The 190514-nt window shown below is 57.3% G+C and carries 164 protein-coding genes, 2 tRNA genes, 2 rRNA genes and 1 other RNA gene (2 of these 169 running past the window's edge); 89 read left to right on the top strand and 80 right to left on the bottom strand.

Annotation, left to right across the window (positions count from 1 at the left end; translation table 11 throughout):
• The 4 genes from QCD60_RS04515 to ssrA form a co-directional block, all read left to right on the top strand.
• Window positions 1-2408 (top strand): 23S ribosomal RNA (locus tag QCD60_RS04515); it begins 470 nt to the left of the window's first position.
• A 178-nt stretch (window positions 2409-2586) separates the two neighbouring features.
• Window positions 2587-2702, top strand: a 5S ribosomal RNA gene (rrf, locus tag QCD60_RS04510).
• Window positions 2703-2871: 169 nt separating this feature from the next.
• On the top strand, window positions 2872-3258 hold the full coding sequence (locus tag QCD60_RS04505; protein WP_279782823.1) for a carboxymuconolactone decarboxylase family protein: 387 nt from the start codon (window positions 2872-2874) through the stop codon (window positions 3256-3258).
• An 83-nt stretch (window positions 3259-3341) separates the two neighbouring features.
• Window positions 3342-3698: a transfer-messenger RNA gene (ssrA, locus tag QCD60_RS04500) on the top strand.
• Between the two features lie 53 nt (window positions 3699-3751).
• Here the strand turns inward: ssrA and QCD60_RS04495 are convergent.
• Window positions 3752-4678: a LysR family transcriptional regulator gene (locus QCD60_RS04495; protein ID WP_279782821.1), complete on the bottom strand. Its 927-nt coding sequence runs from the start codon at window positions 4676-4678 to the stop codon at window positions 3752-3754.
• Between the two features lie 134 nt (window positions 4679-4812).
• On the opposite strand from QCD60_RS04495, the gene QCD60_RS04490 reads away from it, so the two are divergent.
• Both QCD60_RS04490 and aroA read left to right on the top strand, forming a co-directional pair.
• Entirely contained in the window at window positions 4813-5778 is a 966-nt protein-coding gene (locus tag QCD60_RS04490) for a TDT family transporter (RefSeq protein WP_279782819.1), read from the top strand.
• Between the two features lie 86 nt (window positions 5779-5864).
• A complete protein-coding gene (gene aroA, locus QCD60_RS04485; protein ID WP_279787879.1) occupies window positions 5865-7148 on the top strand; it encodes a 3-phosphoshikimate 1-carboxyvinyltransferase in 1284 nt (427 codons plus the stop codon).
• A gap of 63 nt (window positions 7149-7211) precedes the next feature.
• Here aroA and QCD60_RS04480 read toward each other — a convergent pair whose 3' ends face one another.
• Both QCD60_RS04480 and QCD60_RS04475 read right to left on the bottom strand, forming a co-directional pair.
• The gene (locus QCD60_RS04480; RefSeq protein ID WP_279782817.1) at window positions 7212-7955 is read right to left on the bottom strand and encodes a 2OG-Fe(II) oxygenase; all 744 of its coding nucleotides are present in this window, start codon (window positions 7953-7955) and stop codon (window positions 7212-7214) included.
• Between the two features lie 121 nt (window positions 7956-8076).
• Window positions 8077-8976: a LysR family transcriptional regulator gene (locus QCD60_RS04475; protein ID WP_279782815.1), complete on the bottom strand. Its 900-nt coding sequence runs from the start codon at window positions 8974-8976 to the stop codon at window positions 8077-8079.
• Between the two features lie 577 nt (window positions 8977-9553).
• Between QCD60_RS04475 and QCD60_RS04470 the strand changes: the two genes are divergently transcribed.
• The 4 genes from QCD60_RS04470 (at window position 9554) to benD (ending at window position 13365) form a co-directional block, all read left to right on the top strand.
• Window positions 9554-10939, top strand: a complete 1386-nt coding sequence (locus QCD60_RS04470; protein WP_279782813.1) for a Rieske 2Fe-2S domain-containing protein — start codon at window positions 9554-9556, stop codon at window positions 10937-10939.
• Window positions 10936-11424, top strand: coding sequence for a benzoate 1,2-dioxygenase small subunit (benB, locus tag QCD60_RS04465; RefSeq protein WP_347950026.1), 489 nt, complete (start codon window positions 10936-10938; stop codon window positions 11422-11424). The genes QCD60_RS04470 and benB overlap by 4 nt, the downstream gene beginning before the upstream one ends.
• Before the next feature lie 124 nt (window positions 11425-11548).
• Window positions 11549-12577, top strand: a complete 1029-nt coding sequence (benC, locus tag QCD60_RS04460) for a benzoate 1,2-dioxygenase electron transfer component BenC (protein WP_279782809.1) — start codon at window positions 11549-11551, stop codon at window positions 12575-12577.
• The gene (gene benD, locus QCD60_RS04455; protein WP_347950024.1) at window positions 12574-13365 is read left to right on the top strand and encodes a benzoate diol dehydrogenase BenD; all 792 of its coding nucleotides are present in this window, start codon (window positions 12574-12576) and stop codon (window positions 13363-13365) included. The genes benC and benD overlap by 4 nt, the downstream gene beginning before the upstream one ends.
• Before the next feature lie 80 nt (window positions 13366-13445).
• Here benD and QCD60_RS04450 read toward each other — a convergent pair whose 3' ends face one another.
• The 6 genes from QCD60_RS04450 to QCD60_RS04425 form a co-directional block, all read right to left on the bottom strand.
• A complete protein-coding gene (locus tag QCD60_RS04450) occupies window positions 13446-14354 on the bottom strand; it encodes a zinc ABC transporter substrate-binding protein (RefSeq protein WP_279782806.1) in 909 nt (302 codons plus the stop codon).
• Between the two features lie 12 nt (window positions 14355-14366).
• A complete protein-coding gene (locus QCD60_RS04445) occupies window positions 14367-15239 on the bottom strand; it encodes a metal ABC transporter permease (RefSeq protein ID WP_279782804.1) in 873 nt (290 codons plus the stop codon).
• Window positions 15236-15979: an ABC transporter ATP-binding protein gene (locus QCD60_RS04440; protein ID WP_279782802.1), complete on the bottom strand. Its 744-nt coding sequence runs from the start codon at window positions 15977-15979 to the stop codon at window positions 15236-15238. The genes QCD60_RS04445 and QCD60_RS04440 overlap by 4 nt, the downstream gene beginning before the upstream one ends.
• Window positions 15976-16122, bottom strand: coding sequence for a hypothetical protein (locus tag QCD60_RS04435; RefSeq protein WP_279782800.1), 147 nt, complete (start codon window positions 16120-16122; stop codon window positions 15976-15978). The genes QCD60_RS04440 and QCD60_RS04435 overlap by 4 nt, the downstream gene beginning before the upstream one ends.
• A 276-nt stretch (window positions 16123-16398) precedes the next feature.
• Window positions 16399-17427 (bottom strand): arginine N-succinyltransferase, encoded by a 1029-nt coding sequence (gene astA / locus QCD60_RS04430; RefSeq protein ID WP_279782798.1) that lies wholly within the window; start codon window positions 17425-17427, stop codon window positions 16399-16401.
• Complete coding sequence (locus QCD60_RS04425; protein ID WP_279782796.1) at window positions 17424-18401, bottom strand: arginine deiminase-related protein; 978 nt, start codon at window positions 18399-18401, stop codon at window positions 17424-17426. Before QCD60_RS04425 ends, astA begins: the two co-directional genes overlap by 4 nt.
• Before the next feature lie 237 nt (window positions 18402-18638).
• On the opposite strand from QCD60_RS04425, the gene QCD60_RS04420 reads away from it, so the two are divergent.
• Entirely contained in the window at window positions 18639-19097 is a 459-nt protein-coding gene (locus tag QCD60_RS04420; RefSeq protein ID WP_279782794.1) for an Lrp/AsnC family transcriptional regulator, read from the top strand.
• Between the two features lie 153 nt (window positions 19098-19250).
• On the opposite strand, the gene QCD60_RS04415 is transcribed toward QCD60_RS04420, so the two are convergent.
• Window positions 19251-20639, bottom strand: a complete 1389-nt coding sequence (locus tag QCD60_RS04415) for an outer membrane protein transport protein (RefSeq protein ID WP_279782791.1) — start codon at window positions 20637-20639, stop codon at window positions 19251-19253.
• A gap of 155 nt (window positions 20640-20794) precedes the next feature.
• Here QCD60_RS04415 and QCD60_RS04410 point away from each other — a divergent pair, with 155 nt between their 5' ends.
• Genes QCD60_RS04410 through QCD60_RS04390 form a run of 5 tightly spaced genes read left to right on the top strand, consistent with a single transcriptional unit; the run spans window position 20795 to window position 28669 of the window.
• Window positions 20795-23767, top strand: a complete 2973-nt coding sequence (locus tag QCD60_RS04410; RefSeq protein ID WP_279782790.1) for a molybdopterin-dependent oxidoreductase — start codon at window positions 20795-20797, stop codon at window positions 23765-23767.
• Window positions 23755-24921, top strand: a complete 1167-nt coding sequence (locus tag QCD60_RS04405; protein WP_279782788.1) for a glyoxalase — start codon at window positions 23755-23757, stop codon at window positions 24919-24921. Before QCD60_RS04410 ends, QCD60_RS04405 begins: the two co-directional genes overlap by 13 nt.
• Before the next feature lie 10 nt (window positions 24922-24931).
• Window positions 24932-25909: a fumarylacetoacetate hydrolase family protein gene (locus QCD60_RS04400; protein WP_279782785.1), complete on the top strand. Its 978-nt coding sequence runs from the start codon at window positions 24932-24934 to the stop codon at window positions 25907-25909.
• Window positions 25906-26805: a 4Fe-4S dicluster domain-containing protein gene (locus QCD60_RS04395; RefSeq protein ID WP_279782783.1), complete on the top strand. Its 900-nt coding sequence runs from the start codon at window positions 25906-25908 to the stop codon at window positions 26803-26805. The genes QCD60_RS04400 and QCD60_RS04395 overlap by 4 nt, the downstream gene beginning before the upstream one ends.
• Entirely contained in the window at window positions 26798-28669 is a 1872-nt protein-coding gene (locus tag QCD60_RS04390) for an acyl-CoA synthetase (RefSeq protein WP_279782781.1), read from the top strand. Before QCD60_RS04395 ends, QCD60_RS04390 begins: the two co-directional genes overlap by 8 nt.
• A gap of 16 nt (window positions 28670-28685) precedes the next feature.
• Here QCD60_RS04390 and QCD60_RS04385 read toward each other — a convergent pair whose 3' ends face one another.
• Window positions 28686-29348 carry a TetR/AcrR family transcriptional regulator gene (locus QCD60_RS04385; protein WP_279782779.1) on the bottom strand — a complete coding sequence of 221 codons (663 nt, stop codon included), beginning with the start codon at window positions 29346-29348 and terminating at the stop codon, window positions 28686-28688.
• Between the two features lie 231 nt (window positions 29349-29579).
• On the opposite strand from QCD60_RS04385, the gene QCD60_RS04380 reads away from it, so the two are divergent.
• The 3 genes from QCD60_RS04380 to moaA all read left to right on the top strand — a co-directional run bounded on the left by QCD60_RS04380 (window position 29580) and on the right by moaA (window position 33381).
• Complete coding sequence (locus QCD60_RS04380; RefSeq protein WP_279782777.1) at window positions 29580-31904, top strand: DUF3141 domain-containing protein; 2325 nt, start codon at window positions 29580-29582, stop codon at window positions 31902-31904.
• A complete protein-coding gene (locus QCD60_RS04375; RefSeq protein ID WP_279782775.1) occupies window positions 31901-32140 on the top strand; it encodes a hypothetical protein in 240 nt (79 codons plus the stop codon). The genes QCD60_RS04380 and QCD60_RS04375 overlap by 4 nt, the downstream gene beginning before the upstream one ends.
• 173 nt (window positions 32141-32313) lie before the next feature.
• The gene (gene moaA, locus QCD60_RS04370) at window positions 32314-33381 is read left to right on the top strand and encodes a GTP 3',8-cyclase MoaA (protein ID WP_279782773.1); all 1068 of its coding nucleotides are present in this window, start codon (window positions 32314-32316) and stop codon (window positions 33379-33381) included.
• A gap of 332 nt (window positions 33382-33713) precedes the next feature.
• On the opposite strand, the gene QCD60_RS04365 is transcribed toward moaA, so the two are convergent.
• From QCD60_RS04365 to QCD60_RS04330, 8 genes are all read right to left on the bottom strand, one after another.
• Entirely contained in the window at window positions 33714-35345 is a 1632-nt protein-coding gene (locus QCD60_RS04365) for a methyl-accepting chemotaxis protein (protein ID WP_279782771.1), read from the bottom strand.
• Window positions 35346-35476: 131 nt separating this feature from the next.
• Entirely contained in the window at window positions 35477-36946 is a 1470-nt protein-coding gene (locus tag QCD60_RS04360) for a bifunctional diguanylate cyclase/phosphodiesterase (protein WP_279782769.1), read from the bottom strand.
• A gap of 10 nt (window positions 36947-36956) precedes the next feature.
• Window positions 36957-38267 (bottom strand): methyl-accepting chemotaxis protein, encoded by a 1311-nt coding sequence (locus QCD60_RS04355; RefSeq protein WP_279782767.1) that lies wholly within the window; start codon window positions 38265-38267, stop codon window positions 36957-36959.
• Complete coding sequence (locus QCD60_RS04350; RefSeq protein WP_279782765.1) at window positions 38261-39511, bottom strand: IS4 family transposase; 1251 nt, start codon at window positions 39509-39511, stop codon at window positions 38261-38263. The genes QCD60_RS04355 and QCD60_RS04350 overlap by 7 nt, the downstream gene beginning before the upstream one ends.
• 128 nt (window positions 39512-39639) lie before the next feature.
• On the bottom strand, window positions 39640-39969 hold the full coding sequence (locus QCD60_RS04345) for a PAS domain-containing protein (RefSeq protein ID WP_279782763.1): 330 nt from the start codon (window positions 39967-39969) through the stop codon (window positions 39640-39642).
• 272 nt (window positions 39970-40241) lie between these two features.
• Window positions 40242-41789, bottom strand: a complete 1548-nt coding sequence (locus QCD60_RS04340) for a DHA2 family efflux MFS transporter permease subunit (protein ID WP_279782761.1) — start codon at window positions 41787-41789, stop codon at window positions 40242-40244.
• Window positions 41790-41802: 13 nt separating this feature from the next.
• Window positions 41803-42990 (bottom strand): HlyD family secretion protein, encoded by a 1188-nt coding sequence (locus QCD60_RS04335; RefSeq protein ID WP_279782759.1) that lies wholly within the window; start codon window positions 42988-42990, stop codon window positions 41803-41805.
• A gap of 27 nt (window positions 42991-43017) precedes the next feature.
• Window positions 43018-44514: an efflux transporter outer membrane subunit gene (locus QCD60_RS04330; RefSeq protein ID WP_279782757.1), complete on the bottom strand. Its 1497-nt coding sequence runs from the start codon at window positions 44512-44514 to the stop codon at window positions 43018-43020.
• A 100-nt stretch (window positions 44515-44614) separates the two neighbouring features.
• Between QCD60_RS04330 and QCD60_RS04325 the strand changes: the two genes are divergently transcribed.
• On the top strand, window positions 44615-45214 hold the full coding sequence (locus QCD60_RS04325; protein ID WP_279782755.1) for a TetR/AcrR family transcriptional regulator: 600 nt from the start codon (window positions 44615-44617) through the stop codon (window positions 45212-45214).
• A 67-nt stretch (window positions 45215-45281) separates the two neighbouring features.
• Here the strand turns inward: QCD60_RS04325 and QCD60_RS04320 are convergent, their stop codons facing one another.
• Both QCD60_RS04320 and QCD60_RS04315 read right to left on the bottom strand, forming a co-directional pair.
• Complete coding sequence (locus QCD60_RS04320; protein WP_279782753.1) at window positions 45282-46220, bottom strand: diguanylate cyclase; 939 nt, start codon at window positions 46218-46220, stop codon at window positions 45282-45284.
• 347 nt (window positions 46221-46567) lie between these two features.
• Complete coding sequence (locus QCD60_RS04315) at window positions 46568-47755, bottom strand: nucleoside transporter C-terminal domain-containing protein (RefSeq protein WP_279782751.1); 1188 nt, start codon at window positions 47753-47755, stop codon at window positions 46568-46570.
• A 255-nt stretch (window positions 47756-48010) separates the two neighbouring features.
• On the opposite strand from QCD60_RS04315, the gene mgrA reads away from it, so the two are divergent.
• Together mgrA and QCD60_RS04305 are read left to right on the top strand one after the other, a co-directional pair.
• A complete protein-coding gene (mgrA, locus tag QCD60_RS04310; RefSeq protein ID WP_279782749.1) occupies window positions 48011-49057 on the top strand; it encodes an L-glyceraldehyde 3-phosphate reductase in 1047 nt (348 codons plus the stop codon).
• A gap of 488 nt (window positions 49058-49545) precedes the next feature.
• A complete protein-coding gene (locus tag QCD60_RS04305) occupies window positions 49546-50751 on the top strand; it encodes a pyridoxal phosphate-dependent aminotransferase (protein ID WP_347950015.1) in 1206 nt (401 codons plus the stop codon).
• 64 nt (window positions 50752-50815) lie between these two features.
• On the opposite strand, the gene QCD60_RS04300 is transcribed toward QCD60_RS04305, so the two are convergent.
• Window positions 50816-51460, bottom strand: coding sequence for a helix-turn-helix domain containing protein (locus QCD60_RS04300; protein ID WP_279782745.1), 645 nt, complete (start codon window positions 51458-51460; stop codon window positions 50816-50818).
• 145 nt (window positions 51461-51605) lie between these two features.
• Here QCD60_RS04300 and lpdA point away from each other — a divergent pair, with 145 nt between their 5' ends.
• Window positions 51606-53030, top strand: coding sequence for a dihydrolipoyl dehydrogenase (lpdA, locus tag QCD60_RS04295; protein WP_279782743.1), 1425 nt, complete (start codon window positions 51606-51608; stop codon window positions 53028-53030).
• Window positions 53031-53161: 131 nt separating this feature from the next.
• Window positions 53162-54430 carry a beta-ketoacyl-ACP synthase II gene (gene fabF / locus QCD60_RS04290; RefSeq protein WP_279782740.1) on the top strand — a complete coding sequence of 423 codons (1269 nt, stop codon included), beginning with the start codon at window positions 53162-53164 and terminating at the stop codon, window positions 54428-54430.
• Window positions 54431-54449: 19 nt separating this feature from the next.
• Here the strand turns inward: fabF and QCD60_RS04285 are convergent, their stop codons facing one another.
• Window positions 54450-55043 (bottom strand): hypothetical protein, encoded by a 594-nt coding sequence (locus QCD60_RS04285; RefSeq protein ID WP_279782738.1) that lies wholly within the window; start codon window positions 55041-55043, stop codon window positions 54450-54452.
• Entirely contained in the window at window positions 55015-55590 is a 576-nt protein-coding gene (locus QCD60_RS04280) for a TetR/AcrR family transcriptional regulator (protein WP_279782736.1), read from the bottom strand. The genes QCD60_RS04285 and QCD60_RS04280 overlap by 29 nt, the downstream gene beginning before the upstream one ends.
• Window positions 55591-55766: 176 nt before the next feature.
• Between QCD60_RS04280 and QCD60_RS04275 the strand changes: the two genes are divergently transcribed.
• Window positions 55767-56228 carry a MaoC family dehydratase gene (locus QCD60_RS04275; RefSeq protein WP_279782734.1) on the top strand — a complete coding sequence of 154 codons (462 nt, stop codon included), beginning with the start codon at window positions 55767-55769 and terminating at the stop codon, window positions 56226-56228.
• 21 nt (window positions 56229-56249) lie between these two features.
• Here the strand turns inward: QCD60_RS04275 and QCD60_RS04270 are convergent, their stop codons facing one another.
• Window positions 56250-57389 carry a thiolase family protein gene (locus tag QCD60_RS04270; protein WP_279782732.1) on the bottom strand — a complete coding sequence of 380 codons (1140 nt, stop codon included), beginning with the start codon at window positions 57387-57389 and terminating at the stop codon, window positions 56250-56252.
• A gap of 272 nt (window positions 57390-57661) precedes the next feature.
• Here QCD60_RS04270 and QCD60_RS04265 point away from each other — a divergent pair, with 272 nt between their 5' ends.
• On the top strand, window positions 57662-58456 hold the full coding sequence (locus QCD60_RS04265; RefSeq protein ID WP_279782730.1) for an SDR family oxidoreductase: 795 nt from the start codon (window positions 57662-57664) through the stop codon (window positions 58454-58456).
• 221 nt (window positions 58457-58677) lie between these two features.
• Window positions 58678-59136, top strand: a complete 459-nt coding sequence (locus QCD60_RS04260) for a DUF4124 domain-containing protein (RefSeq protein ID WP_279782728.1) — start codon at window positions 58678-58680, stop codon at window positions 59134-59136.
• 48 nt (window positions 59137-59184) lie between these two features.
• Here the strand turns inward: QCD60_RS04260 and creC are convergent, their stop codons facing one another.
• Together creC and creB are read right to left on the bottom strand one after the other, a co-directional pair.
• The gene (gene creC / locus QCD60_RS04255) at window positions 59185-60654 is read right to left on the bottom strand and encodes a two-component system sensor histidine kinase CreC (RefSeq protein WP_279782726.1); all 1470 of its coding nucleotides are present in this window, start codon (window positions 60652-60654) and stop codon (window positions 59185-59187) included.
• Window positions 60651-61415 carry a two-component system response regulator CreB gene (gene creB / locus QCD60_RS04250; RefSeq protein ID WP_279782724.1) on the bottom strand — a complete coding sequence of 255 codons (765 nt, stop codon included), beginning with the start codon at window positions 61413-61415 and terminating at the stop codon, window positions 60651-60653. Before creB ends, creC begins: the two co-directional genes overlap by 4 nt.
• A gap of 289 nt (window positions 61416-61704) precedes the next feature.
• Here creB and QCD60_RS04245 point away from each other — a divergent pair, with 289 nt between their 5' ends.
• Together QCD60_RS04245 and QCD60_RS04240 are read left to right on the top strand one after the other, a co-directional pair.
• Window positions 61705-63888, top strand: a complete 2184-nt coding sequence (locus tag QCD60_RS04245) for a marine proteobacterial sortase target protein (protein ID WP_279782722.1) — start codon at window positions 61705-61707, stop codon at window positions 63886-63888.
• Window positions 63889-63932: 44 nt separating this feature from the next.
• The gene (locus QCD60_RS04240) at window positions 63933-64463 is read left to right on the top strand and encodes a class GN sortase (RefSeq protein ID WP_279782720.1); all 531 of its coding nucleotides are present in this window, start codon (window positions 63933-63935) and stop codon (window positions 64461-64463) included.
• A 58-nt stretch (window positions 64464-64521) separates the two neighbouring features.
• Here the strand turns inward: QCD60_RS04240 and QCD60_RS04235 are convergent, their stop codons facing one another.
• Window positions 64522-64851, bottom strand: coding sequence for a RebB family R body protein (locus tag QCD60_RS04235; RefSeq protein WP_279782718.1), 330 nt, complete (start codon window positions 64849-64851; stop codon window positions 64522-64524).
• A gap of 347 nt (window positions 64852-65198) precedes the next feature.
• Between QCD60_RS04235 and QCD60_RS04230 the strand changes: the two genes are divergently transcribed.
• The 3 genes from QCD60_RS04230 to QCD60_RS04220 all read left to right on the top strand — a co-directional run bounded on the left by QCD60_RS04230 (window position 65199) and on the right by QCD60_RS04220 (window position 70124).
• Complete coding sequence (locus QCD60_RS04230) at window positions 65199-66542, top strand: HD domain-containing phosphohydrolase (RefSeq protein ID WP_279782716.1); 1344 nt, start codon at window positions 65199-65201, stop codon at window positions 66540-66542.
• Between the two features lie 64 nt (window positions 66543-66606).
• The gene (pncB, locus tag QCD60_RS04225; protein ID WP_279782714.1) at window positions 66607-67803 is read left to right on the top strand and encodes a nicotinate phosphoribosyltransferase; all 1197 of its coding nucleotides are present in this window, start codon (window positions 66607-66609) and stop codon (window positions 67801-67803) included.
• A 347-nt stretch (window positions 67804-68150) separates the two neighbouring features.
• Window positions 68151-70124 carry a methyl-accepting chemotaxis protein gene (locus QCD60_RS04220; protein ID WP_279782712.1) on the top strand — a complete coding sequence of 658 codons (1974 nt, stop codon included), beginning with the start codon at window positions 68151-68153 and terminating at the stop codon, window positions 70122-70124.
• A gap of 85 nt (window positions 70125-70209) precedes the next feature.
• Here the strand turns inward: QCD60_RS04220 and preA are convergent, their stop codons facing one another.
• Together preA and QCD60_RS04210 are read right to left on the bottom strand one after the other, a co-directional pair.
• Entirely contained in the window at window positions 70210-71484 is a 1275-nt protein-coding gene (gene preA / locus QCD60_RS04215; protein ID WP_104152842.1) for an NAD-dependent dihydropyrimidine dehydrogenase subunit PreA, read from the bottom strand.
• Window positions 71484-72845: an NAD(P)-dependent oxidoreductase gene (locus QCD60_RS04210; RefSeq protein WP_279782708.1), complete on the bottom strand. Its 1362-nt coding sequence runs from the start codon at window positions 72843-72845 to the stop codon at window positions 71484-71486. Before QCD60_RS04210 ends, preA begins: the two co-directional genes overlap by 1 nt.
• 373 nt (window positions 72846-73218) lie before the next feature.
• Here QCD60_RS04210 and QCD60_RS04205 point away from each other — a divergent pair, with 373 nt between their 5' ends.
• The 4 genes from QCD60_RS04205 (at window position 73219) to QCD60_RS04190 (ending at window position 76329) form a co-directional block, all read left to right on the top strand.
• On the top strand, window positions 73219-73917 hold the full coding sequence (locus tag QCD60_RS04205) for a TetR/AcrR family transcriptional regulator (protein WP_279782705.1): 699 nt from the start codon (window positions 73219-73221) through the stop codon (window positions 73915-73917).
• A 169-nt stretch (window positions 73918-74086) separates the two neighbouring features.
• Window positions 74087-74530: a tlde1 domain-containing protein gene (locus QCD60_RS04200; protein ID WP_347950008.1), complete on the top strand. Its 444-nt coding sequence runs from the start codon at window positions 74087-74089 to the stop codon at window positions 74528-74530.
• Window positions 74527-74868, top strand: coding sequence for a hypothetical protein (locus QCD60_RS04195; RefSeq protein WP_279782701.1), 342 nt, complete (start codon window positions 74527-74529; stop codon window positions 74866-74868). Before QCD60_RS04200 ends, QCD60_RS04195 begins: the two co-directional genes overlap by 4 nt.
• Before the next feature lie 129 nt (window positions 74869-74997).
• Complete coding sequence (locus QCD60_RS04190) at window positions 74998-76329, top strand: IS4 family transposase (RefSeq protein ID WP_279782699.1); 1332 nt, start codon at window positions 74998-75000, stop codon at window positions 76327-76329.
• Window positions 76330-76371: 42 nt separating this feature from the next.
• On the opposite strand, the gene QCD60_RS04185 is transcribed toward QCD60_RS04190, so the two are convergent.
• Window positions 76372-77235 (bottom strand): nitrilase-related carbon-nitrogen hydrolase, encoded by an 864-nt coding sequence (locus QCD60_RS04185; protein WP_279782697.1) that lies wholly within the window; start codon window positions 77233-77235, stop codon window positions 76372-76374.
• 525 nt (window positions 77236-77760) lie between these two features.
• Between QCD60_RS04185 and hydA the strand changes: the two genes are divergently transcribed.
• The 5 genes from hydA to QCD60_RS04160 all read left to right on the top strand — a co-directional run bounded on the left by hydA (window position 77761) and on the right by QCD60_RS04160 (window position 83343).
• Window positions 77761-79203, top strand: coding sequence for a dihydropyrimidinase (hydA, locus tag QCD60_RS04180; protein WP_279782695.1), 1443 nt, complete (start codon window positions 77761-77763; stop codon window positions 79201-79203).
• A 207-nt stretch (window positions 79204-79410) separates the two neighbouring features.
• Window positions 79411-80238 (top strand): ABC transporter ATP-binding protein, encoded by an 828-nt coding sequence (locus QCD60_RS04175; RefSeq protein ID WP_279782693.1) that lies wholly within the window; start codon window positions 79411-79413, stop codon window positions 80236-80238.
• Window positions 80239-80251: 13 nt separating this feature from the next.
• On the top strand, window positions 80252-81154 hold the full coding sequence (locus QCD60_RS04170) for an ABC transporter permease (RefSeq protein WP_279782690.1): 903 nt from the start codon (window positions 80252-80254) through the stop codon (window positions 81152-81154).
• On the top strand, window positions 81151-82152 hold the full coding sequence (locus QCD60_RS04165) for an ABC transporter permease (protein ID WP_279782688.1): 1002 nt from the start codon (window positions 81151-81153) through the stop codon (window positions 82150-82152). The genes QCD60_RS04170 and QCD60_RS04165 overlap by 4 nt, the downstream gene beginning before the upstream one ends.
• A gap of 192 nt (window positions 82153-82344) precedes the next feature.
• Window positions 82345-83343 carry an ABC transporter substrate-binding protein gene (locus QCD60_RS04160; RefSeq protein WP_279782686.1) on the top strand — a complete coding sequence of 333 codons (999 nt, stop codon included), beginning with the start codon at window positions 82345-82347 and terminating at the stop codon, window positions 83341-83343.
• A gap of 91 nt (window positions 83344-83434) precedes the next feature.
• On the opposite strand, the gene QCD60_RS04155 is transcribed toward QCD60_RS04160, so the two are convergent.
• Entirely contained in the window at window positions 83435-84118 is a 684-nt protein-coding gene (locus QCD60_RS04155) for a TetR/AcrR family transcriptional regulator (protein WP_279782684.1), read from the bottom strand.
• Between the two features lie 164 nt (window positions 84119-84282).
• The gene (locus tag QCD60_RS04150) at window positions 84283-85866 is read right to left on the bottom strand and encodes an MDR family MFS transporter (RefSeq protein WP_279782682.1); all 1584 of its coding nucleotides are present in this window, start codon (window positions 85864-85866) and stop codon (window positions 84283-84285) included.
• A gap of 283 nt (window positions 85867-86149) precedes the next feature.
• On the opposite strand from QCD60_RS04150, the gene QCD60_RS04145 reads away from it, so the two are divergent.
• Window positions 86150-86226 (top strand) — tRNA-Met (locus tag QCD60_RS04145).
• A 653-nt stretch (window positions 86227-86879) separates the two neighbouring features.
• Window positions 86880-86956: transfer RNA gene (locus tag QCD60_RS04140), tRNA-Met, on the top strand.
• 539 nt (window positions 86957-87495) lie between these two features.
• Here QCD60_RS04140 and QCD60_RS04135 read toward each other — a convergent pair.
• From QCD60_RS04135 to QCD60_RS04105, 7 genes are all read right to left on the bottom strand, one after another.
• Window positions 87496-88503, bottom strand: a complete 1008-nt coding sequence (locus tag QCD60_RS04135) for an aldo/keto reductase (RefSeq protein ID WP_279782680.1) — start codon at window positions 88501-88503, stop codon at window positions 87496-87498.
• A gap of 2 nt (window positions 88504-88505) precedes the next feature.
• On the bottom strand, window positions 88506-89366 hold the full coding sequence (locus QCD60_RS04130) for a fumarylacetoacetate hydrolase family protein (RefSeq protein ID WP_279782678.1): 861 nt from the start codon (window positions 89364-89366) through the stop codon (window positions 88506-88508).
• A gap of 92 nt (window positions 89367-89458) precedes the next feature.
• Window positions 89459-90406 (bottom strand): ABC transporter substrate-binding protein, encoded by a 948-nt coding sequence (locus tag QCD60_RS04125; protein WP_279782675.1) that lies wholly within the window; start codon window positions 90404-90406, stop codon window positions 89459-89461.
• Between the two features lie 129 nt (window positions 90407-90535).
• Window positions 90536-91552 (bottom strand): ABC transporter permease, encoded by a 1017-nt coding sequence (locus QCD60_RS04120; RefSeq protein ID WP_279782673.1) that lies wholly within the window; start codon window positions 91550-91552, stop codon window positions 90536-90538.
• Entirely contained in the window at window positions 91552-93075 is a 1524-nt protein-coding gene (locus QCD60_RS04115) for a sugar ABC transporter ATP-binding protein (protein WP_279782671.1), read from the bottom strand. The genes QCD60_RS04120 and QCD60_RS04115 overlap by 1 nt, the downstream gene beginning before the upstream one ends.
• A gap of 278 nt (window positions 93076-93353) precedes the next feature.
• Window positions 93354-94103, bottom strand: a complete 750-nt coding sequence (locus tag QCD60_RS04110; RefSeq protein ID WP_279782669.1) for an SDR family oxidoreductase — start codon at window positions 94101-94103, stop codon at window positions 93354-93356.
• Window positions 94104-94226: 123 nt separating this feature from the next.
• Complete coding sequence (locus QCD60_RS04105; protein ID WP_279782667.1) at window positions 94227-95747, bottom strand: altronate dehydratase family protein; 1521 nt, start codon at window positions 95745-95747, stop codon at window positions 94227-94229.
• Window positions 95748-95886: 139 nt separating this feature from the next.
• Between QCD60_RS04105 and QCD60_RS04100 the strand changes: the two genes are divergently transcribed.
• The 3 genes from QCD60_RS04100 (at window position 95887) to QCD60_RS04090 (ending at window position 98009) form a co-directional block, all read left to right on the top strand.
• Complete coding sequence (locus tag QCD60_RS04100) at window positions 95887-96588, top strand: GntR family transcriptional regulator (RefSeq protein WP_279782665.1); 702 nt, start codon at window positions 95887-95889, stop codon at window positions 96586-96588.
• Between the two features lie 150 nt (window positions 96589-96738).
• Complete coding sequence (locus QCD60_RS04095; protein WP_279782663.1) at window positions 96739-97170, top strand: RbsD/FucU domain-containing protein; 432 nt, start codon at window positions 96739-96741, stop codon at window positions 97168-97170.
• Window positions 97167-98009 (top strand): amidohydrolase family protein, encoded by an 843-nt coding sequence (locus tag QCD60_RS04090; RefSeq protein WP_279782661.1) that lies wholly within the window; start codon window positions 97167-97169, stop codon window positions 98007-98009. The genes QCD60_RS04095 and QCD60_RS04090 overlap by 4 nt, the downstream gene beginning before the upstream one ends.
• 796 nt (window positions 98010-98805) lie before the next feature.
• Here QCD60_RS04090 and QCD60_RS04085 read toward each other — a convergent pair.
• From QCD60_RS04085 to QCD60_RS04070, 4 genes are all read right to left on the bottom strand, one after another.
• Complete coding sequence (locus QCD60_RS04085) at window positions 98806-99255, bottom strand: hypothetical protein (protein ID WP_279782659.1); 450 nt, start codon at window positions 99253-99255, stop codon at window positions 98806-98808.
• Between the two features lie 88 nt (window positions 99256-99343).
• Window positions 99344-100513, bottom strand: coding sequence for a DUF6602 domain-containing protein (locus QCD60_RS04080; RefSeq protein ID WP_279782657.1), 1170 nt, complete (start codon window positions 100511-100513; stop codon window positions 99344-99346).
• An 83-nt stretch (window positions 100514-100596) separates the two neighbouring features.
• Window positions 100597-101238, bottom strand: a complete 642-nt coding sequence (locus tag QCD60_RS04075) for a hypothetical protein (protein WP_279782655.1) — start codon at window positions 101236-101238, stop codon at window positions 100597-100599.
• A 210-nt stretch (window positions 101239-101448) separates the two neighbouring features.
• The gene (locus tag QCD60_RS04070) at window positions 101449-101964 is read right to left on the bottom strand and encodes a hypothetical protein (protein ID WP_279782653.1); all 516 of its coding nucleotides are present in this window, start codon (window positions 101962-101964) and stop codon (window positions 101449-101451) included.
• Window positions 101965-102461: 497 nt separating this feature from the next.
• On the opposite strand from QCD60_RS04070, the gene QCD60_RS04065 reads away from it, so the two are divergent.
• Window positions 102462-103385, top strand: coding sequence for a LysR family transcriptional regulator (locus QCD60_RS04065; protein WP_279782651.1), 924 nt, complete (start codon window positions 102462-102464; stop codon window positions 103383-103385).
• A gap of 53 nt (window positions 103386-103438) precedes the next feature.
• On the opposite strand, the gene QCD60_RS04060 is transcribed toward QCD60_RS04065, so the two are convergent.
• Window positions 103439-103969, bottom strand: coding sequence for an SRPBCC domain-containing protein (locus QCD60_RS04060; RefSeq protein WP_279782649.1), 531 nt, complete (start codon window positions 103967-103969; stop codon window positions 103439-103441).
• Between the two features lie 343 nt (window positions 103970-104312).
• On the opposite strand from QCD60_RS04060, the gene QCD60_RS04055 reads away from it, so the two are divergent.
• The 3 genes from QCD60_RS04055 (at window position 104313) to QCD60_RS04045 (ending at window position 112783) form a co-directional block, all read left to right on the top strand.
• Entirely contained in the window at window positions 104313-109445 is a 5133-nt protein-coding gene (locus QCD60_RS04055) for an alpha-2-macroglobulin (RefSeq protein WP_279782646.1), read from the top strand.
• Window positions 109446-109615: 170 nt separating this feature from the next.
• Complete coding sequence (gene pbpC / locus QCD60_RS04050; protein WP_279782644.1) at window positions 109616-111952, top strand: penicillin-binding protein 1C; 2337 nt, start codon at window positions 109616-109618, stop codon at window positions 111950-111952.
• Window positions 111953-112018: 66 nt separating this feature from the next.
• A complete protein-coding gene (locus QCD60_RS04045) occupies window positions 112019-112783 on the top strand; it encodes a hypothetical protein (RefSeq protein WP_279782642.1) in 765 nt (254 codons plus the stop codon).
• 104 nt (window positions 112784-112887) lie between these two features.
• Here QCD60_RS04045 and exuR read toward each other — a convergent pair whose 3' ends face one another.
• The 4 genes from exuR to QCD60_RS04025 all read right to left on the bottom strand — a co-directional run bounded on the left by exuR (window position 112888) and on the right by QCD60_RS04025 (window position 116855).
• Window positions 112888-113670: a transcriptional regulator ExuR gene (gene exuR / locus QCD60_RS04040; RefSeq protein ID WP_279782640.1), complete on the bottom strand. Its 783-nt coding sequence runs from the start codon at window positions 113668-113670 to the stop codon at window positions 112888-112890.
• Between the two features lie 178 nt (window positions 113671-113848).
• Window positions 113849-115150 (bottom strand): TRAP transporter large permease, encoded by a 1302-nt coding sequence (locus QCD60_RS04035; RefSeq protein ID WP_279782638.1) that lies wholly within the window; start codon window positions 115148-115150, stop codon window positions 113849-113851.
• Entirely contained in the window at window positions 115150-115665 is a 516-nt protein-coding gene (locus QCD60_RS04030; RefSeq protein ID WP_279782635.1) for a TRAP transporter small permease, read from the bottom strand. The genes QCD60_RS04035 and QCD60_RS04030 overlap by 1 nt, the downstream gene beginning before the upstream one ends.
• Window positions 115666-115862: 197 nt before the next feature.
• Window positions 115863-116855, bottom strand: coding sequence for a TRAP transporter substrate-binding protein (locus QCD60_RS04025; protein ID WP_279782633.1), 993 nt, complete (start codon window positions 116853-116855; stop codon window positions 115863-115865).
• 470 nt (window positions 116856-117325) lie between these two features.
• Between QCD60_RS04025 and uxaC the strand changes: the two genes are divergently transcribed.
• The 4 genes from uxaC to QCD60_RS04005 all read left to right on the top strand — a co-directional run bounded on the left by uxaC (window position 117326) and on the right by QCD60_RS04005 (window position 122494).
• On the top strand, window positions 117326-118732 hold the full coding sequence (gene uxaC, locus QCD60_RS04020; protein ID WP_279782630.1) for a glucuronate isomerase: 1407 nt from the start codon (window positions 117326-117328) through the stop codon (window positions 118730-118732).
• Between the two features lie 10 nt (window positions 118733-118742).
• Window positions 118743-120242 carry a tagaturonate reductase gene (locus tag QCD60_RS04015; protein WP_279782628.1) on the top strand — a complete coding sequence of 500 codons (1500 nt, stop codon included), beginning with the start codon at window positions 118743-118745 and terminating at the stop codon, window positions 120240-120242.
• A gap of 2 nt (window positions 120243-120244) precedes the next feature.
• Window positions 120245-121735, top strand: a complete 1491-nt coding sequence (locus tag QCD60_RS04010) for an altronate dehydratase family protein (protein WP_279782626.1) — start codon at window positions 120245-120247, stop codon at window positions 121733-121735.
• Window positions 121736-121975: 240 nt separating this feature from the next.
• Complete coding sequence (locus QCD60_RS04005) at window positions 121976-122494, top strand: DUF2937 family protein (RefSeq protein WP_279782624.1); 519 nt, start codon at window positions 121976-121978, stop codon at window positions 122492-122494.
• A 56-nt stretch (window positions 122495-122550) separates the two neighbouring features.
• On the opposite strand, the gene QCD60_RS04000 is transcribed toward QCD60_RS04005, so the two are convergent.
• Window positions 122551-123024 carry an Lrp/AsnC family transcriptional regulator gene (locus QCD60_RS04000; protein WP_104152813.1) on the bottom strand — a complete coding sequence of 158 codons (474 nt, stop codon included), beginning with the start codon at window positions 123022-123024 and terminating at the stop codon, window positions 122551-122553.
• A 157-nt stretch (window positions 123025-123181) separates the two neighbouring features.
• On the opposite strand from QCD60_RS04000, the gene QCD60_RS03995 reads away from it, so the two are divergent.
• Entirely contained in the window at window positions 123182-124132 is a 951-nt protein-coding gene (locus tag QCD60_RS03995; RefSeq protein ID WP_279782620.1) for a DMT family transporter, read from the top strand.
• A gap of 117 nt (window positions 124133-124249) precedes the next feature.
• On the opposite strand, the gene hmpA is transcribed toward QCD60_RS03995, so the two are convergent.
• Window positions 124250-125428, bottom strand: a complete 1179-nt coding sequence (gene hmpA / locus QCD60_RS03990; RefSeq protein ID WP_279782618.1) for an NO-inducible flavohemoprotein — start codon at window positions 125426-125428, stop codon at window positions 124250-124252.
• Window positions 125429-125571: 143 nt separating this feature from the next.
• On the opposite strand from hmpA, the gene norR reads away from it, so the two are divergent.
• The 4 genes from norR (at window position 125572) to amt (ending at window position 130794) form a co-directional block, all read left to right on the top strand.
• A complete protein-coding gene (norR, locus tag QCD60_RS03985) occupies window positions 125572-127155 on the top strand; it encodes a nitric oxide reductase transcriptional regulator NorR (protein ID WP_279782616.1) in 1584 nt (527 codons plus the stop codon).
• 29 nt (window positions 127156-127184) lie between these two features.
• A complete protein-coding gene (locus QCD60_RS03980) occupies window positions 127185-127427 on the top strand; it encodes a DUF2835 family protein (protein ID WP_279782614.1) in 243 nt (80 codons plus the stop codon).
• Window positions 127428-127524: 97 nt separating this feature from the next.
• Window positions 127525-128259 carry a M48 family metallopeptidase gene (locus tag QCD60_RS03975; RefSeq protein WP_279782612.1) on the top strand — a complete coding sequence of 245 codons (735 nt, stop codon included), beginning with the start codon at window positions 127525-127527 and terminating at the stop codon, window positions 128257-128259.
• Between the two features lie 321 nt (window positions 128260-128580).
• The gene (gene amt, locus QCD60_RS03970; protein ID WP_279782610.1) at window positions 128581-130794 is read left to right on the top strand and encodes an ammonium transporter; all 2214 of its coding nucleotides are present in this window, start codon (window positions 128581-128583) and stop codon (window positions 130792-130794) included.
• Between the two features lie 21 nt (window positions 130795-130815).
• Here the strand turns inward: amt and QCD60_RS03965 are convergent, their stop codons facing one another.
• The 4 genes from QCD60_RS03965 to QCD60_RS03950 all read right to left on the bottom strand — a co-directional run bounded on the left by QCD60_RS03965 (window position 130816) and on the right by QCD60_RS03950 (window position 135700).
• Window positions 130816-132498: a diguanylate cyclase gene (locus QCD60_RS03965; RefSeq protein WP_279782608.1), complete on the bottom strand. Its 1683-nt coding sequence runs from the start codon at window positions 132496-132498 to the stop codon at window positions 130816-130818.
• Between the two features lie 144 nt (window positions 132499-132642).
• The gene (locus tag QCD60_RS03960) at window positions 132643-134094 is read right to left on the bottom strand and encodes an aldehyde dehydrogenase (RefSeq protein WP_279782606.1); all 1452 of its coding nucleotides are present in this window, start codon (window positions 134092-134094) and stop codon (window positions 132643-132645) included.
• 214 nt (window positions 134095-134308) lie between these two features.
• Window positions 134309-135202: an AraC family transcriptional regulator gene (locus QCD60_RS03955; protein WP_279782603.1), complete on the bottom strand. Its 894-nt coding sequence runs from the start codon at window positions 135200-135202 to the stop codon at window positions 134309-134311.
• A 147-nt stretch (window positions 135203-135349) separates the two neighbouring features.
• Entirely contained in the window at window positions 135350-135700 is a 351-nt protein-coding gene (locus QCD60_RS03950; RefSeq protein WP_279782601.1) for a hypothetical protein, read from the bottom strand.
• Window positions 135701-136024: 324 nt separating this feature from the next.
• On the opposite strand from QCD60_RS03950, the gene QCD60_RS03945 reads away from it, so the two are divergent.
• From QCD60_RS03945 to QCD60_RS03935, 3 genes are all read left to right on the top strand, one after another.
• Window positions 136025-136654 carry a LysE family translocator gene (locus QCD60_RS03945; RefSeq protein WP_279782599.1) on the top strand — a complete coding sequence of 210 codons (630 nt, stop codon included), beginning with the start codon at window positions 136025-136027 and terminating at the stop codon, window positions 136652-136654.
• A 185-nt stretch (window positions 136655-136839) separates the two neighbouring features.
• Window positions 136840-137616, top strand: a complete 777-nt coding sequence (locus QCD60_RS03940) for a phosphatase PAP2 family protein (protein WP_279782597.1) — start codon at window positions 136840-136842, stop codon at window positions 137614-137616.
• Window positions 137617-137694: 78 nt separating this feature from the next.
• Window positions 137695-138555: a GNAT family N-acetyltransferase gene (locus QCD60_RS03935; RefSeq protein WP_279782595.1), complete on the top strand. Its 861-nt coding sequence runs from the start codon at window positions 137695-137697 to the stop codon at window positions 138553-138555.
• A gap of 78 nt (window positions 138556-138633) precedes the next feature.
• Here the strand turns inward: QCD60_RS03935 and greB are convergent, their stop codons facing one another.
• Window positions 138634-139146, bottom strand: a complete 513-nt coding sequence (gene greB, locus QCD60_RS03930; RefSeq protein ID WP_104152858.1) for a transcription elongation factor GreB — start codon at window positions 139144-139146, stop codon at window positions 138634-138636.
• Between the two features lie 252 nt (window positions 139147-139398).
• Between greB and QCD60_RS03925 the strand changes: the two genes are divergently transcribed.
• The gene (locus QCD60_RS03925; RefSeq protein WP_279782591.1) at window positions 139399-139800 is read left to right on the top strand and encodes a hypothetical protein; all 402 of its coding nucleotides are present in this window, start codon (window positions 139399-139401) and stop codon (window positions 139798-139800) included.
• Between the two features lie 28 nt (window positions 139801-139828).
• Here QCD60_RS03925 and QCD60_RS03920 read toward each other — a convergent pair whose 3' ends face one another.
• Window positions 139829-140539 carry a 16S rRNA (uracil(1498)-N(3))-methyltransferase gene (locus QCD60_RS03920; RefSeq protein WP_279782589.1) on the bottom strand — a complete coding sequence of 237 codons (711 nt, stop codon included), beginning with the start codon at window positions 140537-140539 and terminating at the stop codon, window positions 139829-139831.
• Window positions 140540-140748: 209 nt separating this feature from the next.
• On the opposite strand from QCD60_RS03920, the gene QCD60_RS03915 reads away from it, so the two are divergent.
• Window positions 140749-142374: a methyl-accepting chemotaxis protein gene (locus QCD60_RS03915; protein WP_279782587.1), complete on the top strand. Its 1626-nt coding sequence runs from the start codon at window positions 140749-140751 to the stop codon at window positions 142372-142374.
• Window positions 142375-142403: 29 nt separating this feature from the next.
• On the opposite strand, the gene QCD60_RS03910 is transcribed toward QCD60_RS03915, so the two are convergent.
• Entirely contained in the window at window positions 142404-143441 is a 1038-nt protein-coding gene (locus QCD60_RS03910) for a Glu/Leu/Phe/Val dehydrogenase dimerization domain-containing protein (protein ID WP_279782585.1), read from the bottom strand.
• 266 nt (window positions 143442-143707) lie between these two features.
• On the opposite strand from QCD60_RS03910, the gene QCD60_RS03905 reads away from it, so the two are divergent.
• Entirely contained in the window at window positions 143708-144484 is a 777-nt protein-coding gene (locus QCD60_RS03905) for a hypothetical protein (RefSeq protein WP_279782582.1), read from the top strand.
• A gap of 57 nt (window positions 144485-144541) precedes the next feature.
• On the opposite strand, the gene QCD60_RS03900 is transcribed toward QCD60_RS03905, so the two are convergent.
• Complete coding sequence (locus QCD60_RS03900; RefSeq protein ID WP_279782580.1) at window positions 144542-147154, bottom strand: bifunctional diguanylate cyclase/phosphodiesterase; 2613 nt, start codon at window positions 147152-147154, stop codon at window positions 144542-144544.
• A gap of 301 nt (window positions 147155-147455) precedes the next feature.
• Here QCD60_RS03900 and QCD60_RS03895 point away from each other — a divergent pair, with 301 nt between their 5' ends.
• Window positions 147456-148064: a hypothetical protein gene (locus tag QCD60_RS03895; protein ID WP_279782578.1), complete on the top strand. Its 609-nt coding sequence runs from the start codon at window positions 147456-147458 to the stop codon at window positions 148062-148064.
• A 42-nt stretch (window positions 148065-148106) separates the two neighbouring features.
• On the opposite strand, the gene QCD60_RS03890 is transcribed toward QCD60_RS03895, so the two are convergent.
• Window positions 148107-148772, bottom strand: a complete 666-nt coding sequence (locus tag QCD60_RS03890; RefSeq protein ID WP_279782576.1) for a hypothetical protein — start codon at window positions 148770-148772, stop codon at window positions 148107-148109.
• Window positions 148773-148976: 204 nt separating this feature from the next.
• Between QCD60_RS03890 and QCD60_RS03885 the strand changes: the two genes are divergently transcribed.
• A complete protein-coding gene (locus QCD60_RS03885; RefSeq protein WP_279782574.1) occupies window positions 148977-149768 on the top strand; it encodes a metal-dependent hydrolase in 792 nt (263 codons plus the stop codon).
• 8 nt (window positions 149769-149776) lie between these two features.
• Here QCD60_RS03885 and QCD60_RS03880 read toward each other — a convergent pair whose 3' ends face one another.
• Window positions 149777-150256: a peroxiredoxin gene (locus QCD60_RS03880; protein ID WP_279782572.1), complete on the bottom strand. Its 480-nt coding sequence runs from the start codon at window positions 150254-150256 to the stop codon at window positions 149777-149779.
• A gap of 219 nt (window positions 150257-150475) precedes the next feature.
• Between QCD60_RS03880 and pfkA the strand changes: the two genes are divergently transcribed.
• The 3 genes from pfkA (at window position 150476) to QCD60_RS03865 (ending at window position 152771) form a co-directional block, all read left to right on the top strand.
• Window positions 150476-151477: a 6-phosphofructokinase gene (gene pfkA, locus QCD60_RS03875; RefSeq protein ID WP_279782570.1), complete on the top strand. Its 1002-nt coding sequence runs from the start codon at window positions 150476-150478 to the stop codon at window positions 151475-151477.
• Between the two features lie 87 nt (window positions 151478-151564).
• On the top strand, window positions 151565-152446 hold the full coding sequence (locus QCD60_RS03870; RefSeq protein WP_279782568.1) for a DMT family transporter: 882 nt from the start codon (window positions 151565-151567) through the stop codon (window positions 152444-152446).
• A 37-nt stretch (window positions 152447-152483) separates the two neighbouring features.
• On the top strand, window positions 152484-152771 hold the full coding sequence (locus tag QCD60_RS03865) for a YciI family protein (protein WP_279782566.1): 288 nt from the start codon (window positions 152484-152486) through the stop codon (window positions 152769-152771).
• A gap of 62 nt (window positions 152772-152833) precedes the next feature.
• Here QCD60_RS03865 and QCD60_RS03860 read toward each other — a convergent pair whose 3' ends face one another.
• The 4 genes from QCD60_RS03860 to gatC form a co-directional block, all read right to left on the bottom strand.
• Window positions 152834-153769, bottom strand: a complete 936-nt coding sequence (locus tag QCD60_RS03860; protein WP_279782564.1) for a DUF808 domain-containing protein — start codon at window positions 153767-153769, stop codon at window positions 152834-152836.
• A 178-nt stretch (window positions 153770-153947) separates the two neighbouring features.
• Entirely contained in the window at window positions 153948-155399 is a 1452-nt protein-coding gene (gene gatB / locus QCD60_RS03855; RefSeq protein ID WP_104156414.1) for an Asp-tRNA(Asn)/Glu-tRNA(Gln) amidotransferase subunit GatB, read from the bottom strand.
• Between the two features lie 27 nt (window positions 155400-155426).
• Window positions 155427-156866, bottom strand: a complete 1440-nt coding sequence (gene gatA, locus QCD60_RS03850; protein ID WP_279782561.1) for an Asp-tRNA(Asn)/Glu-tRNA(Gln) amidotransferase subunit GatA — start codon at window positions 156864-156866, stop codon at window positions 155427-155429.
• Between the two features lie 108 nt (window positions 156867-156974).
• Window positions 156975-157262 carry an Asp-tRNA(Asn)/Glu-tRNA(Gln) amidotransferase subunit GatC gene (gene gatC / locus QCD60_RS03845; protein ID WP_104156416.1) on the bottom strand — a complete coding sequence of 96 codons (288 nt, stop codon included), beginning with the start codon at window positions 157260-157262 and terminating at the stop codon, window positions 156975-156977.
• A gap of 407 nt (window positions 157263-157669) precedes the next feature.
• On the opposite strand from gatC, the gene QCD60_RS03840 reads away from it, so the two are divergent.
• Genes QCD60_RS03840 through QCD60_RS03825 form a run of 4 tightly spaced genes read left to right on the top strand, consistent with a single transcriptional unit; the run spans window position 157670 to window position 160916 of the window.
• Complete coding sequence (locus QCD60_RS03840; protein WP_279782558.1) at window positions 157670-158707, top strand: rod shape-determining protein; 1038 nt, start codon at window positions 157670-157672, stop codon at window positions 158705-158707.
• Window positions 158708-158730: 23 nt separating this feature from the next.
• Window positions 158731-159792, top strand: a complete 1062-nt coding sequence (mreC, locus tag QCD60_RS03835) for a rod shape-determining protein MreC (RefSeq protein WP_279782556.1) — start codon at window positions 158731-158733, stop codon at window positions 159790-159792.
• Window positions 159789-160271 carry a rod shape-determining protein MreD gene (mreD, locus tag QCD60_RS03830; protein ID WP_104156418.1) on the top strand — a complete coding sequence of 161 codons (483 nt, stop codon included), beginning with the start codon at window positions 159789-159791 and terminating at the stop codon, window positions 160269-160271. The genes mreC and mreD overlap by 4 nt, the downstream gene beginning before the upstream one ends.
• Window positions 160272-160331: 60 nt before the next feature.
• Window positions 160332-160916: a Maf family protein gene (locus tag QCD60_RS03825; RefSeq protein WP_279782553.1), complete on the top strand. Its 585-nt coding sequence runs from the start codon at window positions 160332-160334 to the stop codon at window positions 160914-160916.
• Between the two features lie 75 nt (window positions 160917-160991).
• Here QCD60_RS03825 and QCD60_RS03820 read toward each other — a convergent pair whose 3' ends face one another.
• Both QCD60_RS03820 and QCD60_RS03815 read right to left on the bottom strand, forming a co-directional pair.
• On the bottom strand, window positions 160992-161672 hold the full coding sequence (locus tag QCD60_RS03820; protein ID WP_279782551.1) for a Fe2+-dependent dioxygenase: 681 nt from the start codon (window positions 161670-161672) through the stop codon (window positions 160992-160994).
• A gap of 62 nt (window positions 161673-161734) precedes the next feature.
• Window positions 161735-163885 carry a TonB-dependent siderophore receptor gene (locus tag QCD60_RS03815; RefSeq protein WP_279782549.1) on the bottom strand — a complete coding sequence of 717 codons (2151 nt, stop codon included), beginning with the start codon at window positions 163883-163885 and terminating at the stop codon, window positions 161735-161737.
• 425 nt (window positions 163886-164310) lie between these two features.
• Between QCD60_RS03815 and QCD60_RS03810 the strand changes: the two genes are divergently transcribed.
• The 3 genes from QCD60_RS03810 (at window position 164311) to QCD60_RS03800 (ending at window position 166435) form a co-directional block, all read left to right on the top strand.
• The gene (locus tag QCD60_RS03810; RefSeq protein ID WP_279782547.1) at window positions 164311-164916 is read left to right on the top strand and encodes a PepSY-associated TM helix domain-containing protein; all 606 of its coding nucleotides are present in this window, start codon (window positions 164311-164313) and stop codon (window positions 164914-164916) included.
• 59 nt (window positions 164917-164975) lie between these two features.
• Window positions 164976-165473, top strand: coding sequence for a DUF2271 domain-containing protein (locus QCD60_RS03805; RefSeq protein WP_279782545.1), 498 nt, complete (start codon window positions 164976-164978; stop codon window positions 165471-165473).
• 77 nt (window positions 165474-165550) lie between these two features.
• On the top strand, window positions 165551-166435 hold the full coding sequence (locus QCD60_RS03800; RefSeq protein WP_279782543.1) for a DUF4198 domain-containing protein: 885 nt from the start codon (window positions 165551-165553) through the stop codon (window positions 166433-166435).
• A gap of 150 nt (window positions 166436-166585) precedes the next feature.
• Here QCD60_RS03800 and QCD60_RS03795 read toward each other — a convergent pair whose 3' ends face one another.
• On the bottom strand, window positions 166586-168223 hold the full coding sequence (locus QCD60_RS03795; protein WP_279782541.1) for a fatty acid--CoA ligase: 1638 nt from the start codon (window positions 168221-168223) through the stop codon (window positions 166586-166588).
• A gap of 224 nt (window positions 168224-168447) precedes the next feature.
• Here QCD60_RS03795 and QCD60_RS03790 point away from each other — a divergent pair, with 224 nt between their 5' ends.
• The 4 genes from QCD60_RS03790 (at window position 168448) to QCD60_RS03775 (ending at window position 176019) form a co-directional block, all read left to right on the top strand.
• Window positions 168448-169521 (top strand): AraC family transcriptional regulator, encoded by a 1074-nt coding sequence (locus QCD60_RS03790; protein ID WP_279782539.1) that lies wholly within the window; start codon window positions 168448-168450, stop codon window positions 169519-169521.
• 123 nt (window positions 169522-169644) lie between these two features.
• Window positions 169645-171111: a ribonuclease G gene (rng, locus tag QCD60_RS03785; protein ID WP_104156427.1), complete on the top strand. Its 1467-nt coding sequence runs from the start codon at window positions 169645-169647 to the stop codon at window positions 171109-171111.
• Window positions 171112-171160: 49 nt separating this feature from the next.
• A complete protein-coding gene (locus QCD60_RS03780; RefSeq protein ID WP_279782536.1) occupies window positions 171161-175042 on the top strand; it encodes a YhdP family protein in 3882 nt (1293 codons plus the stop codon).
• A 131-nt stretch (window positions 175043-175173) separates the two neighbouring features.
• Window positions 175174-176019, top strand: a complete 846-nt coding sequence (locus tag QCD60_RS03775; protein WP_279782534.1) for a carbon-nitrogen hydrolase family protein — start codon at window positions 175174-175176, stop codon at window positions 176017-176019.
• 39 nt (window positions 176020-176058) lie between these two features.
• Here the strand turns inward: QCD60_RS03775 and yjgA are convergent, their stop codons facing one another.
• From yjgA to QCD60_RS03715, 12 genes are all read right to left on the bottom strand, one after another.
• Window positions 176059-176583, bottom strand: a complete 525-nt coding sequence (gene yjgA, locus QCD60_RS03770) for a ribosome biogenesis factor YjgA (protein WP_104156430.1) — start codon at window positions 176581-176583, stop codon at window positions 176059-176061.
• A 110-nt stretch (window positions 176584-176693) separates the two neighbouring features.
• Window positions 176694-178043 carry a magnesium transporter gene (gene mgtE / locus QCD60_RS03765; RefSeq protein ID WP_279782531.1) on the bottom strand — a complete coding sequence of 450 codons (1350 nt, stop codon included), beginning with the start codon at window positions 178041-178043 and terminating at the stop codon, window positions 176694-176696.
• A 150-nt stretch (window positions 178044-178193) separates the two neighbouring features.
• Window positions 178194-178466: an HPr family phosphocarrier protein gene (locus QCD60_RS03760; RefSeq protein ID WP_104156432.1), complete on the bottom strand. Its 273-nt coding sequence runs from the start codon at window positions 178464-178466 to the stop codon at window positions 178194-178196.
• Window positions 178467-178480: 14 nt separating this feature from the next.
• On the bottom strand, window positions 178481-179335 hold the full coding sequence (gene rapZ, locus QCD60_RS03755; RefSeq protein ID WP_104156433.1) for an RNase adapter RapZ: 855 nt from the start codon (window positions 179333-179335) through the stop codon (window positions 178481-178483).
• The gene (ptsN, locus tag QCD60_RS03750) at window positions 179332-179796 is read right to left on the bottom strand and encodes a PTS IIA-like nitrogen regulatory protein PtsN (protein ID WP_104156434.1); all 465 of its coding nucleotides are present in this window, start codon (window positions 179794-179796) and stop codon (window positions 179332-179334) included. Before ptsN ends, rapZ begins: the two co-directional genes overlap by 4 nt.
• Window positions 179797-179805: 9 nt before the next feature.
• Window positions 179806-180114 carry a ribosome-associated translation inhibitor RaiA gene (gene raiA / locus QCD60_RS03745; protein WP_104156435.1) on the bottom strand — a complete coding sequence of 103 codons (309 nt, stop codon included), beginning with the start codon at window positions 180112-180114 and terminating at the stop codon, window positions 179806-179808.
• Between the two features lie 103 nt (window positions 180115-180217).
• The gene (locus QCD60_RS03740; protein ID WP_279782526.1) at window positions 180218-181690 is read right to left on the bottom strand and encodes an RNA polymerase factor sigma-54; all 1473 of its coding nucleotides are present in this window, start codon (window positions 181688-181690) and stop codon (window positions 180218-180220) included.
• Window positions 181691-181767: 77 nt separating this feature from the next.
• The gene (lptB, locus tag QCD60_RS03735; RefSeq protein ID WP_279782524.1) at window positions 181768-182493 is read right to left on the bottom strand and encodes an LPS export ABC transporter ATP-binding protein; all 726 of its coding nucleotides are present in this window, start codon (window positions 182491-182493) and stop codon (window positions 181768-181770) included.
• Complete coding sequence (lptA, locus tag QCD60_RS03730) at window positions 182490-182996, bottom strand: lipopolysaccharide transport periplasmic protein LptA (RefSeq protein WP_279782522.1); 507 nt, start codon at window positions 182994-182996, stop codon at window positions 182490-182492. The genes lptB and lptA overlap by 4 nt, the downstream gene beginning before the upstream one ends.
• A complete protein-coding gene (gene lptC / locus QCD60_RS03725; RefSeq protein WP_279782520.1) occupies window positions 182980-183543 on the bottom strand; it encodes an LPS export ABC transporter periplasmic protein LptC in 564 nt (187 codons plus the stop codon). The genes lptA and lptC overlap by 17 nt, the downstream gene beginning before the upstream one ends.
• Before the next feature lie 28 nt (window positions 183544-183571).
• The gene (kdsC, locus tag QCD60_RS03720) at window positions 183572-184099 is read right to left on the bottom strand and encodes a 3-deoxy-manno-octulosonate-8-phosphatase KdsC (protein ID WP_347950220.1); all 528 of its coding nucleotides are present in this window, start codon (window positions 184097-184099) and stop codon (window positions 183572-183574) included.
• A gap of 19 nt (window positions 184100-184118) precedes the next feature.
• Window positions 184119-185090 (bottom strand): KpsF/GutQ family sugar-phosphate isomerase, encoded by a 972-nt coding sequence (locus QCD60_RS03715; protein WP_279782516.1) that lies wholly within the window; start codon window positions 185088-185090, stop codon window positions 184119-184121.
• Window positions 185091-185447: 357 nt separating this feature from the next.
• Here QCD60_RS03715 and QCD60_RS03710 point away from each other — a divergent pair, with 357 nt between their 5' ends.
• From QCD60_RS03710 to hisG, 8 genes are all read left to right on the top strand, one after another.
• On the top strand, window positions 185448-186245 hold the full coding sequence (locus QCD60_RS03710; protein WP_279782514.1) for an ATP-binding cassette domain-containing protein: 798 nt from the start codon (window positions 185448-185450) through the stop codon (window positions 186243-186245).
• Window positions 186246-186257: 12 nt separating this feature from the next.
• Window positions 186258-187040: a lipid asymmetry maintenance ABC transporter permease subunit MlaE gene (gene mlaE, locus QCD60_RS03705; RefSeq protein WP_279782511.1), complete on the top strand. Its 783-nt coding sequence runs from the start codon at window positions 186258-186260 to the stop codon at window positions 187038-187040.
• A 1-nt stretch (window position 187041) separates the two neighbouring features.
• On the top strand, window positions 187042-187500 hold the full coding sequence (gene mlaD / locus QCD60_RS03700) for an outer membrane lipid asymmetry maintenance protein MlaD (protein ID WP_104156443.1): 459 nt from the start codon (window positions 187042-187044) through the stop codon (window positions 187498-187500).
• A gap of 130 nt (window positions 187501-187630) precedes the next feature.
• The gene (locus QCD60_RS03695; protein WP_279787877.1) at window positions 187631-188251 is read left to right on the top strand and encodes an ABC transporter substrate-binding protein; all 621 of its coding nucleotides are present in this window, start codon (window positions 187631-187633) and stop codon (window positions 188249-188251) included.
• Window positions 188252-188254: 3 nt separating this feature from the next.
• Window positions 188255-188548 (top strand): STAS domain-containing protein, encoded by a 294-nt coding sequence (locus QCD60_RS03690; protein WP_279782508.1) that lies wholly within the window; start codon window positions 188255-188257, stop codon window positions 188546-188548.
• Window positions 188549-188663: 115 nt separating this feature from the next.
• A complete protein-coding gene (locus tag QCD60_RS03685) occupies window positions 188664-188906 on the top strand; it encodes a BolA/IbaG family iron-sulfur metabolism protein (RefSeq protein ID WP_279782506.1) in 243 nt (80 codons plus the stop codon).
• A 13-nt stretch (window positions 188907-188919) separates the two neighbouring features.
• Window positions 188920-190182 (top strand): UDP-N-acetylglucosamine 1-carboxyvinyltransferase, encoded by a 1263-nt coding sequence (gene murA, locus QCD60_RS03680; RefSeq protein WP_104156447.1) that lies wholly within the window; start codon window positions 188920-188922, stop codon window positions 190180-190182.
• Between the two features lie 41 nt (window positions 190183-190223).
• Window positions 190224-190514 carry the 5' end (the start) of an ATP phosphoribosyltransferase gene (hisG, locus tag QCD60_RS03675; RefSeq protein WP_279782504.1) on the top strand. It continues 366 nt past the right edge of the window, so 291 of the gene's 657 nt are visible here — the first part of the coding sequence; it begins with the start codon at window positions 190224-190226; its stop codon lies off the right edge, out of view.

Below are 190514 nucleotides of genomic sequence, written 5' to 3'. Positions count from 1 at the left end.
CCCCGGAGAGGGGAGTGAAATAGACCCTGAAACCGTGCACGTACAAGCAGTGGGAGCCCCTTCGTGGGGTGACTGCGTACCTTTTGTATAATGGGTCAGCGACTTACTATCAGTGGCAAGCTTAACCGAATAGGGGAGGCGTAGGGAAACCGAGTCTTAATAGGGCGTCAAGTCGCTGGTAGTAGACCCGAAACCGGGCGATCTATCCATGGGCAGGTTGAAGGTTAGGTAACACTGACTGGAGGACCGAACCGACTACCGTTGAAAAGTTAGCGGATGACCTGTGGATCGGAGTGAAAGGCTAATCAAGCTCGGAGATAGCTGGTTCTCCCCGAAAGCTATTTAGGTAGCGCCTCGGACGAATACCACTGGGGGTAGAGCACTGTTTCGGCTAGGGGGTCATCCCGACTTACCAACCCGATGCAAACTCCGAATACCAGTGAGTACTATCCGGGAGACACACGGCGGGTGCTAACGTCCGTCGTGAAGAGGGAAACAACCCAGACCGCCAGCTAAGGTCCCCAAGTCCTGGTTAAGTGGGAAACGATGTGGGAAGGCTCAGACAGCTAGGAGGTTGGCTTAGAAGCAGCCACCCTTTAAAGAAAGCGTAATAGCTCACTAGTCGAGTCGGCCTGCGCGGAAGATATAACGGGGCTCAAACCAGGCACCGAAGCTGCGGATTCCTCATTGAGGAGTGGTAGGGGAGCGTTCTGTAAGTCTGCGAAGGTGTGCTGTAAGGCATGCTGGAGATATCAGAAGTGCGAATGCTGACATAAGTAACGATAAAGGAGGTGAAAAGCCTCCTCGCCGGAAGATCAAGGGTTCCTGTCCAACGTTAATCGAGGCAGGGTGAGTCGGCTCCTAAGGCGAGGCCGAAAGGCGTAGTCGATGGGAAACAGGTTAATATTCCTGTACCGCTGTTTACTGCGATGGGGGGACGGAGAAGGCTAGGCCAGCACGGTGATGGTTATCCGTGTTTAAGGTTGTAGGCAGGACGTGTAGGCAAATCCGCACGGCCAATGCTGAGGACTGATGACGAGCTCGCATGAGCGAAGTGGTTGATGCCATGCTTCCAAGAAAAGCCTCTAAGCTTCAGGTAAACAGGACCGTACCCCAAACCGACACAGGTGATCAGGTAGAGAATACCAAGGCGCTTGAGAGAACTCGGGTGAAGGAACTAGGCAAAATGGCACCGTAACTTCGGGAGAAGGTGCGCTGCCGGTGGTGAAGGACTCGCTCCGTAAGCTGCTGGCAGTCGAAGATACCAGGCCGCTGCAACTGTTTATTAAAAACACAGCACTCTGCAAACACGAAAGTGGACGTATAGGGTGTGACGCCTGCCCGGTGCCGGAAGGTTAATTGATGGGGTTAGCGCAAGCGAAGCTCTTGATCGAAGCCCCGGTAAACGGCGGCCGTAACTATAACGGTCCTAAGGTAGCGAAATTCCTTGTCGGGTAAGTTCCGACCTGCACGAATGGCGTAATGATGGCGGCACTGTCTCCACCCGAGACTCAGTGAAATTGAACTCGCTGTGAAGATGCAGCGTATCCGCGGCTAGACGGAAAGACCCCGTGAACCTTTACTGTAGCTTCACACTGGACTTTGATGTTGTTTGTGTAGGATAGGTGGGAGGCTTAGAAGCAGAGACGCCAGTTTCTGTGGAGCCAACCTTGAAATACCACCCTGACACCATTGAGGTTCTAACTCAGGCCCGTGATCCGGGTCGAGGACAGTGTGTGGTGGGCAGTTTGACTGGGGCGGTCTCCTCCCAAAGAGTAACGGAGGAGCGCGAAGGTACCCTCAGGCTGGTCGGAAATCAGCCAATGAGTGCAAGCGTAGAAGGGTGCTTAACTGCGAGACGGACAGGTCGAGCAGGTACGAAAGTAGGTGCTAGTGATCCGGTGGTTCTGAATGGAAGGGCCATCGCTCAACGGATAAAAGGTACTCCGGGGATAACAGGCTGATACCGCCCAAGAGTTCACATCGACGGCGGTGTTTGGCACCTCGATGTCGGCTCATCACATCCTGGGGCTGAAGCCGGTCCCAAGGGTATGGCTGTTCGCCATTTAAAGTGGTACGCGAGCTGGGTTTAGAACGTCGTGAGACAGTTCGGTCCCTATCTGCCGTGGACGTTGGAGATTTGAGAGGAGCTGTTCCTAGTACGAGAGGACCGGAATGGACGAACCGCTGGTGTTCGGGTTGTGATGCCAATCGCATTGCCCGGTAGCTATGTTCGGACGGGATAACCGCTGAAAGCATCTAAGCGGGAAGCCCCCCTCAAGATGAGATCTCCCTGGATCTTGAATCCTCTGAAGGGCCCTTGAAGACCACAAGGTTGATAGGTGGGGTGTGTAAGTGCTGTGAGGCATTGAGCTAACCCATACTAATTGCCCGTGCGGCTTGGCCATATAAGCTAAGAGACTTGGTTAAGCACTGGATAGACGAAGAGATTTTGTGATCGTCGCAAGCGCATGAAGATGCGAATAATCAAATTAGAGCCACCCTTATTTGAGTAAACCGGCGGCTGTGAGCACACGTAGAGTGAGTGAGCAGAGGAAGTAAGTCCGAGAGACTCAGCCAGAATTGCCTGGCGACCATAGCGACGTGGAACCACCTGATTCCATCCCGAACTCAGAAGTGAAACGCGTCAGCGCCGATGGTAGTGTGGGGTTTCCCCATGTGAGAGTAGGTCATCGCCAGGCATTGAAATACAGCAACCCCTGATCGGTAACGGTCAGGGGTTTTGCTTTTGAGGTTTTTAAAATACTGATGCGCTTTCAGGTATGACTCCTGTACTAAGGGTCTATCGTAATTTCCGTTGATTCGGATACGCTTCTTCTTTCAGCGGCTTAAAAATGTCAGGAGAGTGTGATGTCTCAACAGGATTTAGATCAGGGTCTTGCTACCAGAACTGAAGTCATGGGTGAAGAGTACGTACAGCGCGCACTCTCGTCTGCGACTGAATTTACCCGGCCAATGCAGGACTGGATTTGTGAGCATGCCTGGGGATCAACCTGGCAGCGGGAGGGATTGCCTAGACAGGTGCGCAGTTTGGTTACTATCGCCATGCTTGCTGCACTAAAAGCACCCACTGAGTTAAAAGGGCATGTCAGAGGGGCGCTGCGGAATGGCTGTTCTGTAGAAGATATACAGGAAGTATTGCTGCACTCTTTTGTCTACTGTGGTGCACCTGCAGGTCAGGAAGCTTTTCGTGCAGCTAAAGAAGTCATTGAAGAATGGCAAGCTAACCCCAACTAACTGAATGATCACGCTTGATGTCTGTCTACTGAAATCATCGGTGGACCTGATCTAAGTGTTTGAGTACAATGCGAAAACATTTTGGGGCTGTTCTGGATTCGACAATGTCGCGGATGCTCCAAGTGCCTCCCGTGAGCGGTGCGCGATCACGTAAATCAACCGTACCAATATATAGTCGCAAACGACGAAAACTACGCTCTAGCCGCTTAAGGCTGGACTCTCCACCTACGCTTGCCTGTGGGATAGGGTTAGGAGAGTCATCTCACACAGGATCGCGTGGCAGTCTTCGCCCGTAGATGAAGCGCTAAAACCAATCGGGACAGCTGTTCAATATCCTGCCAGTCGGAGCTTGAACAGTTAAAAAATAGACATGGCTATGGATGGTAGACCTTGGTTCAGAAGGATGTTGGACGGGGGTTCAATTCCCCCCAGCTCCACCATACACCAGTTTCTGGCTGTCTGTGACAGTCTACGAAACACCTCAAAGCCCGCTTCATGCGGGCTTTGTTGTTTCTGGCACAGGCCACCTATTCTGCTCCCCTCCAAACCCCCTGCACATCTGCAAAAAGCTTTTCAGTGCTGCTGAATGAAACTTCTTACTGTGCCACACCAGCCTTAATTTACGTGGGAAGTGCCGGGTGATGGGCAGGGCTTTCAATTTACCTTCGCGGATACGATCAGCAGCTGCCAGATGGGAGATAAAGCTCAAGCCCACGCCTTGTTCCACGGTGAGCATGACGGCTTCCAGTGTGTTGAGCTGGACGATCTGGCCGCAATGTGAAAACAGCGGGCGCAGCTGACGGTCGAACTGTTCGCGGCTGCCGGAATGAGCTTCACGCAGAATCCAGATTTGCCCGGCCAGTGCTTCGGCATGGATTTCATCCTGCTTGCAGAGAGGATGGTCTGGTGCCGCTACCACCAGCATTTCATCTTCCAGCCATTCTTCGGTGATCAGCTCCGGCAGATGGCTTTCCCCCTCGATCAGTGCCAGATCAATCTCGAAGGCTTGCAGCAGCTCGCAGAGGTTGTGGGTATTGGTGATGCGGATATCCGGGATCAACCGTCCTTCACGGCTGCAATCAGCGATCAGCCTCGGCAGCAGGTAGTTGCCGATGGTCTGGCTGGCGCCCAGACGCAGTTGCCCGGCGTGGATATGCTCCGGGTCAAAGTGTGCTTCGATATCGCCGAGACGGGTCAGGGCTTCCTCGACCAGTGGCTGCAGCGCCAGCCCTTCGCTGTTGAGTTTCAGGCGTGGATGCACGCGATCAAACAACGGGGTAGACAGCCGTTGCTCCAGTTGTTGCAGCGCCTGAGACAGCGCACCCTTGGTCAGGCTTAGTTCACTGGCAGCATCGGTCAGATTGCCGTGGCGGGCGATGGCGGCAAAGGCTTCCAGTTGCCTGACGGTGATTTTTATCATGGTGGTCCACTCTGGTTTAAACGGTGTATCGGTAGTCGTTTATAAAATCTAAACAATATCTAAAAAACATATGGATATGCCCTGATGAAGGCAAGATCTATGATGGCAGCCGTAGATGACTGATGTGGGGCGTCATGATGAAAATCACACGAGTTCAGGTTGCGGCGGCACCAACGCCCATGGCGGGTCTGGCACTGGGTATCGCCAGCCTTGGCTGGTGCTGGGAGAATGCTTTCCCGTTGCAGGGTGTAGCACAGCTGTCATCGGCACTGCTGGCGTCGGTATTGCTGCTGATCTTGTTGACCAAGTTTGTCATGCACCCCCATCTGTTACTGGCTGACCTCAAACATCCGGTAGTAGGCAGCGTGGTGCCGACCTTTGCCATGGCGACCATGGTCGTATCCAAAGCTATCGGAGCACATCATGGATGGCTGGGGCAGGGCTTATGGCTCGCCGCAGTGGCATTGCATGTGATCTTCCTGGTGACGTTTCTCTGGCACCGGCTGAAGGCCTTTGAGGTGCAGCATCTGTTGCCCAGCTGGTTTGTCCCGCCAGTCGGCATCATCGTCGCGGCGGTAGCGACACCGGGAGGTAGCTGGCTGCCACTGTCTCACGCGCTGCTGTGGATGGGCTTATTCAGTTACGCAGTGATGTTGCCGGTGATGCTGTATCGCCTGATTTTCTGTGGTGAAGTGGCCGATGCTTCCAAACCGACCATTGCCATTCTGGCAGCGCCGGCCAGCCTGAGTCTGGCGGGCTACCTGACCCTGACCGCCGAGCCTTCACTGCTGCTGGTGGCGCTGCTGTTCGGTATTGCCGTGCTGATGACGGCCCTGATCTATCTGGCGTTCTTCCGCCTGTTACGGCTCCCGTTCAGTCCCGGCTATGCAGCCTTTACTTTTCCGCTGGTCATCAGTGCCACGGCGCAATACAAGGTAGCGGCGCTGCTGCATCAGTGGCCATTCAGTCAGGACTATGTCGCACAGATCAGGCTGCTGGCCAGTGGCGAGCTGCTGATGGCAACACTGGCAGTCGGCTATGTAATGCTGCGCTATGCCCTGCATTATCTGCTGCCTGCACGGCCACTGGTGGCAGCCTGAAATCAGTCGGCTTGTCGTGTGACATTGAAGCCATCGGCACATAGAATGATGCCCTTTCGTTAACGCATTATAAGAGCCTGATGAGCATGAACTCTCTGACGCTATCTCCTGTGAAGACTGCCCGCGGTGAGGTCACCTTGCCTGGATCAAAAAGTCTGTCCAACCGCATTCTGCTGCTGGCTGCTCTGGCTGAAGGTGAAACTCACATCACCAATCTGCTCGACAGTGACGACATCCGTCACATGCTGACCGCACTCAAGCAACTGGGCGTGAGCTATCGTCTGTCAGAGGATCGTACCCAATGCTGGATGCACGGTAATGCAGGCGCTATCAGCAGTGCCTCTCCTCAGGAGCTGTATCTGGGCAACGCAGGCACGGCCATGCGCCCACTGGCGGCGGCATTGTGTCTGGGGCAGGGCGAGTTTGTGCTGACCGGTGAGCCGCGGATGAAGGAGCGCCCCATCGGTGATCTGGTGGACTGCCTGCGTCAGGCCGGTGCCGACATCGACTATCTGGAAAACCCCAATTACCCACCGCTGGCGATCCATGCCAGGGGCCTGAACGGCGGCGAAGTGAGTATTCGCGGCAATATCTCCAGCCAGTTCCTCACGGCCATCCTGATGGCAGCCCCGCTGGCCAAAGGCACCCTGACGGTCCGGGTGGAAGGTGAGCTGGTGTCGCGCCCCTATATCGATATCACGCTGGATGTGATGCAGCGTTTTGGCGTGACGGTCGAGCAGCCTGACGCCAATACCTTCGTGATCCGGCAAGGTCAGCGTTACACCAGCCCCGGTTCGATCATGGTGGAAGGGGATGCTTCATCCGCCTCTTATTTCCTGGCCGCTGGCGCCATTGGTCAGGGTCCGGTACGTGTACATGGCACCGGCACCGCCAGTGTGCAGGGCGATGCCCGTTTTGCCGAGGTACTGGAGCTGATGGGCGCTACCGTCACTTACAGCGAGACCTGGATTGAAGTCAGCGGCAATGGTCAGCTGAAAGGGGTAGATGTGGATCTCAACCATATCCCTGATGCTGCAATGACCATCGCCACGACAGCCCTGTTTGCCGACGGTGAAACCTGTATCCGTAATATCTACAACTGGCGCGTGAAAGAGACTGATCGTCTGTTTGCCATGGCCACCGAGCTGCGCAAGGTCGGCGCAGAAGTGGAAGAAGGTCACGACTTTATCCGTATCGTACCGCCGAAGGCGCTGCAGTCTGCTGCCATTGATACCTACAACGATCACCGCATGGCCATGTGCTTTGCGCTGGCTTCTTTCGGTACCGCGCCGATCACCATCAATGATCCGGGCTGTACCTCAAAGACCTTCCCCACCTTCTTTGACGAGTTCAAACGCATCGTCAGCTGATGGTGTTTGAGTTACACCTCACCACAACGGCCACCTGAATAAGGTGGCCGTTGTTGTTTTCGGCTACTGCGCATCGTGAAAGATAATGCCCAGTGTATAGCGGTTGCCTGCCGTGACTTCGCTGACGCCGTGGCGCATGGCTGCCCGGTAATTTCCGCGGCTGCCCGCGACCGGTCTGCTGCTGACGGCAAACATCACCCCGTCACCTTTATTCAGCGCTACGACCTGCACCCGTGACTGCATGCGCGGGCGTTGCTCCGTCAGCACAAATTCCCCACCCTGAAAATCCACTTCAGGTGCAGACAGTAATACCGCCAGCTGCAGCGGGAATATCTGTTCACCGTACAGGTCCTGATGCAGGCAGTTATAGTCACCCGGACCATAGCGCAACAGCAGCGGTGTGGGGCGCGACTGGCCAGCCTGATGGCATTGCGTAATGAACTGCGGGTGCTCAGGCGGAAACCGTGAAGGTTGCCCGAGGCGCAGGGCCCACTGATTGGCCAGCGGTTGCAGCAGGGGATACAGATGGTGGCGTAACTGCTGCACGATGGCTGGCAGCGGGTAACTGAAATACTGGTATTCACCTTGGCCAAAGCCGTGGCGGGCCATGATGACCCGGCTGCGAAAAGCGGCTTCATGCTGATAAAGCATGGTCATGGCATCGCAGCTGAAGTGGTCAAGCAGGCCGGGCAGCACGGCAAAGCCCCGTGAGTCCAGTTGCTGCAACAGGGAGGGCCAGTCATAACGAGCAAGGGCTGAGGCGGTAGGGGCAACATTATCCACAGGCATGGCAAGCTGAAGCGGCATGGGTGATTCTCCTGAGCGGGATCGTTACAGGCTAACGCCTGCGCTGAGCTCGCCTCACTCCGTTGCTTGCTGTGCAATGCTGCTGGTTCACATCATCCCATGGTGCAGCGGAAAAGAGCCGTTACGGGTAGCGCCCTGAACGGCGGTTATCCACCAGCTCCTCCAGAATCTCATTGACCAGCAGCATGATGTCACCAGCGGGTTCCTTGCGGCGGCAGCACATAATGGGCGTGGTGATATTGCTCTCGCCCAGAGGAATAAAGGCTATGCCATCCCGGTGTACACGTTTGACCTGCTCCGGCACCAGGGTAAAGCCCATATCGGAGGCGACCAGCCCGAGGGCCGTCTGCAGGTCATTGACCTGCTGGATGACGTTGACGCTCAGGCAACGCCGATGAAACAGCCCGAGCACAATATCGGCAAAGCTGCGACCGGGATTGGAGGGGAACAAAATCAGCGGGTGCCTGGCTAGCTCAGTCAGCGTGGGCTGGGTGGTGGCCAGCGGATGATCGGCCGGAACGGCAGCGATAATCGGTTCATCAAACAGCAGCTCCTGATCCACCTCGTTGTCTTCGATACGCAGACGACCAAAACCAATATCAATACGGCCGGTTTTCAGGGCGGTGACCTGCTCCTGCGTGGTCATCTCATGCAGCACGATTTCAATGTCGCCGTGCTGGCGCAAACGCTTGATCAGTGACGGCAGCTGACCATAGAACACCGAAGGCACGAAGCCGATGGCGAAGATGCGTTTACCGTGGGCTGCTACCTTGCGGGTATCGGCCATGGAGCCCTGCACCTTGGCCAGAATCTGCCGTGCCCGCTCCAGAAAGAACTGCCCGGCCGGTGTCAGGCTTAAGCCGCGGGCTTCGCGGTTGAACAGCAGTACCCCCATTTCTTCTTCCAGCTGACGGATCTGCCGGGTCAGTGGTGGCTGGGCGATATGCAGACGCTCGGCGGCGCGGGTCAGGTTGAGTTCTTCGGCAACGGCACAGAAGTAGCGAAGATGACGTAACTCCATCTCATACCCTCCGGGTATCGCTGCCTACTAAAACGATATTTGTTGGCAGCGAGTATTAATTTTATTGTTTTACCTGTCTCGGTATAAAAGTCTGGTACGAATTAAATGACAGAATTTAATTTGTGTCGCTTTGAGTGGGAAAGTTAAAGCGCAGTAATTCATCATTATTTTTGTTGCCAGTCGTTATACCTGTATTCGCCGTGAATAACAATAATCAAAGAGGATAGCGTCATGACCGTGATACGCCCTTCCAGCCACCGTGTTTACCAGCTCTCTTATTTATCCGTAAATGAAGCCTGCCAGCCTGTAAAGGCGGCACCTCAATGAATTCATGGTGTAGATGAAGGTTTGCCGCAAGCGGATCGGCCAGAGTCAGGGTAAATAACACCACATTAATTAGGTAATAATGCCGTGCCATATAAAGACAGGCGTGAATTACTATTGATCGAAATTAATGTGTGAATTATTGGCGATATTGAAAGCCAATTGCGTTTTATTGCCTGCTTAAATAAGTGCTGCTCCGATAGTGCAATAGAAAAAATATAATCATTGCAATATGCAGAGAAAGGAGAGAGTGATGCAACAGCAACTCGATCAATTGCAAGAGCGCGTACGCAGTGCCGTCGTGGCCGATGCCGAGCAGGGGATTTACCGCTGCAACCGGGCCATTTTCACCGATCAGGCACTGTTTGAGCTGGAGATGAAATACCTCTTTGAGGGCAACTGGGTCTATCTGGCTCACGAAAGCCAGATTGCCGACAACGGCGATTACTTCACCACCCATATTGGCCGTCAGCCGGTGGTCATTACCCGTGACGCCAAGGGCCAGCTCAATGCGCTGCTCAACACCTGCTCTCATCGCGGTGCCACACTGTGCCGCCACAAGCGCGGCAACAAGACCTCTTTCACCTGCCCCTTCCATGGCTGGACCTTCAACAACGGTGGCAAGCTGCTCAAGGCGCGCGACCAGAAAAAAGGCGGCTACCCTGAAAGCTTCAACACCGATGGCTCCCACGATCTCAAACGGGTTGCACGCTTCGAGTCATACCGCGGCTTTCTGTTCGGCAGCCTCAATCCCGATGTGATGCCGCTGACAGAGTATCTGGGCGAATCCACCAAGGTGATCGACAACATTGTTGATCAGGCACCCGAAGGTCTGGAGATTCTGCGCGGCAGCTCATCCTACACCTATGACGGAAACTGGAAGCTGACGGCGGAGAACGGCGCCGATGGCTATCATGTCGGCACGGTGCACTGGAATTATCTGTCGACCATGGGCCACCGCAATTATGACAAGGGCGGCACCGAAGCAGTGGACGCCCGCAGCTGGTCAGCAAAGGGAGGGTTCTACTCCTTTGAAAACGGCCACATGATGCTGTGGACCCGTCTGCTCAACCCCAGCGTGCGGCCGGTCTACAGCCAGCGCGAACGCCTGCAGCAGACATTCGGCGAAGCCCGCGCTGACCTGATGGTCAACCAGACCCGCAACCTGTGCCTGTATCCCAATGTCTACCTGATGGACCAGTTCTCCACCCAGATCCGGGTGCTGCGTCCGCTTGCTGTCGACAAGACGGAAATCACCATCTATTGCTTCGCGCCCAAAGGGGAGTCGGCAGAGAACCGCCGTCGCCGTATCCGCCAGTACGAAGACTTCTTTAACGTCAGTGGCATGGGCACACCGGATGATCTGGAAGAGTTCCGTGGCTGTCAGCAGGGCTACAGCGCAGCGGGCCTGCCATGGAATGACATGAGCCGTGGGGCAGTGCACTGGATTGACGGTGCCGATGAAGATGCCCGGTCTATTGATCTGAAACCGCTGATGAGCGGCGCCTGCCCGGAAGATGAAGGGCTGTATGTGCACCATCACCTGCACTGGCGCGATGAGATGCTGCAGGCCATTGCCAGCGAACGCAGCCGGCTGATTGCTACAGACAGCGAGTCCACCCGCGGTGAGGAGGTATGAGCATGAACTATCAGGATATTCAGGCCTTTATCTACCGCGAGGCACGCCTGCTGGATGACCGTGAATGGGATCAGTGGCTTGCCTGCTATCACCCCGAGGTCGAATTCTGGATGCCCGCCTGGGACGATGATGACCAGCTGACCTCTGACCCGCACAGTGAAATTTCACTGGTGTTCTATCCCAATCGGGATGGTCTGGAAGACCGCGTCTACCGCATCAGGACCGAACGCTCCGGCGCTACCATGCCGGAGCCGCGTACCACCCATCAGATCAGTAATCTGGAAGTGCTTGAGGCCGACGCCCAGCAGATCCAGCTGCGTTTCAACTGGCATACCCTCAGCCATCGCTACCGGCAGACCAGCAGCTTTTTTGGCACCTCCTTCTACACCCTCGACCTCAGTGGCGGAGAGCCGCTGATCAGGCGCAAGAAGGTGGTGCTGAACAACGACTACATCCACCAGGTCATCGACATCTATCAGTTTTAAGTGTCATCAGATTTAAGTGCCATCAGAGTTAAGTGAGGGAACCTGCACCTCACACGCCAATCACACTGCTGTTGCTGCTGCACTGCCGAGCCGGTGAGCAGCACCATGCCGGGGGAGCCGTATCATGAGCTACACCATTGCTCTCAATTTCGAGGACGGGGTGACCCGTTTCATTGCCTGCAACGCTGGCGAAACCGTACTGGATGCGGCTTATCGCCATAAGATCAATCTGCCCATGGACTGCTCTGATGGCGTCTGCGGCACCTGCAAATGCCATTGTGAGCAGGGTCAGTTCGACATGGGGGAAGAGTATCTGGAAGACGCCCTGACTGAGGACGAAGCCGCCGCAGGCAAGGTGCTGACCTGCCAGATGGTGCCTTCATCCGATTGTGTGGTGGCCGTCCCTGCCGCATCCACCCTGTGCAAGACGGCCCCGGAGCCTTTCGCCGGTACGGTCTCCGCGGTTAACGCCCCTTCGGATACCACGCTGGAGCTGTTTATTCAGGCAGAAAAGTCAGTGGCGTTTCTGCCCGGTCAGTACGTCAGCATTCAGGTGCCCGGCAGTCAGGGCATGCGGGCCTATTCTTTCAGCTCCCGGCCCGGCAGTGCCGAGCTGAGCTTTCTGATTCGCAATGTGCCCGGCGGGCTGATGAGTGGCTATCTCAGTGAGCGGGCCAGAGTGGGTGATCAGCTGACGCTGACCGGGCCGATGGGCAGCTTCTATTTGCGCCCGGTGCAGCGCCCGGTGCTGATGCTGGCGGGGGGGACCGGGCTGGCACCGTTCCTGGCGATGCTAAAGCTGCTGGCGGAGCAGGGCTGTGAGCAGCCGGTGCACCTGATCTACGGCGTCACCCGCGATATGGATCTGGTCTGTGTCGATGCACTGGCGGCCATGGCCGCGCAGCATGGCTGGTTCAGCTATGCCACCTGCGTGGCGGATGCCGACAGCGACCACCCGCGCAAGGGCTACGTCACCCAGCATATGGAAGGCGCTGCCCTCAATGACGGCGCGGTGGATGTTTATCTCTGCGGTCCACCACCGATGGTGGATGCGGTCACCGGCTGGTTCCGTCAGCAGGGGATTCAGCCTGCCTCCTTCCACTACGAGAAGTTTGCCGCCAGTGCGGCCCCGGCACAGGAGAAAATCGCATGACTATGACGTCCCGCCCCCGCTTCGCCGGCAAGGTCATGATGATTACCGGTGCCGCGCAGGGTATTGGCCTGCGCAGTGCTGAACGGGCTGCCAGTGAAGGTGCCCGTCTGGTGCTGGTGGATCGCGCTGATCATATTCACACCGTCGCTGCCCAGTTAGAGCAACAGGGCACTGAGGTGCTGGCGCTGCAGGCGGATCTGGAAACCTGGGAAGGGGCCAGCGACATCATGGCGCAGGCTAAAGCACGTTTCGGCCGGCTGGATGTGCTGATCAACAACATTGGCGGCACCATCTGGGCCAAACCCTATGAGCATTACCAGCCGGAACAGATCGAGAAGGAAGTGCGGCGTTCGCTGTTCCCCACCCTCTGGTGCTGCCGGGCCGTCTTACCCCTGATGCTGGAGCAGCAGGGCGGTGCCATCGTCAATGTCTCCTCGGTGGCGACCCGTGGCGTCAACCGCGTGCCCTATGCGGCAGCCAAGGGCGGCGTCAATGCACTGACCGTAGCGCTGGCATTTGAGTACGCCGAGTACGGCATTCGCGTCAACGCCACTGCGCCCGGTGGCACCGAAGCGCCGCCGCGACTGACTCCGCGTAACAATGAGGTACCGACGGCACAGGAGCAGCAGTGGTATCAGCAGCTGATCGACCAGACCGTACAGACCAGCCTGATGCACCGCTACGGTACGCTGGATGAACAGGCCGCTGCCATTCTGTTTCTGGCCTCTGACGACGCCAGCTATATCACCGGTACGATACTGCCGGTCGCCGGTGGTGATCTGGGGTAAACCTGTGCCGCTGGGGTGATAACAGACAGAAGGTGCAAAGCCATCGTCGAACCGGGGTGTTCGGCGATGGCTTTTTGCGTTTACGGTTTAAGCGTTTTCAGAATCTGCTCGGTGTTGTAGCTCATCATTTTCAGATAGCTGGGGGCCGGGCCCGATGCATCTGACAGCGATTCAGGATACAGCTCACCGCCGGGTTGCGCGCCGGTGGCGTCGGCAATCTGTTTGATCAGGCGGGGATCGTTGGAGTTCTCGAAGAAGTACACCTTAATACCATCCTGTCGGATCTGCTCAATCAGCTTGGCCACATCGCTGGCGGAGGCTTCGGTCTCGGTCGACAGGCCCTGCGGCGACAGGAAGCTCACACCGTACTCCAGGCTGTAATAGCCGAAGGCATCATGGCTGGTCAGCACCTTGCGCTTGTCTGCCGGAATGGTGCCCAGCTCGGCACGAATCTGCCCATCCAGCATTTTCAGCTGCGCACTGTAACGCTCGGCATTGGCTTTGTAGTCGGCGGCATCCGCCGGATCCGCCTTGGCCAGCGCCTGTTCGATATTGCTGACCCAGTGCAGCACGTTGGGAATGCTGTTCCAGACGTGGGGGTCGGTAACCTGTTTGCCGTCCTCTTCAAAGGTATGGGTCGTCAGGCCATCGGACACCACCACTGGCTGCTGGTTACTGCCCGAGGCTTTGGCCAGACGGCTGAACCAGTTTTCCAGACCTTCACCGCTGAGGAAGGTGACCCTGGCCTCTTTCAGTGCTTTGGCATCGGCGGGAGAAGGCTCGAACTCATGGGGATCACCATTGGCAGGCACCAGACTGGTGACCTGCACATGGCTGCCGCCAACCTGCCTGACCACATCGGCCAGAATGGAAAAGCTCGCGACCACTTTGATTTCCGGCGCCGACGTGGCCGCCAGTGTGCTCTGGCTGACCAGTGCAAGCGCTGAATACAGCAGGCCGGTGGATAGCATCAGCAAGGGTTTGGACATAACGAAACTCCATCAGTTACGCAGGTGGGGAAGTGGGAAGAAGCGGCGCAGGGCGCCGGACGGGGCGAACAGCAGCGACAGGCCATATAGCAGCGCCGCGGTCAGGATGATGCAGGGGCCGGAGGCCAGATTCAGGTGATAAGACAGCAGCAGCCCAAGGTAGCCCGACAGCGCTGCAGACAGAGTGGCAATCAGCAGCATCGCCCCCAGCGTACGCGCCCACAGCTGGGCAATCACTGCTGGCAGCATCATCATGCCGACGGCCATCAGGGTGCCGAGGGTCTGAAAACCGGCCACCAGATTGAGCACCACCAGCAGCAGAAACAGCAGGTGATACCAGGGGCCACGGCCACCCACTGCACGCAAAAAGCCGGGGTCGAAACATTCCATCACCAGCGGCCGGTAGACCACGGCAAGCACCAGCAGAGTCAGGCTGGTGATGCCTGCAATCAGGCACAGGGCGGGGCTGTCAATGGCCAGAATAGTGCCGAACAGCACATGCAGCAGATCGATATTGGAGCCGCGCAGCGAGATCAGCAGCACGCCGAGCGCCAGCGAGACCAGATAGAAACTGGCGAAGGAGGCATCTTCCTTCAGCACCGTGGTACGGCTGATGATGCCTGACAGCACCGCCACCAGCAGCCCGGCTAACAGTGCGCCGAGCCCCATCCACAGCAGCGACAGCCCACCGGCGAACATAAATCCCAGCGCCGCACCGGGCAGTACGGCATGGCTCATGGCATCGCCTACCAGACTCATGCGCCGTAGCATCAGCAGCACCCCGATGGGAGCGGCGCCGAGGCCCAGCGCCAGGGTGGCGACCAGCGCGCGGCGCATAAAACCGTAATCGGCAAAGGGCGAAATCAGCAACTCGTGCAGGCTCATGCCGATACCTCCGGCTGGCAGACGTTGGCCCCTTCATCCCAGGCTTCGGCCATGGCCTTGGCGCGGGTCAGGTTATCGCGGCTCATCACGGCGGATGTATCACCCCAGCCAATGGCTTCGCGGGCCAGCAGCAGGGTCGAGGGGAAGTGCTGACGGACCTGTTCAAAGTCGTGCAGCACCGCAATCACGGTGCGGCCCTGACGGTGCCAGCCCAGAATGACCTGCAGCAAATCGTGGGTGGTGCGGCTGTCGATGGCGGTGAAGGGCTCATCCAGCACCACAATCGGCGCATCCTGCAGTAGCAGGCGGGCAAACAGCACGCGCTGGAACTGGCCTGCCGACAGCGAACCGATAGGGCGCTGCTCAAAACCGGCCAGCCCCACGGCCTGCAGGGCATTGCGCGCCTGTTCAGCCACGTCCTGCGTCACCGCACGGTGGACGCCCAGTGTGCGCCAGGCTCCCATGATCACAGTGTCCGCCACGGTCAGCGGAAACTGCCGGTCAATGGCGGCGGCCTGCGGCAGATAGCCGATATCGCGCTGCTGATGCAGGCCGTAGTGAATCCTGCCGCTGGCCAGTGGCACTTCACCCATGATGGCCTTCAGCAGGGTCGATTTGCCGGCGCCGTTCGGTCCGGCAATGGCCGTCAGGCTACCGCTGGCGAATTCGCCGCTGATATGGTGCACCGCCGGATGACGCTGATAGGCGACGGTGATGTCATCGAGAACCAGCGCACTCATGGCAGGCTGACCGCCCAGGCGACCAGCAGCCACAGTACGGCCAGTAGCGCATTGGCCAGCAGCAGACGGCGTGCGCTGGACCAGCCTAAGGGGGAGACTGAAAACAGTGATAGGGAAAACCGCGACAGGGAAAGCAACGACATGGACAACTCGCAGGTGACAAATGCCAAGTGAATAAAATGTTATGACATAACATTATCAGCAATGGGCGTGCACAAACAAGGAAGTTGCCACCGTGGTACTGAGCTGAAGAACTGACGAGTTGTGGAGGGGCTGCGTGTCGCAGCTGTGGGGTCAGGGAGGGTGGATGTACGCGAGGGCCGCCAAGAAAAAGGCGCACCGGGCAGTCAGGCTACCCGATGCGCCGCAGATCATGAACATGTTCAAAGTGCTCTGGCGTTATATCAGTTGTTCGCCTTTCAGCACGGACTAAGCGGCACACTCCTGACCATGGCACCCGGCTCAATACCCAGGGTCAGCAGCTGCGATGAGGTCAGGGGCAGCGTCTCCAGCGCCGAGGGCAGCTCCGCCAGAATGACGCGGAAGCCACACTCGGACTCATTGCTCAGCAGATAAGGCTGTGTTGCCTTGCCGAATGGCACATCGTCACGGTGCTTACAGCGATACAGACGGCTGTCACGGACGATGCGCAGCTCATCGATATAGGCTTCCAGCGTGGCACCGCCATCGAAGATATCCACATAGCCTTCGTAGCGCAGACCTTCTGCCTCCAGCATCGCGCGGGCCGGCGTGGTGTGCGGGTGCACCTTGCCGATGGCCTGTTGGGCACTGCTGACCAGTAACGGGATATACACCGGAAAGCGCGGCATCAGCTCGGCAATAAAGGTCTTTTCACCGATGCCGGTCAGGTAGTCGGCGCGGGCAAAGTCGATATTGAAGAAATGGCGGCCGACGCCTTCCCAGAACGGCGAATTGCCCTGTTCATCGGACACACCGCGCATTTCTGCCACCAGCTTGCGGGCAAAGCGCTGGCGAAACGCTGCGATAAACAGCAGGCGCGACTTCGACAGCAGCTGACCATTACGGCTGTGGCGCCAGTCCGGGTCGAGGAACAGGGTACAGAGTTCGCTGTAACCGGCATGATCGTTGGACAGAAATAGCACGTCCAGCTGCTGATTGACCCCCAGCTCACGCGACATCTGGCTCAGTTTACCGAGGCGGAAGTTGTACCAGGGTTCCTTCAGGCCCACCGCGACCTCAATACCGCAGATCCCCACTACCTTGCCACTGGCGCTGTCTTCGAGGGCGAACAGATAGCCCTGATCGGCGGGCTCCAGCTCGCCACGCAGCGTGGCTTCGGCCCGTAACAGCCGCTCACGGATTTTGCTTTCATCTGGCTGCAGTGAGGTAAAACCGACGCCGGTCTTGCTGGCCAGTTTCAGCAGCGCCTGCATATCACCGCGAGCAACTGGGCGAACGAACATCATGCTGCCGCTCCTTGCCGGCGGCTGAGGAAGAGTTCGGCCAGCATGCAGCGGGCGCCGCCCCCGCCCTGTGTTTCAATGGTATCCAGTGTGGCGATGACCAGCTCACCCTGTGCAGCCAGCACCTGCTGCTGCAGCGGGCTGAGGGACTGCCATGCCCGGCGTGACAGGGCAAACACCGGCAGGCCCTGCCGATTACGCAGCTCCAGCATATTGCCGGCAAAGTGGGCATTCTGCGCCAGACTGATGGGCAGCACGGTTTTGCCGCTGTCTGCCAGTGTCCGCTGCACCATCGCTTGCTGCCCGGCATCGCGGATAGCGTCCAGACAGACCACCGCCAGCTGGCTGCCAACATTCATCATCACGTTAGTGTGATAAATCGCCTTGCCTGCAGCATCGGTGGCATTGAACCAGCAGGCGCGGTAGCCCAGTGCTTCACAGTAGACGTTCAGCACCTGCTGATGGCTGCGCGACGACGCACAGAGATAGGCAATGCGCTGCTGGCGGTCCAGCACCAGCGAACCGGTGCCTTCCAGATACTTGCCCTGCAGCTCAAAGGGGCTGAGGTCGAGCACGCTGTGCACCTGAAACTGCTGCTGCAGCTGCCCGATAATGGCCGGGCGCCGCTCCAGACGGCGATTGGCCGCCTCCATCGGGTAGAGCACCAGCGTGCCATCGGTGTGAGTGCTGAACCAGTTGTTGGGGAAGATGGCATCGGGTGTGTGCGGCTCGTGACAGTCTGCAATCACGGTGACCTGAATACCGGCACGACGCAGTTGTTCTGCGTAGGCGTCAAACTCTTCCAGCGCCGAGACCTGCACCATGACAGCATCCCCGGCGGGGTGCTGAAATGCGTTGCTGCTCAGGGTTTCCGGGTTGGCGGTGAAGCGCGCAGGTCGCACCATCAGCACCTGATGTGTGGTTTGCGGATCGGGCTGCGGGCGTACTACAGCGGTATGAGGGACAGTGACGGGCATGGCGCGGAACTCCTGCGAAGCGGTCATCAAACTGCCGCTATTGTGCGTAAAGCCTGCGGGGCAAACTGGCTGTATTGGCTGTGGGGTACGGCTGGTTTTCGGCAAACTCTGATGCCGGTACAGCGGATTCCGCTGTGGGGCAGGCGGGGCGGGCATTGCCGCAGAGTAGGGGACGAGGGACCGCTCCTTGTCAGTACCGCGCTATCTGGCAGCACAACAACAAGAACAGGACCACTCATGACGGACAGCGCCATTAAACTGGATCGTATCGATCAGAAGATTCTCGACATCCTGCAGCGTGACGGGCGGATCAGCTATCAGCGGCTGGCAGAACAGGTCAACCTGACGCCCCGGCCCTGTCAGGAGCGGGTACGCAAGCTGGAGCGGGCAGGCATTATCCGCGGCTACAGCGCTCAGATCAGCATTACGCCTGAACCCAAAGGGCTGATTCTGCAATTGCAGGTGGCGCTGAAAACCCAGAGCGGGCGAGCGGCGCAGTGTGCTTTCGAGGCGGAAGTGGCGCGGCGGGCGGATGTACTCGACTGCTGGCTGGTCAGTGGCCCGTTTGATTACATCCTGCGGCTGCGCTGTAACGACATGACGGCCTATCACCAGCTCAGCAATGTCTGGCTGGCAGATGAAAGCCTGCGTATCGAGCGCATCGTCAGCGCGCCGGAAATGCAGAAGGTGAAGTGAGCGAATGCAGGAGAAAAAAGCCCGGCCTGCAGGTGGGCAGTCGGGCTGGCTAGATTGCCAAAGGAAAATTCAAGAGCGCTTTACTCGTCCAAGTCTGACCACTATCTGCTGTCTGTGTCGTGTGTCTGTTCCTCTTCGTTAAGGCGCTGGTAATCAAAACTGGTGCACGTAACCCAAGCCGAACAAGTTCATATGGGTGTGGTAGCTACCTTGCAGCGTGCCCGGGCTGCCATTGCTGCTGTCATAGTCATCATCACTGCGGTTGACCGCCGCCTCACGGAGTTTCAGATAGCTGTAGGCCAGATCAAGCGTGTTGTGGGCATCGATGCGATAGCTGGCGCCGACGGAAAACAGCTGGCGTGTTGCATCGGGCAGAATCGTCATTGCGTAACTGGCCGCGGAGACCGGGGTCTGGTCGTACATATAGCCGCCGCGCAGTGTCCACTGCGGATCAAGCTGATAGCTGGCACCCAGCGAGGCGCGCCAGCTGTTGTGCCAGGCACTCTTGTAGGTGATCTTGCGATCTGGAATTTGTGCTGTGGGCATGTTGATCTGCACCTGCTGCATCCGGCTCTGCCGGTTCCAGGTAAGGTCACCCATGATGGACCACTGCGCGTTGAGCTGATGATAGGCGTTCAGCGATACGGTTTCCGGCGTGGTGACGTAGGTGGTCGAACGGCTGTCTGCCATGGCGGTGTTGATGCCCGCATTCAGTGCTGATGCTGTCCCCCCCGGCAAGGTGTCGGAGACCCGGTAGCTGGCCCGTCCCTCCAGTTTTTGCGCGATATGGGAGCGATAAGCCAGGCCGATGCGGGTCTGTGCACTGGGGGTAAACAGATACCCAAGGTTAAAGCCATAGCCCCAGTCACTGCCGGTCACATGTGCCTGAATATCAGGCTGTCCGGCGTAGCCTGCGGCGGCGGCGGAACAAAGGGCGGCTGTGCCTCCGCCTGCCAGACAACTGCCATAGGCCACCGACATGGTGTCCACACTGTTGCCCAGTTTGACATTCAGATACTGGGCGCTGACACCGATCCCTACACTGTTCTGCTCATTGATCTTGTAGCCCAGCGATGGATTGATCGCGAGGGATTTAAAGTCAATCGATTCTCCGTAATAGCGGCCGGCGAAATGATCGTCGTAGCCAATCTTGGCCCCAAAGGGCACAAACACACCTAGCCCCAGCGTCAGCTGGTCATTAATTTTACTGGAGAGATAGCCATGGGGAATGGCGGCCTTTTTGGCAAAGCTGCCCCCCCCATCGGTGGGTGACGCTGGCTGGCCGCTGCCCGTTGTGACGGTGTCGTAATGAAACGTCGAATGGGGGTCCACTGCTGTGCCCCCGAACATCACCTGGGTACCTTCCAGCAGCGTCAGTCCTGCCGGGTTGTAGAAGATCGTCGCAGGGTCGGCAGCCTCGGCGGCGTTGGCATTGGCGCTGCCCTGAGCTTTGACGCTTTGCACATCGAACTGATAACCCGCCGCTCTGGCGGTGGACATCGTCATGCCTGACGCCAGTAGCGCCAGACCCACTCTCATCATGGGTCGCTTCACCTCGGTTACCTCTCACTTGTTTTTGTTGTGCTACCGTCGCTCTATATCATCATATTAAACTAAAATGTCAAATTGACATTTGTGTTTATTTTAAAGAGGATGACAGGAGGAAGCAGCACAATAACGACAACAACGAGGTCTCCATGAAACGTACGCTGTTGAAAAGCATTCTATTTGGGCTGACAGCGGCGATTCGACTGACAGCCCTTCGCAGTCCCGAATTCCGCCAACAACTGAAATCGCGCAATCTGATTGCACAGATACGCCTGAAGGATGGCAGCATTGCCCGTCACTATTGCCTGCGTGGTGGCAAGGTCAGCTCGGCAGCAGGTCTGCACCCTGCTGCTGACGTCAGCATTGCTTTTCATGACGTGGCCACGGCGCTGGAGTTTGTCAAACCTCCGGCGGATCAGGCCAAGATCGTCCATGCGGCGAAGCACTTCAAAGTCACGGTGGCGGGCGAGGATCCGTTGGTGGTGTGGTTTATGCAGCTGCTCAATCGTCTGCAGACCGCCTCGCTGACCATGGGGATGGCGCAGCGTGACGGCACCGTGCGCTATACCACCAACACCAATGGCGGACCGTTGTTTGTCTATGTCAAAGACGGCCGCATTGTGCGTACCACTCCGATTGACCTGCAGCGTGACGACGCCGCCAGCTGGACCATTCAGGCCCGGGGCCGGCGTTTCAGCCCACGGCGTATCGCCACGGTCAGCCCACATGCGCTGGCTCTGCGCTCGATGGTGGATGCTGAGAACCGCCTGCTGTACCCGATGAAAAGGGTGGATTTTGATCCCAATGGCGAGCGCAATCCGCATAACCGCGGTATTTCCGGTTATGAGCGCATCAGCTGGGATGAGGCGCTGGACATCGTCTCCGGTGAAATCAAACGGATGAAGCGTGAGCACGGGCCGGGTGCCGTGGCGATCTATCACAGTTCACATCATCAGTGGGGCAATGTCGGCTACTACCTGTCGGCGTTGCAGCGCTTTGGCAACCTGATCGGTTATACCCGCGTCCACCTCAACCCCGACAGCTGGGAAGGCTGGTACTGGGGCGCGCAGCATCACTACGGCAACAGCATGCGTCTGGGTACGCCCGGCGGTTATGGGCTGGTCGAAGACTGCCTGAAGGCGTGCGAACAGATCGTGTTCTGGTCCAGTGACCCGGAGACCACCAGCGGCTGCTACGCCGGCTTCGAGGGCACCGAGCGCCGGCTGTGGGCCAAGGAACTGGGCATCGAATTCATTCATATTGATCCGCACTACAACCCCACCGCACAGCTGCTCGGCGGCCGCTGGATTCCGCTGCGCCCCGGCAGTGACTCGGCGCTGGCGCTGGCGATCATGAATGTGTGGATCAACGAAGACAGCTATGACCACGACTACGTTGCCACCCGAACCACCGGTTTTGAGGAATGGCGCGCCTACCTGCTGGGGGAAACCGATGGCGTGGCCAAGACCCCGGAGTGGCAGGAAGCTGAAACCGGCGTACCTGCCCGGGACGTGCGGGCACTGGCGCGGTTGTGGGCACAGCGCAAGACCTATCTGGCTGCCGGTGGCGGTGGGCAGGGGCTGGGAGGCGCAGGCCGCAATACCACTGGCACGCAGTGGGCCCGCTCGATGATTCTGCTGATGGCGATGCAGGGCTGGGGTAAGCCGGGGATCAACTTCGGCAATCTGCAGGCCGCCACACCGCTGGACATGACCTTCTACTTCCCCGGCTATGCCGAGGGAGGGATTTCCGGTGATCTGCACTGGACCGCCGCGGCTATCAGCAACTACAACCGCATGCCTCATGTGCTGAGCATGAACCCGATCAAGCAGATGATTCCCCGGCAGAAACTGGCTGATGCCATCATCGATGGCCACAGTACCGGCTACAGCTGGGATGGCGTCTCGCTGGAGGCGCAGTTCGTGCCGTTCCACTACCCGCTGCCGGGGCATTCGCGGGTACACATGCTGTACCGCTACGGTGCTTCATCCTTTGGCACCATGGCCAACTCCCAGCGCATGGTTGAGGCCTATCGCCATGAGTCGCTGGAGTTCGTGGTTAACCAGTCCATCTGGCACGAAGGCGAGACCCAGTTTGCCGACATCATTCTGCCGGCCTGTACCATGCTGGAGCGCTGGGATATCGGTGAATGGGCGGGGGCCGGGGCCTATGGCCACCATATTCAGGAGCAGCTCAACCACCGCATGATTGTGATGCAGCACAAGTGCATCGAACCGCTGGGTGAGTCCAAGTCGGACTACCAGATATTTCTGGAGATCCTTCAGCGTCTGGGGCTGGGGGCGGTGTTCTCGGAAGGCTGCAGTGAGCTGGACTGGTGTAAGCGGGTATTCGACTCGTCTGATCTGCCTAACCATATCAGCTGGCAGGCCTTCCTCAAGAAGGGCTATTTCGTCGTGCCGCCCGCCGCTGAGGCGCAGCGTGAGCCAGCCTATTTCCGCTGGTTTGCCGAAGACAAACCCAAGGATGTGCCGGAGCCCCTGCCGCTGCCATCCCAGTATGCCGACACCTTCGGCAAGGGCCTGCAAACGCCGTCCGGCAAGCTGGAGTTTGTCGCGCAGACGCTGCAGCGCGCGGGCACCGACAACCCTGAGCGGCAAGCCCTCAATCATTATCTGCCATCGCTGGAAGGACCTGCCGCAGGTCAGCGCTTTAGTCAGTACCCGTTGCAGCTGCTGTCCAGCCATCCACGTTACAGCTTCCATACCTACAGCGATGGCAAGGGCAGTTTTATCAATGATCTCAGCGACCATCGCATCCTCAAGCAGGGCTATTACTACTGGCCACTGCGCCTCAGCCCGCAGGATGCAGCGGCGCGCGGCATCGGCCAGCATGATCTGGTACGGGTGTTCAATGAGCGGGGGGCGGTGCTTTGTGCCGCCGACATCACCCCGCTGATAGCCCCCGGCATCCTCAAGGCCTTCGAGTCCAGCGCCGTGTATGACCCCATTGCCGATGGCAAGGGCGGCACTATTGACCGTGGCGGTTGCGTCAATCTGCTGACCTCGCCACGACCCATCGTCAAGGGCAGTTCTGGCATGGCGTCCAGCAGCTGTCTGGTGCAAATAGAAAAATGGATGGAGACTTCCGCATGTCCAGTCTGAATAACAACAGCAACACAGATGACAAGCCTTTCCCTTCGGTCCTGCCCGAATGGCCGGAGCCGCAGCGCCCGGACTTCGTCCAGCCGGTAAAGCGTCCGGCCGCGCTGGTGAAGGCGGATGCACTGGCATTCCTGATTTTTGAGCGGCCTGATCTGGATCAGTGCGAGCGCTTTCTGCTGGACTTTGGCCTGCAGCTGATTCGTCGTGATGCCGATGTGATGTACCTGCGCGCCAGTGCCAGCGAGGCATGCTGCTATGTGGTACGGCGCGGTCGTCAGGCGCGTTTTGTCGGGCTGGGGTTCGAGCTGACTGATGCGGCCGGGCTGGAGCGGCTGGTCCAACAGGCCGGCGCGCGTCGTGCCACCAAGCTCGATATTCCCGGAGGGGGGCAGGCCGTTATGCTGACCGATCCTCTGGGCCATGAGGTATGGGTCCTGGCCGGTCGCCAGCATCGCGCATGCATGATTGAGCAGGAGCCTCGTTTACCGGCCAATACCCCGACAGCCACGCCACGGGTTAATGCCACGGTACGGCCATCCTTCGGCCCGGCCAAGGTCGCCCGGTTGGGCCATGTGGTATTCCAGACCACCGATTTCGCTGGCCTGACCGAATGGTATATGCGCCATTTCGGCCTGCTGCCAACGGACGTGCTGTATCTGCCGGATGGTTCACCCAATCTGATTTTCTTCCGCTTTGACCGTGGTGATCTGCCTGCTGACCACCACAGTGTGGTGATCGCCGGCGGGCTGACCAACAGCTACGAGCACAGTGCCTACGAAGTGCAGGATCTTGATGCCCTGGGACAGAGCGCCCAGTACCTGCGCTCGCGCAACTGGAAGCACGCCTGGGGTATCGGTCGTCATTCGCTGGGAAGCCAGCTGTTTGACTACTGGTTTGACCCCTACGGTGCCGAACATGAGCACTACGCCGATGGTGATGTGTTCACCGCCGACTATGCACCGCGTTATAGCCCGATGAATGCTGCCGGGGTGTGGATGTGGGGTGACGATGTCCCTCCTCACATGTTGCCCAAACCCAGTCTGACTACGGTATGGCGAGCCTTGCGTCTGTTGTGGAGCGGCAAGCTCAGTCTGGCGCGACTTAAACAAATGGGTGCAGCCCTGTCTGCGCCAGCCCGGCCCTGGATGAAGTGAGGAGTTTGCCATGGCACTTACCGTTATTCGTTTTAGTCATGCCGGTGCGGAGCCTGCCTGGGGCGTACTGTTTGGCGACAAGGTCGCACCGCTGAGTACACGCTTTGCCACCACTGGTGAGCTGATCGAGCGGGGGATGGAGGAGGCGCGTGCTCTGCGCGTCGAGGATGCCGTTTATAAGCGTGCGGAGCTGTCCATCTTGTCGCCGGTAACGACCAATCAGCAGTTTCTCTGTCAGGGGCTGAATTACCGCTGCCATGTGCGCGAGTCTGGGATGGATCCTGCCAAACTGCCGTTTAACACCCTGTTTACCAAGGCGCCTTCGTCCATCACCGCCGCCTATGGCGGCATTATCAGGCCAAACCATGTGCGCCTGCTCGACTATGAACTGGAGCTGGGGGTGGTGGTAGGACGTCATATCAACGGCCCGGTGCGTGTGGATCAGGGCAACCTGCACCAGTACGCCGCCGCTCTGACCATCGTCAATGATATCAGCGCCCGCGATGTGCAGCTGCCGCAGGCGCAGTTCTATAAGGGCAAGAGCTACCGTACTTTTGCCCCCGTCGGCCCCTACCTGCTGTTCCCTACCGTGGAAGAGTGGCGGAGGCTCGGTGAACTGCACCTGCGTCTGCTGGTCAATCGCGATGTGCGTCAGGACAGCTACTGCCGGGAGATGATCTACCGGCCAGAGCAGACGCTGACCGAGCTGTCCTCCATCCACGACATGGCTCCCGGCGATCTGCTGGCCACCGGCACACCGGCAGGATGTGCAGCGAAAGCCCCCAGCAGCAAGGTGCTGCTGTGGGCACTTAAGGCCCTGATGTCGGAGCGCCGTAAATGGGCGGTGTTCCTCAAGGCTCAGCTGCGCAATCCGCGCTATCTGCAGCCGGGAGATGAGATGACGGCCTCGATCCGCACCGATGACGGGCTGCTTGATCTGGGTGAGCAGCGGCATCAGATCCTGCAGGGGCAGGAGCGGCGACAATGAAGAAGTGGAACCTGATCATTGATGTGGATCGTTGCCATAACTGCGGCAACTGTGTGCTAAGCAATCAGGACGAGCATGTCGGCAACACCTTTCATGGCTACACCGCCCCTCAGCCCCGCCAGGGAGGCGCCTGGATCCGTATCCACAGCCGGGCCGAGGGTAAACCGCCCATGGTGGCGACGGCTCATCTGCCGACCATGTGCAATCACTGTGACAAGGCCCCCTGTGTCGCGGCCGGAGAAGGGGCGGTGATCAAACGCCGTGACGGTATCGTCATCATTGATCCGCAGCTGGCCAGAGGCCGCAAGGATTTGCTGGCGGCTTGTCCCTATGGCGCCATGCACTGGAATGCCGAGCTGGAACTGCCGCAGATCTGGATCTTCGATGCCCATCTGCTGGATCAGGGCTGGCACCAGCCGCGCTGTGCCCAGGCCTGCCCGACCGGGGCGATACAGGCCGTACAGGTGACCGACAAGGTCATGCAGGAGCGGGTCAGGGATGAACAGCTGCAGGTACTGCAGGCCGATCTGGATACCCAGCCGCGGGTCTATTACCGCCACCTGTCCAGCTATACCCACTGCTTTATCGGCGGCAGCGTGTTCAAGGCCGATCAGCACCGCAGCGAATGTGTGGCGGGAGCGCGGGTGAGGCTGAGTCGTAATGGCCATCTGCTGCGCGAAACCACGACCGACAGCTTCGGTGATTTCCGCTTCAGTGGGCTTGAGCGTGACAGTGGCCTTTATCGCATAGAGATTGAGCATGCTGCGGCTGCCCGGGTCAGCCTGGAAACCGAGCTGGGCGACAGTATTTATCTGGGGGCGATTCCGCTGCCGGTGGCGGCCTCCGATGCTGGTAATGCAACTACTTTGGCCACGGAGGAGCGCCGTCATGCGTAGTACCCCCATCCGTACTCTGGCTGATATCGAGCAGCTGGAAAGTGTTCCCCTATCGTTGCGCCTGCAGGGGCTGGAATCCACCTACGACGTCTTTAAACATGCTGCGCTGGTCCGGCCTGACAGCGTGGCACTGCGCTTTCTGCCGCAGGGGCTGGCCGACGAGGAGGCGATCACCTTCACTTACGCCGAGCTGTTCGCCAATGTCACCCGTGCTGCCAATCTGTTTCATCGTCTCGGGGTGGGGGCAGAGGATGTGGTGTCTTATCTGCTTCCCAACCTGCCCCAGACTCATTTCACCCTCTGGGGCGGGCAGGCGGCAGGTATTGTCAATGCCGTCAATCCGCTGCTGGAAAGTGAGCAGATCGCCAGACTGTTGAATGAAGTGTCCTGCAAGGTGCTGGTCACGGTTGGCCCCAGTGCCGGGCCGGAGTTATGGCATAAGGTGGCGCAGGTGCTCGACAAGGTGCCCTCGCTGCGGGCGGTATTGCTGGTACGCGAAGCCATGCCTCCCGAAGGCACGCTGTCATTCGATACCGAACTGGGTAATCAGCCGGACAACATGCTCCTGAGCGAACGCCAGATCCGGCGCGATGATCTGTGCGCCTATTTCCATACCGGTGGCACCACCGGCACCCCCAAGGTGGCTCAGCACAGCCACGGCAATCAGCTGGCCAATGCCTGTTGCGGTACGTTGCTGGTGGATCTGAGCCCTGACGATACGCTGCTGTGCGGCCTGCCGCTGTTTCATGTGAACGGCGTGGTGGTGACCGGCCTTACCGCCTTTATGGCCGGGGCTCAGGTGCTGCTGGCCGGAGCGACGGGGTATCGCAACCGGGCCATGCTGGAACAGTTCTGGCGGCTGGTGGAGCGTTACCGGGTGACGACCTTCTCCGCCGTACCCACCGTGTATTCGGCGCTGATGGCGGTGCCGCGTGGTAAGGCTGACCTGTCATCGCTGCGCTTTGGCATCTGTGGCGCGGCGCCGATGCCGGTGGCACTGATCCAGCAGTTTGAGCAGGCCACCGGTATCCGCATTCTCGAAGGCTACGGCCTGACCGAGGGCACCTGTATCAGCGCCATCAACCCCCGCGATGGTGAACGGCGTCCTGGTTCCATCGGTTTGCGCATTCCCTACCAGCAATTAAAACCGGTCATGGTCGATGAGGCGGGCGCCTATGTGCGTGACTGCGACGTCGATGAAATCGGTGTGCTGGTGGCGCGTGGCCCCAATATCTTCCGCGGTTATCTGCAGGCAGAGGCCAACCGTAAGTTGTGGATAGACGGTGACTGGCTCAATACCGGCGACATGGCGCGTCAGGATGCCGACGGCTATCTGTGGCTGACGGGGCGGCTGAAAGAGCTGATCATCCGCGGTGGTCACAATATCGATCCGGCGGTCATTGAAGAGGCGTTGATGGGGCATCCGGCGGTGCAGATGGTGGCCGCGGTGGGCAAGCCTGATCCCTATGCCGGTGAGTTGCCGGTCGCCTATGTGGTGTTACGCGAGGGCTATGACACCCCTGAGGCAGAGCTGATCGCCTATGCCCGTCAGCACATACCGGAACGGGCGGCCGTACCGGGGGAGATTTACCTGGTGGACAGCCTGCCGATGACGGCCGTGGGCAAGCTGTTCAAGCCCCAGCTGCGCTATGACGCTACCCGTCGGGTGCTGACCTCGCTGCTGGCTCCCAGCCTTGCACCGGCGACGGACTGGCAGGTACTGGCCGGTCCGCACCCGGTGCATGGGATGCAGGTGAGGATCGTACTGATGGCGCCCCAGCCAGTGCGTTCACAGCTGCTGGAAGCGGTCAGGGAGCTGATGTCTGGCTTCAGTCTGTACTACGACGTGGCGGAGTCAGACTGAGCCCGGCACGGTGGCCTCAGGCCGGTGGCAGTGACATGGGCGGGCGGCGCATGACCGGCATTGGCTGGGCCAGCGCCAGCTCGATACTGGCTGGGCTGGCGCCCAGCCCCTGCAGCGTGATGCGGATAATGTCAGTGGTATAGCCAGCGGGCACCTGTCCCTGGACGTAGCTGCGCATGGCCAGAATCAGTGTGCCTGCCAGCATGTCAAAGGCGACACGCTCACTGGGAAAACTGAACTGCCCGCTCTGTCTGCCTTCCAGCAGATCACGCCGGACCGGTTCAAACTGCAGCTCCTTGATGAACTCCGGGCGGGCGACAAAAGCCGCCCAGGCCAGATCCTGTTCGGCCTTACCCAGCCAGAAACGCAGGCCAACGGTCAGGCGCAGCAGGGGGCTGGGCTGGGCACTCAATTCGCTCTCGATGGATTCGATGATATCGGCACTCAGCCATTCGATAGTGGCCTGCAGCAACTCGCTGGTGGCACTGAAGTGGTTGTAGAAGGTGCCACGGGAAATGCCCGCTTCGGCGATAAAGTCCTCGATCATCGGGGCATCGGTGCCCATCCGGGCGAACACACGCAGGGCTGCCGCAACGATCTTTTGCCGGGTACGTTCCCGGCGTTGCTGGCCGACGCGGGTGCGGTGATTCACCGGTTCATCGTGGTGGTCTGCAGTCATAGTGAAGGTCCTTGGCAGATGGCAGTCCAGACAGAGGCACGACCTTAACCGAAATAGACTAATTTGTCAGTTTGAGATGAGCCAGCTCAAGGTAATTGTCAGCGCCGGGCCTAAGATGCCGGTGTTCAGTATCGACAGGCGACGTTGATGCGGTGCTCCCATCCCTGGTCAGTTGCCCTGCTGCAACCTGCGCTTCTGGCCCTGATCCCCGAATAGCAAAGGAAATACGCAATGCCTGACCATGCCCCACGCCCTGTGGTTAACCCCAGGTTTCCCAACGAGATCGGCCGCGCCCTGCTGCATCGCAGCGAGGTGGCTCTGGAGCGCCTTGGCGGACGTCTGCTGCAGGCCGGTGAACAGTCGCTGGCGGAGCTGACCACGCTGCCACCTTCCGCCCTGTGGAGGGAAGGCGGCCAGTATGCGGTGGACTGGGCACAGCGCACCCTCCTGTTCTGGGATACCCTGCGTCAGCGCGGTAACCATTTTATTGAGCACGAACGTCAGGGCCTGCCGCCGGTATTGCAGTTCGACTACGAGATGGTGATGGACGGACGTACCTTCGCCCGCCCGGTGAACTATGCCTTGCTGCGCATCCTGCCGCCGCCGGGAGTGACCCCTGATCCCGGCCGCCGCCCCTATGTCATCATCGATCCGCGCGGTGGTCATGGCCCCGGTATTGGTGGCTTCAAGGCAGACTCTCAGGTCGGGGTTGCCCTGCAGGCCGGTCACCCGGTGTATTTCGTGATGTTCTTTCCGATGCCTGAACCGGGGCAGACCATACCGGATATTTGTGCTGCCGAGTGTGAGTTTGTGCGTTATGTCCGCGCCTGCCACCCCGACGCGCCGATGCCCGGCGTCGTCGGCAACTGTCAGGCAGGTTGGGCCGCCATGATGCTGGCGGCCAGCAATCCCGATGATGTGGGGCCGGTCGTGATCGTCGGAGCACCGATGTCATACTGGGGCGGCGCCTGGAGCGACGGTGACGGTGATAACCCGATGCGCTACGCCGGTGGCCTGCTGGGCGGCACCTGGCTGGCTTCGTTGTGTGCCGATCTTGGCGCAGGCGTCTTTGATGGTGCCTGGCTGGTGCAGAATTTTGAAAACCTTAACCCGGCCAATACCTTCTGTGACAAGTACTACAAGGTGCTGGCCAATATTGAGGGCGAGGCACAGCGTTTTCTCGAATTCGAACGCTGGTGGGGGGGCTACTATCTGCTCAACGGCGGAGAAATCGAGTGGATTACGCAGAAGCTGTTCGTCGGCAATAACCTGTGGTCTGGCGCGGTTGAGGGGGATCCGCAGGCGCTGGATGTGCGCAATATCACCTCCCCTATCGTGGTGTTTGCCTCGGCAGGGGACAACATCACACCGCCGCAGCAGGCTTTCAACTGGGTGAGTGATGTCTTTGGCAGTACCGAAGAAATCAAGTCGCGCGGCCAGGTTATCGTTGGTCTGATGCATGAGGATGTGGGGCATCTGGGTATCTTTGTGTCTGGCAAGGTTGCCAATAAAGAAGGCCAGCAGCTGGCATCGGTTCTGGAGGCTATTGAGGCCCTGCCGCCTGGGCTATACGGCATGCAAATTCATACGCTGGCGGGGGAGGCGGCCCACTATGAGGTCAGCCTGGAGCCGTTGCGACTGGAGGAAGTCAGCGCCCGCCTGAACCGGTATCAGCGGCAGGATGAGAAGCCCTTTCAGGTGGCTGCCGAGATTGCGTCTGTCAACCAACAGCTCTATGAGCGCTTTGCCCGTCCGTGGGTAAAGGCGCTGGCCACACCCCAGTCAGCGGAGCTGGGGCGGATGTGGCATCCACTGCGTAGCCAGCGCTGGCTACTGTCTGATCTCAACCCCTGGCTGGGGTGGCTGCCCTCTGCTGCCACGGCAGTACGCGCCCAGCGTCAGCCGTTGCCATCGAAAACCGCACTGCATGAAGTGGAAGCTCAGGGAGCAGAAATGCTGAGTGCGTTGCTTGAGGGCTACAAGTCGTTGCGCGATGCCTGGAGCGAAGCCTGTTTCTTCACCCTCTATGGCCCCCTGCAGGTCGCCAGCGAAGGCGGGCAGCCGCCTGTTGTGCCAGACCCTGAGCAGACGCCACGAGCGTTGCCTGTCGTTAAGCAAGCACTGGCGAGAATAGCGCAGGGCGGTTATGCCGAGGCACTGGCGCGGGTGGCATTTTTGCTCGGACATCGTGATGAGCCGTTACCCTTGTCACGGTTGCAACTGGCACAGGAGCTACTGACTGACTATCAGGATCTGCTGCCCGACCTCACCGCGGCCGAAGTGCGACGCATCAGTGGCGAGCAGGAGCTGATTGCCCGCTATGAGCCGCTCGGTGCCATCGACACCCTGCCGCTGCTGCTTGCCGATCAGCAGGACCGTCAGCGTCTGCTGATGGTGCTTGAACGTGTGCTGAGCGATCAGAGGGTGCAACGCATTCCACCCACGCGCCAGCAGCGTGCCATGTTCAAACGCATCTGCGCGGTACTGGGGAACCCCATGGATCTCACTTCTGCGCGGACAGCCCATGCCGCCCCTGTGACGGAGACGGCAACATGAAAATAGTGATAGAAGGGCTGGCCGCCAGCATCACCGCCGATGACATTCGTCGCGACTACGGTACCTTCGCACCGATCCTCAGGGTCGATGTGATCAAGGATGAGCCCCATGCCATTGCCATTGTCGAAATGGATATGACACGGGCGGAAGCTAACTTCCTGGCGGCGCGCATCTGTGCTCAGGTACATCTGGATAAACGGCTGCGCGCCTGGGTGCCGCTGTGGAACAACTGTTAGTGGAGCCGCTGTTTGCAGTTGTCCGAGCGTGACCACCGGCTTAGTGCATCTATAGTCTGCTGCCACTGGCACCTGTTCACCCGGGTGTCAGCGACGGCGTTACCCTTGCGTGCTGTCGCTGATGCACGGTGTGAACCGTGACGGAGGCGGGCATCTGGAACAAGTAAAGAGTCATGCCTCCATCGTCATCGTCATCGCCATCGCCATCGCCATCGCCATCGCCATCCCATGCGGCTGCTACTCAGGCCGCCACGCCAGCACTGGTCGACCGCTTCGGACGCCGTGTGACCTATCTGCGCCTGTCGGTCACCGACCGCTGCGACCTGCGCTGCATTTATTGCATGAATGAAGACACGACCTTTTTGCGGCGGGCACAGATTCTCAGTCTGGAGGAGCTGGCGCTGATCGCTCGCGCCTTTGTTGCGCTGGGCGTTAACAGGATTCGCCTGACCGGGGGCGAACCGCTGCTGCGCCCCAATGTGATGTGGCTGGTCGAGCAGCTGGGGTCGTTGCCGGGGTTGCAGGAGCTGACCCTGACGACCAATGGTGCGCACTTGCACCGCTACGCCCGTGACCTCAGGCGTGCCGGCGTCAAACGCCTGAACATCAGTCTGGATACCCTCAGGCCAGAGCGCTTTGTTGAGATGGCGCGCCGCGACAAGCTGCAACAGGTGCTGAAGGGCATTGAGTGCGCGCTGGCGGCGGGGTTTGAGCGTATCAAACTCAACACCGTGGTGTTACAGGGGCGCAATGTCGATGAGCTTAGCGACCTGCTCGACTATGCCGTGCAGCGCGGCATGGACATCAGTTTTATCGAAGAAATGCCGCTCGGTGCGGTGGTCACCCGTCACCTGCCGCACACCTATCTGGGGAATGACCGGCTGTTGCAGCAGTTGCAGCAGCAGTACGAGCTGCACGCCTGCAGTGACAGCAGCGGTGGTCCGTCACGCTACTACCGTATGGCGGGCACACGGAGCCGGGTGGGCTTTATTTCACCGCACAGCGATAACTTCTGCGCCAGCTGTAACCGCGTCCGGCTGACGGTGGAAGGGCGTCTGCTGCTGTGTCTGGGCAACGAACATGCGGTCGATCTCAAAGCGATAGTGCGTCGTTATCCCGGCGATGAACAGCGTCTGCGCCAAGCCCTGATCGACGCGATGAACATCAAGCCTGAGCGCCATCACTTCTCCCTCAGCGAGCAGCCGCAGCTGCTGCGTTTTATGAATATGACAGGTGGCTGATGCAAAGCCCTGAGGGGCCGCTGAGGCACCGCTGTCTCGGCTATGATGTCACAGCGCGTCCAGGATCGGCTGTGCGGCGGCCATGGGGGGCTGTTGGCAAGGTGCCGGTATGACTCCGCTGCCTGCGTGGGTTTCGCCTTGTCCGGTGGCAGATCACTGGCGAACCGCTCGACCGTCGTCATTGCCCCGGCCGCTTTGCCGAGAGGCGTGTCGAGAAGCCCCTGGCTGTCGAAAGGCCCTGGCCGAGCGGTCAACAACCACCGCGGACAGCCAGCATCCCGGGCCGCGGCGGCAGGGGCTGCTGGCCAGCCGAAGGGGGCGTCCTTGACCGCTTACACGTTAAAGCGCGTGGTCCACTGCTGCAGGGTTTCGGCACTCTGGGCTACCTGACGGCTCTGCTGCGCTATGTGTTTGGCGCCGCTGTCCGTTTGCTCGGCGATGGTGGCGATACTGACCAGACTGCGGCTCATTTCATCCGCCACGCAGCTCTGTTGCTGCACCGCGGTGGCGACCATCGCATTCATATCGCGTATTTCACTGATTTTGCCGGCAATCACTTCGAAGTGCGCACTGGTTTCCTCTGTCTGGCTGACACTGCACTGTGCCTGTTGCAGGCCCTGATGCATGGACGCGACCGCATCCTGACAGGCCTGACGCAGGCGCTCGTTAAGCTGGGTGATTTCCTCGGTTGACTGACGTGTGCGCATTGCCAGCGTGCGTACCTCGTCGGCCACCACGGCAAAGCCACGCCCCTGCTCTCCGGCCCGGGCGGCCTCGATGGCGGCATTGAGGGCCAGCAGATTGGTCTGATCCGAGATGGAGGTGATCTGCTGCAGAATCACGCCGACTTCTTCGCCCTGCTTCTCCAGCATGGTGACCGTCGTGGCAGAGGCCTCTATGGCTTTGGCCAGCGCCGTGATCTGTTCAATGTTCTTCTGCACCAGTAACTGACCGGCTTCGGCACGCTCGCTGACCTGCTGCGTGGTCTGTGCGGTGTTGGTGGCATGCTGCGACACTTCCAGCGCGGTGGCGGCCATTTCCTGCATCGCTGTCACCAGCAGGTGGGTTTCGCTGTGCTGCTGCTCGATACCCTTGCTGCTCTGCACCGCCGTGGCCGACAGCTCGGCACTGTTCTGATTCAGATTGTGTGCCTGCACATGCATCGCGGAGATCATTGCCTGCAGGCTGTCGAGTGATTGATCCAGCTGCTGGCTCAGCTGGCCCAGTTCATCACGGGAGTGATGGTTGAGACGACGGGTCAGATTACCACCGGCCATGTGCTCTATCACCGCCAGCGCCGCACGCAGAGGCTGGCTGATACTGAGGTTGATCTCGCGGCTGAGGTAGGCAATCACCAGAAAGGCGCCGAGCAGAATGGCAACAAACTTGCGTGCTTCCCGCCAGAACAGGTTGTCGACATCATCCAGATAGATCCCCGTCGCGGCGACCCAGCCCCAGGCTGGTGCCGCCTTGGCGTAGGTCAGCTTGGGTACGGCGGCCGCTTTGCCATCGCGGCTCCAGTAATACTGGCTGAATGCTTCCCCCTGCTGTTGCGCGGTGCTGACCAGCGCGGGCAGAAACACCGTGCCCTTCGCGTCCTTGACCGCGCTCAGGCGTTGCCCTTCCAGCTTCGGCAGCAGCGGGTGCATGACGAAGGTGCCCTGCTCGGACAGGATGAATACATAGTTGTTGTCGCCATAACGCATGGCGCTCAGCGCGTCTCGGGCGCGCTGCTGAGCCTCGGGCAGGGTCAGGTTGCCCTGTACCGCCTGGCTGGCGTAGTAGCCGATCAGACTGGTTGCCTGTTCCACGATCCCCTGACTCTGTAGCTTACGTTCCTCCAGAATCTGGCCGTGCAGCGTAAGCAGGTTGTAGCAGGCGGTGTAGATGACCAGCAGCGCCATCAAGGCGGTGAGCAGCATGATTTTTTTGTAGATCGAGATGTGTCTGATAAGGCGTTGCATAGGAGTAGTCTCAAAAACAGAAAGCGTCTCAGTCGCGACGGCCGGGCTGGCCGCCAGGGGGTTTATTTACGGTGAGTGCCGGTAGCGGTTGATCTGGCCGGCGTCATAATGTGTGCACAATGCTGTAACGATTAAGTTTTGCCCTGAGGAAAAGGCCGTGCGCTGCCGGGGGACTGCAGCGACAGTAGCTTTCTGAACCTGCTGTTGCAGCCCTGCGCCATGGTCATGAACTGATCGGGCGCAATGGGGCGGCTGAACAGATAACCCTGCAGGGCATCGACCCCCAGACCACGCAGGAACAGCGCCTGTTCCGTGGTTTCCACCCCCTCTGCAACGGTCTGCATCCCCAGCGTCTGCGCCAGGACTACAATCGAGCGCACAATCGCCACGGCATCGGCATCATGAGGGGTGTCGGCGACAAAGGAGCGGTCGATTTTGAGGGTGTCGATGGGCAACCGACGCAGGTAACTGAGTGAGGAGTAGCCGGTGCCGAAGTCATCCAGCGACAGCGCGATACCCATCGCCTTCAGTTGCAGCAGCTGGCGGATGGCCAGATCCGGGTCTTCGGCGACGGCCGATTCGGTCAGTTCGATGATCAGTCGTGACGGTGGAAAAGCGGATGCCGACAAGGCGTCACGCACACAGGCAATTAAAAGGGGGTGGTGCAGGTCAACGGCAGACAGGTTGACGGCGATGCTGAGCTCCAGACCCGCAGGTGCCCATTGGGCAGCAATGGCCAGGGCATTGTGCAGTACCCATACACTGATGTCAGTGATCGTGCCATTGCGCTCCGCCAGCGGAATAAACTCACTGGGGGGCACCGTACCCAGCAACAGATCCTGCCACCGTACCAGGACTTCCGCTCCCAGCAGGCAGCCATCACTGGCATTGACCTTGGCCTGCAGTGCCAGCGACAGCCCGCCGTTGCTCATCACTGCACTGAGGCGGGAGGCGATCAGATATTGCCGCTCCAGCCGTTCCCCCAGTGTGCTGGAGTACAGATTGACGCCGCCATAGTGGTTGTTGGCCAGACCGTCCTTGGCAGCCGCATACCCGGCACGTACCAGTTCCTCTGTGCTGCCGGGTATGTCGTCGCTGCTGACCAGACCGGCAGCCACCACCAGATGCAGTTCTGCCATTTGCCACGGAATGGGGCGGGTCAGCGACAGCCACAGGGCGTGGGCAACCGCTTCGGGCTCTTCCTGATGGATCACGGCAGCAAACAGTTCTCCCTGAATCCGGGCGGCAAAGCCGTGGCCCTGCACCGCCTCCTGAATGCGCCCGGAGATGGCGTTAATGGTGTGCAGGGCGGCCGCAATCCCGTGATGCTCGCCGATTTCTGTGATGCCATTGATGACCAGAAAGATCAGGCTGAAGGGGGTGGCCTGGGCTTTGGCTGCATCGGCACGCTCCATCAGCAGGTCCAGATTCGGCAGCCCGCTCTGCGGATCATGGGTGGCCTGATGGCGCAGGACTTTGCGGATGACGGGGCATTTCTTTTCCAGTTCAGCCCAGTGCACATGGTCATGGTCTGCCAGCGACAGCACCAGATTGCAGCAGCTGGCGGGTAAGGCGTCCTTGAGCCGGGAGGTGGTTATCATGCTGTGGCTCCTAGAAAGACTGCTCAAAACGACTGGTCATCTGATGCAGCTGATTGGCGCTGTTGCCCAGCTGACTGGCCGCCTTGTGAATTGACTCCACGCTGCGGCTCTGCTGATCAACCAGCATGCTGATCTGCTCGACCCGACTGGCCACCTCCGCGGAGGCACTGGCCTGCTGGTCCAGCGTGGTGGCAATGTTGCATGAAGAAGACTGAATATCGTCAGCAGACTCTTTGATGGCGTCGTAGGTCTGCTTGCTGCCGTTCATCATGTTGTTGCTCAGTTCTACTTCCGTGGCGGCGTCGGCAATGGCAGTCAGGGTGCGGGAGGTGCAGCTGTCGATACGCTCCACTGTGGCGGCGATTTCTACCGTGCTGTTGCTGGTGCGTTCGGCGAGCTTACGTACCTCGTCGGCCACAACGGCAAATCCACGCCCGGATTCGCCCGCGCGAGCGGCTTCAATCGCTGCATTCAGTGCCAGCAGGTTGGTCTGATCGGCGATGCCCTTGATCCCTTCTGCCAGCTGGCGGATGGAGGCCACCTCGGATTCCAGCTCGGCAATCAGTGACTGAGAGCGGTGCATGCGCTCAACAACGTCCTGTGAGGCACGCTGGGTGGCCTCGATTTGTTCTAACCCCCGGTTAACCTGGCTCACCGTCGCCGTGGCCTGATCGGCACTCTGGCGGGTAGCGCCGGCGATTTCGCTGACGGAGGCGGACATCTGCTCGACGGCTGAGGCGATCATGCTGATGCCGTCAGAGCCCCGCAGGATGTCCTGAGTGGCGTCTTCTACCTGGGTATAAAGCGCGTTCGACTGACTCTCTACGTGTCTGGCAATGCCGGACATATCGGCAAACAGCGCGCGCAGGTTGACTTTCATTGACTGGATGCCGATGAGCAGCTGGGCAAACTCACCGGCAGCGCGGGTGTCGAGCTCAAAGCGCAGGTCGCCGGCGGCAAACTGGCGCAGTGCCATACCGATGCGTTGCATCGGTTTCAGTACGCCGGTCCAGGTCCAGATGCCCAGACCCACGGCCGTGGCAGCGCCACCCAGGCCACCGAGCCAGGGCCAGATGCCGCCGCTGACCAGTGCCAGTGCAGACAGCAGGGAGGGCAGGGTGGTCAGCAGCGCAATCCTGGCCATCAGTGGCGTATCCTGCTGATAGCGGGTGGCGGGGAAACCGCGTTTGCCTTTACGGATGTCGGCATACAACGCTTCTGTACTTGCGACCTGGCGTGCGTCCGGCTGGCTGCGGACCGACATATAGCCGGTGGTGCGGCCCTGCTCAATCACCAATCCACCCAAGTTAAGCCTCAACATGTCTTTTGAATCAAATGCTTACGTGGCTTTCCGCGGTCCTTTGGTCGGGGTTTAGAGGTGCCCGGTCGTCGGGGAAATGTACAGCGCGCTATCTGTTTTGTCGCTTCCGCTAACCGCTGCATGGCTTTCACGCATCCGGTCAGTACCACGGGCAAAATATCTCTCAACGCCATGTGACCGTAAGCACGGTTGGTCGCCTGATCAACACCGACCCGATGTTGCCGTTCTGCGAACATCACCACGACCCTTTCCAGATTGTCACAGACGATCTTGGCGGCAAAATCCTGCATGACCGCTCGTTGGGACAACCCCGATACCTGCTCTATCTGCAGCCGGTGCTTTAACCGTTTGAACGCCTCTTCAATACGCCAGCGTTGATGGTACAGCGACATAAAGACGCTGGCCGGAAAGCGCTGACGATCCATCAGGTTCGTCATCACCACATGGACCTTCCCCTTTGGCGTTCGATATTTGACCAGCCGCACGGGCTGAGGGGTGGGCAGGCATTCATACGAGGCGGCGTCCTGCTGGCTGGGAGCGGGCAACATCACGTCCTGATCTTTCAGACCGGAGGACATGAACTCCCTGACACAGCGATAGCCCAGCGCATCGACCCGCATGCAGAACGGGATCCCTCGCTGGTTTAATGCCGCCACCAGCCAGCGGCAGGGGTAACCGCGATCCAGCAACAGCAGGTCATCCGCGCGCAGACGGTCCAGATGCTCAAACAGCATCTGCCGTTCACCCACCTGGGGGGAGTATAGCGTGGCGGCTAGCATCATCTCGGCCTCGACCAGATAGAGGCCAAAGGCCAGCTGCTGTGGGCGGGCCGCACGTGATCGGTGGCAGGCCCGTACCGCCAGATTCAGGTGCGAGGCATCCGCCGCAACCAGACGCAGGCCGCGCCAGCGCGGTATCAAAGAGTGGCTTTCCAGCAGCGCCAGCAGGTGATCATTGAGTGCGGTAAAGGCGGAGTGAGACAGTTTGGTGCGCGCCTGGGCGAAGGCCTGTTCTGACACGCAATGAGAGAGGCCGGGCTGATGCTGGCAGGAGGCAAAGAACTGATCCAGTTCCACCTGCACGCGTTTACTCATGGAGCGCAACATGCAGGCAACCAGTGAGGTCAGTGGCAATTTGCGTTGCCGTGAGAAGCCATTGGGGTGATCAGGGTGACGCGCCTTTTGTGCGAACGCATCAGAGTGCAGAAAGGTCATAAATCGCTGAAGCAGAGCAGAAAGAGACATGGGAACACAGCCGCAGAGGAGTGAGTTCCCTATTGGTCGCCGTCCGACACAGGAGATAAAAAGCAGGTTAGTCGGACGGCGACCTCACAAAATCAGCGACAGGTCAATGATTTATATTGGTTTTTTCATTAACTTGGGTGGATTGGCTCAATCACCGGGGTAATGTAGGACTCCACCCAGTAGTAGTCGCCGTTCTTGCAGCGGTTCTTGACCAGTCCATGCCAGGGCAGGCCGGCCTTGAGGGTGCGCCACATGTCTTCAAAGGCGGCGGCTGGCATGTCGGGGTGGCGAATAATATTGTGCGGTTCACCAAGTAATTCGGCTTCGGTGTAACCGCTGACCTCGGCAAAAGCCTGATTGACGTGCAGCAGTGTGCCCTTGGTATCGGTCAGGCTGACCAGTGGGAGTTTGGGGTCGAAGCAGCGCTGTTGTTGGGTAACGGGCTGGTTATTACGCATCGGTGAATCTCAAATCGTGGAGAGGGTTAAGCCAGAGGCGGACTGCGTATGATGGTCAAGGCTGTGTGCAAGTTGTTGTTATCCCCGTACTGGTTCCGAGCGCTGTGCCCGCCGTCTCAGCGGCTGTCGCTGAGACGGCGGGCACCCCTTACGGTGCTCGGGCTGGCGTACCGGTTTGTACGCCAGTGGCAGCCAGTGCGCGGCAGGTCGCCGCGCCGGGCTGAACCAAAGTTCACTGTGGTATGTCGCTGGGCCAGACGCCTCGCCAGCGGTTAGTGCCCTACCGAGGCCGCATCGACGCTGCGACTGGCCCTGGGGGCCAGAGCAATGGCAAAGGCCGCGACAAAAAAGAGGATGGCGATGGTTTGCATCAGGCTGTTGGTGGCCAGCATCATGCTCTGGCCTGTCACCATGTTGTTGAACATGTCCCGGGCCATCAGACCCGCTTCGGCAGGCATACTTGTAATCAGGGTGCTAAGCTCGCCTGCCGGGTCGACCACACTGGCCAGCTGGTCATGGGCCACATAGCGACCGTCCTGCCAGAAGGTGGTGACCAGTGAGGTGGCAAAGGCGCCGGCGATGGTCCGCACGAAGTTCATCAGACCCGCGGCCGAAGCCATCTCCTTTTCCTCTACCGAGCCCATGGCCAGTCCGGTGATCGGTATGTAGTACATCGGCATGCCCAGTCCCATTACCAGCAGCGGCAGGCAGATCGACCAGTAGTCCATGTCGGGGCTGGCAAAGGAGCGCCAGAGCGTATCGCAGCCCAGCCAGCTGCAGCCGATAAAGATCAGCCAGCGCGAGTCGACCCGGTTCGACAGATTGGCGGCGATAGGGGAGAAGACCACCGAGAGCAATCCCCCCCAGGCGACAACAATGCCCGACCAGGTGGTGGTATAGCCCATATTGGACTGCAACCACATGGGGGTGAGCACATTGAGGCCAAAGAAGCAGCCAAAGGCCAGTGCGAGTACCACCATGCTGGCGGTGAAGCCACGGTGACGGAACACGCGGATATCGACAATGGGGTGTTCTTCGGTGAGTTCCCAGATCACGAAACTGAGGAAACCGACCACGGCAATCACCGCCAGTGTGCAGATTTCGTCTGAGGCAAACCAGTCAAGGTCTTTGCCCTCGTCGAGCATGATCTGCAGCGAAGCCACCCAGACCACCAGCAGCAGGAAACCCACGACATCCATCCGGTTCCTCACCAGCGGGTCTTCGTAACGCTTCAGTAACGGCCAGCTGAGTACACCAAAGAGCATGGCCAGCGGCACGTTGATCATATAGACCCAGGGCCAGCTGTAGTTGTCGCAGATCCAGCCGCCCAGCACGGGGCCGCAGACCGGGGCCAGCAAGCTGGTCATCGCCCACAGGCCGGTGGCCATCATCGCCTTGTCTTTGGGGAAAATCCGCAGCAACAGCGTCTGTGACAGTGCCATGATGGGGCCGCCCGCCATGCCCTGCATGACCCGCATCAGCAGCAGCATGTTCAGTGACGTGGACATGCCGCACAGCAGGGAAGCAACACCGAACATAAATACCGCGAACGAGAACACCTTCACGCCGCCGAAACGGGAAGTCAGCCAGCCGGTCATCGGCACGGTAATGGCTTCAGCTACCGCGTAGGCGGTAATGATCCACGTGCCCTGGCTGGTACTGGCGCCCAGTGCACCAGCCATGTTTGGCTGGGTGACGTTGGCTATCGTCATGTTGAGTACGGCAAAGAAGTTGGACATGGCCAGAATGATGGCGCTCACCCACAGCAAGGTTCCCTGCAGTGCTGGCACATCATCGTGGCTGGCGGAGCTATGCGACATGATCTTCTCCTTGTCAGGGCTTGCTGTGCAGGTCGACTTTAGCCGTCATGGTCAGCCCGACGCGCAGCGGATGGCGTTGTAGTTCCACGGGGTCAAGACTGACCCGCACGGGCAGGCGCTGTACCACCTTGATCCAGTTGCCGGTGGCATTCTGTGCCGGAATCAGGCCGAAGGCCGCGCCCGTACCGCCATCGAAGCCCTCGACCACACCGTGGTACACCACATCCTTGCCGTACAGGTCGCTGATCAGCTCGACCTTCTGGCCTGCTTGCACTTGCTTCAGCTGAATTTCCTTGAAGTTGGCTTCGACGTACATGTCCTGTACCGGTACGACCGTCAGCAGCGGCGAGGAAGGCTGCACCCGCTGGCCCAGCTCCACCTGACGGCGGGCGACAATACCGTCCACCGGTGAGCGGATGACCGTACGATCCAGATCCAGCTGTGCCTGATCACGCTTGGCACGGGCCAGCGCCACTTCGGGGTTGCTGGCCAGCGTGGCATCGTCGATCAGCACCGCGTTGGCCTGTTGTGCACCGATAGCGGCATTGCGGCTGGCGATGGCCTGGGCCACGGCGGCTTTGGCAGCATTGACGCTGGCCTGGGCGCTGGCATAGGCGTTCTGTACCTGCGTCAGCTCATCGCCGGAGACCGCTCCTGACGCCACCAGAGCCTTGCGCCGCTGCAGATCGATACTGGCCCGTTTCAGATCGGCCTGAGTGGCGGCCTGCTGTGCCTGCAGCCGTTTGATTTCCTCATCGAAGGAAGACACCTGATCGCCCAGACGGGCATCGTTGGCCTGATAGCTCTTCACCCGGCGAATGGCACTGTCGAGGTTGGCTTCGGCCTGGGCCAGAGCCAGCCTGGCATCGGCAGGATCAATGACCACCAGCACATCGCCCTTTTTGACCGACTGAGAATCTTTGACCAGCACGTCAGCGACGGTACCGGTCACGGCAGACATCACCTGAGCAGACTCCACCGCGGTGTAGGCGTTATCGGTCTCTTCATACTGAGAACCAGTGAGCTCCCAGTACGCCAGAGAACCTGCACCGGCGATGGCGATGGCCAGCCCGAGGGCGGTAAACAACGCTTTGCGCCGTGGCGGCTGTGCTGGCACGGGCTCGGGACTGCCCATCTTGCTGAAGTTGGATTCGCTGATGGTGGACACTTTGATGGTGATGTTATCGACAGGCTTGTTCATGACGGGGTCCTCAAAGATGGAGTCGGCTTATGGATGACTGGCTGGCTGTGTAGCGGTCGGCACGGCACGCTGATAACCACCCCCCAGGGCTTTGATCAGGGCTACGTCCAGAGTGAAAGACTGACTCTGCAGGTCAGCCAGTGCGCGGCGGGTGGCGATCACGCTGTCCTCGGCGCTCAGTACCGCCAGATAGCTGGCTAATCCACCTTCATAGCGAGCATCGGTCAGCTGATAGGCTTGCTCGGCCGTCTGCAGTGCGGTTTGACGCTCTTGTAACTGCGGCGTCAGCAGATGCTGCTGAGTGACCGAGGTGACGACCTCATGCAGAGCCTGAAGCAGGGTCTGGTTGTAGCTGGCTACGGCGTTGTCGTACTCGGCACGGGCGACACGATAGGCCCCCTGCAACTGGCCACCACGGAAAATGGGCAGGCTGATCGCCGGGCCAATACCGGCTATTTCGGAGCCACCCTGAGTCAGCAGATCCAGCGTTCCCAGAGACTGCATACCGACATAAGCGGTCAGGTTGACGTTGGGCATAAAGCCCGCACGTGCCACATCGATGCCTTTGGCCGCCGCTTCGACCCGCTGACGTGCTGCCACCAGATCGGGCCGGTGGCCGATCAGGTCGGCTGCCAGGGTGGATGGCACTGCCTGTGGCTGAATCAGCTCAACGGTGGGGCGGGTGATGCTGAGGGCGGCATCGGGGCCGATACCGGCCAGCGCGGTCAGCCGGTAGCGCTGCAACGCAATGGCTTCCTCAGCGGCCAGCCGGTCAGCCCTGGCTTCGGCCAGACGTGACTCGGCCTGGCGCACGCTGCCCATGGTTTCGAGCCCGTTACGCTGCCGGCTCTGCAGCAGGGTGACACTGTGCTGGCGTACCGTCACCGCTTGCACGGCGGCATCATAGTCGGCATGCAAACGCGCCAGCTCGGCGTAGGCCGATGCGATAGCTGTCGTCAGGATCAGACGGGTCTGGGCTGCTTCAGCCTGTGCGGCAGCCAGTTCCGAGGTGGCAGCGGCAACGGCTGCACGATTCTTACCCCAGAAATCCAGCTCGTAGCTGAAATCCAGCGCGGCGCGGGAGGCCGTGTTGAAGTCCTGCGGAATGGCCGCTTCGGGCACACCGTTGTTGTAACTCTGTTTCACACGAGTGACGCTGGTGTCGAGGTTGACTCCCGGCAGCAGGCTGGCGCCCGCTTGCTGGGCATAACCGGCGGCTTTGAGAATACGCGCACGGGCAGTCTGCAGGTCGGGGGCATTGGTCAGCGCCTGATCCATCAGCTTGTTAAGCTGCTCGTCGTGATAGTGCAGCCACCACTGCGGTGCGGCCCAGGGCTGCTCCGCGCTGGCTGGTACTGTGCTGGTGGCGAGGCTGTGCTGGCTTGGGAGTTGCGCAGTGGTTTGCAATTCGGGCACCTGTCCCAGATCTGGTACGCTGGCGCAGCCAGCCAGGGTCACGCCCAGCAATACTGCCAGGCAGCCATGTGTTAACGGATAGACACGCTTATGGGGAGAAGCTTTCATGTCCAGGTCTCATAATTTAACTGATGAGTTAATTTATAATACTGGAATATATTCTCTGTCAATGTTAAATTTAACTCATTGGTAAAGTTAAGGAGGAAGGATGAGAGTAAAAAGTGAAACTCGACGGAAGGCTATCATTCAGGGGGCCGCCGATGTGTTCCTTGAAAAAGGCTATGCACCGACGGTGATGGCTGAGATTGCTTCGCGGGTCGGGGTATCGAAGCCAACGCTTTACGGTTACTTTCCTTCCAAGGAGGAACTGTTTCTCGAGGTGATCAAAACGCTGGTGGCGGAGCGGCTGTCGTCGGCGTTCGAGCCGCTGATCGAGGGGCAGGAACTGAGCGAGATACTGCAGACCTTCGGCCAACAGTTTTTGACCAATGTGCTTAAGCCAGAGATTGTTACCCTGCGGGGCATCTTGATGACGGAAGCACAGCGCACCGGCATTGGTCCACGGCTGTATAAAGAAGGTCCGGGGCAAGAAGTTGATAAGCTGGCGTTTTTCCTTGCCAAAGAAATGCTGGCAGGGCGTTTGCGCCCGGGTAAGCCGGAAACGGCCGCGGCGCATTTGCTGGGGATGCTGGAAGGCGAGTATCAGGATTTTCTGCTGGGGGCGACAGACACTCAGCCGACCGCGGAGCAGATTGCTCAGTCAGTCGATGATGCTGTGGCCATATTCCTGCGGGGCTATGCCCCGTAGTAAGCGGGCTGTCGGCCCGGGTGGCGGCCAGCGTACGGCGCGGGAGCAGGGAGCCGCTGCCGCCCGCCTAGCAGCTGCCGTCGTATACCATCACGCAGTTGCGCCCGGCCGCTTTGGCCCGGTACAGGGTCTCGTCGGCAGCACGCATCCAGTCAGCGCAGCAGAACTGCGGTGAAGGCTCGCATTCCGCCACGCCAGCGGAAAAGGTATAGCGGAAACCGGGGGAGATGTGCTCCAGGTTTTCACTGGCCAGCCGCTGCTGTAGCCGACTGACCACGGCCCGGGCGCTCTCCTTGCTGGTTTCGGGCAGCAGCAAGGCGAACTCTTCGCCGCCCAGACGGCCAACCACGTCATTCTTGCGTAGCCGTTGTGCCAGCAGACCGGCGAAATGGCGCAGTACCTCATCGCCTGTGGGGTGGCCGTAGCCGTCATTGATCTTTTTGAAATGATCTATGTCGATCACCGCCAGACTGGTGGTGTGACCATAGCGGTGAGCGCGCTGGCACTCATTGTCCAGTTGCTGCATAAAGTGGCGGCGGTTGGGGAGGCTGGTCAGCTCGTCGGTCATGGCCTGTCTGGCGAGTTCTATCTGGGCTTTCTGCAGCGCCAGTTCGACCTGTTTGAACAGGGTGACGTCGTTACAGACCAGTACGACCTCCCCGTCCGGGCTGAGTTGCTCTGTCATCAGCAGCCAGCGCCCATCAACCAGCTCCACTTCATAGTTACGAAATGGCGCCGAGCGATACTGGCTGTGGATGTAGGCCAGCCATTCATCCAGCTTCTGGGTATGTGCTTTCATGCCTACCCCGGTGGTGAACATCCAGCTCAGCAGGTCGTCGTAGCTCTGCTTGTAAACCGGATAGTCCTGCAGTCCAAACGCTCTGAGAAACGCCTGGTTGTAGAAGATGACCTGATCTTTGGCATCCAGTACGGCAATGCCGTTTTCGCTGGTCCCGATATGTTCAATCAACACCTTCTGCAGCTGCTCGTTCGTTTTGATGTCCACGATGGCGTCTACCTTTTGTTGTCATTATCAGGTGATGGCGTACAGCGATGTGACTCTATATACGTGTTCACAGTCTCGCGAGCGAGCGCCGTGTGGCCGCTGCACTGCAGATCGGGAATACGTCCTTAGGTGGTAGGCGATGGTGATGACGTCGTCAAGGGCATGGCATGGAGTTCATTAATAATGACGCTGAACGGTGCAGCACCGAACGCCGATGAGTGACATGGCAGGGCACTGTCAGACGCATGCAATGGCACAGGCAGGGCAGGAGCCCGATGGCTGCAAACAAAAACGGCGGCCTGTAAGCAGGCCGCCGTGGTCAGTCAAAGCGGGGAGGTGGTGAGTCGTTACAGCACCAGTCCGACAATCGCCGCCGACAGCAGACTGACCAGCGTTGCGCCATAAACCAGCCGGAAGCCAAAGCGTGATACCACGTTGCCCTGGCCTTCATGTACGCCTTTGATGGCGCCCGCGACGATGCCGATAGAGGCAAAGTTGGCGAACGACACCAGAAAGACCGACAGAATCCCCAGTGCGCGGGCAGAGAAATCAGCGCTGATTTTCTGCAGCTCCAGCATGGCAACGAATTCATTGGAGACCAGTTTGGTCGCCATGATGCTGCCTGCTTTCAGGGCTTCCTCAGCGGGAATGCCGACCACCCACGCCAGCGGATAGAACACATAGCCCATCAGCTGCTGGAAACTCAGGCCGAAGATGGCGGAAAACAGCGCGTTGAGCAGGGCAATCAGGGCGATAAAGCCAATCAGCATGGCCGCCACAATCATGGCGACACGGAAGCCCGCCAGAATATATTCCCCCAGCATCTCGAAGAAGCTCTGCTCCTCATGCAGATGGCTGAGCACTGGCTCCGGCTCGTCACCGGGGTGATAGGGGTTGATCAGCGACAGAATCACAAAGGTGCTGAACATATTGAGCACCAGCGCCACCACCACATAGCGCGGCTCAATCATCGACATATAGGCACCGACGATGGACATCGACACCGTCGACATCGCTGTGGCCGCCATGGTGTACATGCGCCGGGCTGACAGCTCTCCGAGAATGCCCTTGTAGGCGATAAAGTTTTCCGACTGCCCCAGCAGCAGCGAGCTGACCGCATTGAAGGATTCCAGCTTGCCCATGCCATTCACCTTTGACAGCACGGTGCCGACACCGCGAATGATCAGCGGCAGAATGCGGAAGTGCTGGAGGATACCGATCAGCACCGAAATAAAGATGATCGGGCACAGCACCTTGAGGAAGACAAAGGCCTGACCCTGGCCGCTCATATTGCCAAACACAAACTCGGTGCCCTGACCGGCATAGGCCATCAGCGCATCAAACATGCGCGCCACAGCATTGACAGCCGTCAGGCCGTATTCGGCGTGCAGGAAGAACCAGGCCAGTGCGGTTTCCACCACCAGCAGCTGCAGTACAACGCGGGGGCGAATCTTGCGCCGGTCATAGCTGACCAGCAGCGCCAGGGCGAAGATCACCACCAGCGCCATCACGAAGTGAAGGAGTGAGGAGAGCATTCCAGGGAGATTCCAGCAGTAAAAAGGGGCGCTATTTAACCACAGGGGAGCCTTGCTTTCATGCGTGGTAACGGCATATTCCGTCCGGCTGGTTAAATTTCTGCAGCGTTTTCACCGGCTCCGGCTGATCTTCACTGATAAGTGAACAGGGGTGGATTAACCTGCTGATCCCTCTCTAGAATGACCTGCTGAGTACCCGCGATTGACCCGATAGCCAGTTCATCGACAACAATTCCAACAGAGGACCTATCTGCCATGTGGCGAGCATCTGACCACCGTTACGAGTCCATGACCTATCACCGGTGCGGACACTCCGGGCTGAAACTGCCAGCGCTGTCACTGGGGCTATGGCACAACTTCGGCGAAGACACGGCCGATGCCAGCAAGCGCGCCATCTGCCACAAAGCCTTTGATCTGGGTATCACCCACTTTGATCTGGCCAATAACTACGGCCCGCCGGCGGGTTCCGCCGAAGAGGCCTTTGGCCGCATTCTTCGCACCGACTTTGCCGGCTACCGGGATGAGCTGGTGATCTCCACCAAGGCGGGCTACAACATGTGGCCCGGCCCCTACGGCGAGTGGGGCAGCCGCAAATACCTGATTTCCAGCTGCGACCAGAGCCTGAAGCGGCTGGGGGTGGATTACGTCGATATCTTCTATTCCCACCGTTTTGACCCGGATACGCCGCTGGAAGAAACCATGATGGCACTGGACCAGATTGTCCGCTCTGGCCGCGCTCTCTATGTCGGCATCTCCTCCTACAATTCACAGCGCACCCGCGAAGCCGTGGCGATTCTGCGTGAGCTGGGAACGCCCTGCCTGATCCACCAGCCCAGCTACTCCATGCTTAACCGCTGGGTGGAGGAGGATGGCCTGCTGGATACACTGGACGAACTGGGCGTGGGCTCCATCGTCTTTTCCCCGCTGGCGCAGGGCATGCTCACCAGCAAGTATCTGCACGGCGTGCCGGAAGGTAGCCGTCTGACGCAGGGCAAATCCCTGCGTGAAGAGTTTCTCAGCGATGCCGTGCTGGACAATATCCGTAAACTCAATGCCATTGCCGAGCGCCGTGGCCAGACACTGGCGCAGATGGCCATCGCCTGGGTGCTGCGCGGTGGACGGGTCACCACCGCACTGATCGGCGCCAGTCGCCCTGAACAGGTGGAAGACTGCGTGGGCGCACTGGCCAACCGTGATTTCACTGCGGAAGAGCTGGCGGAAATCGACCGCTACGCCAATGATGCCAATATCAATATCTGGGCGGCATCGGCAGAGCGTCCGGGGCCAGCGAGGAAGAAATAGCGGGTAAGGTAAAGCACGAATAAGCCAAGGGAGGCTGGTGCCTCCCTTGGTTTATCAGATGTTTAAGTCTTAGTACGCCATCAATCGCCAGTCATGGCGATGTTCCATAAAGCCAGTTGCGGCCCTTTGTTATTGCATATCCCGTGCTTAACACCGGCCACGATACCTTCACTGTCTCCCCGCCGTGCTGCGAATGCAGAGAGGGGAGGTCCCAGCTGGTCAGGCAGCGGCAGGAGAGCAGCGCCAGCGGCCTTTCAGCCTGTTACGGGAAATACCCTCATAACGAATAACACCATCGCCACCCGCTGCGAGATCAACGCACCCACAATTCCTTACCGGAATGATGTCTTGCCAAATCTTCGTTTGAGTCCGTTTTCGCCGCCACAGATACTGCGGCCTTTGCGAGTGGGCTCTGTCAGGCTGTCTACCCCACCTTCAGCCTTGCTGTACTCCGCCGTATTTCAACAACAGCTTGCCGGGTGAATTCAGTGAAAATACAAAGCGAACGGGTGAAGAACATTCAGAGCTCACCCAGCCTGACCATTTCTGCCATTGCCAAAGAGATGGTGGCGCGCGGTGAGCCGGTGATTGATCTCAGCATTGGCGAGCCAGACTTTAATACCCCTGCCCATATTATTGAGGCCGCCCATCAGGCCATGCTGGCCGGGCAGACGCGCTATACCGCGCCTGCAGGTACTGAAGCGCTGCGCAGGGCAGTGGCGGCCAAGTTCAAACGGGAGAACGGCCTTGAATACAGCCCGCAGCAGATCACCATTGGTAACGGGGCCAAGCAGCTGCTGTTCAATGCCTTCGCTGCGACGCTGGAGCAGGGCGATGAGGTGATTATTCCTGCGCCTTACTGGGTCTCTTACGCTGATATTGTTCGCCTGAACGGCGGTGTGCCGGTGGTGATTGACTGCCCCGAGCAGCAGGACTTCAAGCTGACACCTGCGCAGTTGCAGGCGGCGTTCACCGAGCGTACCCGCTGGGTGATGTTTAACTCACCCTGCAATCCGACCGGGATGATCTACACCCGCGACGAGTTTGCCGCACTGGGCGAGGTGCTGGCGCAGCGCCCTGACGTGCTGATTCTGTCGGATGAAATCTACGAGCACATTGCACTGGGCAATACGCCTTTTGTGTCCTTTGTGCAGGCTTGCCCGGCGCTGCAAGAGCGCACCATGGTGCTGAACGGTGTATCCAAAGCCTACGCCATGACCGGCTGGCGGCTGGGCTACGCCGCTGGCCCACAGGAGCTGATCACGGCGCTGAACAAGCTGCAGTCACAGAGCACCGGCTGCCCGTCGGCCATCTCTCAGGCGGCGGCACTGGCCGCGCTGGAGGGGCCGCAGGATTTCGTCGTGGCGGCAACGACGGAATACCGTGCCCGGGGTCAGCTGGTGGTGCGTGCGCTGCAGGCGATCAGCGGGCTGACGCTGGCGGTGCCCGATGGCGCCTTCTATGCCTTCCCTAACTGTGCCGCTTATCTGGGCAAGCGCACGCCAGACGGGCAGGTGCTGGGCACTGACACCGAGCTGGTGCGCTATCTGCTGGAACAGGGCAAGGTGGCGATGGTGCCAGGGTCTGCCTTCGGCATTCCGGGCTATATCCGCCTGAGCTTTGCAACTTCGCGGGAAAATCTGGAGGTCGCACTGGGCCGTATTCGGCAGACGCTGGAGAGCCTGCAGGACTGACGCAGGCATATGGCGGCGACCGGTGAGGTTGACCCGGTCGCCGTGACCTGTCGTGTGCCTGAGCTCAGGCGTCCATTGCCTCCTCGCGAAGCGATGTCAGCAGCGATCCCAGATCCCCCTCCTGCAGACCCAGCGCGGTATCCATACAGGCCGTGAGCAATGCGGCTTTGCTGTCTTCATCAGTCAGTGCCCGGGCGATGGCCATCCCCCCCACCATCAGTGCGGTAATCGCCAGCGCCCGTTGCTGACGATGCTGGCTATTCCCGCTAAGGCGTTCTTCCACAGGCTCCAGACCCGCCTCAATGACATTATTCAGACCATGAAATACCCGGGTGTAGGCATCGCGGACGCCTTTGTCACGGTTGGCGATGTCGGTGGACAGAAACGCCATCGGGCAGGGGAAAAACTGCAGCGCCAGATGCTCGTTACTAAGATAGCTGTTGATCACCTGTCGCGCGGTCTGCGCCGGATCACTGAGGTTTTTCAGGACATTGGCCACACCGCTGTGGCGGCTGGCGGCAATAATGGATTCCCGGTACAGCTCCTGCTTTGAGCGGAAGTGGGCATAGAAAGCACCGCGTGTCAGCCCGGCAGCTTCCATGACCTGATCGATGGATACGGCATCAAAACCCTTGGTGGAAAACAGCTCTGCCGCCGCCCGCACGATGCGTTCGCGTGACTGTTGCTTGTGCTCAGGGGCGTAGGGCATGGCGATATTCTCTCTGTGACAGGTTAGGGCCAGCCCAGTATAGAGACGATGCAGCTGTCAAAATATGTTCTTTAACATATTTTGGCGGCGCCTATGATTATCAGCATCGCAGGCGATGTGCCTGTAACCGCTTCAGGAGGTGCACATGAAACCGACTCTGCAGACGCAACTGGTGGTCATCGGCTCTGGCCCGGGTGGCTATTCCGCGGCTTTCCGTGCTGCCGATCTGGGCATGGACGTCACGCTGATCGAGCGCTACAGCGAGCTGGGAGGCGTCTGTCTCAATGTCGGCTGCATTCCGTCCAAAGCCCTGCTGCATGTGGCGCAGATTCGGCGGGAAGTCAGCACGGCAGCTCATGTCGGCTTGAGCTTCAGTGACAACGGGGTGGATCTGGACAAGGTGCGCACTTTCAAGCAAAGCAGCGTCGACAAGCTCTCCGGCGGTGTCTCTGCTATGGCCAAAGAGCGCAAGGTGCGGGTGCTGCAGGGCTATGCACGTTTCAGCGGCAGCCATCAGTTGCTCATTGAGCAGGAGGATGGTGTGCAGCCGCTGCAGTTTGAGCAGGCGATCATCGCGACCGGGTCACGCAGTGTGCAGCTACCCTTTCTGCCCAAGGATGACCCGCGGGTGTGGGATTCCACCGCTGCGCTGGAACTACGCAGCATTCCTCCACGCCTGTTGGTCATTGGCGGCGGTATTATCGGACTGGAACTGGGGACGGTGTATCAGTCCCTCGGCAGTCAGGTCACCGTGGTTGAGGCCGCGTCGCAGCTGGTGCCTGCCGCAGATAAGGATCTTGTCGATATTTTCCAGCGCAGTAACAAGGATTACCTCAGGGTACTGCTCAGCACCAAAGTGACGGCTGTCGCCGCGGCTGAAAAGGCACTGACGGTGACACTGGAGGATGCCAAAGGCCAGCCCGCTGAGGAGGAGTTTGATGCCATTCTGGTGGCGGTAGGGCGGCGTCCTAACGGCTTGCTGCTGGATGCGGATAAGGCGGGCATCGCGGTGGACGAGCGCGGCTTTATTCCAGTCAGCAAACAGATGCAAACCAGCCAGCCGCACATCTTCGCCATTGGCGATATCGCCGGTGAGCCGATGCTGGCGCACAAGGCCACCCATGAAGGTCATGTGGCGGCAGAGGTCGCTGCAGGGCATCAGCATAGCTTTGGCGCGCTGGTGATCCCCTCCATTGCCTACACCAACCCGGAGATTGCCTGGGTTGGACTGACGGAAAAGCAGGCCAGACAACAGGGGCTGGCTTATCAGGTGGCGGCTTTCCCGTGGAAGTTCAATGGCCGTGCCATCGGTGCGGATCGCGTCGACGGTAAAACCAAGCTGATCTATGACGAGGCCACCGGCAGACTGCTGGGCGCCGGTCTGGTGGGCATCAATGCCGGTGAACTGCTGGCGGAGCTGACCCTGGCTATCGAGTTCGGTGCCACGGTGGATGATATTGCCCTGACCATTCATGCGCATCCCACCCTCAGTGAGTCGGTGGGGCTGGCGGCAGAGCTGGCAGTGGGCACCATTACCGATCTGCCTAATCCCAAAGCACAAAAACGCTGAAACAGCCCCGGCAGCTGGGCGCTATGCCTTGTTCTCGGCGCCAGGGTGTCGGGCGGGGCGTCGCTCGCCTGCCAGGGGAGCAACAGATAACTCGTGATAAGCGATTCAGCCCTGGTCAGAGGACAATCAAGATGAAACGAATTGTGGTCACCGGCATGGGGATAGTCAGCCCGCTTGGTTGTGGGGTGGAGACGGTCTGGCAGCGGCTGCTGGCGGGCCAGTCGGGCATTACCCTGCTGCCCGATGCGATTACTGAAGATATTGCTGCCAAGGTGGGCGGCAGGGTGCCAGCCAAAGCCGATGACGCCGAAGGCGGCTTTGATGCCGATGACTGGGTGCCCGGCAAAGAGCAGAAGAAGATGGACCGCTTTATCCTGTTTGCAGTTGCGGCCGCCCGGCAGGCGCTGCAGCAGGCAGGCTGGGTGGCGAACACGGCTGAGCAGCAGGAGCGTACCGCCACGGTGATTGCCTCCGGCATTGGTGGTTTTGGTGCCATCGCCGATGCGGTACGTACCACCGACAGTCGCGGCCCGCGACGGCTGTCGCCCTTCACGATCCCCAGCTTTCTGGTCAATCTGGCAGCTGGTCATATTTCCATCATGCATGGCTTCAAGGGGCCGCTGGGCGCACCGGTGACCGCCTGCGCTGCAGGCGTACAAGCCATTGGTGATGCTGCACGGATGATTCATGCAGGTGAGGCAGACATTGCTGTGTGTGGTGGCGCTGAGGCTTCCATTGACCGCGTCAGTCTGGGCGGATTTGCTGCAGCGCGGGCGCTATCGACCGGCTTCAGTGACTGCCCGGAGCAGGCTTCCCGTCCTTTTGATCAGGCTCGTGATGGCTTTGTAATGGGCGAGGGCGCCGGTGTGCTGGTGATTGAAGAGCTGCAGCATGCGCTGCAGCGTGGTGCGACGCCCATCGTCGAGCTGGTGGGTTATGGCACCAGTGCCGATGCCTACCACCTGACCGCTGGGCCGGAGGATGGCAGTGGTGCACGCCGTGCCATGGCGCTGGCGCTACGGCAGGCGGGCATTGAGGCCTCGGCGGTGCAGCATCTGAACGCGCATGCTACGTCTACGCCGGTAGGTGACAAGGGTGAGCTGGCGGCTATTCGCGCCCTGTTTGGCGAGTCATCACAGGTGGTTGTTACATCCACCAAGTCTTCCACAGGCCACTTGCTCGGCGCAGCGGGGGGAATTGAAGCAATTTTTACCGCGCTGGCCATCCGTGATCAGATCGCGCCCGCAACCCTCAATCTGCAGCAGCCGGATGAGGCTGCCGCGGGGATTGATCTGGTGCGCGGTCAGGCGCGGCCGATGGCTATCGAATACGCGTTATCCAATGGCTTCGGCTTTGGTGGGGTCAATGCCAGTGTGCTGTTTAAACGGTATGGTGGGTGACTCAGTCTGGTATAGCTGTTCAGGGGGCAACCACTGAACAGCTATTGATGATGGCAACCATCATTGTCTGTGCATTTTCCATCGCATCAGCTGGCATCGTCTCTGTCATCGGCGTAGCCAGCAGTTGGTAGACAACCGCATAGTTTTTTACTCGCCCGGCATAGAGACCATGTAGCGCATGGGCTGTGCCATTCAGCGCCGATGTATGCGCCAGATGGATATGCGACTGGTGAAACGGGATTGATGTACTTGCTTCGACCTTATCTATCAATTGCGCTTTTTCGGCGGCTGCCAGCCAGTTGCTGAACGCCTTCTGGCTAAGCTGCGTATTCGAGTCACTGGTGGTGGCATCTTGTAATAGCGGTGTTGAATGGGTTGGAAGAGGTGTGCCTACGACAGTAAGTGACCAGAGGAAATCAGAGTCGTCATGCTCGAACTGATAAGCGGTACTGCTTTGAAAGGTCGTTGAAGAAGAGTGAAATCCCTTCTCATTGAGCCGTTTCATATCACAGCTAAGCGTGTCAGCGGCTGCTCTCAACGAGAACAGCATCATGGATACCAGACAGGCCGATAGCTGGAGTGCGTTAAACAGCGAGATTGTTTTCTCTTTCATCTTTCAGTTCTTCCTTGATCCATTCCCGCGTTTGCTCCAGCAGTTGCTCAGACAGCTCCGGATCAGTCACGCTACGTGACAGGCTCAGGGCGCCGACCATGGCTGACAGCATCACCGCCGCATGGGGAGCATCAGCATGATCACTGTGCAGCAGGCTCAGCAGGCGTTCGACGATTTTATCGGTGGTGGCACTGGCCTTGCCCAGCTGGCCCATTTCCATCGACATGGTGGGCAAGGCGCAGCCTTTTTCCGGTGTATCGCGGTGGCGGATGGAGAGATAACTGTCTACCAGCCTGGCGGCTCCGCCTTCCTGATCATGCAGTTTACGCCAGTAGTCACTGCTCTGCTGCGCAGCATTCTGCAGGGCCTGTTCGACCAGATCATCCTTGGATTTGAAGTGGGCATAGAATCCGCCATGGGTCAGCCCCAGGGCTTTCATCAGTGGCTGCAGGCCCGTGGCGGTAATGCCATCGCGGCGGAAGCGGCGGGAGGCTTCCTGCAGAATCTGCTGGTTGGTTTCCGCTTTGTGATCTTTGGAGTAGCGCATGGGTCGTTTCACTCCTGCAAATGGTCCGCCGGGCGGTGAGATGGTATGTTGATCGTCATTCTACACCCAAGGTCGAACAGAAACCCACCAGCAATCGGCGTAGGCTGCTTTTTCTATGACGATAATCATATAAATCCTGCCAACCATTATCTGACCTGATCTTCAAGGAGCAGACCATGAGCCAGTCTTCTGCCACGCCCACATTGCTGTATCTGCAGGATTTGCAGGTTGGCCAGCGTTTTGTCAGCGGCGTACACAGCCTGACGGCGGAGCAGATCAAGCAGTTCGCTGCCGAGTTTGACCCGCAGCCTTTCCACCTTGATGAAGACGCAGCACAACAGACCTTCTTTGCCGGGCTGGCGGCCTCGGGCTGGCACACCGCTGCGCTGACCATGCGTATGCTGGTGGAAAGTGTGCCCATTGCGGGCGGACTGGTCGGTGCCGGGGGTGAGGTGCAGTGGAAGGCGCCGACCCGCCCGGGTGATCAGCTGCGGGCTGAGAGTGAAATTATCGAGATCACGCCATCACGCTCGCGGCCTGACCGGGGTATGGTGGTAATGCGTACCACTACGTACAACCAGGACAATCAGGCGCTACAGATCTTTACCGGGCGAATAGTGGTGCCCTGTCGGTCCTGACAAGGCGCTGCCGCCTCCCGGTTATTCAATCGCTTCCAGCAGGGTGGCGACACCCTGACCGCCGCCGACACACTGGGTGGACAGGGCGTAACGACCACCTTCACGCTGTAACAGTGCAGCTGCCTTGCCGGTAATACGGGCGCCTGTCGCTCCCAGCGGGTGGCCGATAGCCATCGCTCCACCGTCAAGGTTGACCCTGTTCATATCCAGCCCCAACTCGCGAATGCAGGCCAGTGCCTGACTGGCAAAGGCTTCGTTGATTTCCACCACATCCAGCTCATCGGCACGAACGCCACAACGCTGCAGCAGTTTCCGGGTGGCGTACAGCGGCCCCATGCCCATGATTTCCGGAGCACAGCCAGCCGTGGCAACCCCCTTGATCCGGGCCAGCATCGGCAGCCGGTGCCGCCGGGCATAGTCCTCACTGCACACCAGTACCGCTGCAGCCCCATCAGTGAGCGGTGATGAGGTTGCCGCCGTCACCGAGCCCAGTGCATGGAAGGCCGGTTTCAGCCCGGCCAGAATGTCCATGCTGGTGCCGGGACGGATGCAGCCGTCTGCGCTAATCAGACTGTCATCGCTGCCAATGGGCACTATTTCCGTCATCAGCCTGCCTTGTTGCTGAGCAGCGGTGGCTTTGGCATGGGAGCTGACTGCCAGCTGATCCTGATCGGTACGGCTGATGGCAAAGCGCTGTGCGACTTCTTCGGCAGTGTGACCCATGGTGATGTAGGCCGTGGGGTAGTGCTCCATCAGGCTGGGGTTGGGGGAAAAGTTGAAACCGCCCATGGGCACACGGGTCATGGACTCAACACCTGCGCAGATAAACGCCTCGCCTGCGCCGATGTGAATTTGCCCGACCGCATAGTGTATGGCGGTCATGGAGGAGCCGCAGAAGCGGTTGATGGTAACGCCTGCAACGGACTGCGGCAGCCCCGCCAGAAAGCCGGTGATACGGGCAATATTCATCCCTTGTTCTGCTTCGGGGTAGGCGCAGCCCATGATCAGGTCTTCGATACTGCCGGGGTCGATATCCAGCGCCGCGATCAGCCCTTTTACTACCTGCGCCGCCAGATCATCCGGGCGTACTTCTGTCAGCTCTCCCTTACGGGCGAAATGGAAAGGTGAGCGGCGGTAACCGGCGATCACGGCGCTATTCATGGTGTTTTCTCCTCATAAGTCAGGCAGATCGGTGATCTTCCCGAGCATGGCTCTGCGTGCTGAGCGGCTGCCATTGAATGACAGGTATCATTTAAAATGTCGGTCATCATACTAAAAGTCAACAGGTTGTTTTTTGTACTGCTCTGAATAGTCAGACCCTATTGCACTGATCAGAAATTAAACGCTGGCATTTTAAAATTATGGTCGTAATATAAATTGCATGTCGATCATCATTCAATGAAACGAAAACCCATTCAGACGAGGACAACATCATGACTCAGCAGCATTCAGGTATTGCCGTGGTAACAGGCGCTTCCAGCGGTATCGGTAAAAGCTATGCACGTCAGCTGGCCGCAGCGGGTTATGACCTGCTGCTGGTAGCCCGCGATATTCAGCGCTTGCAGGTACTGGCCGCAGAGCTGCAGGAGGCCGCTGCGGTGAGGGTTGAGGTGCTGCAGGCCGACCTGACTTCTCGCGCTGATTCCGCACTGGTTGAGCAGCGCCTGCGCAGTGATGAACGTATCGTCATGCTGGTCAATAATGCCGGCATGAGCATCTCCGGCAGCTTTGTTGAGGCTGACTTTGATCAGGTGGAGAGCATGATCCAGCTCAATATCGTGGCGCTGACCCGGCTGGCCCGCGCGGCGGCCGAGGGCTTTGTTCAGCGTGGCAAGGGGACGCTGATCAATATCGCCTCGGTGCTGGCACTGATGCCGGAAAACTTTGGCACCACTTACAACGCCACCAAGGCCTATGTGCTGTCTCTCAGTGAGTCGCTGGCCCATGAGCTGGGTGAGCAGGGGGTGCGGGTACAGGCTGTATTGCCGGGACTGACCCGCACCGAAATCTTTGACCGTGCCGGTGTTGACGTGAATGCTCTGCCTGCCCATATGGTGATGGAGGTGGATGATATGGTGGGTGCCGCTCTGCGCGGTCTGGCACTGGGGGAACGGGTGACGGTGCCTTCCCTGCCTGATGCAGGGCAGCTGAGCCGCTTTGTGGATGCACGCCGGGCCATGGCTCCGAATCTGTCCCTGAGCACCCCCGCGGCACGTTATCTGTCCTGATCACGGCGGTGAATGACCGCATCTGACCCGTTAATCTCACATCCTCTCAAGGCCGCCAGCTTGCTTCTGGCGGCCTTGCTGTCTTTAATGCATGAACGCTTGATACATGAACGTCTGATGTATAAGCGCCGGACATCCATGAGGGATGACGGCCTCAGTACTGTCTGCTGCTTGCCGCCGCTGCGCGGTCATAGCGGCCACGTTCTTCAGGGATGAACATTATGCGCTTCACGCTTGCTGCACTGCTGGCCCTGGTTGCCTTGCCACCTGCTCACGCTGACATCTATTTCTGTCTGGTCAATGGCGTAAAAACCTATTCCGATCATCCCTGCGGGGAAGTGGAAAAGGTGATGCCGTCAACCGTGCAGCCCGGTGTGGTGGTCAATGAAACACCCGTACCGGAAGAGCAGGGCATGGTCTATGGCTATCAGGTGCTGCCTGATAACCACAGTACCGCCCGCAGCCGACGCCATTCGACGCTCAAATACACCGAGCCGGAGATGCGCTCCTACGCCGAGTTCAGCCGTGTCGTGGAGGGGATGACCCCGGCACTGGTACGCCGGGCCTGGGGCAAGCCCGACCGCAGCACCGGTACGCACTGGGTGTATCTGAATATGCGAGGGGATGTGTACCGTGAAGTGTTTTTCAGCGGCGGGCGGGTCAGTTCATTCAGTGAATAGACCCCCTCCAGACCGCGAGGTTAATACGCAGCAGTTGCGCACACGTTGTCAGGCCGGCCAGCGCAGGGTCGCCCTGACCCCTCCCTCGGCGGCATTGATCAGCTCGACGGTGCCGCGATGCAGTTCCATGATCTCCCGCACAAAGCTCAGCCCCAGCCCGGTACTTTTTGACCGGCCACCGGGGCGTGACAGCGAGAAGAAACGCTCATAAATCTTGTCCAGTGCGAAGGCCGGAATACCCGGCCCTTCATCGCTGATCTGCAGCCAGTATCCCTGTTGATCCTTGCCCGCCTGCAGGCGGATACAGCCTCCCTCCGGGGAGAAGTCGATGGCGTTGTCGAGCAGGTTGGCGATGGCCTGTTGCAGCAAAAAGGGCTCGGCACTGACCTCAATAGCTGCCATGGACTGACTGTCGATCTGCAGCTGCCGGGCCTGTATCTGCGGCATGCGCTCATCCAGCAGGGTGCTGAACAGCGGCTTGAGTGCCAGCGTCTGGGTATCCCCCAGCGTGCGGCGGTTTTCCAGTGAGGCCAGTGCCAGCAGGCGTTGCACCAGCGCTGTCATGCGTTCAGTCAGCTGGCTGATATTACTGAGGAACTTGCGTTGCTGGGCGGGCGGCACATCGGGCTCCAGCAGAATTTCAGTGGCGCCGCGCAGCCCTGTCAGCGGGGCTTTCAGCTCGTGTGTCAGGGTGTGAACGTAGCGCTCGACATAATCCTTGTCGGCCAGCTGTTGCTGCATATCCGTCATCGCCGCGGCGACTTGTTGCAGTTCGCGGTCATGCAGCACCGGTGCTGTCACCCGGGTATGGGTTGCCAGCTGCCGGGCATAGCTGACCAGCTTGTGGGTCGAGCGGGTCAGCCAGTAGCTCATCAGCCAGCCGAACACCAGCGACAATAACCCCAGAATGATGGCGTAGTGGGTCAGCTTGGCGGCGGAATGAGCGAGGAATCCGCCAAAGCGGGCGATGCGTTTGTAGACGCTGACCACCCCGACAATCTGATCACCCGTCCTGATCGGTGCGGCCACATGAATGATGGAGCTGAGGCCCTCTGCCGCCAGCGGTTCGGTCTTGCTGGTCCGGGCGCCGTATTCGCCACGCAGCGTCAGGGCCACATCACGCCAGCGTGAATAGTCGGCGCCTATGTCATGGCCGCTGGTATTGAAGAGCACCCGGCCGCTGGCATCGGTGACGTAAAAATTGAGATCGGGCTGCTGCTTCAGCTCCTGATAGATCTGCGCATGCAGCTGCCGCTGCTGGTACTCACGATTGGCGCTGTCCAGCGCGGTGAAATCGATGGTGCCTTTGCCGAGGTCGGTGCTGAGCTGGGCCGCCAGCAGGTTGGCCGTATCCACCAGCGTTTCTTCTGCTACCTGACGGACATTGAGGTCCAGCTCATCCAGTGCTTTCTGCAGCATGATCCAGCACAGGCTGCCCGCCAGCAGAAAATAGACGAAGAACAGTCGCAGGCTGAAGCTGGGCCGATAGCGGCGCAGACGCTGCCACAGACTGCTCATGAACGGCCCTGCAGTTTCAGGCTGTAGCCCACACCGCGATGGGTCTGGATCGGATCGTCCTGCTGATGAATGTCCCGCAGCTTGGCGCGCAGGGTCTTGATATGGGTATCGATCACCCGCTCATCGGAGGGGTGATTGGGTGTCCAGATGCTTTCCATCAGCTGCGGGCGGGTCAGTACCCGGCCATTGGCTTTCAGCAGAGCCTCCAGCAAACCGAATTCCGCCAGCGTCAGTTGCACAGGCTGCTGGTGAAACTGCACCTGCCGGGTATCACTGTCGAGCTGCAGGGCGCCATGACGTCGGACATTCGCTGCGGTGGTGCTGAGGGAGGTGGTGTCGGCGGCCGTGGCCCGGGGTGTGACCGGCGGGCTGGCGGCCAGGGTCAGGCGCTTCAGCACAGCCTTCACCCGGGCGACCACCTCGCGGGGGCTGAAAGGCTTGGTGACGTAGTCATCGGCACCAATCTCCAGACCGAGGATACGGTCGATTTCTTCACTGCGGGCCGTCAGCATGATCACCGGCAGCTGTGACTGCTGACGCAGGGTGCGCAGCACATCAAAGCCGCTCATGTCCGGCAGACCGACATCCAGAATGACCAGATCGAAAGGCGTCTGACCGCTGCCCTGATTTAGCGCCTGCATGGCGGCCTGGGCGGTCTCCAGCCAGGTGACCTGAAAGTAATCCTTCTCCAGAGCGTAGGTCAGGGTGTCGGCAATGGAGGATTCGTCTTCGACAATCAGGATGTGCAGTGACGATGACATGGAGCGCGGGTCCTTCAGATTCCTTTGAATGCAGATCCGGCACAGCGTTGCCCGGCGAGGTGTCTGGCGGCTGTTGCAGGAAGACGCCCACCTTCCCATAGCTGCCGGGGGCTGTCCACGACTTCACCGAATCTCCTCGTGGCTGGGGGAAGTGCTGCCATCTTCATCCAATCCCCACACAAGCTCCGTTTTCACCACGCGCTCTGCCCACGGCCTCTTTCTACAGTGACTGGCAACCGCAGAGCTGATGCTCTGTCGCCCGACTCCCTCCAGCACAAGGAGACTGTGGATGAACGCCCCTGCCACTCTACTCACCTCGTTTCGCCGTAAACCTCTGGTTCTGCTGCTGTCTCTCTGCATGGCCAGTGCCGCCCACGCCACCGAAACCCGTGAAGAGCCGGGCATCGGCATGATGCTGGTGCAGACGCCTGCGGGTGTCAGCCAGCCCATGACCCTGCTGGATACGGCCTATGATGTCAGCGTCACTGGCATGCAGCTCAGCGCAGAGGTAACCCAGCATTTCTCCAACCCTTCCAGCCAGTGGGCCAATGCCCGCTATGTTTTCCCCCTGCCGGAAAAGGCCGCCGTGCGGCGCCTGCTGGTGACGATCGGTGAACGCCAGATCGAAGGGCTGATTCGCGAGAAAGATGAAGCCCGGCAGACCTTTGAACAGGCCAAAGCTGAAGGCAGGCAGGCGGCGCTGGTGGAGCAGCAGCGCGCCAATCTGTTTAGTATCGAGATCGCCAATGTGGCGCCGGGCGCGGCCATCAGCGTTGAGCTGGAATATGTCGATCAGGTCAGTTATCGCGACGGGCAGTTCAGCCTGCGTATTCCCACCACCCTGACGCCGCGCTATATCCCGGGCTTCGCACAAATGCCTGACAGTTTCGAGCAGGTGGCTACGTCGGGTCACGGCTGGGCGTTACCCACTGATGTGGTGGCTGATGCCGACAAGATCACGCCGCCGCAGATCGCGACCGCGCTGAGCAGTGATAACGAGCCTGACGGTGAGAGTGAACAGATCAGGACCCATCAGCTGGCCTTCCGTGCGCATCTGGATACCGGGCTGGCGCTCGACAGTGTCAGCAGCAGTACCGATGCCATTCACTGGCAGGCCAGCGCCTCGGGTGTGGACGTTAGTCTGGAGGGCCAGAGCCGGCTGGATCACGATCTGGCCCTGAGCTGGACGCCGAAACCTTCCGCTCAGCCTCAGGCGGCACTGTTTACCCAGCAGCAGGGGGGTCAGCATTACGGCTTGCTGATGGTGATGCCGCCGGTGATCCGTCAGCAACCGCTGCCACGGGAAGTGACCTTTGTGATTGATACCTCGGGCTCAATGGCTGGGGAGTCGATCCGGCAGGCACGGGATGCCCTGCAGCTGGCACTGGACCGCCTGTCGCCGCAGGATCGCTTCAATGTGATTGAGTTCAACTCCAGCACCTTCCCGCTGTTTTCCAACCCCCGGCCAGCGGATGAGTACGGCCTGACGATGGCGCGGCGGTTCGTCAATGGTCTGGATGCTGATGGCGGCACCGAGATGTACGGTGCACTGCAGCAGGCGCTGCGTGAGCGTGATGAACGGCAATGGGCACCCGAGGAGGGCTATTTGCAACAGATCGTCTTTATCACCGATGGCGCCGTCGGTGACGAAGCGCGACTGTTTGAGCTGATCAATCAGCAGCTGGGTGATAAGCGGCTGTTCACCGTGGGGATCGGTTCGGCGCCCAACTCCTACTTCATGCGCAAGGCGGCCCAGTTTGGCCGTGGCACCTTTACCTACATCGCTAACCCCAATGATGTGGCGCCACAGATGAATGCGCTGTTCAACAAACTGGAGTCACCGGTGGCCCGGGAGCTGGTGGTGAACTGGCCACAGGGTGCGCAGGTCGAGCAGTATCCGCAGCGGGTGCCTGATCTTTATGCCGGTGAGCCACTGATGATGGCCTTTCGCAGCGAGCAGCCGGTCACCTCAGTGGAGGTCAGCGGTAAGCTCGGCATACAGCCGTGGCAGCAGTCGGCTCAGGCGGCCAGCAGTGCAGATAACAGTCTGGGCAGTCTGTGGGCACGGGAGAAGATTGAGAGCCTGCTCGACACCCTGAGCGAAGGCCGCAGTGAAGAAGAGATCAGGCCACAGGTACTGGCGCTGGGGCTGGCACATCACCTGCTGACGCCCTACACCAGTCTGGTGGCTGTCGACAAGGAACCGGTCAAACCCATGGATGCCAGCAGTCAGGATCAGGCCATTGCTAACCTGATGCCACTTGGCAATACCATGACGCTCGGCAATCCCCTCAGTAGTCTGGCCTTTCCCAGTACCGCGACCCCGGCTGAGCTACTCAGCATGCTGGCCACGGCGATGCTGATTCTGGCGGCACTGGTGGCATGGTTGCAGCGCCGCCAGCAGCGTCTGGACTGCAGAAAGCAGATGGCCATCGCTGTGCGCCCGGATACAACGGAGCCAGCAGGATGCTGAGGATCAGGCCATGGATATATCGGCTTACTTTCTGGCTCTTGCTAATGAGCGCAGTCGTACTGGGAGCACAGGCCAGCAGCATCTATCTCAAGGCCTGGCTGGCACAGGCACTGATTGCCAGTGCCTGGCAACAGAGCCTGACCAGCGGGCAGCCAGCCAAACCCTGGCCCTGGGCCGATACCTGGCCGGTAGCTGCTATCCACTGGTCCGCACTGGCCGGGCCACTTTATGTGATGAATGCCGCGGGCGGTGAGGGGCTGGCCTTCGGCCCGGCGTTGGTAGAAGGCTCCCCGCAGCCAGTGCAGGGTGGTGATATTGTCATCGGCGGGCATCGTGATACCCACTTTCGTGGGCTGCAAACGCTGAAGACGGGGGATCTGATCGAGTTGACTGACCAGCGAGGGAAGCGCCATCGCTACCGTGTCAGCCGTATTCATATCGTCGATAGTGGTAAAGATCCGCTGATCCCGGCTAACCGCAACGGCCTGACCCTGATTACCTGTTATCCGTTTGAGGCGCTGATCCCGGGCGGGCCACTGCGGTATGTGGTGGAGGCAGTGAGTGTGGCAGTGTGAGCAGCTGGCAGCTGTTATTACGACGGCTGCCAGCTGATCGAGAACCTCTGCTGAGAGGTTATTTGTTGTTCTGCATGGCCTGCAATACCGCCAGCAGACTGGCGAGGTTGTCAGAGACTCCGGCCTGCGCCACTTTTTCCGTGGCAGCGGCGCCTGCCATGGTATCGACACTGTATAGCTGCATGACTCCCTGAGTGGAGGCAGCCTGAGCCAGCGTAGTTTGCTGTTGCTGGGCAAGCACCGCATTCTGGTAAAGGATGCCGGTGCTGTGGGACATGGCCTGATAGAGCGAACTCATGGCCATCGCAGGCGCTTCACCCACTACTTTGGTGTTGGCCTGGGTTACGGCATCGGTAATCTGACTATTCACTGCTGTAGGAAATGACATGTTTTTCCCCTCGTATTAACCGTCTGTTGATCGTAGCCTGACGACGCAAGACATACTGCAGCTTTACCCATCGCAGCGCTAACCCCTCCTGCTCATGGCAGGTAAGTTGGACGATCACAAGTCGTGCATTTGAAAAAGCCGGGTGTTTGGCCCAAGACTCTGCTTAGTAGTTGACCCACTCACTCTCTTTGCTGTCACGATCGCTTTGCTGCTTGCTGACGTATGAAGCCAGTAAGGTGTTGTGGTGGGGCTGGTTGTTGCCCGGTGAGTGGTGTAAAAACGTTGGCTGCAGAATCGATATTGCCGGCAAAGTGCCGCGTCCAATCAATGACATGCAGGGAGTAATCATGTCGTCTCTGGAGTACGAGCAGAATCAGGTTGATGCTTATGTCGATCATCTGGCCGAAGTGAACAAGGCCAATCAGGTGGTCGCTACCTCTGATCTCTATAACGAGCAGGGGGTTCTGCTGGCTAAACAGGGAACGTCCATCAGCAGCAAGATGGCGGAAAAGCTGATCCGCCATAAGCTGCGTAAACCACTGGAGCAAAGCGTTGCCCTTGAGCACAGCCTCAGCGGTGAGCAGTTGCTGGCGGATATCGACAAGCAGTGGTCAGCCGCTGCGGATTTGCAGTGCCTCAGCCGCCACGTTACCGAAGCCAGCCTGCGTGAAGCGCGCGACCGGGTGATGCGTCTGCCGATGCTGGTGCAGAAGCTGACGGTGCTGCGTGAGCGTCTGCCTGATCAGTATGACAAGGCGCTGTATTGCGCCTGGTTCGGGCTGGCAATTGCCACCCGTCTGCAGCGCCCCGATGCCAAACCGGTGGAGGTGTTTATCGCTGGTCTGGCTCACGATATCGGCATGCTGCATATCGATCCGGCCATTGTGAATAAAAGCGGTGAGCTGAGCCCGGAAGAGTGGCGGGCGATTCAGAGCCATGTGGTGATTGGCAAGGTGTGTCTGGAGTCGATGAGCAGTGTGCCCCGTGCTGTTGCGGTGGCGGTGCTGGAACACCACGAGCGCTGCGATGGCTCCGGTTATCCGTCAGCCCGTTTTGCTGATGAGCTGTCACTGATGGGGCAGATTGTTGCCATCACCGACATGCTGTACGCCATTCGCTTCTCTACCGATCCGAAGCGCAACAGCGATCTGCAACTGCTGTTGCCGGTATTGCAGGTCAACGATTACAGCTTCGCCGCCGAGGTCTATGAGGCCACGCGTTTCCTGATCAAGACCGCCGGGATACGCTCACCGCGGCTGTATAGTGAGGATGCCGACCTGCTGCAACGGCTGCCGAAGCTGCTGGTACTGGCTCAGACCCTCAAACGCTATGAAGCCTCTGTGGTCCATCTCAATCAGCATCTGCCTGTTGATCAGATGAACCGGCGCCAGCTGCGCAGTCTGGCTGCCACCGGGCTGGCACTGGAAAATCTGCTGATTCGCTCCGGCATGACCAGTGAAGGGCTGATTCGCTGGGTGTCGCATGTTCATCAGGCAAAACTGCAACCGGCCTATGCCGAGATGGAAGAGGTCGACCTGATGTTCGATGAGCTGCTGTGGCGCTTCCGCGATTTGCGCCGCCTGCTGCATCTGGTGCAGAAAGATGCCCCCGAGTCGCTGCGGCCCCTGCTGGCGGCGATAGAGCGTTCCTTCAATGATGCAGCCAAAGAACGCCAATCTGTGATAGCGTGAAGGCCGTTTGTCAGCTGCAGCTCCTGCTATCTGACCACTCATTCTCACTACAGGATAACAACGCGTGGCAGAGACTCTCTTTGCTGACCGTATCGTACAGAACCTGCTGGATACGGACTTCTACAAACTCACCATGATGCAGGCTGTACTGCATAACTACCCCAATACCGAAGTCGAGTGGGAATTTCGCTGCCGTACCGATGAGAATCTGGCGCAGTACGTGGATGAAGTTCGTGCAGAGATTCACAATCTGGCCAAGCTGGAAATCTCTCCCGGCCAGCTGGATTTCATGCGTGCTATCCGCTTTATCAAGCCTGACTTTATTCGCTTTCTGGGGTTATTCCGCTTCAATCCTGACTATGTGCAGGTGGCCGTGGAGAAGGAGCAGCTGGTTATTCGCCTGAAAGGCCCCTGGCTGCATGTGATTCTCTATGAGGTGCCGATTCTGGCGACCGTCAGTGAAGTGCGTAACCGCAATCGCTACCCCCATCTGCAACTGGCGGATGCCCGTGAACAGCTTTACCGCAAGTTTGACTGGCTGCGCACCCATGCCTCTGAGGAGGAGCTGGCCGGCTTCAAGATTGCTGATTTCGGCACCCGGCGGCGCTTTTCCTATCCGGTACAGGAGGAAGTGGTACGGTGCATGAAGCATGACTTCCCCGGCCATTTTGTCGGCACCAGCAATGTCCATCTGGCCCGTAAGCTGGATCTGACCCCACTGGGCACCATGGCGCACGAATGGCTGATGGCCCATCAGCAGCTGGGGCCGCGGCTGATCGACAGCCAGAAAGTGGCGCTGGATTGCTGGGTGCGGGAATACCGCGGGTTGCTGGGGATTGCACTCACGGACTGCATCACCATGGATGCCTTCCTCAATGACTTTGATCTGTATTTCGCCAAGCTGTTTGATGGCTTGCGCCATGACTCCGGTGATCCGCTGATCTGGGCGGAGAAAGCCATCAGCCATTATGAGCAGCTGGGTATTGACCCCAGGACCAAGACGCTGACCTTCTCCGATGGCCTTACCTTACCCAGAGCGCTGGAAATCTATCGTGCCCTGCGTGACCGCATCGATGTCAGCTTTGGTATTGGTACCCACTTCACCTGTGATATTCCCGGGGTGGAGCCAATGAACATCGTACTGAAAATGGCGGCCTGTAATGGTCAGCCCGTAGCGAAGATCTCCGATACACCGGGCAAGATTCAGTGCCTGGATGAAAGCTTCGTGACCTATCTGAAGTACGTATTCAAAGTGAACTGAGTACGACCTTTCTGACCTTCCCTCCGTAATCCCGCTTCCGCTGCTGTTCAATACGAACAGTAGCGGGAGGCATTTGACTAAACTCCCAGGCTGAACTAATTCAACATAGAGCATGTTGCCTAAATGGCGTCAGCCACTGTCATTATCGCGACAACGGCTGACCTTGAGGGCAGGCGACATGTCTGTCACTGGTTTCCCACTGTGGCCCCAGGAGCCGGGGCGCACCGGCATTTTCGAATCCAGTCTTCTTTCTCTGAATCATGACGCACCGCTGTGGCGTCAACGACTTTCCATTGATTGATGTACTGCCGCTGACACTGAGGTTGGCGGGTTTACTGGAGGCCACTATGCGTCTGAAGCTGCTGCATAAACTGCTACTGCTGATACTGCCCGCCGCGCTCTGTCTGCTGATTTTTGCTGCGCAACTGATTACTACCCATATTGATCAGTCCGGTAAAGCCAGTCAGGTCTACAACGAGACTGCCCTGACTACCGTGAATAGCCGTCTGGTCCATGAGCTGCAGAAAGAGCGGGGCATGTCGGCGGGGTTTCTGGGCTCGAAAGGACAGACCTTTGGTAGTGAGCTCAAGCAGCAGCGGTTACTGACCGATCAGCGTGTCAGTGAGCTGCACGCCTATCTGACCAACAATGCGGATGTCACTCAGGCCAGTGAGGTGCTGCGGCAAACCATGCAAGATGTTCAGAGTCAGTTGGCCAGGCTTGAGCAGATTCGTCAGCAGGTCGATGGCCAGACTCTTAACGTTCCCGATGCCGTCGGTTTCTATACCAGACTCAATCACAACCTGATTGCGACGATTGTCGATGCCTCCAAACACGCGCCAACGGTAGAGCTGAGTCAGGGCCTGCAGACCTATTACAGCCTGATCCAGATGAAGGAGCTGGCCGGGCTGGAGCGAGCAGCCCTGAGCAATGGCTTCGGGGCGGGAGCCATGAGTGATCTGGCTTACGCCAGCTTTTTGCGCCTGGTCAGCGGTCAGCAGATTTATGCCGATGATTTTCGTACTTCGGCCACCACGGAGCAGGCGTCTCAGCTGGAAGCTTTGCTCAGGCAACCTGCCATGCAGGAGGTGGAAGGGTTTCGCCAGCATGCTGTGCAGCGTGAGTTCAGTCAGGATGCCAAAGCCTGGTTTCAGGCTGCCACCGTGCGTATCAACCAGCTGAAGACATTTGAAGATGAGCTGGCGGAAGGGTTGATGACTGCCAGTAGTCTCTATCGCAGCAGTGCTTCACAGGCGCTTTGGCTGGTGGTGTCACTGACAGCCTTGTCGTTACTGCTGGTGATCGGGCTGGGAATCTGGATTATTCGGGGGCTGCGTCAGCAGATAGAGCACATTGGCATCTGCATTAATCACATCGTCACCGAGCATGATCTGACCTCCCATGCCAAGGTCATCACCTTCGATGAGCTGGGGGCGATCGCCCGCCAGCTGAGCGAGCTGATCGATATGTTCCGTCAGTCCATCCATCAGATTGTGATGAGCAGTGAGCAGGTCAGTCACTCTTCTCATCAGACCAGCGAAACGGTCAGCAATACCCAGCAGCATCTGAACCTGCAGAAGCAGGAAGCTTTCACCGTCAGCTCTGCCATCGAGCAGATGGCGGTAACGGTCAAGCAGGTGTCTGAAAATGCAGTAGCCACCTCGGATCACACCGGCTTTGCTGATCGTATGGTGCAGGCCAGTATCAGTCTCAATGATCAGGTGATTGAGGCGGTCACCCGGGCGGTCAATCAGATCAACAGTGCCGTCGGTTCGATTCAGGGGCTGAACAACCGCAGTAATCAGATCGCCAATATCATTGATGTCATCAAGGGCATTGCCGAGCAGACCAACCTGCTGGCGCTGAATGCGGCCATTGAAGCGGCGCGGGCCGGGGAGCAGGGGCGGGGCTTTGCCGTGGTGGCGGATGAAGTGCGCTCACTGGCGCAGCGGACACAGATCTCCACAGGAGAAATTGAATCGATGATTCAGGGTTTTCAGGCTGATTCCAACAAGGCTGTGACGGATGTGGAGGTGTCCAAGCGGCTGGTCGATGACAGCATGGCCCGTACCGGTGAGGTCAGTAATAATCTGACCGAGCTGCGCCGCAAGATGACGGATATTTCCGACCGCTCACTGCAGATTGCTGCTGCCACGGAACAGCAGGCCACGGTCAGTGAACAGATTGCCCGCTCGATGCTGGCGGTGCGCGAATCCACAGACAAGACGGCAATGGAAGGGCAGATCATCAGTCAGGCGGCAGAAGAACTGAGCCAGCTGGCAGCACAGTTGAAGGGCATGGCGGGGCGCTTTGTGACCTGATTACGGCTCAGGTACAGGCAAAAACATCAGCCCGGCCAGTGCCGGGCTGAATGCTATCTCGCTCAGAGCAAGGCTAAGCGGGCTGTCAGCTGGCCTCGCGGAACGGGTTGCGTGGGTCTTGTGTCCAGTTCATATAAGGTTCGCCGGTATCCTGCGGCACCATGGTGATACAGTCGGTGACCGGGCAGGTGATCTGGCACAGGTTACAGCCTACGCACTCTTCCTCTTTTACCTCGTATTTGTGGGTGCCATTGTCCTGCAGCAGATTGGCAATGGACTGGTGCGAGGTGTCTTCGCAGGCGATGTAGCAGCGGCCACAACCGATACATTTGTCCTGATCGATCTGGGCGATGACCTTGTAGTTCATATCCAGATACTTCCAGTCCGTGGTATTGGGGATAGCCTTACCACTGAAGTCGGCAATGCTGTTGTAGCCTTTTTCGTCCATCCAGCGCGACAGACCATCCTTCATTTCTTCGACAATGCGGAAGCCATACAGCATCGCCGCCGTGCAGACCTGCACCGAGCTGGCGCCGAGAGCGATAAACTCCGCCGCATCACGCCAGCTGCCAATGCCACCGATACCGGAAATGGGGATGCCTGCTGTGGCTGGGTCACGGGCAATTTCGGCCACCATGTTCATGGCAATGGGTTTGACCGCCGGGCCGCAGTAACCGCCGTGGGTGCTGCGGCCACCCACGATGGGGCGTGCCACCATCTGGTCAAGGTCAATGGAGGTGATGGAGTTGATGGTATTGATCAGTGATACCGCGTCGGCACCGCCATTATATGCCGCACGGGCCGGGCCACGGATATCGGTGATGTTGGGGGTCAGTTTCACGATCACCGGCATCTTGCTGTAGGTCTTGCACCAGCGGGTGACCATTTCCACGTATTCCGGCACCTGACCGACCGCCGCACCCATGCCGCGCTCAGGCATACCGTGGGGGCAGCCAAAGTTCAGCTCGATACCATCTGCGCCGGTAGCTTCCACCAGTGGCAGGATGTATTTCCATGATTCTTCTTCACAGGGCACCATCAGCGATACCACCAGCGCGCGGTCTGGCCAGTCTTTCTTCACCTGCTCGATTTCACGCAGGTTGATTTCCAGACTGCGGTCGGTGATCAGCTCAATGTTGTTGAAGCCCAGCACCTCCTTGTTCTTGCCGTAGATGGCGGAATAGCGCGAGGAGACGTTCACCGCGGCGGGATCTTCCCCCAGGGTTTTCCACACCACGCCGCCCCAGCCCGCCTCATAGGCACGCACGACGTTATAGGCTTTGTCGGTGGGAGGAGCAGAGGCCAGCCAGAAGGGGTTGGGTGCTTTGATGCCCGCGAAATTTATGCTCAAGTCAGCCATCACGCGGCCTCCACGTTAGTCATCAGGTCCTGGTGAATACTCATTGCCGCCAGTTTGCCGTGCTGTACGGCCTGCACAGTGAGGTCTTCACCGGGGGCCACACAGTCGCCACCGGCATAGACGCCGGACAGGCTGGTACGGAAACCGTCATCGATGCGGATCCGATCGTCATCGCGGCCGAGGTTGACGTCATTCAGGCTGCTTTCATCAAAGGTTTGACCAATGGCCTTGAATACGCCATCAGCGGGAATATCCAGCAGTTCGCCGGTGCCTGTCAGCTTGCCGCTGGCATCCAGCACGGTTTTCTCGAAGCGCATTGCGCTGACTTTGCCGCTGTCATCCAGCAGCACTTCCTTGGGCTGGGCCCAGGTAACGATCTTGACCTGATTGGCCTTGGCGATGTCCTGTTCGTGCTCGGTGGCTGACATGGACTCAGTGCCACGGCGATACACCAGCGTGACCTGATCAGCACCCAGCCGTGCCATCTGCACGGCCATATCGATAGCAGTGTTGCCTGCGCCGATGACCACTGCACGTTTGGCCACAGGCAGCGCAGTGAGGTCATCGGCCTGACGCAGCTCTTTAATGTAGTCCACGGCCGCCATCAGCCCGGGCGCATCTTCGCCGGTCAGACCCAGCTGACGGCTGGCGCCCAGACCAATGCCGAGGAATACGGCGTCGTAGTCCTTCTGCAATTCCTGCAAAGACAGGTTGTGGCCCAGCGCAAGGCCGTAGCGCAGTTCAATACCGCCAATCTGCAGCAGGAACTCCACCTCTTTCTGGGCGAAGTTGTCGGTCATCTTGTACTTGGCGATGCCGTATTCGTTGAGGCCGCCGGGCTTGCCCTGGGCTTCAAAGATCACCACCTGATTGCCGAGCATGGCCAGCCGGTGTGCACAGGACAACCCGGCAGGGCCGGCGCCGACAACCGCGACGGTCTTGCCGGTAGCAGCGGCACGTTTGAACGGGTGGCTGCTGAACTGCATGTTATCGGTGGCGTAGCGCTGCAACAGGCCAATTTTCACCGGCTCGCACTCGTCACTGTGATTACGGACGCAAGCCTGTTCGCACAGTACTTCGGTGGGGCAGACCCGGGCACAGCTCCCGCCCAGAATGTTGGACTCCAGAATGGTCTGTGCGGCGCCGTTGATATTGTCCTGAGCGATGTTGCGGATAAAGCGCGGAATATTGATGTCGGAAGGGCAGGCATTGACGCAGGGCGCGTCATAGCAATACAGACAGCGTGCACTTTCGATTTCCGCCTGACGTTGATTCAGCGGCGGATGCAGATCGGTGAACTGCCCGGCCAGGGCGTCCTGGCTCGCTTCCGCAGTGGGAAGATGGCTGAGTGATTTGATCACGGTTCTGACCTCGGTTTGTAGTTATGGTGCTGCATTTATCTGGCATGGCGGCGAAGCCGCGGCCTTTTATGGGACTACTACTGCTGGTAATACGGTCATGGCTAATCGGGATAGACCTATGCAGACACTGTGCCACCTTCTGACCAATTGGTCAGAAGGTGGTGTCTGTTCTTCGTCTAAAGAAGGGCAGGAAACAATATCAATGGTTTAGGGAAGCAGCTATGCTGTCTGCCTGGTCAAGAGAAGAAATAAATGGGTGGTCTGGCAACAGCGGGAAACACGTGTGTTACGCAGACACCCAAAAATTCGCCCAGTTTTTGCACACAAAAAACGTATTGATGATACGTTGCGGTGCAGGGAGCCTGTACGAAAGATGTCTAATAAAGATCAGTTAAAAGCCGAATTGGCTGATATGCCCCCAGCTCAGTCAGGGCGTAAACCACGTAAAGAACGCCGGGCACTGGCAGATATACGTCAGGAAAATGTGACGCATATTATCAGTACGGCCGAACGTCTGTTTGCAGAAAAGGGATTTTCCGGTACCACGCTGGCGGCAATTGCTGAAGAGGCCAATCTGCCCAAAGCCAATGTGCTTTATTACTTTCACAATAAAGCCGGGCTATATCAGGCGGTGCTGGATCATATTCTGGTGGTCTGGATGGATGATATGAAGTCCATGACTGAAGACGTTCACCCGAAAGAAGCATTGCGCAACTATATTCTGGCCAAGGTGCAGCAATCCAAGGAATACCCTCATGCTTCCAAGATATTTGCCACTGAAGTCATTCATGGTGCAGAAAATATCCGCGAATTGTTGGGTGGGAAATTAAAGCAGCAGTTTCTCGATACCTGTCGGGTAATTCGCAGCTGGATTGCCAAAGGCTGGATGGACCCCATTAATCCCGAACATCTGCTGTTTATGCTGTGGTCATCCACCCAAACCTATGCCGATTTCAGTGCGCAAATCACCACATTGCTGGGTAAGGCCGAAATGGCCGATGAGGAATACGAAAACGCGGTGGAGCTGATTACCCGTGTTGTCCTCAAGGGCTGTGGTATCAAGACGGTTTGATTAGCGGGTAAAAGGCGCTTTTGATGTGCTTGTGAACGGGGTATGGCAAGGTTGGCATGCCACCGTTTTTCTCATCAGCAGGGCAGCTGTAGGTTCTGGGTATTCGGTGAGTATTGAGTGCTGGTTTTGCCAGTATGTTGATAGCCGTCGTATTCAGCCTGACATAAGGATGTGTATGAAGATCGTTTTCAGTATCTCAAAGGGGCTTCTTATGGCCTCAACTCCTTGTTTTTCCATGACTTTACGCGCTACCAGTGAGTGTGGAGAGTGCATGAATAAGTCCTCAGACGCATGTTTGATTAAGCCATTCGAAGACCCCATCCCAGTTGGAAAATATTACATCTCGCCGACAGAGTTCAGTGATCCCGGTATCGTTGGCGATCTGGCTCGCAGAATGCGTGGAGACTGGGGTGACTGGCGAGTCAGGCTGCATCCAGTGCCTGCCACAAAGACCTTTGGGCGTGACAATTTCTTTTTGCACGGTGGGGATATGGAAGGATCAGCGGGCTGTATTGATGTAGGTGGCGGGGTTTTGGGTAATCAAACCACTGACCGCTTAGCTGCCATGATTCAGGCCAGTCAGAAAAAGATAGAAGTTGAGGTAAAGGGGTGAAGGCTTATCTGTCGGTGCTGACCACTCTTGCCCCCTCACTTTGCTTCGCTGAGGTAGCAGACAAAATGCCGTCTTATCCTTCTATGTGGGGGCTGGCATTGGCTCTCTGCATGGGGTTCTCGCTACTAGCCCGATTATGGAAAGGCTTTCTGCTACTGGCCATCCTGGTGTCGTTATTTATGGCCTATGGTGTTTATGATGCAGGGGCTGATCCGAGTTTTCTGAGTGCGGTAGAGTCAGAGTTTGGGTGTTATTACCAATTGAATGGCTACCTGTCGGCGTTGATTATTGGCCTTGTGCCGATCCTCTTTGGTTTGTGTAAAAGAAAGTCTAACTAGTTGTTTTTTATGAGTTTTGTCAGTAGAAAAGAGCCCGAAATGGGTAATGCCAGTCAGTTAAGCCCAACAGCTTGACCTTTTGCGCCCTGAAACGAAAATCCGATGCTTGTTTTGAGCATCGGATTTTTTATGCGACTGTCCCGCGCCTTGGCACTGACTCACGAAGCCGCTTCTACTACTCACGCCCTTGATGAACTGGGGGCGCTGCTTGATCCAGACCTGGTCAGCACCGCACTGGAAACGGCGGGAGTGGCGACCATACGTAAGCGACGCCTCCCTCTTGAGTCCATGATCTGGTGCGTGATCGCCATGGCGTTGTTTCGCCGGATGTCGGCCTGGGATGCTGCGAGTCGTATGGACATCATGCTGCCTGGGCAGAGGCCACTGGTGGCACCCAGTGCCATCGTGCAAGGTCGGCAGCGCCTGGGCAGTGCGGCGGTGCGAGAAGTCTTTTCCCTGACGCAACAACGCTGGCATGCCAGCGCCAATCACCCCACCTGGGCGGGTTTGCGCCTGCTCAGTGTCGATGGCGTGGTCTGGCGCACAGCGGATACGGACGACAACCGCAAGCACTATGGCAGCGCCAGTAATCAGCATGGCGATACCGGCTATCCCCAAGTGCGCATGGTCTGCCAGATGGAACTGACCAGCCACATGCTGGTGAGTAGCGCTTTTGCCGGTTACCACAGCAACGAGATGAAACTGGCCGAACAACTGATCGACAGTACACCCGACCACTCACTGACCTTGTTCGACCGTGGCTTCTATTCGCTGGGGCTTCTTCATCGCTGGCAACAAACAGGCACTCAGCGCCATTGGCTACTGCCGCTGCGCAAGGATGCTCAATATGAGGTGCTATACAAGCTGGGGCGCCAGGATGCCATCGTCTCGCTGAAGACCTCGCCGCAGGCGCGTAAGCAATGGCCCGAGCTGCCCGACACGCTACAGGCCAGGTTATTAAGCAAGACCATCAAGGGCAAAGTCCGGCAAGTACTGACTTCGATGATCGATCCTCTGCGCTTTCCGCCAGATGACATCGTGGATCTGTACAGCCAGCGTTGGGAAATCGAATTGGGCTATCGAGAAATGAAGCAAGGCATGCTCGCGGGTCACTACACACTGCGCAGTAAAACGCCGGAGATGATTGAACAAGAGCTGTGGGGCGTACTGCTGGGGTACAATCTGCTGCGTTATCAAATGCTGGAAATGAGTCGCCACTGCCCTGGCATCTCCCCCTGCGAAATGAGTTTCACCGCCTGCACCTGGGCGATCCTGGGCTTCTTGAACGGGGTCTCTTTGAATCATCCAGGCAACATCCCTCGCTACCTGGCTGAACTACAGGCTTCGGCCATGCACTACGTCCTGCCTCATCGACGTGAGGAGCGCAGTTACCCGTGGGTGGTCAAGCCCAAGCCGTCCAAGTATCCGACCAGAAATAAAAATGCCAGTCAGCTTAACTGACTGGCATTACCCGAAATGGGCTCTTTTTGTAACTGCAGTCCATCAAATATCAGTCAGCGGGCCGTAGGTTTCCGGGCGGCGGTCTCGGAAGAACTGCCAGGTATCGCGCACTTCACGAATCAGCTGTAAATCCATCTCCCCCACGACCAGCTCCTCCTTGTCTGCCGAGGCCTGCGCAACAATTTTGCCACGTGGATTGACCAGATAGCTGGAGCCATAAAATTCACCGATATCCCAGGGCTGCTCGCGGCCAACACGGTTAATGGCGGCGATATAGACGCCATTGGCGGCGGCGGAGGCCGGCTGCTCCAGCTCCCACAGATACTGGCTGAGTCCGGCCACGGTAGCGGAGGGGTTAACGATCAGGTCGGCTCCGGCCAGTGCCAGTCCGCGCCAGCCCTCGGGGAAGTGGCGGTCATAGCAGATATACACGCCGATATTGCAATAAGCCGTTTTAAATACAGGCCAGCCGCTATTGCCGGGTTTGAAAAAGAACTTTTCCCAGAATCCGGCCACCTGTGGAATATGAGTTTTACGGTATTTACCCAGATAGCTGCCATCCGCATCGATAACCGCAGCGGTGTTGTAATAGACGCCGGGCATATGTTCCTCATAAATGGGAACCACAATCACCATATTGTATTTACGCGCATATTCCTGCATTAAGCGGGTTGTTTCGCCATCAGGTATGGCCTCTGCGGCACCGTACCATTTCTTGTCCTGACTGGGGCAGAAATAGGGCTGATTGAATACTTCCTGAAAGCTTAATACCTGTACCCCTTTAGCCGCGGCTTCTTCGATAAAGGGGATATGGGCGTCCAGCATTTTCTTTTTAATGGCTTGCGGGCTTTCATTGGTATCCCCGTGCAGAGCCGTCTGGATCAATCCCACTTTAATGGTAGACATAGCGAACAACTCCTCATCTGTTGAAGTCAGCATGGTCGGTATCGACCATTGGTTTAAAACAGCTAAAGAATGACGGAGCTAAGTATTGCAATGATCTGACCAAATGGACAGGAGATTGTGTTTTATTTTTATTGGCTGAAGTAAGTCATTGATAAATAAAATTTTGATGAGAATTTTTGCGTCGGCCAGCAGCTGCTCCGGTAAATGCAATTTGCTCTTATTTGCTGTTTTTCTGCACCGTTTTGGTAACTGCGCTGTTCAAGACAGTGCATGGCAATTCGACAGGGAAGGGTATTGCTATCGCCATTTAGGAATAAATCCTTTCAATTCATTGGTTTATAAAAAGTGGCTAAATCTTCTGTCCAATTGGTCAATCTCTTGCATACTTACAGCGTGTTCACCCATTCGTAATCTGGCGCCATAAAGACATGTGCTGTCATGTGGCTGCGGTACGGCAAAGTGTGACCCTGCTCCTGGAGCCTGTTCTCAGGGCACTGTCTGACTGAGTGATAAGGAACAACAAAAATGGCTTTGATGATTAAAGGCGGTACGGTTGTAAACGCGGACCAGACTCTGAAAGCAGACGTCCTCTGTGTGGACGGCAAGATCGTTCAGGTAGGGCCCGATCTGCCTGTTCCAGCCGGCGCTGAAGTGGTGGATGCCGGTGGGCTGTATGTCATGCCCGGCGGTATCGACCCTCACACCCATATGCAGCTGCCCTTTATGGGCACGGTAGCCACTGAAGATTTCTACACCGGCACGGCTGCGGGCCTGGCCGGTGGCACCACCATGATCATCGACTTTGTTATCCCCAACCCCCAGCAGCCGCTGATGGAGGCCTATCAGACCTGGCGCGAGTGGGCGGCCAAGTCGGTCGCGGATTACTCTTTCCACGTTGCGGTTACCTGGTGGGACGATAGCGTCGGCACCGACATGGAACGGCTGGTGAAGGAAGAGGGGGTTAACAGCTTCAAACACTTCATGGCCTACAAAAATGCCATCATGGCGGAAGACGAAACGCTGGTGAACTCCTTCAGCCGCTGTCTGGAACTGGGAGCGATGCCGACGGTACACGCCGAGAACGGCGAGCTGGTCTATCACCTGCAGCGTAAGTTGATTGCCATGGGCCTGACCGGGCCGGAAGCTCACCCGCTGTCACGTCCGTCAGAAGTGGAAGGCGAAGCGGCCAACCGGGCCATTCGCATCGCTCAGTCACTGGGCGTGCCGCTGTATCTGGTGCACGTATCCTGCAAGGAGGCGGTGGATGAAATTGCCCGCGCCCGCCATGAAGGCCAGCGTGTTTACGGTGAAGTGCTGGCCGGACATCTGGAGCTGGATGACTCGGTCTATCGTAACAAGGACTGGGAGTTTGCTGCCGCTCACGTCATGAGCCCCCCTTTCCGCCCCAAAGGGCATCAGGAAGTGCTGTGGAAAGCCTTGCAGGGCGGCACGCTGCAAACCACCGCGACCGATCACTGCTGCTTCTGTGCCGATCAGAAAGCTATGGGCCGCAATGACTTCAGCCGTATACCCAATGGCACTGCCGGCGTTGAAGACCGCATGATGGTGCTGTGGGACTCCGGCGTGAACAGCGGCCGTCTGACCATGAACGAATTCGTTGCGGTAACCTCCACCAACGCCGCCAAAATTTTTAACGTCTATCCACAGAAAGGCTCCGTCAGCGTCGGCGCCGATGCCGATATCGTGCTGTGGGACCCGGCTGCCAGCCATACCCTGTCGGCCAAGACCCACCACCAGAACATTGACTTCAATATCTTCGAGGGGCGCACCGTACAGGGTAAACCGGCCTACACCATCAGTCAGGGCAAAGTGGTATTTGCCAATGGCGAGCTGAAGGTCGAGCGTGGCGCCGGTCGTTATATCAAACGTCCTGCCTTTCCTAATATCTATGAAGCCGTCGAGCGCTATAACCGTACCCATGTACCCGTGCCGGTTGAGCGCGACTGAGGTCGCCTCAGCTGCTACAAAACGGGTGATGTGGGAAAGCCGATTCACCGGTACAGCGTCTGTGCCGGTGACTGCGTTCATAGTACACGCCTGACAGGCGCTACCGGCCACATCGCTCCGATACCGAAGACCGTGATGTTGAACGATTAGAAATAGAAACCTGACGGCGAACTCCGTGTGATCAGGTTCCCGATGAGATGAGAGACTATGCAGCAGGCAGTGGATAACGTGGTGAGCCTTAAACCTGACGGCGAACGTAGCCGTAAACTCATTGATATCAAAGATTTGTCACTCACATTCGATACCAATGATGGCCCGGTGCATGCGCTTTCCCATATCGATCTGAGTATTCGCAAAGGCGACTTCGTCTCTTTTATCGGCCCTTCCGGCTGCGGTAAAACCACGCTGCTGCGGGTGATTGCTGACCTTGAGCAGCAAACCAGCGGCAAAATCAGTGTGGAGGGCACCACTCCCCATGAGGCACGGCTTAATCGTCTGTACGGTTATGTGTTTCAGGCGCCGGCGCTCTATCCCTGGCGAACCATCGAAGCCAACTGCGCCCTGCCGATGGAGATATTCGGCTACGGCAAGGACAAGCAGGAGGTGCAGGCGGACAAATACCTGAATCTGGTCGGTCTCGATAAGTTTCGCAAAAAGTTCCCCTGGCAACTGTCGGGGGGGATGCAACAGCGTGCTTCCATCGCCCGTGCGCTGTGCTTTGAGCCAGAGCTGCTGCTGATGGATGAACCGTTCGGCGCACTGGATGAAATCACCCGTGATCACCTCAACCTCGAGCTGCTGAAAATCTGGGAGCAGACAGGCAAAACAGTGGTATTTGTGACCCACTCCATTGCCGAGGCGGTGTTTCTCTCTACTCATATTGTGGTGATGTCACCGCGCCCCGGACGCATCACCCGCATTATTCAAAGCAACCTGCCACGCGAGCGGCCGCTGGATATCCGGGATACCCCGGCCTTTATGGAGCTGGCGCAGGAAGTGCGTGAGTGTCTGGCTACCGACCACCATATCGACTGAGCGGGGCAGCAAAATGAAAACTGCAAGCTGGCGCGATAACCGCGTCTTCGCTGTGGCTCTGGTCAGCCTCGGCTTCATTGTGATCTGGTACCTCGGCGCCATCTTTCTCAATGGCCAGCAGCTGGTCAGCCAGTATGAACGCCGTCATCAGGACTGGGATGCCAGTAAGGTGGTCGCTGAGGCGCTGACCATGCGCAGACCCGTATTACCAACGCCGGATCAGGTGGTGGTAGAGCTGAACCAGAGCGTCTTCCACGAAGCCATCAACTCCAAACGCTCACTGGTCTTCCATACCGGTATCACGCTGTCGTCCACGCTGCTGGGCTTCGTGCTGGGGGCGGCACTGGGCATCCTGCTGGCTATTGGTATCGTCCATAACCGTACGCTGGAGTCGAGCCTGATGCCGTGGATCATCACCTCCCAGACCATACCGATTCTGGCCATCGCGCCGATGATCATTGTGGTGCTGGGAGCGCTGAATTTTACCGGGCTGATCCCCAAATCGCTGATCTCCATGTACCTGTCGTTCTTCCCTGTCACCATCAGCATGGTCAAAGGGCTGCGCTCGGCGGACCGTCTGCACATGGAATTGCTGCACACCTACAGCGCCACCACCCGGCAGGTACTGTGGAAACTGCGCTGGCCAGCGTCGCTGCCTTTCCTGTTTGCCGGCCTCAAGGTAGCCATTGCTGCATCGCTGGTTGGCGCTATTGTTGGTGAACTGCCCACCGGGGCGCAGGGCGGGCTGGGCGCCAGGCTGCTGAGCGGCTCCTACTATGGGCAGATGGTGCAGATCTGGGCCGCACTGGTGATGGCTGCATTACTCGGTGCCCTGCTGGTTGTGCTGGTGGGCATGGGCGAGAAGTGGATACTCAAGCGCATGGGCGCACGCACTGAACTGGGAGCAGCAGCATGAGCCATACCGAGAGCAGACAGAGTACCTCCCGCCCGGCGCAGTGGTGGGTGATGGTCGCGGCGCTGGCGACGTTTGTGGTGGTGGTCGTTTCGGTGCTGGGCAGTGATAAAGGTGCTTTGCGCCAGTCCGTGCCTGGTATCACCGGCCTGCTGTTCGGCAGCTATGGCGTCTGGCTGTTGCTGGCGCAGCTGACGCAGTGGGCGGATAAAACGCAGCAAAAACGCGGCAATACGCTACTGGCCTGGAGCGTGCCGGCACTGTTTGCGCTATTTCTGCTGCTGCTCTGGCAGATGCTGGTGGATGGCTTTGCCGTTCCGCCGGTACTGCTGCCTTCGCCGACGGAAATTGGCAGTGCGTTTGCAGGTAGTCTGGATATGCTCTGGCAGGATTTTCGTCAGACCTATCTCAAGTCCGTGCTGGCGGGTTACATCATGGGTTGTGGCAGTGGCTTTATCGTGGCCCTGCTGATAGATCGCAGCCCTTTCATGCAGAAAGGTCTGCTGCCCTTTGGCAACATCATGTCGTCGATTCCCATCGTCGGTATCGCACCGATCATGGTGATGTGGTTTGGCTTTGACTGGCAGTCAAAGGCTGCGGTAGTGGTCATCATGACCTTCTTCCCGATGCTGGTGAATACCCTGAGCGGGCTGGCATCGGCAGGCAAACTGGAGCAGGAGCTGATGCGCACCTATGCTGCCAGCCATGTGCAGAGTTTGCTGACCACCCGTTTGCCCTACGCCATGCCCTTTATCTTTAATGCGCTCAAACTCAACTCAACGCTGGCGCTGATCGGTGCCATCGTGGCCGAGTTCTTCGGTACACCGATTGTCGGTATGGGCTTTCGTATATCGACAGAAGTGGGGCGGATGAATCTGAGCATGGTATGGGCCACGATTCTGGTGGCGGCGCTGGCAGGTTCCATCAGCTATGGTTTACTGACCCTGCTGGAGCGCCGGGTGACGTTCTGGCATCCCTCCGTGCGGGCAGGAAAGCGCTAGCACGGGGTTCGCGAAACTATGTAGAAAGCCTTCCGCAGAGAAGGCCTGTCCATCGTTGTGTGTTGATCGTGTCTGCCGTGGAGGTGTGAACCGAAGCGGTTGCAGTGTGGTTACAGGGAATGTTCGCTGCCTATGGCGAATATCCTCACTTAGCGTGAATAAACAGATTAGCGGTTGAGTAAGGAGATAACGATGAAGAAAACCCTCACTACCCTGATGGGCGCGCTGACCCTGGCTTCGGCGTCTGGCATGGCGCTGGCAGCAGACGATGTCACCCTGCAGTTGAAGTGGGTTACTCAGGCCCAGTTCGCCGGCTATTACGTCGCGCTGGAGAAGGGCTACTACAAAGATGCCGAACTGAACGTCACCATCAAACCCGGTGGCCCTGACATTGCCCCTGAGCAGGTGATTGCCGGTGGTGGCGCTGATGTGATTGTCGACTGGTTACCCCCGGCTCTGGCCGCCCGTGAGAAGGGCTTGCCACTGGTCAACATCGCCCAGATCTACAACAAGTCCGGGATGGAGCTGACCTGTCTCAAGAGCTCCGGCATCAAGACCCCTGCAGATTTCAAGGGCAAAACGCTGGGCGTGTGGTTCTTCGGTAACGAATATCCCTTCCTGTCGTGGATGGCCAAGCTGAACCTGCCCACCACCGGTGGTGAAGAGGGCGTTACAGTGCTGAAGCAGGGCTTCAACGTTGATCCGCTGCTGCAGAATCAGGCGGACTGTATTTCCACTATGACCTACAACGAGTACTGGCAGGTGATCGATGCCGGTATCAAGCCGGACGAACTGCAGGTCTTCAAATATGAGGACGAAGGTGTCGCTACGCTGGAAGACGGTTTGTATGTGATGGAAGACAAGCTGAAAGACGATGCCTTCAAACAGAAGATGGCCCGTTTCCTCAAGGCTTCCGTCGCAGGCTGGACCTATGCGCAGGAGCATCCTGAAGAAGCGGCGGATATTGTCCTGAAGTACGATGACACCGGTGCCCAGACCAAAGAGCATCAGGTACGCATGATGAGCGAAGTAGGCAAACTGCTGAAAGGCGACAAACCCATGGGTTACATGGAGCCCGCTGCGTTTGACCGTACTGTTGGCGTACTGCTGAGCGGTTCATCTGCCCCGGTCATCACCAAAAAGCCTGAGGGTGCCTACACCCACGAAATCTTCGATATGGCGCAGAAGTAAGCGCGTTCATTCGCTGGCGGTTTAAACACCAAGGGCGCCCTGTGAGGCGCCCTTGGTGTTTGTTGAAGCGGTGTTTCTGAATGCGGGCCGCTCAGCTTTCCTGCTGATAGGGCGCTGACCACAGATGCACGAGCAAAGGGATGACATGGGTGATCAGCTCATCAAAATCCTTCGGGTTACACAGCCCGTGGGAGATTTCGATGATGCGATAAGGGGTCGCCGAAGACTGGGTTGAGATAGCGATCATGCAGTGATAACGCCAGTAGATCTCCTTCTCCGGCATATCGGGAAAGACCCGCCGCAGGGCATCGATAAAGCGCTGGTGCATGTTGTTGAAGTGCTGCTTGACCTGCTGACTGACACCGCTGTGCTGCTCACCGATCAGCTTGTTACGCACCTTGAGATAGTTCATCCAGCCCGGATCAGACGTCCGGCTGGGGTCGAAGTAGGGCAGGTATAGCGCTTTGATGATGTCTTCGATCTTGACGTCATCCTTGGCCAGCGCGTCATCCAGCATCACCAGACGAGCCTGCGTAATACTGGCAGCACGGCGCTCCAGCACGGCATTGAGCAGATCTTCGCGGGTACCGAAGTGATAGTGGATGGAAGCAACGTTGACACCAGCGACCGCCATGATGCGGCGCATGGAGGCGTTCAACCCCTCATTGGCGAAGGTAGCCTCGGCGGCGTCCAGGATATTGTCCCGCGTTTCTATCCCGCGTTTGCGCTGGCGACGGCGGGGAGAGGCTGAATGGCTATCTTTGGATGTCGGCATGGGCCTGCAATCTTATTGATGAATGAAGGGTTGATGAATCAGGGCGTTATCTTACCCCAAGCCAGCGGCGAACAACCATTACACCATGGTTATGCCTATTCGCCAGCGTTATAGCTGCATCCGCTGTACCGTTCAACTCCCCAGACTCTGCCCCCTGGTCACCCTCAACGGTTACTGGCCTTCGCTTCCAGACGGGGGCGCGGCTGAATATGGTTTTTCAGGCGCCACGCCGGGATCAGAATCAGCAGGGCAATCAGCATCATGCTGAGAAAACTGTCACTGAAGCCCAGCAAATCGGGCAGTAACTGATTCAGCTGGCTGCTGCAGTCCTGCTGGCACAGCATCTGCAGCTGCTCGTGGCCGGTCAGCCAGTGGTAGACGTAATGACTCAGAGCATTGTTCCACAGCTGCTCTGTGTCGCTTTGCTGCAACTGGCTGTGATGCAGATGCTGCCGCCAGTCCAGCCAGATCGATACACCGTTGACCCCTACCGCACTGCCCAGCTGACGAATAAAGCTGAACAGGGCCGCGCCACTGGCCAGCATTTGCGCCGGTAACAGGCGCAGGGTGCCGGTGTTCAGTGCCGGAAAGATCAGACTGATACCGACCCGGCCAATGATGGCGATGGTCGCCAGCCAGAGGAATACGGCGGTCTGGTCAATCAGGGAGAACAGCAGGCACGACAGAGCAAACAGCAGCATACCCAGCATGATACTGAGATAGGGCGGCAGCCGGTCCGCCAGTACCCCGGCCACCGGAAACATCAATGCCGAAGCAATCCCGGCAGGCATCAGCAGCAAGCCCGATTCGGTCGGAGTGAAGTGCAGTATTTGCTGACTGAACAGCGGGATCAGGTATGTCGAACCATACAGGCTGGCGCCCAGACATAATGTAATCAGGGTGCAGCTCCAGACACCGGGCGCACTGAACACATCCAGATGCACCAGCGGATGAGCCGTCGTCTTGCAGCGCCAGATAAAGCAGAGCATGCCAGCGAGTGCTACCGTGAAGGCAAGCAGAATAGCCGGGTGGCTCCAGCCCCACGTCTTGCCGTTGGAGAAGGCCCAGAGCAGACCGAGAATCGCAGCCAGCAGAATCATCAGGCCGATGATATCCAGTGGCATGGGTTTCTGATTCGCAGGCGCCTTGGGCATATAGCGCAGCGCCATGACCAGAGCGAGGGCAGCAATCGGCAGAGAGGCAAAGAAGATTGACTGCCAGCCGAAGGCATCCACCAGACCCCCGCCCAGTGCCGGCCCTAGTGCCGGCCCCAGAATCACGCCAAGGCCGTAAATGCCCATGCCGGTACCACGCTTTTCCGGCGGATACAGTTTATAGATGGTGATGATGCCGAGCGGCTGAATCACACCGGCCATAGCACCTTGCAGGCAGCGCGACAGCACCAGCAGCCAGAAGTTGGAGCTGAGCCCGCCCAGCACGGCAGCAAGAGCAAACAAGCCAATACAGATGACATAACTACCGCGCTGACCAAACTCACGCAGAAACCAGGCACTGGCCAGCATCGATGCTGTCATACAGGCCAGAAAACCAGTGACCAGCCATTGTGCCTCGGTTTGTGGCACATCAAAGGTCGTCATCATCTGCGGGATGGCTACATTGATCATGGTCGATGCCAGTAGCGCCGACAGTGTGCCTAGCATTACCGTCAGCATGGCGCGCAGGCGATAACCCTTACCATATCTGGCCTTGAGGGCTTCGAGCGGGTCATCCATCAGGGATTCGTACATAAGGGCCAGACTCCGGCAGCAGAACAGCCAATAGGTGATGTGATCGTGAAGAAAGAAACTAATCGGATGATTTAAAATAGCAACCGCCTATTGCAGAACAGTCTCGTGCACCACTTTGCAACAAAGGAGTGAAGGTGTGCATAGTCTGCTTCAGGCCTGCATGGGAGCAGGGCTGGCGTCGCACTCAACGTGCTAGATACACATGAAAAGCGAGAAAATTGTATTTAAATTCAAATAATTGCTTGCAATGAAAGAGGGAGTTGCCTAATATGCGCCCTGTCGACGCGGGGTGGAGCAGTCTGGTAGCTCGTCGGGCTCATAACCCGAAGGTCGTCAGTTCAAATCTGGCCCCCGCAACCACATTCAGGAAAGGGCGATTACCGAAAGGTGATCGCCATTTTCGCATTCTGGGTTTGGGATAAGAAAGCGTCGGGCTCGCTGCTTATAACCCCGGGGCGAAGGTCATCAGTTCAAATCTGGCCCCCGCAACCCCATTCAGGAAAGGGCGATTACCGAAAGGTGATCGCCCTTTTCGCATTCTGGGTTTGGGAAGAGAGAACGTCGGGCTCGCTGCTTATAACCCCGGGGCGAAGGTCATCAGTTCAAATCAGGCCCCCGCAACCACATTCAGGAAAGGGCGATTACCGAAAGGTGATCGCCCTTTTCGCATTCTGGGTTTTGGGAAAGACAGCGTCGGGCTCGCTGCTTATAACCCCGGGGCGAAGGTCGTCAGTTCACATCTGGCCCCCGCAACCACATTTAGAGAAGGGCGATGACCGCAAGGTGATCGCCCTTTTCGCATTTCGGGTTTGGGATAAGAAAGCGTCGGGCTCGCTGCTTATAACCCCGGGGCGAAGGTCATCAGTTCACATCTGGCCCCCGCAACCCCATTCAGGAAAGGGCGATGTTGAGGTTGTCATGCCATTGTGAGTGATTCGGCGAGGCTATTTCTCTTAAATATAAAAATTTGCTTGCAATGTACCGGTCACATCTCTAATATGCGCCCCTGTCGACGCGGGGTGGAGCAGCCTGGTAGCTCGTCGGGCTCATAACCCGAAGGTCGTCAGTTCAAATCTGGCCCCCGCAACCACATTTAGAGAAGGGCGATCACCGAAAGGTGATCGCCCTTTTCGCATTCTGGGTTTTGGGAAAGACAGCGTCGGGCTCACTGCTTATAACCCCGGGGAGAAGGTCGTCAGTTCACATCTGGCCCCCGCAACCACATTTAGAGAAGGGCGATTACCGAAAGGTGATCGCCCTTTTCGCATTCTGGGTTTTGGGAAAGACAGCGTCGGGCTCGCTGCTTATAACCCCGGGGCGAAGGTCGTCAGTTCACATCTGGCCCCCGCAACCACATTTAGAGAAGGGCGATTATCGAAAGGTGGTCGCCCTTTTCGTATTTCGGTTTGGGATAAGAAAGCGCCGGGCCCGCGCCCCACACCAGCGGGTCGGCGTGGCAGGTAGAGGTTGTCATCGCTAAGTCCTTTAAAGTGGTGGCCGGTCAGTGGGAGTCACTCCGGCCAGTATCTGCAAAGAACTTATATGTGAACGCCAAGGGGGGGGGGACATCAAGCCTGCCGGAGTAGCTTCCCTTTATATTTGCACGGGCAGGACATTTCTCTGCCGGGCTTAATCAAAGGCCCGGATATGCCCCTGCTGCACCAGCGTCTGCCAAAATTCAGCGGGGACAGGCTGGTGATACCACGACAGGTTTTGTTCGATTCGGTCGGCGTGCGTCATGCCGATGACGACAGTTTTAACGCAGGAATAAAGCAGCGGGAACTGAATGGCGGCGGCCTGCAGGGGGATGTTGAAGGCCTTGCAGATTTCCTCCAGTGCCATGACCTGCTGGATCACGGCATCCGGTGTGTCGCCATAAAAGTAGTGGCCGGCTCCCGCTGAGCCTTTGGCCAGCACGCCGGAGTTGAAGGGAGCGGCCACCACCAGTGATATTTGCCTGCTGCGACAACGCTCGGTGAAGTGTTCTGTAATGCTGTTATTCAGCAGGGTGAAGCAGTTGGCGACCATAAAGCAGTCGAAGTCAGCGTGATTGAGCGCCTCATCGCAGACCTCCCATTCATTGACGCCCAGACCAATGGCTTTCACCAGCCCCTGTTCGCGCAGTTCAACCATGGCTTTGTGGCCGCCGTCCATTGCCGTGGCAAAGTGGGCGGCGTGCGCATCACCGTGGGTCAGGCGGCCGATATCGTGCATATAGAGAATGTCGATCTGGCTGACGCCCAGCCGTTGCAGGGAGTCTTCAAAGGAACGCATGACGCCGTCGTAGGAGTAGTCATAAAGGCGCTGAAAGGGCGCGGCCTGCATATAGCATTCGCCGTCAGCGTGGGTAACGCCGGCAATAGGGCTGAGCAGCCTGCCGACTTTACTCGACAGCAGCCACTGCTGACGTGGCCGCTCGTGCAGCGCCAGACCCAGACGCCGCTCGGATAACCCAGAGCCATAGTGGGGGGCCGTGTCAAAATAGCGCACACCCTGCTGCCAGGCACAGTCGATGGCAGACTGTGCCTGCGCATTACTGACCGGACGGAACAGGTTGCCGAGCCCCGCGCCGCCAAAGCCCAGCTCACTGATTGTCAGCTCACCACGATCAAAGGTGCGTTGCCTGATAATGCTCACCGTTACTCTCCCTGCCGTTTAACGCGCTGTTGCTGTACGCCAAGACCGTCGATCCCCAGACGCATCACTTCGCCACCCTTGAGATAGCGCGGTGGTTTGAAGCCGAGCCCGACGCCGGGCGGCGTTCCGGTAGAGATGATGTCGCCCGGCTGCAGGCTCATAAAGCGGCTGCAGTAGGCGATAAGCTCAGGCACTTTAAACACCATGGTGCTGGTGTTGCCGTTTTGCAGGCGTTCACCGTCCACCTCCAGCCAGATGCTGAGGTTGTTGAAGTCGCCTACTTCATCTGCGGTGACCAGCCAGGGGCCCGTCGGGCCGAAGGTGTCGCAGCCTTTGCCTTTATCCCAGGTGCCTGCACGTTCGAGCTGGTATTCGCGTTCGGAAATATCGTTGATCACGCAGAATCCGGCCACATGCTTCATGGCATCGGCTTCGTCGATGTAGCTTCCGCCGTCGCCAATCACGACCCCCAGCTCAACCTCCCAGTCGGTCTTTTCCGAGCCTCTGGGGATCAGAACATCATCATCCGGGCCGACGATGGCGGAGGTCCACTTGCCGAATATCACCGGTTCCGGCGGCACAGGCATTCCTGACTCTGCCGCGTGATCGGCATAGTTCAGGCCGATACAGATAAATTTGCCTGTCTGTGCCACGCAGGGGCCAAGGCGCAGATCCTGCTGTGGTGTGCCACTGACGACGGGCAGCTGGTTGATATCCAGTTGCTGCAGCCGGGCCAGACGGTCGGCAGTGAGAGCCTGCCCGGCCAGATCGGGGATGATCGCTGACAGATCGCGAACCTGACCCTGCTCATCCAGCAGGCCGGGCTTTTCCTGACCACGGGGGCCATAGCGCAGTAGTTTCATTTCACTTCCTTTGTCTGTCGCCGGTTAAAGCGTAAACGGGAAAGGGGGAAGAGGGGGCCAGCTCAGATCACACTGAACTGGCGTCCAGCCGTTTATTGATAGAGCACCGCGGCGATCTTCGGATCGTCTATATTGCTCTTGTCGTAATAGTAGAAGCCGGTATCGATAACCTTGGGCAGCTGCTTGCCCTGTGTCGCTTCGACGGCCGCTTTGACGGTTTCATAGCCGATACCTACCGGATTCTGGGTAATGGCACCGGCTTCAATGCCGCTGCGAATGGCATCGGTCTGGGCCTTGCCGGAGTCAAAACCGATCACCACCAGATTTTTGGCATTCATTTCGTTGACGGCGTTCACAACCCCAATGGCTGAGCCTTCATTGGTGCCGAAGATACCTTTCAGATCGGGATTGGCGGTGAGGATGGCTTTGGCCACCTCCGTGGATTTGAGCTGATCGCCCTGACCGTACTGCACGGTAACGACTTCGATATCGGGATGCGCTTCTTTCATACGGTTGAGGAAGCCGTCGCGGCGATCAATGCCGGTGCGGCTGGTCTGGTCATGGGCTACCACCGCGACCTGACCTTTGTTGCCGATCAGTTCAGCCATCTTGTCGGCAGCCAGTGCAGCGGCGGCCAGGTTATCGGTAGCGGCAGTGGTCACCGGGATGTCGCTGTCGACACCGCTGTCAAAGGCGACTATCGGAATACCGGCGTCTTTGGCCTGACGCAGCAGCGGGATGGCGGCCTGACTGTCGAGGGCGGCAAAGCCTATAGCGGCAGGCTTGTTGGCAAGGGCTGCCGACAGCATGTCGATCTGCCTGTCGACCATGGCTTCGCTGTCGGGGCCTTCAAAGGTGATGCGGACATTGAACTCCTTTGCCGCCTGATCAGCACCGGCTTTTACCGCCTGCCAGAACTGGTGCTGGAAGCCTTTGGAGACGATGGGAATATACATCTGCTCAGCGGCAAAGGCGGTTGGCAGAGTAGCGGCAAAAGCCAGGGCGCTGAGGGTGCCCAGTACGGTGCGACGTGACAACATGTTCATTACTCCGTTGCTGTTGTTATTTTCGAGTGTTGCGCTGTTGTGATGCCCGAATGGGCGGTAAGACGCTGAGCGGGATGGCGATCAGAAATCGCCAGCCAGCCGCAACGCCCGGATGGATCACCGTTAACTTTTCTTTCTGCGTGCCATGTCGGCGTAGACCGCCAGAATGATGATGGCGCCGGTTACAACCGTCTGCCATTCCTGCGCCACGGACAGTACCCGCAGGCCGTTGGTCAGGACGGCCATGATCAGGGCGCCAATCAGCGTGCCGAGAATGGTGCCCTTACCGCCGGACAGGGAGGTGCCGCCGATCACCACGGCGGCGATGGCTTCCAGTTCATAACCCATGCCGAGGGCGGGCTGAGCGGAGTTCAGACGAGAGGCAATCAGTATCCCGGCGATGCCACAGATGCCTCCGGCCAGTGCGTAGACGGCGATCTTCCAGCGGTCAGTATTGACGCCTGAGAGTCTGACCGCCTCTTCGTTGGAGCCGAGGGCAAAGGTATAGCGGCCGAGCACCGTGCGACGCAGGACGTAGGATGCCGCGAGAGCCACCAGAAACAGAATCAGCACGCCGTTAGGGATCGGCAGGGCGGGCAGCAGATCACCGATCAGCGAGCCCCGTGAAATCTGGTCAAACCCCGGTGTGTTGTTGAAGTAAATCGGGCGGGTGCCGGAAATCACCAGCGACAGTCCCTTGAGAATCAGCATCATGCCGAGGGTGGCGATAAAGGGCGGAATCTTCATCTTGGCGATAAAGCTGCCGGAGCAGAAACCGCAGAACACCCCGGCGGCAATGGCGGCGAGTATACCCAGTGGCAGCGGCATGCCGGCAAAGGTCAGTACCACTCCGGCGATCACTGCGGTGAAGGTCATCAGGGTGCCGACCGACAGATCAATGCCGCCGGTAATAATCACCAGGGTGGCGGCCACCGCCAGCACACCGTTGACGGAAGTGGCCTGCAGGATGGCGATGATGTTGGAGGTCTGCATAAAGTGCGGAGAGGCCAGCGAAAACACGACCAGCAGAATGATCAGACTGGTAAACGCCAGCAGCCGCTGGTGGGTACCGCTGTTAAGCAGACGGCTGATCAGCCCGGGAGTCGCAGCGCTTTTGGGGGTGTGCACGGTTGTTGTCATTATTGTGCTCCTGCCTGATGGGAAACGGTTTCACGCTGGGTCGCCAGCGCCATGATCTGTTCCTGTGTGGTGTTGTTGCCGCCCGGCAGAATGCCGGTCAGCCGGCCCTCACACATGACCGCAATGCGATGGCTCAGGCGCATGACCTCGGGCAGTTCCGAAGAGATGACGATGACCGCCCGCCCCTGTGCCGCCAGTGCTTCCAGCAACGTATAGATTTCGGCTTTGGCGCCGACGTCGATGCCTCGTGTCGGCTCATCGAAAATCAGCACATCACAGTCACGCAGTAACCACTTGGCGATCACCACTTTCTGCTGGTTGCCGCCTGACAGCAGGGCCACCTGCTGCTCATCGGAAGGGGTGCGGATACCCAGCTGCTGGATGTAGTTCTGGGCGGTACGCTGCATGCCATGTTCATCGAGCGTGCCGATGCGACTGGCAAACCTGTCGATGCTGGTCATGGCAATATTGGCCCGCACATCCATGCCGGTGGCGAGGCCAAAGCGCTTGCGGTCTTCCGACAGATAACCGATACCTGCCCGCACGGCGTCATGGGGTGAGCGAATCTGGCAGGGCTGGCCGTGGACTTTGATTTCACCTGCCTGCAGCGGGTCGGCGCCAAAGATGGCTCGGGCCACTTCGGTACGGCCTGCCCCCATCAAACCGGCAAAGCCCAGAATCTCGCCCTTGCGCACGCAGAAGCTGACATCGCGAATCTCCCGGCCGCGTTGCAGTCCGCTGACTTCGAGTACCACCTCGGCGTGCTGCTGTGCCGGAATACTCGCCACCTGCTGTTTGACGTCGCGGCCCACCATCATTGCGATGATCTGACTGAGTGGTGTATCCGCCGCCTGCACTGTGGCGACGTACTCGCCGTCGCGCATCACGGTGACGCGGTCAGCGATCTGTTTGATCTCATCCATCTTGTGGCTGATATAGACAATACCGACGCCCTCAGAACGCAGCTGGCGGATGATGGTGAACAGCTCGCGTACTTCGGCATCGTTCAGTGCAGCGGTAGGCTCATCCATGATCAGAATGCGCGAGCGGAACGACAGCGCCTTGGCTATTTCAATCATCTGCTGTTTGGCAATGGTCAGCTCACCGACGATGGCTTCGGGGTCGAGCTGCAGGTTCATACGGGCAAAGATGTCGGCGGTCTGGCGGTTGAGCTGAGCATCGTCCAGACGGCCAAAGGAGCGCCGGGGTTCGCGACCGATAAAGACGTTCTGGGCCACGGTCAGGTCATTCATCAGGCTCAGCTCCTGATGAATGATGCCGATGCCCTGTGCCTGTGCTGCACGCGGGCCCAGCAGCTGCACCGCTTCGCCGCGCAGGCGAAATTCGCCGCCATCGGGCTGATAGATGCCCGATAGCACTTTCATAAGCGTGGATTTACCCGCACCGTTTTCGCCCATCAGGGCGTGCACTTCACCCTCATGCAGATCGAAGTGGATGCCTTTGAGGGCATGTACTCCGGGGAAGCGTTTCTCGATGCCTTTCATTTCAACAAGTAAGGTCACCTGGTTACCCCCAACGTCCTGTGACGGACGTGTTACTGATCGCGGTGTTCAGAATGTGAAACCGTCAGCAGGCTGTTGAAAACGTTATCGCGACGCCGAGACAAGGAAATACCCGAGGGCACAAGAAACAGGCGAACAAGCGGAGTTCAGTGAACTCAATGAGCATTTAACTCGCTTTGCTCGCCCCTTCGGGGCCGTACAAAAGCACGTTCAGCCTTCGGCTGTGAGCCTGTTTTTGACGCGGTATTCGGCAACGCAGATAGATGTTCAACGACCTGTCAGATGGTGACCCCGCCATCGACCAGCATGGCCTGGCCGCTGACGAAACGACTTTCATCACTCAGCAGATACACCACCAGTGGGGTGATGTCATCGACCTGAGCGAGGCGCCCCATGGGCTGGCGGGCAATAAAGTCTTTCTCTGCCTGTACCGGATCGGCTGCTGCGGCAATGCGGCCACGCAGGGAAGGGGTATCCACCGTGCCGGGGCACAGCGCATTGCAACGTATACCCTGCTTCACAAAGTCGGCGGCAATGGCCTTAGTCAGACCGATGACGGCTGCTTTGGTGGCACCGTAGGCGGTGCGCACCGGAAAACCTTTGATCGAGGATGCCATCGACGCCATGTTGAGAATGGCCGCTGAACCCTGACGTTCAGCCTGACGCAACATACCGGGCAGCAGTGCCCGGCTCATGCGCACCATAGAGGTGACATTCAGATCCAGGCTGAACTGCCAGTCTTCATCGGACAGCTCCAGCAGGGAGCCGTGATGGACAAAACCGGCGCAGTTAAACAGGCCGTCGAGATCCGGCAGGCTGGCCGCCAGTGCGGTGATGGCCGCCGGGTCGGTGACATTGAGGGTATGCACGCTGATGCGCGGTGACTGCTGGGCCAGACTGGCCAGCGTGTCGCTGTTGATATCGGTGGCGATCACCGTAGCGCCTTCGCGGGCACAGGCCAGCGCGCTGGCCCGGCCGATACCCTGGCCTGCCGCGGTGATCAGAATGGTTTTACCTTCAAGCCGCATGTCATGTACTCCCGACCTTATTGTTATGGGTGAGTCCTGTTGCTGTGCTGTGAAATGTTGCTGTGCTGTGTGTCGTTGCTGAACGGTGATCCTGTCTGTGAAGAAGGTGTGATGAACTCCCCCTTACATCACGGCGCCTATCTGCCAGGGCACGAACTCGGCGCCACCAAAGCCCAGTGCCTCGCTCTTGGTCTGTTCGCCGGAGGCCACCCGGATCAGCAGTTCAAACAGCTCGTGTCCTTTGGCCTCGATGCTGACGCCCTCATTGATGATGTCGCCGCAGTTCAGGTCCATGTCATCGGCCATGCGCTGATACATTTCGCTATTGGTGGCGATTTTGATGCAGGGAGTGGGTTTAAAGCCGGAGACCGAGCCACGACCTGTGGTGAAGATGATCAGGTTGGCACCAGAGGCCACCTGTCCGGTGACGGAGCAGGGGTCGAAGCCGGGGCTGTCCATAAAGACAAAGCCGTGTTTGTCGATCTTCTCACCGAACAGATACACGTCGGTCAGCGGGGCACTGCCACTTTTGGCAACGGCACCGAGTGATTTTTCCAGAATGGTGGTCAGGCCGCCTCGCTTGTTGCCGGGGCTGGGATTGTTGTCCAGCTCACCGCCATTGCGGGCACAGTAGTCTTCCCACCAGTGCACGCGGGCAATCAGCTTTTCGCCGACTTCGCGAGAGATGGCACGGCGTGTCAGCAGGTGCTCGGCACCGTAGATTTCCGAGGTTTCCGAAAGAATGGTGGTGCCGCCATGACGGACCAGCAGGTCGGACGCATAGCCCAGTGCCGGATTGGCAGTGATACCGGAATAGCCATCAGAGCCACCACACTGCATGCCCACCATGATTTCCGCCACCGGAATAGGCTCGCGTCCGGCACGATTAGCCAGCTCGGCGATGCCTTTCAGTTCCGCAAGGCCACGCTCGATGGTTTTGCGGGTGCCCCCTTCCGCCTGAATCGTCATATAACGCAGCACACCATCGGCACGAATGGGCTGGCCACCGACCAGTGCATCAATCTGCATCACCTCACAGCCCAGCCCGACCAGCAAAATGCCGCCGAAATTCGGATGCTGAGCATAGCCGGCCAGAGTACGGAACAGCGTCTGGTAGCCTTCGTCCTTGCCGGACATGCCGCAGCCGGTGCTGTGGACAATAGGCACGATGCCATCGATATGGGGGTAGTCATTGAGCAGGCCAGACTTTTCTGCTGCTTCGGCAATAAAGCGGGCTACCGAGCCTGCGCAGTTTACCGAGGTCAGAATGCCCAGATAATTGCGGGTGCCTGCGCGGCCATCGGCGCGGCGATAACCCTGAAAGGTACGCTGTTCGGTCGCCACTGGCAGCGCTTCGCAGGCGCTGGAGAAACCATAGTCGTGGGAGTGTTCACTCATGCCAAGGTTATGGACATGGACATGAGCGCCCGCCGCGATATCCTGCCGGGCCTGGCCGATAATCTGGCCGTAGCGAATCACATTGGCGCCCGCCGGGATGTGCCGGGCGGCAATCTTGTGGCCGCGGACAATATAGTCGGACGTGGTGCCGATGCCGGTCAGTAGCTGTCCTTCGGGAATATCGGCAAGTGCAACGACGATATTGTCATGAGGGTGCAGACGAATGGTGAGAGGGTGGTCGCTCATCCGGTGTCTCCAAGGTGATTTTATAATTGTTGTTCGCTGGAATATGGTGCAAGCTAGCACCTGTTGAATTAGTCGTCAACTAACATGTTAGTTGGCATCTGCTGCAGATTGAGGCAGTGGAAAGTGTGAGTGAAGGACGATGAGTGAAGACATCAAGATGCTGACGGATATCGAAAGCCTCAGCGGCTCTCTGGCGCAGCGGGTATATCAGTCGCTGCGGGAGGCCATTCTGTCTATGGTCTATCCGCCTGGTTCGGTACTGAAAAAAAATGTCATCTGTGAGCAGCTGGGGGTGTCACGCTCGCCGGTGGCCGAAGCCATTGCCCGGCTGGCAGCAGAAGGGCTGGTGGACGTGATTCCGCAGTCGGCGACACGGGTGTCCTGCTTTTCCATGGATGAGATTCGCGAGGCCAGCTTTCTGCGTGAAGCGCTGGAGTGTGCGGCCGTGGAGAGGGTGGCGGTGCAGCGCAGTGACGAGCAGCTGGCCAAGCTGACCCGCAATGTGCGCCTGCAGGAAATGCTGGTGGAAGACCGTGACTACGCCGAATTCTATAAGGCCGATGAGGAGTTTCACGGCCTGATCATGGAGTTCACCGGCTTTCCCGGTGTGTCGTCAGTGGCGGCGACGGTGTCGCTGCAACTGAAGCGGGTGCGCATGCTGTTGTTACCGGAGGAGGGGCGCCCGGCGGAAACCATCAGGGAGCATCGCGCCATTCTTGATGCCATCCGTGATCAGGACCCGGCCGCCGCGCAGACGGCAATGAAAGCCCACCTGCGTATGCTCATTCCACGCCTGCTGCCGCTGGAGAAAGAGCACGCTGAGTATTTTCGTTCACGCTGATCGGTACTGACCGGCATGTGCGGTGGCAGCGAATTCCGCAGTCACCGCAATAACGGACACGATAACTGCCATCAATAACTGTCATCAATAACTGTCATCAATAACTGTCATCAATAACAACCATCAATAAGAACAAGAGGTCGCTGACTGATGCTTCGCAATATTCCTGCGCTGCTTTCCCCCGAGCTGTTGTATGCCCTGCGTGCCATGGGGCACGGTGATGACCTTGTGATCGCTGATGCGAACTTCCCGGCACAGAGTACGGCGCGGCAGGTCATCCGCCTCGACGGTGTCTCGGCTACCGAGGCACTGGCCGCTATCCTGCAGTTACTGCCACTGGATACCTTTGTCACTGAGCCGGTACTCACTATGCAGGTGGTGGGGGATGCCAGCGCCGTGCCTGACGTGGTGCATGAGTTCCAGCGCATCGTCAATGAGGTGGCTGATCACCCCGTGCGTCTTGGCAGCCTGGAGCGTTTTGCCTTCTACCAGCAGGCGCGGAATGCGTTCGTGATCGTGCAGACGGGCGAGCAGCGGCTGTATGGCAACATCATTCTGAAAAAGGGAGTGATCAGGCCATGAAGGGCGGGGCTATCCGAGTCGATGCGCATCAGCATTTCTGGCAGATCGGGCGGGGCGACTATGGCTGGCTGACCCCTGAGCTGGAGGTGCTCTACCGCGATTATGTGCCCGAGGATTTGCTGCCACTGCTGGCGCAGCAGCAGATTGACGCCACCATACTGGTGCAGGCGGCACCGACGCTGGCTGAAACGGAGTATCTGCTGAGGCTGGCGGAGCAACATACGCAGATTGCCGGTGTGGTCGGCTGGGTGGATTTTGCCAGCCCCGGCGCGGTAGCCGATATTCAGCGGCTGGCCCGGCACCCCAAGCTGGTTGGGTTACGGCCCATGCTGCAGGACATCGCCGACACTGACTGGATGTTACGTGCCGAGCTGCATCCGGCTTATGAGGCGATGACAGAGGCGGGGCTGGTGTTTGATGCGCTGGTAACGCCGCGGCACCTGCCCAGTCTGCTGCAGCTGTTGCGGCGTTATCCTGAACTGCGGGTGGTGATAGATCATGCTGCCAAACCGCAGATACGTGATGCGGCCTTTCAGCCGTGGGCAGAGCAGATGGCACAGCTGGCGGCAGAGACACAGGCTTGCTGCAAGCTCTCCGGGCTGGTGACCGAGGCGGGGGAGCGCTGGTCGGTAGCTGACCTGCAGCCCTATGTGGATCACCTATTGCAGACCTTCGGCAGTGAACGCCTGCTCTGGGGCAGTGACTGGCCGGTCTGCCTGCTGGCGGCTGATTATGCGCAGTGGCGGCAAGCCAGTGAACAACTGTTGGAAGGGGTGGAAGACACCGACGGGATATTTGGGCTGAATGCAGCGAGAGTGTATGGGGTGGGCGGTGGGTAAGTGTTTCTGCTGGCGCTTGAGATAGAGCAGGCAGACTAATAGGGGGAATTGCAGGGGCTGCTGGAAGATCGGGAGGCCAAGCTAGAAGCCTTGTGCTACCTGTTGATCGAAGGAGGGCAAAGTGGCGATGCAGTCATCTATGGACTGGGATTTATATGGTCCAAAGGTTGAGTAAGGTTCATCGCCCTCTTTTCTACTGATCATTGTGATTCGCGGTATCTTTCCTTCAGATTGGTGGTGGTGACAATAGTAGCTGTTCAATGCTCAAAGCAGCGGCGTGCGTTAGCGCGTCCAGCCCGAACTGTTGCCTTAGTAAATTTAATAAATTACTCAAAGGCTAATCATTAACGGGTCTTCTAAAAATGGAGTAGATAATCCATGCTGCAGCCAAAGTGCCAATTGGAAACATAAATAGCATTGGAAACCAAGCAAGAAAAGACGCCACTCGCCCGTAAACTTTCCAGGTTTTACATCCAAAGTAACCAGCGGCTAGTAGACCAAGCCATAAGATTAAAAAAGTTGTTATGAATGGCATCGCAGATGATGATATTGCATGCCATGAGAAATAATATCCCAGCACCGTAAATAGTAATATTGGGGTAGAAATTAAAATCACGAATAGGTTAAAACCCTTTATTACTCTGATTGGATTGTTAAGAAAATTATAAATGGATTCGGAGCTAGTCATTTTTATCTCTCATGTATAGTGCTCTGCTCATTAAGCAAATTTTTGATGTTGGATTTTTTTGCCACGCAGAAAAGGTGACAGCGAAAATTTGCCCGGTGCAGCCGCTTGTTATGGCTGGACTTTGCCCATACCTACCCATTGCACTTTAAATGCTTGTGCTTTTTTTTCGTGATCAATTACTAAAGCGCCAATGGCAATTACAAATTGGTCGCCTGAGTTGAAACCATTAAAGTCCTTATATCGTGGTACCAAAGTAGCTTTATTAAGTGTGTACTTCGTTACACCGGGATCCCAATACGCTGTAAATTGATGCTCATTATCGATTATGAGTTGAATCGCGTTTGGTTCATTTGATTCTTGCCCAGGGATAGCCGGAAATTTATAGCCTGAAGCATCTAGCTCAATTTCGATAGCTGGTTTTATTGCGTAGTATTCTCCCACTTGACCTTCGGCCAGCCCCATTTGGATATGCTGTTCATCAACTGTAATTACTTGCATTCCTGCCGCACTAGCAGTAACTGAGGCAATACCAAACAACGATGCTAGAAATTTCTTCATGACTCTCCCTTTGGGCCGTAACGCCCGTAACAGCGGAAATTTAGGAGCGCAGCGAGTAAACTTTCCGGCTGATTACGTTTATTAAGCCTCACTGCGACAGTAGCTCGGTAACTGTAAAGTCAGGATTATCTTCAAGATCGTCCTTATTGACACTACCTGCATCAATAGCATATTGCTTTCCATCTATCTCAATCCAAAGCGGTTGAAAGGTATTTACATCACCAACCGGATGCCCTTTTTCATTCCATTGGATTTTTATGGATGGTTTGTTCATTGGGTTGTATTCATACACACAAGTAGATAGGTCGTATATTTTCTCAGCACCTAATGGAAGGTTACCCAAGTGGTTTATAAAGTGCTGCTCCAACGTGACCATTTTTGATTTTTCAACAATTCTATCAATGGCTGAAAGTGTCAGCCGCTTAACCGTTCTTTCATCTTCTCCATCAAATTGAAACATTAGCTTATCATGCTTCCTTACTTTGAACTTTCCAACTCTAGACGGCATATCAAAATAAGAATGAAGGTTAAGATTGGGTTGCGTTATTGAATTCAACTCATCAAGCAGTTGCATATAAAATCGAAGGAGAGTGTGTCTACCAGTTTCTCTTAATAATGCCAGATCATTAGATTCTTTTGGCAGATTGTATATGTTGAAGTTGTTTCTTATCCGACCATTAGGGCCAATAATACCGAGCCCGAGTACAACAACAAAATCCGGCCTTAGCTTAATGTCATCAAGCTCTCTATCTAATTCTTTAACTTGCTTTGCTATAGCATCAAGACTTCTATTTGCTGCGTAAGCAAATATTGCAGTTACAGGAACCACAGGACTCAATCCTGTATTCATTCCCGGTATGGATGAGTTAGTAAAACCCTGTGTGGGCATTATTTTTTTCAAGCTAGCAATATTCTGATACGCATCCTTTAGTTCGGTACTATCAAGATGCGACTTCATGCTAATGGCACCAAAAACGCTTTCTCTTGGGTATAGTGAGTGAGAATCAGATTTTAAAAAAAGAGGGCAATGATCTTTATCGAAGATCACAATATCTAGTTCACCGCTAATTTCATTTTCAGGTGAAATAACCTCCCCCCGACCTATGCCATATTTATTTGGCAAGTACTCTTGAAGAAAGTCTACAAAAGCATCCTCTCTATTATCTCCCTTTCCGCCATTGTGCTTTATTTGAATGGTTTTCTGGAATTTTGCCGATAATTCTAAACTTATCGCTTCAAATATTTTTCGTATATCCATATCTATCTCTGAGGCTTAACGCCGAGTCCAGCGCAGGTACGAAGTGCCGGAGCGGTGCTGCAACGACTTGTTAGGCATTTCAATTAAAACTCAGCATTTACAGCCAACATTAAAAAAAATATATCTGCACATGTAAGATCATTGTGGATAATCTTTCTTCCATTATTCGTTTTTTCATAGGTCAAATTGAAATGTGAGACAGGTGGAACCGAAGAATACATGTTCAATACTCCTCCATGACTCATGGTATCGCGAATTACAGCTGCAAATTTTAGAACTGCAGGCCAATTTTCATTCTTCCTTTTCCCATGAGCCATTTCTATAGCAGCTAGGTTATTCTCCCAGAAACCAGTGAACATTGCCTGGGCAAGGCCTTCTAATGTTTCAGCCATTGCATCGGTGGCTGCGCCAGAAATTTGAGTAAAGGCAGGTTGAATAATGTAAGGAATCGGTTGACTTCTATCATTGTGTAGAAATACGGCACGCAATAAGTCATCTGGCACAAACTCAACACTTTTCCCACTCGCTTTCCCTTCGAAGGACGCAGTTGGATACATCGGCTTCCCATTACTTAGATGTGGAGCAAACGATGTTACTTGCTCTCCATGGTAAATTTTAAAATAACTTCCAATCGAAGAAGCTGCCACTACAAAATCCAAAATGTAGGGATGACACCGATGTGACGAGGAAATAAATAAAATGTTGGGAATGTTATTTATTGACATAGTGTTCTCATAAATTAACTAACTACTGTGAAGCCTAACGCCGTGCTCAACGGCAGTTTGTAAGTTGTGGCTTTGTGGGTTACTTTTGCGTAGCAAAACCACAAAGCTGCGACTTACAAACTGTCCAGCGCACGAAGTGCGCGATGTTGAAGCACTTTGTTAGGTATGCCTGCTCTACTCATATGCTGTTCTTGGGATGTCAAATGTTCATTATGATAGAGGCAAAAAATGTACTGCCAGAGAGCTTGGCAATTTTGGCTTAGAACCAATCTCTCCAAGTATTAGCGGGTCATATTCTAGTTCTAATAGTTCATAAAGGCGCTGATATATTAGCGTACATGCCCAGTCAAAATTCGACATTTTATGCTTTTCGTGGCGAACATTATACTGACTTACATGGAGAACTAATTCCTCTACTAACGCCGCAATTCTTATATTAATATTTTGATACTCAGCAGATTCAATATGAACGCATTTATTTCTAACTCTATTTAACTTCCTACAAGCCTCTATAACCCAGTCACTAAACTCACCTCTTTCCTCAACCGATATTAAACGAGATGAAAATTGATTTTTCTTCGGTTTGAGCGAGTGTTTTTCAATATATTTTGCAAGTGTTGCCTCTGTGGCCAGATGATATGAAAATATTTTTGAGACTACATCTCTGTAAATTAGAGGAATGCCCATACTTATAGTTCCGAGATGTATTTTAGTTCCAGTAGACATTCTTAAAAATCCTTTAAATACCTAACCGTGTGTTAATGAGGTCTTCGACCTCATAACAATTATTAAAAGGTATACCTTTTAACAAACTTTATCTTAAACAGCTGTCACGTAAAACTTTGATTTTAATAGAAAAATAAATTAGTCAATGCGCAGTTGAATCATTAAAAGGTATTTCAATCATCATCAGACTACCCAAAAGGTATACCTTATTCCCGATTTTTCAAGGATGAAGTACTCAAAATGATGATGTCTCCCTTTCTCATCTCTGCCCAGAACGACATGATGGTACATCGTGACGGTAAGCGAACCCTTGATGTCTATCGGTACTAGATGGAATTTCTTAGCCAGTTCTGTAATAAGCAATATCTTTGTTTAACGTAACCTGATGAGCTGTTCTGGCTAGGCACCGCGCATCCTGAGCCAGGCACTGGCTGTGGTGGCAATCGGCAGAGTTGTCTCCATATAAGCTGCGACCGGTATTGCTTTGAGAGGGAACCATGAAAGAGATCAAAGGGCTGGATCTGAATCTGCTCAAAGCCCTGGATGCGCTCCTTGATGAGTGCAACGTGACACGTGCCGCCACGCGGCTGGGGATTACTCAGCCTGCCATGAGTGGCATGTTGACGCGGCTGCGGGGCTATTTCGGTGACCCTTTGTTTGTGCGTGCCCAGCGCGGGATTGTGCCGACCCCGCGTGCGCTGGAGCTGGCCGCACCGTTAAAGCAGGTTATCAGTGATATTGGCGTGCTGATCCAGCCATTGCATTTTGACCCCTCGACCTCGCAGCTGGCCTTTACGCTGGCCGCGACAGACTATGCCCTAAGCACCATTGCCGCGCCCTTTCTGTCTGCACTCAAACGTCATGCGCCGCAGATCAGAATTGCGCTGGTGCCGGTCGATGACCAGCAGGTGCAAGCCCAGCTGGAGCGCGGTGACATTGATCTGGCGCTGATTACGCCAGAGTCGGCGCCGCCAGATTTACACTGCCGCACGCTGTTTGATGAGCACTATGTCTGTGTGCTGCGTGCCGGGCATCCGGTTATGCAGCAGGGTACGCCGCTGACTGTGGATCAGTTCTGTGCACTGGATCATGCGCTGGTGTCGTACAGCGGCGGGAGCTTTCATGGCGTCACGGATGAGGCATTGCAGGCGCTTGGCAAGCAGCGTCAGGTCACGCTGTCGGTGAAAAGCTTTCTGGTCTTGCCCGATATTCTGCGTGCCAGCGATATGATCGCCATTCTGCCGAGTCGGCTGGTGCAGGGGGCAGAGGGGCTGGAGGTGTTCCCGCCACCGCTGGAGGTGCCGGGCTTTACCAAGATTGCGGTATGGCATGAGCGCAGGCATCGGGATACTGCCCATCGCTGGTTGCGGGAGTTGCTGTTCCGGCAGTACGACAGCTCCAAAGGCGCGGCGGAAGAGTAATGTCTGCGGAAAGCCCAAGGCCATCGACATCATCATGTCGATGGCCACCGTCATTATTGTGCCTGAGCCTTGCGGGCACGAGCGGCGCTCACCAGACCGTCCAGCCAGTCCTGATGACCATTGATCATCGGGTTGGGTTTAGCCACATGTAGCTCTGCAGCAGGCTTACCTTTCTGCGTTTCCTGCGTCAGGATGCGTACTCGACCGCCTTCCAGATTTTCCACCAGCCAGGCATGGTGCACGTCCAGCCGGGATTCGCTGCCTTCTTCGCCTGCCCAGCCGTGCCAGGCAACCCGTCCGGGCTGGTCTGCGGTGGGAGCAACGAACTCATTGCACCGCGCTTCCACCGGAAAGCCGAAGGTCTCAAAGTAGAAGCGGTCATCACAGGTCAGCACCGGGCCCTGCTCATCATAAAAGCGCACATTGGCTGAGTTGGTGTAATAGCCGGGCCACTCCGAGGGAGTTGCGAGCAGGGGCCAGATATCTGCGGCACTCAGGCCCGCGACAATCACTTCATTGGATACGTAGTTTTCGGTATAGCCGGGCACATAGCCTTCAGGCCAGATGATGGCATTCATTTTCATGATGAGTGTTCCGTAACAGGGTGAGGAGGCTGGCTGACCCATGACCGTTGAGGTGGATGGGGCAGCGTTACCGGACAAGGCACAGGCTTGTCGGAATGGCGTTATGGTGAAGAGGGGCGAGTAATAAATCTAATCCTGTAATTTTATTTTAATCATCACGTATCGTTATATCTGAGAGCTGTTAACAGTGGTCAGCAGGTCTCAGAACTGTCAGGAGGCGGGCAGGTCGGGATGCAGAACATCACCAGAAATTAACCTACTGTTACGTTTGGATGCATAGTAAGATGCGCTGGCCTTAAAGTTGGCTATGCTTACCACAGGACGTGATACAGGACCCCTCCTCATGGCAGCCCGTGCTTATTCCCTCGTATTCCTGCTTTTTCTGACGACCTGGCTCAGTGGTTGTAATGACCAGGATGACGCTGCTAAAGCCGCTAATGATGCGGCACAGAGTCAAACCACCAGCCAGACTGCAACGACGGCTCCGGCCGCTGCCGAAGTCACCGCTAATTCAACCGATACCGCCTCCTCCGCGGCTTCTTCCCCGGCATCAGCAGAGGTGCCCGCCAGTCAGGCGCAGCCTGCCGTGGCAGAAGGAGAGGCCGGGCAGGGCAAGACGCTGCAACAGCCCGTGCTGGATATGGCAGCGGTGAAAAAGAAATACGCCGATGTGCCCTTCAAGGTGCTGGATATGGGGCAGGGCAGCTACAAGGGCAGTCTGGCGGCGTCAGTGATTCTGTCTGCACCGGCTGATCTGACGCAGGATCTCAGCAAGTGGCTGACGCTTAGCCGTGCCGATGGCAAAGCGCTGGACGGTGGCTGGATCGCTGATGACAGCGGTACCCGTCTGTATTTCCCCTATCTGGAGCCCGAAACCCAGTATCACATCCGCGTTAACGAAGGGCTGCCGTCGGCACTGGGTGCCAGTCTGAAAATCACGGACCGGGTGGTGGCCTCCATGCAGGCAGACATCACTACACCGGCGCTGCAGAAAAGCCTCAGCTTTGCCAGTCAGGGTAACTTTCTCGCCCATCGTCTGACTAAAGGGCTGCCGATCACGGCGGTGAATGTCAGTGATGTGGAAGTGGATTTTTACCGGCTGGCTGATAACGATCTGCCCTGGTTTCTGTCGTCGTACGGGAACAGCAACCGCCTCTACGGCTGGGATGCGGAAAGTGTGCTGAAGCGTACCCCGCGCGCCTACACTGGCCGTTATGACCTGCAGCTGCCCGCCAATACCCGTGGCACCCGTTATATTCCCATCAGTAATGTACCTGCGCTGCAGGGCAATGGCGTCTATCTGGCGATCCTGCGTGAAGTCGGTTTTTACGGTGAAAAGTTCACCTCGACCTGGTTTGCCGTCACCGATCTGGGGGTGCATCTGCGCCTGTACGACAAGAGCATGGCGGTGAGTGTGGCCTCTCTGGCCAGTGCCGAGCCGGTGGCCGGGGTGCAGCTGCAGATGCTGGATGGCGAAGGCAATACCCTGTGGTCGGGCGAGGCGGATAAGGACGGCATCGCCAGCGTGCCTGCCACCGAGCTTAAATCCGGCAAGGCGCGTCTGCTGCTGGCACACAAAGACGGCGACACCACGCTGGTCAAGCTCTATGGCCCGGCGCTCGATTTGTCCGAGTTTGATATTCAGGGGCGGCCGCAGCAGGCGCAGTCGTTATTCCTCTACAGTCCGCGTGATCTCTACCGCCCCGGTGAAACCGTGCCGATCAGTGCACTGCTGCGTGACGGTGACGGCAAGGCGGTGCCCGGTGTTGTTCTGCAAAGTGAGCTGCGTCAGCCGGATGGCCGGGTAGTGCGCACCGAGCGCCTGCAGCCGGGCGTGCTCAATTATTACGAAGCCAGCTTCGCCATTGCCAAAGATGCCCCCACGGGTGACTGGAGTGTCAGCGTGACCCTGCCGGATCATTCCCGTCAGGACTACACCTTTAAAGTCGAAGACTTCCTGCCCGAACGCATGACACTGGCGATGGAGGGCGCGCAGCAGATTCTGGCTCATGAAGCCTTCAGCCTGCAGCTCGATGGGCGCTATCTGTATGGCGCACCTGCCAATGGCAACCGGGTACAGAGCCAGCTGGTGGCCAGGCGCTCGCCGCATCCCTTTGCTGCCATGCAGGATTTTTACTTCGGTGATGTCAACGATACCTTCTTCGAACGCCGCGAAGATCTGGATGATGTGCTGCTGGATGATCAGGGTAAAGGGACGCTGGACCTCAGCCCGTTCTGGGATCGCCTTGGCAGTCCGCTGCAGTTGCGCTTGTATGAAAGCCTGCTGGATACCGGCGGGCGTCCGGTGACCCGCCGCTTTATCAGTGAAGTGCTGCCCGCGCCGCAGCTGGTGGGTATTCGTCCGCAGTTCAAAGATGACGAAAGCGACAGTGACAGCGATGCCCGTTTTGATCTGGTGCTGACCGATGGCGAGAAGAAGCTGGCGGCCACTAACCTGACCGCTACGCTGATCCGCGAAGAGCGCAATTACCACTGGACCTATTCCGAGGCCGATGGCTGGAGCAGTAACTTCACCGTGCGGCAGTACCCGGTGACCAGTCAGACGGTCAGCATTGAAGCCGACAAGACGGCCACCGTTGCGATGCCGGTGGAGTGGGGTTACTACCGTCTGGAGGTGACTAACCCTGCCACTAAACTGGTCAGCAGCTATCGTTTCCTTGCGGGCTGGATGCAGGATGACAACGCACTGGCCGGGCGCCCTGACCGTATTGGTCTGGCGCTGGATAAAAAGGCCTACAGGGCAGGTGAGACGATCAGGCTCAAAGTACAGCCACCTGCTGCCGGTAAGGGCTTTGTTACGGTCGAAAGCGATAAGCAGTTGTATCGTCAGGCCGTCACGGTGCCTGCCGAAGGTGCCGTGGTGGAGATTCCGGTCGATGCGGGCTGGGATGGGCATCACGATCTGTATATCAATATGACGCTGGTCCAGCCGGGCAGTGAGCGGGTGGAAAAACTGCCACGGCGGATGATGGGCATTCAGTATCTGCCGCTGGACCGTGAAGAGCGCCATCTGCAGGTCAGTTTACAGGCACCAGACAAAGCCCTGCCGGAAACAATTGTCAACGTCCCCATTACCCTCACCAGCACCGGCAGCCTGCCGAAAACCGCACGGGTGACGCTGGCGGCGGTGGATATGGGCGTGCTGAACATCAGTGACTTCAAAACCCCCGATCCGTTTGGCTGGTTCTTTGCCCAGCGCCGTTATGCCATCGACAGTCGCGACAGCTACGGCGATCTGATTGAGGGCGAGGACGGTGACTTTGCCAAACTGCAGTTTGGCGGTGATGGCGATCTCAATCGTGGTGGCAGCGAGCCCCCCTCGGACGTGCAGATTGTTTCGCTGTTCTCCGGGCTGGTAGACGTGGATGCCGAGGGTAAGGCGCAGGTACCACTGACCCTGCCAGACTTCAACGGCCGGGTGCGTTTGATGGCCGTGGCCTTTGGTGATGATGCCTATGGTTCGGCCGAGCAGGAAATGCAGGTAGCGGCACCGCTGGTGACCCAGCTGACCAAGCCGCGTTTTCTGGCTTCCGGTGATCAGGCCGAGATTGTGCTCGACCTGCATAACCTCAGTGGGGTGACTCAGAAAGCCAGTATTGATGTCAGCACCGGGCAGGGCCTGAGCTTCAGTGATCAGCCTGATCCGCAGCACTGGCAGAAACAGGTTGAGCTGGCGGTCAATCAGAAGGTGTCACTGCATATTCCGGTAACGGCCGGGCAGGAGTTTGGTCTGATCCCCATCCGGGCAGCGATCAGTGGTCTGCATGATCTGCCCGCTGGCGCAAAAGATCAGTTTGTCCGCGAAACATCATTGCGTGTGCGGCCTGCCTGGGCACCGACCCGCCTGAGCTGGCAGCAGGCCATACATCCGGGGCAGGCTTTCCAGCTGCCACAGAGTGCTGCGGCGGCACTGATTCCTTCCAGTATCAAAGGGTCGCTGAGCCTGTCGTCGCTGCCGCCGCTCAATATCAGTGAGTATCTGCAGGCACTGAAGGCTTACCCTTATGGCTGTCTGGAGCAGACCACCAGTGGTGTATTCCCGCAGCTCTACATCAATGACGATCTGCTGGCCCGCATGGGGATTGTGGGGGATGACGCCCAGACCCGTAAGCAGGCACTGGAAATGGCCATTCAGCGGCTGTTTGGCATGCAGCAGTCCAGCGGTGGGTTTGGCCTGTGGAACAGTGACAGCCCGGAAGAATACTGGCTGACGGTGTATGTCACTGACTTCCTGCTGCGCGCCCGTGAAGCCGGTTTTGCCATTCCGGCCAAAAACCTGCAGGACGCCCTCAGTCGCCTCAATGACTATGTGCGCAGCCCCGATATGATCAGCAGCTACTATACGGATGAGCAGGATCGCAGTCGCTTTGCGGTGCAGGCTTATGCCGGGCAGGTGCTGGCCCGTACCGGGCAGGCGCCGCTGTCTGAGCTGCGCAATCTGTACGACAACCTGCGTCAGAACGCAGCGCCACTGCCACTGCTGCAACTGGGGCTGGCGCTGGGCAAAAGCGGCGATGCCCCACGCAGCCAGAAGGCCATCAAACAGGCTCTGGCTGACTTTGCCCGTCAGCCCAAAGAAAGCCGTGGCTATCAGTATTACGCCGACTACGGCAGCTCCATTCGTGACCGGGCGCTGGCCCTGTACTGGCTGGTGGAGGCCGGGCAGCCTGCTGAGCAATGGCAACCCCTGCTGTTCGATCTCTCCCACCGCCTGAAGCAGCGTGAGTGGTTCAGTACGCAGGAAAGCAACGCCCTGTTCCTTGCTGGCAGTGCGGTAATGAACAGCGAAGGCAAGGCCATGAGCCTGATGCTCAGCCACGGCGACAGCAGCGAATCACTGGATCAGACCAGTGTGCAGATGCCTGCTGATGCCGAACTGGTGGGTCAGGGTATGGAAGTGCTGAATCAGGGCAGTGCGGATGCTTATCTCAATCTCACCCTGCTGGGCTACGAGCAGACGCTGCCTCAGGCCATCAATAAAGGCTTGCAGGTGCAACGCAGTCTGTTCAGTGCTGACGGCGTACCGCTGCAGCAGGCCGGTGGCGCTGACAATGGCACCATTACCCTGAAAACCGGCGATATGGTGCTGGTACGCCTTGATGTGCAGAGTGATGAGGCCACCCATCACGTCATGGTGGTGGACCTGCTGCCCGCAGGGCTGGAGCTGGAGAACCAGAATCTGGCTACCTCGGTTGCTCTGGCGGATGTCATGGTGGAAGGCAGTAAAATCTCCGAGGTCATGCAGTATCAGGATATTCGCCATCAGGAATATCGTGATGACCGCTACGTGGCTGCGGTGGAGATGAGTTCCCGCCGTGCCCAGCTGTACTATCTGGCGCGTGCAGTCTCTCCCGGTACCTACCGGCTGGCACCGACCTATGCCGAAGCCATGTATGACCCGCAGGTGCGTCATCAGGGCGGCAGGCAGCCGCAGCTGATCGTCAGGGGGCGCTGAGACTGGTAATACGGTCTCAGCCGTCCGCTGCTGGCATGGCCGGATAAGGTGATTCTTATCCGGCCACTGCGGTGGTCTGCCCTGTCTGCATTTATCACGTCTGACTGGCCTGTACCCGAATGAACATGAACAACGTAGCCTGTCGGTACTGGCGGTGTCTGAGCCGGCGTATGCGGGCAGTGGTCGTTTTTCTGCTGGTGCTGTTGTTGCTGGCAGCGCTGGCCGGCTGGGCAGATCGCCGCTATCCGCTGCCCGCTGCGCCACACTTCAGCACCGTTATACTGGACCGCGCCGGTGAGCCACTGCGGGCCTTTGCCGATGAACAGGGCATCTGGCGGTATCCGGTGACGCTGGATGAGGTGTCGCCGGAATACCTGCAATTACTGATCAGTTACGAAGACCGCTGGTTCTACTGGCATCCCGGTATCAACCCCATCGCCATCCTGCGGGCCTTCTGGCAGAACGTCAGTAATGGGGAAATTGTTTCCGGTGGGTCCACTCTGACCATGCAGGTCGCTCGGCTGCTGGAGCCGGAGCAGCAGTTAAGCGGGCAGCGCAGCTATCTGCTCAAGTTGCGGCAGATTGCCCGTGCGCTGCAGCTGGAGTGGCACTACAGCAAAGACCAGATTCTCACCCTGTATCTGAATCTCGCTCCCTTTGGCGGGCCGCTTTCCGGTGTGCAGGCGGCCAGTTTCAGCTATTTCGGTAAACCGGTGCGCCAGCTCAGTGACGCCGAAGCCGCGTTGCTGGCGGTGCTACCGCAACGGCCCAGTGCCCTGCGGCCTGATCGCTATCCGCAGCGGGCACATCAGGCGCGCGATAAGGTACTGCAGCGTATGGCTGAGCTGGGGGTCTGGCCTGCCACGCGGGTGGCCGATGCACTGATCGAGCCGGTCAGCGTACTGCGCCAGCGTTCACCAATGCTGGCGCCCCTGCTGGCGCGCCGCCTGCACGATAGCTGTGCCGACTGCCAGCGCATTCAGTCCACTCTTAAGGTCAGGGTGCAGCGGCAGGTAGAGCAGGCCGTGCAGCGCTATCTGGCTCATCTGCCCCCAGCACAGTCGGTGGCGGTACTGGTGGTGGATAACAGTGATATGTCGGTGCTGGCCTATGTTGGCTCGGCAGACTTCCTCTCGGAAACACGCGCCGGTCATGTCGACATGGTGCAGGCAGTGCGCTCACCGGGCTCCACCCTCAAGCCTTTTCTCTACGGCATGGCGCTGGATCAGGGGCTGATCCATTCGGCGTCACTGCTGATAGATGCGCCTCGTTTTGACCGGGCTTACCGACCACACAATTTCAGCGGTGGTTTCAACGGCCCGGTCAGCGCCAGTGAGGCACTGCAGCGTTCACTCAATATTCCCGCCGTACAGTTACTTGACCATATCGGTGCCGGGCGCTTTGCCTCGCAGCTGCAACATGGCGGGCTGCAACTGTTCGGGCCGGGCGCGCGCCAGCCGAATGAGTCGCTGATTCTGGGTGGGATCGGCGTGCGTCTGGATGAGCTGGTCGGCAGCTACGCCGCACTGGCACGCGGAGGCAAAGCGGCGCTGCCGCGTCTCACGCCTCAGCAACCCTTACAGGAGCGTTATCTGCTCAGTCCGGGCGCGGCCTGGATTATCTGGCGGATGCTGGCGCACAGCCCCTATCAGGTGATTCAGCGGCTGACTGGCGACAGCTGGAATCTGGCCTGGAAAACTGGCACCAGCTATGGCTTTCGTGATGCCTGGGCGGTGGGCGTGACGCAGGAGCTGACCATCGGTGTGTGGGTGGGCAGGCCCGATGGCAGTCCCAGCCCCGGTGAGCAGGGCAGCACAGCGGCTGCGCCACTGCTGTTCAGCCTCTACAGCTCACTGGCTTCGGCACAGGGGCGGCAGGCCTTGCTACCACCTGCCAGTGTCAGTCAGGCAGAAATATGCTGGCCTCTCGGCACCCTTGCATCTGCCAGTGAAAACCAGCATGGAAACTGCATGCGCAAGATGTCGGCGTGGTTGCTGGATGGCACTGTGCCGCCGACCCTGGCCGAAGGAGATGAGATTCAGCTGGGTTCGCTGCTGGAGCGAATATGGTTACAGCCGGGCACAGGGCTGCGTGCAGAACCGGCCTGTGCTCCCGGTGAGCCCTTGCAGGAGCAGCAGGTGGCCTTGTGGCCGATGGCGCTGGAACCCTGGTTGCCCCGTGACTGGCGGCGCAGCCGGCGGCTGCCGGGTGTGGCTGACGAATGTGCTTTGCTGGGTGCCGAGCAGCTGCCGCTGCAGATCACGACGCTGCCTGACGGGGCTGAAATTCAGCAGCCGGGCAGGGTGCGTGCACCTATTCCGATCAATCTGCATGCCGATGGTGGTAGCGGTGAACGGGCCTGGTATCTCAATGGCGTTTTTATCGGGCGCAGTTCTGTGGTGGGGGTATTACCCTACAGCTTTACTCAGCCCGGGCCCTATCAGCTGAGTGTGACGGACCAGCAGGGCAATACCGACATGATCAGTCTGATCGTGAAAATGAAATAGATCCCGCTGTCTCTGTCCTCGGACAGAGTGGGATAAGGAAGAGGATAGTATCCAGGGATGTTTAGTGTGTTTACTCACCTTCGTCGTGGTCGGCAGGATCATCAGTCTGTTCACTTCACGCCTGCGGCGTGTGAAAAGTGGCGGCTGGGGCTGGCCGTCCTGCCGTTAGCGCTGATACTGACTGGGTGTGCAGGGCGCAATATGCCGCCGCAAAGCTATATCGGGCGTTATCACATCGAAGAGCCGAAGGCAGATGCTTACCGGGTATGCTCGGTGGTCAACTGCGATGAAAACAGCCGCCTGAAGCTCAGTGCCGATGAGCGCCAGCAGCTGCACGCTGTGTTTGAACCTGCCGCTGTGGATGCGGTGCAGGAGCGCAAGCAGGTTGCTGCCGCCGTGGCGCTGCTGGAGCGCATCAACGGGGCGAAGAACAATACCGCCGGTGATGAGGCGAGGAATCATGGCACCTTTGCCAGCTCGCCACAGCTTGACTGCATTGCCGAAACGATTAACACGACAGTGGCGCTGTTGCTGATGCAGCGCGAAGGGCTGCTGCATTTCCATCACACTGGTTATCCGGGCCATCGCGGGCCCCTGCAGCTGCTGGGGCCGCACAATACCGCGGTGATGGTAGAAAACGACAACGGTCAGGAATATGCCGTCGATTCGTGGTTTTTTGCCAACGGTGTCGAGCCGGTGGTGGTGCCGCTAGCCGAGTGGCGAGCAGGCTATGACCCCGACAAAGACCCGAACAGGCTGAACGCGGCAGCCGCTGCCGTCGAGCCCGGCCCTCAGCCGGTCGCAGAGCCGGAGAATATGCCTGCACGCTAAGTCGCTGGCTGAGCGGAAATGAACAAGGCCGGAGCAGTGATAACTGTTCCGGCCTTGTCTGTTGAGCCTTGCTGGTTCTGCGAGCGGTTAAGTACGCTGGCAGTCTACTCCATGGATTTGACCGGGTTCTCGGCAAACAGAAAACGGTCGTCCTGCATGTCATCGTTGATCTCAGATGCCTGAAACAACATCTGCTTAGTGTTTTCCAGATGCTGCCACATGGCGCGTTTGGCCCCCTGTGGGTCCTTGCGAATCAGTGCTTTAAGAATCTGTTCGTGATCTTCACACCAGCTGTCGATGGAGCTGGCGTCGATATGTTCATGCAGTTTGCGCCAGTAGGGGTTCTGTTCACGCTGGTGCCAGAGTTTCTCTACCAGCGTCACCAGTACCGAGTTCTGGGTGGCCTGGGCGACCTGAATGTGAAAGCGTTTGTCCCACTCGGAGTCACGGTAGCGGTCTTCCTGTCTGGCCTGCTCCTGAATGGCCATCAGCTGCACGATATCGCTTTTGGTAACCTGACTGGCGGCAAACTCGGCGATATTGCTTTCCAGCAGTTGTCTGGCCTGCAACATCTCGAACGGGCCAGCCGACAGGGTCATGAACTCGTTGTCGTTCCCGGCGTCGGCAGGCGTTTTGATCTGTTGGGAAATGACATGAATGCCTGAGCCCTTGCGAACTTCAACCAGACCTTCCACTTCCAGCATGATGATGCCTTCGCGGACCACGGTGCGGCTGACGTTCATGTCTTCAGCGATATAGCGCTCTGCGGGCAGCTTGTCGCCGATGGCATAGCGTCCGGCGGCAATCTGTTTCTTCAGCTCGGCCGCGACATGCTGGTAAAGCCGTTTCGGCTCGTCACTGTCCATGTCTTTCAAGGTCTCTTTCAACGTCTCTTTCAACATAGTGCTCGTGCAACCCTTCGGGTAGGGGGTGGTGGCAACCGAAGTCATACCACTTGACGGCCTAGTATACCGGTTTATACGGCATTGAATCAGGCCGGCAGTGACTGTTGTCCGACAGCCACTGCTTTTTGTATGACAGCTTTACAGCATGTTTAAAAGACAATCAGTGCATGCCGAACAGGTGTGGCAGGAACAGTGACAGCTGTGGGATGTAGGTGACAGCAAACAGACTGACCACCAGTGCCAGGAAGAACGGCATCATCGGGCCAATCAGATGTTTCAGTTTCACGCCAGATACCGAGCAGCCGATGAACAGCGCACTGCCTACCGGTGGCGTACACAGACCGATACACAGGTTGAACACCATCATGATGCCAAAGTGCACCGGGTCCATGCCCAGCTGGGTGGCGATGGGCAGGAAGATCGGGGTAAAGATCAGCACCGCCGGCGTCATGTCCATGAACACCCCGACAATCAGCAGAATAATGTTGATGATGAACAGGATGACGATGGGGTTTTCCGACACGCTCATCAGCGCATCGCTGATGGCATAGGGAATGTCTGCGTTGGTCATGGCCCAGGACATGCCGACGGAAATGCCGATCAGCAGCAGCACGATGGCAGTGGTGACGACGGATTCCAGAATGATCTTCGGCAGATCCTGCAATTTCACCTGACGGTAAATCAGTACCGACAGAATAAAGGTGTAGACCACCGCGATGGCTGAGGCTTCAGTGGCGGTGAAGACGCCGGCAATGATGCCGCCCATGACAATCACGATCATCAGCAGGCTGGGAATGGCATCGATAAAAGCTTTGAAAATCTGTGCCAGTGTAGGGCGTTCAGATACCGGGTAGCCACGACGTTTGGAGATGATATAGCCAACCACCATGATGCTCAGACCCATCAGGATGCCGGGGATGTAGCCCGCCATAAACAGGGTGGCAACTGATACACCGCCTGCCGTCAGGGCATAGACGATCAGCACATTGGAGGGCGGAATCAGCAAACCGGTGATGCAGGAGGTCACGTTAACCGCAGCGGAGTAGGCCGGGTTGTAGCCTGCCTGTTTTTGCAGCGGGGCCATGGTGCCACCCACGGCAGCGGCAGCAGCGACGGCTGAGCCGGAGATAGAGCCAAACATCATGTTGGCCATAACATTGACGTGACCAAGTGAGCCGGGCATGCGGCCCACCAGAATCTGCGACAGATTTATAAGGCGCTGGGCGATACCGCCGCTGTTCATCAGGATGCCGGCGAAGACAAAGAAGGGGATGGCCAGCAGCGAGAAGTTATCCAGCCCTGCTGCCATTTTCTGCGAAACCACGGTAATAGCCACATGCAGGGGCAGCATAGTGGCTGCCGACGCCAGCGTGGCGATACCAATAGAAAAGGAAACCGGTACGCCAATCAGCACCAGTACGAAGAAGCTACCAAACATCACCAGGGGGGCTAACCAATCCATCACGCACGCTCCTCGATAATCTGCTGGGCTGGCTGATGGTGTTCAAGCATGGCTTCAAGAATGAAGATCACTGCGTAGAACATCATGATCAGGCCGGAAATAGGCAGCACCGCATACACATATGCCATGGGAATCTGCATGGCAGGGGAGACCTGGCCGGTGGTGTAGACCTTCTCTACCAGCTCACTGCCTCCCCAGACCATGGCGAGGGCACAGAAGCCGAAGATGCAGAGGTTGATGATGACCTGGCTGATCATTTTACGCACGCCGCTGAGGTTGCCGGTCAGCAGGTCGATACTCAGATGGCGCTGAGCGCCGGTGGTATAGGCAGCGCCGAGCAGGCCAACCCAGATCATGCTGAAGCGGGCCAGTTCATCCGTTAGGGTGCTGGGGTTGTTAAGGACGTAACGGCTGAATACCTGCCAGACCACGCAGGCGACCAGTACGACCATGACGATAATGGAGAAAGCGGCGATCAGCTGATCGATGGGCTTCTTGTATTTTTCCAGGCGCATTGTGTTTCTCCCCGGTGTGACACGATTGGGGGACTGCAGGTCAGGCAGAAAGCCCGACCACCGACGTGATCATTCCGGGACGATGACACGGTGTCGGTGTCGGGCGCTGCCAGCAGTCGCTGGGCGGTAGCCCTGATATCTCCTCTCTGACCTGCATTGGCGCGGGCCAGACCTGAGATACATAACTACTGCTGACCTTATTTGGAGGCTTCTACCCCTTCCACTTTCTCAAGCCAGGGTGCGATCTCAGGATCTTTACGGAAGTCCTCGTAGAGTGGCGCCAGCGCATCACGGAAGGCTTTCTTGTCTACCTGAATAAACTGAGAACCATCTGCTTCGGCTTTCTTGCGGGAGTCGGCCACGACTTCATCCCACAGTTTGGCTTCATAGGTTTCAGAGTGCTGAGCAGCCGCGGTCAGAATTTGCTTCTGCTTGTCGTCCAGTTTGTTCCAGGTCTGGGTCGAAATCAGCAGATAGTCAGGCACCATGGTATGGCCGTCTTCTGCGTAGTACTTGGCGACTTCAGCGTGACGGGTCTGGTAATAGGAGGGCTCATTATTCTCGGCGGCGTCGATGACACCCTGCTGCAGGGCGGTATAGACCTCACCGAAAGGAATGGGGGTGGGAGCACCGCCCAGCAGCTCGATCATTTTCAGGGTAGTAGGTGTGGCGACCACACGAATTTTCAGCCCTTTCAGATCAGCGGGGGTGTGAATGGGCTTCTTGGCGTAGAAACTGCGGCTGCCTGCCTGATAGGCGGCCAGCGCGACAAAGCCTTTATCTTTGGGAATCTGCATCATCTCTCTGCCGATATCGCCGTAGATCACCTTGTTGAACTGCTCCTGACTGGTGAACAGGTAGGGCAGGCTGAACAGGGCGAAAGGCTTGGCAAAGGGTTCGATCTCGCTGGCACTGCCTTTGGTCATATCGAGGGCGCCGTTCTGCATCAGTTCAATCGTCTCGCGTGGACCACCCATCTGGCCACCGGGATAGATGCGCATACGGATGGAGCCGCCGGACTCCTTCTCGACTTCCTTGGCCATGGCTTCCAGCGCCTGGCTGACCACATGGCTGTTATCCAGGTTGTGGGCCAGTTTCAGGGTGATCTTGTCAGCAGCCTGGGCTGCCAGAGACATCGCGGTGACGGGCAGCGCCAGCAGAATGCCTTGAGCCAGTTTTTTCAAATTCATGGATAAACCTCGATATTTATAGTTGTGTCGGTCTACTGAACAGGGTGTAGATCCATTCTTCTTGTGTAGATCCATCAGTTGCACGTGAAACCAGAAGTTTCTCCTGTCTGACCAGTTTTGGCGTACCTGTCTGACAGTGGCGACTGAAGGGAATCATAGCAGCGGATCTTTTTGCTGCAATTGGTTAGACATCTTTTTCCATAAAAAACCAATATCCGTGATCTTTGTCAGGGCTTTAACCCCTGATTTCATTGTGAATTTCTGGTTTTTAATACTTTAGTCGCATGGTTTAGCCCTCTTGAACTGGTCTGCATGAAGCAATAAGCTAGGCCTCCGTAAGAAAAACAAAATTGGTATAACAACTTTGTGAGTCTGGTTGCCTCTTACTGTTTCTTCCCTGAGCTGTTCAGGTGCAACCTCGCCAACCGGGCCACATCAAGCTGCCGTGCCGCTGCCGAGGAGCCATGCTCATGACCACTTTCCTGTCTGAAGATTTCCTGCTGGATACCGATGTCGCCAAGCGCCTCTACCATGAGCATGCCGCCCACCAGCCGATCTTCGACTACCACTGCCATTTGCCCCCACGGCAGATCGCGGAAGATTATCAGTTCAAAAACCTGTATGACATCTGGCTCAAAGGTGACCACTACAAATGGCGGGCCATGCGCTCCAATGGTGTGGATGAGCGTTTCTGTACCGGCGATGCCGGCGACTGGGAAAAGTTTCAGGCCTGGGCGGCGACGGTTCCTCATACCATCGGTAATCCGCTGTATCACTGGACTCACCTTGAGCTGCGCCGCCCTTTCGGTCTGACTGGCGTACTGCTGGCACCTGAGACCGCCAGGCAGGTATGGGACTTCTGCGCAGACAAACTGACTGACCCGGCATTCAGTGCCCGCGGTATCCTGCGCCAGATGAATGTAAAAATGGTGGGTACCACCGATGATCCTGTTGATGATCTGAGCCACCACAAGGCCATCGCTGAGGATGGTTTTGAGATCAAGATTCTGCCCAGCTGGCGCCCCGACCGCGCCTTTAATATCGAATCCCCTTCCTTTGTTGACTATTTGGGGCGCCTTGAGGCTACCGCGGATGTCAGCATCGTGCGCTTTGCTGATCTGTGTAAGGCGCTGGAGCGTCGTCTTGATCACTTCGCCGCTCACGGCTGCAAGATTGCTGACCATGCGCTGGATGTGGTGGTGTATGGCGAGGCGGACAGCAGCACGCTGGATGCCATTCTCGATAGTCGCCGTGCCGGTAAAGCACTGAACGAGCAGCAGGTAGCGCAGTTCAAAACCGCGGTATTGCTCTATCTGGCGGGCGAATATAACCGTCGTGGCTGGGTGCAGCAGTACCACATCGGCGCCCTGCGTAATAACAATACCCGCCTGCTGGCGGAGCTGGGGCCGGATACCGGCTTTGATTCCATCAACGATTCGCCCATTGCTGCACCGCTGTCACGTCTGCTGGATGCGCAGGAGCGCGCTCGCGCGCTGCCGAAGACCATTCTTTACTGCCTGAACCCACGGGATAACGAAGTGCTGGGCACCATGATTGGTAACTTCCAGGGCGGCGGTATTGCCGGACGCATGCAGTTTGGTTCCGGCTGGTGGTTCAACGATCAGAAGGACGGCATGATCCGCCAGATGACGCAGCTGGCGCAGCTGGGCCTGCTGAGCCGCTTTGTCGGCATGCTGACCGACAGCCGCAGCTTCCTGTCCTATACCCGCCATGAGTATTTCCGCCGCATTCTGTGCCAGATGATCGGGCGCTGGGTAGCAGATGGCGAAGCACCCGCCGATATGCAGCTGCTGGGCAGCATGGTGGAGAACATCTGCTTTAACAACGCCCGTGACTATTTCGGCATTGAGCTGTGAGGTGCGGAACATGACGGTACTGAACCGCACAGCTTTCCCCGGACGACAGCACCCTGATCGGGCCATTCAGTTCGGTGCAGGCAACTTTATGCGCGCCTTTATCGACTGGCAGCTGGATGTGCTCAATGAGCACACCGCGCTGGATGCCGGTGTGGTGGTCATTCGCTCCATCGGTGGCAGCCATGCTGACGGCCAGGTTTCTGAGCTGAATCAGCAGGACGGGCTGTATACCACGCTGATTCAGGGTCTCGATGAACAGGGGCAGGTGGTGCGCAGCCAGCGCCTGATCCGCTGCGTTAACCGTGAAATTCATGCCGGTGACGCCTTTGATGAGGTGCTGGAACTGGCACGTAATCCGGATGTGCGCTGGGTGTTTTCCAATACCACGGAAGCCGGTATCCGCTTCGAGCCTGCCGACAGCCTGCAGGATCAGCCACCTGCGAGCTTTCCCGCCAAGCTGACGCGCCTGTTGTGGGAGCGCTTTCAATGCTTTGAAGGCGCCAGCAACATGGGCTGGGTGATTCTGCCGTGTGAGCTGATTGACTATAACGGCGAGGCGCTGAAAGCGCTGGTACTGCGTTATGCCGAACAGTGGCAACTGCCTGAACGCTTCAGTCAGTGGCTGGAGCAGAGTAATACCTTCTGTTCCACACTGGTGGATCGGATTGTCACCGGTTTCCCGCGCGAGCAGCAGGCCACTTTGCGTGATGAACTGGGTTATGACGACCCCTTACTGGTCGCTGCCGAGCACTTTCATCTGCTGGTGATTCAGGGGCCGCAATGGCTGGAGCAGGCCCTGTGTCTGGATGTGCTACGTGAGAAGCAGGCCCGTGGCGAGATCGACTGCCCGCGTCTGAATATCCATATCGTCGATGACATTGCGCCCTATAAAGAGCGCAAGGTGGCCATCCTTAACGGCGCTCATACCGCGATGGTGCCCGTGGCCTGGCTAAGCGGGCTGGATACCGTGGGTGAAGCCATGGCCGATGAGCAGATCTGTGCTTTCGTTGAGCAGTTACTGCAGCAGGAAGTAATCCCTGTGCTCAGCCTGCCGCAGGCAGAGCTGCAGGCCTTTGCGGCTGACGTGCTCAATCGCTTCCGCAATCCCTTTATCCGTCATCAGCTGCTGTCCATTGCCCTGAATGGCATGACCAAGTTTGCCACCCGCCTGCTGCCGACCCTGCTGGCCAGTCAGCGACAGCAAGGCCAGTGGCCACTGCATATCACCTTCAGTCTGGCCGCCTTGCTGGCGTTCTACCGGGGTAAGCGCGACGGTCAGGGTTATGCACTGCAGGATGATCAGCGCTGGCTGACGTTCTACGCGACGGCCTGGCAACAGCACGCCGACGGTGAGCTGAGTATTTATGAACTGGTCCATCAGGTACTGGCGGATCAGCAGCACTGGCAGCAGGACCTTTCTGCCCTGCCGGGTCTGGTTGCCTGCGTGAGCGACCAGCTGGAACAGATCATCACCGTAGGGATGCGCGCAGCCCTGCCGCGGCAGGAGTAATCATGCAAGCCTGTATCCGAATACATTCTCTGGATAATGTTGCCGTCGCACTGCGGGATCTGGACGCAGGTGAAGCGTTTGCCTTCGATGGCAGCTCGGTGACGCTGTTGCAGCCGGTGCAGCGCGGTCACAAATTTGCCCTGCAGGCGCTGCCCGTGGGTGCACAGGTGATCAAGTACGGCCTGCCGATTGGTCATGCGCGGGAGAGTATTGCCGCAGGAGCCCATATCCACAGTCACAATGTAGCGACCAACCTCAGTGATCTGGACGAGTACAGCTACCAGCCGGTGCCGACTGCGCTCGGCAGTCATCTGGCAGATCGTGAGGTGCAGTTGTATCGCCGCAGTAATGGTCAGGTCGGGATTCGCAATGAGCTGTGGATTCTGCCGACGGTAGGGTGTGTCAATGGGCTGGCCAAGCTGATGCTGCAGCAATTTCTGCAGGAAACCGGCAATGCGCCCGGCATTGACGGCATCTACCTGCACGGCCATCAGTATGGCTGCTCGCAGCTGGGGCAGGATCACGTCAATACCCGCACCATGTTGCAGAACATGGTCAGGCATCCCAATGCCGGGGCGGTGCTGGTGATTGGTCTGGGCTGTGAGAACAACCAGATTGCCGCATTCCGTGACACCCTCGGCGAGCATGATGAGCAGCGCACGCGCTTTATGGTATGCCAGCAGCAGGAAGATGAAATTGCCGCCGGTGTTGCCTATCTGCATGAGTTGTATGAGCAGATGCGCCATGACCAGCGGGTGCCGGGCAAATTGTCGGAGCTGCGTTTCGGGCTTGAGTGCGGGGGTTCTGATGGCTTGTCCGGGATTACCGCCAATCCGCTGCTCGGGCAGTTTTCCGATTATGTCATCAGCCACGGTGGCACCTCGGTACTGACCGAAGTACCGGAGATGTTCGGTGCCGAACGGATTCTGATGAGCCGCTGCCGCGATGAAGAGACCTTTACCAAGACGGTGAAGATGGTCAATGACTTCAAGTCGTACTTTATTGCCCACAACCAGCCGATCTATGAAAACCCCTCACCGGGTAATAAAGCAGGTGGTATTTCCACGCTGGAGGAGAAATCCCTCGGTTGTACCCAGAAGGCCGGGCAGAGTGCGGTAGTGGATGTACTGGAATATGGCGAGCGCCTGCAGTCACCGGGTCTCAACCTGCTCAGTGCCCCGGGTAATGATGCCGTGGCCACCAGTGCACTGGCCGGTGCAGGTTGCCATATGGTGCTGTTCAGTACCGGGCGTGGCACGCCTTATGGTGGCTTTGTCCCCACAATGAAGATTGCCACCAACACTGAGCTGGCCGAGCGCAAACGCCACTGGATTGACTTCGATGCCGGACGGCTGGTGCATGGTGTCGATATGGCCACGTTGCTGGAGGAGTTTATCGACAAGGTGACCGCCATTGCCAATGGTGCCCCCACCTGTAACGAGAAGCTCGAATTTCGTGAGCTGGCGATCTTCAAGAGCGGTGTGACGCTGTAATTTTGTTGTTCAGCTGGGTGCTCCCGAGCGCCCCCTGATGACTGAGCTTTAATCGTGTGGTGAGTGGGAGTCTTGACTCCACTCCTTTTTGTCGACAGTGACAGCAGGGCAGGAAAGACTTTTCCTGCCTTTTTTGTTTCTGGAGGTGAGGCCGCGGGTTATTCCGACCGGGTCTCGTGGCGCATAGTCACCGGAGTGTGGCAGAGTGGCAGCCTTCAACCGGGCAAAGAGGAGGCCCCCATGTTTCGTGATTATCTGCGGCTGATGGTATTTGCAGTGGGCCTGCTGCTGGGGGTGCAGGTGCCGGGGCTGATCGACCAGTATCAGAAGCGGGTCGATGCCCATTTGCAGGAAGCCGGGCAGAACCTGCAGGCCTTCCAGCAAACTGCTGACAAGTACTTCAAGGGTGATCTGCAGGCGCTGATCCAGCATTATGCCGACAGTGATGACCCGGTATTTCAGGCCGATTCGGTCAGCGTCAGGGCGGTCTATCAGCGCTATCAGGTGTTTACCGCCGAGCAGCGGGCGCTGCAACAGCCCTGGTATGGCGTGACCTGGCATATGCTGGTGGCGGCCAACCGCAGCCTGCTGCAGGAAACGCTGAACCAGTACAGCTACACCGTGCCGCTGACGCCCTCTGCCATTGGCTGGGGAGTCGCGGTCGGCTTTCTCGCTTCTTTCCTGATCGAACTGTTTATCCTGCTGCTGGCGCGCATCGCCGGTATTGGCCCGTTCAGTCGTCGGGCCGGACAGCTTTAAATTTGTCAGTCCGTTCTGACGCGTAAAATCCGCTTCCTCAGAGCGTGCTCACCTGCTCAGCTCTGTTTCACTTCCTCCACCGCAAGGGGAAGCGGAAAGCGGTCTTTCACTGTCCGAATGGCGAAGCTGCTGTTGATGTCATGCACCATCGGCAGCACCCGCAGCTTGCGTACCAGCCCCTCGTAGTCGCTCAGGTCCCGGGCAACCACCTCCAGCAGATAGTCAAAGGCGCCAGACACCACATGGCAGCTGATGACTTCGCTCATGGTCATCATGGCGTTCTCGAAAGCCTGCACGACTTCTTCCTGATGGTGGCTCAGACGGACGCTGACAAATACCGTGGTCGACAGTGCCAGCTGGTTGCGATCAAGAATGGCGCGATAGCCACTGATGGTGCCCTGGTCTTCCAGGCGTTTGAGGCGGCGCGCACAGGGGGAGGGCGAAAGGCCCACCTTGTCCGCCAGTTCGACGGTGCTCAAACGGCCATCGGCCTGCAGTAATTGCAGAATGCGCAGATCGGTTCTGTCCATGGTCAGTGCTCAAGGGTGATTTCCACTCATAATTATCGATTATCTGATTTTATTCACCCGTTATAAGGCATTGGGGTGGCAAGTTTGCCCTGAAACGCCCTGTACTCCGCCCCTATACTGGCGCCAGCAAATCCCCTTGTGGCCCAGGTACAACATCATGGCTTCCGTTGCTGGTAATTCCCTTGCTGCTCCTTCCGTCTGGTGGTCGCCGCGTATGCGCGGTGGCGTGGCATTAGCGCTGACGCTGCTGGTCTGGGCCAGTTTCTTTGTATCACTGCGCATCGGTGCCCGGGCATCGCTGCCTGCGCTGGATCTGGCCCTGATCCGTTTCGCACCGGCGGCGCTGGTATTCCTGCCTCTGTTTATCCGTCATGCCCGGCGTATTACGCAGGCGCCCAAACGCTATCTGCTGGGGATCATCGTCGGCGGTGGCCTGCCTTACTTCCTGATTGCCGGGCAGGGTATGCACTACGCTTCGGTCAGTGATGGCAGCACCCTGATCCTCGGCACCATTCCCCTGTTTGTCAGTGCCATTGCGGTGTGCTGTTACGGCGAGACCGTCTCTGTGGCCCGGCGCTGGGGGCTGGGGCTGATTCTGCTGGGGACGCTGGTGATGCTGTCGATGTCGCTGGTACAGGGAGGCGAACGCTGGAAGGGACATCTGATTTTTGTTGGCTGCGGTCTGCTGTGGGCGTATTACACCGTTTCGCTGCGCAAGGCCGGGCTGACACCCTGGCAGGGCGCTTCGTTTCTGGCGGTGACGTCGCTGGTGCTGACACTGCTGGCGCTGTTGTGGCGTCAGCAACCGCTGCAGCTGGTCAGTCTGCCGCTCAGCGAGTTGCTGTTTCATATCGGTGTGCAGGGCGTTGGTGTTGGGCTCGTATCAGCCTTTACCTTTGCTTATGCCATTACTCGCCTTGGCGCCGAAGTGCCGGCGGCTATCGGCTCCCTGACGCCGGTGCTGGCCTCACTGCTGGCGGTACTGTTACTCGGTGAGCATGTTTCGGCCCGCACTATGCTGGGTATGCTGCTGGTGGTCATAGGGGTCTGTCTTGCCAGCCAGCTGTTGCGCTGGCCGCAGCGGAAAAACGTCGCCATCGCAAGTTAGGCAATGTGGAGACAGAAAAGCCCCGGCAGTGCGTGTCACTGCCGGGGCTTTCTACGTCTGTCTGATCAGCGTCTTTCTGATTAGTTTCTGAGCCAGTCAGTTAAACCTCTGCACATATCAGTTCAGGGCCTGAGCCGGGCCGAAGAACTCATAGAACTGGCGGTCTTCGCTGACGCCGATATCTTTTAACAGGTGCCGGGCGGCCTGCATAAAGGGAGCGGGGCCAATGAAGTATGCCTGCAGCGCCTCATGGTCAGGCAACCAGCGTTGCAGCTGTTCGATATAGATACGGCCGGTGTCATCGGCCTGATCTTCCTCATCGTGTTGCTCCAGCACCCGATAACGCTGCAGCTGTGCAGGGTATTTGCCCTGCAGCTGGTCGAGTTCGTCGCGGAAGGCTTCCACTCCACGGTGACGGGCGTAGTGAATAAACACCACATCACGACCTGCTGACAGGGCCTGCTGCAGGATCGGCAGAGTCGGGGTGATGCCAACGCCAGCGCTGAGCAGTGCTACCGGGCCGCTACCGGGCTGCAGCAGCAGTTCGCCGGTGGGCGGGAACAGGTTGATTGTCTGTCCGGGTGACAGCTGATCATGCAGATAGTTAGATACCGCGCCTTGTGCTTCACGTTTAACACTGATGCGATAGTAGTGGCTGTTGGGGGCAGCGGAGAGGGAATAGTTGCGACGCTGCTCGACGCCATCAACCCAGACCTGCAGGCCGATGTACTGACCGGGCTGGTGGGCAAGAATGGGATTGCCATCCACCGGCTCAAAATAGAATGACGTGATTTCGTCGCTTTCCACCTGCTTGCGTACCAGACGGAATGCCCGCGCCCCACGCCAGCCGCCTGCGGCTTCTGCATTCCCGGCATAGACTTTCTCTTCAGCACCAATCAGCAGATCAGCCAGAAACTGATAGGCTTCGGCCCAGGCATTGATGATGTCATCGGTGGCGGCATCGCCCAGCACATCTTTGATAGCTTGCAGTAAACAGGTGCCAACAATCGGATAGTGTTCCGGCAGAATTTGCAGTGATACGTGCTTGCTGACGATTTGTCCTACCAGCGGGCCCAATGCCTCCAGCCGGTTAATGTGTTTGGCGTAGTTGAGAATCGCCGAGGCCAGGGCGCGCGGCTGGGTGCCACTGACCTGATTGGCCTGATTGAACAGCGGGCGCACCTCGGGGTAGTGGCTCAGCATGTAGTTGTAGAAGTGGCGGGTGAGAGCTTCCCCGCCGGCTTCCAGTACAGGTACGGTCTGAGTCACAATGTCACGGGTGGTGGCGGACAGCATGGTTTATGCTCCTGAGTTGATGTCTGTATGAGCTATATCAACCTTCGTGCCATTAATTATTTTCAATAAAATCAATAATTTGTATTTTGTGTGGTCATTATGACTTCAATTTTTTTGTAGTCATTCTGATACATGAGGTGTTTATGACATCGCTTGCTGACATGGCCGATGTGCTGTCGCTGGTGGCGGATTTGAGCCGTGACCTGCCCGATCAGGAACGCTATCAACGGGTGCTGGACTGCATTACCCAGCGTTTCCCCTGCCACGCCTGCGCCTTGTTGCGGCTGGAGCAGGATACGCTGGTACCGGTTGCTGTCTTTGGGCTGAGTGAAGATACGCTCGGGCGGCGTTTCAGTCTGGCCCATCACCCCCGTCTGCAGGCCATTGCCGCGCAGCGAGTGCCGTTACGCTTTGCCGCCGACTGCGACCTGCCTGATCCTTATGATGGTCTGGTCGAGGTGCCGCAGGAGGATGCGCAGACCCCGCTGGACGTGCATGACTGTATGGGCTGCGCTCTGTATCTGGATAACCGGCTGTGGGGCGTGCTGACGCTGGATGCGTTGCAGCCGGGCCATTTCGACGGCTTTGACATGACTGAGCTTGAGATCATGATGCAGCTGGCGGCGGCCAGTGTGGCGGCGGCCGAGCGCATGCACGCCTTGTCACAGCGGGCGGCCCATTCGGAGCAGGTCAGTCAGGCTATGCTGCAGTCCCGTGCTGAGCAGGACATGATTGGCAATAGCGCGGTGATGCGCGCACTGCAGGACGAAATTGCCCTGGTAGCCTCGTCTTCGCTGGCGGTACTGATTCTGGGTGAAACCGGCGTAGGCAAGGAACGGGTCGCCGAGGCACTGCATCGGCAGTCAGATCGCGCCCGTCAGCCGTTGATCAGCCTCAACTGCGCCGCGCTTAACGAGACGCTGGCTGAGAGCGAGTTGTTTGGCCATGCCCGGGGTGCCTTTTCTGGCGCGGTGACTGAGCGGGCTGGCAAGTTCGAGCTGGCCGATGGCGGCACGCTGTTTCTCGATGAGGTCGGAGAGTTACCCCTGAGTATTCAGGCCAAGCTGCTGCGCGTGTTACAGAGCGGGCAGATTCAGCGTCTGGGCAGCGACAAAGATCATCGTGTCGATGTACGCATTATCGCTGCCACCAATCGCCAGCTGCAGGAGGAGGTCAGGGCCGGGCGCTTCCGCGCTGATCTCTATCATCGCCTCAGTGTCTACCCCTTGCAGGTGCCCCCACTGCGCGAGCGCGGGCGAGACGTGTTGCAGCTGGCAGGCTACTTCCTTGAACAGAACCGGATCCGGCTCGGGGTGGCTGCGCTGCGCCTAAGCAATGAAGCCCAGCAGGCGCTGCTGAGCTACCGCTGGCCGGGCAACGTGCGCGAGCTGGAACACGCGCTCAGCCGCGCTGCGCTTAAAGCGCTGAGTGTGCATGCCGGTGGCAGCCGTACCATTGAAATATGCCGTACCCAGCTGGATCTGGCGGATGCCCCCCTGATATCGGTGAGCAATGACAACGCAGCGGCGTCCCTGCCGGGAGCGGTGTTTGAAGAACCGGGCTGGCAGGGGCTGGATCTGCGTCAGGCGACAGAGCAGTATCAGGCGCAGATGATTCAGGCCATTCTGGCGGAGCAGCAGGGCAACTGGTCCGCTGCGGCGCGAATTCTTGGGGTTGATCGGGCCAATCTGCATCGTCTGGCACGACGGCTGGGGATGAAGACCTGAGGCACTGACAACAGGCCGATGATTTGAGCATGGCAGGAGAAGACGCTGTGAATGTGGTGGAGTACCGTTTTTCCCTCAATATTCCTCAGGATGAGCTGATGCGCATGTATCGGGGCCAGGCTCGGTTTCTCAGGGTGCGCACCGACAGTGGCATCGTATTGCAGCTGGGGGTGGATAAGCTGCGGCCGCTGGTGGGGCACAGTGGTATTCAGGGGCGCTTTGTTTTACGCACCGACATGAACAATGGCTTTATCTCTCTGCAGCGTGAGTAAGGCGGCTGAGGCGAAACCCAACTTCGTGCACAGTGTTTAAAAATGTAAAAAATTTGTTATCATGCGCGTCCTTTTGTAATCACATGGGATGTGAATCATGAAGAAAGCACTGATCGTAGTGGCACTGGCCTCTGTTATGGCTGGTTGCGTACAGAATGGTGTCATTAATACTGCTTCCATCGGCGCGGCAGAGACGGCTTTTCATGCGGCCACTTTCAGCGATGAGGATGCCAAACGTATGGCAGATCAGGCGGCGGTCTACTATGACAGCCGCAACAAGCTGTCCTCCCCCAATAGCAAATACAGTAAGCGTCTGGCGCGTATCGTCAAAGGGGTGACCAATGAAGACGGTCTGGCGCTGAACTTCCGCGTCTATGAGACCAAGGAAGTGAACGCCTTTGCCATGGCCAACGGCACCGTGCGAGTCTACAGCGGGCTGCTCGACCGCATGACGGATGACGAAGTGCGTTCGGTCATCGGTCATGAAATTGGCCACGTGAAACTGGGCCATAGCAAAAAGGCGACACAGATGGCGCTGGCGGCCTCCGCTGCCCGTCAGGGTGCCAGTGCTACAGGTGGCACGGCCGCGCTGCTGAACCAGAGTGAGCTGGCCGACTTCTCTGAAGAACTGCTGAATGCGCAGTTTTCCCAGAAGCAGGAGTCCGAAGCGGATGGTTACTCGGTTTCCTTCATGAAGCGTCACAAATGGAATGCCAAAGCCAACATCACTGCCATGCAGAAGCTGATGGCACTGGAAAGCGGCAGCCATAGCATGCTGGATTCGCACCCGGCCACTTCTGATCGCATCAAGCACATCCAGTCTCTGCTGTAATGTGTGATGGCCGGAGCCTGATGTGCTCCGGCCTCCGTTTTTGAACTTTCTGTGACTTCCTTATCCCGCCTGTGTCTTGGCAGGTTTCTTGTATATGCAGATGAATCAGGTTCGTAATTGCAGTCGGGCCTTATCCTGCGCCAAATCTGTACCTCTCCTTCCGCAGCAGGCCTGACTTGCGTGAGCAATGCACCATTATTGCTCGACAAAACGTGCTGTCTGCCAACGCCATATGGCCGACGTGTAGCTCATCGTTAACAGATTCTGGGTAATCTGACGACGGGCAAATGAGGCTGGCTTGCCACCCTGAAGGTGTGATGTATGGATCCAAATACCAAGATTGATATTGTCTGGATCATCCTGTGTGCCATTCTTGTCAGCACAATGCAGGCCGGTTTCTGTGCGCTGGAAAGCGGTCTGGTACGGGCCAAGAACAGTATCAATGTGGCCATCAAGAATCTGGTTGATTTCTGCATTGCCTCGCTGGTGTTCTGGCTGGTGGGTTATGGTGTGATGTTTGGCCCGTCACTGCTGGGGCTGGCGGGCACCCAAACGGTGCATGAGATCAGCAGTGATGCCTACACCATGGCATTCTTCCTGTTTCAGCTGGTGTTCTGCGGTACCTCCACCACCATCGTGTCGGGAGCGGTTGCTGAGCGCATGAGCTTCACCGGTTACTTCCTCGCTGCACTGGTACTGGCCGGGCTGATCTATCCGGTCACCGGGCATTGGGCCTGGGGCGGCACGGAGGATGCGCCCGGCTGGCTGCGTGCTGTCGGCTTTCACGATTTTGCCGGTTCAACGGTAGTGCACAGCGTCGGTGGCTGGATGGCGCTGGCGGCGATCATGATCATTGGTCCTCGGGCAGGCCGGTTTGCAGGCAAAGGCATTCAGGGGCATGACATGCCGGTGGCGGTGCTGGGCGTGTTCCTGCTGTGGTTTGGCTGGTTTGGATTCAATGGCGGCAGCGAGCTGGCCTTCAACGAGCGGGTGCCACTGATTCTGGTCAATACCGCCATGGGCGGGGCGGCCGGTGGGCTGGCAGCATTGCTGTTCACCTGGCTGGTGTTTCGTCTGCCACAGGTGCCGCTGATCATGAACGGAGTTATTGCCGGGCTGGTGGGCGTGACCGCCGGTTGCGACCATTTCACTCCCTTTGCTTCGGTCATCGCCGGAGCCATCGCCGGTATTCTTGCCTGTCTGACGTCGGTGGCGATGGACCGTACCCATCTGGATGATGCGGTGGGAGCTGTCGCAGCCCATCTTATTCCCGGTATCTGGGGCACGCTGGCGGTGGCCGTAGTGGGTGACCCTGACGGCTGGCCCATGGCCCATGATCGCTGGCAGCAGCTGCTGATCCAGCTGCAAGGGGTGGCGACCATGGGCGCCTATGCCTTTATCGTCAGTTATTCATTGCTGTGGCTGATCAACAAGGTTCATCCGCTGCGCGTTACCGAGCAGCAGGAGCGCATGGGGCTGAATATTTCCGAGCACGGTGCCAGCACGTCCACGCAGGACCTGCTGACGCAGATGATTGATCATGAGCGGGGGGGGGACTTCAGTCAGGGAGTGCAGGTAGAGCCTGAAACCGAGGCCGAGCCGATCGCCCGTGAATATAACCGGGTGCTGGCCAAAGTGAATGAGATGACACAGGACCTCAAGGAGAGCGAGCGCCGGGTCAGTACCATTCTGGAGAGTTCAGCCTTTCCCATCGCCATTCTTGATCTCGATACGCACCAGCTCAATTACCTCAATGGCCGTGCGCTGGAAATGTTTGCCTTGCTACCGGGGCAGGCGCTGGATGAAGAACGGTTGTGGGTGGATGAAGGTGAACGAGCCATGGTGCTGCACACTGCGGCCGCCATGGGTAAAGTGACCGATGTTGAGGTGCAGTTGCGCAATGCCAAGGGGCAGGCGTTTTATGCGCTGCTGTCGGCTTCACGGATGAGGCTGGATGAGCACGAATGCCTGTGTCTGTCATTCAACGACATCACCAGCCGTAAAGCAGTGGAAGCCATGCTCAAACAGCGCGCTACCCATGATTCCCTGACCGGGGCAGCCAATCCGGCCCACTTTGCTGAGCTGGCTGATCGGGAAATTCGCCGCTCACGCCGTTTCGGGCTCGGGTTGTCGGTGCTGATGCTCGATGCAGATCATTTCAAGGCGGTGAACGATACCTATGGTCACGAAGCGGGCGACCGGGTGCTGCAGGAGCTGGTGCAGATCATTCGCCTGTGTCTGCGTAGTATCGATGTGGTGGGGCGTATGGGCGGTGAGGAGTTTGCCATTCTGCTGGCGGAGACTGATCACGACGGTGCCCGCACGGCAGCTGAGCGCATGTGTGAGGCCATCGCCCGCCATCCGGTTGCACTGCCTGACGGTGAAATGCTGCACATTACTGTCAGCATCGGCATGGCGGTACTGCATTCCGGTGATGCCAACTACAAAACCCTGCTGCGGCGTGCTGATCAGGCGCTGTACCGCGCCAAAGCCCATGGGCGTAACCGGGTGGAGCAGGAAACAATAACGAGCTGATTCCGTCAGTATTTGTCCTGATCAGCTGCTGGCGACCTGATTCCGGCCGCTGGCTTTGGCGGAATAGAGCGCCTTGTCTGCTCGTTCCAAAGCTGAATGCGGCGTATCACCCTGACGCAGCTCCGTTACCCCAATAGACAGGGTGACCTGAATGGCTTCACGACCAGAGCCAAACCGCTGGCTGCCAAGGCTGACCCGAATCTGTTCGCACAGGATCTGCATGGCGGGCATTGTCAGGCCTGTCAGCAGCACAAACTCCTCGCCACCAAAACGGGCAAGCAGGCTTTGCTCATTCAGTTGCCTGCTGATGGTCTGTGCGACCTGTCGTAGCACCTGATCGCCGACGGGATGACCGTGCTGGTCGTTAATCTGCTTGAACCAGTCCAGATCAAGCAGGGCAAGGCAGGCGGTGCCGGGCCCGGATTGCAATTGCTGTAGCCGCTGCCTCAGGTGATGGCTGGCAAAGCGGCGGTTTTTAAGGCCAGTCAGTTCATCTTCATTGGCCTGTCTGGCCAGCTCATCGATGGTCCGCAGTAATGCCTGTTTCTCCGCTTCACTTTCCTGCATCCGCAGCCGCTCCAGCTCTGCTTCGAGATGGGCACGTTCTGCGTTGAGGCGAATCTCACTCAGTTCGGTCATGTCTGTCATGAACTGGGCACGGGTATTGGCAATAACCGAGCGCTGTTCGCGCTCCAGCTGATGATAGTGCTTGTAATACTCCAGTGCTTTCAGTGGCTGCTGCATGGTTTCGTAGGCTTCGGAAATCTCATGATAGATAGTCAGCAGTACAGGGCGTTCGGCATGTTCGATCAGGGCAGGTAGCAGCCGCTCGAAATGTGCGACGGCCAGTGGAGTGTCGCCACTGTAGAGATGGGCACGAGCCTGAATGACTTCGGCATCATGCACCAGTGCCTGATAACCGTGCTGTGCAGCCAGAGCGGTCGACTGATCAAGCAGCATTCTGGCGTGGGCCAGATCCCCGTTGAACACCCCCAGCATGGCGTAGTTGGCCAGTGAAATGGCCTGCCGGTAAGGGTGGCTGGCCTCCTGTGCCAGCTGCAGGGCACGTCGGGCGTGCACCAGACCCTGATTGACCACATCGGTGAACAGCTCACTGTTCTGCTGATGTTCATTCCAGAGATGGCGGGCGTGGGTAGCGCTGGTGCTGGCGAGATTGTTGAGGATGCAGAAGCGTTCCTCGGCGCCGAGTCGCTCTGACAGGCTGAGCGCGCGTAGCAGGAAGGCGACGGATTTGTCGAAGTTGCCGAGCTGTTCATGGACGATGCCGATGCGGTTCTGCGCCCAGAACAGCAGGTAGGTGTCATCCAGGCGGCGGGCGATTTCCATACTCTGGGCCAGCCCCTGCATGGCTTCTTCGTACAGGCCCAGCTCCATGTAGGCAAAGGCCTGCTGGGTCAGGGTTTCTGCCAGCCGGTCTTCGACGTGGCAATGACTCCACAGCGTGATGGCCTGGCTGAAGGCGGTTACGGCGGTCTGATACTGTCCCAGCCGGATCAGCTGTGCGGCCAGTAGTTGGCGCGCCTGTGCTTCCAGCAGTGGCAGGTTGTGCGTTTTGGCCTGTTCCGCTGCCTGCCCGGCCAGCATGCTGCCCTGTCGATAGTTACCGCTTAAACGTAGTTGCTCCGCCTGATCAAGCAGCTGTTGCAGTTGCTGCTCCTGATGGCTGGCGCTGTGTCTGGTCATCTGAATAAGCTTCCGCCGATGGATATTCAACAGCCTGCTAAAGGTTTAGCACATTTTAGCTGAAATGCTGTAGCAACCGCGGCGGGATAAAGCAGAGAGGCCGGTCAGCCCAGTGGGCTGGCCGGCGTTGACGGAGACAGGTTGTCAGAACGGATAGTGATTGTCGGCCGTCTGAATGGTCATCCAGCGCAGGTCGGTGAATTCCGCGATACCTGCCTTGCCACCAAATCGTCCCCAGCCGCTGTCTTTCACACCGCCAAAAGGCATCTGCGCTTCGTCATGGACGGTGGCGGAGTTGATATGGCAGATGCCAGAGTCTATGCGGCGAGCCACATTCATTGCCCGGCTGATGTCTTTGCTGAAGACCGCGGCTGACAGGCCGTAGTCGCTGTCATTGGCGATGGTGATGGCCTCCTCGTCACTGTTCACCCGAATGATGCTGAGCACGGGGCCAAACGATTCATCACGGTACAGGCTCATGCTGGGGACGATGTGATCCACCACGGTGGGCTGCATGATGGCGCCGTCAACCTGACCTCCGGCAACCAGCACTGCGCCTTTGGCAACGGACTCTTCCACCATGGATTTGACCCGTGCCGCGGCATCGGCGCCGATCATCGAACCCAGCGGTACATTCTCGGTACGCGGGTTGCCTGCTTTCAGCCCCAGTGCCTTGAGTTTGAGTTTTTCGACAAACTCATCGGCGACGGCGTTATCGACAATCAGACGCTCTGTCGACATGCAGATCTGGCCCTGGTTCATGAATGCGCCGAAGGCTGCCGCATTGACGGCCGCATCGATATCCGCATCATCCAGCACCAGCAAGGGTGCCTTGCCACCCAGCTCCAGTACGCAGCGCTTCAGCTTGCTGGCACACAGCTCGGCGATGATGCGGCCCACGCGGGTCGAGCCGGTGAAGTTGACATGGCGAACACAGGGCTCGTTGATCAGTGCTTCCACCACTGTCGCAGCCTCTTCGGGCGCATTGGTGATCACGTTCAGAGCCCCTTTGGGTAAGCCTGCTTCCTGCAGAACATCGGCAATCAGTACATGGGTTTTGGGGCACAGCTCTGAGGCTTTGAACACCACGGTATTGCCACAGGCCAGTGGTGTCGCCAGGGCACGCACACCCAGAATCACCGGCGCGTTCCAGGGGGCAATGCCGACGCAGACGCCCAGTGCCTGACGTACGGCCATGGCAAAGCTGCCGGGCTTGTCGGAGGGTATAACCTCGCCTGTCATTTGCGTGGTCAGGGCTGCCGCCTCGCGCATATGGCCTGCAGCCAGATGACAGTTGAAACCTGCCCAGATCGCAGAGGCGCCGGTTTCGGCCTGCATGGCTTCAATAAAGTCAGGTGTGCGGGCTTCGAGCAGATCGGCGGCTTTCAGCAGAATGCGCCGGCGCTCATTCGGAGCGGTTGCAGACCAGCCGGGGAACGCGGCGGCGGCGGCTCGGGCAGCCGCTACGGCGTCGGCGGGCGTGGCTGCGGCGGCGCGGGTAGCGGTCTGGTTGAGAATGGGGTCGATGCGATCATAGGTTCTGCCTTGTTGTGCTTCGCAGAATTCGCCATTGATCAGCAGTTGGGTCGTCAACATTCGGGAGTCTCCTGTGTCGCACAAGCCAGAACGGGCTTTGCGGACTGTTATTGTTGTCAGAGGCTTGCTACGGGATCGTGATCAGGTTCACCGATGGTGAACAGATGCAGGTCGTTCAAAAGCAAGAGCCGTCATCAAATCACAGCCGGGGACAGGTGCGAAATGTCATTATTCGAGGCTTTTTTGCCAAAATCCGGTGGTAGGTGCGCAGGTATCAGGGCCAATGTGAGAAATCGCTGGCACTGGTTGCCCCCGCTGCTTTACGTGGTTTGAGCAGCTGTGCCCGGTACTGGCTGGGTGACTGGCCTTGCAGACGTTTGAAGAAATGACTGAACTGGGCGCTGTCGCGAAAACCAAGATAACTGGCAATCTGCTCGATGCTCAGTACCGAGCGCTGCAGACTCAGGCGTGCCTCATCCAGCACCCGATTGTGCAGCAGCTGCACGGGGGACAGGCCCAGTTCACGTTTGCAGCAGGCGTAGAGCCGGTCCTGACTGAGGCCCATCATCTGTGCATATCGGGCGACGGGCCAGCGTTCGCGATAATGGATCTCGATCAGATAACGCAGGCGCTGGATCAGCCCGGTGCTGTCTTTCTGGCTGTCTTCGGCCACAGCCTCGCTGCCGCTCAGGCGCCACAGGTAAGTCAGTACTATGGTCAGCTGGGCATGGAGCACGATCGTTGAGCCTGCACTCAGTGTGCGGCTTTCTTCCACCATGGCCTGACAGCTTTGCTGCAGGTGCCGGGTGAGTGGCTGCTGCTCATCCACCGTCAGGCTGACCGTTTCCCGGGTCAGATAACGCAGTGCGCTGAGTTCGGTATGGTGCTGCAGACATTGCCACAGAGCCGCATCACTGCAACCCAGCAGATACCCTGCTGATCCGGCATGCAGCTTCAGGCTGAGGTTGAGACTACGTGGTAACCAGATTAGTGCGGGGCCGGAGAACTGATCTTCAGCGACCGTTGTGCTGCCTGCGCTCAGCAGTAGCAGCTGGTGATCTCTGTTCAGAGTCCATTGCCGGTGCTGATGGTTGCTATAAAGCGGATCGGCATGCACGTCCTGACGGGGGCGGGTAAGGCAGGAGGAAGGAGCAGACGACGCTGGCACGGCAAACAATCCTTGGCAGGGGTTACCGCGAGTCTAACCTGCAATGACGCTGGCGTCAGTCATGCAGCGATACGGGAGGTCATGGATGATGCAGACTTCGGCCTGTGCCGAAGCCTGTCCACCCCACAAACAGCTGGTACCAGATAATCAGTGATGCTCAGGGACAGGGCTGCACTTCAGACCCTGCAGATCTTTGATCATCTCGCTGAATGCATGGTTGCCATATTGGTAGGGATCGTTGTCCAGTCGGCGATAGAGTGCCCGTTGCTGTTTGATCAGATCAATCTGACGCTCAATAGCGATATCAAACTCTTCCTTCGGATTAATTTGCCACAGGGCCTTTTCGATAAAGCGCATGGCTTCCACCATGGCCTGTCCCCCGTTGTGGCCTTCATGCCAGGAGTGTGGATCTTCCTTGCGGTGCTGCGCTTCATCGCGCAGACGGTGGAAGATGGAGTCGCGTACGCTGTTCAACCATTCGAATTCTTTTGTGTTCATGATCGTCGGCTTCTTGCACTGTATTTGAGCAGGATGGATGCCCCACACACCGATATACGTCCTCAGTTCGGCTTTAATGGGGTGGAAAGTAACGCTGAACTGCCTGTAAGCGCTACTAAAGTCTAATATGCAAGTGGCGCACCAGTTTTCAAAGAGCTATGAACAAAAGGTTACGAACAGGGATAAAAGTGGGGAATTGGCTTCGGCATGTAAATAACGCAAATCGTGCTAACCCCATAGGCTGAAACGGGTTTTAGGGCCATACTGAGCCTCGTCGTTGAATCCCTTTCCCCTCTCTTCCCATAGCTGATGCAGGTGCCCGTGATGACTCTGATGGATGCCGTATTGTTCTTTCCTGTTGCGATTTTGATTGCACTGACCCCCGGGCCGAACAATTTTTGTGCTCTGAATAACGGCATTCGGCAGGGAGTCGTCACTGCTGTGACGGCGACGACGGGGCGAGCGGTTGCCTATACGATCTTCCTTACCGTATCTGCTATTGGTCTGGGAGCCATGCTGCTGGCATCGGAAACTGCGTTTACGCTGCTGAAATGGGCAGGGGCGGCTTATCTGTTCTATCTCGGCATCAAGACCTGGCGTAGCACGGAGTTCAGCGGGCTGGCCGAGGAGGGGAACGAGACCGCGCGTAAACGCAGTGTGTGGCGGCTGATGCTGCAGGAGTTTCTGGTGGGGATCAGCAACCCTAAAGCCATCCTGCTATTTGCGGCGATCTTTCCGCAGTTTATTGATGCCGCGAAGCCCGCGACGGAGCAATTCGTCTGGCTGGGAGCAACGTATCTGCTGGCCGAGTATTCGGCATCTCTGGTCTATGCCCTGTTCGGTCGCCAGATCAGTCGCTTCGTCAAAACCTCCCGTGGCGTGGCCCGCCTCAACAAGACCACAGGGGGATTTTTTATCGGTGCAGGCGGCATGCTGATGACCGCACATGCCTGATCTGCCCGGTTGTTGGCACAAGGCGCCTATTATGGGCGCCTTTTCTTTTCTGGCTCCCCAATACCAGCCTGCAGCAGCACAATGCAGCCCATTACAACTCTTGGCGATAGGTTTCAGCGCCTTGGGCCAGCGTAAGTGCTGACGCACAATGCCAGCCATTCAAAAGAGAACATAGAAGGAAGGCTATGGCTAAGGAGTCCGGGGTGGTAATGCCCCTGCACGGTAGCGGCTGGGTAAAGAACGCGGTGTTTGCGGCAGTATTGCTGCTGGGGTTTGTCGGCTGGACTCTGCTGGTGCTGCACGAAGCGGGGACGGCCAGAGCCAATGCCTGGGTGGCAGAGCAGTTTGCCGCCATGCACTCTCCACTGGCGGATCACCTGTTTATCGTTATCACCACGCTGGGGGACCCGCTGTGCATCGGTATTCTGCTGGGGTTACTGGGATTGCTGTTACTCAGGGAGCGCCGCTGGCCAACCCTGTTCTGGGCGGGAGCGCTGGCGATAGGGACGACGCTGCTTACGATTCAGATCAAGAGTGCACTGGCTGTCAGTCGCCCCTCCGGTGAGTGGCTGCCGGACTCCTATTCCTACCCCAGCGGGCATATGAGTGGCGCCGTCATCATGGCAATACTGCTGGCGACGGCCTTGTCTGCTCATGGTTCCCTGTGGATGCGCCGGACTGTGCGGCTGGCATTCGCGCTCTACGCTGTGATGGTGGGCGCCAGCCGACTGTATTTTGCTGTGCACTGGTTCAGCGACATTGTGGGGGCAATGTTACTGGTCACGGGGTTATGGCAGTCTGCACTGGGTCTCATGCGCTGGCTGGAGGCGCGTCAGGGCCGGGCGCTGCTGATCTGGCCCGCCGGGATGGGGCGCACTTTGCCCTGGGGAATGGTGCTTCTGGCCGGGGTTTACCTGCTCTGGCGCCTGCCGGTCAACATGCATAACTATCTGGGCGGTTGACCCTGATTTGCCAGACAGGCCCGTGTTCGTCTACCTTGCGGCGATAGATCAAACATGTCCGCCAAGAAGGAACACGCCATGGCAGAGTTGACGATCCGGCCCATGCTGGCTGAAGAAGTACAGTGGATGATTGATCAGGCCGCTGCGGAGGGCTGGAATCCCGGCCTGCATGATGCGGAGCCGTTCTATCAGGCTGACCCTCAGGGCTTTCTGCTGGCGGAGCTGGAAGGTGAGAAGGTTGGTTGCATCTCGGCCGTCGCCTATCCCGGACAGTTTGGATTTATTGGCTGTTATATCGTGGTTCCTGCCTGTCGTGGCCGGGGTTATGGCTGGCGCCTGTGGCAGGCCGGGATGAACCACTTGCGCAACTGTAATGTCGGGCTGGATGGGGTCGTCGCTCAGCAGGACAACTACAAACGTTCAGGATTTCGTCTGGTCTATCGCAATATCCGTTTTCATGGGCAGCGTGACGCCGCATTGCCGGTGCTGAGCGGCCACCCTGAACTGACGGTGCTGACTGCAACTGAAGTGGACCGGCAGGCCCTGTTTGACTATGACCGGCGCTATTTCCCGGCGGAGCGCAGCGAGTTTCTGGCCAGCTGGATAGGTCAGCCTGACAGTGTCGCGCTGGTCAGCCTGACTGATGATGCGATCAGCGGTCTTGCCGTTATTCGCCCCTGTCTGTCTGGCTACAAAGTGGGTCCGCTGTTTGCTGACTCCCAGCTGATCGCAGAAAGGCTGTTGCAACAGCTGTTGATGTCGTTACCAGAAGGCGCCGAGTTCTATCTTGATGTGCCTGAGTGTCACCCGCAGGCGGTCGCGCTGGCGCAGCGGATGGCCATGCAGAGCGTCTTCGAGACCGCCAGAATGTATACCGGAGAGGCTCCGGCTATACGCATGGAGGGGGTCTTTGGGGTGACGACTTTTGAGCTGGGCTAGGAGCGTGCATACGCTCACATAGCTGGAGTAGCAGGCAGAGTACTCTCTGCCTGCCTTTGATGTTTGTGCCTAATGGCGTTACTGATCGCCTGCGCCAACGTAGCGGATATCGACAATCTCATAGCACTTACGGTGCTCTTCATGCCCCACCCACACCTGATCGCCGAAGGTCTTTTTCAGTAGCTGTCGTGCCATCGGTGCATCAATGGAGATGTAGCCTTTGCTGGTATCGGTTTCATCGGGGCCGACCAGCCGGTAAGTAAAGGCGTTGCCCTGTTCATCTTCTACTTCCACCCAGGCACCGAAGAACACCCGGTCCTGATCGTCGGGTAGCTGGCGCACTACGGTCAGCTCATCCAGACGCTTCTGTAAATAGCGCACCCGCCGGTCAATCTCGCGAAGTTGCTTCTTCCCGTAGATGTACTCTGCGTTCTCCGAGCGGTCACCCAGTGCGGCGGCTTCAGAAACGGCCTGAGTCACCTCTGGTCGCTTGACGCGCCACAGATAGTGCAGTTCATCACGCAGGGCGCGGTCGCCTTCAGGCGTGATATAGGGGCTGCTTTTCTGCCGGGGAGGACGATATCGGGACATAGTGCTTAAGCCGTTGGGAAGGTCGTGAACAGTACCTGGAGCGTCTGCACAACCTGCTGCGTGTCGGCCACCGGCGTTGAAAAGATCTTCGGAAGGCTGATTTACAAACCGTAAACTCCGCTTCCTCATTGCTTTTCGCCTTGACTGGCCTTAGCGCGCGAGATCGTGAACAGGTTCCAAGGGAAGATAGACGTCAAGTTTTGCCCTGACAGGCCGATCATCTTAGCGTCTGTCACAAAGGGCGCAAGTCAGGTGAGTCTCCCCATCGTCAACCCAACGGCACTACGGCACGTCGAAGCCGCAGATCGCCAGCTCGGTACCTCGTTACAGCAGGGGAACGGGGCGCATTTTGCCTGGTTGATGTCGATGTGGGATTCGCGCTTCCAGCAGCTTGATCAGCCTGAGCAACAGGAAAGTACGCCACCCACAGAAATTGATGGCTATACCCCGGAGCTGGTGATGGATATGGCCTCCATGCTGCAGAATCGTCAGTCCGGCGCACTGGCGTTGACCCTGTCATGGCTGAATACCCGCCCGCAACCGGCCAGCAATGCTTCGGCAGAGGTCGATATGTCGCTGGTGGGGCTCAGCTCACAGAACCCGCTGCTGTCTGAGATTCAGCAATCACGGCAGACCTTCTCCGCAACGGCCTGAGGGCTTCACCGCCAGCCGATTCAGGCAATCAGTAAAACAGTTTGCTGATCAGCACCGGTACTGCCGTTTCCACCCGCAGAATACGCGGCCCAAGATGCGCCGGGCTGAAGCCTGCTTCCATCAGCTTATCCACCTCATAGGGCACAAAGCCGCCTTCAGGGCCGACCGCCAGAGTGACCGGGCGCTCGTCCGCTACCGGGCAGGCCTGTTCGGTATAGGGGTGAGCAACAATACACTGGTTGCCTGCACACAGAGCAGGCAGTTCATCTTCCACAAAGGGTTTGAAGCGCTTGCGCAGCAGGACTTCCGGTAGTTGTGTAGCACGGGCCTGTTCCAGCCCCAGTACCAGCTGCTCATGGATAGCCTGCTCCTGCAGAAAGGGTGTCTGCCAGAAGCTTTTCTCCACCCGCACGGCATTGACCAGCACGATACGGCTGACGCCCAGCGTGCAGGCATGCTGCAGGGTTCGGCGCAGCATCTTGGGACGAGGCAGCGCGAGAATCAGGGTCAGTGGCAGGGCGGGTGGCGCATCGCTGGTCAGGCTGACCTCCATGTGCAGCTGGGTGTCATCGAGCTGGGTAATCAGCCCTTTTCCTATCTGACCGTTGAGCAGACCGACAGTGAGCTGTTGCCCGGCTTCGGCCTGATGCACGGCGAGTACATGCTGCTGGCGTCTTCCCCGTAAGCAGACGTGGGTAGCGGAAATAAAGTCACTGGGCTCGAGCAGTATCAGATTCATGACAGAGGAAGGTCGCCGTGCTGAAAGGGGCGGTTATTGTCGCAGAGCGGCTGCATGGTGGAAACCGGAAGCGTCAGGGGCTGTTACGACCAGCGCATGACGGCGAGCTGTCATTTTTGACAGGTAGTGGTCCGCGTCTACACTTGCCCGAGGGAGCCTGGAATACAACTACCACTGTTCGCACAGGTCTGAACCTGGCGGGAGGGAACATGATAGCGATCAGACGGTTCACTATCGGCGGACGGTTGCTGGCAGGCTTTCTGTGCATCGTGCTGTTGCTGGTGCTGCTTGGCTCCATGTCATTGCTGCAGATGGAGAAGATGAACGGCAAGACGCTGGAGCTGCAGGCCGTCTGGCTGCCGTCCATTGTGCGTACCGTCGATGTTGAAACCAGTCTGCTGCAACTGCAGGCCAGCACGGCCAATCTGCTGCTGGCGGACACTGATGCAGAGAAACAGCATGAGCGACAGAAAGTCGACAGTACCCTGCAGCAATCCCATCACAGTCTGGAATTACTCAACGCCGCTCTGGCCAGCAGCGGCGAGCGTCAGGCGTATGACACCCTTCAGCAGACGTTGAGCCGTTACTGGCAGCAGGAACAACAGGTGCTGGAGCTGCAGCAGCAGGGCAGGATTGCCCAGGCCAGCGACACCCTCAATGCCATGGAGACACTGGATGACACCCTGTCACAGCAGCTGTCGACTCTGGTACAGGTCAGTGAGGATGAGGCCCGCAATGCGGTGGATGAGTCTGAGGGCCGCTTTCGCTTTGCGCTGCACTTCAGTACGGGGCTGGCACTGTTCAGCGTACTGCTCTGCATTCTCATCGGTATGGTGCTGACTCGCAGCATTACGCGGCCGGTCGGCAATGCGCTGACAATGGCCACGGCGGTGGCGGCGGGTGATCTGACGTCCACCATCAGGGTGGAGGGGCGTGATGAGCTGACGCAGATGAACTCTGCGCTGGCGACGATGCAGCAGGCGCTGCGCGACATCATTGACCGGATTCTGGATTCCAGTACTCAGCTGGCTTCTGCCTCGGAAGAGCTGAGTGTGGTAACCGATGATGCCGCCAGAAATATGCAGAAGCAGGACGACGAGCTGCAGCAGGCCGTAACGGCAATCAATCAGATGACCACGGCCATCGAGGATGTGGCCGACAATGCCAGTGCGGCCTCGACTATCACCGATACCACCATGTCCAAGGTGGAGAGCGGGCGTCAGCAGATAGCGGCAAGCGTCAGTGCCATGCAGGCGCTGAGTGGTGATATCAGTCGCACCAGCGATGAGGTGCAGCACTTGTCACAGCAGGCTGCCGCCATCAGTCAGGCGCTGGATGTGATCCGTGCCGTCGCGGAGCAGACCAATCTGCTGGCGTTGAATGCGGCTATTGAAGCCGCGCGTGCAGGTGAGCAGGGGCGTGGCTTTGCGGTGGTGGCTGATGAGGTACGGGCATTGGCACAGCGTACACAGGGCTCTACCCGCGAGATTGAAGAGGTCGTCAGTGCCATCTTGCAAGGCACGCAAAAGGTGGTAGGCGCCGTGGCCAACAGCAACACCCGTGCTCAGCAAACCACCTCGGCAGTGCAGGCGGCTGATCAGGTGTTTGAGCATATCAATGGCAGTATGCAGGAGGTGTTGCAGCGTATTCTGCAGATTGCCAGCGCCACGGAGCAGCAGGCACAGGTGGCGCGGATGGTGGATACCAGTTTGCAGGGAATCAGAGATGTGTCGATTCAGACCGCTGCGGGTGCCAACCAGACCAGTGTGGCCAGCCATCAACTCTCCAGTCTGGCCGTACAGATGACCGAGCAGATAGCGCATTTCCGCCTGTAGTGTGGGCTATCCGCCATGCCTGATGTGCTTTACAGCAACATGGTTTTGGCCAGACGGTCGGCCACCCGGTTAGTGGCCATCTGCTGCTCCCGTGCGGTGGCGAAGATTTTTGCCAGTGTCGTGGGGATGCGTTCGATGTGTGCCCTCACCCTGGTACTGCTGTAAAACTCCTCATGCTGATAGTACACATCAATCAAACCGCCAGCGTTGAGGACATAATCCGGCACATAGAGTATGCCGCGCTGACGCAGCAGATCGCCATGCTCGGGGCGCAGTAGCTGATTGTTAGCCGCACCCGCCACCACTGCGGCATGTAACTCAGGCAGGGTATGGTCATTGATACTGGCGCCAAGGGCACAGGGGGCGAAGACATCGACGGCGGTGCTGTGAATCTGTTCCGGTGTGCTGACATGAGCGCTGAAACGCTCTTGCGCCTGTCTGACCCGCTCGGCCAGAGGGTCGGCCACCCATAACTGCGCCCCTGCTTCATGCAGCAGAGCACACAGGCGCATACCCACATGGCCCAGACCCTGTACTGCAATCTGCATCCCCTGCAAGGAGGTATCGCCAAAGCGATCCTGCACGGCGGCCTGCAGCCCGAGAAAAACGCCGTAAGCGGTGTTTGGTGACGGATCTCCGGTGCCGCGCTGCGGATCTGGCAAGCCCGTCACGTGATGGGTTTGTCGCGAGATGATGCGCATGTCCGCTGCACTCGTACCGGCGTCTTCGGCCACGATATAGTGCCCACCCAGATGCTCCACCGCCCGGCCAAACGCTTCCAGTAAGGCAGGCGTCTTGTCGGTATTCGGATCGCCGATGATCACCGATTTGCCTCCACCCAGAGGAAGCCCGGCCAGCGCCGCCTTATAACTCATGCTTTCCGACAGGCGCAGGACATCGGTCAAGGCTTCGTCGTCGGTGCGGTAGGCATGCATGCGGCAGCCGCCCAGCGCCGGTCCCAGACGTGAGCTGTGAATGGCTATAATCGCTTTCAGCCCGGTTGCCGTATCCTGAATAAAGCTGACCTGTTCATGCCGGGTAAAACTGGGGTGAGAAAAGATCATCATGGTCTCTGCTCCCTGTCTGTTGTGCTGAGTCACCTGTTTACAGAACAGGCTTGCTGATGCTGCTGATCTGGCTATAAAGTCCCTGCGGTTGCTGCGCGCCGAGTTCAATGCTCTGACTGCTGGCGGCGTTATTAGGCGGGAGCTTGTCCTGAACGTTGGTGTTCGGCTGGTGTCTGCACTCTGAAGCAAAACTCGTCATGGCAGGGAGAAGAACGCATGAACGCACATATGAGCAGGGTAGGGGATGCTGCAGAGGTCGGTGTGTCATGAGTGTCTGGAAGCTGATACGCCTGACGGTGCTGCTGGGGGCGCTGTTTCTGGCGCTGCAGTCTACGGTCTGGAAGTCATGGCAGTTAAGCCACTGGCAACGCCCTGTGTGGGTCAATGTGCATCTGCTTAACGGTGATGGCGAGGCCAGCACCCAGCACTATATGGAGAGTCTGACCAACACCGATTTTGCTGATATTGAAACCTTTCTCAATGAGCAGGCGGCTGACTACGGCCTGCCTCTGGATCAACCCATTCATCTGGCGCTGGATAGCCAGGTGCAGGTGTTACCTCCGCCGCAACCGGAACCCGGCGCCAGTGCACTGGCAATCATGTGGTGGAGCCTCGAGCTGCGCTGGTGGCACTGGTGGCGGGTGGAGAACCGTGAGCACAGTGATGTGGATCTGTTTCTGGTGCTTTATGGACCAGAAAACCTGCAGCGTCCGCAGCATGCTTTTGGCATTGAGAAGTTATGGATGGGCGTGGTGTATGGTTATGCCAGCAAGACGCTAGGGGAGGTCAACAATGTCATTCTGGCCCATGAATTACTGCATAACTTTGGCGCCACTGACAAATATGACCCACAGACGCTGTACCCGGCGTATCCGGGTGGTTTTGCCCATCCTGAACAGCAACCACTGTTGCCACAGCGGCAGGCTGAGCTGATGGCCGGGCGTATTCCGCTGACGCCGCAGCAGGCAGAAATACCCGATGACCTGTCGCAGGTCGTGATTGGTAAAACCACCGCAGAGGAGATTGGCTGGCTGGCGCCCTGAGCGCCAGCTGTGTAAACCCGGCTCGTTCGGAACGCGAGCCTGATCTGAGAACAGGGCTCAGTCTGGCAGGGTCAGCGCCTGCCAGCCCTCCGCCCCCAGCCACTGGCGTTCCAGTTCTGCTGCAATGACCGGGCGGCCCAGCAGAAAACCCTGCAGCTCATCCACATGAAACGCCTGCAGGACTTTGAACTGCTCCACGGTCTCCACCCCTTCCACATTGAGTATCAGCCCCAGACTGCGAACCAGACTAACCACCGCCGAGACAATGGCGCGCTGGCGCGGGTCGCTGACGATACCGGCAATAAAGGCGCGGTCCAGTTTGACCTTGGTGACCGGCATGTCCTGCAAATAACCTAGCGACGAGTACCCCGTTCCGAAGTCATCAAGCGCGATGCTGATACCCAGCTCACGTAATTGCTTCAGCACCATGACGGCCGTCTGGTGGTTGGTCAGGGCGGCCGTTTCGGTCAGTTCCAGACCCAGATAGGCCGGTGCGATGGCGAATTCGTCAATCAGACCCTGAATGCGTGACAGCAGGTCCAGCTGAGAGAACTGCTGGGCCGACAGGTTGACACTGAGGGGCAGGGGACGGTCGCGATCCTGCCACTGGCGTAACTGCTGGCAGGCATGGCGCAGTACCCAGTCATCCAGCTCCGATGAAAGGCCACAGCTTTCCGCCAGCGGGATGAACTGTGCCGGTGAGATCAGCCCGCGATCCGGGTGTTGCCAGCGCAGCAACACTTCGGCCCCCAGCAGGCGGCCGTTGGTACAGTTGATCAGCGGCTGGAACACCAGAAAGAACTGCTCCTCAGAGCGCAGCGCATCGTACAGGTCACGCTCCAGCTGACGGGTCTCCTGCAGACGGGCATCCAGGTCGGGGGAGTAGAAACTGTAGCAGTTACGTCCGTTATCCTTGGACTGGTAGAGCGCCAGATCGGCCTGACGCAGCAGACGCTGTAGCGCCTGATCCGCCGTTTGCAGCGGGTCTGTGGGCTGGTAATGGACCACGCCGATGCTGGCACTGATACGAAAGTGCTGATTGCTGAGCTGCATGGGCTGGGCGATGACATCCAGCAGCTGCTGGCAGAAGGTCTCTATGGTCTGATCATTCTGGCGGACCAGCAGCGCAAACTCATCGCCGCCGATACGGGCCACATCGAAATGCTGGGCAGGCAGTGAGCGGATGCGATCAGCAACGATCTGCAGCAGCTGATCGCCCAGACCATGGCCCTGGGTATCATTGATGTCCTTGAAGTTATCCAGATCCAGCATCAGCAGATAGAAGCCGGAACACAGCCCCTTGCTGACTTCGCCAAGGCAGCGGCTGATCTGTTGTGCCAGAGCAATACGATTGGGTAACTGGGTCAGGGAATCATGGTGGGCCAGATGGTTGATACGCTGCTGGGCCTGCTTGCTCTGGGTAATATCGATGGTGGAGCCTTCGATATGCAGTGCCTTGCCATTGGCATCACGCACCAGTCGCAGATTCTGCAGTATCCACATGGTGCTGCCGTCGCGACGGTATACCTCCATCTCATTACGTATCACGTCCTTGTTGCTCAGCATCTGTCGCAGCAGCTGTTTGCGCTGCTGCGGTTTGACGTACAGCTGATTGCTCAGGTCGGTGTAGTAGCGAATGCAGGCCGCAGGTGAATTGAAGCCGAACATGGTGGCCAGCGCCGGATTGACGCTGAGGAAGTAGCCCTTGATGGAGCTGCGGAACAGGCCCGCCACGGCGTTTTCATACAGGCCACGGTATTGTTCTTCGGCATAGCGCAGGGCTTGTTCGGCCCGCTTCTGCTGGGTGATGTCGGATACCGTGCCGATAATGAATACCGTCTTGCCGTTGATACCCCGCACCGAGCGGGCATTTTGTCTTAGCCAGATAATTTTGCCGGTCGCGGTACGCATCTGGCATTCAAAGGCTTCGGCGATGCCATGTTCATCGAGCAGGGAGACAAACTGGTGACGATGCTCTGGATGGACATAGAGATCGCTGCTGACGTCCTGAATAGCTCGCTGCATCCCCTCCAGATTGTCGTAGCCAAACAGCTGCAACAGTGCCTGATTGGCGAACAGGATTTTGCCGGAACGATGGGTCTGATAGATGCCATCCACCGAGTATTCCAGGATTTGCTGATACAGCTCCTGCTCATCCACCGGCATGCCCAGACAATACAGGGTCTGGCCATCTGCGCGCGGCATGACCAGCCAGCGTAGCAGCAGGTTCTGGTAATGCACCTCTGTACTGAAAATGGCCAGCGGGATGTCTTTCCAGTTCTGCTGAATCACTTCGGGCAACAGCTGCTGATAATCGCAGTGCATGGTTTCGGCCAGTTGCAGCAGCGCCTGATTGGGCTGGTTCTGCTCATGTTTGAGGTCAAGACTGATACAGGGCAGCTGGCCGGGGCGAGGCTGATTCAGTGTGATCAGCAGCAGAATGGCGTCATCACCCATATGCAGGCGATCTGCCGTGGCGAGCAGCTGGCTGTCGCTGTCGGCAAGAGGAACGGTTTGCAGCAAGGGGGCGCTGGCGGGCTGTTCAATTACCTGGGCAAGTTGCCGATACAGCGCAGTGGACTCGAATTGTGCCGGGGTGAGGCCGGTCATACGACTGATGGCTTCGTCCCAATACAACACACGTCTGGTTGAGTCAGTAACTATCAGCACGATGTTTGCTCTACTTGTTCTGAATACATATTGCAGTCTGGGCCGGATAACGGTTCACGATGTGATGAGCGGCACGGTTTGTGTTTCCAGTCTGCTTTGCTGCACTCGCGATGTCACAGGGCTGAACTAGACTAGTACAGCGTTGAGTGTGCATCAGCACAGGCGAAGCAAAGCGATAGAGAACAGGGTCTTGCAGCTCTGGCGCGTGAACAGGTTGTCAGCCGGGCTGGGTGCTGAACATAAGCCACTTCCATTCACTTGTAGTGATTAAGCTATGTATAAAACCGGGGTTTGTCTAATTTTGCTGGTGTCCCTGGCGGCCAGAGCGGATGACGTTGTCACCATCGAAGAGCTGCAGGAGATGCCTTCGCTGGCCAGTAACGCCGGTACTCCCGCTGCGGCTTATGCCGACACCAACCACAATGCGTTATGGGATGGTGTGGAGCGGCGTATTCGGCTGGAGTGGTATGGCCCTGAGCGCACGCGGCTGCGTGAGTTCATGATTGATGTGGCCAAGCTGTATCAGGCCGTGGCGGTGGCGAAGAAGCCGGATAACGAGCGGCTCGGGTATCTGGAGCAGATCAATCAGCTGAGTGCCTGCATGCTGAAAGACCCCAGTGTGACCCGTGACTGGCTGCTGGATAAAGTAGCCACGGTGCGGGGCTGGGTCATGACCGAGTCGGCGTTTCTGGAGGAGTACGTGCGGATCAAGAACAGTCGCGGGCCAGTCGGGGTACGGCAGGGGGATTGCGACAGCATGATCCAGTATTTCTACAGCAGTTTTAACCCCTATCCCAAGCCGCCGGTGGTCAAGCTGAATCCTGCCAATGAGTCAGGCAAAACCGAGGAGCAAAAACGGCTGGAGCGCCAGCATCGTTACTCTTCGCCGGATGATCTTTCCAGTTTCTGAGCAGGCAGTGTCGCGGGATGCGACGCAGAGTGTGAACAGCTTTTAAGAAGGATCATCCTGAGGTAGTGCAGCCAGCAGGATATCCCGTGCCGTATTCACGCGCACGGCCAGCCAGTCTGATCCACCCTTGTCAGGATGCAGGCGACTGATCAGGCGCCGATGTGCGGCCACTATGTCGGCCCTGTCTGCATGGGCGGGTAAGCCAAGTACGGCCAGCGCCTCGTCTTTGCTCATCGGTTGATGGGCGGCCGGGGGCGGCGCCTCCTGCCAGGGGCCGAGCTGGCTTAGTGTCCACCACTGCTTGAGCAGGGCCAGACTGAACGGGTCCTGCTGGCAATACAGCCTGAGCTGCTGCAGTTCGGTGGGTGTCAGGCTGTTGAGGGTACGCTGTTGTAGCGGACCGCGCAGAACCAGCCCATCGAGGCCCTTGTCATCATGCTGCAGCCGAATGATACGCTGCTGCTTTTTGACATACGTCCATAACCCCAGAGCCCGCATCAGCCAGGGCCAGGCTTTACCAAGCCAGGGCAGCACGGCTCCAATCAGCGCCGAGAACCACGGCAGGCGCCCGATGATACCGGCGCCGATCAGTACCAGCCCCAGCAGGCAGAGCAGCAGTATCTTGCGATCCATGCGACGCAGGGTGGCAAAGTGACTCCATAGCCACCATAGCAGCACGCCAGCCAGCAGCAGATAGAGAATGATCATGGTCGGGACGGCTCCTCAAGGTAAATGCAGACGTTGCTTCAGCATGTACTGACGATCTGCTCCGCGTTGCTTGCCCTGTCGGTACGGGCTCACAAGGTTCTGCACGTGGCCACGGAAAAGTGATCTGTTTTTATATACAGTGCTTTGCCCTGCATATCAGGTAGAATGGCGCGGTTTGCAACGATAGTGCGGTTAATTTTTGTCATGGCTGATTTCAAAACTCATACCGCAGTAGCTGCTGCTGCGTGTGGGGCGTTGTCGACGGCGGCGTTGTCCGTCGGTGCGGCAACCGCAGAGGAAGCGTTGATTTTCTGGCTGGCGGGAACCCTCGGTGGGTTGCTACCGGATATCGATTCTGACCATTCCCAGTCGATACAGCTGGTGTTCAGTATCATGGGAGCGATGTTTGCATCCTCGCTGGTGGCTGATCAGGTGGGGGTGTTGCCGCTGTGGATGCTGTGGCTGCTGGGAATCCTCGCCTATCTGGCCGTACGCTACCCGGTACTGGCCATCTTCGCCCGCTTTACGGTTCATCGTGGCATGCTGCATTCGCTGCTGGCTAACACCTTGTTTGCCTTTATCACGGTGGCTCTGGCCCATCATTACTTCTTTCTGAGCCCCCGAACATCCTGGGGCGTTGGCACCTTCGTCTTTATCGGCGCGACCATCCATCTGCTGCTGGATGAGCTGTATAGCGTCGACCTGTCTGGTGCGCGGATAAAGAAATCCTTCGGTACGGCGCTGAAAATTACCGACTGGCAATATCCGGGGCTGACCATAGTGATGGCATTGCTGGTACTGGTTACCTTCTGGATCAGCCCCAGCCCGGCGGCCTGGCAGAGTGTGCTGCATCAGGCGGTGTGGCAGGGGCCCAGCCACTGGCCGAGCCTGACGGATCTGCATAGCCTGAAAGCCCCAGCGCAACCCGGATTATGGGAGCAGGCCAGTCAGCATCTGACTGAACTGCTGCGCTGGTGCCGCTCCTTGTGGTCCTGATCAGCGGCTCAGCTTAACTCCGCCAGAATGTGCTCGGCGCTGGTCAACTCAAAGCGGCCGGGCTCATCCACCCACGCTCTGGTGATCACGCCGTTTTCCAGTAGCAGGGCAAAGCGCTTGCAGCGTATACCCATCCCGCGTGCACTGGCGTCCTGCTGCAGCCCGAGTGCCAGGGTCAGTTCTGCCTGACCGTCGGACAACATCTGGATGCTTCCTTCAGCGCTTAACTGCCTGCCCCAGGCAGCCATTACAAATGCATCGTTGACAGCCATACAGGCCAGCGTGGTGACACCTGCCGCCTGCAGGGCATCTTTGCTGGCCAGTAAGCCGGGCAGATGCTGATTGCTGCAGGTGGGCGTGAAGGCCCCGGGGACGCCGATCAGCAGCACTTTGCCCTGACCGAGCCATTGCAGGCTATTGCCACTGCTGACGCCCTGCTCATCAAGGCGCCACAGGGTAGTGGAAGGAAGTGGGGTCGAGAGCATCATGCACTCCTCTGTGAGTCTGGCCGACTTATACGATTGATTGGGTGGCAAGCCGGAATGATTGTGATAGCTTCCTGTGCATTATAAAAGCGGCCATCCTCAATAAGGGGACATGGCCACCGTCATGTCCTTCCCTGCAATCTGGCCGCCACTCAGGTGGTGTGCTGTATCTGCTTGCTGATGATGAGCGATACACCACGAGTGGCGGCCTGAGGAATCATCATGTGGCAATTACAAGACCAAACAGCCAGCCAGTCTCTGCTCCATATCGGCTTACTAACCAGTGGCGGTGATGCGCCAGGTATGAATGCCGCTATCCGTGCCGTCACGCGCACCGCTATTCAGGCAGGCATCAAGGTAACCGGCATTCTGCACGGCTATATCGGCCTGCTGGAGCGTGAGTGGCAAACCCTCGACACGGCTTCGGTCGGCAACATCATCCAGCGTGGTGGAACCGTCCTGAAAACGGGACGCAGTGAAGCGTTTCGTACCGCTGAAGGGCGAGCGCTGGCGGCCAGACATTGCCGTGAGCTGGGTCTGGATGCGCTGGTCATCATCGGCGGCGATGGCTCACTGACCGGTGCGCATTTGCTGGCCGAGGAGCACGGTATTCGTGTGATCGGCCTGCCGGGTACCATCGACAACGATATCTGGGGCAGCGATGACACAATCGGCTTTGATACCGCCGTCAATACCGCACTGGAGGCCATCGACCGTATTCGTGATACCGCGGATGCGCTGGAGCGTCTGTTTCTGGTCGAAGTAATGGGGCGCACCAGTGGCTTTATCGCCGTGCAGGTGGCGCTGGCCGGAGGAGCCGAAGAGGTGATCACCGCAGAGCGGCCTTTTCAGGCGCAGACACTGATCGACAAGCTCGATCTGGCGCGAGGACGCGGCAAGCGCAGTAGTATTGTTGTGGTTGCCGAAGGGCCAAAGCCTGGTTACAGCTACGATGTGGCCGCTCAGCTGGAGCAGGCCGGACACGCGGCCAAGGTCTGTGTACTGGGGCATATCCAGCGCGGTGGCAGACCCACAGGTCACGACCGGGTGCTGGCATCGATGCTCGGCGAGCAGGCCGTCCGCTATCTGCTGGCCGGTGCCGACCGGGTGATGCTGGGCGTGGATCAGAACCGGGTGGTGGCGATTCCTCTGCAGCAGCTCGCCTGCCAGCGCAAAGTGCTGGACCCCCGCTATATCGATATGGTCGCTACCCTGGCAGGCTGACCATCACCGATGGCAAAGCGCTGTGTGTGCCTCAATGCTCTGTGGCTGATGTGACACAGACCGAGACCGGATGTTAAGGAGTCATCAATGAATCGTACCTGGTGGGCTGCACTGGGACTGGCGGCCACTACGTTTTTGTGGGCGGCCAATGCCGTTGTCAGCCGTGGGCTGGTGGGGCATATGCCTCCCATCTCTCTGGCTTTCTGGCGCTGGACGCTGGCGGGCGCCATTCTTATTCCTCTGACCTGGCAGAGTATTCGCAGCCACTGGCCGCTGATCAGGCCGCAGCTGCCCTGGCTGGCATTGCTGGCCGTGCTGAGTGTCGGTGCTTACAACTCCATCCTTTATATGGCCGTGCAGAAAACCACGGCCATCAATACTGCTCTGATGAATACTCTGATCCCCATGACGACGATGCTGGCAGCCTGGCTGATGCTGGGAGCGCGGCCGACGGGACGACAAACGGGCGGAATGCTACTGGGCTTTATCGGCATGATTGTTATCGTCTCCAAAGCGAACTGGCAGGTTCTGTCCAGTCTGGCGTTCAATCATGGCGACCTGCTGATGCTAGTGGCAGTCGGCTGCTGGGCACTCTACTCGGTGCTGCTGAAAAAGCGTCACCTCGGTATTCCTCCCGTCACACTGCTGGCGGTCGTGGTGATGCTGGGTGTGCCGATGATTCTGCCTTTTTATCTGTGGGAGTGGAGTCAGCAGGGAGGATTCGCTATTGACCTGACCAACCTGTCGGCAATTGCTTTTACCGGCGTCTTTGCCTCTATCGTGGCCTATCTGCTGTGGAATCATGGTGTCGGCATTCTCGGCCCCTCAGCGGCCAGTCTGTTTATCTTCCTGATGCCGGTGTTCGGCGCTTTGCTCGGGGTAACGCTGCTGGGTGAGTCCTTGCTGCCTTATCACGGTATAGGTGGTGTGCTGATCCTTGCCGGGTTAGTGCTGGGTGTACGTAAGTAGTGTTCAGATGGGTGATCAGTGAAGGGAGATAAACGCTGTGTTTGTGGTGACCTTGAACTATGTCTGTGACCTCAGCGAGGTCGATGCGGTGCTGGCTGAGCATGTCGAGTATCTCAGGCAGCAGTATGCAGCCGGGGTTTTTCTGGTTTCAGGCAGGCTGGTTCCGCGTACAGGCGGAGTGATACTGGCAAAGGCAGAGAGCAGGCAGGCATTACAGGACGTGCTGGCACAGGACCCTTTCGCCCGCCTTGGTCTGGCGCAGTATACCCTGATGGAGTTTGTACCCAGCATGACTGCACCAGGTCTGGAGCACCTGCTGCCATAAAGCCGCCGGTGATGGCATGGCGGCGTTAAGTCAGACGGATACTGCTGGCAGTGGGGAAGGCACTAACCGCGCAGTTTCTGGATTACGCTGACGACCGCCAGCACTATGCCGCCAGCTATCACGCCTGCTGCCGCGTTGAGCAGAGAGGGAGTGATCCAGCCCAGCACCGGACCGACGCCTGCCAGCTGTTCGCTGTGTTCACTCAGGTGGTGCAGGGTTTCCCCCACCACCGGCACTCCGTGCGTCAGGATACCGCCGCCGACAATAAACATCGCTGCCGTACCAACCACCGACAGGCCTTTCATCAGATAGGGGCAGGCACGCAGGATGCCGCGCCCGAGCCCTCGCAACAGTCTGGGCAGGGTGCCCTGGCCCTCACGGCGGCACAGATAAAGGCCGCCATCATCCAGTTTGACGATGGCAGCAACGATGCCATACACCCCCAGGGTGATCAGTACGGCAATCAGCGACAGGACAATCAGCTGATCCAGCAGGGCGGCATCGGCTACCGTGCCCAGCGTGATGGCAATGATCTCTGCAGAAAGAATGAAGTCGGTGCGGATGGCACCTTTGATCTTGGCCTGTTCAAACGCAACCATATCCGTAGTGCTGTCGTCTGCCGCTTGTTTGAGTTCTTCCTCCTGCTGGTGATGCGCTGCGCTGTGGAACAGCGTGTGGAAGACTTTCTCGAATCCCTCAAAACAGAGAAAAGCACCGCCTACCATCAGTAATGGCGTGATAGCCCAGGGAATAAAGACACTGATTGCCAGCGCAGCCGGAACGAGAATGACCTTGTTCAGCAGCGAGCCCTTGGCCACCGCCCAAACCACCGGCAGCTCACGCTCGGCACGTACGCCGGTTACCTGCTGGGCGTTGAGAGCGAGGTCGTCGCCCAGTACGCCAGTGGTTTTCTTGGCGGCTACCTTGGTCATGACGGAGACATCATCCAGCAAGGTGGCGATATCATCGATGAGTGCAATCAGGCTTGATCCTGCCATCGTTCAGTCCTTTATATCTCTGAGAAAATCAAAGGCTACAGTATAGCCGTTCAGTAGCGGCGTTTAGTGTGACAGTGGCTGCAATCTGTCTGCCAGCCGAGGCTTTCAATTCGTATCGGCTGGGCAGAAACAGCAACGCCGCGAAAACGCGGCGTTGCATGACGGGCTAACGGTGTGATCAGCAGAGCTTGTCGAGCTTGCTCTTCAGCAATCCGGTGACCTGACCTGGGTTGGCCTTGCCGCCCGAGGCTTTCATCACCTGGCCCATGAAGAAGCCCAGCATCTTGCCACGCTTGTCTGGCTCGGCAGCCACATACTGCTCCACCTGAGGTGTGCACTTGGCGATGACGTCATCAATGACCTGTTCCAGTGCACCGGTATCGGTTTCCTGTTTCAGACCTTTGGCGGCAATGATGGTGTCAGCATCGCCTTCGCCATTCCACATCGCATCCCAGACCTGTTTGGCGATCTTGGAGTTGATGGTGTCATCCAGAACACGCTGAATCAGCTGTGCCAGGTTGGCTGCAGGGACGGGGATCTGGGCAATTTCCAGACTGTTCTGATTCAGATACTTGGCGACTTCGCCCAGCATCCAGTTGGCGGCCTGTTTGGCATCACCACAGACTTTGGCAACGGCCTCGAAATAGTCCGCCTGATCCCGATAGGCCGACAGGTTGGAAGCGTCGTAATCGTTCAGACCGTACTGTTCCATAAAGCGGGCCTTACGGCTGTCGGGCAGTTCGGGCAGGGTCTGACGTACTGCGTCGATATAGACGTCATCGATGATGATCGGCAGCAGGTCAGGGCAGGGGAAGTAACGGTAATCGTTGGCTTCTTCTTTGGAGCGCATGGAACGGGTTTCGTTCTTGTCGGCATCGTACAGGCGGGTTTCCTGCACCACTTCACCACCGTCCTCGATCAGATCGATTTGACGTTCGATCTCGTACTGAATGGCTTTTTCGACAAAGCGGAACGAGTTGACGTTCTTGATCTCGGCGCGGGTGCCGAACTTTTCCTGGCCCTTGGGACGCACGGAAACGTTGGCGTCGCAGCGGAAAGAGCCTTCTGCCATGTTACCGTCACAGATACCGAGGTTGGTCACGATGGCATGAATCTTCTTCAGATAGGCCACGGCTTCCTTGGCGGAGCGCAGGTCTGGCTCGGAAACAATCTCCAGCAGGGGAGTACCAGCACGGTTGAGGTCGATGCCCGTCATGCCCTGGAAGTCTTCATGCAGTGACTTGCCTGCATCTTCTTCCATGTGCGCACGGGTCACACCAATCACCTTGCGACTGCCGTCTTCCAGCTCGATTTCCACTTCGCCCTTACCGACGATGGGGAACTCGAACTGGCTGGTCTGATAACCTTTTGGCAGATCGGGATAGAAGTAGTTTTTACGGGCAAAGACGGACTTCTTGCCAATCTCGGCACCGATGGCCAGGCCAAACTTGACCGCCATCCGCAGCGCTTCTTCATTCAATACCGGCAGGGTGCCAGGCAGCGCCAGGTCAATAGCACAGGCCTGGGTGTTGGGTTCGGCACCAAACGCAATGCTGGCACCGGAGAAAATTTTCGATTGAGTGGCGAGCTGGGTGTGAATTTCCAGACCGATCACGGCTTCCCATTGCATCTTCTATATACCTCTTCTCATCCGGGCTCAGGCTGGGGTACGCAGGTGCCAGTCGGTCACTTGCTGGAACTGGTGGGCAACATTCAGCAGACGGGACTCTTCGAAGAAGTTACCGATCAGCTGCAGACCCACCGGCAGGTGGCCGATGAAACCAGCGGGCACGGACATACCGGGCAGACCCGCGAGGTTCAGGGACAGGGTGAAAATATCTTCCATATACATGGCGACAGGGTCATTGGTGTTTTCACCGATCCTGAAAGCAGGGGTCGGCGTTACCGGTGCCATGATGACATCCACGTCGTTGAGGGCAGCGATGTAATCCTGCTGGATCAGACGGCGTATCTTCTGTGCCTTCAGGTAGTAAGCATCGTAATAGCCAGCGGACAGGGCGTAGGTGCCGACCATGATGCGGCGTTTGACCTCTTCACCGAAGGCCTCACCACGGCTGCGCTTGTACAGATCCATCAGATCCTTGGGGTTGTCGCAGCGATAGCCATAACGAACACCGTCAAAGCGGGACAGGTTGGAAGAGGCTTCGGCCGGGGCAATGATGTAGTAGGCAGGAATCGACAGACCAACGTTGGTCAGGCTGATTTCCTTCACTTCAGCGCCCAGCTTGCGGTATTCGTCAATGGCAGCCTGCAGCACGCTTGCCATCTGCCCATCCAGATCAGCGTTGAAGAACTCCTTCGGCAGACCAATCTTCAGGCCGCTGAGCGGGGCATTGAGACTGGCGCTGTAGTCGGGCACGTCGCGCTGGGCACTGGTGGAGTCTTTCTGGTCAAAGCCTGCCATGGCCTGCAGCAGCAGCGCGCAGTCTTCTGCGGTGCGTGCCATGGGACCGCCCTGATCCAGACTGGAGGCATAGGCGACCATGCCCCAGCGCGACACGCGGCCATAGGTGGGGCGCAGACCGGTAATACCGCAGAATGCAGCGGGCTGGCGAATGGAACCGCCGGTATCAGTACCGGTGGTAGCGGGTACCAGGCCTGCGGCAACGGCGGCGGCGGAGCCACCCGAAGAGCCGCCGGGTACGCGTTCGGCATCCCAGGGGTTCTTTACCGCTCCGTAGAAGGAGTTCTCGTTGGAGGAGCCCATGGCGAACTCATCACAGTTTGTTTTGCCCAGCATCACCATGCCTTCGGCAGCACACTTCTCCACCACGGTGGCATTGTAGGGAGCGATAAAGTTATCGAGCATTTTTGAGCCGCAGGAGGTACGCACGCCTTCGGTGCAGAAAATGTCTTTGTGAGCGATGGGCAGGCCGGTCAGCAGACCGGCATTGCCTGCAGCGCGGCGTTCGTCAGCCGCTTTCGCCTGTTGCAGCGCGATCTCTTCGGTCACGCTGATAAAGGAGTTGGTGGTGTCTGCCTTGATACGGCCCAGATAGTCCTGTGCCAGTTCAGTGGCAGAGCACTGGCCGTCCTGAAGTTGTTTGGCCAGCCCGGCCAGAGTGTGTTGTTGCATGGGAAAAGGCATCCTGTGCTGTCGATCAGCGGAATATGTAGAAGAAACAGACCAGAGAGCGGGCTCTGGTGATTTCAGCTGTCGTTAAGGTTGAAAAAGTGCCAGGAATTACTCGATGACCTTGGGCACCAGGAACAGTCCGCGCTCCTGCGCAGGGGCATTAGCCTGCAGCTTGTCGCGCTGATTTTCCTCGGTTACGGCGTCAGGACGCAGACGTTGAACGGCGTCCAGGGGGTTGGCCAATGGCTCGACATTGTCGGTATTCACCGCCTGCATCTGATCGACCAGAGCGAGAATATTGGAAAGATTGCGCACGTATCCCTCAACACTGGACTCTTCCAGTTGCAGTCGGGCCAGGTGTGCAATTTTTTCTACGTCGGATTGCTGAAGTGCCATGTAGTGTCATCCACCTTTCAGAAGATTTTGCCAGCCCATCCATACCTTTCTGTCAGCCGTTGCTGACGGCCTTGCGCCTTTGTCGCAGTGCAGCGACAACGTGCCAAGGTCATTGCCTGCTTACCCGCCAATATCGACAAATTCTGACATTTGCCCGGGTATTTCCGGTTGTAACCTGCAACAGTACTGTACCAATCAGCAGTTTCTTATGGTTGGCTGCTCGGCTAGAATAGCGCCTCAAATCGCGCGAGAGCGTCAGGTTCGCCAGGCATGGACGGCGAGCTGCTCAAAGGCTGGTAAGGTACCATATTTACGCCTTGCTCAAAATCCCTGCCATTGTTAGAGTTTGGCAGTTTACTGACGCCCGCTCACGCACTCATCAGCCTGCATAAGAAGCTATTAGTCTCATGTTCAAACGAATCCGTGGACTGTTCTCAAGCGATCTATCCATTGACCTGGGAACGGCCAATACCCTGATTTATGTCCGCAACAAGGACATCGTACTCAACGAGCCATCAGTGGTGGCCATTCGTCAAGTGGGCAACCAGAAGCAGGTCGCGGCGGTCGGTCTTGATGCTAAGCGTATGCTGGGCAGAACTCCCGGTAACATCACTGCTATCCGGCCAATGAAAGACGGCGTTATTGCTGACTTCCATGTCACCGAAAAAATGCTCCAGCACTTCATTAACAAAGTGCATGAAAACTCCTTCATTACTCCCAGCCCACGTGTGCTGGTCTGTGTGCCCTGCAAGTCTACCCAGGTTGAGCGTCGTGCGATCAAAGAGTCGGCACTGGGTGCGGGTGCGCGTGAGGTCTATCTGATTGATGAACCCATGGCGGCGGCCATTGGTGCAGGTTTGCCAGTAGATGAAGCAACCGGTTCGATGGTGGTGGATATCGGTGGTGGTACTACCGAAATCGCTATCCTGTCATTGAACGGTATCGTGTATGCCGAGTCTGTGCGTGTGGGTGGTGACCGTTTTGACGAATCCATTTCGACCTATGTACGTCGCAACTACGGCAGCCTGATTGGTGATGCTACGGCTGAGCGTATCAAGCAGGAAGTGGGCTGTGCCTATCCCTCTGCTGAAATCCGTGAAATCGATGTGCGTGGTCGCAATCTGTCAGAAGGTATCCCGCGCAGCTTCACGCTGAACTCCAACGAAATTCTGGAAGCGCTACAAGATCCGCTGTCTACCATTGTGCAGGCAGTTAAAACTGCACTGGAGCAGTGTCCGCCTGAACTGGCCTCCGATATCGCCGAAAGCGGTATCGTGATCACTGGTGGTGGTGCCTTGTTGCGTGATATCGACAAACTGATCAGTGAGGAAACCGGTTTGCCGGTCATCATCGCTGATGATCCTCTGACTTGTGTGGCCCGTGGTGGTGGTCGTGCACTGGAGATGTTGGACAGCCGCGGTTTTGAGCTGTTGTCATCCGAATAAGTCAGGGATAACAGAGAACCACTGTGCGTTCGATTTTCCGTAGTTCTTCTTCCAAGTGGTGGTTCTGGGTTTTGGTGTGCCTGTCGCTATCTCTGCTGGTGGCTGATCGCTACTGGTCGGGGATGTCGCAGGTACGCTCCTGGCTCACCGTCTTCACCGCCCCTCTTCAATGGGTGGTCGATGTCCCTAATCAGGTCTGGAGTGCTGCTGACCGAACGCTCGCCAACCGCGAGCAGTTGCAGCAGGACAATGATCGTCTGCGTACTCAGGTGCTCTTCCTTGAGCGCCAGGTGCAGAAGATGGCCTCTACCACGGCAGAAAACATTCGCCTGCGTGAATTGCTCAACGCTTCCCAGCGTCTGGATGAGCGTGTGCTGCTGGCAGATCTCATCGGTGTTAATCCTGATCCTTTCCAGCATCAGATCGTCCTTAATAAGGGCAGTAACGACAACGTATACGTCGGTCAGGCTGTACTGGATGCGGGCGGTATTATGGGGCAGGTGGTTGAGGTTGGCCCCTACACCAGTCGGGTGCTGCTGATCACCGACGCAGCTCACGCCATTCCGGTGCAGGTCAATCGCAACGGTCTGCGTGCCATTGCCTTTGGGGAAGGGGTGCCGGGTGTGCTGAGTCTTGAGCATGTACCTGACACTGCAGATATTACCAAGGGTGACTTGCTGATCAGCTCCGGGCTGGGAGGGCGCTTCCCTTATGGTTATCCGGTCGGGGAGGTGACTGAAGTGATTCATGATCCGGGGGAGCCTTTTGCGCTGGTTAAAGTCAAACCCAGTGCACAGCTTGACCGTAGCCGCCATGTATTGCTGTTGTTCCCGTCGCCACAGCCGCTTGTTGATCCTGCTACCGTACCCGCTGAAGGCGCCGATGCTCAGGCTGGCTCCGTACCGGCTCCTGCCAGCAATGCTGCAGCCAACACAGGTACGAGTACACCGCAAAAGCCGGCCGCTACGGCCGCCCCTGCACCCTCACCGGATGCCAGGAAACCAGACAACAAACCCAAGCCTGCTGCAGGGAATGCGCACACCAGTGCTGCCACCCCTGCTGCTAAAAAGGTAGCGACCCCATGAGGCAGGGCCCCAAGGGTGGCTGGCTGATTCTGCTGTCGTTGTTGTTGGCCTTCATGCTCAGTGCTATTCCACTACCAGAAATGCTGCAGTGGGGGCGGCCCGAATGGGTTGCCATGGCGCTGATCTACTGGGTCATGGCATTGCCAGAGCGTGTGGGTGTCAAGACCGCATGGATATGTGGGTTGCTTCTGGATCTGCTGCAGTCCAGCCCGTTGGGGGCCAACGCTATTGGGCTGACGGTGGTGGCGTATCTCACTACTCTGCTGCATCAGCGCCTGCGTAACTTCCCGCTGATTCAGCAATCCTTCGTGGTGCTCATGCTGATTGGCATTTTGCAAATGGTGCGGCACTGGCTGCAGCAGTGGCAGGGTGGTGCCGCAGAGTCATTGATCTTTATGTTGCCCAGTCTGATCAGCGCCTTGCTATGGCCCTGGTGGTTTGTCGTGCACAGGGATCTGCGCCGTATTTTTGTCAGCTGATCCGATCAACTTGCTTGGTATTGTTCCCCCGTTTTCCCTTCTTGTTTCAGGTAGCCTCTCATGAAATTGATTCTGGCCTCCCAGTCTCCACGTCGTCGTGAACTGCTAACCCAGATAGGTGCAGAGTTCACCGTGCAGGTGGCCGATATTGATGAAACTCCTCTGGTTGGTGAAGACCCAGCCGCTTATGTGGAACGTCTGGCTATTGAAAAGGCGCAGGCTGTAGCCCGGTTGCAGGGTGATGATGTCGCGGTACTGGGATCTGATACGACGGTCGTTCTGGATGGCGAGATTCTTGGCAAACCGCTGGATCAGGCCGACGCAGTCCGTACGCTGGTTAATCTGGGTGGGCGCGGGCATCAGGTGCTGACGGCGATCGCCATCGTGACAGCGGGGCAGGTATTTAGCCGGGTTGTCTCCACCGATGTCAGCATGATGCCGATCTCAGTTGCACAGGCAGAGGCCTATTGGATGACGGGGGAGCCTGCCGATAAAGCCGGGAGCTATGGTATTCAGGGCAAAGGTGGCGTGCTGGTGGCGGGGGTGCGTGGCAGCTATTCAGCGGTCGTAGGGCTGCCTCTGCATGAAACTGCGTTGCTGTTAGCTGAAGCGGGCGTCCCTACCTGGCTGACTCAGGCGACCTGATCTCAAGCGGGATGATATTGCGGTACAAAGGCCGGTGGCGAATCCCCGGCCTTTGTGTTTTCTGCAGTCGTCGTATCAGACCTCGGCCCATTCGCGCAGCAGGTTGTGATACACGCCGGTCAGCTGAATCAGGGCCGGGTGCTCGGGGGTAGCCTGAGTAAGTTGCTGGATCGACATGTCCAGATCAAACAGCAGACTGCGGCGGTTGTCCTGACGAATCATGCTTTGCAGCCAGAAGAACGACGCCAGACGCGCTCCCCGGGTAACGGCTGTGACGTGATGAAGGCTGGTTGAAGGGTAGAGAATCATGTGCCCGGCTGGCAGCTTTACCTGATGCGTGCCATAGGTATCCTCGACTACCAGCTCGCCGCCTTCGTACTCATCGGGATCGGACAAAAACAGCGTACAGGACAGGTCTGTACGGATGCGCTCTGGCGTGCCGGGAATACGGCGAATGGCATTGTCGACATGGGTGCCAAAGGACTGCCCACCCTGATAGCAGTTAAACAGCGGTGGGAAGATCTTGCCTGGCAAGCCTGCCGCCATGAACAGCAAATTGGTGGCCAGAGCGGTAGTAATCATTTCCCCCATGTAGCGTGCAGCGTCACTGTTTTCGGCCAGTTGCAGATTGTGCTTGGCTTTGGCCGACTGGTGGCCCGCAGTGACCTTGCCATCAATCCAGTGAGCGTCCTGCATGATCTTGCGGCATTCGTTGACCTGATCCCGGGTCAGCACATCGGGAATGGGAAGCAACATGGTACGTCATATCCTGAATATAAAAGGGCGGCTCAGTTAACCGCCCTGTTGTGAGGCATGGGTCAGAAGGATACATCTGCCGTCAGGGTGGCGTAACGCCCGGTGCCGGGCACAAAGTGTCCGCCACCTACGCTGTCAATGTAGTCTTCGTCTGTGATGTTATGCAGATTCAGACGCAGGGTAACATCAGGATTGACGGCATAGGAGACGGTCGCGTCATACAGGGTGTAGGACGGTGCAATACGCAGGTTGGCGGTGCTGTTGTAGCGATCATCCACATACTGCGCACCTGCGCCGACTTTGATGCCGTAGCCTGCGTCGTAGTCACTCCACAGGCTGAACGAGTTACGGGGGGTATTGCTCAGCTCATGGCCGACGATGTCCTCGTCTGCGGAACTGACCACTTTGCTCTTCATGTAGGTGTAGCTGGCGATCACTTGCCACTGAGGCGTGATCTGGCCTACGGCACCCAGCTCCAGGCCCTGCACACGCTGCTTGCCATTCATGACGTACAGGGTGCTGTCATCGGGATCGGTTTCCCGTGCGTTGGTCTTCTCGGTACGGAAGACCGCTGCGCTCAACAGCAGTTTGCTGTCCAGCAGTTCCCACTTGGTACCCAGCTCATAGCTGCGGTTCTTTTCTGGCTCCAGATCCTTGGTGGCATCACTTAACGCCAGACCTTCGGCTGAAGGATTGAACGAGTTGCCGTAGGACAGGTAAATGCTGCCGTTTTCCCGTGGCTTGTAATTCACACCAGCCTGATAGCTCAGGGTGGTTTCGTTATTGCTATAGGTGCCGAGCGGTACGGTACGAGAGGCCGTTTTCACGGTGTAGTCGGTGTCTGAATGATCCAGACGCAAACCGCCATTGACTTGCCACTGCGGATTCAGATGCAGAGTGTCGTTGACATACAGCGACTGAGTATTGGTCACCCCGACGTTGGCTGGCGTGCGTTCCGGCACGGCGCTGTAGCTGTCGTAGGGATTGGGATGGTACAGGTCAGTCAGTGCGGAACTGCTGCTGACGTTACGGGTGATGGTTTCTTCTTTCTCGCGTGTCAGCTGGATACCGGTCACCAGATCGTGTTTCACCTGACCGGTGGCAAAGTGCAGGGTCAGATCGGTCTGATTGTCAAAAATCGAGTCGACCTGATCGCGACCTTTGAGTTCTCGCTTGATATCGGTGCTGCCATCAGCGTTAAAGCGCGGCGTGCTGATGATGGAGTCACGATCACTGCGGGTATAGGTGAACTGGTTGCGCAGGGTGACGTTGTCATTGAAGTCATGTTCGGCAGCTATTTTCAGGCTGTCGCTGATAATGTCTTCGTAGTCACGCTCGACCAGACCATAGAAATTGTCGAAATTCACCGGTGGCGCCTTGTCAGCATAGCTTGCTAGTGCGGTATTGGTGGTAGGAACCCAGGGGATGCCGTAATCCGGCATGTTGTCTTCCTGAATGTGCTGATAGCTGACGGTCACACGGGTATTGGTTTCCAGGCCAAAGGCAACGGAGGGCGCGACCCCCCAGCGCGAGTTGTAGACCTCATTCCGGCCAGCCGTATCGGCATCGTAGCCCATCACATTGAGACGGATAGCACTGTTACTGCCAATGCTCTGGTTGGTATCGATGGTGGCGCGTTTGTATTCGTCTGTGCCCAGACCGACGCTGGCAGTGGTGAAACTGTCCAGACGTGGTGCCTTGGAGACCAGATTGATGGAGCCGCCGGTCGAGCCGCGTCCGCTCATGGATGATGACGGACCCTTGGCCACTTCAACCTGCTCCAGATTGAAAGAGTCACGGGTGTAAGTACCCAGGTCGCGTACGCCATCCACGTAGATATCAGTGCGGGCATTGAAACCACGAATGCTCATGTTGTCGCCAGCAGGTGTTCCCCCTTCACCTGCCTGAATACTGATGCCGGTGACGTTGCGCAGCACATCGCGCAGCGTGGTGGCGCCCTGTTCTTTGATCACTTCCTCAGGAATGACGGTAATGGTTTTGCCGGTATCCAGCAGCGGCTGGGTGTACTTGGGAGAAGCCGCCTTCTCTACTTTGTAACCTTCTTCAACCTGATTGCCTTCGATACTGACCACAGGCAGTTGCAGACTGTTGTCATCGGCATGAGCCAGCAGGGTTGATGAGGTGAGAGCCAATCCCACTGCTGTGGTCAGCAGGGTTTTGTGCTGAGTAGAAGTGATACCGCCGGATGCCATTCTGTGACTCCTGTTTCAACTACAGAATACTGGTGGGTTAAGGGAGGCTTTCACGCCAGGTGCGAGGGCTGGTGAGAAGGTGCGACGAATCTACTCTGTGAAAAATTAAAATACAAATGATAATTTTTCGTATTTAAATTTTATTTTGTCTTTTATATTTGCTGACAAAGCTGAAAAAACAGGCGGATTATTGACTGAGGGGGGCTGGGTAACATTTTTTAACTATTGTTAATACGTATAATCATTTTCATTCGTGTTTATGTCGAGTTTTTTGCCGCGTTGGCTATACTGGCGCGCCATCGGTACGTTGCAGTGCTGCCGGGCTATCGCGACATGGCGCCTGCAACCTGCAGCAGAACAGCCCGACGGACTGCAGACAAGATCAAACAGAAGCAGGCTGACCTGCTCATGATGAGAGTGATGACGTGCTTAAAGGCAAGGTGTTGCGCGCGGTGAAGTCCGTGCATTGGATCAGTTCGGCGCTGGCATTGGCCTGTCTGTTGTTGTTCAGCATCACGGGAGTCACCCTCAACCATCCTGACTGGTTTGATGCGGACCCTACGCAAGCAGAGCAGCGATTGCAGTTACCAGAGGGTCTCCAGCAGCAGCTGGTGACTGCAGTGGCTGCCGGGCAGTGGATCAGTGTCCAGCCTGTACTGCTGCAATGGTTATCTGGCCAGGGTCTGGCTGGCACCCCGCAGCGTCTGGAGGCGGTGGATAGTGAGCTGCATCTGGATTACCAGCGCCCGGGTGGGTATCGCCAGATCAGCATCTATCTCGATGAGGGGGTGGTGGAGGCCGAAGAGGAAAGCCGTGGGCTGGTGGCGATTCTCAATGATCTGCACAAGGGCCGCCATGCGGGTGCCTGGTGGAGTGCTCTGATCGATCTGACGGCAGTGATCATTCTGGTGTTTTCCGTCAGTGGCCTGGTGCTGCTGTATCACTTTGCCAGTCAGCGCGGGTCAACATGGCCGCTGGTAGCCGTGGGCTGCGCCATTCCGTTGCTGATATATCTGGTGGCGGTGCCGTAATTATCGTTTTCCCCCGGCGGCTGACATGGCCGTGCGGTGTCTATTTTCTGGAGATAAGCATGAAGTACTTCGTTGCTGCGCCTTTGCTGCTGGCTGCGGTTGCCAGTCAGGCCGCTGATCTGCGCGTTGAGTTTGTCGTACCTGCAATGAAGGTTGCGGAATATCACCGGCCCTATGTGGCGGTATGGATCGAAAACGATCAGCGTCAGGCGGTGAACACCCTGGCGGTGTGGCATGAACAGGGCAAGAAAGACAAGTGGCTGAAAGTTCTCAGCCAGTGGTGGCGGCGCGTCGGGCGTGATCTGGATGGCCCCATTGATGGAGTCTCCGGTGCCACCCGCTTGCCCGGTACCTACCAGCTGCAGTGGCAGGGTGTTGATCAGCAGGGACAGGCACTGCCAGCTGGCCAGTACACGCTGTCGCTGGAGGTGGTGCGTGAAGTGGGTGACCGGGAGTTGCAGCGCGTCAGCTTTGACTGGCCACCCGCTGAGGCACATACCGAGCAGCTGCAGGGCAAAACGGAACTCGGTCAGGTGACGCTGCAGCTGACACCCTGATTAGGCTTAGGCTGCGTGCTGTGATTCATCAACGGAATTACCCATTCCTAGCTAGTACATCTTTAGGACGGATACGCATGAAAAAGACGTTTTTGGTTTCGACGCTGGCCCTGGCTATGGGTCTGGTGACAATGCAGGCTCAGGCCCACAGCCGCTGGATTCTGCCATTGCAGCCTATTGTCAGTGGCGATGAAAGTGAGTGGGTCTCTTTCGATGTGTCGGCGTCGAACACCCTTTTTCAGGCAGATAAGCCAGCCCGGCTGGAGGGCATGGTGGCGTTGATGCCTGACGGCAGCCAGGGCGTTGCGGTAGAAGGCTACACCGATAAGCGCCGTAGCGTATTCAGCTACGAGCTGACGCAGCCCGGTACCTACAAGTTTGAACAGACAAACGAAGGTTACATGGTGATGCGCGAGCGTCCGCAGGGAGCAGAGCCACCCAAAGCGGAAGGAGATAAGCCACAGGGCGAGGGCAAGCCCGGCATGGGGCCACAGGGGCCGGGACGTGGTATGCGTGCCGACACGCTGGAAGCCCTGCTGGCGCAGCTGCCGGATGACGGCAAACCCAGGCACATCGTCCATTCACTGTCGCGGGTGGAAACCTTCGTTACCCGCGGCAAGCCGACCGATGCGGCACTGAAGCCTACCAATAAAGGTATTGAGATGGTGCCCCTGACCCATCCGGCAGACCTGTTCACGGGCGAGCCAGCTACCTTCCAGTTTCTGCTGAATGGTAAGCCAGCCGCGGATCTGGCGGTTGAACTGACGCCAGGAGGGACGGCCTACCGCAATGAACGCCTGACCCAGTCACTGAAAACGGATGGCGAAGGCAAGGTCAAGGTAGAGTGGCCGATGGCAGGGCCCTATCTGGTAGAAGTGGAAGATGAAGTAAAACTGTCAGAAGGTAAGGTCAATAGCGAGCGCTATGGTTATTTCGCCACGCTGGTGGTGCAGCCGCAGTAAGGCTGTCAGGGAGGTATTCACCCTCTGCCCGGTGTCCGCGGCACGCGGATGAAGCGACCTTCTGACTGAGTTCTTCAGTTAACCGAGGGCGTTTTCTCAGGTCGTGAATAGGTTTGGGGAGTGAGCGGGCCCGTGAGCCCGCTCATTTGATTAATGGCCAAACAGCTCGCGAATCTGTTTCTTGTTGATCTTGCCGACGCTGGTTTTGGGGATATCAGCAACAAACTCGAAGTGATCGGGTATGCCCCACTTGCTCAGTTTGCCCAGGGTGACAAATTCCTGAAGATGGCTGCGCAAGGCGGCGTCATCCAGTGTGTCATCGCTTTTCACCACCAGTGCCAGTGGGCGTTCACCCCACTTGCTGTCAGCGATCCCCACCACTGCTACGGCAGCGACGCCTGTGTGCTGACTGATAAAGTTCTCCAGTTCAAGTGAAGACAGCCATTCTCCTCCAGTCTTGATGACATCCTTCAGACGATCCTTGATCTCGATAAAACCATCGGCATGGATGGAAGCTACGTCGCCTGTATGCAGCCAGCCGTTGGCCCACAACTCTTCGCTTTTGCTTTCTTCCTTGTAGTAGCCCTGAGTCAGCCAGGGGCAGTGCACCACAATCTCACCCAGCTGTTCTCCATCGTGATCAAGCAGATCGCCCATGGGGCTGGCTATCTGCAGATCGACCAGATTGACTGGTTTGCCTGTCAGAGTGCGGTAATCCAGTTGTTGCTCCAGCGGTAACTCGCGCTGCTCCTTGGTGAGATGGGTGACGGTCAGCAGGGGGCAGGTTTCTGACATGCCGTAGGCGGAGCTGATATCGATACCTCGTTCCATCGCCGCTCTGGCCAGTCCGCGAGGCAGCGCACTGCCACCGATCAATACTTTCCAGCCCTTGAAGTCGATGTCTTTACAGCGCTCGCAGCTCAGCAGCATCTGCAGGATGGTCGGTACGCAGTGGGATACAGTGACCTGATGTCTGACCACCAGATCCACCAGCATGTTGGGTTCATAGCGGCCAGGATAGATCTGTTTGCAGTTCAGTACGGTAGCGGCATAGGGTGTGCCCCAGGCATGGACATGGAACATCGGCGTAATCGGCATGTACACCGATTCCGAGCGCAACAGGTCAATGCCGTTGTACGCGCCCAGCGTACCCACCATATTGAGCGTGTGCAGCACCAGTTGCCGATGGCTGAAGAACACCCCTTTGGGGTTGCCGGTCGTGCCGGTGGTATAGAACGTGGTTGCGATGGCATCTTCGGAAAAATCGGGAAACTCGGTCAGCGGTTCGGCTGCTGCCAGCAGCTGTTCGTATTCGCCAATAAACGCAACGTCACCCTGATAGTCACCGCTGTCACTCAGGCGAATGCATGCCTGCACCAGCGGCAAGCGGGGCAGCAGCGCCTGGGCGATGGGAATAAAGTCATCATGCACCAGCACAAAACGGTCTTCGGCATGAGCCATGGTGTAGTGAATCTGTTCAGGAGAGAGGCGGATATTGACGTGGTGCAGTACGGCGCCCAGCATCGGTACGGCAAAATAGCACTCCAGATACCGATGGCTATCCCAGTCCATCACTGCCACGGTATCGCCTTCTTTTACCCCGGCGGCGCGTAGCACCGCTGCCAGTTGCTGGACCCGCAGGCGAAACTGGCGATAGCTGAAACTCTGCTGATCTCGATAGACGATCTGGTTGTCTGGCTGGTAACGTCCTGCGGAAAGGAATAACTGTTTGATCAGTAATGGAAAATGTTGCGCAGCCTGGGCAGGTGGAATCAGTTTTACACCCATGGTGTGGTCCTCTTGTTGTTATGGTGTGGGTGAGGTAGTCGCTGCAAAGATTCTTTCTCGGACCAAGGTCGACTAACAAGTTGCTTACCGCTGCGGATAATAACTTGTCGCATAAAGACAATAGCTCATGAATAATGAGCTCGCGAGATGTACTCAGGTGATTGCAGACAACAGCACATGCTGGGCAATACAGGGAGATGATCCATGACGGCTGAGATAAGACCATGACGGCCACGGTGCTGGCAGGATGGCTCGGTGTGATCGAGCAGGCGGCGAGTCGCTATGGGCTCGACTTTGCCAGTCTGTTACAACGCAGTGGTATTGATCCTGAATTACTGCAGCAAGGCACGGCGCGGGTACCACAGCGCAAGATCAGTGATCTGATGCAGCTGGCCATGGTGATGAGCAATGATCGTGGTTTTGCCCTGACAGTGGCCCGGCAAGTGCGCCCCCCGTCCTGGTACAGCCTTGGTTACGCAATCTGGGCAAGCGATACCCTGTTGCAGGGTTGTCAGCGATTGCAGCACTGTGCGGGATTGTTTGCCGATGCCTTCCATGTGCAACTGATTGAACATGACAGCGAACTGCAGGTCGTATTACGGCAGGCGCCTCTGCTGCGTGATCCCTTGCTGATGCTGGACTGGGAAGTCTTTGCTGCCACCATAGTGCTGACCATCCGGCATCTGCATCCGGCCAAGCCGCAACCACTGCGTGTTGTTCTGCCTGGGCCGGAACCTGAAATGACAGTCCCTTTCAAGCGTCTGTTTGGTGAGGCGCTGGCGTGGCGGGGGGAGGAGGTGGTATTAACTTTCTCTGCGAGCCTGATGAAAGAGTGGTTGCCCGGGCGAAATCCTGAGTTGGCCCGACAGCATGATGAGCTGTCGCAGCGTTATCTGCAGGCAATGAGCTACCGTAGTTTTAGCCGACAGGTGTATGAGCAGCTGTTGTCACGTGATTCGCTGCGTGAGGTCGAAGCGGCACAGGTGGCAGAGGCGCTGCACATGAACCTGCGCACCTTTCAGCGGCGCCTGCAGGATGAGGAATGCTGCTTTCGTGAGTTACTGGATCAGGCCCGCCACGCGCTGTGCTGTCGGTATCTGAACAATGAACAGTTAAGCATGGGCGAAATCAGCTATCTGCTGGGGTTCGCCAATGTGAGCAATCTGTATCGCGCCTTCAGGCGCTGGCGTCAGGAAGCACCGGGCGAATATCGCCAGCGCCGGCGCCATGATTCTCTTGCCTGTTTGCAGACAGGAGGCAGGTCGGCACAAACCCTGATACCTGTGATTTTTCAATAGTCTGCGAACAGCTGCGAAGCCGTAACATCATGTTGCCACCAGGTGGGGTTGTCATAACCCATCAGGCATAATAATCAACCCCGGTCCAACGTCGGCCGGGATCAGGAAGAGCTTGAGACCCGAATGAGCGAAGAGATTCTGATCAACTTCACACCGATGGAAACCCGCGTTGCCGTGGTAGAGAACGGTATGCTGCAAGAGGTTTATGTCGAGCGTGCAGCCAAGCTGGGTATTGTCGGCAACATTTATAAAGGCAAGGTCGTCAGAGTACTGCCGGGCATGCAGGCTGCCTTCATTGATATTGGCCTGGATCGTGCTGCCTTTATACATGCTGCTGATATCCGTAGTGCCAAGGAAGATGAGAACAAATCCATCAGCTACCTGCTGCGCGAAGGGCAATCCCTGGTGGTACAGGTCACCAAGGATCCCATCGGCAGTAAAGGTGCGCGGCTGACCACCCATATCTCCATCCCATCGCGTTATCTGGTGTATATGCCCTACGCTGAACATGTTGGCATTTCGCAGCGTATCGAAGATGAAGTCGAGCGTGAGCGCCTGAAGCAGACCGTGCAGAGCCAGCTGGACCAGTTGCACGAAGAGGGCGAGGTCAATGTAGGTGGCTTCATCGTCCGCACCGTTGCCGAAGGTGCACGGGAGAAGGACATTCACAAGGATTTGCTGTACCTGCGCCGGTTGTGGCACTCCCTGCAGGAGTCCATGGACAAAGCCGCACCTGCCACTGTGATCTATGAAGACCTGCCGCTGTATATGCGCATCCTGCGCGACCTCGCGACACCCGAGGTAGAAAAGATTCGCATTGACTCACGCGAAACCTTCCACAAGGCACAGGAGTTTGTTGGCAAGCTGATCCCTGAGATTCTTGAGCGTATTGAGTACTATCCGGGAGAGCGGCCGATTTTCGATCTTTATAATGTTGAAGATGAGATTCAGCGTGCTCTGGGCCGCAAGGTGCAACTCAAATCGGGCGGCTATCTGATTTTCGATCAGACCGAAGCCATGACCACGGTCGACGTCAATACCGGTGCTTACGTCGGGCACAAAACACTGGAAGAAACCATCTTCAAGACCAATCTGGAAGCCGCCACTGCCATTGGCCGGCAGCTCCGGTTGCGTAATCTGGGTGGCATCATCATTCTCGACTTTATTGATATGGAAGATGTGGAGCATCAGCGCCAGGTGTTACGAACCCTGGAGAAGGTGCTGGAGAAAGACCACGTCAAATGCAAGGTGACGGGCGTTTCTGAGTTGGGTCTGGTGGAAATGACCCGCAAGCGTACCCGCGAAAGTCTTGAGCAGGTGCTGTGTGAGCCATGCCCTATCTGCCAGGGACGGGGATCATTGAAGACCCCTGAAACGGTCTGCTACGAGATCTTCCGTGACATTCTGCGTCAACATCGGGCATACAACACCGATTCCTATCTGGTACTGGCCAGCCAGTCAGTGGTCGACAAACTGATGGATGAGGAGTCGGATCGCGTGGCGGAACTGGAAACCTTTATCTCCAAAACCATTCGTTTTCAGGTCGAGCCCATGTACACCACTGAGCAGTTCGATGTCGTTTTGCGTTAAGCCCAGAGTATCAGGTCGTACCCTCAAGGACGGTCAGGAGTAAGGTTGGATGCCGTTGTTGTTAAGGTTGGGACGATTCTTTCTGCGGCTGCTGGCCATGTTGTCGATCATTTGGGTGGCATTGCTCACCCTGATCCTGCTGGTATGGCAAACCTTGCCCTGGTGGTCGGCGCCGGTATTGAACTGGAGCCGGCAGCATTTCGCCGTTCCGCTGTATTTTGATGCTACTCAGACGCAGTGGAACGGTAGCCGCATCGCTCTGACCCTGAGAAATGTGCATTGGGGAGAGCAGCTGAACATCCCCGAGTTGCAGCTGGAAATGGACGCGCTCAACAGTGTCTGGCGCTTCTATCCGGTGATGACCCGTATTCAGGCTCACGGTATCGAGATACAGGCTGCTGTGCCGGAACAGCCCGGGGATAGTCAGCTTCAGTGGCCTTCCTGGCTGATCACGCTACCGGTGGATGTCAGTGGCAAGGCGGCATTAAGCAAGGGCGCTATACGGCAGCAGGTGCAATTCAGTCTTTATAATGCACCTGCTGCATCCCGTTTTAACTACGGTGGTCGTCTGCAAGTGGCGACGGAAGGCGTGGCTGCTCCACTTGAGCTGCGCTGGCAAGGCAATATCTGGGAAGGGCAGTTATGGCTGAATATGCCCAGCCAGTCCTATCGCGCTGCACTGCAGCCCTGGTTGCCTCAGGGGGTGCAGCTTGGCGCGCTGGATCTTGAAGGGCAGTTGTGGGCTGACTGGCGTGGTACCCGTATCCAGACGGTCAACGGTAACCTGTCTCTGCCTGAGCTGGCACTCTCTACAGCGAGCTCCTCCTGGCAACTGGCACAGCTGCGCACGCAGGTGGTCTGGCGCAAGGCCGGGAATGGCTGGTGGGCTGGCTTGCAGCAACTTAGCTGGGCTGATCAGCAAGGCAAATCACTGGCGCCAATGAATATCAGCATCCAGCATTTACCCTGGCAAACGCGACTGTGGCTGGATGATCTGAACCTGCACCGGCTTTGGCCCTGGCTTATGGAGCAGCATGTCTCCTCCGGCTTGTGGGAAAACCGGCTGTTGCCTCTGTATGGCCGCGGGCATGTCAAAAATCTTTACTTCACTCTGGATCAGGCAAGTGTCGAGCAGGCCAGTCAGCGCGATGGTGCGGCGCAGCCTGTTTCGCCCTGGACGTTACGGGGTGATCTGCAGCAAGTCAGCGTCAACGATGTTGATGGCATCCCCTCGCTCATTGGCGTGACCGGGGCAGTGGAGGCAGATGCTCATGGTGGTAAGGTCAGCCTGCACGGGCAGCCCCTGACGCTGGCCTTTCCACAGTTGTTCAGCAATGGCTGGGAGTTCAACAGCGCCGCTGGGGTAATTGGCTGGCATCTCACGGAGAAGGATGCCTGGGTGACCAGCGATACCCTGAGCCTGGATCGACTGGGCTGGCAGGCCAGGGGGCGATTCAGCCTGAAGTTACCCTTGCATGAGGATGACAATGATCAGCGCTTTACGCTGATGATCGGTGTGAAAGACAGTGATGCCGGACAGGGGCTTGAGTTTGTGCCCGATCACACGGTATCGCCCTCCCTGATGAACTGGTTGCGGCAGGCCATGCCCGATGGCTATCTCCGCAGCGGTGCTTTTCTTTATGACGGCAGTGTCAGCAAGAGTGCCAGCTGGAACGAGCGCACCGTGCAGCTTTATCTTGATCTGCAGAACGCTCAGCTTAATTTCTCGCCGGAATGGCCTGCTTTACACGATGCCAATGTCCAGTTACTGACCCATGATGAATCCGTTACCGCCTTTGCTCATCAGGCACAGCTGCAGAATCTGGATCTGAGTAACGTGCAGGTGGTATGGCCAAAGGCTCCTGATGATCATCGCCTGTCGGTAGCGACGGAAGTCAACGCAGCATTGCCTGATGTACAGGATCTGCTGTTGACGGCGCCGTTTGCAGGCTCGCTGACGGCACTGAAAGACTGGCAGATGACAGGCTCGCTGACGGGCCAGGTGGCATTGCAAATCCCGCTGGCCAGGAATGATCCCGCGCTCGACATCAAGGTGGATACCCGTCTTGGCAGTGCTCAGTTGCTACAGGCCAAAGAACAGTTGCAGGTCGACGACATTCGCGGTGATTTGCATTATGACAGTAGTAAAGGGTTGTTTACTGACGCGCCGCTGCAAGGCAACTGGCGTGGCCAGAATGTACAGGCTCAGCTAGTCCCTGCGGCAAGCAGCAAAGACTCCACAGGGGCGGCAGCAACAACGCTGAAGGTAGCAGGACACAGTGCGCTGAGTGATCTGGCCCAGTGGCAACAGCTCTCGTTGCCTGACTGGATTACCGGTGATCTGGACTGGGTTGCGATGCGCCATTTCTGTCAGGACGATACGTCCTATTGCCAGGCTCTGCATATCACCAGTGATTTGCAGGGTGTAAGTGTTAACTTACCTGCGCCGCTTGGCAAAGCAGCAAACGCCACAGTCCCGCTGCAACTGGATATTGAAGCTCAAAAGGAAACCCGGGTCACTGTTGAATACGGTGACTTGCTGCATGCCAAGGCCAGATTTCAGGGTAACCAGGCCAAAGCCGTGGCCATCAGTGTTGGTGGTGAAGCGCCTCAGTGGCCGAAAAGTGCTGCAGTCGAAGTGGCCGCGAAGTTTGCTGAGTTGAATCCAACAGACTGGATCGCGGCAGTGAGTTCACTCTCTTCCACTGCCAGTAATAAAGCGTCGGTGGCTGGTGCCGTATCTACCGGAGAGAAAGGCGATGTGCCCGATGGCAAGGTCAGCTTGCCGATTTCAGCTCGCATAGTGACCGATAATCTTCACTGGCTGGGGCGTGACTGGGGAGCGGCGACCGCCAGCTATGATCCCAAGGGAGTACTATTCAGCGGCGACAGTCTGGATGGGCGAGTCAGTTATGATGCAGGTCGTCGCCATTTGGATGTCAATCTCAGTCGCCTGCTGATTCCTGAAGTAGATGACAAGAATAAACAGAGCGATGGCGAGCAGGAAAAGTTCGATGACCCGCTGGCACAGGTTGATCCACGACAATGGCCAACACTGACAGCTCAAGTGGGTGAGCTGAAGTTTGGGAAATGGCCATTGGGGAGCTGGCAGCTGAGTGGTAAAGCCAGCAGCGATGGCTATCAGTTATTGCCCATTACAGCCAAACTGGGCAACCACGGCATGGATGCCCTGATGAGCTGGCACCGCGATAGTGCGCAGTCAACTACACAGTTGAAGTTGGATGTGCATGGGGATGACCTCGGTGAGCTGATTAGTCGTGGGGGGTATGCCAAGTCACTGACCAGTAAAAACTGGCAGCTGACCGCCAATGTTGGCTGGCCAGGCTCACCCGCGGCCTTTGTCCTGAGCCGGCTGAGTGGGCAGTCTGATCTCAAACTGGCGAAAGGCGAGATTCTGAAGACGTCGACGGAAAGTAACGCCCTGAAAATCTTCAATATCTTTAACTTTAATCAGATCGGTCGTCGTTTGACGCTGGATTTCCGTGACCTCTTCAGCTCGGGTATCAGCTACGATACCTGGACCAGCTCCATGAACATTAGCAATGGGGTGATGATTACCCGCGAGCCCACCCGCATACAGGGGGGCGGGGCCGATATTGAGGCCAGGGGAACGCTGGATCTGGTGCATGATACCGTTGATCAGCATGTGAACGTGACCCTGCCAATTACCAGTGCATTGCCGATTGCCGGGCTGCTTGCCGGATTGCCGCAGGTGGGAGGTGCTTTGTTTATCCTTGATAAGATCACTGGGGACAGGCTCAGCAAGATTGCCACAGTCAAATACCACATCAAAGGCAAGCTGGGTGAAGAGGATGTACAACTGGAAGGTGCGGGGGGGAAAACCTCTGATGCTGCTGAGAGCACAGAGTCGCACGACAAGACAGGACGTCCTCAGGGTGGTGATCGCTAACACTGCTCGCTCTTGAGTCTGGTCACACACTCATGTTCTGTGTCAATTCCGGCAGCTATCGCATACTCGCTGCCAGCAGGGTGGTAAAAGCTGGCTGTGACCCTGTTGTATCAATCAAGGTGGGAAGGATTATGGGTGAAATTGCACTGGTGCAAATGGTCAGCATTCCTGATCTGGATGCCAACCTGCAGCAAGCACAGCTGTTAATTGAGGTGGCCGCTAAACAGGGTGCTCGTTTTATCCTTCTGCCCGAGAACTTTGCCTCTTTTTCCACGGGCCGGATGCAGGAAGTGGCTGCCCAGGAGATAGATCAAAGTGGCAGATTGCGCAGCTTTGTTGCTGAGCAGGCCCGGCGGCATGGCATCTGGTTGCTGGCTGGCACGATTCCCACTCGTCGCCGTGCCGATGGCAGCTTGCTGCAAGCTCGTGCACGATCGGCTTCGTGGCTGCTGGATGATGCAGGTAACGAAGTGGCGCGTTACGACAAGATTCACCTGTTTGATGTTGAGGTGGCTGATCAGCAGCAGTCCTACCGTGAGTCCAGTGAGGTAGAGCCAGGCGATACTCCCGTCGTTGCTGATACCCCCTGGGGCCGACTGGGTATGGCGGTGTGCTATGACTTGCGTTTCCCTGAGCTATTCAGGCGTTATCAGCAGGCGGGCGCAGAGTTGATCAGCTTGCCTTCTGCCTTCACCCGCACCACCGGCGATGCGCATTGGGAAGTGCTGGTACGGGCCCGAGCCATTGAGACGCAGTGCTACATGCTGGCCCCGAATATGGGCGGACAGCATACGCCGAAACGTGCCACTAATGGCGACTCCATGATTGTCTCTCCCTGGGGAGAGGTGCTGAACCGCTTAAAGCAGGGGGGGGGAGTGGTGAGTGCAGATTGTGATCTGCAGTTGTTGCGAGATATACGTACGCGAATGCCGGTATTGCAGCATGTCAAGCTTGCTCCCCCATCAAGCGCCAGCTGAGTGCAACGCTGGATGGGGTAGGGTGACGCGGCTGCGACCTTACTGTCTTGCTTCGACCACTTCACGAATGTAACTGAACAGCTTGCGGGCGCTGGCTGGTGGTTTCCCTGCACTTTGTTCGCGCTGTGCATTGCGGACCAGCTGACGCAGGTGCTGGATGTCGAACTCGGGGAACTCTGCCAGCAGTTCAGTTAATGCATCCTGCCCTTCATTCAGAAGACGATCACGCCAACGCTCCAACATATGGAAGTGCTGTACGTAAGCCTGGCTTCCGGCATCGAAGCGGTCCACTACATTCTGGATGGCTTCGTTATCTTCACTACGCATCAGCTTGCCAATGTATTGCAGGTGGCGGCGCATGGCCTCGCCCTGCTTGAGGCGTTTGTGCTCAAGGATAGCCTTGGCCAGAGTGTCGCTCATTGGCACTTTGGTTAGCTGTTCGTTGGTCATCTCTGTCAGACGCTTGCCGAGTGACTGCAGAGCCTCGCTCTGGCGCTTCAGTTCCGACTTGCTCGGGCCTTCAAATTCGTCTTCTTGGTCGTCTTTATGCCAGCTGTAGCGCATTGTCTTATCCGTCAAACCTGGGTGGGGAACTGTATTTCTTCTGATGCCTGTTGATGTGTCGTTGGCAGGAGTCCTGCTGAACGTCTCAGGGCTGCAGAGCGGAAATACGATCAGGCGTAGAAAATAGTGGCCAGGCCGAGAAAGGACATAAACCCCACCACATCTGTAATGGTAGTCAGGATTACACTTCCTGCCAGGGCGGGATCGATCCCCCACGCCTTCAGTAAAAGGGGCAACATAGTACCAGAAAGTGCGGCCGCGATCAGGTTGATGATGATGGCGCTGGCGATGATGAGGCCAATTGTGATGTCCTTGAACCAGAGCATGGCCAGGCAGGCGATGACGATGGCCCATAATGCGCCGTTGAGCAGTCCGACAAGTAGTTCGCGATTGAGCAGCCAGCCCATGTTGCTGCGCTCTACCTGTCCCAGAGCCTGACCGCGGATCATCAGGGTGAGCGTTTGGCTGCCTGCAATGCCGCCCATGCTCGCAACGATGGGCATCAACACAGCAAGCGCTACCACTTTCTGAATGGTCGCCTCAAACATACCGATGACAGCTGAAGCGATGAATGCGGTGATTAGATTGATACCCAGCCAGACGGCACGGCGTCTGGCGGTTTTTAGTGTAGGGGAGAAGGTATCCGCATCGTCATCAAGGCCGGCCATGCTCATCAGTGAGTGGTCCGATTCTTCGCGAATAACATCAACCACGTCATCGATTGTGATACGTCCGAGCAGGACATTGTCATCTCCCACCACCGGTGCTGATACCAGATCGTGCCGCTCGAATAGTTTGGCAACTTCGGTGTCAGGCATGGTGGCAGGGATGGTGATGGTATCGGTAATCATCACCTCGCGAATACTGATATTGGGGTCGCTGACCAGCAGGCGGGTCAGTGGCAGAATACCGATAAAGACATCTTTGCGGCTGACCACGAACAGGCTGTCTGTCATAGCAGGGATCTCACTGTGCCAGCGCAGGTATCGCAGCGCTGTGTCGATGGAGATATCCGCCCGAACAGTAATGGTGTCGGTATTCATCAACCCGCCGGCACTGTCCTCGGGGTAGGACAGTACCTGTTCCAGACGTTCGCGGTCCTGCTGATCCATCGAACGCAACACTTCGCTGATGATCGTGCTTGGCAGATGCTGCAGCATGTCTGCCAGGTCGTCGATATCCAGGTGCTCAACGGCGGCAATGAGCTCTTCCGCGTTCATTTCCCGCAGGAAACTCTCCTGCAGGTCGAAGCTCAGATATTGCAGGACTTCCCCTTCGTTGTCCTGATCGACCATATTCCATAACAAGGTACGGATTTTAGGTGGGGAAGACTCGATAAGATGGGCAACATCGGCGGGTTTCAGGCCGCCGTTCATCATTCGGCGTACCTGTTGTAGCTCACCGCTGCTGAGCGCGGCATTGAGGTATTCCAGCTGGCTGTGGTTCAGGGCCTGGGCCATAGCTCGTTCCTGGTGTGCGGATCTGCACCGCTGGGCACAGAGGCTGAGTTCCTAGATCACTGCTGAAATAGTATCTGAATATCCCGCTCATGCCAGTGCAATGGCAACGGGATTGAGGAGTGGAGGAGAGCAGCTGGTGGGTTAGGGAGGTTATTCTCCCTCTTCAAACCGATCATTGATCATAGCGGCAATGGCTTCCCAGGCTTGTGCCTCATCTTCGCCATCTAGCATGAACTGGAGTTCAGTACCGTTGCTGGCCGCCAGTAACATAACGGACATGATGCTTTTGGCATCAACCATCTTGCCGCCGATCTTGCCCATCTGGATCCGGCAGGTAAAACGGGTGGTCACACCGATCAGCTTAGCTGTTGCTCTGGCATGCAAGCCCAATTTGTTAATAAGCGTAATTTTCTCTTCGCGCATGCCGCATCCTGAAGTTAATCGAGCTCTCTGTGCCGAGTCTGGATGTGATGCCGAGTTGCAGTGAAGTAAGCGGCTAATTGCTCGACCATATAAACCGAGCGATGCTGGCCACCTGTACAACCTATGGCTACCGTCATATAGGCACGATTGTTGCGTTCATAATATGGTAGCCAAGTTTCTAACAAGTTACGCAGGTCATCAAGCATCTTGCCCACATCTGCCTCATTTTGCAGGTAGTCGATGACAGGTTGCTCACGCCCTGTGAAGCCACGCAGTGATGGAATCCAATGTGGGTTGGGCAGGCAGCGGACATCAAACACCAGGTCTGCATCCAGTGGCAGGCCATGCTTAAATCCGAACGACAGAAATAATACCGCCAGCTCCTGTGCACGGCCTGCAACGCGCACTTTGATCGTATCGCGCAAGTCGTACAGCGTCATATGAGTCGTGTCGATAGTCAGATCGGCACAGTTGGAAATAGGGCGAAGCAGTCTTCGCTCTTCCTGAATGGCTTCCTGGAGGCTGATGCGTCCATTGGTCAGCGGATGACGACGGCGGGTGGCGCTGAAGCGCTGAAGGAGGATGCTTTCATCAGCATCCAGATAAATCACTTCACAGTGGACACCCATGTTGCGGATGTCTTGCAATAGCACTGGAAGATCGCCCAGACCACCGGGAAGGTTGCGAGCGTCAATGCTGACAGCCATATTCTGACGCTCAGGGCTGGGAGACTTCTGAGCCTGCTCGACCAGTGCTTTCAGCAGGTCGACGGGCAGGTTATCAATGCAGTAGTAGCCAAGATCCTCCAGCGCGTTGAGTGCTGTACTTTTTCCTGATCCTGACCGACCACTGATGATAAAAAGTTTCATGATGTCTGAGCAGCTATATCCAGTGCTGTCTGATATAAGGCCTCTGCACTGCCAGCTCGGCGTAGGCGCTGCAGGTTGCTTTCATCCTGCAACAACCCGGCAACGCGTGCTAATGCCTGCAGATGAGAGTCATGAGCTTCTTCGGGAGCAAGCAGGACGAAAATCAGATCGACAGGCTGATTATCACGAGCATCGAAGTCGACAGGGTCTTTGAGATGTATCAATGCGCCAGTGACCTTGTCGCAGTCCTGTAAGCGGCAGTGAGGGATCGCAATCCCGCCACCCAGGCCTGTACTGCCTAGTCGCTCTCTACTCAGAAGGCCGTTGTAGATAGCGTCAACATCCAGATGGTCGAACTGGCTGGCCAGTAGTTCACTGGCCTGTTCCAGTACGCGCTTCTTGCTACTCCAGGCTGCACCTTCAATGGTGCATGCCTGGGTTAAAAGTTGGTTTAGTTGCATAGGTGAGGATTAACGTACCGTAACGCCGTGACTGCGTTCTTTTTGCTTTTCTTTATGCTTCAGTAGCTGGCGATCCAGTTTGTCTACCAGGCCGTCAATTGCAGCATACATATCACCATTTTCATGGGTGGCAAACAGCTCGCCACCTGCCAGATGAACATTGGCTTCGGCGATCTGGCGGGTTTTTTCCACGCTTAGAGTGACTTGAACGTTGGTGATGTTGTCAAAGTGACGTTCCAGCTTTTGTAGCTTGCTGTGAACGTAATCAGTGAGAGCAGGGGTGAGTTCCAGCTGATGGCCTGTGATATTTATTTGCATAGCACTCTCCTGAGTTGCCGGTGAATGTTTGCTGGTTGCATCTCAATATAGCCGTATGCTTGCAGGCTTCGTCAAATTTTTTTTGCGTCAAAAAATTTAGCTTTTAAACCAAACGTTTACGCTCATTCGATGGGGCAATACCCATAGCTTCGCGATATTTAGCCACAGTACGACGAGCCACATTGATACCCTGATCTTCCAGAAGGGTAGCCAGCTTGGCATCACTCAATGGCTTTTTCGGAGGCTCCTCGGCAATCAGCTTTTTGATTATGGCGCGAATTGCTGTCGAGGAGGCTTCCCCACCGTCGGATGTACCGACGTGGCTGGAGAAGAAGTACTTCAGTTCAAACACCCCACGTGGAGTGTGCATGAACTTCTGGGTTGTGACACGAGAAATAGTGGACTCGTGCATCTCCACTGCCTGAGCAATGTCTGCCAGGACCATCGGGCGCATTGCTTCTTCGCCCTCTTCAAAGAAGTCGAGTTGAAATTCAACAATCTTGGTGGCTACTTTGAGCAGGGTGTCGTTGCGACTTTGCAGGCTTTTGATAAACCAGCGTGCTTCTTGCAGCTGATTCTTCAGATAGGTGTTGTCGCTACTTGAGTCTGCGCGCTTGATCAGACTGGCGTAGCTATTGTTGATACGCAACCTGGGCATGGCATCCTGATTCAGTTCAATGAGCCATTGACCTTCTTTCTTGCTGACAACCACATCGGGGATCACATATTCCGAATCGCCAGAGGTAATGCTGGCGCCAGGGCGAGGATTAAGGGTCTGTATCAAATGAATGACGGCGGCCAGCTCTTCTTCGCTCAGACGGGTGCGACGCATCAGGGTTGCATAGTCTCGGGTGCCAAGCAGATTCAGGTGCTGCGCAATGATGTCCAGAGCCTGTTGTCGCCACTGTGTCTCGACAGGTAGCTGTCGCAACTGGATAGTCAGACATTCAGCTAGGTCGCGAGCAGCAACCCCGGGAGGATCAAATTGCTGCAGATGGTGTAAAACCATCAGTAGCTCATCTTCTTCTACAGGGTCTTCGTCATCGTTTTCGTTGAGGCTTTCCATCAACTCTTCCAAAGAGCTGGTCAGATAGCCTTCGGTGTTGATGCTGTCGATCAGGGTATAAGCAATCAACTGATCACGTTCGCTCATCGGGGTCAGATTGAGCTGCCATTCTAGATGAGCCTGCAGGCTTTCACCTGCAGTGGCTCGTGATTCAAAGTCGTAACCATCTTCGCTATCGTATGAAGAACTGGGCAGTGTGGAGTAGGTGTCTTCCCAGTTGCTATCGACAGCCAGCTCTTCAGGAATATCTTCTGACCACTGGCTGTCAGTCTCCTGCTCGCTGTCATTATTGCTGCTGGCACTTTCGTTTTTCAGAGCCGTTTCGTAACGCTCTTCAGCAACAGCAGGTTCGAATTCTTCTTCGACCTCAAGCAGCGGATTACCGTCCAGCGCATCCTGGATTTCTTGCTGCAGGTCGAGAGTGGAAAGCTGCAGCAGACGAATAGCCTGTTGCAACTGCGGGGTCATGGTCAGCTGCTGACCGATTTTCAGCTGTAATGAGGGTTTCATATTTGGCTACGAAGATACTTCTTGACTCATCGGATCAGGCTTGAAAATGGCGTGTTATTGCCGCCATGCCGGGCTGCTCAAAAGCGGAAGTTTTCGCCCAGATAGACCTGCCGTACTTGTTCATGTTGAAGAATAGCATCGGCATCTCCCTCTGCGAGAATGGTCCCATCGCTAACAATATAGGCATGATCACAAATCGACAGGGTTTCCCTGACGTTATGGTCGGTGATCAGCACTCCAATGCCCCGTGACTTCAAATGACGAATGATCTGTTGAATGTCACTGACGGATATCGGGTCAACACCTGCAAAAGGTTCATCCAGCAAAATGAAGTCAGGTTCCATGGCTAATGCCCTGGCAATTTCCACCCGACGTCGCTCGCCGCCAGACAAACTCATGCCCAGACTATCGCGAATGTGCGTAATGTGGAACTCTTTTAGCAAGGATTCCATAAGCTCCAGACGACTTGCCTTGCTCAGCTCTGCTCGGGTTTCGAGGATCGCCAGGATGTTGTCCTTCACGCTGAGCTTGCGGAAAATCGATGCTTCTTGCGGTAGATAGCCAATTCCCGCTCGTGCACGGCCGTGAACAGGAAGAGTGGTGAGATCCTGCTCATCCAGCAGGATACGGCCTTTGTCTGAAGCAACGAGGCCAACAATCATATAAAAACAGGTGGTTTTGCCCGCGCCATTTGGGCCAAGTAACCCAACAATTTCGCCGCGACTGACCTTCACGGATACATCCTTGACCACCTGACGTTTCTTGTAGGCTTTGGCCAGGTGTTGTGCATGTAATGTGCTCATGGGGTCGCTTTTTTCTTTGGTTGCAGGATCATCTCAACACGCTTGCCACTGCTGCCCTGAGCACTGAATGCATTTACCGTGCGTTTGGTAATGTCGTAAGTGATACGTTCGCCGGTAAAAGTGTCCTGATTCTGAGTCAGCTTTGCCTGTTCAATGGCAGTCACTGTCTCTGCGGTCAGGTCATATTCCAGAGTCAGGCCGTAGGCATGGGTCAGGGGCTGATCCGGGCTGGGTAATTGCTGGTAGTGCGCAGGTTTGCCGTATGCAAAGGCCTTGGTCAGCTCGTTGTTGACGACATACAGCACGACCTTGTCTGCATTGATTTCCAGGGTTCCCTGAGTCAGCTTGACGTTCCCTGTGTAGGTGACGGTACCTTTGGCATCGTCCAATACCGCCTGATCAGAGACGATGTGTACAGGTTTTTCCCGGTCTTCAGGGAGTGCCATGGCCAGAGTCGGAAAGAGTATGGCTGCGCCGAATGCGAGTCTAACGAGCTGTTTCATAGGTGGCTCTTACCTGAGAGAGAAGGGTTACTCGGTTGCTGGCCCAGTCGGCAGTCATGCCTGTAGCCTCTGCAATGCCATCCGGGGCTGTAATGACCACCGGTCTATCTGTTGACGCTTGCTCAAGGTGTGAATCAATGCGCAGCCATTCTGTTGCCATGGTTATTGGGTTTTGTGGTGGCTGGCGATCAATTACAACATTGTTTTCCAGTTCAATATGTTCGTCGGCATCATAGTAACGACCATTTCTGGCCGTGGTATGCCACTCTCCGTCTTGGGACCAGGTGCGGATATCAGGCATCTGTAACAAGCTCACCCCCTTCGACTGAAAATGGTCGACGCGTGGTGAGAATACGCTTGATGCCAGCTGTCCGTTTTGATCAAAGCGCTCAGTGGTGATGCCAGTGGCGTAGGAGTCTGCTTTCTCGCCATCAAGCACCTCCAGACTGAGTACTGGCTGATCTGGCTCACGCAGATCATAGCGCAGCAGTGCAATCCCAATAAGTACGAAGGCCAGAATCAGGATAACTCGGTTCTTCAGGGACATGTGTCCACCCCCATTTTCTGCTTCTTACTCAGTCCAGATAGGGTTGCAAGCAGGCCGACAGCTTCTGCTGTGCTGTCAGTATCAGCTCGCATAGCTCCCTGACAGCGCCTTCGCCGCCGTTGCGCTGGCAACAGTAGTGGGTGTGGGGCTGCAGCGCAGGGGCGGCATTGGGTACTGTCACTGCCAGTCCGACACGACGTAGTACCGGCAGGTCTGGCCAGTCATCACCAATGTAGGCAATGTTTTCCATGTCGATCTGATGTTCCTGACGCAGCTCTTCCAGTGCGTCCAGCTTGTCTTCTCTGCCCTGAAATAAAAAGTGAATGCCGAGATCCTTTGCTCGTTTTGCTACCAGAGCAGAGCGCCTGCCAGTAATGATTGCTGTTTTGATACCCACCTTGTGCAGCATCTTGATGCCGTGACCATCAAGGGAGTTGAACGCTTTTAACTCGTAGCCCTCTTCAGCAAAATACAGGCGACCGTCGGTCAGAACGCCGTCGACATCCATGATCAGCATGGTGATTCGCTGTGCGCGTTGCAGTAGCAGTGAGTCCAGAGTGCTTTCCTGAGCCATGTCACACTACTCCCGCTTTGATCAGGTCGTGCATGTGCAGAATGCCGACCGGTTTGTTTTGCTCTACGACTACCAGGGCGGTAATACTCCATTGTTCCATCAGGTTGAGCGCCTCAGCGGCCAGCAGTTCCGGATTGATGGTCTTGCAGCCACGTGTCATGACATCGCTGATGGGCAGCGAATGCAGGTCCAGGCGTTGGTCTAGTGCCCGACGCAAGTCGCCGTCGGTGAAGATGCCACAGAGTTGGCCGCTTTCGTCTGTTACCGTAGTGAGGCCAAGGCCCTTACGTGTAATTTCCAGCAACGAGTCGCGCAGCAGGGTGTCGGGACTCACCTGAGGTAACTGTTCATCTCCATGCATGAGATCCCGCGCGCGTAGTAACAAACGCCGGCCCAGGCTGCCACCAGGGTGAGAGAAGGCGAAGTCTTCTGCTGTGAACCCCCTCGCTTCGAGTAGGGCAACGGCCAGTGCATCGCCCATGACCAGCGCAACGGTCGTGCTGCTGGTCGGTGCCAAGCCTAGTGGGCAAGCCTCTTCATCAATACTCAGGGTAATGTGTACATCAGCAGCTGTTGCCAGGCTGGAGCTGGCATTCCCCGTCATGCTGATCAGGGGGATTCGCAGTCTCTTCAGCAGAGGGATGAGGTTGAGAACCTCTGGGGTTTCGCCAGAGTTTGAAAGTGCCAATACCACGTCCGCAGTGGTAATCATCCCCATATCGCCGTGGCTGGCCTCTGCCGGGTGCACGAAAAAGCTGGGAGTGCCGGTGCTGGCCAGGGTTGCAGCAATTTTATTGCCAATGTGCCCTGACTTGCCCATGCCGATGACCACGACACGTCCTGTGCAGCTCAGCATCAGTTGGCAGGCTGCATTGAAGTGTTCGCCAAGTTGTTGTTGTAGTGAAGCAACTGCATCGGCTTCTATACGAATGGTGCGTTGTGCACTTGCCAGGAAATCGTGAGGGTGACTCATGCGCTCCAGCTCGGTTATTAGCAAAATAGGTGCCGATAATAGCATTATTTTTTTTATGCTAAACGCTTTGCGCTGTGGCTACGCATGCAGAGTTGTCAGGGAATATTCAGACGTATGCCGGTTTGCCGGGGTTTCGTCAGTGTTACTGACGAATGCAACAGTTTGTATATGAGGGTTGATGTTGACGATGCAGATGGCCATAACAGCATCGGGCTGAATCAGCATGGCTCCTGGATTAGCATACGTCAGTCGTTGGCTGGTCGAGTTGAAACGCAACATTCATGCGGGATGTTGGTCGCGCAGGCATCATGTTATGATTTGCGCTTTTTTAAACCGCCGACCGCCCAGTGAGGGATTATGGTGTCTGATAACGTTATTGTTCGCGTTCGCGACATGAGTTTTTATCGGGGGGAGCGGGCTATTTATGATGAGGTGAACATTGATATCCCTCAGGGGAAAATTACCGCCATCATGGGCCCAAGTGGTACAGGAAAAACGACCCTGCTGCGGCTGATCGGTGGGCAGCTCAAACCCGATGCTGGCACCATCGAAGTTGCGGGCAAGAATATTGCCAGAATGAGCCGTAAACAGCTGTTTGCCGTGCGTTCGCGGATGGGCATGTTGTTTCAGTCTGGAGCATTGTTTTCAGACCTGAGCGTTTTTGAAAATGTTGCCTTCCCGCTGCGCGTGCATACTCAGTTACCCGAAGACATGATCAGTGATCTGGTGCTGCTGAAATTGCAGGCAGTCGGATTGCGTGGTGCCGCAGAGCTGATGCCAGCGGAGCTGTCTGGTGGTATGGCAAGGCGTGTGGCGCTGGCACGTGCCATTGCGCTGGACCCGGATATCGTCATGTATGACGAGCCGTTTGCCGGGCAAGACCCCATTGCTATGGGGGTAGTCGTGCAGCTGATCAGTAAGCTGAACAAGGCGCTGGGCCACACTGCAATCATCGTCTCCCATGATATTCAGGAGACCTTCAGTATTGCGGACTATGTCTATGTCGTTGCTGATGGTCAGGTTCTGGCGCGGGGAACTCCTGAGGAGTTGCAGGCAACTGACCAGATGCAGGTAAAACAGTTCATTCAGGGGCTGCCTGATGGTCCCGTACCTTTTCATTACCCTGCCATGTCTGTTGCCGAGCAATTTAGCTGAGGAGTGTGTTAGATGCTTGACTGGGTGGCTGGTGTTGGTCGGTCCACGCTCAATATCTTTACGGTATTGGGGCGATCCGGACTGACAATGTACCAAGCGTTGGTGGCTGCACCTGACTGGCGCGTACAGTTTCCTCTGTTAGTCCGGCAGCTTTATTTTGTCGGCGTTCTGTCGTTGATCATCATTGTCGTGTCTGCCTTGTTTATCGGCATGGTTCTGGGGTTGCAGGGCTATACCATTCTGGTGGATTACGGGTCAGAGCAAGCTGTTGGACAAATGGTAGCGCTCACCTTGACGCGTGAGCTGGCTCCGGTTGTCGCTGCACTGTTGTTTGCTGGTCGGGCTGGGTCAGCGCTGACAGCTGAAATCGGATTAATGAAGGCCACGGAACAGTTGGCCAGCATGGAAATGATTGGGGTTGATCCGCTGCGGCGTATCATAGCCCCTCGATTCTGGGCAGGGTTTATATCACTGCCTGTGCTCGTGGCGATCTTCAACGTAGTGGGTATCTGGGGTGGATCGCTGGTCAGTGTGGACTGGTTGGGAGTCGACTCTGGCTCATTCTGGGCCAATATGCAGAACTCGGTTGATTTCGCTGATGATGTGATCAACGGCATGATCAAGGCGGTAGTGTTCGGTGCGGTGGTGACCTGGATCGCAGTGTTTCAGGGCTATGATCTGGTGCCGACATCTGAAGGTATCAGTAAAGCGACTACCCGTACGGTTGTGTATTCTTCCCTGGCAGTGCTAGGGCTGGACTTTGTGCTAACTGCACTGATGTTTGGAGATTTTTAGGATGAAAGTGCGAACGCTGGAGTTAAGTGTTGGTGTACTGATGTTGGCGGGGATCGCTGCGTTGCTGGTGTTGGCTGTCAAAGTTAGTGGTTTGACGTTTTCAGCGTCCGAGCCAACTTACAAAGTCTATGCCCGCTTTGATAACATCGGCGGCCTTACCTCGCGCTCGAAGGTCACTATTGCCGGGGTTGCTATTGGTCGGGTGACCAGTATTCAGCTGGATCCCAAGGATTTTCGCGCCAGGGTGGAAATGCAGATCAATCAGAGCGTCAACTATCTGAGTACGGACAGTTCTGCAATGATCCTCACCTCGGGCTTGTTGGGAGAGAAATATATCGGCATACAGGTAGGAGCCGATGACACCATGCTGAAGGACGGGGATACCATTGAGTACACCCAGTCAGCACTGGTGCTGGAAGACCTGATTGGCAAGTTTCTTTCCAGTCAGACCAAAAAATAGTCAGCTCTGACGCAGAGGCTCCTTGATCTGATCTCGCTGACAGGCAGTGAGGTGCTTTCGAGGAATTGCAGATTGAATGTCTGTTTACTGTGAGTTGGCAGGTAATTGCACGTGAGGGTAAGTGAGTAACATGGTTAAACAGGTATGGAAAGCCGCTATGGCGTTTGTTGTGCTGGCGGCTGTGGCGGTAGCTGGCACGGCACGGGCGTCAGATTGGGATGATGCTAAAGATGTAGTGGTCAAAACCACTGATGCCATGCTGCAGCTGATGAAAGATCCGGCTATGCGTCAGCAGGAGAATTTTGAAACTCTGTATGGTGAAGTCGATGCAACAGTGTCGCCGGTAGTTGACTTCGACAGCTTGTCCAAGGGCGTCATGGCGCATTATTACCGTCAGGCAAGTGATGCACAGAAAGCCGCCTTTGCTGATCAGTTTAAGACCACGGTTATTCGCACTTTCACCAAGGCGTTGCAGGTTATTACACTGGATAAATACCAGGTAGTGCCAAGCCAGGGTGGGGATCGTGATGGCAAAGCCAGCGTGCGTTTTGATTTTGCTACCACTGACGGCAAAACCTATCGTATTGAGTACAGCATGCACAAGAAAGGAAGCCAGTGGCTGGTATATAACGTGACGCTTGATGGCATCAACGTAGGGCTCAACTTCCGTAATCAGTTTGCCGAAGCCATGAACCGTGAGCAGGATATGGATAAGGTTATCAATACCTGGACTGTAGCGGTCAAGGAGTAACTCATGGAAGCCTCTCTGGACGAAAACGTCATCTTCTTGAATGGCGAGCTCGCTGTGGCTGATGCAAAGACGTTGCGTAACAGAGTCGTTGAGTTAGTAGAGAAGGCAGGCGGCCAGACGATTGTTGACGTCTCCCGTTGCCATTCTCGCTCCATGGTTATCGTTCCTGTGTTGCTTGGTGCCTTGCGAAAGGCCAGAGCGATGAACGGGACAGTTGCGTTGCGCGGAGTTAGTCCAGCTTTGCAGTCTATATTGGAGTTGACCGATTTGGATGACGTCATACCAGTGGTGCAGTAGTGCTGCTCTTGGCGTATCCATTAGTTGGTATGGAATAAAACCGCCACAGGTCCAGACCTGTGGCGGTTGTCTTGTCTTTGGCGTACCGGGGCAGATCGTTTAATTTGAGGTTGTCATGCAGGTAGAAGAAGTAAAAGCTCGTATTCAAGCGGGTATCGCAAATGCTGAAGTCTTCCCCGAGGGCGAAGGTTGCAGCTTTCAGGTGGTTGTGGTCAGTGAAGCATTCAATGGCATGACACCTGTCAAGAAGCAACAACTGGTGTATTCCTGTTTAGCGGACAAAATTGCAGATGGCAGCATTCATGCTCTGACCATCAAAGCCTATACCCCCGCCCAGTGGCAGAATGTCAACGCCTGATCAGGAGTGCTCTATGGATAAATTGTTGATCTCTGGCGGCGCGCCGCTACAGGGAGATATTCGCATTTCTGGCGCCAAGAACGCCGCACTTCCCATTCTCGCTGCCACCTTGCTGGCCGACGGCGTCGTTAAAATATCCAATCTTCCTCACTTGCATGATGTTACTACCATGGTGGGTCTGATTCGCCGCATGGGAGTCGAAGTGACCATGGACGAGAAGATGACCGTCGAGGTGGATGCGACCCAGATTGATAATGTCACCGCTCCTTACGAGCTGGTAAAAACCATGCGTGCATCCATTCTGGTATTGGGGCCACTGGTGGCGCGATTTGGTCGTGCAGAAGTATCCTTGCCTGGTGGTTGTGCCATTGGTAGCCGTCCGGTGGATTTGCACTTGCGTGGCCTTGAGGCTATGGGAGCCAAAATCGTACTGGAGGATGGCTATATTCGCGCCAGTGTCGAGGGGCGTCTGCGTGGTGCTCATATATTCTTTGATACGGTGACCGTTACAGGTACTGAAAACCTGCTGATGGCAGCCGTGCTGGCAGAGGGCGAGACCGTTCTTGAGAACGCTGCACGCGAACCTGAAGTGGTCGATCTGGCTGAGTGTCTTATTGCTATGGGCGCCGATATCCGTGGTCATGGCACGGACACCATCCATGTTTACGGTGTTGAAAAACTACATGGATGTTCCTACCGGGTACTGCCTGACCGCATCGAAACCGGTACCTATCTGGTTGCGGCCGCGGCAACAGGCGGGAAGGTGCTGTTGAAAGATACTCGTGCTGACATCCTGGAAGCCGTGCTGCATAAGCTAACGGAAGCCGGTGCCAAAATTGAGTTTGGTGATGATTGGATCAGCCTGGATATGCAGGGTAAGCGTCCCAAGGCTGTCAGTCTGACCACTGCCCCTTATCCTGCTTTTCCTACAGACATGCAGGCACAATTCGCCACGCTGAATACCATTGCGGAAGGCACAGGCATCATTCGTGAAACTATTTTCGAAAACCGCTTCATGCATATGAACGAGTTGATGCGGATGGGGGCCAAGATGCATATCGATGGCAATACCGCTGTGATCGAAGGTGTTCCACAGCTTAAAGCTGCACCGGTTATGGCTACTGACCTTCGCGCCTCTGCCAGCCTGGTGATTGCCGGTCTGGTCGCATCAGGTGACACCGTAATTGATCGCATTTACCACATTGATCGTGGTTATGAATGCATTGAAGAAAAATTGCAGCGTTTGGGCGCTAAAATTCGCCGCCTGGCCAACTGATCAACCTTTTGGCGTACAACGGTACTGACGTGGATGTAACGATGAAACAAACCTTGACTCTGGCTTTGTCGAAAGGACGTATTCTGGACGATACCCTTCCCCTGCTGGCAGCCGCGGATATCCATCCTCTGGAAGATATTCGAAGCAGCCGCAAGCTGATATTCGACACCAACCATGAGCATTTGAAGTTGATCGTTATTCGTGCCACCGATGTACCTACCTACGTTGAATATGGTGCGGCAGACATGGGTATTGCGGGCAAGGATGTGCTGATGGAACACGGAGCTCAGGAAATGTATGAGCCCGTGGATCTGGAGATTGCCAGGTGCCGC

The sequence above is a fragment of the Pokkaliibacter sp. MBI-7 genome (assembly GCF_029846635.1).
Taxonomy (GTDB): Bacteria; Pseudomonadota; Gammaproteobacteria; order Pseudomonadales; family Balneatricaceae; genus Pokkaliibacter.
This window is presented reverse-complemented; position numbering and strand designations above follow the sequence as displayed.

Excerpts from the sequence above, each read along its gene's own strand:
- QCD60_RS03980 (WP_279782614.1), top strand. The coding sequence starts at position 127,185 with ATGGCAGGAGAAGACGCTGTGAATGTGGTGGAGTACCGTTTTTCCCTC.
- QCD60_RS03690 (WP_279782508.1), top strand. The coding sequence starts at position 188,255 with ATGGAAGCCTCTCTGGACGAAAACGTCATCTTCTTGAATGGCGAGCTC.
- QCD60_RS03920 (WP_279782589.1), bottom strand. The coding sequence starts at position 140,539 with ATGAATCTGATACTGCTCGAGCCCAGTGACTTTATTTCCGCTACCCAC.
- lpdA (WP_279782743.1), top strand. The coding sequence starts at position 51,606 with ATGAAACCGACTCTGCAGACGCAACTGGTGGTCATCGGCTCTGGCCCG.
- QCD60_RS03870 (WP_279782568.1), top strand. The coding sequence starts at position 151,565 with ATGAATCGTACCTGGTGGGCTGCACTGGGACTGGCGGCCACTACGTTT.
- rng (WP_104156427.1), top strand. The coding sequence starts at position 169,645 with ATGAGCGAAGAGATTCTGATCAACTTCACACCGATGGAAACCCGCGTT.
- QCD60_RS03840 (WP_279782558.1), top strand. The coding sequence starts at position 157,670 with ATGTTCAAACGAATCCGTGGACTGTTCTCAAGCGATCTATCCATTGAC.
- QCD60_RS04070 (WP_279782653.1), bottom strand. The coding sequence starts at position 101,964 with ATGTCTACTGGAACTAAAATACATCTCGGAACTATAAGTATGGGCATT.
- QCD60_RS04280 (WP_279782736.1), bottom strand. The coding sequence starts at position 55,590 with ATGCGCTACTCCAAAGATCACAAAGCGGAAACCAACCAGCAGATTCTG.
- murA (WP_104156447.1), top strand. The coding sequence starts at position 188,920 with ATGGATAAATTGTTGATCTCTGGCGGCGCGCCGCTACAGGGAGATATT.
- QCD60_RS04360 (WP_279782769.1), bottom strand. The coding sequence starts at position 36,946 with ATGATAACCACCTCCCGGCTCAAGGACGCCTTACCCGCCAGCTGCTGC.
- QCD60_RS04150 (WP_279782682.1), bottom strand. The coding sequence starts at position 85,866 with ATGTACGAATCCCTGATGGATGACCCGCTCGAAGCCCTCAAGGCCAGA.
- QCD60_RS03740 (WP_279782526.1), bottom strand. The coding sequence starts at position 181,690 with ATGAAACCCTCATTACAGCTGAAAATCGGTCAGCAGCTGACCATGACC.
- QCD60_RS04445 (WP_279782804.1), bottom strand. The coding sequence starts at position 15,239 with ATGAGCCTGCACGAGTTGCTGATTTCGCCCTTTGCCGATTACGGTTTT.
- QCD60_RS03815 (WP_279782549.1), bottom strand. The coding sequence starts at position 163,885 with ATGGCATCCGGCGGTATCACTTCTACTCAGCACAAAACCCTGCTGACC.
- QCD60_RS04390 (WP_279782781.1), top strand. The coding sequence starts at position 26,798 with ATGCGTAGTACCCCCATCCGTACTCTGGCTGATATCGAGCAGCTGGAA.
- QCD60_RS04025 (WP_279782633.1), bottom strand. The coding sequence starts at position 116,855 with ATGAATTTGAAAAAACTGGCTCAAGGCATTCTGCTGGCGCTGCCCGTC.
- QCD60_RS04170 (WP_279782690.1), top strand. The coding sequence starts at position 80,252 with ATGAAAACTGCAAGCTGGCGCGATAACCGCGTCTTCGCTGTGGCTCTG.
- QCD60_RS03800 (WP_279782543.1), top strand. The coding sequence starts at position 165,551 with ATGAAAAAGACGTTTTTGGTTTCGACGCTGGCCCTGGCTATGGGTCTG.
- mgrA (WP_279782749.1), top strand. The coding sequence starts at position 48,011 with ATGTGGCGAGCATCTGACCACCGTTACGAGTCCATGACCTATCACCGG.
- QCD60_RS03795 (WP_279782541.1), bottom strand. The coding sequence starts at position 168,223 with ATGGGTGTAAAACTGATTCCACCTGCCCAGGCTGCGCAACATTTTCCA.
- creC (WP_279782726.1), bottom strand. The coding sequence starts at position 60,654 with ATGAGCAGTCTGTGGCAGCGTCTGCGCCGCTATCGGCCCAGCTTCAGC.
- QCD60_RS04200 (WP_347950008.1), top strand. The coding sequence starts at position 74,087 with ATGTGTATGAAGATCGTTTTCAGTATCTCAAAGGGGCTTCTTATGGCC.
- QCD60_RS04285 (WP_279782738.1), bottom strand. The coding sequence starts at position 55,043 with ATGAAAGAGAAAACAATCTCGCTGTTTAACGCACTCCAGCTATCGGCC.
- lptB (WP_279782524.1), bottom strand. The coding sequence starts at position 182,493 with ATGAGCACATTACATGCACAACACCTGGCCAAAGCCTACAAGAAACGT.
- QCD60_RS04490 (WP_279782819.1), top strand. The coding sequence starts at position 4,813 with ATGATGAAAATCACACGAGTTCAGGTTGCGGCGGCACCAACGCCCATG.
- QCD60_RS03935 (WP_279782595.1), top strand. The coding sequence starts at position 137,695 with ATGGCAGAGTTGACGATCCGGCCCATGCTGGCTGAAGAAGTACAGTGG.
- QCD60_RS04300 (WP_279782745.1), bottom strand. The coding sequence starts at position 51,460 with ATGCCCTACGCCCCTGAGCACAAGCAACAGTCACGCGAACGCATCGTG.
- mgtE (WP_279782531.1), bottom strand. The coding sequence starts at position 178,043 with ATGGCCCAGGCCCTGAACCACAGCCAGCTGGAATACCTCAATGCCGCG.
- benD (WP_347950024.1), top strand. The coding sequence starts at position 12,574 with ATGACTATGACGTCCCGCCCCCGCTTCGCCGGCAAGGTCATGATGATT.
- QCD60_RS04345 (WP_279782763.1), bottom strand. The coding sequence starts at position 39,969 with ATGCGTAATAACCAGCCCGTTACCCAACAACAGCGCTGCTTCGACCCC.
- QCD60_RS04330 (WP_279782757.1), bottom strand. The coding sequence starts at position 44,514 with ATGAAAGCTTCTCCCCATAAGCGTGTCTATCCGTTAACACATGGCTGC.
- QCD60_RS04270 (WP_279782732.1), bottom strand. The coding sequence starts at position 57,389 with ATGAATAGCGCCGTGATCGCCGGTTACCGCCGCTCACCTTTCCATTTC.
- QCD60_RS04350 (WP_279782765.1), bottom strand. The coding sequence starts at position 39,511 with ATGTCTCTTTCTGCTCTGCTTCAGCGATTTATGACCTTTCTGCACTCT.
- QCD60_RS04275 (WP_279782734.1), top strand. The coding sequence starts at position 55,767 with ATGAGCCAGTCTTCTGCCACGCCCACATTGCTGTATCTGCAGGATTTG.
- QCD60_RS04265 (WP_279782730.1), top strand. The coding sequence starts at position 57,662 with ATGACTCAGCAGCATTCAGGTATTGCCGTGGTAACAGGCGCTTCCAGC.
- QCD60_RS04205 (WP_279782705.1), top strand. The coding sequence starts at position 73,219 with ATGTCTAATAAAGATCAGTTAAAAGCCGAATTGGCTGATATGCCCCCA.
- pfkA (WP_279782570.1), top strand. The coding sequence starts at position 150,476 with ATGTGGCAATTACAAGACCAAACAGCCAGCCAGTCTCTGCTCCATATC.
- raiA (WP_104156435.1), bottom strand. The coding sequence starts at position 180,114 with ATGCAAATAAATATCACAGGCCATCAGCTGGAACTCACCCCTGCTCTC.
- QCD60_RS04480 (WP_279782817.1), bottom strand. The coding sequence starts at position 7,955 with ATGCCGCTTCAGCTTGCCATGCCTGTGGATAATGTTGCCCCTACCGCC.
- QCD60_RS03805 (WP_279782545.1), top strand. The coding sequence starts at position 164,976 with ATGAAGTACTTCGTTGCTGCGCCTTTGCTGCTGGCTGCGGTTGCCAGT.
- QCD60_RS03995 (WP_279782620.1), top strand. The coding sequence starts at position 123,182 with ATGGCTTCCGTTGCTGGTAATTCCCTTGCTGCTCCTTCCGTCTGGTGG.
- QCD60_RS03780 (WP_279782536.1), top strand. The coding sequence starts at position 171,161 with ATGCCGTTGTTGTTAAGGTTGGGACGATTCTTTCTGCGGCTGCTGGCC.
- hmpA (WP_279782618.1), bottom strand. The coding sequence starts at position 125,428 with ATGCTGTCCGCCACCACCCGTGACATTGTGACTCAGACCGTACCTGTA.
- QCD60_RS03775 (WP_279782534.1), top strand. The coding sequence starts at position 175,174 with ATGGGTGAAATTGCACTGGTGCAAATGGTCAGCATTCCTGATCTGGAT.
- greB (WP_104152858.1), bottom strand. The coding sequence starts at position 139,146 with ATGTCCCGATATCGTCCTCCCCGGCAGAAAAGCAGCCCCTATATCACG.
- norR (WP_279782616.1), top strand. The coding sequence starts at position 125,572 with ATGACATCGCTTGCTGACATGGCCGATGTGCTGTCGCTGGTGGCGGAT.
- QCD60_RS04065 (WP_279782651.1), top strand. The coding sequence starts at position 102,462 with ATGAAAGAGATCAAAGGGCTGGATCTGAATCTGCTCAAAGCCCTGGAT.
- QCD60_RS04005 (WP_279782624.1), top strand. The coding sequence starts at position 121,976 with ATGTTTCGTGATTATCTGCGGCTGATGGTATTTGCAGTGGGCCTGCTG.
- QCD60_RS04110 (WP_279782669.1), bottom strand. The coding sequence starts at position 94,103 with ATGCGGCTTGAAGGTAAAACCATTCTGATCACCGCGGCAGGCCAGGGT.
- QCD60_RS04080 (WP_279782657.1), bottom strand. The coding sequence starts at position 100,513 with ATGGATATACGAAAAATATTTGAAGCGATAAGTTTAGAATTATCGGCA.
- QCD60_RS04400 (WP_279782785.1), top strand. The coding sequence starts at position 24,932 with ATGGCACTTACCGTTATTCGTTTTAGTCATGCCGGTGCGGAGCCTGCC.
- QCD60_RS03960 (WP_279782606.1), bottom strand. The coding sequence starts at position 134,094 with ATGTTGACGACCCAACTGCTGATCAATGGCGAATTCTGCGAAGCACAA.
- QCD60_RS04385 (WP_279782779.1), bottom strand. The coding sequence starts at position 29,348 with ATGACTGCAGACCACCACGATGAACCGGTGAATCACCGCACCCGCGTC.
- QCD60_RS04235 (WP_279782718.1), bottom strand. The coding sequence starts at position 64,851 with ATGTCATTTCCTACAGCAGTGAATAGTCAGATTACCGATGCCGTAACC.
- QCD60_RS03945 (WP_279782599.1), top strand. The coding sequence starts at position 136,025 with ATGACTCTGATGGATGCCGTATTGTTCTTTCCTGTTGCGATTTTGATT.
- QCD60_RS04240 (WP_279782720.1), top strand. The coding sequence starts at position 63,933 with ATGAGCGCAGTCGTACTGGGAGCACAGGCCAGCAGCATCTATCTCAAG.
- yjgA (WP_104156430.1), bottom strand. The coding sequence starts at position 176,583 with ATGCGCTACAGCTGGCATAAAGACGACCAAGAAGACGAATTTGAAGGC.
- QCD60_RS04085 (WP_279782659.1), bottom strand. The coding sequence starts at position 99,255 with ATGAAGAAATTTCTAGCATCGTTGTTTGGTATTGCCTCAGTTACTGCT.
- QCD60_RS04435 (WP_279782800.1), bottom strand. The coding sequence starts at position 16,122 with ATGTCGTTGCTTTCCCTGTCGCGGTTTTCCCTATCACTGTTTTCAGTC.
- QCD60_RS03915 (WP_279782587.1), top strand. The coding sequence starts at position 140,749 with ATGATAGCGATCAGACGGTTCACTATCGGCGGACGGTTGCTGGCAGGC.
- QCD60_RS03890 (WP_279782576.1), bottom strand. The coding sequence starts at position 148,772 with ATGATCATTCTCTATCTGCTGCTGGCTGGCGTGCTGCTATGGTGGCTA.
- QCD60_RS04010 (WP_279782626.1), top strand. The coding sequence starts at position 120,245 with ATGCAAGCCTGTATCCGAATACATTCTCTGGATAATGTTGCCGTCGCA.
- QCD60_RS03685 (WP_279782506.1), top strand. The coding sequence starts at position 188,664 with ATGCAGGTAGAAGAAGTAAAAGCTCGTATTCAAGCGGGTATCGCAAAT.
- QCD60_RS04160 (WP_279782686.1), top strand. The coding sequence starts at position 82,345 with ATGAAGAAAACCCTCACTACCCTGATGGGCGCGCTGACCCTGGCTTCG.
- QCD60_RS04365 (WP_279782771.1), bottom strand. The coding sequence starts at position 35,345 with ATGCAACGCCTTATCAGACACATCTCGATCTACAAAAAAATCATGCTG.
- mreD (WP_104156418.1), top strand. The coding sequence starts at position 159,789 with ATGAGGCAGGGCCCCAAGGGTGGCTGGCTGATTCTGCTGTCGTTGTTG.
- QCD60_RS04015 (WP_279782628.1), top strand. The coding sequence starts at position 118,743 with ATGACGGTACTGAACCGCACAGCTTTCCCCGGACGACAGCACCCTGAT.
- moaA (WP_279782773.1), top strand. The coding sequence starts at position 32,314 with ATGCCTCCATCGTCATCGTCATCGCCATCGCCATCGCCATCGCCATCG.
- aroA (WP_279787879.1), top strand. The coding sequence starts at position 5,865 with ATGAACTCTCTGACGCTATCTCCTGTGAAGACTGCCCGCGGTGAGGTC.
- QCD60_RS03950 (WP_279782601.1), bottom strand. The coding sequence starts at position 135,700 with ATGAACACAAAAGAATTCGAATGGTTGAACAGCGTACGCGACTCCATC.
- QCD60_RS04190 (WP_279782699.1), top strand. The coding sequence starts at position 74,998 with ATGCGACTGTCCCGCGCCTTGGCACTGACTCACGAAGCCGCTTCTACT.
- QCD60_RS04375 (WP_279782775.1), top strand. The coding sequence starts at position 31,901 with ATGAAAATAGTGATAGAAGGGCTGGCCGCCAGCATCACCGCCGATGAC.
- QCD60_RS04335 (WP_279782759.1), bottom strand. The coding sequence starts at position 42,990 with ATGAACAAGCCTGTCGATAACATCACCATCAAAGTGTCCACCATCAGC.
- QCD60_RS04030 (WP_279782635.1), bottom strand. The coding sequence starts at position 115,665 with ATGCGCCTGGAAAAATACAAGAAGCCCATCGATCAGCTGATCGCCGCT.
- QCD60_RS04425 (WP_279782796.1), bottom strand. The coding sequence starts at position 18,401 with ATGCCCGTCACTGTCCCTCATACCGCTGTAGTACGCCCGCAGCCCGAT.
- gatC (WP_104156416.1), bottom strand. The coding sequence starts at position 157,262 with ATGGCACTTCAGCAATCCGACGTAGAAAAAATTGCACACCTGGCCCGA.
- QCD60_RS03880 (WP_279782572.1), bottom strand. The coding sequence starts at position 150,256 with ATGATGCTCTCGACCCCACTTCCTTCCACTACCCTGTGGCGCCTTGAT.
- lptC (WP_279782520.1), bottom strand. The coding sequence starts at position 183,543 with ATGTCCCTGAAGAACCGAGTTATCCTGATTCTGGCCTTCGTACTTATT.
- QCD60_RS03940 (WP_279782597.1), top strand. The coding sequence starts at position 136,840 with ATGGCTAAGGAGTCCGGGGTGGTAATGCCCCTGCACGGTAGCGGCTGG.
- QCD60_RS03760 (WP_104156432.1), bottom strand. The coding sequence starts at position 178,466 with ATGCGCGAAGAGAAAATTACGCTTATTAACAAATTGGGCTTGCATGCC.
- benB (WP_347950026.1), top strand. The coding sequence starts at position 10,936 with ATGAGCATGAACTATCAGGATATTCAGGCCTTTATCTACCGCGAGGCA.
- QCD60_RS04035 (WP_279782638.1), bottom strand. The coding sequence starts at position 115,150 with ATGGATTGGTTAGCCCCCCTGGTGATGTTTGGTAGCTTCTTCGTACTG.
- mlaE (WP_279782511.1), top strand. The coding sequence starts at position 186,258 with ATGCTTGACTGGGTGGCTGGTGTTGGTCGGTCCACGCTCAATATCTTT.
- QCD60_RS04315 (WP_279782751.1), bottom strand. The coding sequence starts at position 47,755 with ATGCTCTCCTCACTCCTTCACTTCGTGATGGCGCTGGTGGTGATCTTC.
- QCD60_RS04395 (WP_279782783.1), top strand. The coding sequence starts at position 25,906 with ATGAAGAAGTGGAACCTGATCATTGATGTGGATCGTTGCCATAACTGC.
- QCD60_RS04380 (WP_279782777.1), top strand. The coding sequence starts at position 29,580 with ATGCCTGACCATGCCCCACGCCCTGTGGTTAACCCCAGGTTTCCCAAC.
- amt (WP_279782610.1), top strand. The coding sequence starts at position 128,581 with ATGGATCCAAATACCAAGATTGATATTGTCTGGATCATCCTGTGTGCC.
- QCD60_RS03885 (WP_279782574.1), top strand. The coding sequence starts at position 148,977 with ATGGCTGATTTCAAAACTCATACCGCAGTAGCTGCTGCTGCGTGTGGG.
- QCD60_RS03910 (WP_279782585.1), bottom strand. The coding sequence starts at position 143,441 with ATGATGATCTTTTCTCACCCCAGTTTTACCCGGCATGAACAGGTCAGC.
- fabF (WP_279782740.1), top strand. The coding sequence starts at position 53,162 with ATGAAACGAATTGTGGTCACCGGCATGGGGATAGTCAGCCCGCTTGGT.
- QCD60_RS04260 (WP_279782728.1), top strand. The coding sequence starts at position 58,678 with ATGCGCTTCACGCTTGCTGCACTGCTGGCCCTGGTTGCCTTGCCACCT.
- QCD60_RS04450 (WP_279782806.1), bottom strand. The coding sequence starts at position 14,354 with ATGTCCAAACCCTTGCTGATGCTATCCACCGGCCTGCTGTATTCAGCG.
- QCD60_RS03820 (WP_279782551.1), bottom strand. The coding sequence starts at position 161,672 with ATGTTGCTTCCCATTCCCGATGTGCTGACCCGGGATCAGGTCAACGAA.
- QCD60_RS04185 (WP_279782697.1), bottom strand. The coding sequence starts at position 77,235 with ATGTCTACCATTAAAGTGGGATTGATCCAGACGGCTCTGCACGGGGAT.
- QCD60_RS04090 (WP_279782661.1), top strand. The coding sequence starts at position 97,167 with ATGAAGGGCGGGGCTATCCGAGTCGATGCGCATCAGCATTTCTGGCAG.
- QCD60_RS04125 (WP_279782675.1), bottom strand. The coding sequence starts at position 90,406 with ATGTTGTCACGTCGCACCGTACTGGGCACCCTCAGCGCCCTGGCTTTT.
- QCD60_RS04405 (WP_279782788.1), top strand. The coding sequence starts at position 23,755 with ATGTCCAGTCTGAATAACAACAGCAACACAGATGACAAGCCTTTCCCT.
- QCD60_RS04245 (WP_279782722.1), top strand. The coding sequence starts at position 61,705 with ATGAACGCCCCTGCCACTCTACTCACCTCGTTTCGCCGTAAACCTCTG.
- QCD60_RS04075 (WP_279782655.1), bottom strand. The coding sequence starts at position 101,238 with ATGTCAATAAATAACATTCCCAACATTTTATTTATTTCCTCGTCACAT.
- QCD60_RS04355 (WP_279782767.1), bottom strand. The coding sequence starts at position 38,267 with ATGTTGAGGCTTAACTTGGGTGGATTGGTGATTGAGCAGGGCCGCACC.
- QCD60_RS03825 (WP_279782553.1), top strand. The coding sequence starts at position 160,332 with ATGAAATTGATTCTGGCCTCCCAGTCTCCACGTCGTCGTGAACTGCTA.
- mlaD (WP_104156443.1), top strand. The coding sequence starts at position 187,042 with ATGAAAGTGCGAACGCTGGAGTTAAGTGTTGGTGTACTGATGTTGGCG.
- QCD60_RS04220 (WP_279782712.1), top strand. The coding sequence starts at position 68,151 with ATGCGTCTGAAGCTGCTGCATAAACTGCTACTGCTGATACTGCCCGCC.
- QCD60_RS03975 (WP_279782612.1), top strand. The coding sequence starts at position 127,525 with ATGAAGAAAGCACTGATCGTAGTGGCACTGGCCTCTGTTATGGCTGGT.
- preA (WP_104152842.1), bottom strand. The coding sequence starts at position 71,484 with ATGGCTGACTTGAGCATAAATTTCGCGGGCATCAAAGCACCCAACCCC.
- QCD60_RS04505 (WP_279782823.1), top strand. The coding sequence starts at position 2,872 with ATGTCTCAACAGGATTTAGATCAGGGTCTTGCTACCAGAACTGAAGTC.
- uxaC (WP_279782630.1), top strand. The coding sequence starts at position 117,326 with ATGACCACTTTCCTGTCTGAAGATTTCCTGCTGGATACCGATGTCGCC.
- QCD60_RS04000 (WP_104152813.1), bottom strand. The coding sequence starts at position 123,024 with ATGGACAGAACCGATCTGCGCATTCTGCAATTACTGCAGGCCGATGGC.
- QCD60_RS04495 (WP_279782821.1), bottom strand. The coding sequence starts at position 4,678 with ATGATAAAAATCACCGTCAGGCAACTGGAAGCCTTTGCCGCCATCGCC.
- QCD60_RS03860 (WP_279782564.1), bottom strand. The coding sequence starts at position 153,769 with ATGGCAGGATCAAGCCTGATTGCACTCATCGATGATATCGCCACCTTG.
- QCD60_RS04175 (WP_279782693.1), top strand. The coding sequence starts at position 79,411 with ATGCAGCAGGCAGTGGATAACGTGGTGAGCCTTAAACCTGACGGCGAA.
- QCD60_RS04055 (WP_279782646.1), top strand. The coding sequence starts at position 104,313 with ATGGCAGCCCGTGCTTATTCCCTCGTATTCCTGCTTTTTCTGACGACC.
- lptA (WP_279782522.1), bottom strand. The coding sequence starts at position 182,996 with ATGAAACAGCTCGTTAGACTCGCATTCGGCGCAGCCATACTCTTTCCG.
- benC (WP_279782809.1), top strand. The coding sequence starts at position 11,549 with ATGAGCTACACCATTGCTCTCAATTTCGAGGACGGGGTGACCCGTTTC.
- QCD60_RS04165 (WP_279782688.1), top strand. The coding sequence starts at position 81,151 with ATGAGCCATACCGAGAGCAGACAGAGTACCTCCCGCCCGGCGCAGTGG.
- pbpC (WP_279782644.1), top strand. The coding sequence starts at position 109,616 with ATGCGGGCAGTGGTCGTTTTTCTGCTGGTGCTGTTGTTGCTGGCAGCG.
- ptsN (WP_104156434.1), bottom strand. The coding sequence starts at position 179,796 with ATGCAACTAAACCAACTTTTAACCCAGGCATGCACCATTGAAGGTGCA.
- QCD60_RS03695 (WP_279787877.1), top strand. The coding sequence starts at position 187,631 with ATGGTTAAACAGGTATGGAAAGCCGCTATGGCGTTTGTTGTGCTGGCG.
- QCD60_RS04120 (WP_279782673.1), bottom strand. The coding sequence starts at position 91,552 with ATGACAACAACCGTGCACACCCCCAAAAGCGCTGCGACTCCCGGGCTG.
- QCD60_RS03965 (WP_279782608.1), bottom strand. The coding sequence starts at position 132,498 with ATGACCAGACACAGCGCCAGCCATCAGGAGCAGCAACTGCAACAGCTG.
- QCD60_RS04325 (WP_279782755.1), top strand. The coding sequence starts at position 44,615 with ATGAGAGTAAAAAGTGAAACTCGACGGAAGGCTATCATTCAGGGGGCC.
- creB (WP_279782724.1), bottom strand. The coding sequence starts at position 61,415 with ATGTCATCGTCACTGCACATCCTGATTGTCGAAGACGAATCCTCCATT.
- QCD60_RS04420 (WP_279782794.1), top strand. The coding sequence starts at position 18,639 with ATGACGGACAGCGCCATTAAACTGGATCGTATCGATCAGAAGATTCTC.
- QCD60_RS04130 (WP_279782678.1), bottom strand. The coding sequence starts at position 89,366 with ATGAAACTACTGCGCTATGGCCCCCGTGGTCAGGAAAAGCCCGGCCTG.
- gatA (WP_279782561.1), bottom strand. The coding sequence starts at position 156,866 with ATGCAACAACACACTCTGGCCGGGCTGGCCAAACAACTTCAGGACGGC.
- QCD60_RS03905 (WP_279782582.1), top strand. The coding sequence starts at position 143,708 with ATGAGTGTCTGGAAGCTGATACGCCTGACGGTGCTGCTGGGGGCGCTG.
- hydA (WP_279782695.1), top strand. The coding sequence starts at position 77,761 with ATGGCTTTGATGATTAAAGGCGGTACGGTTGTAAACGCGGACCAGACT.
- QCD60_RS04440 (WP_279782802.1), bottom strand. The coding sequence starts at position 15,979 with ATGAGTGCGCTGGTTCTCGATGACATCACCGTCGCCTATCAGCGTCAT.
- QCD60_RS03715 (WP_279782516.1), bottom strand. The coding sequence starts at position 185,090 with ATGAGTCACCCTCACGATTTCCTGGCAAGTGCACAACGCACCATTCGT.
- QCD60_RS04340 (WP_279782761.1), bottom strand. The coding sequence starts at position 41,789 with ATGTCGCATAGCTCCGCCAGCCACGATGATGTGCCAGCACTGCAGGGA.
- QCD60_RS04100 (WP_279782665.1), top strand. The coding sequence starts at position 95,887 with ATGAGTGAAGACATCAAGATGCTGACGGATATCGAAAGCCTCAGCGGC.
- QCD60_RS04230 (WP_279782716.1), top strand. The coding sequence starts at position 65,199 with ATGTCGTCTCTGGAGTACGAGCAGAATCAGGTTGATGCTTATGTCGAT.
- QCD60_RS04105 (WP_279782667.1), bottom strand. The coding sequence starts at position 95,747 with ATGAGCGACCACCCTCTCACCATTCGTCTGCACCCTCATGACAATATC.
- QCD60_RS04095 (WP_279782663.1), top strand. The coding sequence starts at position 96,739 with ATGCTTCGCAATATTCCTGCGCTGCTTTCCCCCGAGCTGTTGTATGCC.
- QCD60_RS04475 (WP_279782815.1), bottom strand. The coding sequence starts at position 8,976 with ATGGAGTTACGTCATCTTCGCTACTTCTGTGCCGTTGCCGAAGAACTC.
- QCD60_RS04470 (WP_279782813.1), top strand. The coding sequence starts at position 9,554 with ATGCAACAGCAACTCGATCAATTGCAAGAGCGCGTACGCAGTGCCGTC.
- QCD60_RS03790 (WP_279782539.1), top strand. The coding sequence starts at position 168,448 with ATGACGGCCACGGTGCTGGCAGGATGGCTCGGTGTGATCGAGCAGGCG.
- gatB (WP_104156414.1), bottom strand. The coding sequence starts at position 155,399 with ATGCAATGGGAAGCCGTGATCGGTCTGGAAATTCACACCCAGCTCGCC.
- QCD60_RS04410 (WP_279782790.1), top strand. The coding sequence starts at position 20,795 with ATGAAACGTACGCTGTTGAAAAGCATTCTATTTGGGCTGACAGCGGCG.
- rapZ (WP_104156433.1), bottom strand. The coding sequence starts at position 179,335 with ATGAAACTTTTTATCATCAGTGGTCGGTCAGGATCAGGAAAAAGTACA.
- QCD60_RS04155 (WP_279782684.1), bottom strand. The coding sequence starts at position 84,118 with ATGCCGACATCCAAAGATAGCCATTCAGCCTCTCCCCGCCGTCGCCAG.
- QCD60_RS04415 (WP_279782791.1), bottom strand. The coding sequence starts at position 20,639 with ATGATGAGAGTGGGTCTGGCGCTACTGGCGTCAGGCATGACGATGTCC.
- QCD60_RS04060 (WP_279782649.1), bottom strand. The coding sequence starts at position 103,969 with ATGAAAATGAATGCCATCATCTGGCCTGAAGGCTATGTGCCCGGCTAT.
- astA (WP_279782798.1), bottom strand. The coding sequence starts at position 17,427 with ATGATGTTCGTTCGCCCAGTTGCTCGCGGTGATATGCAGGCGCTGCTG.
- QCD60_RS03710 (WP_279782514.1), top strand. The coding sequence starts at position 185,448 with ATGGTGTCTGATAACGTTATTGTTCGCGTTCGCGACATGAGTTTTTAT.